This is a genomic window from Streptomyces sp. NPDC048604 (assembly GCF_043199435.1).
In the GTDB taxonomy this organism is placed as follows: domain Bacteria; phylum Actinomycetota; class Actinomycetes; order Streptomycetales; family Streptomycetaceae; genus Streptomyces.
This window is the reverse complement of sequence record NZ_JBICVX010000013.1, coordinates 22,675-246,425: the sequence shown is the minus strand read 5'-3', so window position 1 is coordinate 246,425 and position 223,751 is coordinate 22,675. Positions and strand designations below refer to the sequence as shown.

Annotated in this window: 211 protein-coding genes, 1 tRNA gene and 2 pseudogenes (1 of these 214 running past the window's edge); 126 read left to right on the top strand and 88 right to left on the bottom strand. The window is 73.0% G+C overall.

Features of this window, described 5'->3' with window-relative positions:
• On the top strand, positions 1–281 hold the end of the coding sequence (locus ACGFMM_RS26425) for an aspartate/glutamate racemase family protein (protein ID WP_393648919.1). 388 nt of this gene lie to the left of the window's left edge; the window shows 281 of its 669 coding nt (coding positions 389–669); its start codon lies off the left edge, out of view; it ends in the stop codon at positions 279–281.
• On the opposite strand, the gene ACGFMM_RS26420 is transcribed toward ACGFMM_RS26425, so the two are convergent.
• Positions 254–910, bottom strand: a complete 657-nt coding sequence (locus tag ACGFMM_RS26420) for a hypothetical protein (RefSeq protein ID WP_393648918.1) — start codon at positions 908–910, stop codon at positions 254–256. The genes ACGFMM_RS26425 and ACGFMM_RS26420 overlap by 28 nt on opposite strands.
• A 153-nt stretch (positions 911–1,063) precedes the next feature.
• On the opposite strand from ACGFMM_RS26420, the gene ACGFMM_RS26415 reads away from it, so the two are divergent.
• Positions 1,064–2,014, top strand: coding sequence for a fibronectin type III domain-containing protein (locus tag ACGFMM_RS26415; RefSeq protein ID WP_393648968.1), 951 nt, complete (start codon positions 1,064–1,066; stop codon positions 2,012–2,014).
• A 7-nt stretch (positions 2,015–2,021) separates the two neighbouring features.
• On the opposite strand, the gene ACGFMM_RS26410 is transcribed toward ACGFMM_RS26415, so the two are convergent.
• The 3 genes from ACGFMM_RS26410 to ACGFMM_RS26400 form a co-directional block, all read right to left on the bottom strand.
• A complete protein-coding gene (locus tag ACGFMM_RS26410; protein WP_393648917.1) occupies positions 2,022–3,173 on the bottom strand; it encodes a GDSL-type esterase/lipase family protein in 1,152 nt (383 codons plus the stop codon).
• Positions 3,174–3,440: 267 nt separating this feature from the next.
• Positions 3,441–5,063: a malate synthase A gene (gene aceB / locus ACGFMM_RS26405; RefSeq protein WP_393648916.1), complete on the bottom strand. Its 1,623-nt coding sequence runs from the start codon at positions 5,061–5,063 to the stop codon at positions 3,441–3,443.
• 227 nt (positions 5,064–5,290) lie between these two features.
• A complete protein-coding gene (locus tag ACGFMM_RS26400) occupies positions 5,291–5,923 on the bottom strand; it encodes an NTP transferase domain-containing protein (protein WP_393648915.1) in 633 nt (210 codons plus the stop codon).
• Positions 5,924–6,100: 177 nt separating this feature from the next.
• Between ACGFMM_RS26400 and ACGFMM_RS26395 the strand changes: the two genes are divergently transcribed.
• A complete protein-coding gene (locus ACGFMM_RS26395) occupies positions 6,101–6,415 on the top strand; it encodes a DUF5955 family protein (protein WP_393648914.1) in 315 nt (104 codons plus the stop codon).
• 7 nt (positions 6,416–6,422) lie between these two features.
• Here ACGFMM_RS26395 and ACGFMM_RS26390 read toward each other — a convergent pair whose 3' ends face one another.
• Both ACGFMM_RS26390 and ACGFMM_RS26385 read right to left on the bottom strand, forming a co-directional pair.
• Positions 6,423–7,049 (bottom strand): response regulator, encoded by a 627-nt coding sequence (locus ACGFMM_RS26390; RefSeq protein ID WP_393648913.1) that lies wholly within the window; start codon positions 7,047–7,049, stop codon positions 6,423–6,425.
• A complete protein-coding gene (locus ACGFMM_RS26385; RefSeq protein WP_393648912.1) occupies positions 7,046–8,227 on the bottom strand; it encodes a sensor histidine kinase in 1,182 nt (393 codons plus the stop codon). Before ACGFMM_RS26385 ends, ACGFMM_RS26390 begins: the two co-directional genes overlap by 4 nt.
• A gap of 112 nt (positions 8,228–8,339) precedes the next feature.
• Here ACGFMM_RS26385 and ACGFMM_RS26380 point away from each other — a divergent pair, with 112 nt between their 5' ends.
• Positions 8,340–9,422, top strand: a complete 1,083-nt coding sequence (locus ACGFMM_RS26380; protein WP_393648911.1) for an ABC transporter permease — start codon at positions 8,340–8,342, stop codon at positions 9,420–9,422.
• Positions 9,419–10,102, top strand: coding sequence for an ABC transporter ATP-binding protein (locus tag ACGFMM_RS26375; protein ID WP_393648910.1), 684 nt, complete (start codon positions 9,419–9,421; stop codon positions 10,100–10,102). Before ACGFMM_RS26380 ends, ACGFMM_RS26375 begins: the two co-directional genes overlap by 4 nt.
• 90 nt (positions 10,103–10,192) lie before the next feature.
• On the opposite strand, the gene ACGFMM_RS26370 is transcribed toward ACGFMM_RS26375, so the two are convergent.
• Entirely contained in the window at positions 10,193–10,864 is a 672-nt protein-coding gene (locus ACGFMM_RS26370) for a GntR family transcriptional regulator (protein WP_393648909.1), read from the bottom strand.
• Between the two features lie 219 nt (positions 10,865–11,083).
• On the opposite strand from ACGFMM_RS26370, the gene ACGFMM_RS26365 reads away from it, so the two are divergent.
• Genes ACGFMM_RS26365 through ACGFMM_RS26355 form a run of 3 tightly spaced genes read left to right on the top strand, consistent with a single transcriptional unit; the run spans position 11,084 to position 14,441 of the window.
• Entirely contained in the window at positions 11,084–12,325 is a 1,242-nt protein-coding gene (locus tag ACGFMM_RS26365) for an MFS transporter (RefSeq protein ID WP_393648908.1), read from the top strand.
• Positions 12,322–13,539 (top strand): GAF domain-containing protein, encoded by a 1,218-nt coding sequence (locus tag ACGFMM_RS26360; RefSeq protein WP_393648907.1) that lies wholly within the window; start codon positions 12,322–12,324, stop codon positions 13,537–13,539. Before ACGFMM_RS26365 ends, ACGFMM_RS26360 begins: the two co-directional genes overlap by 4 nt.
• Positions 13,536–14,441 (top strand): polysaccharide deacetylase, encoded by a 906-nt coding sequence (locus ACGFMM_RS26355; protein ID WP_393648906.1) that lies wholly within the window; start codon positions 13,536–13,538, stop codon positions 14,439–14,441. Before ACGFMM_RS26360 ends, ACGFMM_RS26355 begins: the two co-directional genes overlap by 4 nt.
• Positions 14,442–14,523: 82 nt before the next feature.
• On the opposite strand, the gene ACGFMM_RS26350 is transcribed toward ACGFMM_RS26355, so the two are convergent.
• The gene (locus ACGFMM_RS26350; RefSeq protein WP_393648905.1) at positions 14,524–15,330 is read right to left on the bottom strand and encodes an IclR family transcriptional regulator; all 807 of its coding nucleotides are present in this window, start codon (positions 15,328–15,330) and stop codon (positions 14,524–14,526) included.
• Between the two features lie 290 nt (positions 15,331–15,620).
• Here ACGFMM_RS26350 and allB point away from each other — a divergent pair, with 290 nt between their 5' ends.
• On the top strand, positions 15,621–16,904 hold the full coding sequence (gene allB, locus ACGFMM_RS26345; protein WP_393648967.1) for an allantoinase AllB: 1,284 nt from the start codon (positions 15,621–15,623) through the stop codon (positions 16,902–16,904).
• A complete protein-coding gene (alc, locus tag ACGFMM_RS26340; protein WP_393648966.1) occupies positions 16,901–18,022 on the top strand; it encodes an allantoicase in 1,122 nt (373 codons plus the stop codon). The genes allB and alc overlap by 4 nt, the downstream gene beginning before the upstream one ends.
• 101 nt (positions 18,023–18,123) lie before the next feature.
• On the opposite strand, the gene ACGFMM_RS26335 is transcribed toward alc, so the two are convergent.
• Positions 18,124–18,855: an SDR family oxidoreductase gene (locus ACGFMM_RS26335; RefSeq protein WP_393648904.1), complete on the bottom strand. Its 732-nt coding sequence runs from the start codon at positions 18,853–18,855 to the stop codon at positions 18,124–18,126.
• A 258-nt stretch (positions 18,856–19,113) separates the two neighbouring features.
• Here ACGFMM_RS26335 and ACGFMM_RS26330 point away from each other — a divergent pair, with 258 nt between their 5' ends.
• The gene (locus tag ACGFMM_RS26330) at positions 19,114–20,043 is read left to right on the top strand and encodes a DMT family transporter (RefSeq protein WP_393648903.1); all 930 of its coding nucleotides are present in this window, start codon (positions 19,114–19,116) and stop codon (positions 20,041–20,043) included.
• A gap of 22 nt (positions 20,044–20,065) precedes the next feature.
• On the opposite strand, the gene ACGFMM_RS26325 is transcribed toward ACGFMM_RS26330, so the two are convergent.
• The gene (locus ACGFMM_RS26325) at positions 20,066–20,287 is read right to left on the bottom strand and encodes a hypothetical protein (RefSeq protein WP_393648902.1); all 222 of its coding nucleotides are present in this window, start codon (positions 20,285–20,287) and stop codon (positions 20,066–20,068) included.
• Positions 20,288–20,432: 145 nt separating this feature from the next.
• Between ACGFMM_RS26325 and ACGFMM_RS26320 the strand changes: the two genes are divergently transcribed.
• From ACGFMM_RS26320 to ACGFMM_RS26310, 3 genes are read left to right on the top strand one after another with little or no spacing between them, the layout of a single operon-like run.
• Entirely contained in the window at positions 20,433–21,653 is a 1,221-nt protein-coding gene (locus ACGFMM_RS26320) for a sensor histidine kinase (protein ID WP_393648901.1), read from the top strand.
• A complete protein-coding gene (locus ACGFMM_RS26315) occupies positions 21,650–22,345 on the top strand; it encodes a response regulator (RefSeq protein ID WP_393648900.1) in 696 nt (231 codons plus the stop codon). Before ACGFMM_RS26320 ends, ACGFMM_RS26315 begins: the two co-directional genes overlap by 4 nt.
• A 9-nt stretch (positions 22,346–22,354) precedes the next feature.
• The gene (locus tag ACGFMM_RS26310) at positions 22,355–23,533 is read left to right on the top strand and encodes a cytochrome P450 (protein ID WP_393648899.1); all 1,179 of its coding nucleotides are present in this window, start codon (positions 22,355–22,357) and stop codon (positions 23,531–23,533) included.
• A 33-nt stretch (positions 23,534–23,566) separates the two neighbouring features.
• Here the strand turns inward: ACGFMM_RS26310 and ACGFMM_RS26305 are convergent, their stop codons facing one another.
• Entirely contained in the window at positions 23,567–24,574 is a 1,008-nt protein-coding gene (locus ACGFMM_RS26305) for a Gfo/Idh/MocA family oxidoreductase (RefSeq protein WP_393648898.1), read from the bottom strand.
• Positions 24,575–24,722: 148 nt separating this feature from the next.
• On the opposite strand from ACGFMM_RS26305, the gene ACGFMM_RS26300 reads away from it, so the two are divergent.
• The 6 genes from ACGFMM_RS26300 to ACGFMM_RS26275 all read left to right on the top strand — a co-directional run bounded on the left by ACGFMM_RS26300 (position 24,723) and on the right by ACGFMM_RS26275 (position 30,239).
• Complete coding sequence (locus ACGFMM_RS26300) at positions 24,723–25,442, top strand: GntR family transcriptional regulator (RefSeq protein ID WP_393648965.1); 720 nt, start codon at positions 24,723–24,725, stop codon at positions 25,440–25,442.
• A 174-nt stretch (positions 25,443–25,616) separates the two neighbouring features.
• Positions 25,617–26,603: a sugar ABC transporter substrate-binding protein gene (locus ACGFMM_RS26295; RefSeq protein WP_393648964.1), complete on the top strand. Its 987-nt coding sequence runs from the start codon at positions 25,617–25,619 to the stop codon at positions 26,601–26,603.
• Positions 26,600–27,652, top strand: coding sequence for an ABC transporter permease (locus tag ACGFMM_RS26290; RefSeq protein WP_393648897.1), 1,053 nt, complete (start codon positions 26,600–26,602; stop codon positions 27,650–27,652). The genes ACGFMM_RS26295 and ACGFMM_RS26290 overlap by 4 nt, the downstream gene beginning before the upstream one ends.
• Complete coding sequence (locus ACGFMM_RS26285; RefSeq protein ID WP_393648896.1) at positions 27,649–28,455, top strand: ATP-binding cassette domain-containing protein; 807 nt, start codon at positions 27,649–27,651, stop codon at positions 28,453–28,455. Before ACGFMM_RS26290 ends, ACGFMM_RS26285 begins: the two co-directional genes overlap by 4 nt.
• 33 nt (positions 28,456–28,488) lie before the next feature.
• The gene (locus ACGFMM_RS26280; protein WP_393648895.1) at positions 28,489–29,661 is read left to right on the top strand and encodes an ROK family glucokinase; all 1,173 of its coding nucleotides are present in this window, start codon (positions 28,489–28,491) and stop codon (positions 29,659–29,661) included.
• A 2-nt stretch (positions 29,662–29,663) separates the two neighbouring features.
• Positions 29,664–30,239, top strand: a complete 576-nt coding sequence (locus ACGFMM_RS26275; RefSeq protein ID WP_393648963.1) for a hypothetical protein — start codon at positions 29,664–29,666, stop codon at positions 30,237–30,239.
• A gap of 24 nt (positions 30,240–30,263) precedes the next feature.
• Here the strand turns inward: ACGFMM_RS26275 and ACGFMM_RS26270 are convergent, their stop codons facing one another.
• Positions 30,264–31,508, bottom strand: coding sequence for an NAD(P)/FAD-dependent oxidoreductase (locus tag ACGFMM_RS26270; RefSeq protein WP_393648894.1), 1,245 nt, complete (start codon positions 31,506–31,508; stop codon positions 30,264–30,266).
• Positions 31,509–31,711: 203 nt separating this feature from the next.
• On the opposite strand from ACGFMM_RS26270, the gene ACGFMM_RS26265 reads away from it, so the two are divergent.
• The 4 genes from ACGFMM_RS26265 to ACGFMM_RS26250 all read left to right on the top strand — a co-directional run bounded on the left by ACGFMM_RS26265 (position 31,712) and on the right by ACGFMM_RS26250 (position 35,402).
• Complete coding sequence (locus tag ACGFMM_RS26265) at positions 31,712–33,367, top strand: alpha/beta fold hydrolase (RefSeq protein ID WP_393648893.1); 1,656 nt, start codon at positions 31,712–31,714, stop codon at positions 33,365–33,367.
• Positions 33,368–33,421: 54 nt separating this feature from the next.
• Positions 33,422–34,054: an MBL fold metallo-hydrolase gene (locus ACGFMM_RS26260; protein ID WP_393648892.1), complete on the top strand. Its 633-nt coding sequence runs from the start codon at positions 33,422–33,424 to the stop codon at positions 34,052–34,054.
• A gap of 48 nt (positions 34,055–34,102) precedes the next feature.
• On the top strand, positions 34,103–34,882 hold the full coding sequence (locus tag ACGFMM_RS26255; RefSeq protein WP_393648891.1) for an exodeoxyribonuclease III: 780 nt from the start codon (positions 34,103–34,105) through the stop codon (positions 34,880–34,882).
• A gap of 79 nt (positions 34,883–34,961) precedes the next feature.
• Positions 34,962–35,402 (top strand): DUF6278 family protein, encoded by a 441-nt coding sequence (locus ACGFMM_RS26250; RefSeq protein WP_393648890.1) that lies wholly within the window; start codon positions 34,962–34,964, stop codon positions 35,400–35,402.
• Between the two features lie 311 nt (positions 35,403–35,713).
• Here the strand turns inward: ACGFMM_RS26250 and ACGFMM_RS26245 are convergent, their stop codons facing one another.
• Together ACGFMM_RS26245 and ACGFMM_RS26240 are read right to left on the bottom strand one after the other, a co-directional pair.
• The gene (locus ACGFMM_RS26245; protein ID WP_393648889.1) at positions 35,714–37,267 is read right to left on the bottom strand and encodes an alpha/beta fold hydrolase; all 1,554 of its coding nucleotides are present in this window, start codon (positions 37,265–37,267) and stop codon (positions 35,714–35,716) included.
• Between the two features lie 140 nt (positions 37,268–37,407).
• Entirely contained in the window at positions 37,408–38,574 is a 1,167-nt protein-coding gene (locus tag ACGFMM_RS26240) for a hypothetical protein (protein WP_393648888.1), read from the bottom strand.
• A 157-nt stretch (positions 38,575–38,731) separates the two neighbouring features.
• Here ACGFMM_RS26240 and ACGFMM_RS26235 point away from each other — a divergent pair, with 157 nt between their 5' ends.
• Positions 38,732–40,027, top strand: coding sequence for a cytochrome P450 (locus ACGFMM_RS26235; protein WP_393648887.1), 1,296 nt, complete (start codon positions 38,732–38,734; stop codon positions 40,025–40,027).
• On the opposite strand, the gene ACGFMM_RS26230 is transcribed toward ACGFMM_RS26235, so the two are convergent.
• A complete protein-coding gene (locus tag ACGFMM_RS26230) occupies positions 39,981–40,712 on the bottom strand; it encodes a hypothetical protein (protein ID WP_393648886.1) in 732 nt (243 codons plus the stop codon). The genes ACGFMM_RS26235 and ACGFMM_RS26230 overlap by 47 nt on opposite strands.
• 138 nt (positions 40,713–40,850) lie before the next feature.
• Here ACGFMM_RS26230 and ggt point away from each other — a divergent pair, with 138 nt between their 5' ends.
• On the top strand, positions 40,851–42,647 hold the full coding sequence (ggt, locus tag ACGFMM_RS26225) for a gamma-glutamyltransferase (RefSeq protein ID WP_393648885.1): 1,797 nt from the start codon (positions 40,851–40,853) through the stop codon (positions 42,645–42,647).
• 41 nt (positions 42,648–42,688) lie between these two features.
• Here ggt and map read toward each other — a convergent pair whose 3' ends face one another.
• Entirely contained in the window at positions 42,689–43,456 is a 768-nt protein-coding gene (gene map / locus ACGFMM_RS26220; RefSeq protein ID WP_393648884.1) for a type I methionyl aminopeptidase, read from the bottom strand.
• 33 nt (positions 43,457–43,489) lie between these two features.
• Between map and ACGFMM_RS26215 the strand changes: the two genes are divergently transcribed.
• The 7 genes from ACGFMM_RS26215 to ACGFMM_RS26185 all read left to right on the top strand — a co-directional run bounded on the left by ACGFMM_RS26215 (position 43,490) and on the right by ACGFMM_RS26185 (position 50,389).
• A complete protein-coding gene (locus tag ACGFMM_RS26215; RefSeq protein WP_393648883.1) occupies positions 43,490–43,741 on the top strand; it encodes a helix-turn-helix domain-containing protein in 252 nt (83 codons plus the stop codon).
• A 5-nt stretch (positions 43,742–43,746) separates the two neighbouring features.
• The gene (locus ACGFMM_RS26210; RefSeq protein ID WP_393648962.1) at positions 43,747–44,130 is read left to right on the top strand and encodes a PPOX class F420-dependent oxidoreductase; all 384 of its coding nucleotides are present in this window, start codon (positions 43,747–43,749) and stop codon (positions 44,128–44,130) included.
• Positions 44,131–44,259: 129 nt separating this feature from the next.
• Positions 44,260–45,534 carry a UL36 very large tegument protein gene (locus ACGFMM_RS26205; RefSeq protein WP_393648882.1) on the top strand — a complete coding sequence of 425 codons (1,275 nt, stop codon included), beginning with the start codon at positions 44,260–44,262 and terminating at the stop codon, positions 45,532–45,534.
• A gap of 249 nt (positions 45,535–45,783) precedes the next feature.
• Positions 45,784–46,626, top strand: a complete 843-nt coding sequence (locus ACGFMM_RS26200) for a nitrilase-related carbon-nitrogen hydrolase (protein ID WP_393648881.1) — start codon at positions 45,784–45,786, stop codon at positions 46,624–46,626.
• Complete coding sequence (locus tag ACGFMM_RS26195; protein ID WP_393648880.1) at positions 46,623–47,918, top strand: aspartate aminotransferase family protein; 1,296 nt, start codon at positions 46,623–46,625, stop codon at positions 47,916–47,918. Before ACGFMM_RS26200 ends, ACGFMM_RS26195 begins: the two co-directional genes overlap by 4 nt.
• Positions 47,919–47,921: 3 nt before the next feature.
• Positions 47,922–49,325 (top strand): dihydropyrimidinase, encoded by a 1,404-nt coding sequence (gene hydA / locus ACGFMM_RS26190; protein WP_393648879.1) that lies wholly within the window; start codon positions 47,922–47,924, stop codon positions 49,323–49,325.
• Between the two features lie 47 nt (positions 49,326–49,372).
• Positions 49,373–50,389: a TIGR03842 family LLM class F420-dependent oxidoreductase gene (locus ACGFMM_RS26185; RefSeq protein ID WP_393648878.1), complete on the top strand. Its 1,017-nt coding sequence runs from the start codon at positions 49,373–49,375 to the stop codon at positions 50,387–50,389.
• Between the two features lie 11 nt (positions 50,390–50,400).
• Here the strand turns inward: ACGFMM_RS26185 and ACGFMM_RS26180 are convergent, their stop codons facing one another.
• Both ACGFMM_RS26180 and ACGFMM_RS26175 read right to left on the bottom strand, forming a co-directional pair.
• A complete protein-coding gene (locus ACGFMM_RS26180; RefSeq protein ID WP_393648877.1) occupies positions 50,401–51,384 on the bottom strand; it encodes an Acg family FMN-binding oxidoreductase in 984 nt (327 codons plus the stop codon).
• A 228-nt stretch (positions 51,385–51,612) separates the two neighbouring features.
• A complete protein-coding gene (locus tag ACGFMM_RS26175) occupies positions 51,613–52,254 on the bottom strand; it encodes a TetR/AcrR family transcriptional regulator (protein ID WP_393648876.1) in 642 nt (213 codons plus the stop codon).
• 175 nt (positions 52,255–52,429) lie between these two features.
• Here ACGFMM_RS26175 and ACGFMM_RS26170 point away from each other — a divergent pair, with 175 nt between their 5' ends.
• The 6 genes from ACGFMM_RS26170 (at position 52,430) to ACGFMM_RS26145 (ending at position 62,430) form a co-directional block, all read left to right on the top strand.
• Complete coding sequence (locus ACGFMM_RS26170; RefSeq protein ID WP_393648875.1) at positions 52,430–53,944, top strand: NCS1 family nucleobase:cation symporter-1; 1,515 nt, start codon at positions 52,430–52,432, stop codon at positions 53,942–53,944.
• 145 nt (positions 53,945–54,089) lie between these two features.
• Entirely contained in the window at positions 54,090–55,499 is a 1,410-nt protein-coding gene (locus ACGFMM_RS26165; RefSeq protein ID WP_393648874.1) for an amidase, read from the top strand.
• A 62-nt stretch (positions 55,500–55,561) separates the two neighbouring features.
• Complete coding sequence (locus ACGFMM_RS26160) at positions 55,562–56,521, top strand: hypothetical protein (protein ID WP_393648873.1); 960 nt, start codon at positions 55,562–55,564, stop codon at positions 56,519–56,521.
• Positions 56,518–58,647, top strand: a complete 2,130-nt coding sequence (locus ACGFMM_RS26155; RefSeq protein ID WP_393648872.1) for a hypothetical protein — start codon at positions 56,518–56,520, stop codon at positions 58,645–58,647. The genes ACGFMM_RS26160 and ACGFMM_RS26155 overlap by 4 nt, the downstream gene beginning before the upstream one ends.
• Positions 58,644–59,615: an AAA family ATPase gene (locus tag ACGFMM_RS26150; RefSeq protein ID WP_393648871.1), complete on the top strand. Its 972-nt coding sequence runs from the start codon at positions 58,644–58,646 to the stop codon at positions 59,613–59,615. Before ACGFMM_RS26155 ends, ACGFMM_RS26150 begins: the two co-directional genes overlap by 4 nt.
• Positions 59,608–62,430, top strand: coding sequence for a TIR-like protein FxsC (locus ACGFMM_RS26145; protein WP_393648870.1), 2,823 nt, complete (start codon positions 59,608–59,610; stop codon positions 62,428–62,430). The genes ACGFMM_RS26150 and ACGFMM_RS26145 overlap by 8 nt, the downstream gene beginning before the upstream one ends.
• An 8-nt stretch (positions 62,431–62,438) precedes the next feature.
• On the opposite strand, the gene ACGFMM_RS26140 is transcribed toward ACGFMM_RS26145, so the two are convergent.
• The 4 genes from ACGFMM_RS26140 to ACGFMM_RS26125 all read right to left on the bottom strand — a co-directional run bounded on the left by ACGFMM_RS26140 (position 62,439) and on the right by ACGFMM_RS26125 (position 67,408).
• Entirely contained in the window at positions 62,439–63,617 is a 1,179-nt protein-coding gene (locus tag ACGFMM_RS26140) for an alginate lyase family protein (RefSeq protein ID WP_393648869.1), read from the bottom strand.
• 193 nt (positions 63,618–63,810) lie between these two features.
• On the bottom strand, positions 63,811–65,793 hold the full coding sequence (fusA, locus tag ACGFMM_RS26135; RefSeq protein ID WP_393648868.1) for an elongation factor G: 1,983 nt from the start codon (positions 65,791–65,793) through the stop codon (positions 63,811–63,813).
• A gap of 79 nt (positions 65,794–65,872) precedes the next feature.
• Positions 65,873–66,016 carry a hypothetical protein gene (locus ACGFMM_RS26130; protein ID WP_393648867.1) on the bottom strand — a complete coding sequence of 48 codons (144 nt, stop codon included), beginning with the start codon at positions 66,014–66,016 and terminating at the stop codon, positions 65,873–65,875.
• 225 nt (positions 66,017–66,241) lie between these two features.
• A complete protein-coding gene (locus ACGFMM_RS26125) occupies positions 66,242–67,408 on the bottom strand; it encodes a glycerate kinase (RefSeq protein WP_393648866.1) in 1,167 nt (388 codons plus the stop codon).
• Between the two features lie 138 nt (positions 67,409–67,546).
• On the opposite strand from ACGFMM_RS26125, the gene ACGFMM_RS26120 reads away from it, so the two are divergent.
• Genes ACGFMM_RS26120 through ACGFMM_RS26110 form a run of 3 tightly spaced genes read left to right on the top strand, consistent with a single transcriptional unit; the run spans position 67,547 to position 69,882 of the window.
• Positions 67,547–68,617 (top strand): ADP-ribosylglycohydrolase family protein, encoded by a 1,071-nt coding sequence (locus ACGFMM_RS26120; protein ID WP_393648865.1) that lies wholly within the window; start codon positions 67,547–67,549, stop codon positions 68,615–68,617.
• Complete coding sequence (locus tag ACGFMM_RS26115; RefSeq protein WP_393648864.1) at positions 68,614–69,120, top strand: NUDIX domain-containing protein; 507 nt, start codon at positions 68,614–68,616, stop codon at positions 69,118–69,120. Before ACGFMM_RS26120 ends, ACGFMM_RS26115 begins: the two co-directional genes overlap by 4 nt.
• Before the next feature lie 45 nt (positions 69,121–69,165).
• Positions 69,166–69,882 (top strand): NAD-dependent deacetylase, encoded by a 717-nt coding sequence (locus tag ACGFMM_RS26110; protein ID WP_393648863.1) that lies wholly within the window; start codon positions 69,166–69,168, stop codon positions 69,880–69,882.
• A gap of 3 nt (positions 69,883–69,885) precedes the next feature.
• Here ACGFMM_RS26110 and ACGFMM_RS26105 read toward each other — a convergent pair whose 3' ends face one another.
• The 5 genes from ACGFMM_RS26105 to ACGFMM_RS26085 all read right to left on the bottom strand — a co-directional run bounded on the left by ACGFMM_RS26105 (position 69,886) and on the right by ACGFMM_RS26085 (position 74,850).
• Positions 69,886–70,374, bottom strand: coding sequence for a methylated-DNA--[protein]-cysteine S-methyltransferase (locus ACGFMM_RS26105; RefSeq protein WP_393648862.1), 489 nt, complete (start codon positions 70,372–70,374; stop codon positions 69,886–69,888).
• A gap of 15 nt (positions 70,375–70,389) precedes the next feature.
• On the bottom strand, positions 70,390–71,865 hold the full coding sequence (locus ACGFMM_RS26100; protein ID WP_393648861.1) for an AlkA N-terminal domain-containing protein: 1,476 nt from the start codon (positions 71,863–71,865) through the stop codon (positions 70,390–70,392).
• A 50-nt stretch (positions 71,866–71,915) separates the two neighbouring features.
• Entirely contained in the window at positions 71,916–72,461 is a 546-nt protein-coding gene (locus tag ACGFMM_RS26095; RefSeq protein ID WP_393648860.1) for an O-acetyl-ADP-ribose deacetylase, read from the bottom strand.
• Between the two features lie 51 nt (positions 72,462–72,512).
• A complete protein-coding gene (locus tag ACGFMM_RS26090) occupies positions 72,513–73,934 on the bottom strand; it encodes a phytoene desaturase family protein (protein WP_393648859.1) in 1,422 nt (473 codons plus the stop codon).
• 79 nt (positions 73,935–74,013) lie between these two features.
• A complete protein-coding gene (locus tag ACGFMM_RS26085) occupies positions 74,014–74,850 on the bottom strand; it encodes an inositol monophosphatase family protein (protein ID WP_393648858.1) in 837 nt (278 codons plus the stop codon).
• A 186-nt stretch (positions 74,851–75,036) separates the two neighbouring features.
• On the opposite strand from ACGFMM_RS26085, the gene ACGFMM_RS26080 reads away from it, so the two are divergent.
• Genes ACGFMM_RS26080 through ACGFMM_RS26060 form a run of 5 tightly spaced genes read left to right on the top strand, consistent with a single transcriptional unit; the run spans position 75,037 to position 80,041 of the window.
• Entirely contained in the window at positions 75,037–75,858 is an 822-nt protein-coding gene (locus tag ACGFMM_RS26080; RefSeq protein ID WP_393648857.1) for an ABC transporter ATP-binding protein, read from the top strand.
• Entirely contained in the window at positions 75,855–76,772 is a 918-nt protein-coding gene (locus ACGFMM_RS26075; RefSeq protein WP_393648856.1) for an ABC transporter ATP-binding protein, read from the top strand. Before ACGFMM_RS26080 ends, ACGFMM_RS26075 begins: the two co-directional genes overlap by 4 nt.
• Complete coding sequence (locus ACGFMM_RS26070; protein ID WP_393648855.1) at positions 76,769–77,659, top strand: branched-chain amino acid ABC transporter permease; 891 nt, start codon at positions 76,769–76,771, stop codon at positions 77,657–77,659. The genes ACGFMM_RS26075 and ACGFMM_RS26070 overlap by 4 nt, the downstream gene beginning before the upstream one ends.
• A 28-nt stretch (positions 77,660–77,687) precedes the next feature.
• Complete coding sequence (locus ACGFMM_RS26065; protein ID WP_393648961.1) at positions 77,688–78,770, top strand: branched-chain amino acid ABC transporter permease; 1,083 nt, start codon at positions 77,688–77,690, stop codon at positions 78,768–78,770.
• Positions 78,767–80,041, top strand: a complete 1,275-nt coding sequence (locus ACGFMM_RS26060; protein WP_393648854.1) for an ABC transporter substrate-binding protein — start codon at positions 78,767–78,769, stop codon at positions 80,039–80,041. Before ACGFMM_RS26065 ends, ACGFMM_RS26060 begins: the two co-directional genes overlap by 4 nt.
• A 3-nt stretch (positions 80,042–80,044) precedes the next feature.
• On the opposite strand, the gene ACGFMM_RS26055 is transcribed toward ACGFMM_RS26060, so the two are convergent.
• Both ACGFMM_RS26055 and ACGFMM_RS26050 read right to left on the bottom strand, forming a co-directional pair.
• Entirely contained in the window at positions 80,045–80,917 is an 873-nt protein-coding gene (locus ACGFMM_RS26055) for an NAD-dependent epimerase/dehydratase family protein (protein ID WP_393648853.1), read from the bottom strand.
• A gap of 110 nt (positions 80,918–81,027) precedes the next feature.
• Positions 81,028–82,092, bottom strand: a complete 1,065-nt coding sequence (locus ACGFMM_RS26050; RefSeq protein ID WP_393648852.1) for a LacI family DNA-binding transcriptional regulator — start codon at positions 82,090–82,092, stop codon at positions 81,028–81,030.
• 351 nt (positions 82,093–82,443) lie between these two features.
• On the opposite strand from ACGFMM_RS26050, the gene ACGFMM_RS26045 reads away from it, so the two are divergent.
• A complete protein-coding gene (locus tag ACGFMM_RS26045) occupies positions 82,444–84,030 on the top strand; it encodes a glycoside hydrolase family 31 protein (RefSeq protein WP_393648851.1) in 1,587 nt (528 codons plus the stop codon).
• 113 nt (positions 84,031–84,143) lie between these two features.
• Here the strand turns inward: ACGFMM_RS26045 and pssA are convergent, their stop codons facing one another.
• The 9 genes from pssA to ACGFMM_RS26000 form a co-directional block, all read right to left on the bottom strand.
• Positions 84,144–85,016 (bottom strand): CDP-diacylglycerol--serine O-phosphatidyltransferase, encoded by an 873-nt coding sequence (pssA, locus tag ACGFMM_RS26040; RefSeq protein ID WP_393648960.1) that lies wholly within the window; start codon positions 85,014–85,016, stop codon positions 84,144–84,146.
• On the bottom strand, positions 85,009–85,665 hold the full coding sequence (locus ACGFMM_RS26035) for a phosphatidylserine decarboxylase (RefSeq protein WP_393648850.1): 657 nt from the start codon (positions 85,663–85,665) through the stop codon (positions 85,009–85,011). The genes pssA and ACGFMM_RS26035 overlap by 8 nt, the downstream gene beginning before the upstream one ends.
• Positions 85,666–85,836: 171 nt before the next feature.
• A complete protein-coding gene (locus tag ACGFMM_RS26030) occupies positions 85,837–87,042 on the bottom strand; it encodes an acyl-CoA dehydrogenase family protein (RefSeq protein WP_393648849.1) in 1,206 nt (401 codons plus the stop codon).
• Between the two features lie 2 nt (positions 87,043–87,044).
• The gene (locus ACGFMM_RS26025; protein WP_318101974.1) at positions 87,045–87,557 is read right to left on the bottom strand and encodes a MaoC family dehydratase; all 513 of its coding nucleotides are present in this window, start codon (positions 87,555–87,557) and stop codon (positions 87,045–87,047) included.
• A 5-nt stretch (positions 87,558–87,562) separates the two neighbouring features.
• Positions 87,563–88,528, bottom strand: a complete 966-nt coding sequence (locus ACGFMM_RS26020) for a CoA ester lyase (RefSeq protein WP_189505393.1) — start codon at positions 88,526–88,528, stop codon at positions 87,563–87,565.
• Complete coding sequence (locus tag ACGFMM_RS26015; RefSeq protein WP_393648848.1) at positions 88,525–90,570, bottom strand: protein meaA; 2,046 nt, start codon at positions 90,568–90,570, stop codon at positions 88,525–88,527. The genes ACGFMM_RS26020 and ACGFMM_RS26015 overlap by 4 nt, the downstream gene beginning before the upstream one ends.
• 30 nt (positions 90,571–90,600) lie before the next feature.
• On the bottom strand, positions 90,601–91,938 hold the full coding sequence (ccrA, locus tag ACGFMM_RS26010) for a crotonyl-CoA carboxylase/reductase (RefSeq protein ID WP_393648847.1): 1,338 nt from the start codon (positions 91,936–91,938) through the stop codon (positions 90,601–90,603).
• 405 nt (positions 91,939–92,343) lie between these two features.
• Positions 92,344–93,171 carry a TetR family transcriptional regulator gene (locus ACGFMM_RS26005; RefSeq protein ID WP_393648959.1) on the bottom strand — a complete coding sequence of 276 codons (828 nt, stop codon included), beginning with the start codon at positions 93,169–93,171 and terminating at the stop codon, positions 92,344–92,346.
• Positions 93,172–93,262: 91 nt separating this feature from the next.
• Entirely contained in the window at positions 93,263–95,044 is a 1,782-nt protein-coding gene (locus ACGFMM_RS26000; protein ID WP_393648846.1) for a 3-hydroxyacyl-CoA dehydrogenase family protein, read from the bottom strand.
• 323 nt (positions 95,045–95,367) lie between these two features.
• Between ACGFMM_RS26000 and ACGFMM_RS25995 the strand changes: the two genes are divergently transcribed.
• Complete coding sequence (locus ACGFMM_RS25995; protein ID WP_393648845.1) at positions 95,368–95,964, top strand: HEAT repeat domain-containing protein; 597 nt, start codon at positions 95,368–95,370, stop codon at positions 95,962–95,964.
• Here ACGFMM_RS25995 and ACGFMM_RS25990 read toward each other — a convergent pair.
• The 3 genes from ACGFMM_RS25990 to ACGFMM_RS25980 all read right to left on the bottom strand — a co-directional run bounded on the left by ACGFMM_RS25990 (position 95,961) and on the right by ACGFMM_RS25980 (position 99,249).
• A complete protein-coding gene (locus ACGFMM_RS25990; protein WP_393648844.1) occupies positions 95,961–96,392 on the bottom strand; it encodes a RidA family protein in 432 nt (143 codons plus the stop codon). The two genes, ACGFMM_RS25995 and ACGFMM_RS25990, sit on opposite strands and share 4 nt — an antisense overlap.
• A gap of 72 nt (positions 96,393–96,464) precedes the next feature.
• Positions 96,465–98,147: an alpha/beta hydrolase gene (locus tag ACGFMM_RS25985; protein WP_393648843.1), complete on the bottom strand. Its 1,683-nt coding sequence runs from the start codon at positions 98,145–98,147 to the stop codon at positions 96,465–96,467.
• Positions 98,148–98,220: 73 nt separating this feature from the next.
• A complete protein-coding gene (locus ACGFMM_RS25980) occupies positions 98,221–99,249 on the bottom strand; it encodes an Rv2578c family radical SAM protein (RefSeq protein WP_393648842.1) in 1,029 nt (342 codons plus the stop codon).
• 150 nt (positions 99,250–99,399) lie between these two features.
• On the opposite strand from ACGFMM_RS25980, the gene ACGFMM_RS25975 reads away from it, so the two are divergent.
• Together ACGFMM_RS25975 and ACGFMM_RS25970 are read left to right on the top strand one after the other, a co-directional pair.
• Entirely contained in the window at positions 99,400–99,843 is a 444-nt protein-coding gene (locus ACGFMM_RS25975; protein WP_393648841.1) for an SRPBCC family protein, read from the top strand.
• Between the two features lie 253 nt (positions 99,844–100,096).
• On the top strand, positions 100,097–102,520 hold the full coding sequence (locus ACGFMM_RS25970) for an MFS transporter (RefSeq protein WP_393648840.1): 2,424 nt from the start codon (positions 100,097–100,099) through the stop codon (positions 102,518–102,520).
• 6 nt (positions 102,521–102,526) lie between these two features.
• On the opposite strand, the gene ACGFMM_RS25965 is transcribed toward ACGFMM_RS25970, so the two are convergent.
• Positions 102,527–103,159 carry a GNAT family N-acetyltransferase gene (locus tag ACGFMM_RS25965; RefSeq protein ID WP_393648839.1) on the bottom strand — a complete coding sequence of 211 codons (633 nt, stop codon included), beginning with the start codon at positions 103,157–103,159 and terminating at the stop codon, positions 102,527–102,529.
• Between the two features lie 64 nt (positions 103,160–103,223).
• On the opposite strand from ACGFMM_RS25965, the gene ACGFMM_RS25960 reads away from it, so the two are divergent.
• From ACGFMM_RS25960 to ACGFMM_RS25930, 7 genes are all read left to right on the top strand, one after another.
• Positions 103,224–103,586 carry a hypothetical protein gene (locus tag ACGFMM_RS25960; RefSeq protein ID WP_393648838.1) on the top strand — a complete coding sequence of 121 codons (363 nt, stop codon included), beginning with the start codon at positions 103,224–103,226 and terminating at the stop codon, positions 103,584–103,586.
• Between the two features lie 68 nt (positions 103,587–103,654).
• Positions 103,655–104,488 carry a M55 family metallopeptidase gene (locus tag ACGFMM_RS25955; protein ID WP_393648837.1) on the top strand — a complete coding sequence of 278 codons (834 nt, stop codon included), beginning with the start codon at positions 103,655–103,657 and terminating at the stop codon, positions 104,486–104,488.
• Positions 104,481–105,848, top strand: coding sequence for a M20/M25/M40 family metallo-hydrolase (locus ACGFMM_RS25950; protein WP_393648836.1), 1,368 nt, complete (start codon positions 104,481–104,483; stop codon positions 105,846–105,848). Before ACGFMM_RS25955 ends, ACGFMM_RS25950 begins: the two co-directional genes overlap by 8 nt.
• Before the next feature lie 48 nt (positions 105,849–105,896).
• The gene (locus ACGFMM_RS25945) at positions 105,897–107,885 is read left to right on the top strand and encodes a prolyl oligopeptidase family serine peptidase (RefSeq protein ID WP_393648835.1); all 1,989 of its coding nucleotides are present in this window, start codon (positions 105,897–105,899) and stop codon (positions 107,883–107,885) included.
• Positions 107,882–108,829, top strand: a complete 948-nt coding sequence (locus tag ACGFMM_RS25940; protein ID WP_393648834.1) for an LD-carboxypeptidase — start codon at positions 107,882–107,884, stop codon at positions 108,827–108,829. Before ACGFMM_RS25945 ends, ACGFMM_RS25940 begins: the two co-directional genes overlap by 4 nt.
• Before the next feature lie 161 nt (positions 108,830–108,990).
• The gene (locus ACGFMM_RS25935) at positions 108,991–110,787 is read left to right on the top strand and encodes a CocE/NonD family hydrolase (protein ID WP_393648833.1); all 1,797 of its coding nucleotides are present in this window, start codon (positions 108,991–108,993) and stop codon (positions 110,785–110,787) included.
• 160 nt (positions 110,788–110,947) lie between these two features.
• On the top strand, positions 110,948–111,622 hold the full coding sequence (locus ACGFMM_RS25930; protein ID WP_393648832.1) for a GNAT family N-acetyltransferase: 675 nt from the start codon (positions 110,948–110,950) through the stop codon (positions 111,620–111,622).
• Positions 111,623–111,743: 121 nt separating this feature from the next.
• Here the strand turns inward: ACGFMM_RS25930 and ACGFMM_RS25925 are convergent, their stop codons facing one another.
• Together ACGFMM_RS25925 and ACGFMM_RS25920 are read right to left on the bottom strand one after the other, a co-directional pair.
• The gene (locus tag ACGFMM_RS25925) at positions 111,744–112,844 is read right to left on the bottom strand and encodes an adenosine deaminase (protein ID WP_393648831.1); all 1,101 of its coding nucleotides are present in this window, start codon (positions 112,842–112,844) and stop codon (positions 111,744–111,746) included.
• An 89-nt stretch (positions 112,845–112,933) separates the two neighbouring features.
• Positions 112,934–113,710 carry a GntR family transcriptional regulator gene (locus ACGFMM_RS25920; RefSeq protein WP_393648830.1) on the bottom strand — a complete coding sequence of 259 codons (777 nt, stop codon included), beginning with the start codon at positions 113,708–113,710 and terminating at the stop codon, positions 112,934–112,936.
• Between the two features lie 228 nt (positions 113,711–113,938).
• Between ACGFMM_RS25920 and ACGFMM_RS25915 the strand changes: the two genes are divergently transcribed.
• The 4 genes from ACGFMM_RS25915 (at position 113,939) to ACGFMM_RS25900 (ending at position 116,726) form a co-directional block, all read left to right on the top strand.
• Positions 113,939–115,369, top strand: a complete 1,431-nt coding sequence (locus ACGFMM_RS25915) for an MFS transporter (RefSeq protein WP_393648829.1) — start codon at positions 113,939–113,941, stop codon at positions 115,367–115,369.
• Between the two features lie 147 nt (positions 115,370–115,516).
• On the top strand, positions 115,517–115,753 hold the full coding sequence (locus ACGFMM_RS25910; protein ID WP_393648828.1) for a lipopolysaccharide assembly protein LapA domain-containing protein: 237 nt from the start codon (positions 115,517–115,519) through the stop codon (positions 115,751–115,753).
• Positions 115,750–116,109, top strand: coding sequence for a hypothetical protein (locus ACGFMM_RS25905; RefSeq protein WP_393648827.1), 360 nt, complete (start codon positions 115,750–115,752; stop codon positions 116,107–116,109). Before ACGFMM_RS25910 ends, ACGFMM_RS25905 begins: the two co-directional genes overlap by 4 nt.
• Positions 116,110–116,162: 53 nt before the next feature.
• Positions 116,163–116,726 carry a GNAT family N-acetyltransferase gene (locus ACGFMM_RS25900; RefSeq protein ID WP_393648826.1) on the top strand — a complete coding sequence of 188 codons (564 nt, stop codon included), beginning with the start codon at positions 116,163–116,165 and terminating at the stop codon, positions 116,724–116,726.
• Here the strand turns inward: ACGFMM_RS25900 and ACGFMM_RS25895 are convergent, their stop codons facing one another.
• From ACGFMM_RS25895 to ACGFMM_RS25885, 3 genes are all read right to left on the bottom strand, one after another.
• On the bottom strand, positions 116,727–117,059 hold the full coding sequence (locus ACGFMM_RS25895; RefSeq protein WP_393648825.1) for a DUF6204 family protein: 333 nt from the start codon (positions 117,057–117,059) through the stop codon (positions 116,727–116,729).
• Positions 117,060–117,163: 104 nt separating this feature from the next.
• Positions 117,164–117,517, bottom strand: coding sequence for a VOC family protein (locus ACGFMM_RS25890; protein ID WP_393648824.1), 354 nt, complete (start codon positions 117,515–117,517; stop codon positions 117,164–117,166).
• 10 nt (positions 117,518–117,527) lie between these two features.
• Positions 117,528–118,373, bottom strand: coding sequence for a methyltransferase domain-containing protein (locus ACGFMM_RS25885; protein WP_393648823.1), 846 nt, complete (start codon positions 118,371–118,373; stop codon positions 117,528–117,530).
• Between the two features lie 252 nt (positions 118,374–118,625).
• On the opposite strand from ACGFMM_RS25885, the gene ACGFMM_RS25880 reads away from it, so the two are divergent.
• Both ACGFMM_RS25880 and ACGFMM_RS25875 read left to right on the top strand, forming a co-directional pair.
• Positions 118,626–119,843: an aminotransferase class I/II-fold pyridoxal phosphate-dependent enzyme gene (locus ACGFMM_RS25880; protein WP_393648822.1), complete on the top strand. Its 1,218-nt coding sequence runs from the start codon at positions 118,626–118,628 to the stop codon at positions 119,841–119,843.
• Between the two features lie 47 nt (positions 119,844–119,890).
• Positions 119,891–121,033, top strand: coding sequence for an MBL fold metallo-hydrolase (locus tag ACGFMM_RS25875; protein WP_393648821.1), 1,143 nt, complete (start codon positions 119,891–119,893; stop codon positions 121,031–121,033).
• On the opposite strand, the gene ACGFMM_RS25870 is transcribed toward ACGFMM_RS25875, so the two are convergent.
• Positions 121,013–121,702, bottom strand: coding sequence for a DedA family protein (locus ACGFMM_RS25870; protein WP_393648958.1), 690 nt, complete (start codon positions 121,700–121,702; stop codon positions 121,013–121,015). The two genes, ACGFMM_RS25875 and ACGFMM_RS25870, sit on opposite strands and share 21 nt — an antisense overlap.
• A gap of 35 nt (positions 121,703–121,737) precedes the next feature.
• Positions 121,738–122,505: an MBL fold metallo-hydrolase gene (locus ACGFMM_RS25865; protein WP_393648820.1), complete on the bottom strand. Its 768-nt coding sequence runs from the start codon at positions 122,503–122,505 to the stop codon at positions 121,738–121,740.
• A 147-nt stretch (positions 122,506–122,652) separates the two neighbouring features.
• On the opposite strand from ACGFMM_RS25865, the gene ACGFMM_RS25860 reads away from it, so the two are divergent.
• The 4 genes and pseudogenes from ACGFMM_RS25860 to ACGFMM_RS25845 form a co-directional block, all read left to right on the top strand.
• Entirely contained in the window at positions 122,653–122,793 is a 141-nt protein-coding gene (locus ACGFMM_RS25860; protein WP_393648819.1) for a hypothetical protein, read from the top strand.
• A gap of 42 nt (positions 122,794–122,835) precedes the next feature.
• Positions 122,836–123,240: a hypothetical protein gene (locus tag ACGFMM_RS25855; protein WP_393648818.1), complete on the top strand. Its 405-nt coding sequence runs from the start codon at positions 122,836–122,838 to the stop codon at positions 123,238–123,240.
• A gap of 139 nt (positions 123,241–123,379) precedes the next feature.
• Positions 123,380–125,509 (top strand): phage holin family protein, encoded by a 2,130-nt coding sequence (locus ACGFMM_RS25850; RefSeq protein ID WP_393648957.1) that lies wholly within the window; start codon positions 123,380–123,382, stop codon positions 125,507–125,509.
• Positions 125,510–125,677 (top strand): annotated as a pseudogene (locus ACGFMM_RS25845) (amino acid permease); the annotation flags it as partial. It lies immediately after the preceding gene.
• Between the two features lie 4 nt (positions 125,678–125,681).
• Here the strand turns inward: ACGFMM_RS25845 and ACGFMM_RS25840 are convergent.
• Entirely contained in the window at positions 125,682–126,890 is a 1,209-nt protein-coding gene (locus ACGFMM_RS25840) for a low temperature requirement protein A (RefSeq protein ID WP_393648817.1), read from the bottom strand.
• Between the two features lie 228 nt (positions 126,891–127,118).
• Here ACGFMM_RS25840 and ACGFMM_RS25835 point away from each other — a divergent pair, with 228 nt between their 5' ends.
• Complete coding sequence (locus ACGFMM_RS25835; RefSeq protein ID WP_393648816.1) at positions 127,119–127,538, top strand: hypothetical protein; 420 nt, start codon at positions 127,119–127,121, stop codon at positions 127,536–127,538.
• Here ACGFMM_RS25835 and ACGFMM_RS25830 read toward each other — a convergent pair.
• Positions 127,525–128,343: a helix-turn-helix domain-containing protein gene (locus ACGFMM_RS25830; RefSeq protein ID WP_393648815.1), complete on the bottom strand. Its 819-nt coding sequence runs from the start codon at positions 128,341–128,343 to the stop codon at positions 127,525–127,527. The two genes, ACGFMM_RS25835 and ACGFMM_RS25830, sit on opposite strands and share 14 nt — an antisense overlap.
• 118 nt (positions 128,344–128,461) lie before the next feature.
• On the opposite strand from ACGFMM_RS25830, the gene ACGFMM_RS25825 reads away from it, so the two are divergent.
• Positions 128,462–128,773, top strand: a complete 312-nt coding sequence (locus ACGFMM_RS25825; RefSeq protein ID WP_393648814.1) for a 4a-hydroxytetrahydrobiopterin dehydratase — start codon at positions 128,462–128,464, stop codon at positions 128,771–128,773.
• A 91-nt stretch (positions 128,774–128,864) separates the two neighbouring features.
• On the top strand, positions 128,865–129,626 hold the full coding sequence (locus tag ACGFMM_RS25820; protein WP_393648956.1) for a class I SAM-dependent methyltransferase: 762 nt from the start codon (positions 128,865–128,867) through the stop codon (positions 129,624–129,626).
• Here the strand turns inward: ACGFMM_RS25820 and ACGFMM_RS25815 are convergent.
• Positions 129,583–130,437, bottom strand: a complete 855-nt coding sequence (locus tag ACGFMM_RS25815) for an NmrA family transcriptional regulator (RefSeq protein WP_393648813.1) — start codon at positions 130,435–130,437, stop codon at positions 129,583–129,585. The genes ACGFMM_RS25820 and ACGFMM_RS25815 overlap by 44 nt on opposite strands.
• Positions 130,438–130,535: 98 nt before the next feature.
• Between ACGFMM_RS25815 and ACGFMM_RS25810 the strand changes: the two genes are divergently transcribed.
• Together ACGFMM_RS25810 and ACGFMM_RS25805 are read left to right on the top strand one after the other, a co-directional pair.
• Positions 130,536–131,468 carry a cupin domain-containing protein gene (locus tag ACGFMM_RS25810; RefSeq protein ID WP_393648812.1) on the top strand — a complete coding sequence of 311 codons (933 nt, stop codon included), beginning with the start codon at positions 130,536–130,538 and terminating at the stop codon, positions 131,466–131,468.
• Positions 131,469–131,554: 86 nt separating this feature from the next.
• On the top strand, positions 131,555–132,490 hold the full coding sequence (locus tag ACGFMM_RS25805) for a class I SAM-dependent methyltransferase (RefSeq protein ID WP_393648811.1): 936 nt from the start codon (positions 131,555–131,557) through the stop codon (positions 132,488–132,490).
• A gap of 41 nt (positions 132,491–132,531) precedes the next feature.
• On the opposite strand, the gene ACGFMM_RS25800 is transcribed toward ACGFMM_RS25805, so the two are convergent.
• From ACGFMM_RS25800 to ACGFMM_RS25775, 6 genes are all read right to left on the bottom strand, one after another.
• Positions 132,532–133,323, bottom strand: coding sequence for an aldo/keto reductase (locus ACGFMM_RS25800; protein WP_393648955.1), 792 nt, complete (start codon positions 133,321–133,323; stop codon positions 132,532–132,534).
• A 131-nt stretch (positions 133,324–133,454) separates the two neighbouring features.
• Complete coding sequence (locus tag ACGFMM_RS25795; protein WP_393648810.1) at positions 133,455–134,225, bottom strand: ABC transporter ATP-binding protein; 771 nt, start codon at positions 134,223–134,225, stop codon at positions 133,455–133,457.
• Positions 134,222–136,963: an ATP-binding cassette domain-containing protein gene (locus ACGFMM_RS25790; RefSeq protein ID WP_393648809.1), complete on the bottom strand. Its 2,742-nt coding sequence runs from the start codon at positions 136,961–136,963 to the stop codon at positions 134,222–134,224. The genes ACGFMM_RS25795 and ACGFMM_RS25790 overlap by 4 nt, the downstream gene beginning before the upstream one ends.
• A 12-nt stretch (positions 136,964–136,975) precedes the next feature.
• Entirely contained in the window at positions 136,976–138,232 is a 1,257-nt protein-coding gene (locus ACGFMM_RS25785; RefSeq protein WP_393648808.1) for an ABC transporter substrate-binding protein, read from the bottom strand.
• Between the two features lie 145 nt (positions 138,233–138,377).
• Positions 138,378–140,201 (bottom strand): AMP-dependent synthetase/ligase, encoded by a 1,824-nt coding sequence (locus ACGFMM_RS25780; protein ID WP_393648807.1) that lies wholly within the window; start codon positions 140,199–140,201, stop codon positions 138,378–138,380.
• A 327-nt stretch (positions 140,202–140,528) separates the two neighbouring features.
• Positions 140,529–141,398 (bottom strand): LysR substrate-binding domain-containing protein, encoded by an 870-nt coding sequence (locus ACGFMM_RS25775; RefSeq protein ID WP_393648806.1) that lies wholly within the window; start codon positions 141,396–141,398, stop codon positions 140,529–140,531.
• Between the two features lie 141 nt (positions 141,399–141,539).
• On the opposite strand from ACGFMM_RS25775, the gene ACGFMM_RS25770 reads away from it, so the two are divergent.
• Together ACGFMM_RS25770 and ACGFMM_RS25765 are read left to right on the top strand one after the other, a co-directional pair.
• Positions 141,540–142,571 (top strand): bile acid:sodium symporter family protein, encoded by a 1,032-nt coding sequence (locus ACGFMM_RS25770; RefSeq protein ID WP_393648805.1) that lies wholly within the window; start codon positions 141,540–141,542, stop codon positions 142,569–142,571.
• Between the two features lie 75 nt (positions 142,572–142,646).
• Entirely contained in the window at positions 142,647–143,027 is a 381-nt protein-coding gene (locus ACGFMM_RS25765; RefSeq protein WP_393648804.1) for a (2Fe-2S) ferredoxin domain-containing protein, read from the top strand.
• Positions 143,028–143,031: 4 nt separating this feature from the next.
• Here ACGFMM_RS25765 and fdhD read toward each other — a convergent pair whose 3' ends face one another.
• Positions 143,032–143,892 (bottom strand): formate dehydrogenase accessory sulfurtransferase FdhD, encoded by an 861-nt coding sequence (gene fdhD, locus ACGFMM_RS25760; RefSeq protein ID WP_393648803.1) that lies wholly within the window; start codon positions 143,890–143,892, stop codon positions 143,032–143,034.
• Between the two features lie 196 nt (positions 143,893–144,088).
• Here fdhD and ACGFMM_RS25755 point away from each other — a divergent pair, with 196 nt between their 5' ends.
• Complete coding sequence (locus ACGFMM_RS25755; RefSeq protein WP_393648802.1) at positions 144,089–145,039, top strand: beta-ketoacyl-ACP synthase III; 951 nt, start codon at positions 144,089–144,091, stop codon at positions 145,037–145,039.
• Between the two features lie 53 nt (positions 145,040–145,092).
• Here ACGFMM_RS25755 and ACGFMM_RS25750 read toward each other — a convergent pair whose 3' ends face one another.
• On the bottom strand, positions 145,093–146,397 hold the full coding sequence (locus ACGFMM_RS25750; protein WP_393648801.1) for a DUF2254 domain-containing protein: 1,305 nt from the start codon (positions 146,395–146,397) through the stop codon (positions 145,093–145,095).
• A gap of 217 nt (positions 146,398–146,614) precedes the next feature.
• Between ACGFMM_RS25750 and ACGFMM_RS25745 the strand changes: the two genes are divergently transcribed.
• The 3 genes from ACGFMM_RS25745 (at position 146,615) to ACGFMM_RS25735 (ending at position 148,586) form a co-directional block, all read left to right on the top strand.
• Positions 146,615–146,702, top strand: a tRNA-Leu gene (locus tag ACGFMM_RS25745).
• Between the two features lie 118 nt (positions 146,703–146,820).
• The gene (locus ACGFMM_RS25740; protein ID WP_393648800.1) at positions 146,821–148,167 is read left to right on the top strand and encodes a cytochrome P450; all 1,347 of its coding nucleotides are present in this window, start codon (positions 146,821–146,823) and stop codon (positions 148,165–148,167) included.
• Complete coding sequence (locus tag ACGFMM_RS25735) at positions 148,164–148,586, top strand: hypothetical protein (RefSeq protein ID WP_393648799.1); 423 nt, start codon at positions 148,164–148,166, stop codon at positions 148,584–148,586. The genes ACGFMM_RS25740 and ACGFMM_RS25735 overlap by 4 nt, the downstream gene beginning before the upstream one ends.
• 51 nt (positions 148,587–148,637) lie before the next feature.
• Here ACGFMM_RS25735 and ACGFMM_RS25730 read toward each other — a convergent pair whose 3' ends face one another.
• The 4 genes from ACGFMM_RS25730 to ACGFMM_RS25715 are packed head-to-tail and all read right to left on the bottom strand — an operon-like array spanning position 148,638 to position 151,218.
• Entirely contained in the window at positions 148,638–149,348 is a 711-nt protein-coding gene (locus ACGFMM_RS25730; RefSeq protein WP_393648798.1) for a class I SAM-dependent methyltransferase, read from the bottom strand.
• Positions 149,349–149,352: 4 nt separating this feature from the next.
• Positions 149,353–150,192, bottom strand: a complete 840-nt coding sequence (locus ACGFMM_RS25725) for a metallophosphoesterase family protein (protein ID WP_393648797.1) — start codon at positions 150,190–150,192, stop codon at positions 149,353–149,355.
• Positions 150,193–150,232: 40 nt separating this feature from the next.
• On the bottom strand, positions 150,233–150,721 hold the full coding sequence (locus tag ACGFMM_RS25720) for a hypothetical protein (protein WP_393648796.1): 489 nt from the start codon (positions 150,719–150,721) through the stop codon (positions 150,233–150,235).
• A gap of 5 nt (positions 150,722–150,726) precedes the next feature.
• Positions 150,727–151,218: an ATP-binding protein gene (locus ACGFMM_RS25715; protein WP_393648795.1), complete on the bottom strand. Its 492-nt coding sequence runs from the start codon at positions 151,216–151,218 to the stop codon at positions 150,727–150,729.
• 209 nt (positions 151,219–151,427) lie between these two features.
• On the opposite strand from ACGFMM_RS25715, the gene ACGFMM_RS25710 reads away from it, so the two are divergent.
• From ACGFMM_RS25710 to ACGFMM_RS25700, 3 genes are all read left to right on the top strand, one after another.
• Positions 151,428–152,291, top strand: a complete 864-nt coding sequence (locus ACGFMM_RS25710; RefSeq protein WP_393648794.1) for a helix-turn-helix domain-containing protein — start codon at positions 151,428–151,430, stop codon at positions 152,289–152,291.
• Positions 152,292–152,528 (top strand): DUF397 domain-containing protein, encoded by a 237-nt coding sequence (locus ACGFMM_RS25705; RefSeq protein WP_393648793.1) that lies wholly within the window; start codon positions 152,292–152,294, stop codon positions 152,526–152,528. It begins immediately after the preceding gene.
• A 110-nt stretch (positions 152,529–152,638) separates the two neighbouring features.
• On the top strand, positions 152,639–153,448 hold the full coding sequence (locus tag ACGFMM_RS25700) for an SAM-dependent methyltransferase (RefSeq protein WP_393648792.1): 810 nt from the start codon (positions 152,639–152,641) through the stop codon (positions 153,446–153,448).
• 30 nt (positions 153,449–153,478) lie between these two features.
• Here ACGFMM_RS25700 and ACGFMM_RS25695 read toward each other — a convergent pair whose 3' ends face one another.
• Positions 153,479–155,386, bottom strand: coding sequence for a M64 family metallopeptidase (locus tag ACGFMM_RS25695; RefSeq protein ID WP_393648791.1), 1,908 nt, complete (start codon positions 155,384–155,386; stop codon positions 153,479–153,481).
• A 105-nt stretch (positions 155,387–155,491) separates the two neighbouring features.
• Between ACGFMM_RS25695 and ACGFMM_RS25690 the strand changes: the two genes are divergently transcribed.
• Positions 155,492–155,875, top strand: a complete 384-nt coding sequence (locus ACGFMM_RS25690) for a VOC family protein (protein ID WP_393648790.1) — start codon at positions 155,492–155,494, stop codon at positions 155,873–155,875.
• Between the two features lie 2 nt (positions 155,876–155,877).
• On the opposite strand, the gene ACGFMM_RS25685 is transcribed toward ACGFMM_RS25690, so the two are convergent.
• Positions 155,878–157,662, bottom strand: coding sequence for an FAD-dependent oxidoreductase (locus tag ACGFMM_RS25685; protein ID WP_393648789.1), 1,785 nt, complete (start codon positions 157,660–157,662; stop codon positions 155,878–155,880).
• A gap of 171 nt (positions 157,663–157,833) precedes the next feature.
• On the opposite strand from ACGFMM_RS25685, the gene ACGFMM_RS25680 reads away from it, so the two are divergent.
• On the top strand, positions 157,834–158,286 hold the full coding sequence (locus tag ACGFMM_RS25680) for a YchJ family protein (protein ID WP_393648788.1): 453 nt from the start codon (positions 157,834–157,836) through the stop codon (positions 158,284–158,286).
• Positions 158,287–158,337: 51 nt separating this feature from the next.
• On the opposite strand, the gene ACGFMM_RS25675 is transcribed toward ACGFMM_RS25680, so the two are convergent.
• Both ACGFMM_RS25675 and ACGFMM_RS25670 read right to left on the bottom strand, forming a co-directional pair.
• Positions 158,338–160,422 carry an MDR family MFS transporter gene (locus tag ACGFMM_RS25675; RefSeq protein ID WP_393648787.1) on the bottom strand — a complete coding sequence of 695 codons (2,085 nt, stop codon included), beginning with the start codon at positions 160,420–160,422 and terminating at the stop codon, positions 158,338–158,340.
• 104 nt (positions 160,423–160,526) lie between these two features.
• Positions 160,527–160,778 (bottom strand): hypothetical protein, encoded by a 252-nt coding sequence (locus ACGFMM_RS25670; RefSeq protein ID WP_393648786.1) that lies wholly within the window; start codon positions 160,776–160,778, stop codon positions 160,527–160,529.
• A gap of 272 nt (positions 160,779–161,050) precedes the next feature.
• Between ACGFMM_RS25670 and ACGFMM_RS25665 the strand changes: the two genes are divergently transcribed.
• From ACGFMM_RS25665 to ACGFMM_RS25655, 3 genes are all read left to right on the top strand, one after another.
• Entirely contained in the window at positions 161,051–161,833 is a 783-nt protein-coding gene (locus ACGFMM_RS25665) for a DUF5819 family protein (protein WP_393648785.1), read from the top strand.
• Complete coding sequence (locus ACGFMM_RS25660) at positions 161,830–163,062, top strand: HTTM domain-containing protein (RefSeq protein ID WP_393648784.1); 1,233 nt, start codon at positions 161,830–161,832, stop codon at positions 163,060–163,062. Before ACGFMM_RS25665 ends, ACGFMM_RS25660 begins: the two co-directional genes overlap by 4 nt.
• A 122-nt stretch (positions 163,063–163,184) precedes the next feature.
• On the top strand, positions 163,185–165,113 hold the full coding sequence (locus ACGFMM_RS25655) for an AMP-dependent synthetase/ligase (RefSeq protein WP_393648783.1): 1,929 nt from the start codon (positions 163,185–163,187) through the stop codon (positions 165,111–165,113).
• A gap of 2 nt (positions 165,114–165,115) precedes the next feature.
• Here the strand turns inward: ACGFMM_RS25655 and ACGFMM_RS25650 are convergent, their stop codons facing one another.
• A complete protein-coding gene (locus ACGFMM_RS25650) occupies positions 165,116–166,177 on the bottom strand; it encodes an ATP-dependent DNA ligase (protein ID WP_393648782.1) in 1,062 nt (353 codons plus the stop codon).
• Positions 166,178–166,251: 74 nt separating this feature from the next.
• On the opposite strand from ACGFMM_RS25650, the gene ligD reads away from it, so the two are divergent.
• On the top strand, positions 166,252–167,280 hold the full coding sequence (gene ligD, locus ACGFMM_RS25645) for a non-homologous end-joining DNA ligase (protein WP_393648781.1): 1,029 nt from the start codon (positions 166,252–166,254) through the stop codon (positions 167,278–167,280).
• Between the two features lie 4 nt (positions 167,281–167,284).
• Here the strand turns inward: ligD and ACGFMM_RS25640 are convergent, their stop codons facing one another.
• Positions 167,285–167,578, bottom strand: a complete 294-nt coding sequence (locus ACGFMM_RS25640; RefSeq protein WP_393648780.1) for a hypothetical protein — start codon at positions 167,576–167,578, stop codon at positions 167,285–167,287.
• 110 nt (positions 167,579–167,688) lie between these two features.
• Positions 167,689–168,540, bottom strand: a complete 852-nt coding sequence (locus ACGFMM_RS25635; RefSeq protein ID WP_393648779.1) for a hypothetical protein — start codon at positions 168,538–168,540, stop codon at positions 167,689–167,691.
• A 242-nt stretch (positions 168,541–168,782) separates the two neighbouring features.
• Between ACGFMM_RS25635 and ACGFMM_RS25630 the strand changes: the two genes are divergently transcribed.
• Positions 168,783–169,049: a WhiB family transcriptional regulator gene (locus tag ACGFMM_RS25630; RefSeq protein ID WP_393648778.1), complete on the top strand. Its 267-nt coding sequence runs from the start codon at positions 168,783–168,785 to the stop codon at positions 169,047–169,049.
• 33 nt (positions 169,050–169,082) lie between these two features.
• Here ACGFMM_RS25630 and ACGFMM_RS25625 read toward each other — a convergent pair whose 3' ends face one another.
• The 5 genes from ACGFMM_RS25625 to ACGFMM_RS25605 form a co-directional block, all read right to left on the bottom strand.
• Complete coding sequence (locus tag ACGFMM_RS25625; RefSeq protein WP_393648777.1) at positions 169,083–169,682, bottom strand: hypothetical protein; 600 nt, start codon at positions 169,680–169,682, stop codon at positions 169,083–169,085.
• 13 nt (positions 169,683–169,695) lie between these two features.
• Positions 169,696–170,907 (bottom strand): hypothetical protein, encoded by a 1,212-nt coding sequence (locus ACGFMM_RS25620; protein WP_393648776.1) that lies wholly within the window; start codon positions 170,905–170,907, stop codon positions 169,696–169,698.
• Positions 170,900–171,199: a hypothetical protein gene (locus tag ACGFMM_RS25615; RefSeq protein WP_393648775.1), complete on the bottom strand. Its 300-nt coding sequence runs from the start codon at positions 171,197–171,199 to the stop codon at positions 170,900–170,902. Before ACGFMM_RS25615 ends, ACGFMM_RS25620 begins: the two co-directional genes overlap by 8 nt.
• 113 nt (positions 171,200–171,312) lie before the next feature.
• Entirely contained in the window at positions 171,313–172,287 is a 975-nt protein-coding gene (locus ACGFMM_RS25610; RefSeq protein WP_393648774.1) for an acyl-ACP desaturase, read from the bottom strand.
• Positions 172,288–172,470: 183 nt separating this feature from the next.
• Complete coding sequence (locus ACGFMM_RS25605; RefSeq protein ID WP_393648773.1) at positions 172,471–172,881, bottom strand: SsgA family sporulation/cell division regulator; 411 nt, start codon at positions 172,879–172,881, stop codon at positions 172,471–172,473.
• A gap of 160 nt (positions 172,882–173,041) precedes the next feature.
• On the opposite strand from ACGFMM_RS25605, the gene ACGFMM_RS25600 reads away from it, so the two are divergent.
• On the top strand, positions 173,042–174,151 hold the full coding sequence (locus ACGFMM_RS25600; RefSeq protein WP_393648772.1) for a WD40/YVTN/BNR-like repeat-containing protein: 1,110 nt from the start codon (positions 173,042–173,044) through the stop codon (positions 174,149–174,151).
• A gap of 1 nt (position 174,152) precedes the next feature.
• Here ACGFMM_RS25600 and ACGFMM_RS25595 read toward each other — a convergent pair whose 3' ends face one another.
• Complete coding sequence (locus tag ACGFMM_RS25595) at positions 174,153–174,452, bottom strand: YciI family protein (RefSeq protein ID WP_393648771.1); 300 nt, start codon at positions 174,450–174,452, stop codon at positions 174,153–174,155.
• Between the two features lie 79 nt (positions 174,453–174,531).
• Between ACGFMM_RS25595 and ACGFMM_RS25590 the strand changes: the two genes are divergently transcribed.
• Genes ACGFMM_RS25590 through ACGFMM_RS25575 form a run of 4 tightly spaced genes read left to right on the top strand, consistent with a single transcriptional unit; the run spans position 174,532 to position 176,292 of the window.
• The gene (locus ACGFMM_RS25590; RefSeq protein ID WP_393648770.1) at positions 174,532–175,242 is read left to right on the top strand and encodes an endonuclease V; all 711 of its coding nucleotides are present in this window, start codon (positions 174,532–174,534) and stop codon (positions 175,240–175,242) included.
• A 49-nt stretch (positions 175,243–175,291) separates the two neighbouring features.
• Positions 175,292–175,438: a morphogenic membrane protein MmpA gene (gene mmpA / locus ACGFMM_RS25585; protein WP_393648769.1), complete on the top strand. Its 147-nt coding sequence runs from the start codon at positions 175,292–175,294 to the stop codon at positions 175,436–175,438.
• 22 nt (positions 175,439–175,460) lie between these two features.
• Positions 175,461–175,844, top strand: coding sequence for a VOC family protein (locus ACGFMM_RS25580; RefSeq protein WP_393648768.1), 384 nt, complete (start codon positions 175,461–175,463; stop codon positions 175,842–175,844).
• 4 nt (positions 175,845–175,848) lie between these two features.
• A complete protein-coding gene (locus tag ACGFMM_RS25575) occupies positions 175,849–176,292 on the top strand; it encodes a cytidine deaminase (RefSeq protein WP_393648767.1) in 444 nt (147 codons plus the stop codon).
• A gap of 7 nt (positions 176,293–176,299) precedes the next feature.
• On the opposite strand, the gene ACGFMM_RS25570 is transcribed toward ACGFMM_RS25575, so the two are convergent.
• Positions 176,300–177,505: a saccharopine dehydrogenase family protein gene (locus tag ACGFMM_RS25570; RefSeq protein ID WP_393648766.1), complete on the bottom strand. Its 1,206-nt coding sequence runs from the start codon at positions 177,503–177,505 to the stop codon at positions 176,300–176,302.
• A gap of 220 nt (positions 177,506–177,725) precedes the next feature.
• On the opposite strand from ACGFMM_RS25570, the gene ACGFMM_RS25565 reads away from it, so the two are divergent.
• The 6 genes from ACGFMM_RS25565 to ACGFMM_RS25540 all read left to right on the top strand — a co-directional run bounded on the left by ACGFMM_RS25565 (position 177,726) and on the right by ACGFMM_RS25540 (position 184,922).
• Complete coding sequence (locus ACGFMM_RS25565; RefSeq protein ID WP_393648765.1) at positions 177,726–178,886, top strand: CaiB/BaiF CoA transferase family protein; 1,161 nt, start codon at positions 177,726–177,728, stop codon at positions 178,884–178,886.
• On the top strand, positions 178,883–180,025 hold the full coding sequence (locus ACGFMM_RS25560; RefSeq protein WP_393648764.1) for an acyl-CoA dehydrogenase family protein: 1,143 nt from the start codon (positions 178,883–178,885) through the stop codon (positions 180,023–180,025). Before ACGFMM_RS25565 ends, ACGFMM_RS25560 begins: the two co-directional genes overlap by 4 nt.
• Before the next feature lie 55 nt (positions 180,026–180,080).
• Positions 180,081–181,295: an acetyl-CoA C-acetyltransferase gene (locus ACGFMM_RS25555; protein WP_393648763.1), complete on the top strand. Its 1,215-nt coding sequence runs from the start codon at positions 180,081–180,083 to the stop codon at positions 181,293–181,295.
• Between the two features lie 41 nt (positions 181,296–181,336).
• A complete protein-coding gene (locus tag ACGFMM_RS25550; protein WP_393648762.1) occupies positions 181,337–183,511 on the top strand; it encodes a 3-hydroxyacyl-CoA dehydrogenase NAD-binding domain-containing protein in 2,175 nt (724 codons plus the stop codon).
• A 176-nt stretch (positions 183,512–183,687) separates the two neighbouring features.
• The gene (locus ACGFMM_RS25545) at positions 183,688–184,053 is read left to right on the top strand and encodes a hypothetical protein (RefSeq protein WP_393648761.1); all 366 of its coding nucleotides are present in this window, start codon (positions 183,688–183,690) and stop codon (positions 184,051–184,053) included.
• Positions 184,050–184,922 carry a hypothetical protein gene (locus ACGFMM_RS25540; protein ID WP_393648760.1) on the top strand — a complete coding sequence of 291 codons (873 nt, stop codon included), beginning with the start codon at positions 184,050–184,052 and terminating at the stop codon, positions 184,920–184,922. The genes ACGFMM_RS25545 and ACGFMM_RS25540 overlap by 4 nt, the downstream gene beginning before the upstream one ends.
• Before the next feature lie 13 nt (positions 184,923–184,935).
• Here ACGFMM_RS25540 and ACGFMM_RS25535 read toward each other — a convergent pair whose 3' ends face one another.
• Positions 184,936–185,697, bottom strand: a complete 762-nt coding sequence (locus tag ACGFMM_RS25535; protein ID WP_393648759.1) for a MerR family transcriptional regulator — start codon at positions 185,695–185,697, stop codon at positions 184,936–184,938.
• Between the two features lie 151 nt (positions 185,698–185,848).
• Between ACGFMM_RS25535 and ACGFMM_RS25530 the strand changes: the two genes are divergently transcribed.
• The 3 genes from ACGFMM_RS25530 to ACGFMM_RS25520 all read left to right on the top strand — a co-directional run bounded on the left by ACGFMM_RS25530 (position 185,849) and on the right by ACGFMM_RS25520 (position 188,223).
• Positions 185,849–187,186 carry a DUF4241 domain-containing protein gene (locus ACGFMM_RS25530; RefSeq protein WP_393648758.1) on the top strand — a complete coding sequence of 446 codons (1,338 nt, stop codon included), beginning with the start codon at positions 185,849–185,851 and terminating at the stop codon, positions 187,184–187,186.
• Positions 187,183–187,665, top strand: coding sequence for a macro domain-containing protein (locus ACGFMM_RS25525; RefSeq protein ID WP_393648757.1), 483 nt, complete (start codon positions 187,183–187,185; stop codon positions 187,663–187,665). Before ACGFMM_RS25530 ends, ACGFMM_RS25525 begins: the two co-directional genes overlap by 4 nt.
• An 81-nt stretch (positions 187,666–187,746) precedes the next feature.
• Positions 187,747–188,223 (top strand): hypothetical protein, encoded by a 477-nt coding sequence (locus ACGFMM_RS25520; protein ID WP_393648756.1) that lies wholly within the window; start codon positions 187,747–187,749, stop codon positions 188,221–188,223.
• Between the two features lie 93 nt (positions 188,224–188,316).
• Here ACGFMM_RS25520 and sph read toward each other — a convergent pair whose 3' ends face one another.
• Positions 188,317–189,342 carry a sphingomyelin phosphodiesterase gene (gene sph, locus ACGFMM_RS25515; protein ID WP_393648755.1) on the bottom strand — a complete coding sequence of 342 codons (1,026 nt, stop codon included), beginning with the start codon at positions 189,340–189,342 and terminating at the stop codon, positions 188,317–188,319.
• A gap of 188 nt (positions 189,343–189,530) precedes the next feature.
• On the opposite strand from sph, the gene ACGFMM_RS25510 reads away from it, so the two are divergent.
• Together ACGFMM_RS25510 and ACGFMM_RS25505 are read left to right on the top strand one after the other, a co-directional pair.
• Complete coding sequence (locus tag ACGFMM_RS25510) at positions 189,531–190,019, top strand: hypothetical protein (RefSeq protein WP_393648754.1); 489 nt, start codon at positions 189,531–189,533, stop codon at positions 190,017–190,019.
• A gap of 122 nt (positions 190,020–190,141) precedes the next feature.
• Positions 190,142–191,056: an oxygenase MpaB family protein gene (locus tag ACGFMM_RS25505; protein WP_393648753.1), complete on the top strand. Its 915-nt coding sequence runs from the start codon at positions 190,142–190,144 to the stop codon at positions 191,054–191,056.
• Positions 191,057–191,104: 48 nt separating this feature from the next.
• Here ACGFMM_RS25505 and ACGFMM_RS25500 read toward each other — a convergent pair whose 3' ends face one another.
• On the bottom strand, positions 191,105–192,640 hold the full coding sequence (locus ACGFMM_RS25500; protein WP_393648752.1) for a M1 family metallopeptidase: 1,536 nt from the start codon (positions 192,638–192,640) through the stop codon (positions 191,105–191,107).
• Positions 192,641–192,836: 196 nt separating this feature from the next.
• Between ACGFMM_RS25500 and ACGFMM_RS25495 the strand changes: the two genes are divergently transcribed.
• From ACGFMM_RS25495 to ACGFMM_RS25470, 6 genes are all read left to right on the top strand, one after another.
• Positions 192,837–194,843, top strand: coding sequence for a Xaa-Pro dipeptidyl-peptidase (locus ACGFMM_RS25495; RefSeq protein ID WP_393648751.1), 2,007 nt, complete (start codon positions 192,837–192,839; stop codon positions 194,841–194,843).
• The gene (locus ACGFMM_RS25490; RefSeq protein ID WP_393648750.1) at positions 194,840–196,153 is read left to right on the top strand and encodes a M14 family metallocarboxypeptidase; all 1,314 of its coding nucleotides are present in this window, start codon (positions 194,840–194,842) and stop codon (positions 196,151–196,153) included. The genes ACGFMM_RS25495 and ACGFMM_RS25490 overlap by 4 nt, the downstream gene beginning before the upstream one ends.
• Positions 196,154–196,235: 82 nt before the next feature.
• Positions 196,236–197,972, top strand: coding sequence for a BCCT family transporter (locus tag ACGFMM_RS25485; RefSeq protein ID WP_393648749.1), 1,737 nt, complete (start codon positions 196,236–196,238; stop codon positions 197,970–197,972).
• Positions 197,973–198,026: 54 nt separating this feature from the next.
• Positions 198,027–198,332, top strand: a complete 306-nt coding sequence (locus ACGFMM_RS25480) for a hypothetical protein (protein ID WP_393648748.1) — start codon at positions 198,027–198,029, stop codon at positions 198,330–198,332.
• A 126-nt stretch (positions 198,333–198,458) separates the two neighbouring features.
• On the top strand, positions 198,459–200,096 hold the full coding sequence (gene abc-f, locus ACGFMM_RS25475) for a ribosomal protection-like ABC-F family protein (RefSeq protein WP_393648747.1): 1,638 nt from the start codon (positions 198,459–198,461) through the stop codon (positions 200,094–200,096).
• Positions 200,096–200,506 carry a hypothetical protein gene (locus ACGFMM_RS25470; protein WP_393648746.1) on the top strand — a complete coding sequence of 137 codons (411 nt, stop codon included), beginning with the start codon at positions 200,096–200,098 and terminating at the stop codon, positions 200,504–200,506. Before abc-f ends, ACGFMM_RS25470 begins: the two co-directional genes overlap by 1 nt.
• Before the next feature lie 57 nt (positions 200,507–200,563).
• Here ACGFMM_RS25470 and ACGFMM_RS25465 read toward each other — a convergent pair whose 3' ends face one another.
• Both ACGFMM_RS25465 and ACGFMM_RS25460 read right to left on the bottom strand, forming a co-directional pair.
• Complete coding sequence (locus ACGFMM_RS25465) at positions 200,564–203,014, bottom strand: Tex family protein (protein WP_393648745.1); 2,451 nt, start codon at positions 203,012–203,014, stop codon at positions 200,564–200,566.
• Positions 203,015–203,114: 100 nt separating this feature from the next.
• Positions 203,115–203,981, bottom strand: a complete 867-nt coding sequence (locus tag ACGFMM_RS25460) for a hypothetical protein (RefSeq protein WP_393648744.1) — start codon at positions 203,979–203,981, stop codon at positions 203,115–203,117.
• Between the two features lie 254 nt (positions 203,982–204,235).
• Between ACGFMM_RS25460 and ACGFMM_RS25455 the strand changes: the two genes are divergently transcribed.
• Together ACGFMM_RS25455 and ACGFMM_RS25450 are read left to right on the top strand one after the other, a co-directional pair.
• A complete protein-coding gene (locus tag ACGFMM_RS25455; protein WP_393648743.1) occupies positions 204,236–205,216 on the top strand; it encodes a GlxA family transcriptional regulator in 981 nt (326 codons plus the stop codon).
• 33 nt (positions 205,217–205,249) lie between these two features.
• Entirely contained in the window at positions 205,250–205,894 is a 645-nt protein-coding gene (locus ACGFMM_RS25450) for a DJ-1/PfpI family protein (protein ID WP_393648742.1), read from the top strand.
• Positions 205,895–205,912: 18 nt separating this feature from the next.
• Here the strand turns inward: ACGFMM_RS25450 and ACGFMM_RS25445 are convergent, their stop codons facing one another.
• Positions 205,913–206,656 (bottom strand): enoyl-CoA hydratase/isomerase family protein, encoded by a 744-nt coding sequence (locus ACGFMM_RS25445; protein WP_393648954.1) that lies wholly within the window; start codon positions 206,654–206,656, stop codon positions 205,913–205,915.
• A gap of 299 nt (positions 206,657–206,955) precedes the next feature.
• Here ACGFMM_RS25445 and ACGFMM_RS25440 point away from each other — a divergent pair, with 299 nt between their 5' ends.
• Complete coding sequence (locus ACGFMM_RS25440) at positions 206,956–207,468, top strand: ATP-binding protein (RefSeq protein WP_393648953.1); 513 nt, start codon at positions 206,956–206,958, stop codon at positions 207,466–207,468.
• Here the strand turns inward: ACGFMM_RS25440 and idi are convergent.
• From idi to galE, 4 genes and pseudogenes are all read right to left on the bottom strand, one after another.
• Positions 207,434–208,042 (bottom strand): isopentenyl-diphosphate Delta-isomerase, encoded by a 609-nt coding sequence (gene idi / locus ACGFMM_RS25435; RefSeq protein WP_393648741.1) that lies wholly within the window; start codon positions 208,040–208,042, stop codon positions 207,434–207,436. The genes ACGFMM_RS25440 and idi overlap by 35 nt on opposite strands.
• Before the next feature lie 152 nt (positions 208,043–208,194).
• Positions 208,195–208,707 (bottom strand): annotated as a pseudogene (locus ACGFMM_RS25430) (GNAT family N-acetyltransferase); the annotation flags it as partial.
• A 22-nt stretch (positions 208,708–208,729) separates the two neighbouring features.
• Positions 208,730–209,671 carry a cation diffusion facilitator family transporter gene (locus ACGFMM_RS25425; protein WP_393648740.1) on the bottom strand — a complete coding sequence of 314 codons (942 nt, stop codon included), beginning with the start codon at positions 209,669–209,671 and terminating at the stop codon, positions 208,730–208,732.
• A 113-nt stretch (positions 209,672–209,784) separates the two neighbouring features.
• Positions 209,785–210,762, bottom strand: a complete 978-nt coding sequence (gene galE, locus ACGFMM_RS25420; RefSeq protein ID WP_393648739.1) for a UDP-glucose 4-epimerase GalE — start codon at positions 210,760–210,762, stop codon at positions 209,785–209,787.
• A 252-nt stretch (positions 210,763–211,014) separates the two neighbouring features.
• Here galE and ACGFMM_RS25415 point away from each other — a divergent pair, with 252 nt between their 5' ends.
• From ACGFMM_RS25415 to ACGFMM_RS25360, 12 genes are all read left to right on the top strand, one after another.
• The gene (locus ACGFMM_RS25415; protein WP_393648952.1) at positions 211,015–212,772 is read left to right on the top strand and encodes a DUF5941 domain-containing protein; all 1,758 of its coding nucleotides are present in this window, start codon (positions 211,015–211,017) and stop codon (positions 212,770–212,772) included.
• Complete coding sequence (locus ACGFMM_RS25410) at positions 212,769–213,506, top strand: sugar phosphate nucleotidyltransferase (RefSeq protein WP_393648738.1); 738 nt, start codon at positions 212,769–212,771, stop codon at positions 213,504–213,506. The genes ACGFMM_RS25415 and ACGFMM_RS25410 overlap by 4 nt, the downstream gene beginning before the upstream one ends.
• A complete protein-coding gene (locus tag ACGFMM_RS25405; protein ID WP_393648737.1) occupies positions 213,494–214,555 on the top strand; it encodes an iron-containing alcohol dehydrogenase family protein in 1,062 nt (353 codons plus the stop codon). The genes ACGFMM_RS25410 and ACGFMM_RS25405 overlap by 13 nt, the downstream gene beginning before the upstream one ends.
• Positions 214,533–215,312: a CDP-alcohol phosphatidyltransferase family protein gene (locus tag ACGFMM_RS25400; protein ID WP_393648736.1), complete on the top strand. Its 780-nt coding sequence runs from the start codon at positions 214,533–214,535 to the stop codon at positions 215,310–215,312. Before ACGFMM_RS25405 ends, ACGFMM_RS25400 begins: the two co-directional genes overlap by 23 nt.
• A gap of 11 nt (positions 215,313–215,323) precedes the next feature.
• Complete coding sequence (locus ACGFMM_RS25395; RefSeq protein WP_393648735.1) at positions 215,324–216,223, top strand: glycosyltransferase family 2 protein; 900 nt, start codon at positions 215,324–215,326, stop codon at positions 216,221–216,223.
• A gap of 34 nt (positions 216,224–216,257) precedes the next feature.
• Positions 216,258–217,187, top strand: coding sequence for an ABC transporter permease (locus ACGFMM_RS25390; RefSeq protein WP_393648734.1), 930 nt, complete (start codon positions 216,258–216,260; stop codon positions 217,185–217,187).
• A complete protein-coding gene (locus ACGFMM_RS25385) occupies positions 217,180–217,962 on the top strand; it encodes an ABC transporter ATP-binding protein (protein ID WP_393648733.1) in 783 nt (260 codons plus the stop codon). Before ACGFMM_RS25390 ends, ACGFMM_RS25385 begins: the two co-directional genes overlap by 8 nt.
• 142 nt (positions 217,963–218,104) lie before the next feature.
• On the top strand, positions 218,105–218,758 hold the full coding sequence (locus ACGFMM_RS25380) for a TetR/AcrR family transcriptional regulator (protein WP_393648732.1): 654 nt from the start codon (positions 218,105–218,107) through the stop codon (positions 218,756–218,758).
• Positions 218,759–219,111: 353 nt separating this feature from the next.
• Positions 219,112–220,023 (top strand): squalene synthase HpnC, encoded by a 912-nt coding sequence (gene hpnC, locus ACGFMM_RS25375; protein WP_393648731.1) that lies wholly within the window; start codon positions 219,112–219,114, stop codon positions 220,021–220,023.
• Positions 220,020–220,967, top strand: coding sequence for a presqualene diphosphate synthase HpnD (gene hpnD, locus ACGFMM_RS25370; RefSeq protein ID WP_393648730.1), 948 nt, complete (start codon positions 220,020–220,022; stop codon positions 220,965–220,967). Before hpnC ends, hpnD begins: the two co-directional genes overlap by 4 nt.
• Positions 220,968–221,046: 79 nt before the next feature.
• Positions 221,047–222,492 (top strand): hydroxysqualene dehydroxylase HpnE, encoded by a 1,446-nt coding sequence (hpnE, locus tag ACGFMM_RS25365; RefSeq protein ID WP_393648729.1) that lies wholly within the window; start codon positions 221,047–221,049, stop codon positions 222,490–222,492.
• The gene (locus ACGFMM_RS25360) at positions 222,489–223,589 is read left to right on the top strand and encodes a polyprenyl synthetase family protein (RefSeq protein WP_393648728.1); all 1,101 of its coding nucleotides are present in this window, start codon (positions 222,489–222,491) and stop codon (positions 223,587–223,589) included. The genes hpnE and ACGFMM_RS25360 overlap by 4 nt, the downstream gene beginning before the upstream one ends.
• Positions 223,590–223,751: the final 162 nt, after the last annotated feature.

The following is a 223,751-nucleotide window of genomic DNA, read 5'->3' as shown; positions in this document are numbered from 1 at the left end:
TGGGCCTGACGGCGGAGTTCACCGGCGTCCGCCTGACGACGGACGATCAGGAACACCTGTCGACCCGCCCGCACGACCTCCTCGCACAGCTCTCGGCAGCGATCCACCGCAGCCTGACGCAGGACGGCGCCACCCGAGTCGTCGTCGGCGGCGGCCCGTTGGGCGAGGCGGCCCGGGCCCTGCGGCCCCGCTACCCCACCGAACTGATCGCCCCGATCCCGTCCGCCTGCCGCGGCGTCCTGGCCGCCCTGCGTCACGGCCCGCGCTGCGGAACCCCCTGATCCCCACCGCCCCCGCCCCGCGCGGGCGCACGGCCGAACCCGCCCGCCGACTCCCCGGCCGCGACGCGCCGCCGGCACTCCTCCGCCAGCTCCGGATAGGCCCCGGCGATCGCCTCGTACAGCCGGCGGTCGAGCAGCCGCCCCGCCTCCGCGAGGCCGACGTCGCCGAAGAGACCGTCGAGCAGGGCCTCGTAGCGCTTCAGGGCCTGCCGCAGATAGTTGACCTGCCAGCACACGAGCAGATCCGGCGTCATCTCACCCGCGCCGCGCGCCCCGAGCAGCCGGCGATGACGCACCGCACGCCGTTCGAGGTCCGCCAGGGGCAGGCGCGGTACGGCGATGGGCTCGGCGCGGATCGCCGTCAGCACGGCCTGCCGGCGGGCCCGCGCACCTGAGGCGGCCGCCGCGGACCGGCTGCCCCCGGGCGCCCGGGCGCAGCGCGCGAACTCCTCCGTCCGCTCCACGGCCTCGACCCGCGCCAGCAGGTACAGCCGCACCGGCGCGAGCGACCAGAGCCTCGGGCTGCGCCCCTGCACGTCCGGCTCGCCCAGCAGGCTGCGCACCATCGTGTCCGTCCAGCCGCGCCTGCGCAGCCCGGTCAGCGTCGTGTACGTCGTACGGTCCGTCATGAATCCCCCACATTCGACTACGGAGAGTGATGAATCCAGTGAAGCGCACCCCACTGACAACGCACTGGCGACGCCCCCTTGCCCGGCGTCCCGCAGGTGTGCGATATAGGTCTGGACCAAATCGAGGAACGTCCGACGGACGGAGGCATGCCCATGCAACGCCCGCTCGCCGCAACGGTGTTGACCGCCGTCGTCCTCTCGCTCGCGGCCTGTACGACGCCCCCCGACGCGGACACCCGCGCCCCCACCGCCCCCCGCGGCGTCACCGCGCAGTCGGGCAGCGCGACCAGCGTGCACGTCATGTGGAGCGCCTCCGCCGACGACCGGGGCATCGCCGCGTACGAGGTGCACCAACAGGGCCGCAAGGTCAAAGAGGTCCCGGCGACGACGCTGATGACCGACGTCGAAGCCCTGGCCCCGGGCACCCCCTACGCCTTCACCGTCCTGGCCCGCGACGCCGCCGGCAACCGCTCCCCGCACAGCGCGAGCGTCCCTGTCACCACCCTCGCCGCCCAAGCCGAGGACCGCACCGCCCCCACCCGCCCCACACACCTCAACGGCAAGGCCACCGGCCCCCGCACGGTCACCCTCGCCTGGCGGCCGGCGAAGGACGACACGGCCGTCACCGCCTACGACGTCTACCAGGCCGACACCCGCATCCACACGGTCTCCGGCACCGCCACGCGGGCGACCGTCACGACCCTCCGCCCCGGCACCATCTACACCTTCACCGTCCGCGCCCGCGACGCCGCCGAGAACAGCTCCCCCGACAGCACCCCCCTCGACCTCACCACCCCCGGCGGCAGGATCCCCACCTCGACGGCCCCCACGAACCTCACGGCCACGGCGGAACGAGGCGCCGTAAAACTGACCTGGGCCCCGCCGAAAGCCGACGGGGCCCCGATCAAGGAACACCAACTCCACCTCAACGGCCGCCTGGCCACCACCATCGTCTGGGGCGCCACCCCGCCGGCGGGCCGGGCGACCTACACCTTCACGGTCCAGGACCCACCCGGAACCCGCTACTCCGTCAAGCTCCGGGCCAGACTCCCCGACGGCACCTGGGGCGCCTTCTCGGCGCAGCGCTCGGTGGTCACACGCTGAGGCACGCCTACAGCCCGGTCAGATACATCCCCGACGCCCCCGCCCCCGCCGTGTTGCGGCAGCTGAAGTCACCGGTCGGCTTCGCGTTCATGAGGGAGAGGCAGCGGCCGAGGGCCTGCTGGCCGTAGTGGTTGGGGTGCATGTTCTCCTGGATGGGGCCCTGGGTCTCGTTCTGGTCGATCCAGCGGGCCCACTCGCTGGTCGTGGCCGAGGCCGGGACCGTGGAGCTGACCTGCTGCGACGCCTTGGCGCACACCTCGCGGCCCTGGAACATGTCGCGCAGGTCCATGAACTGCGCGCCCTTCGCCGTCGCCACGGCCCTCAGCCGGTTCGAGATCTGGGGGACCAGGGAGTCGCGGGCCCAGTCGGAGTCCTTGTTCCAGAACGGGCAGCCGCCCGTGTTCGTACGGCTCCAGCCGCTCTCGGAGTAGCGGTTGTCCGCGCCGCGGGGGATCGGCGAGGGGTACGACTGGAGGATCACGCGGTAGTCGGAGGAGGAGTACCCGGCCGCGCTCATCACCGCGCGGATCTCGTCGACCGACTTGCCGACGCTCGCCATCACACCGTCGATCTTCGAGTCGACCACGGGCTGCTGGTCGTCGTGGCAGTACGAGTACCAGACGATGTAGTCCGTGGCGCACTTGCGGATGATGTCCGCGAAGCCCAGGTCGTTGCCGCCGATCGACAGGATGACCGTCTCGACGTCGTGCGAGCGCGCGACCGCCGCCAGCTGGTCGGCCTGTGGGGCCTCGCCCTTGAAGGAGACGCCGCCGTTGGAGGCGCGGAAGACGTTCTGCGTCGTGGCGCCCGAGCACGCCAGGTTGATCAGGGCGTCCGCGATCGCGCCGGCGCTGCGCACCTCGGAGCCGTCGGAGCGGTGGCAGCCGTTGGCCGCCGTCGTGCCGTACACCCGGCTCGGATCGTATGCAGTGCCCGTCCAGGCGCGGTCCGTGCCGTTGCGGTTTCCGGTCTTGGTCAGGCTGTTGCCCTGCCAGCGGCCGGCTTCGCCGGAGATGTAGCTGTCGCCCAGCGCGACGACGGCGGTGGGGCCGGAACCGGGGCTCGCGGCGGAGGGGGAGACACCGGCCGTGAACAGGCCGCCTGACGCCAGCGAGAGGGCCAGCAGGCCACGGGCGACGCGATGACGGGGGAATGGCATGGCTGTGCTCCTGCGGGTGCGCAGTGATGTGGGGGACAGCCGCCGGCCGGTGGCATGGCGGAATCTCGCACGCCCCGGCTTGTTACCGCTAGGTAGCGACAGGTTTCGCTTTCGTCACGTAGGTGACCGGTAGGTCGGTCCGGAAAATCCGTCCGGGCCACGCCTTGCCACATGCAAAAGCTCCGCTCCCGGTGCTGTGCGTCACCGGGGGCGGAGCTGTCTGTGCGGGAGGTGCTGTACGAAGGTGCTGTTCGGCCGCTGTGCGGGTCAGCCGACCAGCTGGTCGTACGCGGGGAGGGTGAGGAAGTCGGCGTAGTCGGCGTCCAGGGAGACGTGCAGCAGGAGGTCGTGGGCCTGCTGCCACTTGCCGGCCGCGAACGCCTCCTCGCCGATCTCGGCGCGGATCGCGGCGAGCTCCTCGGCGGCGACCTTGCGGGCCAGCTCGGGGGTGGCCGGCTCGCCGTTCTCGAAGACGACGCCCGCGTTGATCCACTGCCAGATCTGCGAGCGGGAGATCTCCGCGGTGGCCGCGTCCTCCATCAGGTTGAAGATCGCGACCGCGCCGAGGCCACGGAGCCACGCCTCGATGTAGCGGATGCCGACCTGGACGGCGTTGCGCAGGCCGTCGTACGTGGGCTTCGCGTCCAGCGAGGCGATGTCGATGAGCTCGGGGCCCTCCACGTGGACGTCCTCGCGCAGCCGGTCCTTCTGGTTCGGCTTCTCGCCGAGGACCGCGTCGAAGGAGGCCATGGCGATCGGGACGAGGTCGGGGTGGGCGACCCAGGAGCCGTCGAAGCCGTCGCCGGCCTCGCGGTCCTTGTCGGCCTTGACCTTCTCGAAGGCGACCTTGTTGACCTCGGCGTCCTTGCGGGACGGGATGAAGGCGGCCATGCCGCCGATCGCGTGCGCGCCGCGCTTGTGGCAGGTGCGGACGAGGAGTTCGGTGTACGCCCGCATGAACGGGGCCGTCATCGTGACCGCGTTGCGGTCCGGGAGGACGAACTTCGCCCCGCCGTCACGGAAGTTCTTGACGATGGAGAAGAGGTAGTCCCAGCGGCCGGCGTTGAGGCCCGCGGCGTGGTCGCGCAGCTCGTAGAGGATCTCCTCCATCTCGTACGCCGCCGTGATCGTCTCGATCAGGACGGTCGCGCGGACGGTGCCCTGCGGGATGCCGACGTAGTCCTGCGCGAAGACGAAGATGTCGTTCCAGAGGCGGGCCTCCAGGTGCGACTCCGTCTTCGGGAGGTAGAAGTACGGGCCCTTGCCGAGGTCGATCAGGCGCTGGGCGTTGTGGAAGAAGTAGAGGCCGAAGTCGACCAGGGCGCCGGGGACCGGGCGGCCCTCGAAGGTCAGGTGGCGCTCCTCGAGGTGCCAGCCGCGCGGCCGCATCACGACGGTGGCGAGCTCCCCGGCCGGCTTCAGGGCGTAGCTCTTGCCCGAGCGCGGGTCCGTGAAGTCGATGTTCCGGCTGTACGCGTCGATCAGGTTGAGCTGGCCGAGGACCACGTTCTCCCAGGTGGGGGCCGAGGCGTCCTCGAAGTCGGCGAGCCAGACCTTCGCGCCGGAGTTCAGCGCGTTGATGGTCATCTTGCGGTCGGTCGGACCGGTGATCTCCACCCGGCGGTCGTTCAGCGCCGCCGGAGCGGGGGCGACCTTCCAGGAGTCGTCGGCGCGGATCGCGGCGGTCTCCGGCAGGAAACCGAGCGTCGAGGTACGGGCGATCTCGGCGCGGCGCTCCGCCCTGCGGGCGAGGAGCTCGTCCCGGCGCGGCGTGAACCGGCGGTGCAGCTCCGCCACGAAGGCGAGGGCCGCGTCGGTCAGCACCTCCTCCTGTCGGGGCAGGGGGACGGCTTCGACGACTGCCAGGGGGGACGGCGCTGGTGCGGACATGAACTGTCACTTCCTTCAGCGGACTACACGGGCGGTGCTTGTCGGCCGCCGGGCGTCGTCAGGTGGCACGCGGTGCCACAGGCGCCGAGATACGGCCGGGAGCGCCGTCACGGGCGATCAGGCGCTTCTGAACAGTGGATACTAGTTTCCTTATGGTGGAAGTTCAATCGTTTGTTGATATCGAGATTCTTTGGGTCGACAGAACATGGCGCTCGGTGCCACGTCCCTTACTCAAGGTGCGCCAGATCCGCCTCCGTGTCGATGTCGTACGGCTCGGCCACATCCGAACAGTCCACGAGGGTGATCGCATCCCGGTGCGCCCGCAGATAGTCCCGGGCCCCGCGGTCCCCGACCGCGCCCGCCGCGACCGCCGGCCAGCGATCCGCGCCGAACAGCACCGGATGGCCGCGCGTCCCCTCGTACGAGGCCGCCGCCAGGCTCGACCGCGAGCGGTACGCCGCACGGACGCGGGCCACCGCCTCCGGGCCGATGCCCGGCTGGTCCACCAGGCTCACCAGCACCGCGTCCACGCCGACCGCCGCGCCGAGCGACGCCAGGCCGACGCGGAGCGAGGAGCCCATGCCGCTCTCCCATGCCGGGTTGTCCACCACGACGCAGCCGGGGAGCTCCGCCCGCTCCCGCACCAGCTCCGCCGACGCGCCCAGCACCACATGGACCGCGGCGCAGCCGCCCTCCCGCAGCGTGCGTACGGCGTGCTCGACGAGAGGGCGGCCCCGGTGCGGCAGCAGCGCTTTCGGCCGGCCGCCGAGGCGCCGGCCGCCCCCGGCCGCGAGCAGCAGCCCCGCGACGCGGGCACCGTGAGGACCGGGGGAGACGGGGTGGCGTGAGGTGGCGTCCATGGGACCTGCATACCGCATGAACCCGTGGAAATCGCCCGCCGAATTCCGTCACCCGAGTGGCGCGCCGGGCGCGAAATGGCGTTAACTGGCCACGACCCCCGGCGCTTGACCACCGTTCGCAGGGTCCGTTCGGTGCGAACTGCACAGTGGGCACGACGATGTGCGAGGGGGAGAGCGTTGTTGCGGAGCTTGGGGCAGAAGCCTGTGACCGGTGGTGACGAGGACCCGAGAGTGCCGGCGCTGCGCGCGGCCGTGTCCCGGCTGCGGCGCGAACTGGCGGGCTACCCGGTCGAGTTCACCGACCGGGGGATCGCCGAGGACGAGCTCGCGGCGATGGACGCCATGGCCATGGGCGGTGTGCCGGAGCTACGGCGGCTGCGCCGCTCGCTGCTGCTTGTGGCCGGTTCGGTCGGCTCGGTCAGTGCCCTCTCCGGCGCCCTGACCGCGGTCCGCGACGCCGTCGAACGCTTCGGCGAGCCGCCCCGCGCGTGACGCGGAGTCACCGCCTGATCAGCCGTCGCTCGCGCGCCGCCGCCACCGCCGCCGTGCGCGAGTCGACGCCCAGCTTGGCGAAGATGTGCACCAGGTGGGACTTGACCGTCGCCTGGCTCAGGAACAGCGCCTTGCTGATCTGCAGGTTCGACAGCCCCTCGCCCACCAGCTGCAGCACCTCCAGCTCCCGCTTCGTCAGCGCCTCCGCCGGTGTGCGCATCCGGTCCATCAGCCGGTGCGCCACCGCCGGCGCGAGCGCCGACTGGCCGGCCGCCGCCGTGCGGACGGCCGCCGCCAGCTCCTCCGGCGGGGCGTCCTTCAGCAGATAGCCGGACGCGCCGGCCTCCACCGCCGCCAGGATGTCCGCGTCGGTGTCGTACGTGGTGAGCACCAGGACCCGCGGCCCGCCGGTACGGGACGTGATCGCCGCGGTCGCCTCCGAGCCGTGCATCCCGGCGCCGAACTGCAGGTCCATCAGCACCACGTCCACGCCCCCTGCCGCGGCCCGATCGACCGCGCCCTCCGCCGTGGCGGCCTCCGCGACCACTTCGAAGTCCGGCTCGGTGTCCAGCACCGCGCGCAGCCCGGCCCGTACCACCGGGTGGTCGTCGGCCAGCAGCAGACGGATCGTCATGACAGTCCTCCCGCACTCCGCACCGGCAGCGGAAGTGCGACGGCGATCGCCGTGCCCTGCCCCGGGCCCGACTCCACCGTGAACGTCCCGCCCAGCGACTCCGCCCGCGCCCGCATCGCCGGCAGCCCGAAGCCGCCCTCGGACGAGGGGGCCACGGCGGCCGGGTCGAAGCCCTTGCCGTCGTCCACCACGTCCAGCGTCACCGAGGCGTCCATGAAGGTCAGCGTGATCTCCGCCCGTGACGCGCCCGCGTGCCGCACCGTGTTCGCAAGCGCCGACTGAGCAATCCGCAGCAGCGCCACCTCGTACGGCGTCGGCAGCTCCGCCGGCGTCCCGCTCACCGAGAACCGCACCCGCGGCCCGCCCGGCCCGGCCTGCCCCGGCTCGCACAGCCGCTCGAGGGCTCCCGCGAGCGAGCCGTGCTCCAGGTCCGGCGGCGACAGCTCCCGGACGAACCGCCGCGCCTCCGCCAGGTTGTCCTGGGCGGCCCGCCGCGCCTGCTCGATGTGCCCGGCGGCCGGCGAGCCCTCCGGCAGCGCCCGCTCCGCCGCCCGCAGCAGCAGCTGGATCGACGACAGACCCTGCGCCAGCGTGTCGTGGATCTCCCGGGCCAGCCGCTCCCGCTCCGCCAGCGTGCCCGCGTGCCGCTCGGCCGCCGCCAGCTCCGCCCGCGTCGCGATCAGCTCCTCGACCATCTGCCGCCGCCGTTCGCTCTCCCGGTACAGCGCCTGGTAGCCCAGCACCGTCGCCACCGCGACCGCCGCCCCGAGCAGCGGCCCGATGAACACGCCCGGGTTCAGCGCCGAGCCGTGCCGGACGTACGAGCCGATCGCCGCCCCCGCCGTCAGCCCCACCACCGGCAGCGACCAGCGCACCGGCAGCAGGTGCAGCTGCAGGAAGTACAGCGGGAACGCGAGCCACAGACCCTCCGGCGTCAGCCACAGCAGCACCAGCCACGACGCGCACAACGCCGCCAGCCACACCGCGGCCGCCCGCTGCGACGCCCGTACGACGGGGAGCAGCGAGCCCGCCGCGTACACCGCGCCCATGGCCGCCGCCGCGGCCACCCCAGCCGTGTCGTCCGACCGCACCGCGGCCAACGCCAGCAGGCCGGCCATCAGCAGATGCAGGCACACGCGGAGCGCGCGCAGGGCAGGGGTGAGCGAACGGGGATCCATGATGCGACCAGCCTAGGCGGGAGCCGACAATCCGGACTCAACCGAAAGTTTGATTGCGGAGCCATCCGTGGCGCGATGCCCGCGGGCGTCCCCGGCCAGCAACCTGGTGACCATGTTCGTGGCATGGAGAGACCTGAGATTCGCCAAGGGGCGATTCACCCTGATGGGGACGGTGGTCGTACTGATCACCCTGCTCGTCGGACTGCTGTCGGGGCTGACCGCCGGGCTCGCGCGGGAGAACATCTCCGCGATCACCGGCCTGCCCGCAGACCGGCTGGCGTTCGCCGAGCCGCCGACCGGCCAGTCGGTCTCCTTCACCAACTCGGCCGTCACCGAGCAGCAGTGGCGGCAGTGGGCCGGGCGGCCCGGGGTGACCGCTGCCGACCCGCTCGGCATCCGCCCCCTGAACGCCGCCGCCGGCGACCGCACCGCCGCCGTCTCCGCCTTCGGCTCCGAGCCGGGGGCCGGCCTCGCACCTGAGAGTGTACGGCTCGCGCCCGGCCGGGTGGTGCTCTCCGCGTCGGCCGCCGAGGAACTGGCCGTCGCGGCCGGCGACACCGTACGCCTCGGGCCGCTCCAGGCGTGGGTCGCCGCGGTCTCCGGGGACGCCTCGTACAGCCACACCCCCGTCGTGTGGACCTCGCTCGCCGACTGGCAGCGGCTCGCGAACCCGGGCGGCGACCAGCGGCAGGCCACCGTCGTCGCGCTGCGCACCACCGCGGACGCGGACCTCGTGGCCGGCGACGAGGCCGCGGGCACCGAGGCGCGGACGCTCGACGAGGCGCTCACCGCCATAGGGTCCTACCAGGCGGAGAACGGCTCGCTGCAGCTGATGCGGGGCTTCCTGTTCGCCATCTCCGCACTGGTCATAGGGGCCTTCTTCACCGTGTGGACCATCCAGCGCAGCGGCGACGTGGCCGTCCTGAAGGCGCTCGGCGCCTCCACCCGGTACCTGCTGAAGGACGCCCTCGGGCAGGCCGTGCTGATGCTGAGCGCGGGGACCCTGCTCGGCACGCTGCTCGCCGTTTCCTTCGGTGCGCTGATCAGCGGCGGGAACGTGCCCTTCGTCCTCGAACCGCTCACCGTGCTCGGCCCGGCCGCCGTGATGATCGTCCTCGGTGTGCTCGGCGCCGCCCTCTCCATCCGGCGGATCACCGCCGTCGACCCCCTGACCGCGCTCGGGAGCGCCCGATGAGCCTGCTGCTTGACGACGTCACCCTCACCTACCCCGACGGCGACGGGCGGCTCACCGCCCTGGACTCCGTGAGCCTGGAGGTGCCGGCCGGCGTCCTCACCGCCGTGGTCGGCCCGTCCGGCTCCGGCAAGTCCAGCCTGCTTGCGGTGGCCGCGACGCTGGTGACCCCGGACCGCGGCCGGGTCGTGGTGGCCGGCACGGACACCGCGTCGCTGGACGCGGCGGGCCGGGCGGCGCTGAGGCGCGAGCGCATCGGCATCGTCTTCCAGCAGCCGAACCTGCTGGCCTCGCTGACGGCGGTGGAGCAACTCCAGGTCATGGCGCATCTGTCGGGCGCGAAGCCGAAGGCCGTACGGGACCGGGCCCTGGCGCTCCTGGACGCGGTCGGTCTCGCCGGCCAGGCGGGCCGCCGGCCGCACCAGCTCTCCGGCGGGCAGCGGCAGCGGATCAACATCGCGCGCGCCCTCATGAACGAGCCCTCGGTGCTGCTCGTGGACGAGCCGACCAGCGCGCTGGACCACGAGCGGGGCGCGGCGGTCGTCGGGCTGCTCGCCACGCTGACCGAGGAGCGGGGCACGGCGACGGTGCTGGTCACGCACGACCGTACGCACCTGGACCGGACGGACCGGGTCGTCGCCGTGCAGGACGGCCGGCTCACGGAGCGGACCGCCGCGGTCTGAGTCGCCGGAAGGTCCGTCTCGCCGGAAAACGTCCTCGTATACCAGGAGCCGCCCACCTCAGGATGAGGTGGGCGGCTCCTGGTATACGAATCAGCCGAACAGCAGCCGCAGTGCCACGTCCCGGTAGTGCCGGATGTGCCGCAGCGAGCAGGCCGCGGCGCGGTCCGCGTCGGCCGTCGCGATCGCCCGGTACAGCTCCTCGTGTTCGTCCCAGAGCGGGCCGGGGTCGTCGATCTGCTGGAACAGCCAGCGCAGCCGGCCCTCGAGCGACTCCAGGGTGGAGGCGAGGAGTTCGTTGCCGGCCAGCTCCACGATGTGGTGGTGGAAGGCCGCGTTGGCGCGCGAGATGCGCTCGGGCCGGCCGGAGACGGTGGCCTGCCCCGCCTCGTCGAGCAACTGCCGCAGTGCGTCGAGCTGTTCGTGCTTGGCGCGCTCGGCCGCGCGCCGCGCCGAGAGCACCTCGAGCGCCTCCCGCAGGTCGAACAGGTTCTCCACGTCCTGCCGGGAGAGCTGCTTGACGACGATCCGGCGCGGGGACAGGGCCTCCAGGAAGCCCTCGCCGAGCAGGATGCGGATGGCCTCGCGCACGGGCACCCGCGAGACCCCGAACTCCACGGCCACATCGCGCTCGATGAGCCGGTCGCCCGGCTGGAGCCGTCCGGTGATGATGCGGTCGCGCAGGCCTTCGCAGACCTGGTCGCGCAGCCACATCGCGCCGCCGGCCGGACCTGATGCCGTGGCCCCCGTGTTGGTCGCTGTCACGTGCCCCTCCGTATATCGAAGTCATCACGGTATACCAAACGCTTGACGACCTCCGGGAGTGCCTTCATTCTTTGGTATACCAAACCGCGCGGAATGGCCTCCTCCTCCTCTGCGAATCGAGGGCTGCTTGCCATGAGTAGTACGCCGGCGGTCGGCACGACCGCTTCACGACGAAAGGCTCCGGACACCGGGGCACGTCCCACCAGGGTGCGCTGGAAGATGTTCGTCCTCCTGCTGGGCGTCGTCGCACTCAACTACATCGACCGGGGCTCCGTCTCGGTCGCGCTGCCGCTCATCACCGAGGACCTCGGGCTCTCCAAGGAGACCACCGGCTTCGTGCTGAGCGCGTTCTTCTGGACCTACGCGCTGATGCAGATCCCCAGCGGCTGGCTCGCCGACCGCTTCGGCGCCCGCCGCATGGTCTCCGGCGCCTGCGTCGGCTGGGGCGTCGCCCAGGGCGTCACCGCCGCCGCCACCGGCGCCGGCTCGCTGCTCGGCTACCGGCTGCTGCTCGGCGCGGTCGAGGCCCCGGTCATGCCGGCCGGCGGCAAGCTCAACGCCCAGTGGCTGCCCGCCAAGGAGCGCGGCCGGGGCGCGGTGCTGCTCGACGGCGGCGCGCCGCTCGGCGCCGCGCTCGGCGGCATCATCATCTCCGCGCTGATCGCCTGGACGGGCAGCTGGCGCATCAGCTTCGTCATCGCCGGCGTGCTCACCGTCGCCATCGGCCTGTACGCCGGCTGGTACATCCGCAACACCCCGCGCGAGCACCCCGGCGTCAACGAGGCCGAGGCCGCGTACATCGAGCAGGCGCACGCCGAGGAGGACGCCGCCGGCCCGGTCAACGAGCGCACGGGACTGCGCCCCTACCTCAAGTACCGCTCCTTCTGGGCGATGTGCCTGGGCTGGATGGGCTTCAACGGCGTCTTCTACGGACTGCTCACCTGGGGCCCGCTCTACCTGTCGGAGACCAAGGGCTTCGACATCAAGACCATCGGCTGGTCCACCCTCGTCATCTTCGGCGCGGGCTTCGTCGGCGAACTCCTCGGCGGCTGGCTCTCCGACCGCTGGAAGGCGGCCGGTGCGGGCGCCAACAAGGTGATGCGCACGATGATGGGCGTCGCCGGCGTCTCGGTGGTCTCCGGGCTGCTCGGCGTGGTCCTCGTGCCCGACGCGGTCACCGCCGTCGTGCTGCTCTCCCTCGTGATGTTCTTCCTGCGCTGGGCGGGCCTGTTCTGGTCCCTGCCGTCCATCCTCGGCGGCCGCGCCAACGCCGGCGTCGTCGGCGGCGCGATGAACCTCTCCGGCAACATCGCCGGCATCGTCACCCCGATCGCGGTCGGCTACATCGTCGGCGGCACCGGCTCGTACACCTGGGCGCTGCTCTACTTCGTCGGCGCCGGCGTCCTGTTCACGATCTCCTCCCTCGTCCTCGACTACAGCAAGAGGCTCGCCGTCCGATGAGCAGCAGTGAGAAGCACACCGTCCGCATCGGGATGCTCACCCCGTCCTCCAACACCTGTCTGGAGCCGGTGACCTACCGGCTGCTGCACGACGGCGACGGCCTCGCCACCGCGCACTTCGCCCGTGTCCCGGTCACCCGGATCGCGCTCGACGAGGGCTCCGACGCCCAGTTCGACCCCGCCCCGATGCTCGCCGCCGCCCGTCAGCTGGCCGACGCGCAGGTCGACGTCATCGTCTGGAACGGCACCTCCGGCTCCTGGCTCGGCGTCGACCGCGACCGCGCCCTGTGCGCCACCGTCACCGAGGCCACCGGAGTCCCCGCCACCACCTCCACGCTCGCGATCCTCGACGCCTGCGCCGCGTACGGGGTGACCCGGCTGGGCCTGGCCGTCCCCTACACCCGGGACGTCGCCGAGCGGATCGTCGCCACGTACGCCGAGGAGGGCCTGGAGTGCACGCTCGCCGAGCCCGCCGGCGTCAGCGACAACGAGTCCTTCGCCCGCATCCCGCACGCCGACGTCGCCCGGCAGATCGAGCAGGCCGCGCCGGACGCCCACGCCGTGGCCGTCGTGTGCACCAACGTGTACGGCGCCGAGGCCGCGGCCGAGCTCGAACCGGCCCTCGGCGTCCCGGTGTTCGACAGCGTCGCCGCCACCCTCTGGCGCGCTCTCGACCTTGCCGGCGCCGCTCCCGTCCTGCCCGGTCACGGCGAGCTGCTGCGCTCCGGCAGCCTGCGCGGCCGCTGCCAGGACGTGCTGGGCGAACTGCTCGACGCCACCGGCGCCGACCGCACCACCCTCCGCCTCGACGTGCCAGGCCACGGACTGCACGTCGACCTCACGGCCGCCGAGGCGCTCGGCGCGGGCGTTCGCTCCATCCGCCGCGACGCCTCGCTCGACCAGCGCCGGCTCAACACCGTGGAGTGGCTGGAGGAGCACCGGATCCCGCTGGTCCAGCCGCACTTCAGGGACGACCCGCATCCCCCGCAGGCGCTGATCGACGTGTACGGCGTCAACGCCCAGATGCTCTCCCCGGTCGTCCGCGGCAACGCCATGACGGGCTGGATCTCCGTGCACAGCCTGCGCGAACGCGACTGGACCGCGCGCGACACCGCCGCCCTCGCCGCGGCCGTGGACCGGGTCCACCACCTCCTCGACACCTACGGCAACGACATCCACGGCAAGGACACCCACGGAAAGGCGCACCCCGCATGACGAAGGACATCAGGATCTGCCTCGGCGTGGACGTCGACGCCGTCGCCGGCTGGCTCGGCAGCTACGGCGGCGAGGACTCCCCGAACGACATCCAGCGCGGCGTCTTCGCCGGCGAGGTCGGCACCCCGCGGCTGCTGAAGCTCTTCGAGCGGTACGGGCTGCGCACCAGCTGGTTCATCCCCGGACACTCCATCGAGACCTTCCCCGAGCAGACCCGCATGGTCGTCGAGGCCGGTCACGAGGTCGGCGCGCACGGCTACTCGCACGAGAACCCGATCGCGATGAGCCCGCAGCAGGAGGAGGACGTCCTCGCCCGCTCCGTCGAGCTGATCGAGGAGTACACCGGCCGCAGGCCGCGCGGCTACGTCGCGCCCTGGTGGGAGATGTCCCCGCACACGGCCGCGCTGCTGCACAAGTACGGCTTCTCCTACGACCACAGCCAGAACTACCGCGACTTCACGCCCTTCTACGCCCGTGTCGGCGACAGCTGGACGAAGATCGACTACTCCAAGGACGCCAAGGACTGGATGAAGCCGCTGGTCCACGGCCACGAGGTGGACCTCGTCGAGTTCTGCGGCAACTGGTACGTGGACGACCTGCCCCCGATGATGTTCAACAAGCACGCCCACAACAGCCACGGCTACATCAGCCCGCGGCAGTTGGAGCTCGACTGGCGCGACCAGTTCGACTGGGTCCACCGGGAGCTGGACTACGCCGTCGTGCCGGTGACCCTGCACCCCGACGTCAGCGGTCGCCCGCAGGTGCTGCTGATGCTGGAGCGCTTCATCGAGTACGTCTCCGGGCACGAGGGCGTCAGCTTCTGCACGCTGGAGGACGCGGCCGACGACTTCCGCCGCCGCTTCCCCTTCGCGGGCGCGGAGCGGCCCGCGGACATGAAGTAGCGCGCACGAACGGGAAGCCCACGAATCGGGAAGCGCCGGCCGGGATGAACCCGGCCGGCGCTTCCCGATTCGTCCGTACGTGTCAGGCGCCGCCGTTGCCCGTGGTGTTCGCGAGGGCCGTCGACAGCTCCTCCGCGACCTGCTGGAGGACGGGGACGATCTTGTCCGTCGCCGCCTCGGTCACGCGGCCCGCCGGGCCGGAGATGGAGATGGCCGCCGCGGTGGGGGAGTTCGGGATCGGCACCGCGAGGCAGCGGACTCCTATCTCCTGCTCGTTGTCGTCGACGGCGTAACCGGTCTCGCGGACCAGCTCCAGCGCCTCGAGGAAGCCCTCGGGCGTGGTGATCGTCTTCTCGGTCGCGGCCGGCATGCCCGTACGGGCGAGCAGCGCGCGGACCTCCTCGGCCGGGGTGTGCGCGAGCAGCGCCTTGCCCACGCCGGTGGAGTGCGGCAGCACGCGCCGGCCGACCTCGGTGAACATGCGCATCGAGTGCTTGGACGGCACCTGCGCCACGTACACGATCTCGTCGCCGTCGAGCAGCGCCATGTTCGCCGTCTCGCCGGTCTCCTCGACGAGCCGGGCCAGGTAGGGCCGGGCCCAGGTGCCGAGCAGCCGGGACGCGGACTCGCCCAGCCGGATCAGCCGGGGGCCGAGGGCGTAGCGGCGGTTCGGCTGCTGGCGCACGTAGCCGCAGGCGACCAGGGTGCGCATGAGGCGGTGGATGGTCGGCAGCGGCAGCCCGCTGCTCGCGGAGAGCTCGCTGAGCCCGACCTCGCCCCCGGCGTCGGCCATGCGCTCCAGAAGGTCGAAGGCACGCTCAAGGGACTGGACGCCACCGCTCGCGGCGGGTTTGGCGGCGTCGGTGGTGCTGGCGCTGGACGTCGGCACGTCAACGGTCCTTTCGAGGCGGGCGGGCAAGGCAGCAGCCTACCGGGCCGTTCCCCCCGACACACGGCCGCGGTCTCGGTTACGTTCTACTGTACGAAATCATTCTTCCACTTCATGGAAACCTCCAAGAGGGGTGGCTGCGGGGTCATGCTGGATGGCGGGCTCTTGACGCCGTCTCGTCGGGAGTGAAAACTCCTTCAACAGTTCGTTGAATTTCTGTTTCGTGAGAAGGGGTACGGGTGGACGTCAACCTGGTCCTGCGTTCGTCGCGTGTCATCACCCCGGAGGGGATGCGTGCGGCGTCGGTCGCCGTGTCCGGCGGGACGATCGCCGCGGTGTGGCCCCATGACGCCGAGGTTCCGGCCGGTGCCCGGCTGGAGGACGTCGGCGACGACGTCGTGCTCCCCGGTCTGGTCGACACCCACGTCCACGTCAACGACCCCGGCCGCACCGAGTGGGAAGGCTTCTGGACCGCGACCCGCGCGGCCGCCGCCGGCGGCATCACCACCCTGCTCGACATGCCGCTGAACTCGCTCCCGCCGACCACCACGGTCGACCACCTGCGCGTCAAGCAGGACGTCGCCCGGGCCAAGGCGCACATCGACGTCGGTTTCTGGGGCGGTGCGCTGCCCGACAACGTCAAGGACCTGCGCCCGCTGCACGACGCCGGCGTCTACGGCTTCAAATGCTTCCTGTCCCCCTCGGGGGTGGAGGAGTTCCCGCAGCTCGACCAGGACCAGCTCGCCGCCTCGCTGGCGGAGATCGCCGGGTTCGGCGGGCTGATGATCGTGCACGCCGAGGACCCCCACCACCTGGCCGCCGCCCCGCAGAAGAACGGCGTCAAGTACGCCGACTTCCTCGCCTCCCGGCCCCGGGACGCGGAGAACACCGCGATCGAGAACCTGATCAACCAGGCCCGCCGCCTCGGCGCCCGCGTCCACGTCCTGCACCTGTCCTCCTCCGACGCCCTGCCCCTGATCGCCGCCGCCAAGGCCGAAGGCGTGAAGGTCACCGTCGAGTCCTGCCCCCACTTCCTCACCTTGACGGCGGAGGAGATCCCGGACGGGGCGACCGAGTTCAAGTGCTGCCCGCCGATCCGTGAGGCGTCGAACCAGGACGCCCTGTGGCAGGGCCTCGCGGACGGGACGATCGACTGCATCGTCTCCGACCACTCCCCTTCCACCGCCGACCTGAAGACCCCGGACTTCGCCTCCGCCTGGGGCGGGATCTCCTCCCTCCAGCTCGGCCTGCCCGCGATCTGGACCGAGGCCCGCCGCCGCGGCCACACCCTGGAGGACGTGGTCCGCTGGATGAGCGAGGCCCCGGCCCGGCTCGCCGGCCTGACCCGCAAGGGCGCGATCGAAGCCGGCCGGGACGCCGACTTCGCCGTCCTGGCCCCCGACGCCACGTTCACCGTCGACCCGGCCGAACTCCAGCACCGCAACCGCGTCACCGCCTACGCCGGCAAAACCCTCCACGGCGTCGTCACCTCCACCTGGCTGCGCGGCGAACGCATCAACGACAACGGTTCGCTCTCCGAGCCCACCGGCCGCCTTCTCGAAAGGAACAACTGACCGTGACCGGCATACCTTCTTTCACCGGTGACGCCAGCCCTTACGGCGGCGGCGACCCCTACGCGGACTACCGCACCGCGGACTTCCCCTTCACCCAGTACGCCGACCTCGCCGACCGTCGTCTCGGCGCCGGTGTGATCGCCGCCAACGACGAGTTCTTCGCCGAGCGCGAGAACCTGCTCAAGCCCGAGGCCGCCGAGTTCGACCCCGAGCACTTCGGCCACAAGGGCAAGATCATGGACGGCTGGGAGACCCGCCGCCGCCGCGGCGTCTCCGCCGAGCAGCCGCACCCGACCGAGGACGACCAGGACTGGGCGCTGGTACGCCTCGGCGCGCCCGGCGTGATCCGCGGCCTCGTCGTCGACACCGCCCACTTCCGCGGCAACTACCCGCAGGCCGTCTCCGTCGAGGCCGCCTCCGTACCCGGCTCCCCGTCGCCCGAGGACCTTCTCGCCGACGACGTGAAGTGGACGACCCTCGTCCCGCGCACCGCCGTCGGCGGCCACGCCGCCAACGGCTTCGCCGTCGACGTCGAGCAGCGCTTCACCCACCTCCGGGTCAACCAGCACCCCGACGGCGGCATCGCCCGCCTGCGCGTGTACGGAGAGGTCGCCCCGGACCCGCGGTGGCTGTCCGTGCTCGGCACCTTCGACCTCGCGGCCCTGGAGAACGGCGGCCGGGTCGAGGACGCCTCGGACCGCTTCTACTCGCCGGCCACCAACACCATCCAGCCGGGCCGCTCCCGCAAGATGGACGACGGCTGGGAGACCCGCCGCCGCCGCGACAAGGGCAACGACTGGATCCGCTACGCGCTCGTGGCCGAGTCCGAGATCCGCGCGGTCGAGATCGACACGGCGTACCTCAAGGGCAACAGCGCCGGCTGGGCCGCGCTGTCCGTGGCCGCCGAGGGCTCCGAGGACTGGACCGAGGTCCTGCCCCGGACCCGCCTCCAGCCCGACACCAACCACCGCTTCGTGCTCGACGCGCCGGTGGTCGGCTCCCGGGTCCGGATCGACATCTACCCCGACGGCGGGATCTCCCGCCTCCGCCTCTTCGGATCCCTGACCGAGGACGGCGCGGCGCGGCTGGCCGCCCGCCACCAGGAACTGGGCGGGTAACGACACCCCGCCCGGCACGCGAGGACGCACCGACCCGACAGCACCGGTGCGTCCTCGCGCCTCTTTCATCTCGCGGTCAGGCGGCGTGTTTCTCCTCGTGGTCAGGCGGCGTGGCCGCCGTCGACCGCGTACTCGGCGCCCGTCACGTACGCCGCGTCCGGGCCCGCGAGGAACGCGATCATCGCGGCGACCTCCTCGGCCCGCCCGAAGCGGCCGAGCGCCGTCATGGCCGCCTGGCCCTGCGCGTACGGGCCGTCCGCCGGGTTCATGTCGGTGTCGGTCGGCCCCGGGTGGACGAGGTTCGCGGTGATGCCGCGGCCGCCCAGCTCCCGCGCGAGCGCCTTGGTCAGGCCGATCAGCGCCGCCTTGCTCGTCGCGTACAGCGCGCCGCCGGGTCCGGGCACCCGCTGCGTCATGCAGGTGCCGACCGTGACGATCCGGCCCCCGTCGCCCATCCGCGCGGCCGCCGCCTGCGAGGCGAGGAAGACGCCGCGCACGTTCACCGCGAGCACCCGGTCCACGTCGGCCAGGGTCAGTGTCTCCAGCGGGCCGAGCACGCCGATCCCCGCGTTGTTGACCAGCACGTCGAGGCCGCCCAGGGCGTCCGCCGCCCAGTCGATCGCGCCGGCCGCGTCGCCGGCGTCCGCGGAGTCCGCCCGCAGGGCGAGCGCGCGGCGGCCCGTCGCCTCGACGCCCCGGACGACCTCCTCGGCCGCCTCCTTGTCCCGCACGTAGGTGAACGCGACGTCGGCGCCCTCCCGTGCCAGCCGCAGGGCCGCCGCCGCGCCGATGCCCCGGCTGCCGCCCGTGATCAGGACCTTCTTGCCGTTCATCCCGGTTCCTCCGCAAAGAATCAGTAGTGGTTGCGGGTTCAAGGAAACGCGGACGGGCGCCCGGGCACCGGCGGGAAACGGACGGCGAGGACGGCGCGCGCCGATGACTTCCGCCGAGCCGCCGGCCGCCCCGGTACGGCACCTACGCATGAGCCGCCGAAACGTGTAGCCACCACGGGTTTGTGCCGGGTACGGTGATCGCCCGCGTGTGAGCCACCGAAGTCTCCACCCCGTCCACCGAGTTGGAGCAGGCCACCCGTGTCCTCGATCGCCGCGCCCGTCCCCCTGCCCGCACCCCGCCGCGCCTGGCTCACCGACCTTCCGGTGCTGCTCGTCGCGGTGGTCTGGGGCGCCAGCTACCTCGCTGCCAAGGGCATCACCGCCACGCACACGGTCGTAGCCGTGCTGGTGCTGCGCTTCGCGGTCGTCCTGCCGGTCCTGGTCGCGGCCGGGTGGCGCCGGCTGCGCGCGCTGAGCGCCGCCCAGTGGCGCGGCGCCGCCGTCCTCGGCCTGATCCTCGCCGGGATCTTCCTCCTGGAGACGTACGGCGTCGTCCACACCTCCGCCACCAACGCGGGCCTGATCATCAGCCTGACGATGATCCTCACCCCGCTCGCCGAGGCCGCCGTCACGCGTACGAGGCCGCCCCGCGCCTTCCTGGCCGCCGCCGCGCTCTCCGTCGCCGGAGTGGTGCTGCTGACCCAGGGCGGCGGCTTCACCGCCCCGTCCGCCGGCGACCTGCTGATGCTGCTGGCCGCCGTCGCCCGCACCGTCCACGTCCTGGCGATGTCCCGGATCAAGGCGGTGCAGAGCGCCGACTCCCTCTCCCTGACCACCGTCCAGCTCGGCGGCGCGGTCGCCGTCTTCGCCCTCCTCGCCGCCCTCCCCGGCACCGGCGACTCGCCCTGGAAGGTCGCCCTCGGCTTCGGCCCGCGCGAATGGGCCGGACTGCTGTTCCTCTCCGTCTTCTGCACGCTCTTCGCCTTCTTCGTGCAGATGTGGGCCGTCCGCCGCACCTCCCCGTCCCGCGTCAGCCTGCTCCTCGGCACCGAACCCCTGTGGGCCGCGGCCGCCGGCATCGCCCTGGCCGGCGACCGCCCCGGCGCGATCGGCCTCGCCGGCGCGGCCCTCGTCCTCGCCGGCACCGCCTGGGGCCGCCGCGCCGCCGAACGCGAGGACGCGGCTTAGCCCCGGTCCCGGGCGGCCCCCCTCAGCTCTTGCGCACCCGGTCCGAGACGATCATCAGGACCAGGCCGAGGACCGCGAAGACGATGTTCGCGAACAGGGCGCGGTCCTCCAGGAACCAGATGTGGTCCGTCAGATGCCGGGTGATCCCCATGAAGCGGAACCAGTCGTCGGTCAGCTCGCGGATCACGCCGCAGACGCCGAACACCGTGATCAGGAAGCCCGTGGTCTCCAGAATCTTCTTCATGCGCCGAGCATGATCCGCGCCGCGCGCCCGCCGCGTCGGCCGAGGGGACACCGGGCCGCGACCGAAGTAGCCGGGCGCGCGACTTTGGTATCCGTACGGCCGCCACGACCCGCCCCGCCGCCCCCGCCTGCGTACGTTGGACCGTATGACACGTACGGACCGCCTCGCCTGGCTGCTTCCCTCGGCCATGGCCGAGCCCCCGGCCGAGGGGGCCGCGCGGCCGCGGCGGACCGTGCGGGACTGGGTCGTCGACACCACCCTGTTCCTGCTCGCCGCCTTCGTCGGGCTGCTCGCGTCCGAGACCAGCGCCAAGTACAACAGCGAGGCCGTGATCCTCGCCGACCAGCTCCTGGGCGCCGCGGCCGTCTGCGCCCTGTGGCTGCGCCGGCGCTGGCCGGCCGGGCTCGCCGTGGCGCTGTCGCTCGTCAGCGTCGTCGCGCCGGTCGCCGGCGGAGCCATGCTGGCGAGCCTGTTCAGCCTCGCCGTGCGCAGGCCGTTCCGCGAGGTCGCCTGGATCGGGGCGCTCGCCGCCGCCGCCTCAGTGGCGCAGGTCTTCGTCCGGCCCGACCCCGAGACGGGCACCCTGCTGTCCATCGGCATCGGCTTCGTGCTGATCCTGCTGGTCACCGCCTGGGGCATGCTCGTACGCTCCCGGCGCAGGCTCGTCGAGGCGCTGCGCGAGCGGGCCCGGCGCGCCGAGGCCGAGGCCGAGCTGCGCGCCGAGCAGGCGCAGCGGCTGGCCCGCGAGGCGATCGCCCGCGAGATGCACGACGTGCTGGCCCACCGGCTCACCCTGCTCAGCGTGCACGCCGGGGCGCTGGAATTCCGGCCCGACGCCCCGCCCGCGCAGGTCGCCCGCGCCGCCGGCGTCATCCGGGACAGCGCCCACGAGGCCCTGCAGGACCTCCGCGAGATCATCGGCGTGCTCCGCGCGCCGGGCGAGACCACCGCGACGGGGGAGGAGAACCGGCCGCAGCCCACCCTGGAGACCCTCGGCGCGCTGGTCGAGGAGTCCCGGCAGGCCGGTATGAAGGTGGTCCTCGACTCCGATCTGGCCGACCCCGGCGCCGTGCCCGTCGCCACCGGCCGCACCGTCTACCGCATCGCCCAGGAGGGCCTGACCAACGCCCGCAAGCACGCCCCCGGCGCCGAGGTCACCGTCACCGTCCGCGGCCGGCGCGGCGACGGGCTCACCGTCGACGTCGCCAACCCGGCCCCCGACGGGCCCGTCCCGCCCGTCCCCGGCTCCGGCCAGGGCCTGATCGGGCTCACCGAGCGGGCCATGCTCGCCGGTGGCCGGATGTCGCACGGACCCGCCCCCGGCGGCGGCTTCGCCCTGCACGCCTGGCTACCGTGGCCCGCATGACCATCCGGCTGCTCATCGTCGACGACGACCCGCTGGTCCGCGCGGGTCTCACCTTCATGCTCGGCGGCGCCGAGGACATCGAGATCGTCGGCGAGGGCGCCGACGGCCGCGAGGTCCCCGAGCTCGTCGACCGGCTCGTCCCCGACGTCGTCCTGATGGACATCCGGATGCCGCACCTGGACGGGCTCACCGCCACCGAGCGGCTGCGCGCCGACCCCGGCGCCCCCGAGGTCGTCGTGCTCACCACCTTCCACGCCGACGAGCAGGTGCTGCGCGCGCTGCGGGCCGGCGCCGCCGGCTTCGTCCTCAAGGACACCGCGCCCGCCGAGATCGTCGCCGCCGTGCGCCGGGTCGCGGCCGGTGACCCGGTCCTCTCCCCGGCGGTCACCCGCCAGCTGATGAGCCATGTGGCCGGCGGGCCGGATCCGGCGGGCCGGCCCGACCCGGAGCGGGCCCGCCGCACCGCCGCAGCGCAGCGGATCGCCGAACTCGCGGACCGGGAACGGGAGGTGGCGCTGGCCGTGGGCCGCGGCGGGTCCAACGCCGAGATCGCCGCCGCCCTTTACATGAGCGTGCCGACCGTGAAGACCCATGTCTCGCGGATCCTGGCCAAGTTGGGCCTCAACAACCGTGTCCAGATCGCCCTCCTGGTCCACGACGCCGGCCTGTCCGGTGAGGGCGACGGCGTCTAGGCTCGGACGATGTCCGTCATCGATCTGGGGGAGTGCGGCGCGGACTTCACCGCGAATCCCTATCCGTACTACGCGAAAATGCGCGAGGCCGGTCCCGTCCACCGTGTGCGCATGACCGACGGGACCGAGGTCTGGCTGGTCGTGGGCCACGAGGAGGCGCGGGCCGCACTCAACGACCCGCGGCTGTCCAAGTCGCCGTCCGTGCTGGGCCTGACCATGCTCGACGAGGAGCTCATCGGTCCCAATCTGCTGGTCCTCGACCCGCCCGACCACACCCGGCTGCGCAAGCTGGTCGCGGGGGAGTTCACCGCGCGGCGGGTCGAGGGGCTGCGCCCGCGGGTGCAGAGCCTCACCGAGGAACTCGTCGACGCGATGGCCCCCGCCGGGCGCGCCGACCTGGTCGACGCCCTGGCCTTCCCGCTGCCCATCATCGTCATCTGCGAACTCCTCGGAGTCCCGGCCGCCGACCGCGACACCTTCCGCCGCTGGTCCAACGAGGTCGTCACGCCGAGCGGCGCGGGGGCGGAGCTGGAGGCGATCGAGGGCCTGGCCGCCTATCTCGACGCACTCGTCGAGGACAAGCGGGCGTCCGCGCCCGCGGACGACCTGCTGTCGGCGCTGGTCCGCGCCCGCGCCGAGGACGGCGACCGGCTCTCCCTGCCCGAACTGCGGGGCCTGGCCTATCTGTTGCTGATTGCCGGCCACGAGACCACCGTGAACCTCATCGGCACCACGGTACGGGCGCTCCTGACCCATCCGGAGCAGCTCGCCGCCGTCCGGGCCGAGCCGGAGCTGCTCGACGGGGCGATCGAGGAGGCGCTGCGCTGGGAGGGCCCGGTGGAGACGGCCACGTACCGGTTCAGCCGGGAGAGCGTGACCCTCGGCGGGACGGAGATCCCCGCGTACCAGCCGGTGCTGGTCTCGCTCGCCTCGCCCGGCCGCGACCCCGGGCGCTTCCCGGACCCGGACCGGTTCGACCTCCGTCGCGACGCGCGCGGGCACCTCGCCTTCGGGCACGGCATCCACTACTGCCTGGGCGCGCCGCTGGCCCGCCTGGAGGCGCGGATCGCGATCCGGACGCTTCTGGACCGGTTCCCCCGGCTCGAACTCGACCCGGACGCTCCGGCGTGGGAGTGGTTGCCCGGACTCCTCATGCGCGGCGTGCGTCGCCTTCCGGTGCGATGGTGACCGGCGACCACGCACCCTGAGCCGCGCGGGCCCTCAGCCCGCCGCGTCGCTCTCGTCCAGTGCCACCGGGCGACGCTCGCGCCGCGAGCGTTCGCAGGCCTCCGCGATGCGCAGGGCCTCCAGTGCCTCGCGGCCGTCGCACGGGTTGGCCGTCTCGCCGCGCACCAGGCGCACGAAGGCGGCCAGTTCGGCCTCGTACGCGGGGGCGAAGCGCTCCAGGAAGCCGGGCCACGGCTTCTCGGCGGGCTGCGGGCCCTGCGGCTCGACCGAGGCCAGCGGGGTGCGGGCGTCCAGGCCCACCGCGATCTGGTCGCGCTCGCCGGCGAGTTCCATCCGTACGTCGTAGCCGGCGCCGTTGCAGCGGGTCGCCGTGGCGGTGGCGAGCGTGCCGTCGTCCAGGGTGAGCACGGCGGCCGCGGTGTCCACGTCGCCGGCCTCGCGGAACATCGAGGGCCCGGCGTCGGAGCCGGTCGCGTACACCTCGACGACCTCGCGGCCGGTGACCCAGCGCAGGATGTCGAAGTCGTGCACCAGACAGTCCCGGTACAGCCCGCCGGAGAGCGGCAGGTACGCGGCGGGCGGCGGGGCGGGGTCGGAGGTGACCGCCCGTACGGTGTGCAGCCGGCCCAGGCGGCCGGAGCGCACCGCCTCGCGGGCGGCGCGGTAGCCGGCGTCGAAGCGGCGCATGAAGCCGAGCTGGAGCTCCACGCCGGCCTCCTCGGCGGCGCGCAGCGCGGCCCGGGTGCCGGGCAGGTCGAGGGCGATCGGCTTCTCGCAGAAGACCGGCAGGCCCGCCCCGGCCGCGCGGACGATCAGCTCGGCGTGGGAGGCGGTGGCCGAGGCGATGACCACCGCGTCCAGGGCGTGCGCGAACAGCGCCTCGACGTCCGGTGCGGCCTGAGCGCCGAGGGCACCGGCGACCTCGGCGGCCCGGACGGCCACCGCGTCGGCGACGACCAGCGACTCGACCTCCGGATGCCGGGCGAGCACACCCGCGTGGAAGGCTCCGATCCGTCCCGTCCCGATGAGTCCGATGCGCATGGCCCCAAGGTGCGGGCGCCCGGCCCGACTGTCAAGAGTTTGTCCGGACAATCGGACTTCACGACTTCCCGTCATGATGTCCGCGGACTACGCTCCTGCCGTGTCCAAGCACCCGTCCCCGCCGCGCTCGCAGCCGCTCCACCTCTCGGTGGACCGCACGAGCCCCGTTCCCCTGTACTTCCAGCTCTCCCAGCAGCTGGAGGCGGCGATCGAGACGGGCGTGCTGACCCCCGGCAGTCTGCTCGGCAACGAGATCGACCTGGCCGCCCGGCTCGGCCTGTCCCGCCCCACCGTCCGCCAGGCCATCCAGGCCCTGGTCGACAAGGGCCTGCTGGTGCGCCGGCGCGGCGTGGGCACCCAGGTGGTCCACAGTCACGTCAGGCGCCCGCTGGAGCTGACCAGCCTCTACGACGACCTGGAGGCGGCCGGCCAGCGCCCCGCCACCTTCGTCCTCGCCAACCGGATCGAGCCCGCCACCGCCCGGGTCGCCGCCGCGCTCGGCGTGCCCGAGGGCAGCGACGTCCGGTACGTCGAGCGGCTGCGCAGCGCGCACGACGAGCCCATGGCCCGGCTGCGCAACCACCTGCCGGCCGGTCTGCTCGACCTCGATGGTGAGACGCTGCAGGCCACCGGCCTGTACCGGCTGATGCGCGGCGCCGGCATCACCCTGCACAGCGCGCGGCAGACCGTCGGGGCGCGCGCCGCCACGCCGGCCGAGGCCGAGCTGCTCGGCGAGCAGCCGGGGGCGCCGCTGCTCACCATGGAGCGCACCACCTTCGACGACACCGGCCGCGCGGTGGAGTTCGGCTCGCACGTGTACCGGGCCTCCCGCTACTCCTTCGACTTCCAGCTGCTGGTCCGGCCGTAGGTTCCCGTCAGAATGTTCTGACAAATGCATTGACGAGTCCACGTCAAAGTCGTAGAACCGGAACGGCATGACCGATACTCAGTGGGCTCATCAGGACAGGCAGGACAGCGGGACACCAGGAGGCGCGGCGTCGTGACCAAGGCCGGGACAGGGGCACGTACAGGGACACGCGCCATCGGCGCGATAGTGGCGGCGACGGTGCTCGCCGCCGGACTGACGGCCTGCAGCAGCACCGGCGGCAAGCGGGCCGAGGACGCCCGCAAGGCCGCCGCCGCCCAGGGCCGGGCCGCAGTGAACACGCCCCGCTGGACCTTCGCCATGGTCACCCACTCCGGCGACGGAGACACCTTCTGGGACATCGTCCAGAGCGGGGCCAAGCAGGCCGCGGTCAAGGACAACATCAACTTCCTGTACGCGCACAGCGACGAGGCCCAGCAGCAGGCCCAGCTGATCGACTCGTACGTCGCCAAGAAGGTCGACGGACTGATCGTCACCCTCGCCAAGCCGGACGCCATGAAGGAGGCCGTCCACCGCGCGGTCAAGGCCGGCATCCCCGTGATCACCGTGAACTCCGGCTCCGAGGTCTCCCGGGCCTACGGCGCGCTCACCCACATCGGCCAGGACGAGACCGTCGCCGGCGAGGCCGTCGGCGAGGAACTCGACCGGCGCTCGAAGAAGAAGGCCCTGTGCGTCCTGCACGAGCAGGGCAACGTCGGTCACGAGCAGCGCTGCGCCGGCGTGAAGAAGACCTTCGGCGGCGAGCTGCAGAACCTGTACGTCGACGGCACCAACATGCCCGACGTCCAGGCGTCCATCGAGGCCAAGCTCCAGGCCGACCCGGCCCTCGACGCCGTCGTCACCCTCGGCGCGCCCTTCGCCGACGCCGCCGTCCAGGCGAAGAAGACCGCCGGCAGCAAGGCCGAGATCGACACCTTCGACCTCAACCCCAAGGTCGCCACCGGCCTGCAGTCCGGCACCCTCGGCTTCGCCGTCGACCAGCAGCCCTACCTCCAGGGCTACGAGGCCGTCGACCTGCTCTGGCTGTACCGCTACAACGCCGACGTCCTCGGCGGCGGCAGGCCCGTGCTCACCGGCCCCCAGATCGTCGGCAAGGACGACGCCGCGGCCCTGCTCGACTACACCGAGCGGGGCACCCGATGAACGCCACGGCCCCCGCCGACGAGCTGGACCACGTCGACGAATGGCTGCTGCGCACCTCGCCGCTGAAGAAGCTGCTCGCCCGCCCGGAACTCGGCTCGCTGGTCGGCGCGCTCGCCGTCTTCGTCTTCTTCGCCGTGGTCGCCGACGGCTTCCTGCGCCCCTCCAGCCTCGGAACCGTCCTGTACGCGGCCTCCACGCTCGGGATCATGGCCGTGCCCGTGGCGCTGCTGATGATCGGCGGCGAGTTCGACCTCTCCGCCGGCGTCCTGGTCACCAGCTCCGCGCTGGTCTCCTCGATGTTCAGCTACCAGATGACCGCGAACGTCTGGGTCGGCGTCGGCGTCTCGCTCCTCGTCACCCTCGGCGTCGGCGCGTTCAACGGCTTCGTGCTGACCCGCACCAGGCTGCCCAGCTTCATCATCACGCTCGGCGCCTTCCTGATGCTGACCGGCCTGAACCTCGGCCTCACCAAGCTGATCACCGGCACCGTCTCCACCAAGACCATCGCCGACATGGAGGGTTTCCCCTCCGCCAAGGCCGTGTTCGCCTCCACGCTGACGGTCGGCGGCGTCGACCTCAAGGTGACCGTCCTGTGGTGGCTCGGCCTGGTCGCCGTCGCCACCTGGATCCTGCTGCGCACCCGCTTCGGCAACTGGATCTTCGCCGTCGGCGGCGGCGCGGACGCCGCCCGCGCGGTCGGCGTGCCCGTCAGCCGGACCAGGATCGGCCTCTATCTGGGCGTCGCGTTCTGCGCCTGGATCTCCGGCCAGCACCTGCTCTTCTCGTTCGACGTCGTGCAGTCCGGCGAGGGCGTCGGCAACGAGCTGATCTACATCATCGCCGCGGTCATCGGCGGCTGTCTGATCACCGGCGGCTACGGCTCCGCGATCGGCTCCGCCGTCGGCGCGCTCATCTTCGGCATGACCAGCAAGGGCATCGTGTACGCGGAGTGGAACCCCGACTGGTTCACGTTCTTCCTCGGCGCGATGCTGCTCCTCGCGACCCTGCTGAACGCCTGGATCCGCAAGAGGGTGGAGGCCACCAAGTGACCACGGCGGAGCACACGACCACGCCGCCGCTCGTCGAGCTCGACGGCGTCAGCAAGTACTACGGCAACATCCGCGCCCTCGAAGGGGTCTCCCTGGAGGTGAACGCCGCGGACGTCACCTGCGTCCTCGGCGACAACGGCGCCGGCAAGTCCACCCTCATCAAGATCGTCGCCGGACTGCACCGGCACGACGCCGGCGCCTTCCGGATCGAGGGCGAGGAGGTCTCCCTGGCCAACCCGCGCGAGGCCCTCGACCGCGGCATCGCCACCGTCTACCAGGACCTCGCCGTCGTCCCGCTGATGCCCGTCTGGCGGAACTTCTTCCTCGGCTCCGAGCCCACCAAGGGCAAGGGCCCCTTCAAACGGCTCGACGTCGAGCAGATGCGGGCGACCACCCGCGCCGAGCTGCTGCGCATGGGCATCGACCTGCGCGACGTCGACCAGCCCATCGGCACCCTGTCCGGCGGCGAGCGGCAGTGCGTCGCCATCGCCCGCGCCGTCCACTTCGGCGCCAAGGTCCTCGTCCTCGACGAGCCCACGGCCGCGCTCGGCGTCAAGCAGTCCGGCGTCGTCCTGAAGTACGTGGCCGCGGCCCGCGACGCCGGGCTCGGAGTGGTCCTGATCACCCACAACCCGCACCACGCCCATCTCGTCGGCGACCGGTTCGTGCTGCTCAAGCGGGGCGCGATGGTCGCGAACCACACCCGCGACTCCGTCACCCTGGACGAGCTGACCCGCCAGATGGCCGGCGGCAGCGAGCTGGACGACCTCCGCCACGAACTGGAGCGCTCCGCGTCCTCATAACCCCTTGACACCGCACCTGGCAGAATCGAACCGATGAGTACGTACCGCGACCCCGCTCTCCGCGGCGCCGCACGAGCCGGCGTCCTGCGGACCATCGGCACCCGTGAGCGGCGCTCGCACCTCAGCGCACCCCGCGTACCCACCGTGGGCATCGACATCGGCGGCACCAAGGTGATGGCCGGGGTCGTCGACGCGGACGGCGAGATCCTCGAGAAGATCAAGACCGAGACGCCCGACAAGTCGAAGAGCGCCAAGGTCGTCGAGGACACCATCACCGAACTCGTCCTCGACCTCTCCGACCGGCACGACGTGCACGCCGTCGGCATCGGCGCGGCCGGCTGGGTCGACGCCGACCGCGCCCGGGTGCTGTTCGCCCCCCACCTGGCCTGGCGCAACGAGCCCCTGCGGGACGCCCTCCAGGACCGGCTCGCCGTCCCCGTCATGGTCGACAACGACGCCAACACCGCCGCCTGGGCCGAATGGCGCTTCGGCGCCGGCCGCGGCGAGGACCACCTCGTCATGATCACGCTCGGCACCGGCATCGGCGGCGCGATCCTGGAGGACGGCCGGGTCAAGCGCGGCAAGTACGGCGTCGCCGGAGAGTTCGGCCACATGCAGGTCGTGCCCGGCGGCCACCGCTGCCCCTGCGGCAACCGCGGCTGCTGGGAGCAGTACAGCTCCGGCAACGCCCTGGTCCGCGAGGCCCGCGAACTGGCCGCCGCCGACTCCCCGGTCGCGCACGGCATCATCGAGCGGGTCAAGGGCAACGTGCCCGACATCACCGGCCCGCTGATCACCGAGCTGGCCCGCGAGGGCGACGCCATGTGCGTCGAACTGCTCCAGGACATCGGCCAGTGGCTCGGCGTCGGCATCGCCAACCTCGCCGCCGCGCTCGACCCGTCCTGCTTCGTCATCGGCGGCGGCGTCAGCGCCGCCGACGACCTGCTCATCGGCCCCGCCCGGGAGGCCTTCCGCCGCCACCTCACCGGCCGCGGCTACCGCCCCGAGGCCCGGATCGCCAAGGCCGAGCTCGGCCCCGATGCCGGTATGGTCGGCGCCGCCGACCTCGCCCGGCTCGTGGCCCGCCGCTTCCGGCGCGCCAACCGCCGCCGCGTCGAGCGGCACGAACGGTACGAGCGCTACGCCCAGGCCCTGCGCAACGGCAACGGCCGCCCCTCCCGCCCCACCCAGGAACCCCCCGCATGACCATGACCGTCCCGCCCCAGTCCGCGCCGCGCGACGAGGAGCCCCGGCCCCCGGAGGGCCGCTGGCGCATGCTGCGCCGGCGCTTCCTCACCGCGCTCGTCATCGTGCTGCTCATCGGCGTCCCGGCCGGCTACCTGGTGATCTCCGCCGAGCAGAGCCGGGACAGCGGCCGCGACAAGGAGCGCGAGTCCTCCTCGGACGGGCTGCGGGACAGCTGGCCGTCCCAGATGAAGCGCCGCATCTTCGAGGTCCCGATCCCCACCGGGGCCGTGGACGTCGCCTACTACGAGACCAGCAACTGGAAGTCCAGCCGGCTGTACGTGCAGTTCACGACCACCGGCGGCCGGCTCGACGAGTTCCTGCAGACGATCGGCTCCAGCCGCTCCGACCTGCGCGACGGCGAGGTCGGCATCAGCGACCGCGACGCCGCCATCGCCGGCTGGGACTTCGTCGACGGCCACGACTGGACCAGCACCTACGTGGAGCGCCCGGACCCCCGGCCCGACCAGGACATCACCATCGACCTGACGGACCCGGCGGCGCCCCGCGTGTACGTCGTCTCGACCACCGCGCCCTGACCCGCGGGGGACGCACGCGGGCGGTCATGCGGCGCGCGGCGTCCGCTGCTGCTCCATCCGCTCCTGCATGTGCCCGAAGAACTCCTCCGGAGGCGTCACTCCCGCCGTCACGCGCGCGAACTCGTCCTGCGCCGAGCGGCTCTCGGAGACGGCCAGCAGCAGCTGCTGCATCTCCGGGGGCGGCGGTTCCAGCGTCGCGAACTGGGCCGTGAACTCGTAGATGCCCATGGCCTTGGCGTCCCGTTCCTCCTGGGCGGCCCGCCCGGCCTCGTCCAGGGACCGGCGGCCGGCCAGCACGTCGTCGAGCACCCGCGTCCACCGCTCCGCGTCGCCGAAGGCGTCCTGGATGCCCTGGGCGGTGATGGGGTCCTTGAGGTATCCGGCGTCCCCCACGAGGACCCAGCCGGGGCCGTAGGGCGTGCGGAAGTGGTTCGGGATGGCGGTACCGACGAAGCGCCCGGTCCGGGAGCCCCGCGCGACCCGCTCGGCGAACGACGGCGCACGGGCCAGGGCGGCGTGGACGTTGCCCTCGATGTCGTCGCGGTTGGCCTCGAAATCGCTCATGGGCCAGCCGGCGATCACCAGGGTGAGGCCGTCGTTGGTCTCCCAGGCGGCGAAGGCCCGGTCCCCGCGGTCGTACGCCTCGTACGTCCCGTGCAGGGGCAGCCCCGCCCAGTACGCGTAGTAGTACGCGTTGATCTTCGGCTTCTCGGCATAGGCCGCGGCGCCCACCGCCCGGGCGACGGACGAGTGCAGCCCGTCGGCGCCGACGACGAAGCGGGCGTGTTCGGTCACCGTCCCGCCGTCCTTGCCGTGCCCCTTGAGCCCGGTCACCGTGCCGCCGTCGACGAGGATCTCCTCGACGGTGAAGCCCTCCCGCACCTCGGCTCCCGACTCCGCGGCGGCGTCGAGCAGGATCTTGTCCAGGACCGTGCGGCGCGGGGCGTAGGACACGTCGAACCCGTCGCCGGCGGGGGACCCGGCGATCACGAAGTGCCCGAGGTCGAAGGCGTAGGTGCCGACGGGGGGACACCCCGTCGCGATCACCCGGTCCAGCAGCCCCCAGCGGTCGAGCGCGGCCAGGCCGGGCGGATGGATCAGGTGGGTGGAGATCGTGTCGCTCGGGAACGTCGCCCGGTCGACGAGAAGGACCTTGTGCCCGAGGCGGGCCAGAAGCATGGCGGTCGGGGAGCCCGCACACCGGGCGCCGATGACGATCACGTCGTGTTCGCGGGCTGAGGCGCCCGTCGGGCCGGCCGCACTGGTCATGGACCTCACCTGCCGATCGCCCGCCCCTCCGGTGCCGCCACCGGCCGGGCGGGACGTCTGTCATCGCTGTCGGGGTGTCGCTTCCACGCTAGACCGATCGCCCGCCCGCTTCTTGTCGGCGCACTCCGTCCCGCACTCCGCCCGCACGCCGCGGGCCGACCCCATGGCCGGACGCACCCATTCCGCTCACTACATTGGAGCGAGTGAGTGAGACGACGCAGACGCCCCCTACGCCCGACCCGGCCACGCCCGAGCAGCCCACAGCCCCCCAGGCCCCCGGCGCCCCGCCGCCGGCGGCCGCCGCGCAGGCGACCGGCGCCGTGTTCGTACCCGACACGGCCCACGCACCCGGCTTCGCCCAGGCCCCCGAAGCCCTGTACGCCCCGGACGCCGTGCACGCTCCCGAAGCCCTGTACGCCCCGGAGGCGGTGCACGCACCCGAGTCCCTGCCGGCGCCGGACGCGGTAATCGCGCCGGCCGCCGACGCCATGCACGTACCGGCCGCGGACGCCGGGCCCGCCCCCGACGCCATGCACGTTCCGGCCCCTGACGCCGGGCCCGCCACCGACGCCCCCCAGTCCGGCCCGCAGTCCCTGCAGTACCGCATCGAGGGCCCCGAGGACGCCCCCGTCCTCGTGCTCGGGCCCTCCCTCGGCACCACCTGGCACATGTGGGACCGGCAGATCCCCGAGCTCTCCGGACAGTGGCGGATCGTCCGGTTCGACCTCCCCGGGCACGGCGGCGCGCCCGCCGTCCCCGCCTCCTCCGTCGCCGAGCTCGGCGACGGGCTGCTGGCCACCCTGGACGAGCTGGGCGTCCAGCGCTTCGGCTACGCGGGCTGCTCCATCGGCGGCGCCATCGGCCTCGACCTCGCGCTGCGCGCCCCGCACCGGGTCGCCTCGCTGGCCCTGGTCTCCGCCTCGCCCCGGTTCGGCACCGCCGACGAGTTCCGGCAGCGCGGCGTGATCGTGCGGACCCACGGTCTCGACCCGATGGCCCGGTCCGCGCCCGAGCAGTGGTTCACGCCCGGCTTCGCCGGGGCCCAGCCGGCCATCGTCGAATGGGCCGTGCAGATGGTGCGCACCACAGACACCGCGTGTTACATCGCCGCCTGCGAGGCCCTCGCGGCCTTCGACGTCCGCGAGGCCCTCGGCCGTGTCGGCGTCCCCGCGCTCGTGCTCGTCGGCTCCGACGACCAGGTCACCGGCCCCGCGGAGGCCCGCACCCTGGTCGCCGGGATCGCCGACGCCCGGCTCGCCGTGGTGCCCGGCGCCTCCCACCTGGCCCCGGTCGAACAGCCCGCCGCCGTCACCGACCTGCTGGTCCAGCACTTCGCCGGCATGTCCCTCGACACCCTCGCCCCCGTGCCCGTGCCCGTCCCCGCGCCGGCGCCCGCCGTCCCGGTCGCCGCGCCGGCCGCCCCCGGAGAGACCGCGCCCGCCGTCCCGGCCGCCGCCGACGCCTCCGGGCCGGTGCGCCCGGACCCGTACGACACCGGGCTCAAGCTGCGCCGCGAGGTGCTGGGCGACGCGCAAGTCGACCGGGTCCTCGACGAAGGCGCCGCCTTCGCCGCCGACTTCCAGGACCTGGTGACCCGCTACGCCTGGGGCGAGGTGTGGTCCCGCGAGGGCCTGGACCGCCGCACCCGCAGCACCGTCACCCTCACCGCCCTGATCGCCGGCGGCCACCTCGACGAACTCGCCGGACACACCCGGGCCGCGCTGCGCAACGGCCTGACGCCCGAGGAGCTGAAGGAGATCCTGATCCACACCGCGGTCTACTGCGGGCTGCCCGCCGCCAACGCGGCCCTGCGCGTCATGAAGGACGTCGTCCGGGAGGAGACCACGCCCCGGGCGTAGGCTGTGGGCCGATCTTGACCGAGGCCCGACCGCGTCGCCGTGAGGTGGAGTCCCGTGAAGCTGACGAAGAAGTCGCACGCCTGCGTCCGTCTGGAGAAGGACGGGCGGACGCTCGTCATCGACCCCGGCGTCTTCAGCGAGGAGGACGCCGGGGTCGGCGCGGACGTCGTCCTGGTCACCCACGAGCACCCGGACCACTTCCACGAGGGCCGGCTGCGGGCCGCCCTGGAGGCGAATCCGGCCGCCGAGATCTGGACGCTGCGCAGCGTCGCCGACAAGATCGCGGCGGCCTTCCCGGGCCGGGTGCACACCGTCGGCCACGGCGACACGTTCGCCGCGGCCGGCTTCGACGTGCAGGTGCACGGCGAGCTGCACGCGGTGATCCACCCGGACATCCCGCGGATCACCAACGTCGGCTACCTCGTCGACGGCGCGGTCTTCCACCCCGGCGACGCGCTGACCGTTCCCGAGCACCCGGTGGACACGCTGCTGCTGCCGGTGATGGCCCCCTGGAGCAAGATCTCCGAGGTCATCGACTACGTACGGGAGCTGAAGCCGCGCCGCGCCTTCGACGTGCACGACGCCCTGCTCACCGATCTCGCCCGGCCGATCTACGACAACCAGATCGGCGCGCTCGGCGGGGCCGAGCACGGGCGGCTGGCGCCGGGGGAGTCCGCCGAGCTGTGAGCTGTGACTGCCGCCTGACTGTCACACCCCGCGGTTAGGCTTGCGCCCATGCGCATCGCCACCTGGAACGTCAACTCGATCACCGCCCGTCTGCCCCGGCTGCTCGCCTGGCTGGAGAGCTCCGGCACGGACGTGCTGTGCATCCAGGAGACCAAGTGCACCGCCGAGCAGTTCCCCGCCGACGAGCTGCGCGAGCTCGGCTACGAGTCGGTGGTCAACGCCACCGGCCGGTGGAACGGCGTCGCGCTGCTGTCCAAGGTGGGCTTCGAGGACGTCGTCACCGGCCTGCCCGGCGGACCGGAGTACGAGGGCGTGCAGGAGCCGAGGGCTATCTCCGCGACCTGCGGCCCGGTGCGGGTCTGGTCGGTGTACGTGCCGAACGGCCGCGAGGTCGCCCACGACCACTACGCGTACAAGCTCCGCTGGCTGGAGGCGCTGAAGGCCGCGGTCGCCGAGGACGCGGCGGGCGACCGTCCCTTCGCGGTGCTGGGCGACTACAACATCGCCCCGACCGACGACGACGTCTGGGACATCGCCCAGTTCGAGGGTGCCACGCATGTCACCGAGCCCGAGCGGGCCGCGCTCGCCGGACTGCGCGAGGCGGGGCTGAACGACGTGGTCCCGCGCCCGCTCAAGTACGACCACCCGTTCACGTACTGGGACTACCGCCAGCTCTGCTTCCCCAAGAACCGGGGCATGCGCATCGACCTGGTGTACGGCAACCGGGCCTTCGCGGACGCGGTGAAGGACGGCTACGTCGACCGCGAGGAGCGCAAGGGCAAGGGTGCCTCCGACCACGCCCCGGTCGTCGTCGACCTCGAGGTCTGAGCCGAGCTTGATCGTTCCGCTCGGGCCGGGGCCCGCGCGCCCTGTGGTGCGCGCGGCCCCCGGGTGCGAGGCTGGAACGATGCGGATCCCCTTCCTTGACGCCTGGCGCCGACGGCACGGAGAGGAGCGGGACGACTCGCTCGCCTCCGCATTCGCCCGCGATCCCGACGGGGTCGCGGAACTCTTCGCCGAGTGCGAGCTCCTGCGGGCCCGCGTGGCCCAGGCCGGGGTGGAACTCGACGACTCGCCGCGCTCCCTGGAGCTGATGGACCAGCTGCCGCCGCGCTGGCGCGACGATCCGGAGGAGCTGCCCTGGATCGGCAACGACGCCGGTCTGTACCTCGGCACGGTGATCGTGCGGACCGTGCCGGGCGCGGCCTGGGGCGTGTGGCCGGGCGGGCGGCCGGTGGTGCGGCTCGCCTCGGGGCGGGAGATCGACGTGGTGGACGCGGGCCTGGACTGGGCGATGACCGGCTCGCCGGAGCTGTCGCAGCGGTACGCGGAGGCCGCCGAGGGCTGAGCCCCCGGAGCCCTCCCGTCCTCCCGCCCGCGCACCACTCCATTGCAGTAAATACGGCTTATGCCCCTTTTATGCGTGTCGCCCCTTAAGTCCCGTTGTGCTGTGGATAGTTTGCGCTGACTCGACAGCGTGGAACACGCGAAAACGCGGGATAGGGGGTGGGGCAGCGTATGGCCGTCGATCCGTTGATCGAACTGACCGCCGCCACCGCCCTGTACGACCTCCCCGGACCGGTCACCCGCCGTGGCACCGGGCCTTCGCTACGCCCAAGCATCAGTGAGGAGCCCGGCCCGTCCGGCGCCAGCCGGTGATCACTGCTCCCGCAGCGGGACCGACACGTACGACGGGTCGGACCGCGGGGAGGAGAAGGTCAGCTGCGCGCCGGCCGGGTTGTGCTCGATGTAGAGCGCGTCGACGGTGTCCACGACCAGCGCGAGCCGGTGCCCGGCCGGCACGTCGTACGCGGTGGAGAACAGGTCGAGGTCCACGGAGAACGCCGCGCCCGGGGTCCTGCCGTGGAAGGTGTACGGGGCGTGGGTGACCAGCTTGCCGATGCCGAGCGGGCCCACGTCGTACAGGTACGCCACGAAGGTGCCGCTCTCCTTGGTCGGGGTGACCGTGGTGTGCAGCCGCGCGGTGCCGCGGACCCGCTGGGCGGCGTCGGACCGCTCCGACTGCCACACCGCCGCGAAGGAGCGGGGGAGCAGCGGGATCGAGGCGGTCGGCGGGGCCTGGAAGAACTGGTCGAGCAGGTTGGAGAGCATGATCACGCCGCCGTTGGCGCCCGAGTCGACGTTCGCCCAAAGGTGTTCGGAGTCGCCGAGGGCGAACTTCCGCTGGTTCGCGTGGACGGACTTCCAGTCCGGGTAGCCCTCGTACCCGGCGTCGGAGCGCGGCTTCAGTCGGACGGGCTGCTCGCGGTCGATGCCGTTGTCGACGCCCTTGAGGTGGTGGTCGAACCAGCGGTGGGCGCTGGTCCAGGTGTCGTTGGGCAGTCCGAGTAGGCCGGTGGCCTCGGCGGTGGCGTGGTCGCCGGGCCGGAACTCCAGGCGCTTGGGGCCGGTCAGCTTCTCGTAGAAGCTCGCGAACTGGTTGGGCGGGAAGATGCTGTCGCCCCAGGCGTTGGCCAGCATGACGGCGGGGCGGTTGGCGTTGATCGCGTCGATATGGGTGGCCGCGGAGCGCTTGCGGCCCCAGGCGATCATCTCGTCCTCCTTGTCGAGGTCGGACGAGAGGAAGTCCTCGAGGGTCTGCCGGAGTTCGGGGCCGGGTCGGCCGGTGAGGTAGCCCGCGCCGCCGAGCAGGGCGGCGGCCTGGAGGTGCTGGGTGCGGCCGCTGTAGATGGAGTCGATGAGGTCGGCCCAGCCGCTGAGGGCGGCGACGGCCCTGACCCGCTTGTCGTGCGCGGCCGTGAGCAGGCTGATCCCCGCCCCGTACGAGACGCCGGCCATGCCCACCTTCGCGGGGTCGGCGGGCGTGTTCGCCAGGGCCCAGTCGATGACCAGGGAGGCGTCCGCGATGTCCTTCGGTCCGGCGGTCTCGATCTCGCCGCCGGACTGCCAGAAGCCGCGCGAGTTGTAACCGACCACGACGTAGCCGGAGTCGGCGAGCTTCCGCGCCTGGGCGAGGTACTCGATCTGGGGCATGGCCCAGCTGGTGGGGAGCACGATCACCGGGTAGCGGGCGCCGGAGTGGGCGCCCGCCGGGGTGACGACATTGGCCTTGAGTACGGTGCCGCCGTCCCCGGCGATGTCGACGAAGCGGACGGAGGGGGCGGAGTCCGCGTGGGCGGTGGGGGCGAGCCCGAGGGCCGTCCCGGCGACGAGGGCCGCCGAGACGGCGAGGGACAGGGGTGTGCGGCGCACGGGTCACTCCTCACTGGGGTGGGGAACAGTGAAGTGACCCGACGGTAAGGGCGAAGGCTTACCGGAGGTAACTGATCGGTAAGTTACGCGTGGGTAACGATTGGCGGAAAGGCGGCCCACCCCCCCCGCTCCGGCGGGGGCTACCGGGCGTCGAGCAGAGCGTCGGCCTCGGCGAGATCGGCGCGGGCGGCCTCGCGGGCGCCGGCGGCGAGACGGAACATCGACCTGTCGGTCAGGGCCCGGGCGAGCCGCCCGGGATCGCCGGTGAGGCGGCGGGACAGGGCCACGCCCTCGTCGAAGTGCGGCCGCAGCTGCTCCACGAACCCGCTGAATGCGTCGCGGCGCACCAGGCGGCAGCTGATCCTGCGCCGGATGTCCACGAGTTCGGGCAGCCGACCCGACTCGCGCAGCAGCGCCGCTTCCTCCTCCAGCCGTGGAAGGGCGTCGAGGTAGGCGTCGTGGGCGTCGCGTGACCACCACCCGAAGGTGCGGCCGAAGGGCGGCAGCGGCGCCGTCGCGGTCGGGGCGGGTTCGTCCGCCCGCCCCCACAGGAGGAAGAGAGTGGCCCACCGGTCCTGGAGTTCGCCCCAGCCCTTCGGCTCGTCCGTGGTCGCCTGCTCCTCCAGGACCTTCAGGGCCTCCCGTCGGGCCGCCACGGCTTCCGCCCGTCGCCCGGCGGACTCGCACATCCGCGAGAGATGCACCAGCTCACAGACGAGGACGGCCGGCGCCGAGTGCTGCTCGGCGGTCTCGCGCCGGGTCTCGTCCACCAGTTCGCCGAAGACGCCCAGCGCCTTCTCGTGCAGGCCGGCGGCGTCCAGGTTCGCCGCCCAGGCGAGCATGTTCGTGGAACGGACCACCGGCATTCCGTCGCGGACCGCCGTCTCCTCGAGTTCCGCGGCCTCCCGGAACCGTCCCTCCTCGGCCAAGGCGATCCCCAGCCGCCTGCCGTCCCCGATCCGTGCCAACTCCTCGGCTGCCGCACGCCCTTCCTCGCGGCGGCCGAGGTCGAACAGGGCCTTCTGGTGGGCGTTGAGGGCGCGGAACAGCCACCGCTCCCGCACCTCGTCGTCGTAATCGATCCTTCGGGCGGCCTCCACCGCTTCGGCGGCGAACGCCGCGGCCACCTGTGGGTCGGTACGGAACCACATGGAGACGAGCGACTCGACGAGCTTCGGCAGATACGCCTTCGGGCTCACCTCAGCCAGAACCCGGTGCGCGTGGAGCACTTCGAGCGGGTCCTGCCCGCCGGACCCCAGCAAGAACACCCGTGCCCGCAGCACCGCTTCGTGGTCGATCTTTCCCATGTTCCCCCTGTCCTCCGAGTGATGCACGAGGGAGATTCTGGGAGTCGGCGGGCGGACCGGACAAGGCTCCCGAACTGTGCGTTCCGTCCTACGAAAAACGCCGCTGACCTGTCATGATGGACATGCTTTCACCCTTGTCGCCGAGGCGGAGCGGGACGTGGAGAACACCAGCGAGCCCCTGCCCGACGTATTCGACCCGCGGATCTACGCCGCCGGGATCCCGCACGACCGGTTCCGCGCCCTGCGCGACCGTTGGCCGGTCGCCCGCCAGGAGGAGTACGAGGTCCTCGGCTGGCCCGCCGGGCCCGGGTTCCTCGCCGTGACCCGGCACGCCGACGTCGTGCGCGTCCTCAAGGACGCCGACGCGTACTCCTCGCACCTCGGGGCGACCCAGATCCGCGACCCCGACCCGGCCGATCTGCCGTTCATCCGCCGCATGATGCTCAATCAGGACCCTTCCCCAAGCTCTCGACTTCGTTCGAGCAGGGGAGACCCCAATGATCACGGCCGGTTGCGCCGGCTCGTCAGTCGCGCCTTCACGCGCGGCCGGATCGAACGCTTCGAGGCGACGGCGCGGAGCCGGGCCGGGGAACTCCTCGCGGCGGCCCGCGCGTCCGGCCCCGAGGTCGACCTCGTGCGGGCCGTCACCGACGACTACGCGCTGCTCAACCTCACCGACCTGCTCGGCGTCCCGGCCAGCGACCGCGGACTGCTGCACACCTGGACCGAGCGGGTCATCGCCTACCAGGACCCCGACGAGCCCCCGGTCCTCGACGCCGAGGGCCGTCCGGTCAACCCGCGGTCACCCGCGATGCTGGCCGAGATGTTCGCGTACGCGCAGGAGCTCGCCGCCCACAAGCGCGCGCACCCGGCCGACGACATCATGACCGTGCTCGCGCAGTCCCCGCTCCAGGACGCCGAGCTGGAGATGTTCTTCTTCCTGCTGACGGTCGCCGGCAACGACACCGTCCGCAGCGCCGCCCCCGGCGGCCTGCTCGCCCTCGCCGAACACCCGGAAGAACAACGGCGGTTGTGGGACGGCCGGGTGGGCATGGACACCGCCGTGGAGGAGCTGCTCCGCTGGCACCCGCCCGTCCTGTCCTTCCGCCGCACCGCGCACCGCGACACCCGGCTCGGGGGCGTGGCCGTCGCCGCCGGGCAGAAGGTCGTCGTCTTCCACGCCTCCGCCAACTACGACGAGCGCGCCTTCGCGGACCCGCACCGGCTCGACCTCGGCCGCACGCCCAACCCGCACGTCTCCTTCGGCGACGGCCCGCACGTCTGCCTCGGCGCGCACTTCGCCCGGCTCCAACTGCGGGTGCTCTACGAGGAGACGCGCGCGGCGCTCCCCGGGCTCGTGCCCGCGGGGGCGCCCCGGCGGCTGGTCTCCAACTTCATCAACGGGATCAAGTCGCTGCCACTGCGACTGGAGCCGTCCGCGCCTCGCGGGTGACGTCGGCGACCAGCTCGACGACGTCGGGGCCGTACGCCTCCGAGTTGACGACCTTCAGGAGCAGTACGAACGAGCCGTTCGCGCCGTGCTTGCGGGCCAGCTTCTCGTGGTGCCGGGCCAGGTACCGGGTCGCCGCCTGGTTGTCGATCGCCCGCTGTCCGCAGAACAGGAACACCGGACGGCCGCCCTCCCCTGCGGTCAGCCGGGCCAGGATCACGTACTCGACCGATCCCGCTTCCATGGGGTACTGCTCGGTCCCGATGTCGAACCTGCTGCGCTCCTCGCGAGGTTCCCGCTCGGCGTTCACGCGCACACCCGGCAGCAGCGAGGCCAGATGCGCGGCCATGCGCTGGTTGGACCCCGGACCGCCCAGGCAGAACTCGGTGCGGTCGCCGAAGCCCTGATGGGCGAGGTCGTGCTGAACGATCTGGGCGTGCGCTCCGCAGTCCTTGATGAGCGCGGACAGCTCCAGCAGTGCGAACACGTCGACACGGTGCACCGCTCCCTCCCTGCCCGCCTCGCGGTTCACCACGAGCATGCAGTCCGAGCCGTGCGGCAGCCCGAAGAAGGCCTGTTTGCGGCGGAGTTTGCGACGCCAGAGATGGCTGCGGACCAGCCAGCCCAAGGTGCCGCTGACCCCGGTGGCCAGCACGCCGAGCACGACATTGCGCAGGTCTTCGTTCATGGGTGGCGATGCTAGCGGGGGAACGCGCGTGTGTTCGAGGGCCCGGACGGGGCGCGTACGAGGCGCACGACATCGCGGTCCTGACGGCGGCCTCGGGGGAAGTTACGCTGCGCGGACGGTTGTTGACTGGAGGTACGGATGCGTCGCTCCACAGCACGGTATGTCTCGGTACTCGCCGCCGTCGGCACGGTCCTGTCGGTCGGCGCGGCCGCGCCGCCGACGGGCCCCGCGGCCCCGGCGAAGGTCCCCGTCGCCGCCGGGTACGGGGGAGCGGTCGCCAGTGTGGACGCGGACGCCTCGGCGGCCGGCATCGAGGTGCTGCGCAAGGGCGGCAACGCCGTGGACGCGGCGGTCGCGGTGGCCGCGGCGCTCGGCGTCACCGAGCCGTACTCCGCGGGCATCGGGGGCGGCGGCTTCCTCGTGTACTACGACGCGAAGACGCGCAGGGTGCACACGGTCGACGGGCGCGAGACCGCGCCCGCCTCCGCCGACTCCTCGCTCTTCCTGGAGAACGGCGCACCGATCCCGTTCGAGGAGGCCATGACCAGCGGCCGGAGCGTGGGCGCTCCCGGCACCCCGGCCACCTGGAAGACCGCCCTGGACGCCTGGGGCAGCAAGCCGCTGTCCCGGCTGCTCGAACCGGCGGAGCTGCTCGCCCGGGACGGCTTCACCGTCGACGCGACCTTCCGCGCGCAGACCGCCGCCAACGAGGCGCGCTTCCGGGACTTCCCGGCCTCCTCCGAGCTGTTCCTGCCCGGCGGCCAACTGCCCCTCGTCGGCTCGGTGTTCAAGAACCCCGACCTCGCCCGGACGTACCGGACGCTCCGCAGCGAGGGCGTCGGCGCGCTCTACCGCGGCCCGCTGGCCCGCGACCTCGTGGACACGGTGCGGCAGCCGCCGGTGCGGGAGGGGGCCACGCGCAAGGTCCGCTCCGGCGACCTGACCGAGCGGGACCTCGCGCGGTACGCGACCGAGCGGCGGCGGCCGACGAAGGCCGAGTACCGGGGACTCGACGTGTACGGCATGGGTCCGGTGTCCTCCGGCGGCACCACCGTCGGCGAGGCGCTGAACATCCTGGAGGGCGCCGACCTCGCGAAGGCCACGCAGGCGGACTACCTGCACAGGTTCGTCGAGGCCAGCCGGATCGCGTTCGCGGACCGCGGGCGGTGGGTCGGCGACCCGGCGTTCGAGGACGTGCCGGTGCGGGAGCTGCTGTCGCAGCGGTACGCCGACTCCCGGGCCTGCCTGATCCGTGACGACGTCGCGCTCACCAGCCCGCTCGCGCCGGGCGACCCGCGGAACCCTGCGCCCTGCGCGACGACGGGGGCGGCGGCCCCCACCACGTACGAGGGCGAGAACACCACGCACCTCACGACGGCCGACAAGTGGGGCAACGTCGTCGCCTACACGCTGACCATCGAGTCGACCGGCGGCAGCGGGATCACCGTGCCCGGGCGGGGCTTCCTGCTCAACAACGAGCTGACCGACTTCTCCTTCGCCCCGGCGAACCCGGCGGTCCACGACCCGAACCTGCCCGGGCCGGGCAAGCGGCCGCGCTCGTCCATGTCGCCGACGATCGTGCTCGACGCCCATGACCGGCCCGTGCTCGCGCTCGGCTCGCCGGGCGGCGCGACCATCATCACGACGGTGCTGCAGACGCTGACCGGCGTCGTCGACCGCGGGCTGCCGCTGGTCGACGCCATCGCCGCGCCGCGCGCCAGCCAGCGCAACCAGGCCACCACCGAGCTCGAACCGGCCCTGTGGAACAGCCCGTTGCGCGCCGAACTGGAGGCGCGCGGGCACGGGTTCCGGCAGAACCCGGAGATCGGTGCCGCGACCGGGGTGCAGCGCCTGCCGGACGGCCGCTGGCTCGCGGCCGCGGAGACGGTGCGCCGCGGCGGCGGTTCGGCGATGGTCGTCCGCCCGGCGGGGTAGGGCCCGTCCGGGGGCGGGCCCGCGTACAGGGCCGGGCCCGCCTACAGGGCGGTGAGGATGCGCGGACCGTCGTCGGTGACGGCGACGGTGTGCTCGGTGTGGGCGGCGCGGCTGCCGTCCAGGGTGCGGATGGTCCAGCCGTCGCGGTCGGTGAAGTAGTCGTCCGTGCCGCCGGCGACGAGCATCGGTTCGAGCGCCAGGACCATGCCGTGCCGCAGGCGCACGCCACGGCCCGGGCGTCCCTCGTTGGGGACGCCCGGGTCCTCGTGCATGGTGCGGCCCACGCCGTGGCCGCCGAAGCCGTCCGGGACGCCGTAGCCCGCGGCGCGGCAGACCCGGCCGATCGCGTGCGCGATGTCGCCGATGCGGTTGCCGACCCGCGCCGCCGCGATGCCCGCCTCCAGGGCCTCGTGCGCCGTGTCGACCAGCCGGGTGTCCTCGGGCCGGGGCCGGCCGACCGTGAAGCTCGTGGCCGCGTCGCCGGCCCAGCCGGCCAGGAGCGCCCCGCAGTCCACGCTGACCAGGTCGCCGTCGGCCAGCGGCCGCCCGTCCGGGATGCCGTGCACGATCGCGTCGTTCACCGACACGCACAGCACCGCCGGGAACGGCACCGGCGCCCAGCTCGGCCGGTAGTCCAGGAACGGCGAGCCTGCGCCCGCCTCCGCCAGTACGGCCCGTGCCGTCAGGTCCAGTTCGCGCGGCGTCACGCCGGGCGCCGCCTGCTTCCGCACGGCCGCCAGCGCACGGGCGACGACCCGGCCCGCCTCCCGCATCGCCCGCAGCGACGCATCCGTCTTGATCTCGATCATGCCAATTACTATACCGGTATTAGAATGGTCCGCATGGTGCGCACACCCCTCACCCCCGAAGAGCGCGAGCGCGGCGAACGCCTCGGCGCCCTCCTCCGCGCCGCCCGCGGCGACCGCTCGATGGTCGAGATCGCGGCCGCGGCCGGCCTGTCGGCCGAGACCCTCCGCAAGATCGAGACCGGCCGGGCCCCGACCCCCGCCTTCTTCACGGTGGCGGCGCTGGCGGGCGCCCTCGAACTGTCCCTGGACGAGCTCGCCGTCCTGGCCTCGCTGGAGCTCGCGTGAACGCGCTGCGGCTGCCGGAGGAGCTGCGGCGGGCCCGCTACGTCAGCCTCACCACGTTCCGCAAGGACGGTTCGCCGGTGGCCACGCCCGTGTGGTTCGCCGTCGACGGGGAGGAGCTGTACGTCTGGACCAGATCCGACTCCTGGAAGGTCAAGCGCCTCCGGCGTGATCCGAGGGTCCTGGTCACCCCCTGCGACGTGCGCGGGGGGATCGCCGAGGGGGCCCTGACGCTGGAGGGCACCGGACGGCTGCTCGACGCCGCGGGCCTCAAGGGCGTACGGAAGCTGCTCGCGCGCAAGTACACCTGGCAGTACTGGTTCGTCGACTGGCCCGCCACGATCGCCCGGCTCGGCAAGCGCCCGCACACCGGCATCGCCGTGAGGTTCTGAAACCCGCGTGTTTCCGGGGCTGTGAGCTTCTGCGCGCCGACACGAAAACACTCCGTAGCCGTCCCGTAACACGACTGAGGTCCAATGCCACCCGGACCGGCGGATTCCAGTCGACGGGCGGACGGTGTCATGACGGTGCATCAACAGACGGTGGAGATCGGCGCGTTCGTGCGCTTCCTGCGCGACGTCGAGGCGCGCTCGACCCCGGACGCCGGGTGGTACGGGGTGTTCGCCGCGCGCGACCCCGAAGGGCTGCGGGCCTGTCTCGACGGGGTCGAGATCCTGCCCTGGGACGTCGTCGAATCGCTGCTGCGGGACCTCGGGCAGCCCCCGGAGGCCGTCGGGCACGCCCGGTCCCTGCACGCGGCGGCCGCGGCCGCGTACGACCGCCGGCCCGGCGGGGCCGAGGCGCTGCGGGACCGGCGGACCCTGATGGACGGGGAGCGCCGGGCCGCGGAGGCGCGCGCCCAGGACCTCGCCGTCCGGCTGCACACCGCCCCGCCCGCCGAGGCCGCCGGGCTGTCGGCGGAGCTGTCCTGGGCCCGCGACGACGGGGCCCGCGCCGCCGCCCGCGTCGCGGAACTGAGCGCCCGCCTGGCGGTCGTGGCTGAGCCCCCGCTTCCGCCGCCGCCGTCCCTGCCGCCCTCGCTCCCGCCGTCCCCGCCGCCGGCCGAGCCCGGCCGGCGCAGGCCGCGGGGCGCGAGGTACGCCTGGCTGGAGGAGGGCGAGGACGAGGGCGGGACGACCGCCGCGCCCGTGCTGCCCGCCGCCCAGGCCGCGCCGCCGCGCGGGGCGCGCTTCGGGGGAGCGCCGGATGCTTCGTCGGCGACGTCCTCGCCTCCGCCCACGAGCGCCGCGCCCGTCGACGAAGCCGGGGCCGCGCGGGCCGCCGGGAACGCCGTGTACGCGCTCCAGCGGCTGCGGTCCCAGGGCCGCAGCGGCGAGGCGCACGCGCTGCTCTGCGAGGCGCTCGCCGGCCCGCCCGGCTGGCTGCCCGCGCTCGCCCGCGAACTGCACCGCGCCGGGCTCGCCGCCGACTGGACCACGCTGCTCTGGGAGGCCGCCTCGCTGCCGCCGCAGCCGTACGCCGCCGTCGTGGGCGCGCTCGCCGACTCCGGCCTGGCCGAGGACTGCGAGCAGCTGCTGCGCCAGGGCGTCGCGCGGCCCGTCGCCGAGCTGGCCGAGGCCGTGGCGGCCCTGGAGGCCGCCGGGCGTGCTAAGGAGACCCGTACCCTGCTCGCCGCGCTGGTCCGGACCCGTTCGCCCGAGGAGGCCGCCGGGTTCGCCCTCGCGCACCCCGCCCACCTCGTCCCCCTGCTCCTCGCCGCCGTCCGCGCCGCGGCCCCGGCCCACGAGCCGGCCCTGCTCCACGCCCTGCGCGCGGCCGGCCTCCCGACGGTCTGAGCCGGCGGTCCGAGTCGGAGGTCCGAGCCGGCGGCGCGGGGCCGCGGCCGACCGGACCGACGGCGTTCGGTACCTATCAGTACGTGTCGGTAGGTGTCGGACGTGGACCACTCGGGTATGAAACATGATCGACTCCGCCGCTTCCCGGCGGTGGTCTTGCTCCGGGGTGTGACGGGGCTTACGTTCTCCTCCTACGCCCGTTGTCTACGGGCGTAGAGGCTCTCTGACGCCGCGCCGAAGGAGCAGCTCATGTCCCACGTCGTACGCGCCGCGCTCGTCCAGGCGACCTGGACCGGCGACACCGAATCCATGATCGCCAAGCACGAGGAACACGCCCGCGAGGCCGCCCGCCAGGGCGCGAAGGTGATCGGATTCCAGGAGGTGTTCAACGCCCCCTACTTCTGCCAGGTCCAGGATCCCGAGCACTACAAGTGGGCCGAGCCCGTCCCCGACGGCCCGACCGTGGTCCGGATGCAGGCGCTCGCCCGGGAGACCGGGATGGTGATCGTCGTCCCCGTCTTCGAGGTCGAGAGCGCCGGTTTCTACTACAACACCGCCGCCGTGATCGACGCCGACGGCACCTACCTCGGCAAGTACCGCAAGCATCACATCCCGCAGGTCAAGGGCTTCTGGGAGAAGTACTACTTCCGCCCGGGGAACGCCGGCTGGCCGGTCTTCGACACCGCCGTCGGCAAGGTCGGCGTGTACATCTGCTACGACCGCCACTTCCCCGAGGGCTGGCGTCAACTCGGCCTCGGCGGAGCCCAGTTGGTGTACAACCCGTCGGCCACCTCGCGCGGCCTTTCCGCCTACCTCTGGCAGCTGGAACAGCCCGCCGCCGCCGTCGCCAACGAGTACTTCGTCGCCGCGATCAACCGCGTCGGCCAGGAGGAGTACGGCGACAACGACTTCTACGGCACCTCGTACTTCGTCGACCCCCGCGGGCAGACCGTCGGCGAGGCCGCCTCCGACAAGGAGGAGGAACTCCTCGTCCGCGATCTGGACTTCGACCTCATCGAAGAGGTCCGCCGGCAGTGGGCGTTCTACCGCGACCGCCGCCCCGACGCCTACGACGGGCTGGTGCAGCCGTGAGCAGTCTGTACGAGCGGCACCGCGCCGTCGCGCCCGACTGGCTCGCGCTGTACTACCGCGACCCCATCGAGCTCACCCACGGCGAGGGCCGGCACGTCTGGGACGCCGACGGAAACCGCTACCTGGACTTCTTCGGCGGCATCCTCACCACCATGACCGCCCACGCGCTGCCCGAGGTCACCAAGGCCGTCGCCGAGCAGGCCGGACGGATCATCCACTCCTCCACGCTCTACCTCAACCGACCCATGGTGGAGCTCGCCGAGCGGATCGCGGCCCTGTCCGGCATCCCCGACGCCCGGGTCTTCTTCACCACCTCCGGGACCGAGGCCAACGACACCGCCCTGCTCCTGGCCACCGCGTACCGCCGCTCGAACCAGATCCTGGCGATGCGCAACAGCTACCACGGGCGTTCCTTCTCCACCGTCGGCATCACCGGCAACCGCGCCTGGTCCCCGACCGGCCTCTCCCCGCTCCAGACCCTGTACGTGCACGGCGGCGTCCGCACCCGCGGGCCCTACGCCCAGTACACCGACGAGCGGTTCGTCGACGCCTGCGTCGCCGACCTGGAGGACCTGCTCGGCCACACCCGCGCGCCCGCCGCCCTGATCGCCGAGCCGATCCAGGGCGTCGGCGGCTTCACCTCCCCGCCCGACGGCCTCTACGCCGCCTTCCGCCGGGTCCTCGACCGGCACGGCATCCTGTGGATCTCCGACGAGGTGCAGACCGGCTGGGGCCGCACCGGCGACCACTTCTGGGGCTGGCAGGCCCACGGCCAGGCCGGACCACCCGACATGCTCACCTTCGCCAAGGGCATCGGCAACGGCATGGCGATCGGCGGAGTCGTCGCCCGCGCCGAGATCATGAACAGTCTCGACGCCAACTCCATCTCCACCTTCGGCGGTTCGCCGATCACCATGGCCGCCGGCCTCGCCAATCTCGCCCACCTCCAGGACAACGACCTCCAGGGCAACGCCCGCCGCGTCGGCGGACTGCTCATCGAACGGCTGCGCTCCGCCGTCGCGGGAGTCGAGTTCGTCCGCGAGGTCCGCGGCCGCGGCCTGATGATCGGCCTCGAAATGGTCCGCCCCGGCACCGACGAACCGGATCCGGACGTCGCCTCCGCCGTCCTGGAGGCCGCCCGTGAACGCGGACTGCTGCTCGGCAAGGGCGGCGGCCACCACACCACCGCGCTGCGCATCGCCCCGCCGCTCTCGCTCACCGTCGGCGAGGCCGAGGAAGGCGCGGGCATCCTCGAAGAGGCGCTGCGCTCCGTCCAGGACGAGGGGGCCTGACCCATGACCACCCGTACGCTGATCCGCGGCGGTCTCGTCATCACCGCCGCGGACGAGGTCCACGCCGACGTCCTCGTCGAGGACGGCCGCATCGCCGCCCTCGCCGCCCACGGCTCCGACGTCGCCGCCGGCTGGACGGCCGGCCGGATCATCGACGCCACCGACCGGTACGTCATCCCGGGCGGCGTCGACGCCCACACCCACATGGAACTGCCGTTCGGCGGCACCTTCGCCTCCGACACCTTCGAGACCGGCACCCGCGCCGCCGCCTGGGGCGGCACCACCACCATCGTGGACTTCGCCGTCCAGACCGTAGGCCACTCGCTGCGCGAGGGCCTCGACGCCTGGTACGCCAAGGCCGACGCCAACTGCGCGATCGACTACGGCTTCCACATGATCCTCTCCGACGTCAACGAGACCACCCTCAAGGAGATGGACCACCTCGTCGCCGAAGGCATCAGCTCCTTCAAGCTGTTCATGGCCTACCCCGGCGTCTTCTACAGCGACGACGGGCAGATCCTGCGCGCCATGCAGCGCTCCGCCGCCAACGGCGGGCTGATCATGATGCACGCGGAGAACGGCATCGCCATCGACGTCCTCGTCGAACAGGCCCTGGCCCGCGGCGAGACCGACCCCCGGTACCACGGCGAGGTCCGCAAGGCGCTGCTGGAGGCCGAGGCCACCCACCGCGCCATCCAGCTGGCGCGGGTCGCCGGTGCGCCGCTGTACGTGGTGCACGTGTCGGCGGAGGAGGCCGTGGCCGAACTGGCCACCGCCCGCGACAAGGGGCTGCCGGTCTTCGGGGAGACCTGCCCGCAGTACCTGTTCCTGTCGACGGACAACCTCGCGGAGCCGGACTTCGAGGGCGCCAAGTACGTGTGCTCCACGCCGCTGCGGCCCAGGGAGCACCAGGCGGCCCTGTGGCGGGGCCTGCGGACCAACGACCTCCAGGTCGTCTCCACCGACCACTGCCCCTTCTGCTTCGTCGGCCAGAAGGAGCTGGGCCGGGGCGACTTCTCGAAGATCCCCAACGGCCTGCCGGGCGTCGAGAACCGCATGGACCTGCTCCACCAGGCCGTAGTCGACGGGCACATCTCCCGTCGCCGCTGGATCGAGATCGCCTGCGCCACCCCGGCGCGGATGTTCGGCCTGTACCCGAAGAAGGGCACGATCGCGCCCGGCGCGGACGCCGACATCGTCATCTACGACCCGCACGCCACGCAGACCCTGTCGGCCGAGACCCATCACATGAACGTCGACTACTCGGCGTACGAGGGGAGGACCGTCACCGGCCAGGTCGAGACCGTCCTCTCCCGGGGCGAGCCCGTCATCGAGCAGCGCGCGTACAAGGGCCGCGCCGGTCACGGCGTCTTCACCCCGCGCGCCACCTGTCAGTACCTGAACTGACCCTGTACCGAGCCGAGTTGTACCGAACCGAACCAGGAGGTCCCGTCGTGGACTTCGGACTCGTCCTGCAGACCGACCCGCCCGCCTCGCAGGTCGTCGGGCTGATGCGGCGCGCGGAGCGCAACGGCTTCCGCTACGGCTGGACCTTCGACTCCGCCGTCCTGTGGCAGGAGCCCTTCGTCATCTACAGCCGGATCCTGGAGCACACCACGAAGCTCCACGTCGGCCCGATGGTGACCAACCCCGGCACCCGTACGTGGGAGGTGACGGCCTCCACCTTCGCCACCCTGAACGAGATGTACGGCAACCGCACCGTCTGCGGCATCGGCCGCGGCGACTCCGCCATGCGCGTCGCCGGGCGCAAGCCCAACACCCTGGCCCGGCTCGGCGAGGCCATCGGCGTCATCCGGGACCTCGCCGAGGGACGCGAGGCGGAGGTGGACGGCAACCCGATCCGGCTCCCGTGGGTCCGGGACGGCAGGCTGCCGGTGTGGATGGCCGCGTACGGGCCCAAGGCCCTCGCGCTGGCCGGGCAGAAGGCCGACGGCTTCATCCTCCAGCTCGCCGACCCGTTCCTCACCGAGTGGATGGTCAAGGCCGTACGACAGGCCGCCACGGACGCCGGCCGCGACCCGGACGCGCTCACCATCTGCGTCGCGGCCCCCGCGTACGTGACCGAGGACGACTCGCCCGAGGCCCTGGCACACGCCCGGGACCAGTGCCGCTGGTTCGGCGGCATGGTCGGCAACCACGTCGCCGACCTGGTCGCCCGGTACGGCGAGCACTCCGGCATGGTGCCCGACGCGCTCACCGCGTACATCAAGGACCGGCACGGCTACGACTACAGCCACCACGGCCGCGCCGGAAACCCCGACACCGAGTTCGTCCCCGACGAGATCGTCGACCGCTTCTGCCTCCTCGGCCCGGCGGAGGCCCACCTCGAGAAGCTGCGGCACCTCCGCGACCTCGGCGTCGACCAGTTCGCCGTCTACGACATGCACGACGCGAAGGAGGCCACCATCGACGCCTACGGCTCCGACATCATCCCCGCCCTCGGCGGCTGACCCGCACCCCGTCACTCGAAGGCGAGCACCTCGGAGACCGGACGGCGGGGCGTGGCCCCGCCCCGTGGTCCGTACCCCAGGCGGAGCACCATGTGAACGTGGCCCATGGCGGAACCCGGGTCCCGCGTCTGGGAACGGAGCTCGGGCCACTCCAGCGGCTGGGACATCAGCGATGTGGAGAGGCCGTCGAGGGTGGCCTGGAGCAGGACCCGCTGCAGCGCCTGGCCGGCCCGCAGCCAGTCCGCCGGGGTGTCCTCGCCCGTGCCGAGCAGGGCCAGCTGGGGCCGCTGCTCGAAGCGCACCGAGCCGCGGCCGGCGTCGCGGCGCTGCGCGTCGAAGTCCCGGACCGGGGAGGTGACGTCGTACTGGCGCGGGCCGAAGGCGTACGCGGGGATCCCCTCGGTCTGCGGGCCCTCGTCGGCGGCGCCCGTACGCGTCCAGGCGGCGATCTCCGCGCGGACGGCCTCGTCCGCCGCCTCGAACAGCTCGGACTCGCGGACGAGCTCCATCACGGTGTCGGCGTGCCAGTCGCCCGGCACGACCAGCCGACAGCCCTCCAGGAGAGCGGCGGCCGCGAGCGCGTCGAGGAGCTCGGAGGGGATGCGCTCCTCGGAGAACGGGAAGCGGCTCGTGTGCCGCTCCCGCAGTGCGGGCCAGAGCCCGGCCAGTTCCTCGTCCTCCCCGGCGAGGAGCCGCACGTCGGCAAGGTGCCAGGGGTCTTCGGGATCGGGCAGCAGCCGGGTCTCCGTGCGCAGGCCCCGGTGCGCGGCGGCGACCCGCAGGCCGAACAGGGCGGCGCCGCAGCCGAGGTGGAGGGCGCGGTGGTCGGGGTCCTCACGGGGCAGTTCGCGCGTGGGATCGCCGTGGAGCTCGACGGTGTCCGTGCCCGTCCGGTGCACGAATCTCCACGGCTGGGCGTTGTGCATCGACGGGGCGGTGACGGCGTCGGCGACCAGCGCGGTCACGAGCGGTCGGGTCGGAGCGGTGGTGGACATCGTTCGTCCTGTCTGTGGGTGCACGGCCGGGCACACCGATGGGCGGACCGTCGGGGGGCGCCGTCCGCCCTCCGGGTCTCGCTGCCGGGAGTCCGGGCGGGGGACCGCCCCTCTTCTCCCACTGTCCCCCGACCGGCCGCCGCCCGCCAGGGCCGTTCAGCCCCTGCCGGGGCCGGTGCGGCGGTCCCGTGACGGTGACGGCGCCGGCCGTCACGACCCGTGGCGGGGTCATTGCGTGGCGTAGGTCTCCAGGTAGGCGGTGACCAGCCGTCGGGCCTCCCTGATCGTGGTCGCGTCGCCGCCGGGCGAGCGTCGGAAGGCGACGTCGAAGAGGCGGTCGCCGGCCTCGAAGGCGACCTCGACGGCGTGCAGGGGAGTGTCGGGCAGGACGAGTTCGCGGGTCAGCAGGAGGCGCCAGAGCTGCTCGGCCTGCGCCGTCCTGTGGGCGCGCGCGAGCTCGGTGAGCGCCGGGCCGGCGCCCGCGTACCAGAGGACGACGAAGCTCTGGTGCCGGCGGTGGTACGCGAGCTGCGGCTCGACCACGGCGTCGATGACGTCCTGCAGGGTGTCCACCCCGGGGTCGTTCAGCGCCGTCTCGACGAGCTCGTCCAGGGCGCGGAGGTGGCGCCGGACGAGCTCGGCGTCGACCTCGTGGCGGTCGGCGTAGTAGTGGTAGACCGACGCGGTCGGGATGCCGGCCCGCTCGCCGATGCCCTTGAGCGTGGCGGCCTCGTAGCCCTGTTCGGCGAGCAGTTTCTCGGCGGCGTCGAGGATGGCCTTCTCGCGTTCCAGCCTGCGGCGCTGCACGGTGGCGGGGCGGCCGGCGCCCTCGCGCGCGGGCCGTCGCCCCGCGGGATCCGGGCTGTCCATGGGAGACCTCCCCGTGAAGGCGCTCCCGTCCGGGAGATCTGTCGAACCTGATGGCGATTCGGGATCGTATCAACCCATGGTGCCGGGCGCGCTACGCGCGTACATTCGTCGGACCCCCCGCACTCCGCACGGCCTCGTTCCGCCTCGTTCCCCTCCCGAACGAAGGGTTCCGCCGATGACCGCGACCACTCCCTCCGACAGAACCGGCACGACCGACGGGCGGGTCGAACTCGCGCCCGACGAGGTCCTCGCCGACAGCCGTTTCGTCAACGACGACCTGCTCCCCGTCCCCGTCGCCCGGCGCCGCTGGACCACCTACAACTTCGCCGCGCTCTGGGTCGGCATGGCCCACAACATCCCGTCCTGGCTGCTCGCCTCCGGCCTCGTCGCCCTCGGCATGGACTGGAAACAAGCCGTGTTCACCATCGCGCTCGCCAACGTCATCGTGCTGCTGCCGATGCTGCTGACCGGGCACGCCGGCCCCAAGTACGGCATCCCCTTCCCGGTCCTCGCCCGCGCCTCGTTCGGGCTGCGCGGCGCGAACCTGCCCGCGCTGATCCGGGCCGGCGTGGCCTGCGCCTGGTTCGGCATCCAGACCTGGATCGGCGGCCAGGGCATCTTCGTGCTGCTCGGCAAGATCTTCGGCGGCTGGGCGGAGGCGGGCGAGATCGGCGGCCAGCCGTGGACGCTGTGGCTCTGCTTCGTACTCTTCTGGGCGCTCGAACTCGCCATCATCTACCGGGGGATGGAGGCGCTGCGCCGCTTCGAGAACTGGGCCGCGCCGTTCGTCATCGTCGGCGCGCTGGTGCTCCTGATCTGGATCGCGGTCAAGGCCGGCGGCTTCGGCCCGCTGCTCGACCAGCCGTCGAAGCTGGGCTGGGGCGCGGAGTTCTGGCCGGTCTTCTTCCCCTCCCTCATGGGCATGATCGCGTTCTGGTCGACGCTCTCGCTCAACATCCCCGACTTCACCCGCTTCGGCGCCGGGCAGCGCTCCCAAGTCCTCGGCCAGAGCCTCGGGTTGCCCACGACCATGACGCTGTTCGCGCTGCTCTCGGTGCTCGTCACCTCCGGCTCGCAGGCGGTGTACGGCGCGCCGGTCTGGGACCCGGTGGCGCTGGCCGCGAAGACCGACAACGTCTTCGGGCTGCTGTTCGCGCTGGTGACCGTGCTCGTCGCGACGATCTCGGTGAACCTCGCGGCCAACGTGGTCTCGCCCGCGTACGACCTCGCCAACCTCGCCCCACGCCTCGTCAACTTCCGTACCGGGGCGCTGATCACGGGCGTCGTGGGCGTGCTGATCATGCCGTGGAAGCTGACCGAGACGCCCGAGCTGTACATCTTCACCTGGCTGGGCCTGGTCGGCGGACTGCTCGGTACGGTCGCCGGCATCCTCATCGCGGACTACTGGCTGGTGCGGCGCACGGTCCTCGACCTCGCCGACCTGTACCGCCCGGGCGGCCGCTACTGGTACGCGGCGGGCTGGAACCCGGCGGCCGTCCTCGCCTTCACGGTCGGCGGCGTCCTCGCCGTCGGCGGCTCCCACTCGGCCCCCGGCAAGGGTCTGTTCCCCGCGGACGGCCTGATCCCGTTCCTGAAGCCGCTCGCCGACTACGGCTGGGCCGTGGGCCTCACGGCCTCGCTGCTGCTGTACACCGCGCTCATGGCGGGACGGCGTCCGCGGCGCGGCTGACCGGACCTCGTTTCCGGGCCCGTTCCCGTCCTGAAGGCCCGTTTCCGCCCTGAAGCCCCGTTCCCGCCCACCGCGGACAGGGGCTGACAGCAAGGTTACGCTCCAGTAGGGTTCCGGCAGCCGACATGACGAGGGGGGGGCTGCCGTGACCGCGGTCGAACACACCGGACTGGCCGAAATGGCCCGGCAGTTGGCGGACGGGACGGTCACCTCGGCCGCCCTCGTGCAGTCCGCCCTGGACCGCATCGAGGCCGCCCAGCCCACCCTCAACGCCTTCCGCGTCACCCGCCCGGAGGCCGCGCTCGAAGAGGCCGCGGAGGCCGACCGGCGGCTCGCCCGGGGCGAGGTGCTGCCGCTGCTCGGCGTGCCGATGGCCGTCAAGGACGACACCGACGTCGCCGGTCTGCCCACCGCCTTCGGCTGTGCCGGAGACCTCCCCGCCGTGGAACAGGACGGCGAGGCGGTACGGCGGCTGCGCGCGGCCGGCGCGGTGATCGTCGGCAAGACGAACTCCTGCGAGCTCGGCCAGTGGCCGTTCACCGAGGGCCATGCCTTCGGCGCCACCCGCAACCCGTGGAACCCGGACCACACGCCCGGCGGCTCCTCCGGCGGCTCGGCCGCGGCCGTCGCCGCCGGGCTCGTGCCCGCCGCCCTCGGCTCCGACGGCGCGGGCTCCATCCGCATCCCCGCGTCCTGGACCCACCTCGTCGGGATCAAGCCCCAGCGCGGCCGGGTCTCCGTCCACCCGTACAACGACTGCTTCCACGGCCTCACCGTCAACGGCCCGCTCGCCCGCACCGTCGCCGACGCCGCCCTGCTGCTCGACGCCGTCGCCGGCTCCCACGCCAGCGAGCGCTTCCAGCCCACCCCCGTGGACGCCTCCGCCGCGGCCCGCCGCGAACCCGGCCGGCTGCGGATCGCGCTCGCCTGGCGGCCGCCCTTCACCGCCACCCCCACCCCGCTGCACCCCGGCGTCCGGCGGGCCGTCGCCGACCTCGGCGACACGCTCGCCCGGCTCGGCCACACCGTCGAGGAGGCCCGGCCCCGGTACGGGCTGATCGGCCTGAGCTTCCTGCCCCGGGCTGCCGCCGGCGTCGCCGAGTACGCCGGCCGGCACCCCGAGCCGGGGCTGCTCGACCCGCGCACCCGGGAGACCGCCCGCTCCGGCCGGCTGCTCGGCGGCCGGGCGCTGCGCGCCGCCCGCGGCCGGGAGGCCCGCCAGCACCGCAGGATCGGCGCGATCTTCGACACGTACGACGTCGTCCTCGCCCCGACCACCGCCGTGCCGCCGCCCCGGATCGGGGCCTTCGACGATCTGCCCGGCTGGCGCACCGACCTGAGCATGGCCTCGGCCTGCCCGTACGCCTGGCCCTGGAACGTCCTCGGCTGGCCCGGCGTCAACGTCCCGGCCGGCTTCACGGCCGACGGGCTCCCGATCGGCGCCCAGCTCCTCGGCCCGGCCGGCAGCGAGCCGCTGCTCGTCTCGCTCGCCGCCCAACTCGAGGACGACCTGCGGTGGTTCGAGAAGCGTCCGGCAGCCTTCGCGGAGTCGTGACGGGGGCCGTCCCCGGCGGTTAACCTGCCGGAGGGACAGTCCTGATGCGGGGGAGGCGGGGGATGGCTCCACGGCTGGTGTTCGTGCACGGAATCGGCGGGCCGCGGGACCCGGCCGCCGAGCTGGCCCACTGGGCCGGCGCGCTCGCCGCCGGCATGCGGGCCGCCGGGCACTCCGCGCTCGCCGCGTCGCTGGAGGCCGCGCCCGCCGCGCACGCCGCCTTCGTCTCGTACGCCGATCTCTTCGGCCGCCCGCAGGCGCAGGGCGGCGACGACGCCACCGCCGAGGCCGGGCTGCTGGCCGCCCTGGTCGGCGAACTCGTCGACGAGGCCTTCGCGTTGGCGGAGGAGGACGACGACCGGGAGGGGCTGCGGATCCTCGCCCACGCCCGTACCGAGGCGGCGCCGGCCGGACAGCAGCAGGGCGCGGGGGACCTGGCGCGCCGTGCCCTCAACGTGGTCACCACCCTGCTCTCGCTGCGCCCCTGGGACGGCGCGGGGGAGTGGCTCACCCCGAAGCTGATGGTCCGTCATTTAGGGCAGGTGGCCCGCTACCTGGCCCGCGCCGAGCCCGACGCCGGCGGTGCCACCCTCGACGCCCGGATCCGGGCCCGCGTCGCCGCGGCCCTCGGCGACGGCCCCGCCGTCGTCGTCGCGCACTCCCTCGGCACCGTCGTCGCCCTGGAGACCCTGCACGAACGGGACGCCGACGTCCCGCTGTTCGTCACCCTCGGCTCGCCCCTCGCCATGCGCGGCGTCGTCCTGCCCCGGCTGCGGCCCCAGCCGCCCGCCGTCCCCGACGGCACCGCCCGCTGGCTCAACTTCTGGGACCGCGACGACGTCATCGCCGTACGCCCCCACCTCGAACGCGACCTCGCACCCGGCGCGTCCGGCGTCCGGCCGGTCAGCGACCGCATCGACTCCGACGGCCTGTGGGTGCACACCGCCACCAAGTACCTGGCCCAGGCCGCCGTCGCCGGACCCGTGGCCGAGGCGCTCGCCGCGCACCCGGGCCGCGGATGACGGTCCGCCCGCGCGGCGGCCGCCCGCCCGGCCGCCCCGACACCCCCCGCCACCTCCTCGTGATCGCCCCGCAGTGCCGGCAGATGGAGCGCCTCGACCTCCTCGAACCGGCCGCCGCCGGACTGTACGAGGTGCTCACCGACCCCGCCCTCGGCGGCTGCGCCCCCGGACTGCCCGACGGCCGCTCCGCGCTGCTCGCCGGCTACGGCATCACCAGCGCCGACGTGCGCGCCGCCGTCTCCGACGCCGTGCGCCACGCCGCCCGCCACCGCGCCGTCCTCGTCCTCGCCCTCCTCGGCCACGGCTTCGTGCCCGGCCGCAGCAGCAGCCTGTACCTGATGACGGAGGAGTCCGTCGAGGACGTCCGCAACGGCTCCGTAGCCGTCGGGGACCTCCTGACGGACGCCGCCGACGACCCCGGCGTACCCGGCGTGCTCGCCCTCGTCGACACCTGTCACGCCGGCGGCGCACCGCCCCCCGTCCACGAGCTGACCGGCGGCACCCGCAACGGACGTACCCGGCTCGCCCTGCTGATGGCCTCCGCCGTCACCCAGCCCGCCACCGGACTGTCCTTCACGCGCGGCCTCACCGACCTGATCGTCCGGGGACTACCGGACGCCGAGCGGGAGTTCGGCGTCGCCGACGCCGTCCGCGCGCTCAAGGGCGCCCTGCCCGGCCAGGACGTCACCGGCCTCGACTACGACGCCGACGGCGCCGCCCGCGCACCCGTCTGGATCGCCCGCAACGCCCGCGAGCGGCGCGCCCCCGGCGGGCTGTGCGGCCGGCTCGCCCTCGACGAACTCGCCGCCGCCCTTCGCGCCGTCGACCCGCTGCTGCCCGCTCCCGACGCGACCGGCGACGGGGCCGACCTCGCCGCCGTCCGCGAGGACGTCCTCGCCCACCCCGCCTCACCCGCCCGCGGCCACGCCCTCGCCGTACTCGACTCGCTCGCCGTCGCGGTGCGCACCGTCGTGTTCCTGCGCGGCTGGCTCGGCGCCGACCTCACCACCGCGCGCATGCGGCACGCCCTGCACACCCTGCTCGCCGCCGAGGGCCGGCTGCCGTCCGGCGACCGGCTCCGCACCGACGTCGACATCGTCGACGAACTGGTCTTCAACCACCCCTCCGCCGACGACGACTGGCGGCCCGGCCTGACGAAGTTCGTCGCCCTGCTCGGCCGCGTCTGCGGCCGCCCGCCCGAAGCGCCCGAACTGCACGCCTGGGGCGCCCGCGGCGGAGCCGTCGCCGAACTCAACGCCGCGCTCGCGTACGCCGCCCGGCGCGTCGACGACCAGCGGCTCGCCCTCGTCGTCAGCCTGCACGCCGCCCTCGCCGACGACTGGCCCGAGGAGCTGGACGCCTGGCTGCTGCGCGACGGCGAACTCCTCCACCACGAGCGCTTCGCCTGCCCCAGCGCCGACCGGGCCGGCGCCGAACTCGCCGTCGAGGACGCCGCCGCCTGGGCCGAGGACCACGGCGCCGCGCTCGGACTGCCGCTGGTGCGCGTCGACATCGCCCTGCCCGCCGGACTGCTCCTGGACTGGCGGCCCGAAGAGGCAGGAGTCGCCGCACTTCTGGGTATCCGCTACGAGGTGAGACTCCACTGGAGCCGCCGGCTCACCCCCGACGCGGCGCTGCGCAGCATCGAGCGGGTCGTCCGCGGCAGCTGGGACGTGCTCTCCCACCCGCTCGGCGAGGACCGCCGCGCCCCCGTCGACTGGCTCGGCCGCGACGACGTCGCCGAGGCGCAGGAACTGCGCGCCAAACTCCGCACCGGCCGCTACCGGCGCGGCCTCGGCCTGCTCCACCACCCCGGCGCCGACGCGCGTCTGCTCGACCTGCTGCTGCACTACACCCCCGTCCTGCTCTGGCCGCACGACCCGGCCGGAGCCGACCCCGGCTGCGCCGAGGACCGCCACCGCTGCCTCGACCGCAAATGGTGGGCCATGCCCGCCGCGCTCGCGTACGCCTACCGGGACCGCTGGGCCGACCGGGAGGCCGACGACGACCTCGCCGACCTCCGGGCCGTCTGGGACGACCCGGACTGGCTCCGCTTCTGCGGGGCATTCCGGAACGGGCCGCCGCCCGCCCGTGCCTCCGACACCGCTCCCGAAGGGATGTCATGACCTGGAACGCGTACTACCGGGGCGACGGAACGAGCCGGCCCGACACCCGGCTGCCCGACCCGCCGCCCTGGCGCACCTTCCCCAGCCGCCCCGCCGCCGAGGTGTTCCGGCCGCCGGACGGTCTGATCGAGGCCGTCAACGCGGCCCTCGCGCTGAGACGGCCGCTGCTGATCACCGGCACGCCCGGCTCCGGCAAGTCCACGGTCGTCGAGCAGGTGGCCGCCGAGCTGGCCCTCGGACCCGTACTGCGCTGGCACATCACCTCCCGATCCACGCTCGCCGAGGCGCTCTACCGCTACGACGCCCTCGGCCGCATCCACGCGCACCGGCTCCAGCAGGAGAAGGCCCGCGCCGGGGCCGACACCGGCGACGGCGACGACATCGCGGCCTTCATCGGCCTCGGCCCGCTCGGCACCGCCCTGCTGCCCTCGGAGCGGCCGCGCGCCCTGCTCGTCGACGAGATCGACAAGTCCGACCTCGACCTGCCCGGCGACCTCCTGGAGGTCCTGGAGCGCGGCGAGTTCCGCATCCCCGAACTGCTGCGCGAGGGCCAGGACGTGGCGGAACTGCGGATGTGGGACAGCGCGGACCGGTACCGGGTGGAGCGCGGCCACGTCCAGTGCACCGAGTTCCCGTTCATCGTCATGACCAGCAACGGCGAACAGGAGCTCCCCGCGCCCTTTCTGCGCCGTTGCGTGCGCTACACGATGCCGAAACCCACGGCCGCCCTGATACGCGAAGTGGTGCGCGGGCATCTTCAGTTGGAGATATCCGAATCCGGCCCCGAGGCGGACCTCGTGAACGACTTCGTACGACGTGTGGCGGCGGGCGAGAGCGTCGCCGTGGACCAGCTCCTGGGCACCCTGCACCTCCTGCACGGGGACGCCCAGGGCGCGGCGAAGGTTCGCGGCCGGGGCGAACGCGACCGTCTCATCGCCCTGCTGATGAAGGACCTCTCCGGTGCCTGACGGGAGGCCCGGGGCGGAGCGCCTGGACTCCGTCGTCGGCGCCGTCCACGCGCTGGGGCGGGGCCTCGACGGCGTGTCCCTGGCCGAACTGCTGTGGCTGGCGGCGCAGTCGGGCGGCGACGGGCCGGAGGAGGACGCCCGCCCCGAGGCCCGGACCGGGACCGGCGGCGAACGGCCCGCGGTCGACCCGCGGGACGCCGCCCGGCCCGGCCGGGACCACTCCCGGCAGCCCGTCTACGAGCCCGCGGCCGCGCCCGCGGGCCGCGGGCTCGCCGGGCGCAAGGTCTCCCTGCCGCGCGCCGCCGCGCTGCCCCGCGCCCGCGAACTCGCCACCGCCCTGCGCCCGTTGCGCCGCCCCTGGCGCAAGGGGCGGCGGGAACAGCTCGACATCGCCGGCACCGTCGCCGACTTCGCCCGCAGCGGCGAACTGCTGCCCGTCTTCGGCCCGACGCCCGAGCGCTGGTTCGACCTGACCGTCGTCCTCGACCGCTCGCCCACCATGGCCGTCTGGGCCGACACCACCGGCGAACTGCTCCGGCTGCTCGCCAGCACCGGAGTCTTCCGCACCCTGCGGGTCCAGGAGATCAACACCTGGGAGCCCGAGCCCGAGCCGGAGCCCGCTCCCGAACTCCCCGCTGCTGCACCCGCGTTACCGCAACCGCAGTCCCGGCGCCTCGTCCTCGTGATCTCCGACTGCGTCGCCACCGCGACCGGCGACAGCCGGCTGTGGGACCGCATCCACCGCTGGGCCCGCGCGGTGCCGACCGTCCTCGTCAACCCGCTGCCGCCGGCGATCTGGAGGCACTCCGGCCTCGACCTGCCGGCCGTGCGCACCGCCCCGCCGCCGCGGCCCGGCGCGGCCAACGCCCGCCTCCCGTACACCGAACCGCCGCTGCTCGAAGAGCTCCTGTACGCGGCCGAGAGCACTCGCGACCCCTGGGTGCCGGTGCCCGTCGTCTCGCTCACCCCCCGCTCCGTGGACCGCTGGGCCCGCACGCTGATGCGCGGCGCGCCGGAGGGCTGCGCGGCGGTCCTGGTGCCGCAGCCGGGGCTGATGGAGCGGCCGGGCGTCCTGGAGGACGCCGAACTGGACGGCGAGAAACTGGTCGAGTCGTTCCTGCACCGCGCCTCCACGACAGCCGTCCGCCTGGCCGCGCTCTGCTCCGCGTACGCCGAGCTGAGCGTCGCGCTGCTGCACCTGGTCCGCCAGGAGCTGGTCCCCGAGGCCACGCCCGCGGACCTCGCGGAGGTGGTGGTCGGCGGGCTGGTCTCCGTCGACCAGGGCGAGGAGGAGAGCAGCGGTCCCGTGCTGCGCTTCCACGCCGGCGTCCGCGAACGCCTGGCGCACCGCCTCGGCGCCCGGGACGCCCGCCGGGTCCGCGACGCGATCACCCGCTTCGTCGACGCGAACCCGGACGCCCGCTCCCGCTTCGCCGCGGTCACCCCGTCGCCGGAGGGCGACAAGGCCATCGCCCCGGACCAGGGGCCCCCGATCGCGGACGTGACGACGGAGCCGGCGGAGTCCGCGGAGACGCTCGCCGCGTGGACGCGCGCGCAGGAGGTGCTGCGGGGCGGGGAACGGCCTTCGGAGGAGGCGCGGACGCGCCCGCTGCGCCCGGCGGCGGGCCTCGTACGCCCACGCGAGGACGCCCCGCCGCCGTACTTCTTCCTCAGCTACGCACGCGCGGCCCGGTACGGCGACGGCACGAACCCCGACCTCTGGGTCGAGCGGCTCTTCGCCGACCTGAGCAGCCACGTCATGGCCATGACCGACCTGCCCGCCGGGGTGCAGGCCGGCTTCATGGACCGCGACATCCGCCCCGGTGAGACATGGACCGAACGGCTCGGCGAGGTGCTCGCGACCTGCCGGGTCTTCGTCCCGCTCTACTCGCCGCGCTACTTCGCCAGCGAGACCTGCGGCCGCGAGTGGTACGCCTTCGACCAGCGCACGATCTACGAGCAGGCCAAGCGCGACCACACGGTCCACGCCGTGGTCCCGGCCCTGTGGGTGCCGGTCCCGAACGACTCGATGCCCGCCGTGGCCCGCCGACTGGGCGCACCGGGCCGTGAGTTCGGCGACCTCTACGCGAGCGAGGGGCTGTACTCGCTGATCAAACTGCGCGCCTACGTCGAGGAGTACGAACGCGCGGTCTACCAACTCGCCAAGCGCATCGTCACGGTGGCGCAGGAGAGCGAGCTGCCGCCCGGCTCCCCGGTCGACTACCTCACCTCTCCCAGCGCCTTCGGCGGCTTCGGCGCCCGGTCCGACCGGGTACGGGTGGTCGTCGCCGCGCCGTCCGGGCGCGAGCTCCCGCCGGGTCGTACGCCGGACCCGTACGGCGCGGACGCGCTGAGCTGGAACCCGTACCACCCGGAGTCGCGTCGCCCCGTCGGCCAGGTCGCGGCGTCCCTGGTGCGCTCGCTCAACCTGGAGGCGACGGTGGGCTCCTGGGAGGAGTCCGAGAGCTGGCTGACGCGGGACGCGCCGCCCCCGGACCCGGTGGTCCTGCTGCTCGACCCGTGGCTCCTCGGCGACCCCGCCTGGCGCCGCCGCCTCGCCGACCTGGACGCGGGCGCGTGCCCGTGGGTACGGGTCGTGGTCCCCAGCCACGCCCGCGACGACCAGTGCGTGACGGCCCGCCGAGAGCTGCGCGAGCTGCTCGCCCGCGTCATGCCCTACGCGGCCGGAGCCCTGCCCGGGGGCGCGGAGCCCGCCACCCTGGAGGACCTGGGCCCGCACCTCGCCCGTACCGTCGCCGAGGCCAGGGCCGCCCACGCCGGCGAGACGCCGGCGCGGACGGACGGGGAGGTCTGACCGCTCCGTCAGGAGGGGTTGTCGCCGTGGGTGAGGGTCTCCCAGGCGACGAAGAGGTTGTTGCTGCCGGCCGGGCGGTTGCGCGCGGTCAGCGTCTCGGTGTTGGACATCGCGTGACCGAGGCGGTTGTGCAGCGCGTTGTAGCCGACCTCGGTGACGGGGCCGAGCCCCTTGTGCAGGGAGCCGCCGCACAGCCAGCTCGGCGGGGCCGTGCCCAGCTCGTACTTCGCCTGGAACCCGAGCGCGTGCCGCAGCCGTTCGCCGACGTCCGTGCCGTACAGGTCCTGGCCCTGGATCCGGCTGGTCTCGGCGACGTGGGCGATGGCGGAGATGCCGTAGCCGGTGTGCGTGAAGTCGCGGCAGGTCTCCTGGGTCAGGCCGGTGACGAAGGTCGACTGCCCCTGCCAGTACTTGACGATCTTCTCGCGCGTGTCGAGGTTCTGGCTCGGCACGGTCTTCGGCAGCGCGCCGTCGGAGGCGAGGTAGACGTAGGCGGCGGTGCGGGTGCGGAACTTCGCCATGGCCTTGTCGTACGACGCCCTGTCCTCCAGGAAGACGGAGATGCCGACGGCGGCCTCCATCATTGACAGCTCCCAATTGCCGTTGGAATGGGAGCCGTTGATGATCTCGGGCAGGTAGACGTTCCGGAGCATCGCCCCGAACCGGCCGGAGTTCGGCCAGCCGCCCGTGTACGTGTGCTTGATGATCTCGGCGGCCCTGGGCCAGGAGGAGCCGGCCCAGCCGGTCTGGAGCGGGGCGTTGCTGTTGGTGTGGTCCGTGATGACCGCGGACCAGGCGTCCATCAGCTGGATGGACTTCTGCGCGTAGCGCGCGTCCCGCGTGACGTACCAGGCGAGGGCGTTGGTGTACGCGGCGATCGCGTCCTCGCGCTCGTCCGTGCAGCCGAGGTTGGGGTTCGAGTACGAGCCGCACTCGACGACGGCACGGGGCTTCGGGGTGCGGTTCGGGTCGGCGTACCGGCTCGCCATCATCTGGTCGTACGCGCCCTTCCAGGGCTGGGCGCCGACGAGCACCTTGGAGCGGGCGAAGTCCAGTTGACCCCGGGAGACGGTGACTCCGGGGTGGGTGAACGTGGCGGGAGCGGCGTCGGCGCCGGGGGCGGACGGCCAGACGAGGACACCGGCGACAAGGGCGGCCACGGCCGCGAGCAGTCCTGTTCTGCGCATGTGTGGGGGGCCTTCCGTTCGCGTGGGGGAGAACGTGAAGCGCCTTGACGAACAGACGCGTTGAGCCGAGACCATAGGTCTGGACCATGCTTCCGTCAAGGTGTGAAGGAAGCGTCCCAGGTCGTCGGCCCGAGGCCGGCCCCGTCTCGAGGACGAGGGCCGGCCCCCGTGTGGAGGCCGGCCCCCGGTCCGGTCAGCCGCCGCTCACCGGCGCGTAGCCCGACGGGCGGGTCGTGAACGTGCCACGACCCTGCGTCCGGGTACGCAGACGGGTGGCATAGCCGAACAGTTCGGCCAGCGGGACCGTGGCCGTCAGCGCCGTCGTACCCGTCGTGCCCGACTCGGCCGTCGTGCCCGAGATACGGGCCCGCCGCGACGCCAGGTCGCCCAGGACCGCGCCCACCGACGCGTCCGGCGCCGTGACCGTCACCTCCGCCACCGGTTCGAGCAGCGTCAGTTCCGCGGCGCGCAGCGCGTCGCGCACCGCGAACCGGGCCGCCGTGCGGAACGCCAGCTCCGAGGAGTCCTTCACATGCGTCGCCCCGTCCGTCAGCGTCACCCGCACCCCGGTCACGGGGTGGCCGCCCAGCGGACCCTCCGCCAGCGCGTCACGGCAGCCCGCCTCCACCGCACGGACGTACTCCTGCGGCACCCGCCCGCCGGTCACCGTCGACGCGAACGCGAACTCGCCCTCCAGCGGCGCCACATCGATCACCACCTGGGCGAACTGCCCCGCCCCGCCGTCCTGTTTGACGTGCTTGTACGCGAAGCCGGTCACCCCGCGCACCACAGTCTCCCGGTACGCCACCTGCGGCCTGCCCACCGTCACCTCCAGCCCGTGCACCCGCCGCAACTGCTCCGTCGCGACCTCCAGATGAAGCTCGCCAAGCCCCGACAGCACCGTCTGACCCGTCTCCGGATCCGACCGCACCACCAGCGACGGGTCCTCCTCCACCAGGCGGCCCAGCGCCGTCGCCAGCCGCTCGGTGTCGAGGCTCCGGCGCGCCTCGACGGCCACCGACACCACCGGCGCCGCCGACCGCGGCGGCTCGAACTGCCGCGGCGCGGCCGGGTCGCAGAGCGTCGACCCGGCACGGGCCGTCTTCGGTCCGACGACGGCGACGATGTCGCCGGCCCCGGCCCGATCCACCTCCGTGTTCCGGTCCGCCTGCACCCGCAGGATCCGCGCGATCCGCTCCGTACGTCCCGCCGTCGCGTCCAGCACCACGTCCCCCTTCCGGACCGTGCCCGAGTACACCCGCAGGAACGTCAGCCGGCCGGTCGCCGTCGACTGCACCTTGAACACCAGCCCCGCGAACGGCTCGTCCGCCTCGTCCGCCGGCGCCGGAAGGTACGCCGCCACCGCGTCGAGCAGCGGCTCGACACCACGGTTCCGGTACGCCGAGCCGCACAGCACGACCACGCCCTCGCCGCCCGCCGTCACGTCCCGCAGCGCGTCCGCGAGCGTGCGCTCGCCGAGCTCGCCGCCGGCGCAGTACTCCTCCAGCGCGCCCGGATGCAGCTCCGCCACCGTCTCCTCCAGGAGCCGCCGACGGCGCGCCGCCTCCTCGCGCAGCTCCGCCGGCACCGGACCCTCGGCCCGGACCTCGTCCGCGCCCCAGACCAGCGCCCGCATCCGCAGCAGGTCGACGACCCCGGTGAAACCGTCCTCGCGGCCGATCGGCATCTGGACCACGAGCGGCACCGCGCCCAGACGGTCCCGGATCGAGGCCACCGCCCGGTCGAGGTCCGCGCCCGCCCGGTCCATCTTGTTGACGAACGCGATCCGCGGCACGCCGTGCCGGTCGGCCTGCCGCCACACCGTCTCGCTCTGCGGCTCGACGCCCGCCACCGCGTCGAACACGGCGACGGCCCCGTCGAGGACCCGCAGCGCGCGCTCGACCTCGTCGGTGAAGTCGACATGGCCCGGCGTGTCGATCAGGTTGATCCGGTGACCGTCCCAGTCGCAGCTCACGGCCGCCGCGAAGATCGTGATCCCGCGGTCCCGCTCCTGCGGGTCGAAGTCGGTGACCGTCGTCCCGTCATGGACCTCGCCGCGCTTGTGCGTGGCGCCGGTCAGGTACAGGAACCGTTCGGTGAGCGTCGTCTTGCCGGCGTCCACGTGCGCGAGGACGCCGATGTTGCGGATACGGGAGAGAGGAAGCTGCGTGCGCATGGCCCAGGGCCTTTCGTACGTGATCGGGAAAAGGCAGCGCGATGACCCGGACGAACGGCGAAAGACGTCGGCAGCGACGTCAGGGGTGCGTCACGGGATTCCGCCGGCGGGCGCGCAGCCGCCGCCGGGAGGAGGGAGAGGCCAGGATCACGTCGTACCGGAACGGCGACCGGGCAGGGGCGGGGACGGGGGAGGCGGAGACGGCGCTCGTACGGCGGCGCATGTCGCTTCCCCCTCTCCTCATGTCAGCGGTCGGTCCTGGAGCGCCGCCGGAAGGTCCGCCGGGGCGCGCTGCGAGTGTAGGGAGCGCGGGGGCGAGGGCGACAACGGTTTTTCGGGACCGGGGCCCCACACAGATCGGCGCTCGGCCCCGCATACGACGGCACCCGGTCCGCTCGTCGCGGGACCGGGTGCCGGAGGACTACGTGGAGTACGAGGAGTACGGGACTCAGCTCAGGAAGTCGCGGGCGATCTGCGCCGCCGTCTCCTCCAGGAGCGGGCCCGCGTTCGGCATGGACTTCGCCGGGTCCGGCTCCAGGGCCGTCAGCGGGTACGCGCGGCGGATGCCGGCCGCGCCGAGGGCCGCAGGGGCGAGGAGGAGACGGCCGCAGACCGCGACGACCTCCTTGCCGGCCGCCCGCGCCGCCGCCGCGACGCCCGCGGGAGCCTTGCCGTGCAGGGTCTGCTCGTCCAGGGAGCCCTCGCCGGTGATCACCAGCGTGGCGCGCTCCAGCGCCGGGGCGAAGCCCAGCACCTCCAGCATCAGCTCGATGCCGGGCCGGAAACTCGCGTCGAGGCCCACCAGGGCCCCGTACCCGATGCCGCCCGCACCGCCCGCGCCGGGCGCGACCGCGCACTCCGCCGCCTTCGGGCCGATCGCCTGCTCCAGCACTGTCGCGAAATGCGCCAGCGCCGCGTCCAGGGTCTCCACGTCCTCCGGCGAGGCGCCCTTCTGCGGGCCGTACACCGCCGGCGCGCCCTTCGGGCCGGTCAGCGGGTTGTCGACGTCGCTGGCGAGGATCAGGTCGACGTCCCGGAAGCGCGGGTCCAGGCCCGACAGGTCCGCGGAGGCGAGCTGCGCGAGCGCCGCGCCGCCGGGGCCGACCGGCTCGCCCGCCGCGTCCAGGAACCGCGCGCCCAGCGCGGCGAGCATGCCGGCGCCGCCGTCCGTGGTCGCGCTGCCGCCGACGCCGAACACGATCGTCCGCGCGCCCGCGTCCAGGGCGGCCGCGAGCAGCTCGCCCGAGCCGTACGTCGTCGCCGTCAGCGGCGCGAACACGCCGGACGGCAGCAGCTGGAGGCCGGACGCCTCCGCCATCTCCACGACCGCGGTGCCGTCGCGCAGCGCGAACGCCGCCGTGACCGGCTCGCCGAGCGGACCGGTCACGGTCAGCTCGTGCCGTTCGAACCCGGCCGCCACCGCCGCCGCGACCGTGCCGTCGCCGCCGTCGGCGACGGGCAGCGTCTCCACTTCGAGCTCCGGGACGACCCGTCGCAGTCCTGCTGTGACCCGCTCCGCGACCTGCACGGCCGTGAGCGAACCCTTGAACTTGTCGGCCGCCACGAGCACACGTGCCCGCGAGTCCGCGACCTGAGTTACTGCTCCGTCCGTCACCTTGCATCCCTTGCTTTCGAACAGGCAGTCGCGCCGTGCCCGACCCTATCCGGACCCCCAGAGGGCATGCCACCCCCTGATAAGGGGATATTCCCTACTATCCCGGGGCGTACCGCCCCCAGCGGGTACACGGGAGGCATGGGCCTACCGCACAGCGAACTCGCCGACCGGATCCTCGGCGGCTGGACCGGGCGGATCGCCGGAAACATGCTCGGCAAGCCGGTGGAACGCGGCGACCACTGGACGCCCGAGCGGATCGACCGCTACCTGCGGCTCACCGGCGCCCTGCCGCTCACCGACTACCTGCCGCCGCCGCCCGCCGCCGGCGCGGACGGCTTCGAGCTGCGCCCCGAGTGGCCGCAGTGCGTCCGCGGCCGGATCAACGGCAGCTGCCGAGACGACGACGTCGACTACTCCATCCTGGGGCTGCACCTCCTGGAGACCCGCGGCTTCGCCTTCACCACCGAGCAGGTCGGCGAGCACTGGCTGCTGCGGCTGCCCTACCTGCAGACCTTCACCGCCGAGCGGACCGCCTACCGCAACCTCGCCAACGGGCTGAAGCCGCCGCTGACCGCCACGTACGACAATCCGCACCAGGAGTGGATCGGGGCGCTGATCAGGGCGGACGTGTACGGCTGGACCTCGCCCGGCGACCCCCGCCGGGCCGCCTCCCTGGCCCGCCGCGACGCCGTCCTGTCGCACACCGGCAACGGGGTGTACGGCGCGATGTGGGCGGCGGCGCTGATCGCCGCCGCGTTCACCACACAGCGGCCGCGAGACGCCCTGGAGACCTCGCTGGAACGGATCCCGGCGAGCAGCCGGCTCGCGCGGACGGTCCGGCATGTGATCGGCCTGTACGAGGCGGACGTGGCATGGGCGGACGCGCTCACCGAACTCGCCGCCGAGACGAACCACCTCGGCTGGATCCACACCGTCCCGAACGCGGCGGTGCTCACGGCCGGACTGCTGTACGGGGAGGGCGACTTCACCCGCACGATCACGCTCACCGTCCGCGGCGGCCTCGACACCGACTCCAACGGCGCGACGGCCGGCTCGGTCGCCGGGGTGATGTGCGGCGCGCGGGCGATCCCGCCGCAATGGTCGGAGCCGCTGCGGGACCGGGTGCGCAGCGCGGTGTTCGGCTTCGACGGAGTACGCATCAGCGAACTGGCCGAGCGCACGCTCCGGCTGGCTACGCTGACAGCATGACGACGACCGATTACGCCGAGTACATCGCGAGCCTCCCGAAGGTCCTGGCCGGGGCGGCGGTCCTGTTCCGCGACGAACGGGGCCGCGTCCTGATCGTCGAGCCGAACTACCGGGACGGCTGGACGCTGCCCGGCGGCACCATCGAGTCCGACACGGGCGAGACGCCCCGGCAGGCCGCCCGCCGGGAGACGGCGGAGGAGATCGGCCTGGACGTGGAGCCGGGCGCGCTGCTCGCGGTCGACTGGGTGCACAGCAGTCCCGGACGTGACCGTCCGCCGCTGGTGGCGTACGTGTACGACGGCGGGGTGCTGACGGAGGAGCGGCTGGCGGCGATCCGCCTCCAGGAGGAGGAGCTCCTGTCCTGGAAGCTCATCCCCCGCGAGGAGGTGCCCGCCCACCTCCCGGACTCCCTCGGCCCCCGCGTCCTGGCGGCCCTGGACGCCCTCTCCGCAGGAGCGGGCCCGTCCGAACTGGAAAACGGCCACGCTGCCCACACGGGGTGAGATATCCGTTCGCCGCGCTCCCGCCCGCACGCCTACGCTCGCCGTATGACCATGGTCGCGATTCTCAGTGGTGCCGGTATCTCGACGGATTCCGGGATCCCCGACTACCGGGGGCCCAACGGGGTGTGGACGCGTGATCCGGAGGCCGAGAAGCTCGCCACGTACGAGCACTACATGGGGGATCCGGAGATCCGCCGGCGTGCGTGGCGGGTGCGGCTCGACGGGCCCGTGCTGAAGGCGCGGCCGAACGCCGCGCACCGCGCCGTCGCCGCGTTCGAGAAGAGCGGGCACGCGCTCCGGGTGATCACGCAGAACGTCGACGGGCTGCACCAGATCGCCGGGATGCCGGACCGCAAGGTTCTCGAACTGCACGGCTCCGCCCGGTCCGTGGTGTGCACGGGCTGTCACGCCCGCTCCTCCATGGACGATGCCCTGGAACGGGTCAAGGCGGGCGAGGACGATCCGAAGTGCCGTGCCTGCGGGGGCATCCTGAAGTCCGCGACGGTCATGTTCGGGCAGCGGCTCGACCCCGTCGTGCTCGGCGAGGCGATGTCGGTCGCCAAGGCGACCGAGGTGTTCATCGCCGTCGGCACGAGCCTCCAGGTCCAGCCGGCCGCCTCCCTCGCGGGGATCGCGGCCGAGCACGGGGCCCGGCTGATCATCGTGAACGCCGAGCCCACCCCGTACGACGAACTCGCCGACGAGATCCTGCGGGAGCCGATCGGGACGGCGCTTCCCGCCCTGCTGGAGCGACTCCGTTAAGAGTCAGAACAGTGCGTCGCCGGCTTCGAAGGCCAGCAGGCGCTTCTTCCTGTCCAGTCCGCCGCCGTACCCGGTCAGCGATCCGCCCGCGCCCACCACCCGGTGGCAGGGGACCACGATGCCGACCGGGTTCTTCCCGTTGGCGAGGCCCACCGCGCGGCACGCGCCGGGGTTGCCGAGTTCCGCGGCGAGTTCGCCGTACGTGCGGGTCTCGCCGTACGGGATGGCGCGAAGCAACTCCCATACCCGGCGCTGGAATTCGGTTCCGACCAGGTGCAACGGCAGGTCGAATTGCTTCAGTTCGCCCGCGAAGTAGGCCTCCAGCTGGCTCATCGCCTCGCCGAACGGGCGCTCGTCCCGTTCCCCGAAGGTCTCCTCCGCGGGGCGGTGCCGCTGGTCGGTCATGTGGATACGGCTGAGGACGCCGTCGACGGCGACGAGGGTCAGCGGGTCGTAGGGACTGTCGACGACCCAGTGCTGCACGGTCGGCATGGCGGGGTGACTTCCTTACCGGGGGAGGTGGTTGATCGGATGACTGTCCGTGGCCCAGAGGTACTGGACCGCGTACGCGCGCCACGGCCGCCACTGCGCGGCACGGGCGGTGAGCGCGGCGGGGGTGGCGGGCAGGCCCAGACCCTGCGCGGCGCGCCGGACGCCGAGGTCGCCGGGCAGAAACGCGTCGGGGTCGCCGAGCGCCCGCATCGCGACGACCTCCGTGGTCCAGGGACCGAAGCCGGGCAGCGCGGCGAGCCGGGCGCGGGCCTCCTCCCAGTCGCTGTCCACGTCCAGCCGCAGGGAGCCGTCCGCGAGCGCGCCGACGAGCGTGAGCAGTGTGGTGCGCCGGGAGCGGGGCAGGGCGAGCGTCTCGGGGTCGAGCCCGGCCAGCGCCTCCGGCCCCGGGAACAGGTGCGTCAGGCCGCCCTCCGGGTCGTCGACCGGTGTGCCGTACGCGGCGACCAGCCGGCCCGCGTGGGTGCGGGCGGCCGCGGTGGAGACCTGCTGGCCCAGCACCGCCCGGACGGCGAACTCGGCCGCGTCCACCGTCCGCGGCACCCGCCGCCCCGGCTCCTGGTCCACCAACGGCGCGAGCAGCGGATCGGCGCGCAGCCGTTCGTCGACGGCGACCGGGTCGGCGTCCAGGTCGAGGAGCCGGCGGCAGCGGCTGATGGCGACGGTGAGGTCGCGGGGGTCGGTGAGCGAGAGCCGGCAGGCGATGTGGTCCGGCCTGGGGGCGAGGGCGACGATGCCGTGCCCGTACGGCAGGCTCAGCGTCCGCCGGTACGCGCCGTCCCGCCACTCCTCCACGCCGGGGACGGCGGTGGCCGCGAGGTGGCCGAACAGGTTGGACGGGGCGAGCGGGGCGCGGAACGGCAGCCGCAGCGTGATCACGCCGGGCGCGGGAGGGCCGGCGGCGGGGCCGCGCCCGGCCCGGGCGCGCAGTTCGCCGGGCGTCAGGGCGAAGACCTCGCGGACCGTGTCGTTGAACGTGCGGATGGACGAGAACCCGGCCGCGAAGGCGATCTCCGCCATCGGCAGCGGCGTGGTCTCGATCAGCAGCCGCGCGGTCTGCGCCCGCTGGGTGCGGGCCAGGGCGAGCGGCCCGGCGCCCAGCTCGGCGAGCAGCTGGCGTTCGATCTGCCGGGCCGAGTAGCCGAGGCGTGCGGCCAGTCCCGGTACGCCTTCGCGGTCCACGACGCCGTCCTGGATCAGCCGCATCGCCCGGGCGACGGCGTCGGCGCGGGCGTTCCAGGCGGGCGAGCCGGGGCTGGTGTCGGGCCGGCAGCGCTTGCAGGCCCGGAACCCGGCGCGCTGGCAGGCGGCGGCGCTGGGGTGGAACTCCATGTTCTCGGCCTTGGGCGGCACGACCGGGCAGCTGGGGCGGCAGTAGATGCCGGTGGTGCGGACGGCGGTGAAGAACACGCCGTCGAAGCGGGCGTCCTTCGAGCGGACGGCCCGTACGCAGCGCTCGGTGTCGGTGTGCATGGCTCAAGGATGGGCGACGCCGGCCCTGCCGGGCTGGCGGAAAAACGACATCACCCTTGCTCTGCCAGGGCGGCTTCGAACTCCCTGTACGCGGCCCGGTCGAACAGCACGAAACGGACGTCGGTGACGGAGGCCGGCGCGGACTCCCGCACCGTACGGACCGCGATACGCGCGCCGTCGTCCATCGGCCAGCCGTAGATCCCGGTCGAGACGGCCGGGAAGGCGACCGAGCGGGCGCCCAGCTCCCCGGCCACGCGCAGCGACTCGCGGTAGCAGGAGGCCAGCAGCTCCGAGCGGTCCTCGCTGCTGCTGTGGACCGGGCCGACGGTGTGGATCACGTGGTCGGCGTGGAGCTCGCCGGCGGTCGTGGCCACGGCCCGGCCGGTGGGCAGGCCCTTGCCGTAGTGCGAGGCCCGGAGTCTGCGGCAGTCGTCCAAAATCGCCTGGCCGCCGCGGCGGTGGATGGCGCCGTCGACCCCGCCGCCGCCCAGCAGCGAGCTGTTCGCGGCGTTGACGATGGCGTCCACGTGCTGGTCGGTGATGTCGCCGAGGACGAGGGTGATCGCGGGGCCGGCGGGGGCGGGTCCGGTGCTCATGGCTCCATCATCGTCCGCCGGGCGGGCCGCCGCCCGGGTATTTCGGGACGGCTACCTGCCCGTCGCCCGCAGGTGCCGCCAGACCGCCTTCGCCGCGTTGTGGCCCGACATGCCGTGCACGCCCGGGCCGGGCGGGGTGGCGGAGGAGCACAGGAACACCGCCGGGTGCGGGGTGCTGTACGGCCACAGGGTGAGCCGGGGCCGCAGCAGCAGCTGCAGGCCGCGGGCGGCGCCGCAGGCGATGTCGCCGCCGACGTAGTTGGCGTTGCGGGCGGCCATCTGCGGCGGGCCGGCGACGGCACGGGCCAGGATCCGGTCGCGGAAACCGGGCGCGAAGCGCTCGATCTGCCGCTCCATCGCCTCGGTCAGATCGCCCTCCCAGTTCTGCGGCACGTGGCCGTACGCCCAGAAGACGTGCTTGCCCTCCGGGGCCCGGCCGGGGTCGACGAGGCTGGGCTGGGCGGTGATGAGGAACGGGCTGCGCGGCGCGGTCCCGGAGGACGCCTGCCGCAGCGCGAGGCCGATGTCGCGGCTGCCGGGGCCGATCTGGACGGTGCCGGCGTGCCGCGCCTCCTCCGCGGTCCACGGGACGGGGCCGTCGAGCGCGTAGTCGAGCTTGAAGACGGAGGCGCCGTACCGGTAGCCGTCGAACAGCCCGCCGAATCCCGCGATCCGGGCCAGGGCGGTGGGAGAGGTGTCGAAGACGTACGCGCGGGCCGGCGGCAGATCGTCGAGCCGCTTCACCTCGTAGTCGGTGTGCACGGCCCCGCCGAGGTCCTTCAGGTACGCGGCGAGGGCGTCGGAGATGGACTGCGAGCCGCCGCGCGGCAGCGGCCAGCCGACGGCGTGCGCGGCGAGCGCGAACACCAGCCCGACCGCCGAGGTGGCGAGGCCGTCGAGCGGGGCGATGACATGGCCGACGAGCCCGGCGAACAGCGCGCGGGCCTTGTCGTCCCGGAACCGGCGCATCAGCCAGGTCGACGGCGGCAGACCGTCCAGCCCGAAGCGGGCCAGGGTGACCGGGTCGCGGGGCAGCGCGGTCAGCGGCAGCGACATGAAGTCCCGTGCCAGAGTGTCCCACTTGCCGAGGTACGGGGCCACCAGGCGGCGGTACGTGCCGGCGTCGCGCGGTCCGAAGGAGGCGGCGGTCTCGGAGACGGAGCGCGCCAGCACGGCGGCCGTGCCGTCGTCCCACGGGTGCGCCATCGGGAGCCGCGGATGCAGCCACTCCAGCCCGTACCGGTCCAGGGGCAGGTCCTTGAACGCGGGGGAGCCGACCCCCAGCGGGTGGACGGCCGAGCAGGGGTCGTGCCGGAAGCCGGGGAGGGTGAGATCCTCGGTCCTCGCCCCGCCGCCGACCGTGGACCTCGCCTCGAACACGGCCACCGAGCGGCCGCGGCGGGCCAGTTCGACGGCGGCGGTCAGTCCGTTCGGCCCCGCCCCCACGACGACGGCATCGAGCATCGGCGGCACCTTGGGACTCCTTCGTCAGCCGGCGGCCAGGGCCGTCAGGATATGCCTCCCGGCCCTGCCCGCCCCCGGCGGGCGGCGGCTATCGGCCACCCAGGAGTGCGACGATCCGCCGCGCGGTCGCCTCGTCACGGGCCGCCGTGAACGGAAGGGCGTTGCCGCCGGTGATGCGGTACCGCTCGCCCGCGAGCGTCAGATCGGTGCCGCCGGCCTCGGTGACCAGCAGCAGACCGGCCGCGTGGTCCCAGGCGTACTCCCAGTTGAAGGCGGTGCCGTCGAGCTCGCCGCGGGCCACGGCCAGGTACTCCAGGCCCGCCGAGCCGCACGGCCGGGCGGCCACGCCGTCGGTGTACAGGCCGAGCAGCGCCTGCTTCTGCTCGGGGGTGGTGTAGTCGGGGTGCGAGGTGGCGACCCTCAGCACGGCGCCGGGCACGGGCGAACCGGCGTGCAGCGGCTGCCCGTTGAGCGTCGCGCCGCGGCCGCGGACGGCGACCGCCAGCTCCCCGAGCGCGGGCGCGTACGTCCACGAGGCGTAGATCCGGCCGCCCTGCGCCAGCGCGACCAGCGTGCAGAAGCCGGGCTCGCCGTGCACGAACTGGCGGGTGCCGTCCACCGGGTCGACGATCCACACCGGCGCGTCGCCGCGCAGCGCCTCGTACACCGCCGGGTCGGCGTGCACGCCCTCCTCGCCGACCACCACCGAACCGGGCAGCAGCGCGGTCAGCGCCTCGGTCAGCCGCGCCTCGGCGGCCCGGTCGGCGACCGTCACCAGGTCGTGCGGCCCGTTCTTCGTCACGATCTCGTCCGCGCCGAGCTGCCGGAACCGCGGCATGATCTCGTCCGCCGCCGCCTTGCGGACCGCCGCCTCGACCGCGTCCGCGCCGGAGCCCAGGAACTCGTCAACCCTCGCATCGATCATGCGTCCAGCTAAGCACGCCGCCGGCACGCCCCGACGGCCGGCCGTTGTGCGCGTGCACAGCACCGCGCCGTTCCCGCTGGTCACCGGCAGCGTTTCGGCCGCCGGGCGTGGACGGACGGCCGCGGCCCTGCTGGGGTGAGCGCCACCAACAGGCCACGGAGGTCCCACGGCCACGGAAGGGGAACCATGGGGGGTACCGCACTCGCCCTCGAAGTGGCGGACCTGTCGGCGGGATACGGGCCGGTCCGCGCCCTGCGGCAGGTGTCGCTCGAGGTGCCGGAGGGCGCCGTCGTCACCGTCCTCGGCGGCAACGGCGCCGGCAAGTCCACGCTGCTGCGGGCGATCTCGCGCACGCTCGCCTTCCACGGCGGAGCCGTCGTCTCCGGGAGCGTGCGCTTTGGCGGCCGCAGCCTCGACGGGCTGCCGCCGGACCGCGTCGTCGCCGCCGGACTGTGCCAAGTCCCCGAAGGACGCCAGGTGTTCGCCCGGATGACGGTCGAGGACAACCTGCGCGCCGGCGCGCTCGGCGGCCCGCGCGACCGCGCCGCGAGGGCCGCCGCGCTGAAGCGGGTGCACGAACTGTTCCCGGTGCTCGCCGAACGGGCCCGGCAGCCCGCCGGACTGCTCTCCGGCGGCGAGCAGCAGATGCTGGCCGTCGGCCGCGCCCTGATGGCCGCGCCGAAGCTGCTGCTGCTCGACGAGCCCTCGCTGGGCCTCGCCCCGCTGATGGCCGCCAGGATCGCCGACACCGTTCGCGAGATCAACGCCCAGGGCACGGCGGTACTGCTCGTCGAGCAGAACGCCGCGCTCGCGCTGCGGCTCGCCTCGCGGGCGTACGTCCTGGAGGTCGGCGAGGTCACCCTGTCCGGCCCGGCGGACGCCCTCGCGGCCTCCGACGAGGTGCGCCGCCGCTACCTCGGCGTCGTCGACGAGACCGCCGCAGCGGACGCCGCCGGCGCGGCCGCCCACCACCCGACGCTGTCCCGCTGGCAGGAGGCCGCCGGATGACGCACGACCCCACCGACTCCGCCCCGGCGAAGCCCCCGGCGGATCGCCGGGACCCGGCGGACACGGACGCGCCCGCCCCTGCCCCCGACCCGGCCGACGAAGCCCCCGCGCCGGCCGCCGGCGCCCCGGCCGCCACCACGCACGTCCCCGCCCTCGAAGTACACGACCTCACCGTCAGGTTCGCCGGGCTCACCGCCCTCGACTCCGTCGGCTTCACCGTCCGGCCCGGCACCGTGCACGCCGTCATCGGGCCCAACGGGGCCGGCAAGTCCACCTGCTTCAACGTGCTCTCCGGCGTCTACCGGGCCACCTCCGGCTCCGTACGCTTCGGCGGGCACGAACTCACCGGACTGCCCCCGCACAAGATCGCCGGCCTCGGCGTCGCCCGGATCTTCCAGAACCTCGCGCTGCCGCCCCGCACCACCGTCGAGGACAGCCTGCTCCTCGGCCGCCACCGGCTCACCCGTACCGGCTTCCTCGCCGCCGGACTGCGGCTGCCGTCCGCCGCCCGCGAGGAGGCCCGGCACCGCGAACGGGTCCGTGAGATCGCCGCGTTCGTGGGTCTGGAGAAGCAGCTCGCCCAGCCCTGCGGCGCGCTGCCGTACGGCCGCCAGAAGCTGGCCGAGCTGGCCCGCGCGCTCTGCATGGAGCCGAAGCTGCTGCTGCTCGACGAGCCCGTCGCCGGCATGACCGCCGACGAGCGCCGCCGCACCGCCGCCGTCATCGCCGGCGTCCGCGACAGCCTCGGCATCTCGATCGTCCTCGTCGAGCACGACATGGGGGTCGTGATGCGGCTCGCCGACAGCGTCACCGTCCTCGACTTCGGCCGCCGCATCGCCGACGGCGCCCCCGCCGACGTACAGAACGACCCGGCCGTCGTCCGCGCCTATCTCGGAGAGGAGGCCGCCGGGTGACCACCTTCGCCGAATTCCTGCTCAACGGCGTGTCCCTGGGCTCCATCTACGCCCTGATCGCGCTCGGCTTCGTGGTGATCTTCCGGGCCACCGAGGTCGTGAACTTCGCCCACGCCTCGCTGCTGCTCGCCGGCGGCTACACGATCGCCGTGCTCCACGAACCGCTCGGCTTCTGGCCGGCGCTGCTCGTCGGCATCGGCGGCGCGGCCCTGGTCGGCGCGGCCGTCGAGTTCCTGGTGATGCGCCGCTACCGCGGCCGCGACCAGAGCGTCCTCGCCATCGTCACCATCGGCGTCGACATCCTGCTCGCCACCGAGCTGACCCGGCGCATCGGCACCGACATCCTCGCCCTCGGCGACCCCTGGGGCGACGCCGTCGTCACCGTCGGCGGGATCTCGATCGCCGAGACCCGGATCGCCGCCCTCCTCGCCGCCGCCCTGCTGATCACCGCCTTCCTGCTGGCCTTCCGGCACACCTCCTGGGGCGTCGCGATGCGGGCCGCAGCCGAGAACCAGGAGACCGCCGCCCTGATGGGCATCCGCCTGGGCCGGGTCTCGCTCGGCGCGTGGGCCGTGGCGGGCGGCCTCGCCGCCGTCGCCGCGCTGTTCCTCACCGTCTTCCCCACCCCCGGCCTGGAGCGCTCCACCTCGCTCGCCGCGATGAAGGCCTTCCCCGCCGCGATCCTTGGCGGCCTCGACTCCACCACCGGCGCCCTCGTCGGCGGACTGCTCGTCGGGATCACCGAGTCCCTCGCCACCGGCTACCAGGGCGATCTGACCTTCCTCGGCCGCGGCATCGGCGACCTCGCCCCGTACCTCGTCATGGTCGCGGTGCTGCTGATCCGCCCGGCCGGACTCTTCGGCGCGAAGGAGCTCGCCCGTGTCTGAGACCGCCTCCGTGAGCACCGTCCCCGCCGTGCTCGCCCGGCCCCGCGTCTGGGCCTGGGCCGCCGCCGGGCTCGTCCTGCTCGCCCTCCCCTTCTACCTCGACCGCTTCTGGCTCCAGGCCGGGCTGTTCGCCATGGCCGCCGCGCTCGGCGCCATCGGCATCAACCTGCTGACCGGCGCCACCGGCCAGCTCTCCATGGGCCACGCCTTCTTCCTCGCCGTCGGCGCGTACGGCTACTGCGCCTTCGCCGGCGACGGGAGCGACGGGCTCGCCGGGCTCGGTCTGCCCGGCTGGCTCGCCGCCGTGCTCGCCGTCGTCCTCGCCGGCCTCGCCGGCGGGGTGTTCAGCCCGATCGCGGGCCGGCTCCAGGGCGCGTACCTCGGCATCGCCACCCTCGCGCTGATCTTCATCGGCCAGCACGTCCTCTTCAACGCGCACGACCTCACCGGCGGCTTCAACGGCCGGGCCGTGCCCCCGCTCGACCTGTTCGGACTGACCTTCGACGACGCCGAACTCCTCGTCGCCCAGGTGCCGTTCGGGTCCGCCGAGAAGCTCTGGTACCTCGGCCTCGCGCTGCTGCTCGGCGGCGCGCTGTTCGCCCGCGGGGTGCTCCGCGGCCGTCCCGGCCGCGCCATGAACGCGATCCGCGACCACAAGATCGCCGCCGGGGTCATGGGCATCCCCGTCGCCCGCTACCGCGGCGCCGTGTTCGTCCTGTCGTCGATGTACGCGGGGCTCGCCGGAGTGCTGCTAGCGCTGGTCTTCCAGCGGACCGTGCCGGAGTACTTCGGCATGCTGCTCTCGCTCGAATACCTGGCCATGATCGTCATCGGCGGTCTCGGCTCGGTCGCCGGAGCGGTGGTCGGGGGCGTCTTCGTCTCCTTGCTGCCGCAGCTCCTCAACCGGTACAGCGACGCCCTCCCTCTGGTCTCCGCCCCCGGGACGGGCGGGATCGCACCGGGGGAGGCCGCCCGCTTCCTCTACGGCGCCGCCGTCGTCGCGGTGGTGCTCTTCCTGCCCGGCGGCCTGGTCCGGCTCGCCGCCCGGCGCACCCGGCAACAAGCCTCAGCACTCTCAGCACCCTCAGGATCCTCAGGGGAGGAACGATGAACCACCGACGACGGGCCGTGCGGGGCCTGGCCGCAGCACTCGCCGCCCTGGTCGCGCTCACCGCGGCAGGCTGCAGCTCCAAGGCGAAGTCCGGCGACGCCGAGACGGCCGGAAAGGGCGGGGTCAAGGCGGGCGAGGGCGTCACCGACTCGACCATCTCGATCGGCGCGCTCACCGACATGACGGGGGTGTACGCCACCCTCGGCAAGAGCATCACGCAGGCCCAGCAGCTGTACGTGAAGCAGGCCAACGCGGCCGGCGGGATCTGCGGCCGCACGCTGGAGCTGACCGTCCGCGACCACGGCTACGACCCGCAGAAGGCGCTCGCCGCCTACACCGAGCTGGAGCCGAAGGTGGTCGGCTACGCCCAGTTCATCGGCTCGCCGTTCGTCGCCGCGGCCAAGCAGCGCATCGACGGCCAGGACAAGGTGCTCGTGCTGCCGCAGGCCTGGTCCGCCTCGCTGCTCGGCAGCCCGTACATCCGGGTGCTCGGCTCGACGTACGACGTGGAGACGATCAACGCGGTCGACTTCCTGGTCGCCGAGAAGGGGCTGAAGAAGGGCGACAAGCTCGGGCACGTGTACTTCGAGGGCGACTACGGCGAGAACGCCCTGACCGGCTCGAAGCACGCCGCGGCCCAGGCCGGGCTCACGATCGTCGAGCAGAAGATCAAGCCCACCGACAGCGACATGTCGGCGCAGGTCGCGGCGCTCAAGCAGGCCGGGGTCAAGGGCATCGTGATCAGCGCGGGCCCCCGGCAGGCCGCCTCCCTGGTCGGCGTGGCCGCGGCGACCGGGCTGCGGGTACCGGTCATCGGCAACAACTCGGCGTTCTCGCCCCAGCTGCTCGGCACCCCGGCCGGACCGGCCCTGGAGCAGATGTACTGGGTCGCCTCGCCGAGCCTGCCGATCGGCGCGGACACCGCGGTCGCCAAGAAGCTCGTCGCGGACTACCGGGCCGCATACCCGAAGGACAGCCTCGACAACGGCGTCGTCGCCGGCTGGACCGCCGTGACCGTCTTCGGCGAGGCACTGAAGAAGGCCTGCGAGGCGAAGGACCTCACCCGCGAGGGCGTCGACAAGGCGCTCCTGACGATCACCGGCCACGACGCGGGCTTCGGCATGACGCACGACTTCACCGACCCGAAGGCGCCCTCCTCCAAGGAGAGCGCCATCCTCCAGCCGGACAAGTCCGTGCCCGGCGGGATGCGGACGGTGCGTGAGCCCTCGGTCTCCGAGGCGGCGAAGGGCTTCACGCCGAAGACGGGCTGACCCTCAGGCGCCCTGGGCGGCGAAGCCGGTGCGCCAGGAGGCGTACGCCGGCCGCCAGCCCAGGGCGCGCGCCTTCGCGTTCGAGGCCCCGCGGTCCCAGGGCGCCGCGCCGTCGGCGGGGGCAGGCGCGGGCACGCCGAGCGCCGCCGCCAGGACGGGCAGCCAGTCCCGGCCGGCGGCCGGCTCGTCGTCGACCACGTTGTACGCGCCCGCCGGCCAGTCCAGGGCCTCCAGGGCCGCCCGGGCCGCGTCCGCGACATGCACGAACGAGCCGACCGAGCCGTCGGCCCGCAGGCTGCCCAGGAACCGGGCCTCCGGCTCGCCGCCCAGCGCCGCCGCGACCGCGCCCCCGGGCGCGTACCAGGTTCCGGGGCCGTACAGGATCCCGTACCGCAGCACCACCGCCCCGGGCAGTTCGGCGGCCTGCTCCTCGAGGGCGCGGGCACCGGCGACGATCCGGGCCCGGGGCAGCTCCTCCGTGCCGTCGAGCGGCACGGACTCGTCGGCGGGGCCGGCGCCGGGGGCGTACGTCCAGGAGATCGACTGGGCGACCAGCCGCTCCACGCCGGCCGCCTTCGCCGCGTCCACCAGGTTCCGGGTGCCCTCCTGGCGCAGCCGGTTGTTCGCCGCGCCGTCCGCGGCCGACAGATCGGTGAGCTGGTGCACCACCGCGTCCGGCGCGGCGGCCGAGACGGCCGCCTTCAGCCCGTCCGCGTCCAGCGCGTCGACGCGGACGCCCACGGCGCCCTGCGCCCGTACAAGGTCCGCCCCCTCCCGGGTCCGCGAGGCCCCCACGACCTCGTGCCCGGCCTCAAGGAGCAGCGGTACGAGCATCCGGCCCACGGCGCCCGTGGCGCCCGCGACGAAGATCTTCATACCGCCAGCGTAGGCACCGGCGGTCCGCCATCCGGGCGAAACGACCCGATGCGAAGCCCTGAAACCTGACCGCCATGACAGCGATACGTATCGCTGTCATGGCGGCGCGATCAGCGGGGAGCGTCGAACAGCGTCGTCGTCGCCCGGCGCATGAGTCCGAGGGGTTCCACCAGCTCAAGCCGCGCCGGGCCGCCGACGCCGTCGAGGCGCTCCAGGAGCAGACTCATCGCCCGGGTGGAGACGGTGCGCGGCCGCGGCGACACGTTGGTGATCGGCCGGCGGAAGGACAGGGCGGTCTCGTCGGTGCACAAGGCGGCCAGCGACAGGTCGCGGCCGAGGACCAGCTGACGGTCATGGAGGATCCTGACCAGCCATTCCGTGACCTGCGGAGCCCGGGTCACCAAGCCGAGGCGGTCACCGGCGTGGGCGAGGAGACGGTCGGCGCAGGCGACGACCCCCTCCCATCCCTCGCTGTGCCGAGGAACCACGGTCAGGTCGATCCCGTGGGCGGCGGCGCGCTCGCGGGCCCCGTCGTAGAAGTCCCGGACGAACGTGAACTGCTCGCGTTCCCCGGCGAGTTCCCCGAGCATGGCGATGTGCCGGTGGCCGGTGAGCGCGAGTTCGTCGACCAGCAACTCGGCGGAGCGCCGGGTGTCGAAGTCGAGGACGTCCAGCCCCCTGGGGTCCTCGGGGCGTCCGACCAGGACGACGGGAAGTCTCAGGTCGTGGGCGGCGTCGATGCGGTCGTCGTCCTGCTGGACGTCCATCAGCACGAAGGCGTCGCAGAGTGACCGGCCGGCCAGCCGCGTGAGGCCGCCCGGCCCCTCCCGCTGGGTGCTGACGAGAACGTCGTAATCGTGGCGCCGGGCCTGCTCGATCACCGTGTCGATGTAGGGGACGGATTCGGCGGCGTCGATCTCGGCGCCGAGGCGGACCACCAGAGCGATGACGTTCGTCTTCGACGTGCGCAGTGTCCTGGCGCCGGCGTTGGGCTGGTAGCGGAGTTCCCGCATCGCCGTCTCGACCCTCCGACGGGTCTCCGGAGACACCGAGCGCTTGCCGCTCATCACCGCGGACACCGTGCTCTGCGCAACACCGGCCAGCGCGGCAACGTCCTTGCTGGTAGGGGCCCTGCCGCTGCGCTGTTCCGACGGCTGCCCTTCGTCCTGTTCCATGTCGCGTACGGTAGTCGACCCCCTAGGGGGTGTCTGACAATTCCCCGCGGCGTCGCGACGTCCGGCACGCACGCTCGCCGCGTTGCCGAAAAGGCCTAGTAGCTCCTTCCCCAAGCTCTCAGCTCCGTTCGAGCAAAGGAGACCCCATCCGAGGCCTCTCCGGCGCCTTGCGATCGCACGCACCGGACGCCGCTCCTTGTTCCGCGGGGAATTGTCAGACACCCCCTAGCCCCGGCAGCTGTTGTCGTCCCCGCCCTACGAGCGCGCGGCTGGTGCGCCAAGGTCTTCGCGAGTACTGTCGATACGTATCGCGCGACCCTGTCCAGCGCTACTTCGCCATGCCCTCTTTCTGTGAAGGAAGTGATGAAGATGGTCTTCCGCCCCGAGTCCTCCGCGCCGGCGGACTCCCTCTGGGAACAGCCGGCCGATCAGGTGGAACTGACCCTCGAAGAGGGCGAGAGATGGTGGGGCGGTACCGCTTCCGACGGCCTGCTGATGCCGTTCGGGGACGCGGCGTTCGCCCGTGACCTCGGCAGTCCGACCAACCAGGGCAGTCCCCTGCTGCTGTCGACCAGGGGCCGAGTAGTGGGGTCGCACAGGCCGTTCGCGTTCACCTTCGAGAGCGGCCTGCTGCGGGTGTCGGGCCGCGAGGTGAGGGCCGGCCGCTGCGGCAGGACCCTGCGCGAGGCGTATCTGGCGGCGTCACGGGAATTCTTCCCGCCGTCAGGCCGGGCCCCGGCGCGGGAGCTCTTCACGGCCCCGCAGTACAACACTTGGATCGAGTGCCCGTACACGCCCACGCAGGAGTCGGTGCTCGGGTTCGCCGCCGGTCTCCTGGAGCAAGGCATGCCGCCCGGTGTCCTGATGATCGATGATTCGTGGTCGCCCGACTACGGCACCTGGCACTTCGATCGCGGGCGCTTCCCCGACCCGGCAGAGATGGTCCGGCGGCTCCACTCCTGGGGCTTCTCGGTGATGCTTTGGGTCATCCCCTTCGTCAGTCCCGACTCCGCGGCCTTCCGTGAGCTGGAAGGACGAGGTCTGCTCCTCCGTGACCGCGACGGCGAGACGGCAGTCCGGCGCTGGTGGAACGGGCTGAGCGCGTTGCTGGATCTGACCAATCCGGCGGCGGTCGACTGGATGACGGGGCGCCTGGACGCCCTGAGGGCCGCAACGGGAGTGGACGGCTTCAAGTTCGACGGCGGCGACGCGGGCGACTACCGCGCGGACGACATGACGTTCCGGCCCGCCGAGCCGGTCGACCACTGCGAGGCCTGGTCCCGGGTGGGTCTTCGCTACCCGTTCAACGAGTACCGCGCCAGCTGGCGCATGGGCGGCCGGCCGCTCGCACAGCGACTTCAGGACAAGGCGCCGCTATGGGGAACGGCCGGTATCGAGTCCTTGGTTCCCGAGATGCTCGCCCAGAGCATGCTCGGCTACTCGTTCACCTGCCCGGACATGATCGGCGGCGGCGAGATCAAGGCCATGAGCGTCGAGGGTGCCTCCGCCGATCAGGAGTTCTTCGTCCGCTACGCGCAGGTGGCCGCCCTCAGCCCCATGATGCAGTTCTCCCTCTCGCCGGGTCGCGTCCTGGACGACGAACACCTGGCCGCGGTCCGGGAGGCCGTCGCCGTGCGCCAGTCCCTCATGCCCCGGCTGCTGGATCTGGTGGACGAGGCGGCCGGCACCGGAGAACCAGTCGTGCGGCCCATGGCCTACCAAGCCGAGGGCGCGGACGACGTCACCGACCAGTTCTTCCTCGGCCCCGACCTCATCGTCGCGCCCGTGGTGCAGCGTGGTGTCACCGTACGGAGCGTCGTACTGCCGGCGGGACGGTGGCGAGCCGACGACGGTACCGAGGTCGAGGGGCCGACGACCGTCGAGGTGGCCTGCGACCTTACCCGCATCCCACGGTTCGAGCGTCTCCGCGGTGTCTGAGTCCGGCTGACGTCCGGGGCGCACGTCCGCCCGGCGGGAGTCTGTGCCCGGACATACGGGAAGGGCCCGGAGGCGATCGCCTCCGGGCCCTTCCGCTTGCCGTTCTGTGGTGCCTACTGCGCCTGGGCCTGGGCGGCCTCGCGGGCCTCCCGGTTCTCGCGGCGGTTGTCCCGGATGGTGTTCACCCGCCGGGCCGTGGCGAAGAGCGGGATCACCGCGCCGAGGACCACCTGCAGCGCACAGCCGGTCTGGAGCAGCAGCGCCCCGCCGGGGGCGTCGAACGCCCAGGCCGCGAGGAGGCCCATCGCACCGACGATCCAGCTGAGCATCGCCACCGCGAGGATGCCCCGCGGCTTCGGGTACTCGACCCGGCTCACCATCAGCCACGCCACGCCGATGATCGCGAGCAGCGTCGGGATGAAGGGCAGCTCGAGGAGCACGATCGAGACGACGGTCAGCGCGCCGAAGGGGCTCGGCATGCCCTGGAACATGCCGTCCTTCATCGTCACGCAGGAGAACCGCGCCAGTCTCAGCACCACGGCGAGGAGCACCACGACCGCGGCCACCGCCGAGACCTTCTGCTGAGCGGGGTCCGAGACCGCGACCATCCCGTACACGAGCACGAAGTAGGCCGGGGCCAGACCGAAGCTGATCAGGTCCGACAGGTTGTCGAGCTCGGCGCCCATCGGGGACGAGCGCAGCTTGCGCGCCACGATGCCGTCGAACAGGTCGAAGATCGCCGCGCACAGCATGAGGATCACCGCGGTGGCGGCGCTGTTGCGCGCCATGCCGGTCTCGTTGCTGCCCGTGAGGTGCGGGATGAGGATGCCGGTGGTGGTGAAGTACACCGCCATGAAACCGCAGGTGGCGTTGCCGAGCGTGAGGGCGTCCGCTATGGACAGCCTCAGCGACAGCGGCATCTCCTCTTCCTCGGCCTCCGCCTCGGCTTCCTTGACCCAGGTCGCCTGGGTCTCGGGATCAATCACGGTCAATGCGAGTCACCCCCGCGGTCGTCTTCTGACCGACCTCGACGGCGACATCGACACCCTCCGGAAGGTAGATGTCCACGCGCGAACCGAAGCGGATCAGACCGATGCGCTCGCCCTGCTCGACCTTGGTGCCCTGCGGGATGTAGGGCACGATGCGCCGGGCGACGGCGCCGGCGATCTGCACCATCTCGATGTCGCCGAGCTCGGTGTCGAAGTGCCAGACGACGCGCTCGTTGTTCTCGCTCTCCTTGTTGAACGCCGGGACGAACCCGCCGGGGATGTGCTCCACGGACGTCACCGTGCCGGCCAGCGGCGCGCGGTTGACGTGGACGTTCAGAGGGCTCATGAAGATGGCGACCCGGGTCCGGCCGTCCTTCCACGGCATGATGCTCTGCACCACGCCGTCGGCGGGGGAGATGACCCGGCCCTGAGCGATCTCGCGCTCGGGGTCCCGGAAGAACCACAGCATGCCCGCCGCCAGCGCGGTGGTGGGCACGGCCAGGGCCGCGGCACGCTTGGACCTGCGCGAACGCGCGAGGCTGAGCGCCGCGGTGGCGACGGTCGGCAGAAGCCACGGCGATGCTCCGCGTGCGATGCGTACGCCGAGGTGGCTGTCGCGAGGTGCAGAGGTTTGGCTGTGGGGCATGGATGACCTTCGTAGCGGATGGTGCCGCGCGGGCATTTCGGGGGACGGCGGCTTTCCGTCGATGTTATCGGTTGCGGGGCGCAACTGGGAAAGCCAGAAACCGAGTCGACGGCCGGAAGAGGATGACAGGGTGTGATCTTCTTCGCGGCCGAATCGACTCAAACCCGACAATCAACCCTGGAACCGGTACTCCTCGAGGAGTCGACGTCCAATGATCATTTTCTGGATCTCGGCGGTACCTTCGCCGATCAGCAGCATCGGCGCCTCACGGTAGAGACGCTCGATCTCGTACTCCTTCGAGAACCCGTATCCGCCATGGATGCGGAACGCGTCCTCCACGACTTCCTTGCAGTATTCGGAGGCGAGGTACTTCGCCATCCCTGCCTCGAGGTCGTTTCGTTCCCCGGAGTCCTTTTTGCGTGCTGCGTTCACCATCATGGCATGAGCAGCCTCGACCTTGGTAGCCATTTCGGCCAGCTTGAACTGGATCGCCTGGTGCTGGGCGATCGGCTTGCCGAAAGTGTGACGCTGCTGGGCATACTGGACGCCCAGTTCGAAGGCACGCTGCGCGACGCCGCAACCACGGGCCGCGACGTTCACGCGGCCGACCTCGACACCGTCCATCATTTGGTAAAACCCTCGGCCGGTGGTCCCGCCGAGGACCCGATTGGCCGGAATGCGCAGTCCGTCCATGATGAGTTCGGTGGTGTCGACGCCCTTGTAACCCATCTTGTCGATCTTGCCGGGGATGGTGAGGCCCGGGCGGACCTCTCCGAAGCCCGGCTCCTTCTCGACGAGGAAGGTCGTCATCGACTTGTGGGGCGCGGTGCCCTCCGGGTGTCCTTCGTCACTCCGGACGAGAACGGCGACCAGGTTGGACGTGCCGCCGTTGGTCAGCCACATTTTCTGGCCGTTCAGGACGTACTCGTCGCCGTCCTTGACCGCCTTGGACGTGATGGCCGACACATCGGAGCCGAGAGCCGGCTCCGACATCGAGAACGCGCCACGCGTCTCGCCGGCCGCCATCCGCGGAAGGAAGTACTCCTTCTGCTCCTGGGTGCCGTGCTGCTTCAGCATGTACGCCACGATGAAGTGCGTGTTGATGATGCCGGAGACCGACATCCAGCCGCGCGCGATCTCCTCCACGCACAGCGCGTAGGTGAGCAGCGACTCACCCAGACCCCCGTACTCCTCGGGGATCATCAGACCGAAGACGCCGAGCTCCTTGAGCCCGTCGACGATCTGCTGCGGGTACTCGTCGCGGTGCTCCAGCTCCGTCGCGACCGGGATGATCTCCTTGTCGACGAAGTCCCGGACCGTGGCGAGGATCTCCTGCTGGACGTCGGTCAGACCGTGGGTCTGGGCGAGTCGCGCCATGACTACTTCCCCTGTTCCTTCAGCTCGGGGCGGCCGGCCTGCTCGCCGCCGCGCGCCTCGATGTACTCGGCCGTCGGGACCATGACCTTGCGGCGGAACACGCAGACGAGCGTGCCGTCCTGCTTGTAGCCCTTGGTCTCGACGTAGACGATGCCGCGGTCGCTCTTGGACTTCGAAGGCGTCTTGTCGAGGACGGTCGTCTCGCCGTAGATCGTGTCGCCGTGGAAGGTCGGCGCGACGTGGCGCAGCGACTCGATCTCCAGGTTGGCGATCGCCTTGCCGGAGACGTCCGGCACGGACATGCCCAGCAGCAGCGAGTAGATGTAGTTGCCGACGACGACGTTCTTCTTGAAGTCCGTCGTGTTCTCGGCGTAGTTCACATCCATGTGCAGCGGATGGTGGTTCATCGTCAGCAGACAGAAGAGGTGGTCGTCGTACTCGGTGACCGTCTTCCCGGGCCAGTGCTTGTAGACGGCGCCGACTTCGAACTCTTCGTAGGTGCGGCCGAACTGCATGGTTCTCAGGCCTCCGGGATCTCGAACTTGCTGGTGCGCTGCATGCCGGCGGCGCGGCCCTTGCCGGAGATGACCAGGGCCATCTTGCGGGAGGCCTCGTCGATCATCTCGTCGCCGAGCATCGCGGAGCCCTTCTTGCCGCCGGCCTCGGACGTGTAGTAGTCGTACGCGTCCAGGATCAGCTCGGCGTGGTCGAAGTCCTCCTGCGAGGGCGAGAAGATCTCGTTCGCGGCGGCGACCTGGTCCGGGTGCAGCACCCACTTGCCGTCGAAGCCGAGGGCGGCGGCGCGCTGGGCGACGGCCTTGTAGCCCTCGGGGTTGCGGATCTGCAGGTACGGGCCGTCGATGGCCTGCAGGTTGTTGGCGCGGGCGGCCATCAGGATGCTCATCAGGATGTGGTGGTACGCGTCCGCCGGGTAGCCGGGCGGCTGCTCGCCGACGACCAGCGACTTCATGTTGATGGAGGCCATGAAGTCGGCCGGGCCGAAGATGATCGTCTCGACGCGCTGCGAGGCCTGGGCGATCGCGTTGACGTTGACCAGACCCTGGGCGTTCTCGATCTGCGCCTCGATGCCGATCTTGCCGACCTCGAAGCCCATGGTCTTCTCGATCTGCGTCAGCAGCAGGTCGAGGGCGACGATCTGCTGGGCGTCCTGGACCTTCGGCAGCATGATGCAGTCGAGGTTCTGGCCGGCGCCCTCGACGACGGTGACGACGTCGCGGTACGTCCAGTGGGTCGTCCAGTCGTTGACGCGGACCACGCGGGTCTTGCCGGTCCAGTCGCCCTCGTTGAGGAACTTGACGATGGTGTGCCGGGCCTCCGGCTTGGCCAGCGGCGCGCAGGCGTCCTCCAGGTCGAGGAAGACCTGGTCGGCGGCGAGACCCTGGGCCTTCTCCAGGAAGCGCGGGTTGGAGCCGGGCACCGCAAGGCACGAGCGGCGGGGGCGGAGCCGGTTCACGGGGCTGGTCATGCGGGGACCTCCGAGCTTGCAGTCACTTCTAGGGGGCGGAGCTTGTTCGCTCTCCGGATCTCGTCGACGATACGGCCGATGATCTCGGTGATACCGAAGTCCTTCGGTGTGAAGACGGCGGCGACACCCGCACGCTTCAGTTCTGCGGCGTCGGCGTTCGGGATGATCCCGCCGACGATGACCGGGATGTCGGGCGCGCCGGCCTCCCGGAGGCGGTCGAGGACGTCCGGCACCAGCGCGGCGTGCGAGCCGGAGAGGATCGACAGGCCCACGCAGTGCACGTCCTCCGCGAGCGCGGCGTTGACGATCTGCTCCGGGGTGAGCCGGATGCCCTGGTAGACCACCTCGAAGCCGGCGTCACGGGCGCGCACCGCGATCTGCTCGGCGCCGTTGGAGTGGCCGTCCAGGCCCGGCTTGCCGACCAGGAGCCGCAGGCGTCCGGCGCCCAGCTCGTCGGCGGTGCGGGCGACCTTCTCGCGGACGAGGGCCATCGGGGTGCCCTCCTCGGCCGTGACGGCGACCGGGGCGGAGGAGACGCCGGTGGGGGCCCGGAACTCGCCGAAGACCTCGCGCAGCGCCCCGGCCCACTCGCCGGTGGTGACACCGGCGCGGGCGCACTCCAGGGTGGCCTCCATGAGGTTCCCGGTGCCCTGCGCCGCCTCCTTCAGCTTCTCCAGCGCCTTGCACGGGCGCGGGTGGTTGAACGGCGGCTGGTAGCGGCTGTCGCGCCAGTCCTTCATCGAGCCGACGACCCGGGCCTCGACGGCCGGGTCGACCGTCATGATCGCGGTGTCGAGGTCCGCGGTGAGCGGGTTCTCCTCGGTGGTCTGGAAGATGTTGACGCCGACGATCTTGTCGTCGCCGGCCTCGATCCGGGCCCGCCGCTCGGCGTGCGAGGAGACCAGCTGGGACTTCAGGTAGCCGGACTCGACGGCGGCCATCGCGCCGCCCATCTCCTGGATCCGGTCGATCTCGGCCAGGCACTCCTCGACCAGGGCGTCCACCTTGGCCTCGATGACGTGCGAGCCGGCGAAGATGTCCTCGTACTCCAGCAGGTCGGACTCGTGGGCGAGCACCTGCTGGATGCGCAGCGACCACTGCTGGTCCCAGGGCCGGGGCAGGCCGAGGGCCTCGTTCCAGGCCGGGAGCTGCACGGCGCGGGCGCGGGCGTCCTTGGAGAGGGTGACGGCCAGCATCTCCAGGACGATGCGCTGGACGTTGTTCTCCGGCTGCGCCTCGGTCAGGCCGAGCGAGTTGACCTGGACGCCGTAGCGGAACCGGCGCTGCTTGTCGTTCTCGATGCCGTAGCGCTCGCGGGTGACCTTGTCCCAGATGCGGCCGAAGGCGCGCATCTTGCACATCTCCTCGATGAAGCGGACGCCCGCGTTCACGAAGAACGAGATACGGGCGACCACTTCGCCGAAGCGCTCCTCGGGCACCTGGCCCGAGTCGCGCACGGCGTCCAGCACCGCGATCGCGGTGGACATCGCGTACGAGATCTCCTGGACCGGAGTGGCCCCCGCCTCCTGCAGGTGGTAGCTGCAGATGTTGATCGGGTTCCACTTCGGGATGTTGTTGACCGTGTACGCGATCATGTCCGTCGTGAGGCGGAGCGACGGGCCGGGCGGGAAGACGTGCGTCCCGCGCGACAGGTACTCCTTCACGATGTCGTTCTGCGTGGTGCCCTGGAGCTTGGTGATGTCCGCACCCTGCTCCTCGGCGACGACCTGGTAGAGCGCCAGCAGCCACATGGCGGTGGCGTTGATGGTCATCGAGGTGTTCATCTGTTCCAGGGGGATGTCCTGGAACAGACGGCGCATGTCACCGAGGTGCGAGACCGGAACCCCGACCCGGCCGACCTCGCCGCGGGCGAGGATGTGGTCGGGGTCGTAGCCGGTCTGCGTCGGCAGGTCGAAGGCGACCGAGAGACCGGTCTGGCCCTTCGCCAGGTTGCGCCGGTACAGCTCGTTGGACGCCTCGGCCGTGGAGTGGCCGGCGTACGTCCGCATGAGCCACGGCCGGTCCTTCTGACGCTCTGTCATGGCAGTGCTGTCGCCTTTCGGACGGGTCCGTCAGATGTTCCGGAAGCGGTTGATCGCGTCGATGTGCTTGGCGCGCAGCTCCTCGTTGCGCACGCCCAGGCCCTCCTCGGGGGCGAGCGCGAGCACGCCGACCTTGCCCTGGTGGAGGTTGCGGTGCACGTCGTACGCGGCCTGGCCGGTGTCCTCCAGGGAGTAGACCTTCGACAGCGTCGGGTGGATCTTGCCCTTGGCGATCAGGCGGTTGGCCTCCCACGCCTCGCGGTAGTTGGCGAAGTGCGAGCCGATGATGCGCTTGAGCGACATCCACAGGTAGCGGTTGTCGTACTCGTGCATGTAGCCCGAGGTGGAGGCGCAGGTGGTGATGGTGCCGCCCTTGCGGGTGACGTAGACCGAGGCGCCGAAGGTCTCGCGGCCCGGGTGCTCGAAGACGATGTCGATGTCCTCGCCGCCGGTGAGCTCGCGGATGCGCTTGCCGAAGCGCTTCCACTCCTTCGGGTCCTGGGTGTGCTCGTCCTTCCAGAACTTGTAGCCCTCGGCGTTGCGGTCGATGACCGCCTCGGCGCCCATGGCGCGGCAGATGTCGGCCTTCTCCGGGGAGGAGACGACACAGATCGGGTTGGCGCCGCCGGCCAGCGCGAACTGGGTGGCGTACGAGCCGAGGCCGCCGGAGGCGCCCCAGATCAGGACGTTGTCGCCCTGCTTCATGCCGGCACCGTTGCGGGAGACCAGCTGGCGGTACGCGGTGGAGTTGACGAGGCCCGGGGACGCCGCCTCCTCCCAGCTCAGGTGGTCGGGCTTCGGCATCAGCTGGTTGGACTTGACGAGCGCGATCTCCGCCAGGCCGCCGAAGTTGGTCTCGAAGCCCCAGATGCGCTGCTCGGGGTCGAGCATCGTGTCGTTGTGGCCGTCCGAGGACTCCAGCTCGACCGAGAGGCAGTGCGCGACGACCTCGTCGCCGGGCTTCCACGAGTTCACGCCGGGGCCGGTGCGCAGCACGACGCCCGCGAGGTCGGAGCCGATGACGTGGTACGGCAGGTCGTGGCGCTTGCTGAGCTCGCTGAGCCGGCCGTAGCGCTCCAGGAAGCCGAAGGTCGAGACCGGCTCGAAGATCGAGGTCCAGACCGAGTTGTAGTTCACGGAGCTGGCCATGACGGCGACGAGGGCCTCGCCCGGACCGAGCTCGGGCAGCGGGACGTCGTCGAGGTGCAGCGACTTGCGCGGGTCCTTGTCACGGCTGGCGAGCCCGGCGAACATCTCCTGCTCGTCCTTGTGCACGGTCACGGCACGGTAGGACTCGGGCAGCTTGATGTTGGCGAAGTCCGCGGACGTGGAGTCCTGCGACTGGATCGCGTCCAGGATGTCCTTCACGGTGTGCCTCCGGCGGTGCGAGTGCGAGGGGGGCCGATGAGGGAGGTCCCCCTCGGGGCGAGGATGAGGGGTACTGCTGTGGAGGTGTGCCGTCGGTTCGGCGGGTGGTGCGGTGGCTGCGCCGGTGTGGGGCGCAAAGGGTGCCTGTGACGCAGGCGTCCGGGCGCGCGAGTTGCTTGCGGGGACAGCCGGCGCACGAGGTGATCTCTGCGCGCCGGCCGCCCGGACACACTCAACGTATGGCACCGCGTGTCACCTGGCAAGGCACTGCGTGCCAACAATTTCACTCAGATGCAATCCACCCGTCACGCATGAGCGATGATCGATCAGAAATGCCCCTCACCAGCGGAAACGGCCGCCCCAGGGAGGGGCGGCCGTCGGTTTGATCGATCGTTTCGGGGTGGCTCAGCCGTCCGCCAGCGCCTGCCGGATGGTCCGCATGACCTCGTCCAGCGGGGCGTCGGTCCGCGCCACGGCGACGAGCACCCCGCCCTCCGCGGAGGCGGTGGCGGCGGGCTGCTCCGGCTCCGCCGGAGCCGTCGGGGCGGCCGTCGCGGGCCGCGCCCCTATGCCCGTGCCGAAGGTCTCCCGCACGATCGCGAAGGCGTGGTCCAGCTGGGCCTCCACGTCGCCCTGGCCGCCCGCCCGCAGCCAGCGCCGCAGCACGTGGTTGTGCGCCGTGACCACCGCGGAGGCGGCCACCTCGGCGAGCAGCGGGTCGTCGTTGCCGTCGTGGTGGTCGCGCTCGTCGAAGTGGCCCAGCAGATACCGGGTGAACAGCCGCTCGTAACGGGCCACCGAGGCGATCTCCCGCTCGCGCAGGGTGGGCACCTCGCGGGTCAGCCGGTAGCGCTCCACGGAGACCGCCGGGGACCCCGCGTACATCTTCATGACTTCCTTGATGCCCCGGCAGACGGTGTCCAGCGGGTGCTCGTGCGGCGGCGCGGCGTTCAGCACCGCCTCCGCCCGCACCAGGGTGTCGTCGTGGTCCGGGAAGATCGCCTCTTCCTTGGAGCGGAAGTGCCGGAAGAAGGTCCGGCGGGCGACACCGGCCGCGGCCGCGATCTCGTCGACCGTGGTCGCCTCGTAGCCCTTGGTCGCGAACAGCTCCATGGCCGCGGTCGCGAGCTCGCGGCGCATCTTGAGCCGCTGGGCGGCGGCGCGGCTGCCCGCGGCGCTCTCCGGAGCGTCGGGCTGAGCGGTGGCACGGGGTGTCTTGGCGGCCTTGGACATGTCCTGAACGTACTGCATCGGCGCGGGGGAGTGCGCCTGCGGGGGCGGGCCGCCGGTGGGCTCCAGCAGCCCGCCCCACCCCGTGTACGGATCAGCGGCGGGCATATTCGCGGAAGCCGCGCCCCGTCTTGCGGCCCAGGCAGCCGGCGGCCACCAGGTGCTCCAGGAGCGGGGCCGGCGCCAGGCCCGGGTCGCGGAACTCGCGGTGCAGCACCTGCTCGATCGCCAGCGAGACGTCCAGGCCGACCACGTCGAGCAGTTCGAACGGGCCCATCGGGTAGCCGCCGCCCAGCTTCATCGCGGCGTCGATGTCGTCCAGCGTGGCGTAGTGCTCCTCGACCATCTTGATCGCGTTGTTCAGGTACGGGAAGAGCAGCGCGTTCACGATGAAGCCGGCCCGGTCGCCGCAGTCCACCGGGTGCTTGCGGATCTTCGTGGTGACCTCGCGGACCGTGGCGTGGACGTCGTCGGCGGTGAGCACCGTGCGGACGATCTCCACCAGCTTCATCGCCGGGGCCGGGTTGAAGAAGTGCATGCCGATGACGTCCTGCGGGCGCGAGGTGGCGCGGGCGCAGGCGACGACCGGAAGCGAGGAGGTCGTGGTGGCGAGCACCGCGCCCGGCTTGCAGACCTTGTCCAGGGTGGCGAACAGCTGCTGCTTGACGGCCAGGTCCTCGGCGACCGCCTCGAGCGCCAGGTCGACCTCGGCGAAGGCGTCCAGGGAGCCGGCCGGCGTGATCCGGGCCAGCGTCTCGTCGCGCGCCTCGGGCGTCATCCGGCCCTTGTCCACGGAGCGGGCCAGCGACTTGGCGATCCGGGCCTTGGCGGTCTCGGCCTTCTCGTCCGAGCGGGCGGCGAGCACGACGTCGTACCCGGCCTTGGCGAAGACCTCGGCGATGCCGGAGGCCATCGTGCCCGAGCCGGCGACGCCGACGGAGCGGATCTCGCGCCCGCCGCCGCCGGCCGCGGCCTCCGGCGGGGTCAGCGCGTCGCGGACCCTGGCGGCGGAGCCGGCGGCCTCGTACGTGTAGAAGCCGCGGCCGGACTTGCGGCCCGTCAGGCCCGCCTCGCTGAGCTGCTTCAGGATCGGCGCGGGGGCGTGCAGCCGGTCGTTCGACGAGACGTACATCGCCTCCAGAACCGTGCGGGCCGTGTCGATGCCGATCAGGTCGAGCAGCTCCAGCGGGCCCATGGGCAGACCGCAGCCCAGCTTCATCGCGGCGTCGATGTCCTCGCGGGAGGCGTACTTGGCCTCGTACATCGCGGCGGCCTGGTTGAGGTAGCCGAACAGCAGACCGTCGGCGACGAAGCCGGGGCGGTCGCCGACCGCGACGGGCTCCTTGCCGAGGTCGAGCGCGAGCGAGGTGACGGCGTCGACGGCCTGCGGGGCGGTGAGCACCGAGGAGACCACCTCGACCAGCTTCATCGCCTGGACCGGGGTGAAGAAGTGCAGGCCGAGGACCCGCTCCGGGTGCTGCGACTCGGCGGCGAGCCGGGTCACGGACAGGGCGTTGGTGCCGGTGGCGATGATCGTGTCGGGGCGGACGATGCCGTCCAGCGCCCGGAACACCTCCTGCTTGGCCTCGTACGACTCGGGCACGACCTCGATGACGAGGTCGGCCTCGGCGGCGGCCTGGAGGTCGGTGAAGGTGCGGAAGCGGGCCAGGACGGTGCGCCGCTCCTCCTCCGTGATGCGCTCGCGCTCCACGGCGCGCGCGGTGGAGGCCTCGAGGGCGGCGGTGGCGCGGGTGGCGGCGGCCTCGCTGACGTCGATGCCGATGACCTCGCGGCCGGCCCGGGCGAGCACGTCGGCGATGCCGGTGCCCATGGTGCCGAGGCCGACGACGGCGATGGTGGAGAGAGGGGTGTCCATCAGGGGACTCCAGGAGGTGAAGAGTGACGACTGAGGGCGGCGAACACGGGAGCGCACGAACGCTCGGGAACACACGGGGGGCGCGGTCGCGAGAAAGCCGCGAGAAGCGCGGAGAACGTGTGTGAAAAGAGCGACGGACTCTGTCCCGGAGCCACGTCGAAAACTGCCGAACCGACAAACTCGAATCCCAACGGCTGCGTCACCAGGCCGTTGTGGAGGTGCGGGGGGTGACCCGCTCACTTGAGATTAACCGGCGGGTAACGAGCGCGCCAGCCCTGCGGAGTACGGAAAATGTGATCTGGATCGCGGATAGGCTGAACGCCATGGATATCGCTCGGGATCCGGAATTCCTATCGATGATCGATCGATTGCGGGAGGAGATCCAGGAGGCGCCGGAAGGCGTCCGCGCGGATTTCGAGGAACTCGCCGCGACCCGGGACGAAAGGGAGTTCGCGCGCGTCCTGACCGCACCCGGACAGCCGCTCTGGGCCCGGGAGCTCGCCTCGTTCCGGCTCGGACTCGCCGGCGACGCCCGCGCCTTCGAGGCCCTGGTGCTGCTGCTCAACCACCGCGACCCCGAACGCTGCGTCTCCGCCGCCTACGCCCTGACCCGGCTCGGCGACCCGCGCACCGCGCGGGCCGCCGCCGCCCTCGCCACCAACGAACTCCGCGTCGCCTACGCGCTGCTGCCTGTCCGTCTGCTCGCCGCGCTGTGCGCGCCCGAGTCCGTGCCCGCCCTGATCACCGTCCTGGAACGGCGGCTGACGGCCGACGACCCGCACTGGCGGGTCGGCGTCGCCTGCGCCGAGGGCCTGGGCGCGCTGGGCGATCGGCGCGCCCGGCCGGTCCTCCAGGCAGCCGTCCCGCACCCCCGGCTCGGCGCGGCGGCACGGACGGCACTCGCCAGACTGCCGGTCTAGGCGGTCTGAGCCGCCTCGTCGGGCTCCCCGGACTCCACCAGCGCGAAGGCCTCGATCTCGATGAGCAGTTCCGGCCGGACCAGCGCCGACACCTGTACCGCGGAGCTCGCCGGCAGCGGGGCCGCGCCGAAGGCCTCGTCCCGGGCGGCCCGCACGGCGGGCAGATGCGCCACGTCCGTGACGAAGTACGTCAGCTTCACCACGTCCCCGAACCCGGCCCCTGCCGCGGCGAGACACAGTCGCAGGTTCGCGAAGACCTGACGGGCCTGCGCCGCAGGGTCGCCGGCGCCCACCACCGCGCCCGAGGCGTCGAGGGAGCACTGGCCGGATATCGCGAGGAACCGGCCGGTGCCCCACACGACATGGCTGTACTGCGGGCTCGGAGCGACCCCGGCGGGGGCGGGCACATGGGTGAGGTGCGTGGTCATGCCCGCCATGATCGCCGACGCCGCTGACAACGCCGGCGCCGGCCCGGCTCGGGCCCGCCGCCGGCCCCGATGTCAGCCTCGGTGGCCGAGCAGCCGGTGCAGGGCCGCGCCGCCCGTCGCCGTCTCCGTCTCCGTCGCCGGGGCCGGGGCCGGAGCCGGGACCGCACGGGACGTCGCGGTCTTCTTCGCCGCCGGCTTCGGGGCCGGAGCCGCCGCGCAGGCCGCGTCGGCCTCGCCCGTCCCGGCCGCCGCCCGCGGCACCGTGCCGGACTCCAGGTAGCGCACCAGGTGCGCGTCCAGGCAGGCGTTCCCGCCCAGCGTCACCGCGTGGTTCCCGCCGCCCTCCTCGACGACCAGCCGGGAGCCGCCCACCGCGCGGTGCAGGCTCACGCCGCCCTCGTAAGGGGTGGCCGCGTCGTCCGTCGCCTGGAACAGCAGCATCGGCGGGACCTTGTCGTTGGTCACGTCGACCGGAGTGCGCGGCTCCACCGGCCAGAACGCGCAGGGCGCGTTGTACCAGGCGTTGTTCCAGGTGGAGAAGGGGGCCTTCAGCTGCGCCACCCAGTTGTCCGCGCGCCACACCCGCCAGTCGCGCGGCCAGGCCGCGTCGCGGCACTGCACGGCGGCGTAGACCGAGTAGCCGTTGTCGGAGGAGGCGTCGGAGGCGCCGAGGTCCTCGTACGCGGCGATCAGCAGCGCGGTGTCCTCCTCCTTGACGTACGCGGCGAACGCCTCGGCCAGCTGCGGCCAGTACCCGTTGTAGTAGCCGCCCGGCAGATAGGTGTCCTCCAGCTCGGCGGGGCCGACCTTGTCCCCGGCCGGGGCGGTGCGCAGCTCGTCGCGCATCCGGTACCAGGCGGCCTCCACGGCGGCCGGGTCGGCGCCGAGCCCGTACGCCGTGTCGTGCTCGGCCACCCACGCCATGAAGGCCTTGTGCCGGGTGTCGAAGGCGAAGTCCTGCGCCAGGTTGTCCCGGTACCAGACGCCCTCGGGGTCGACCATCGAGTCGAGCACGAACCGGCGCACCCGCTCCGGGTACAGCTTGGCGTAGACCGCGCCGAGGTACGTGCCGTACGAGTAGCCGAAGTAGTTGACCCGCTCCGCGCCGAGCGCCCGGCGGATCGCGTCGAGGTCCCGCGCCGCGCTCACCGTGTCGATGTGCCGCAGCAGGTCCCCGTACTTGGCGCCGCACGCCGCCGCGAACGCGCGGGCCCGTTCCACGCCGGCGCTCTCGGTGGCGGCGTCGCGGGGCACGGAGTCGTGGCGCACCGGCTCGAAGTGGCCGGGCCGGCAGTTCAGGGCGGGCTCGCTGCGGCCGACGCCGCGTGGGTCGAAGCCGATCACGTCGTACTGCGCGGCCAGCTTCGGCGGCAGCGAGGCGGCCACGAAGCCGGCCATGCTCAGTCCGCTGCCGCCCGGACCGCCGGGGTTGACCAGGAGCGGGCCCTGGGACGTCCTTGCGGTGTGCGGGACGCGGGAGAGCGCGAGCGAGATCGTCCGGCTCTTGGGGTCGTCGTGGTCCAGCGGCACCTTGAGCGTGCCGCACTCCAGGCGGGGGTACCGCTTGGAGCCGCAGCTCTTCCAGATCAGCGGGGCGGCGGGACGGGTCGTCGGCCCGGCCTCGGGGGCCCCGGCCGAGCGGTCCGCCGGGGTCGTGGGGGGTCGTGGTGCCGGCGACGCGGACGCGGGCAGGGCGGTGACCGTCCCGGCCAGCAGCGCCCCCGCGGCGAACAGCACTCCTGCGCGTGGGTTCATACGGCGTCCGTGCCCCGGGGGCCGGACGGAAGGACCTCTTCCGCCGAGAGTTGACCCAATCAGAGGAGGGTGATCAGAGCAGGGTGAGCTGGGTCGGGCCCGTGAGCGCCGGCGCGTCCGGCTCGGGTATGCGCCGGGCCGCGCCCCGATGCGCCGGTCCGATCCCGAACCCGTCGGCCAGCTCGTGCACCTGACGGGTGATCCGGCGCTGGTACCAGGTCGGCGCGTACGCCCCGTCCGCGTACATCCGCTCGTACCGCCCCACCAGCCGCGGGTGGTGCTCGCGCAGCCAGGCCATGAACCACTCGCGCGCCCCGGGCCGCAGATGCAGCACGAGCGGGGTCACCGACGTGGCGCCGGCCTCCGCGATCGCCCGGACCGTCTCGCGCAGCTGCTCGGGGTGGTCGCCGAGGAACGGGATCACCGGGGCCATGAGCACGCCGCAGCCGATGCCGTGCTCGGCCAGGGTGCGCACCACGTCGAGGCGGCTCTGCGGCGAGGGGGTGCCCGGCTCGACCGTGCGCCACAGGTTTCGGTCGGTGAACCCGACGGAGACCGAGATGCCGACCTCGGTCACCTCGGCCGCCTGTACGAGCAGGTCCAGGTCGCGCAGGATCAGCGTGCCCTTGGTGAGGATCGAGAACGGGTTGGCGTGGTCGCGCAGCGCCGCGAGGATCCCCGGCATCAGCCGGTAACGGCCCTCGGCGCGCTGGTAGCAGTCCACGTTGGTGCCCATCGCGATGTGCGCCCCCTGCCAGCGGCGGGAGGCGAGCTGGCGGCGGAGCAGCTCGGGGGCGTTGACCTTCACCACGATCTGGCTGTCGAAACCGAGACCGGTGTCGAGGTCGAGATAGCTGTGGGTCTTGCGGGCGAAGCAGTACACGCAGGCGTGCGTGCAGCCCCGGTACGGATTGACCGTCCATTCGAACGGCATCCGGGAGGCGCCCGGCACCCGGTTCAGGATCGACCTGGCGCGTACCTCGTGGAACGTGATCCCGCGGAACTCCGGGGTGTCGAACGTGCGGGTGCGGACCGCGGACGTGCCGAACAGGGCGGGCTCGGCGGTCGCGGCGGGCTCCTCGCCCAGATGGTCCCAGCGCATGGACGCCTCCTCGGTAGTACTGCGTCGGCACGAATCCGAGAATAGAACACATGTTCCCTTGATCGCCGCAACCCCGATTTCGCGCGGCGAGGCACAGGTGATGGGATGGCCCCTGTACCCCCGAGCCCCCCGGAAGCTGGAGGAAGTGGAATGGCGCAGGTCGAGGCCACGACGGAACGGATCATCGCGGCGGACGCGGAGACGGTGTTCGACGCGCTGGCCGACTACCGGAACACCCGCGCGAAGCTGCTCCCCGAGCACTTCAGCGAGTACGAGGTCCGCGAGGGCGGCGACGGCGAGGGCACCCTCGTCCACTGGAAGCTCCAGGCCACCAGCAAGCGCGTCCGCGACTGCCTCCTCGAGGTCACCGAGCCCACCGACGGGCAGCTGATCGAGAAGGACCGCAACTCCTCCATGGTCACCACCTGGACCGTCACCCCGGCCGGCGAGGGCGCCTCCAAGGCCGTCGTCACCACGGTCTGGAACGGCGCCGGCGGCATCGGCGGCTTCTTCGAGCGGACCTTCGCGCCCAAGGGCCTCGCCCGGATCTACGACGCGGTCCTCGAGAAGCTGGCCGCCGAGGTCCAGAAGTAACCCGCGCGTTTTCGAACGTCACGGCGCGGTGCTCACCGGTTCGGGTGGTTCTCGCCCCCCGACCGGGAGCGCCCCCGGTGCGCCCCCCAGTGCGCCGGGGCGCGGAAAGCCGCTGATGAGCGCGCCAACTGCGCCCCCACGCCCGGCCCTTCGGTCCCTCGGGCGCCCCTGATCTCCCGTCCCGTCCGGCTTGCTCCCGCTTCGCACCCGATGCGAAGAATGACGTCGCGGACGACGACGAGGGGAGCGGCAGGTGGGCGGCATCACGCTGGTGAAGGGGGAGGCCGCGGCCGACGACCCCGAGGAGACGGCGGAACCGGCCGGACCGGCCGATCCGCCGGGCGACGCCGACACCGCCGCGTACGAACTCGGCCCGCGCCGCGTCCGGCTGGTCTTCGTCGGCCTCATGCTCGCACTGCTGCTCGCCGCGCTGGAGCAGATGATCGTCGCCACCGCCCTGCCGAAGATCGTCGGCGAACTCCAGGGCCTGGACCGGATGTCCTGGGCGATCACCGCCTATCTCCTCACCGCCACCGTCGGTCTGCCCGTCTACGGCAAACTCGGCGATCTCTTCGGCCGCAAGGGCGTCTTCCAGTTCGCCATCGTCGTCTTCGTGATCGGCTCGGCCCTGGCCGGCTGGTCCCGCACGATGGACCAGCTCATCGCCTTCCGCGCCGTCCAGGGCGCCGGCGCCGGCGGGCTGATGATCGGCGTCCAGGCGATCATCGCGGACATCGTGCCGGCGCGGGAACGCGGCCGGTTCATGGGCCTCATCGGCGCGGCGTTCGGACTGGCCTCGGTGGCCGGACCGCTGCTCGGCGGCTTCTTCACCGACCACGCCTCCTGGCGCTGGTGCTTCTGGTTCAACGTCCCCTTCGGCCTGATCACCCTCTGCGTCGTCGCGCTCGTGCTCAAGCTGCCCCGGCCCCGGGTCCGCGCCCGGCTCGACGTGCTCGGCGCCGTCCTGCTCGCCGCCGCCTCCACCTGCCTGGTGCTGCTGACCAGTTGGGGCGGCACGGAGTACGCGTGGAACTCGCGGGTGATCCTCGGACTGGCCGCCGGGGCGGCCGGAACGACCCTGCTCCTGCTGGTCGTCGAGCACCACGCGCCCGCACCGATCCTGCCGCTGCGGCTGTTCCGCGACTCCGTGTTCACCCTCACCAGCCTGGTCGGCGCGGTGGTCGGCGTGGCGCTGTTCGGCGCCGCGAGCTATCTGCCCACGTTCCTGCAGATGGTCGAAGGCGCCACGGCCACCGAGTCGGGCCTGCTGATGCTGCCGCTGATGGGCGGCATCGTGGTCGCGTCCGTCGTATCGGGCCAACTCATCAGCCGCACAGGGCACTACAAGATCTACCCGATCCTCGGCGGCGCGATCTCCGTCGTCGGCATGTGGCTGCTGTCCCGGATGGACGTCGGCACGCCACGCCTGGACCACAGCGTCTGGCAGGCGGTGCTCGGCATCGGCATCGGCCTGGTCATGCCCGTACTGATCCTCGCCGTGCAGAACTCCGTGCCGCCGGCCGACCTCGGCGCGGCGACCAGCGCCCACAACTACTTCCGGCAGATCGGCGGCAGCGTCGGCGCGGCCGTGTTCGGCACCCTGTTCGCCCACCGGCTCGACAGCGCGCTGGCGGACCGGCTCGCGGACGGGGTGTCCGCCGGGCTTCCGGCCGGGGCACGGCTGCCCGAGGCGGAGTCGATCACCCCGCAGACCGTGCACGCGCTGCCGCCCGTACTGCGCGACGCGTACGTCCATGCGTACGCCGAGGCCATGCCGCGCATCTTCCTCTACCTGGTTCCCGTCCTCGTCCTCGGCCTCCTGCTGGCCTTCTTCCTCAAGGAGAAACCGCTGGTGTCCCACCACACTCCCCAAGCCGCCACCGTCCCGCGAGCGAGGAACTCGGCCGCCCCGCACCCCGCCGGGGTCCCCGTCTGCGGCGCCGTCCAGCACCCCGACGGCTCCTGCGTGCCGCGGGCCGCGCTCACCCTCATCGACGTCCAGGGCCGCCAGCTCGGGCGGGGCGCGAGCGAGGACGACGGACGGTACGCGCTGAGCGTCCCCGGCCCCGGCTCGTACGTCCTGATCGCCGCGGCCGGCGGACACCAGCCGCAGGCGGTGTCGGTGACCGTCGGCGACCGGCCGGTCGAACTGGACGTGGTCCTCGGCGGCGCCGGCCGGCTCGCCGGCGCGGTCCTGACGGCGGACGGCGCGCCGGTGCGGGACGCGGCGGTGACGCTCACGGACGTGCGCGGCGACGTGGTGGCCTCGACGCGGAGCGGCCGGGAGGGCGGCTACGTGATGTCGGAGCTGGTGGCGGGGGAGTACACCCTGGCCGCGAGCGCCCCCGCGTTCCGGCCCGCCGCGCTGCCGGTGAGCGTCCAGGCGGCCCGGGAGACCCGCCAGGACATCGAACTGGCCGGCGGGGCGGTGCTGCGCGGCACGGTCAGGGCGGGCGGCGGCGGTCCGGTGCAGGAGGCACGGGTGACGCTGCTCGACGCGGCCGGCAACGTCGTCGACACGCTGACGACCGGCCCGGACGGCACATTCCGCTTCGTGGACCTGTCCTCGGGCGAGTACACGGTCATCGCCGCGGGCTACCCGCCGGTCGCGACGGTCCTCCAGGTGGCGAGCGGCGGCCGGACGGAACGGGACCTGCAACTGGGCCACGAGGACTGAGCGCGGTCAGGCCCGCTCCCGGTACCGGGCGAGCCGCTGCTCCAGCCGGTCCCGGACCTCGGGCCACTCCTCGGCGACCACGGAGTAGACGGCGGAATCCCGCAGCCGCCCCTCCTCCCCCTCCACCCAGGAGAGCGCCCAGTTCCGCAGCACCCCTTCGAGCCGGGCGCCGGTGGCCTCGACGGCGGCCCGGGAACGGGAGTTGCGCGCGTCGGTCATCAGATCGACCCGCGCGACGTCCCAGGTCTCGAAGGCATGCCGGAACAGCAGGTACTTGGCCTCGGCGTTGATCCCGGTGCCCTGCGCGGACGCGGCGAGCCAGGTGTACCCGAGTTCGACGGCGAGCAGCGCGCCGGTCCCGCCCCGGTACCGCGGACTGCAGAACGAGGTCACGCCGACGGCGAGCCCGGTGACCCGGTCGACCTGCGCGAAGGGCACGAGCTCCCGGTCCGCGGCCCGCCCGAGCTGCGTGTCGACGTACGCGCCCACCTCGTCCGTGCGCGGCACCCAGGTGTACGCGTACGACTCTCTCGACTCCGCGACAGCACCAGCCAACGCAGGCACATGCCGTCGCTCCAGCGGCTCCAGCCGCACCCGCTCCCCGCCGAGCGCGGGCCCCTCGAACCTGAACGTGTTCACGCCGACATGCTCCCCGCCCGCGAATCCGCTGTCATCCGCATTGGGGGACGGCTACGGTCGAGCCGTGTGTGTCTACGCCGAAGCCCCCTACAAACTGCACTACGCCTGCGTGACGTGCCGCGTCAGCTTCAAACGGCACCCGCCGGAGCCCGGTGCGACGCACCCCTGCCCGAACTGCTCCCGGCCCCTGGCCTGCGCCGGCCATGACTTCGCCGCGCCGCCCCGGCGCGACGCCCGCGCCTGGTCGGTCGTCGCCGCCGTACTGGCCGAAGGCCTCCGCTACGAGGGCCGCAGCACCTGCGGCTGCACCCGGGAGCCCAGGCCCCGCCCCCGCACCCCCGCCCAGCTCCGCTCCGCCCGGACCGCGGCCGAACGGGCGGGGGTACCGCTGGCCGAGCTGCTCGACGCCGAGCAGCGGCACGCGTAGGTGACAAGCGGCGGTCGATCGATCAGGATGCCGGTGTCCGGGTGGCGCGGTCGGGGAACAGGAGGGGCATGAAGATCCTGATCAGTGCCGACATGGAAGGGGCCACCGGGGTCACCTGGCCGGCCGACGTGCTGCCGGGGACGCCGCAGTGGGAGCGTTGCCGGGGGATGTTCACGTCGGACGTGAACGCGGCGGTGCTCGGGTTCTTCGACGGCGGGGCCGACGAGGTGCTCGTCAACGAGGCGCACTGGAGCATGCGGAACCTGCTCCTGGAGCGGCTCGACGAGCGGGTCGAGATGCTGACCGGGCGGCACAAGTCGCTGTCCATGGTCGAGGGCGTGCAGCACGGCGACGTGGACGGGATCGCCTTCGTCGGGTACCACACCGGGGCCGGCGCCGAGGGCGTCCTCGCGCACACCTATCTCGCCAACTCCATCACCGGCGTCTGGCTCGACGGCGTCCGCGCCAGCGAGGGGCTGCTCAACGCGCAGGTGGTCGCCGAGTACGGGGTGCCCGTGGTGCTCGTGACCGGCGACGACCTGACCTGCGAGGACGCGCTCGGCTATGCGCCCGAGGCGCACAAGGTGGCCGTCAAGGACCACGTCTCGCGGTACGCCGCCGTATGCCGCACCCCCGCCCGTACCGCCGCCGACATCCGTGCCGCCGCCAAGGCCGCCGCCGGCCTGGCCGTGCGCCACGAACCGCTCGCGCAGGGGCCGCACACCGTCGAGGTCGAGTTCGACGCCGAGCATCTGGCCGCCGCCGCGACGGTGGTTCCCGGCGTGGCGCGCTCCGGCGAGCGTCGTGTCGCGTACACCAGCGCGACCATGTACGAGGGTATTCGCACGTTCAAGGCGGTCACCACGATCGCCTCCTCGGCCGTGGAGGAGCAGTATGGGTGAGAGCACGACCGGTGGGGGGACCACCGGGGAGCAGGGGGCGCAGGGTGTCGACGCCCGGGCGCTCGACGAGGTCGTGACGTTCACGTCCGAGCTCATCCGCATCGACACCAGCAACCGCGGCGGCGGCGACTGCCGCGAGCGGCCCGCCGCCGAGTACGCCGCCGAACGGCTCGCCGACGCAGGCCTCGACCCGGTCCTGCTCGAACGGACCCCCGGGCGCAGCAACGTCGTCGCCCGCATCCCCGGCACCGACCCCACCGCCCCCGCGCTGCTCGTCCACGGTCATCTCGACGTCGTGCCCGCCGAGGCCGCCGACTGGACCGTGCACCCGTTCTCCGGCGAGGTCCGCGACGGCGTCGTCTGGGGCCGCGGGGCCGTCGACATGAAGAACATGGACGCGATGGTGCTCTCCGTCGTCCGCTCCTGGGCCCGCCAGGGCGTCCGCCCCCGCCGCGACATCGTCGTCGCCTACACCGCCGACGAGGAGGACAGCGCCGTCGACGGCTCCGCCTTCCTCGTCGACCGGCATGCCGGACTGTTCGAGGGGTGCACGGAGGGCATCAGCGAGTCGGGCGCCTTCTCGTTCCACCCCGAGCCCGGCATCACCCTCTATCCCATCGGGGCCGGTGAACGCGGCACCGCCTGGCTGGAGTTGACCGCCCGCGGCCGCGCCGGACACGGCTCGAAGATCAACGACGAGAACGCGGTCACCCGGCTCGCCCGGGCCGTCGCCCGCATCGGTGAGCACCGCTGGCCGGTACGGCTCACCGCCACCACCCGCGCCTGCCTCACCGAACTCGCCGCCGTGTACGGGCTCGACGTCGACGTCGAGGACCCCGGGTTCGACCCCCTGCCCCTGCTCGACAAGCTGGGCCGCGCGGCCGCCCTCGTCGCCCCCGTCCTGCGCAACAGCGCCAACCCCACCATGCTCAGTTCCGGTTACAAGGTGAACGTCATCCCCGGCAGCGCCACCGCCCACGTCGACGGGCGCACCCTGCCCGGAGGCGAGGAGGAGTTCGCCGCCACCATGGACGAACTCACCGGTCCGCACGTCGACTGGCGGTTCCACCACCGCGAGCCCTCGCTCGAAGCCCCCGTCGACTCCCCGACGTACGCCGCACTCCGCGCCGCCCTGGAGCACTTCGACCCGGACGGACACGTCGTCCCGTTCAGCATGGCCGGGGGCACCGATGCGAAGCAGTTCTCCCGACTGGGCATCACCGGCTACGGTTTCTCCCCTCTGAAGCTGCCCGCCGACCTCGACTACGGGGCCATGTTCCACGGGGTCGACGAGCGGGTGCCGGTCGAGGCGCTGCGCTTCGGCGTCCGGGTGCTCGACCGGTATCTGCGGTCCGCCTGACCGGGCACAGTCAGTCAGTAACGCACCACACGCACCAGGGGAGTTGCGATGGTACCCACGGCGGCCTACGGCACCTGGCCGTCTCCGATCGACGCCCGTCTCACCGCCGCGCACGACGGCCGGCCCGAGTACCTGGACGCGGTCGGCGACGAACTGTGGTGGACCGCGCCCCGCCCCGAGGAGGGCGGCCGCCGCGCGCTCGTGCGGCGCCGGGCGGACGGCACGGAGGAGTCCGTGCTGCCCGCGCCGTGGAACGTGCGCAGCCGCGTCATCGAGTACGGCGGCCGGCCCTGGGCCGGCGCCGCCCGCCCCGCCGGCGGTCCGCTGATCGTCTTCAGCCACTTCCCCGACCAGCGCCTGTACGCCCACGAGCCGGACGGCGACGCCCCGCCGCGCCCGCTCACACCGGTCTCCTCGGTCGGCGGCGGACGGCGCTGGGCCGACCCGGTGGTCCATCTGGACCGCGGCGAAGTCTGGTGCGTCCTGGAGGAGTTCACCGGCGGCGGGCCGAGCGATCTGCGCCGCGTCGTGGTGGCCGTCCCCCTCGACGGCTCGGCCGCCGACGACCGCGCCGCCGTACGCGAACTCGCCGTCGAGCGGCACCGGTTCGTCACCGGCCCTCGGCTCTCCCCGGACGGCCGCCGCGCCGCGTGGATCGGCTGGGACCATCCGCGGATGCCCTGGGACGGCACCGAGGTGATGCTCGCCGACGTCGGCGAGGACGGCGCCCTGCACGGCATACGCCAGGTCCTCGGCGGACCCGAGGAGTCGATCCCGCAGGTCGAATGGGCCCCGGACGGACGCCTGCTGTACGTAAGCGACCGCAGCGGCTGGTGGAACCTGCACCGCCACGACCCGGCCCGCCCGGACGAGCCGCCGGTGCCGCTCTGTCCCCGCGAGGAGGAGTTCGGCGGCCCGCTGTGGCGGCTCGGCCTCAGCTGGTTCCGCCCGCTGGACAACGGACTGATCGCCGCCGTCCACGGCAAGGGTGCCACCGCGCTCGGCATCCTCGACCCCGAGTCCGGCGAACTCGTCGACGCCGCCGGGCCGTGGACCGAATGGGACGCGTACCTCGCCGTGCACGGCACGCGCGTCGTCGGCGTCGCGGCCAGCCCGCGCAGCGCCTACGAGATCGTGGAGCTCGACACCTGCACCGGCCGGGCCCTCGTGGTCGGCCGGGCGCACGACGACCCGGTCGACCCGGTGTACTACCCCGAGCCGCAGATCCGCACCTTCACCGGACCCGACAACCGCGAGGTCCACGCCCACGTCTACCCGCCGCACAACCCCGACCGGATCGCCCCGGCCGACGAGCTGCCGCCGTACGTGATCTGGGCGCACGGCGGGCCCACCGGCCACGCGCCGCTCGTACTCGACCTGGACATCGCCTACTTCACCTCGCGCGGCATCGGCGTCGCCGAGGTCAACTACGGCGGCTCCACCGGCTACGGACGCGCCTACCGCGAACGGCTGCGCGAGCAGTGGGGCGTGGTCGACGTCGAGGACTGCGCCGCCGTCGCGGAGGCGCTGGCCGCCGAGGGCACCGCCGACCCGGCGCGCCTCGCGATCCGGGGCGGCAGCGCGGGCGGCTGGACCACCGCGGCGTCCCTGGTCGCCACAGACGTGTACGCCTGCGGCACGATCATCTATCCGGTCATCGACCTGGAGGGCTGGGCCGCCGGCGGCACCCACGACTTCGAGTCCCGCTACCTGGACGCGCTGATCGGCCCGTACGACGAGGTGCCCGCCCGCTACCAGGAGCGCTCGCCGGGGTCCGGGGTGGAGCGGATCCGGGCGCCGTTCGTGCTGCTGCAGGGGCTCGACGACGTGATCTGCCCGCCCGCGCAGAGCGAGCGCTTCCTGGCCCGGATCGCCGGCCGGGGCGTCCCGCACGCGTATCTCGCCTTCCCGGGTGAGGGTCACGGATTCCGCCGTGCGGACACCATGGTGCGGGCACTGGAGGCCGAACTCTCCCTGTACGCACAGGTCTTCGGGGTCGAGCGGCCGGACGTGCCGGGACTGGAGCTGAAGCCGTGACCGCTGCGCCGGAGCTCGCCCCGCTGACCCGGCCCCGGCGGCTGCGCTCCGGCGACCGGGTCGCCGTCGTCGCGCCCAGCGGCCCGATCCCCGAGGAGCGGCTCGCCCGCGGCCTGGCGATCCTGCGCGGTTGGGGCCTGGAGCCGGTCGTCGCCCCGCACGTCCTGGACGCCCATCCGCGCCACGACTACCTCGCCGGTACGGACCGGGCGCGCGCCCGGGACCTCCAGGAGGCGTGGTGCGACCCGTCGGTCGCCGCGGTGCTCTGCGCGCGCGGTGGCTATGGGGCGCAGCGCATGGTCGACCTCCTCGACTGGACGGCGATACGCGCGGCCGGGCCCAAGGTCTTCGTCGGGTACAGCGATGTCACCGCGCTCCACGAGGCGTTCGCGCTCCGCGCCGGACTCGCCACCCTGCACGGGCCGATGGTCGCGGCGGCGACCTTCCTCGACGACGCGCCCACGCGGGAGCACCTGCGGGCCACGCTCCTCGAGCCCGAGTCGGTCCGTACCGTGCCCGCGCTCAAGACCGCCCGCACCCTCGTCCCCGGCCGGTCCCACGGCGTCACCTTCGGCGGCTGCGCCTGCCTGCTCGCCGCGGGCCTCGGCACCGCGGACTCCCGGCCCGCGGGCCGCGGCGGGCTGCTGCTCCTGGAGGACGTGGGGGAGGAGGCGTACCGCCTCGACCGCATGCTCACCCAACTCCTGCGCGCGGGACTCCTTCAGGGCGTCGCCGGCGTCCTGCTCGGCTCGTGGGAGGAGTGCGGCCCGTACGACGGACTCCACGCCCTGTTCGAGGACCTCTTCGGGAGCCTCGGCGTCCCCGTGGTCGAGGAGTACGGCTTCGGGCACTGCCCGAGCACCCTGACGATCCCGCTGGGCGCGGCCGCGGTCTTCGACGCGGAGGCGTGCACCCTGACCTTCGACGCCCCGGCGCTGGACTGACTCCTTCAGTCCCTGGGTCCTTCAGTCCCCGAGTCCTTCACTGAATCTCCGTCAGCTGCGGCTGTCCGATGCGTTGACGGTGATCTGACACGTGTCACACCATGGGCCGCGCGCCGCCTACCGGTCGGTACGTCGGCCGGCGAGTGATCCGTGTCGTCCGTGTGGAGGTACCCGTGTCCCGTGCCGTGCCCCGAACCCGCAGAGCCCTCGCACTCGCCGCCGCGGCCGCGCTGGCCGGGCCGCTCGCGCTCGCCGGGCCCGCGAACGCCGCCGAGCCCGGCGGCGGTGCGTACACGGTGACGCCCCTGACGTTCACCGTCCGGGCCGGCGACCGGACCTGCGCCGTCGACGCCGACCTGTACCGGCCCGCCGGCGCGGACGCCGCCCACCCGGCCCCGGCAGTACTCACCACCAACGGCTTCGGCGGCAGCAAGACCGACGGCTCGACCGCCGCCACCGGCAAGGCCTTCGCGGCCCGTGGCTACGTCGCCCTGGTCTACTCCGGCCTCGGCTTCGGAAAGTCCGGCTGCCTGGTCTCGCTCGACGATCCGCGCATCGACGGCCAGGCGGCCGCCCGGCTCCTCGACTTCCTCGGCGGGACCCGCGCAGCCGACGACGGCACCCGCGTCGACTACGTGCTCCGCGACGGCGCGGGCGACCCCCGCGTCGGCATGATCGGCGGCTCGTACGGCGGCGCCGTCCAGCTCGCCACCGCCTCCGTGGACCCCCGGCTCGACGCCCTCGTCCCGCTCATCACCTGGAACGACCTCGCCTACTCGCTCGCCCCCAACAGCGCCGACCGGAACACCCCCGGCGTCTTCAAGTGGCAGTGGGCGAACGGCTTCTACCTGATCGGGGAGGGCCAGCCGCTCCTCGCCCCGTCCCTCGACCCGTCCCGGATCAACTCGCTGCGCTGTCTGCACTTCGTCAGCGACGCCTGCGACACCGTCCGGCTGCTGAACTCCGGCCGCTACCCCGAGGCCGAGACCCGCGCGATGCTCGACTTCGCGCACAGCGTCTCGCCCGTCTCGTACCTCGACCGCGTCAAGGCGCCGACGCTGATCGTGCAGGGGCAGTCCGACAGCCTGTTCAACCTGAACGAGGCCCGGGACACCTACCGGCAGCTGCGCCGCCAGGGCGTCCCGGCCAAGCTCGTCTACCAGTCCTGGGGACACAGCGGCGGACTCACCGACCCGGCCTCCGGCGAACTGAACCTGGGCCAGGGAAACCTGGAGGACTCGTACGTCGGCCGGCGCATCCTCGCCTGGTTCGACCGCTACCTGAAGAAGCATCAGAACACCGACACCGGCCCCGCGTTCGCCTACTACCGGGACTGGCGGCCCGGATACGGCACCGCCTCGTCCGTCCCCGCGCTCAGCCAGAAGCTCTACCTCTCCGGCGACGGCAAACTCGTCGACAACCGCGCCAAGGTCGCCCGCGGCTCCCGTCACTACGCCAACTGGCTGGTCCCGACCAGTCATTCGGAGTCCTCGCTCGCCGGGACAATAGGACTGCCGGACCCGAAGCCGTACGACATCAAGGGCACGTACCTCGACTGGACGAGCGCGCCGCTCACCGCGCCCGTCGACCTCGTCGGCGCGCCGAAGGCCACCCTGAAGGTCAGCTCGCCGAAGACCGAGCGGGTCCAGGACTCCGGCGACGCCGCCGACAAGCTGGTGCTCTTCGCCAAGGTCTACGACGTGGCCCCCGACGGCACGAAGACCCTGGTCAACCGCTTGGTCGCACCGGCGCGCGTACCCGACGTCACCCGCCCGTTCACGGTCGAGCTGCCCGGCATCGTGCACCGCTACGAGACCGGCCACCGGCTGCAGTTCGTGATCGCGGCCAGTGACAGCGCCTACTCGGGCAACCGAGGCGTCAAGCCCGTCACCGTCACCAGCGCCCCCGAGGACACGGGCACCCTGGAACTACCGGTGGTGAGCGGAGCACTGCGCTGAGCGAGGGAACGGCGGACGGTTCGGATTCACCGGACCGTCCTCATCTCGTTACCTGTCCTTTTCCCATTTCGAGGGCCTCGGGCCGGAGACTGTGCCTCCGCCTTCGCGCCGTGCTGCCGGCGCGGGGCAGTTCCCCCCTCGTAGAAGGACCGAAGGCCCCGTGCCCGTACCCGTTGTGCTCAGCGGCCGCCTCGTGCGGCTCGAGCCCCTCGCCCCGCACCACGCCGCCGCACTGGCCGCCGTCGGCGCGGAGGACCGTGCGACGTACTCGTTCACACCCGTCCCGCACAGCCTCGATACGGCCCTGAGCTATATCGAGCGCGCCCTGGCCGAACAGAGCGCCGGGCGCATGCTTCCCTTCGCCGTCGTCAGCACCGCCGACGAGCGGGTGATCGGCTCGACGAGGTTCCTGGAACTCGACTACTGGCAGGGGCCGCCGGTCTGGCCGTCGCTGCCCGGCGTCCCGTACGGCGATCCGGCCACGGCGGTGCCGGACGCCGCCGAGATCGGGAACACCTGGCTCTGCCCGCGCGCGCAGGGCATCGGCTCCAACACCGAGGCCAAGCTGCTGATGCTGAGCCATGCCTTCGAGGTGTGGGGCGTACGGCGGATCTCGATGCGGGCCGACGCGCGGAACCTGCGCTCGCGGGCCGCGATCGAGCGGCTCGGGGCCACCTGCGAGGGCGTGCGCCGAGCCCATTCGCGCGGGCTCGACGGGGCCGTGCGCAGCACCGCCTTCTACTCGATCCTCGAAGAGGAGTGGCCGGACGTGCGCGGGATCGTCGCGGCCCGTCTCGACGCGGCGATCGCCCGCCGCTCGCTCGTGCCCGCGTAGCCCGCTCGCGCCGGCGTACGGCCGCTGCCGTACGGCCGTCGGCGTACGGCGGGAAGCCCGGTCCGGGCGCATCGGCGCACCGGACCGGGCTTCTTCGTGCCTTGTGCTCGCGCGCCGCGTGCTAGCGCGAGGCGAGGGCCGCGTACCCCGGGCGGACGACCTCGTCGATCAGGCGCTGCCGCTCCGGCAGCGGCAGGAAGGCGGCCTCCAGGGCGGCGACCGTGAACTCCTCGAAGACCTCCGGGCCGTAGCCGAAGGCGTCCGCCATGTGCTGGAACTCCTCGCTCATGGTGGTCCCGGAGACCAGCCGGTTGTCCGTGTTCAGGGTGATCGTGAAGCCGAGCCGGCGCAGCTCGTCGATCGGGTGCGAGGCGTAGTCCTTCGCCGCGCCCGTCTGGAGGTTGGAGGTCGGGCAGACCTCCAGGGCGATCCGGTTGTCGCGGACGTACGCGGCCAGGCGGCCCAGCGTGCCGTCCTCGGCGATGTCGTCCGTGATCCGCACGCCGTGGCCGATCCGCTCGGCGCCGCAGATCTGCACCGCCTCGTGCACCGACTCCGCGCCGACGGCCTCGCCCGCGTGGATGGTGTAGTGGCAGTTCTCCCGCTTCAGGTGCTGGAAGGCGGGCAGGTGGCGGGCCGGCGGGTTGCCGATCTCGCCGCCGGCTATGTCGAAGCCCGCCACGCCGTTGTCCCGGTGCGCGACCGTCAACTGCGCGATCTCCAGCGAGCGGTCGGTGTGCCGCATGCCGGTGAGCAGGGTGCGGACGGTGATCCGGCCGCCCGCACGGCGCTCGCCCTCGCGGAAGCCGGCGTTGACGGCCTCCACGACCTCGTCGAGGGTCAGCCCGCCCTCCAGGTGCTGCTCGGGGGCGTACCGGATCTCGGCGTACACCACGCCGTCGGCCGCCAGGTCCTCGGCGCACTCGGCCGCGATCCGCTCCAGCGCCTCGCGGGTCTGCATCACCGCGCAGGTGTGGGCGAAGGTCTCCAGGTACCGCTCCAGGGAACCGGAGTCGGCGGCGTCCCGGAACCAGACCGCCAGCTCGGCCGGGTCCTCGGTGGGCAGTGCGGTGTAGCCGCAGGCCCGGGCCAGCTCGACGATGGTGGCGGCGCGGAGCCCGCCGTCCAGGTGGTCGTGCAGCACGGCCTTGGGCGCGCGGCGGATCCAGTCGGCCACGGGGGCGGTGGCGGAGGTGGCGGCAGAGTTGTCAGACAAGTGCATGGCGGGGAAGTGTACTCCCCGGCGGAACCGGGGTGCCGAGACGGCGCTGACAGCCCGCGGGGCGGGCCGCGCCGCCGCCCCCGCCCCGTTCAGTTCGACTGCAGGACCGGCAGCGCCGGGGCGCCCGTCGGGAGCATGTGCTTGGCCGCAAGGACCGGGACCTCGTCCACCCGCACCACCTGCGTGACCAGCACCGCCGGCGTGTCCGCGGGGCGGGACAGCTGCTCGCCGCGCCGCTGTCCGAGGAGCGTCGCCGTGACGCTGCTGTGCGCGCTCAGCCGAACGTCCCGCGAGGCGGCGGCGAGCACCGCCAGCATCGAGGTCCGCTCCGGCGCGGCCGTCGTGCGCAGTGCCTGCGCGAAGGCCGGGTGTGCCCGGTCCAGTACGTCGTCGGCGGCCGCCCACTCCTGGCTCAGCGCCGCCGCGATGCCCTCGCCGGTCAGCAGCGACTCCCAGAAGCGCAGCTCCGCGCGGGCCGGCGCGAGCAGGTGCTGGGTGGTGAAGTCGGTCGGCTCCTCGACCGCCCGCAGCAGGGCCCGCACGCGCAGCGGCGCGCCCGCGCCGATCAGCTCCTCCAGCGGCTGGACGTGCTCGAAACCGCGCCGCGGCGGCCGGTCGTTGACAGTCCGGCCGACCCCGCGGCGCACCGTGAGCAGCCCGTCCTCCTGGAGCAGCAGCAGCGCCTCGCGCAGCGCCGGGCGGCTGACGCCCAGCTCGGCGGCGAGCCGCGGCTCGGAGGGCAGGGTCGAGCCGGGCGGGTACGTGCCGTCGTTGATCGCGTCGGCGATCCGCTCGTAGAGCACCACGACCGGCCGCCGCTGCACGGTGCCGTTCCCGGTCCCGGGCGCTCCTGCACTGACTGCCACTGACCCTCCTCTGCCGACTTGTCGGCAAGTTACGCCGCGGGGAAGCGGCCCGGCAACGCGGCAGTGAACGCGGGGTGCAGATCACACGGGGGAGGGGTTGACGAGTTACGCGCGTAGATCGGAGGCTGTGCCCACGCCACTTGTCTGACAAGTGGCGCACGCGTGCTGCCGTAGTGCTGCTGCCGTAGTGCTGCGACACCGACCTGGACGAGGCAAAGGGGCCCCGACATGTCCACCCGATCAGATCTCGCGGGCCGCGGGCCCATGCTCCTGGCGCTGGTCCTGGCCGTACTCGGCTACCAGATCAACGCCACGATGCTGAGCCCCGCCCTGCCGGACGTCATCGAGCGCCTGGAGACCAGCCCCGCCGCCGCGGGCCTCTCCCAGACGCTGTTCTTCCTGATGGCCGCGATCGGACAGGTCACCCTCGCCCGGCTCGGCGACCTGCGCGGCCGCAAGCCGATGATGCTGCTGTGCGCGGGCGTGCTGATCCTCGGCAACCTGCTCTGCGTCTTCGCCCCGAACATCGAGGTCTTCATCGCGGGCCGCGTCCTCCAGGGCGTCTCCGCGGCGATGTTCACCCTCGCCTTCCTCACCCTGAACCAGCTGCTCACCCCGGCAGGCTTCGGCAAGGCCGCGGGCATCATCACCGCCGTCAACGGCGGCCTCGCCGGCGTCGACGCCATCGCCGGCGGCCAGATCGCCGACACCATCGGCTTCCGCGGGATCTTCGTCTGCTCCACCGTGATCGCCGTCGTGGGCCTGCTCCTCGTCCGCAAGCACGTCCCCGACACCCTGCCCGCCACCACCGGCGGCCGCTTCGACACCCGCGGCATCACCGCCCTCGCCCTCGGCCTCACCGGAATCCTCGTCGGCCTCGCCCAGGGCGCCGCCTGGGGCTGGACCTCCGCCCTCACCCTCGGCTTCCTGCTCGGCGGCGCCGCCTCGCTGGTCTTCTTCGTCGTCTCGCAGAAGAGCGCCGCGGACCCCGTCATCGACATCGAGGTGCTCGCCTCCCGCCGCGCCTGGCCGCTGCTGCTCACCACCATCTGCACCCTCGGCGGCGCGTTCGGCGCGATCGCGCTGACCATCCCGCTGTTCTCGCAGGACGCCCGGGTCGGTCTCGGCCTGTCGGCGGTCACCGCCGCGGTCCTCTTCCTCACCCCGATCCAGCTCATCGGCGTGATCTCCGCCCCGCTGACCGGCCGCTTCGGCCCGAAGATCGGCTGGCGCAGGATCGTGGTCGCCGGCGCGGTCGCCAACTTCGCGCTCTTCCTCGTCGCCACCGTCTTCCTGCAGCACGAGTGGATCCTGATCGCCGCGCTGGCCGCGCTCGGCGTCACGTACGGCGGCTTCATGCTCACCGGCCTCAACGGTCTCGCCGTCACCAGCGCCCCGAAGGACAAGCCGGGTTCGCTCTCCGGACTGAACGGCGCCTGCTTCGGCATCGGCGCGTCGCTCGGCATCGCCCTCGCCTCCGCGATGATCACCGCGGGCAGCGACGCGGGCGGCCCCACCACGGCCGGCTACCAGAACGCGATGTACACGGCCCTGGCGCTGCTCGGCCTCGGCGTCGTCAGCGCGTTCCTCATCAAGCGGCCCGACCCGGCCGAGGCCGGCATCGCCGAGGAGCCGCAGCGGGTGCTCGTCCACCACTGACGGGCCCGTACCCCCCGACCGGACCGCACGGTTTCACCCGTACGGCCCCGCCCACCGCCCCCGTGCCGACCGGATCCCTCCATCCTGGTCCCACGGGGGCGGCGGTGCAGTCGGTGCACACGGTGCAGGACGGACGAGAGGCGGCCCATGGGTCCCAAGGAGACATCGGACGCGGGACGCGGCGGTGGCGTCACCTCGGGCCGGATCGCGATCGCGGTCCTCGTCGTCCTCACGCTGATCCTCATCTTCGAGAACACCACCCGCGTGAAGATCCGGCTGCTGATCCCGGTGGTCACCATGCCCCTGTACCTGGCGCTGCTCGGCACCGCCCTGCTCGGCGCCGTCTGCGGCTGGTACGGCGCGACCCGCAGGAGGAAGCGGTGAGGCGCGTGGCGGCGGTCTGCGCGGTCACCGTCGTCGCCCTCGCGGTGGTCCTGGCCGGCTCGGCCGACCCGGCGGACGAGGACGAGGAGGCCGGGACCCGTACACCGCCGCAGCCGCTGCCGGACTTCACCGGACGCAGCCTGCTGCGCGCCTTCGCCGCCCTCGACCACCGCACCCGCGTGCACGTCCACGACGCGAGCGGCGGCGACCGGCGCGTCCTGTGGCCCCCGCGCTGGACGGTCTGCACCCAGTACCCCGCGCCCGGCGCGAGCGGCGGCACGAACCGCAGCGTCACCCTCGGCGTCGTGAAGCGCACCGAGCAGTGCCCGTCCCGGGTCCTGGAGTCCCGCCGCTGAATGCCCGCCGCTGAAAGCCCGCCGGCCGCCCGCCCGGGCCGTAGCCTGGGCCCATGTCCGATGATCATGACGGGTACGCCGTCGTCGGGGAGCGGGTCGCCCTGCGCCCCTACTCCGCCGCCGACGCCGAGGAGTTCACCGCGGCCGTCCGCGAAAGCCGCGCCCTGCACCGGCCCTGGCTGTTCCCGCCGGAGACGGCCGAGGCGTACGCGACGTACCGGCGCACCCTCGGCGAGGATCCCGCGCGGCTCGGCTTGCTGGTCTGCGAGCGCGCCGCGGCGGGACGGATCGCCGGCTTCGTGAACATCAACAACATCGTCCGCGGCGCCTTCCTCAGCGGCGCGCTCGGCTACGGGGCCTTCGCCCACGCGGCCGGCCGCGGGCTGCTCGGCGAGGGGCTCGGGCTCGTGGTCCGGCACGCCTTCGGCCCCCTCGGCCTGCACCGCCTCGAGGCGAACATCCAGCCGGGGAACGCGGCTTCCCGCGCCCTCGTCATGCGGGCCGGCTTCCGGCTGGAGGGCTACTCGCCCGCGATGCTCTTCATCGACGGTGCATGGCGCGACCACGAACGCTGGGCGATCACCGCGGAGACGACGGCCCCCGGCTCCCCGGGGTGATCAGCGCTTGCGGTTGATCTTCATCGTGTCGAGATCGGTCACCGTGGACCTCAGCTCCCGGTAGCCGTGGCCCAGTTCGCCCAGCGCGCTCTCCACCCGGTCCTCCGCGAGGGCCGCGGCCATCTCCTCGCCGTCCTCCGCGTCGGAACGGACCACGACGCGGTACGAGAAGTGCTGCAGCGCCCGGTCGTACGCGAGCGTGCCCTCCTCCGTGAAGCGCAGCGCCGACAGACCGTGGTCGTCCGCCTCCGCGAGGAGCCGGGTCCGGCTCTCCTGCGACAGGGCGTCCCACCTGCCACGCACGATCACCCGGTAGGTGTGCTGCGTGCTCATTCCTGCGTCCTCACGTCGTTCGGGCACGAAGGCCCCACCCTACGAAGCCGCCGCCCGCCGGGCACCGTGTTTTCCGTGGCGGGCGGGCCGGTGACGGGGCGGCGTCAGGCGGTCGTGCGGCGGTCCACGTACTCGAAGACCGAGCCGTCCGGGTGGACCGCGATCAGATTGCGGCCCACCGGGGTGGCCACCGGGCCGGCGACGATGCGGGCGCCGGCCTCGGTCAGCGTGGCGTGCGCCTTGTCCACGTCCTCGACGGAGACCGTCGCGGCCACCTTCCGCAGCACCTCCAGCTCCGCCTCGGGACCGCTCATCAGCAGGAAGCAGCTCACGGCCGCGACCGACACGCCGCCGCGCTCGAAGCGCTGCGCGGGGGCGCCGGTGAGCCGTTCGTAGAACGCGATGGCGGGTTCGAGGTCATCGACACAGATGCGCAGTGTGGTACCCAGAATCTCCATACGGACGAGCCTAGTTGGAGTTCTCGGACGACGACACCCGGCACAGGATCTCGCCGTGCGGGACCATGAACCAGGCGTCCTCCGAGCGCCCCCACTCCCGCCAGCCCTCGGAGATCGCCGCCAGCCGCTCGGCCGTGGTGTGACCGCTCGACACCGCCAGCTCGGCGTACACCGACGCCACCGTGCGGTCCGCCCACAGACCGCTCCACCAGGCCCGCTCCTCCTCGGTGGCGAAGCACCAGTTCCCGGCCGTGGCGGTGATCTCGGTGAAGCCGGCCGCCCGCGCCCAGGACAACAGCCGCCGCCCGGCGTCCGGTTCGCCGCCGTTGTGCCGGGCCACCTTCCGGTACAGCCGCGACCACTCGTCCAGCAGGGGCAGTTCGGGGTACCAGGCGAACACGCCGTAGTCGCTGTCCCGGGCCGCGACCACGCCGCCGGGCCGGCACACCCGGCGCATCTCCCGCAGCGCCTGAACCGGGTCGCCCACGTGCTGCAGCACCTGGTGGGCGTGGACCACGTCGAAGGAGTCGTCGGGGAAGTCCAGCGCGTGGACGTCCGCGACGGCGAACTCGACGTTGCCCAGGCCGCGTTCGGCGGCCACCGCGGCCGCCTTCGCCAGGACGTCCGGCGCGGCGTCCACCGCGGTCACCCGGCCGGGGGCGACCAGCGCCGCCAGGTCGGCGGTGATGGTGCCGGGTCCGCAGCCCACGTCCAGGACGTCCAGCCCCGGCGTCAGTTCGGGCAGCAGATACGCGGCCGAATTGGCGGCGGTGCGCCAGGCGTGCGAGCGCAGCACCGACTCGTGGTGCCCGTGGGTGTAGACGGCGGTTTCCTTCGACGGGGAGGCATGCGTCATGGCCGTACTTCCTCTCGTTGAGGCTCGTGAAGCGGTGTGATCACCGTAGCGGGGTCCGGCCGGATCGTGAGATGTCCATCTCGCGATGTGGATGACTTTCCGATGGAGTCCCACGGGCCGGACGCCGCCTCCGCGTCGCAGGCGACCCCTCCCGTGGCTCCCCCTTCCGCCGCTCCGGCGGCGAAACAGGCGATACCTCCGTATAAAGGGGCGTGGGACCACGTCACGCAGCGTCGCTCGGGAGGTCACGCCATGCGTCAGGCGGCGTCGGAAGGGCGCGGACCGGTGCGCTACGGACCGCTCGCCCCGGAGTCCGGCCTGCCCGTGCCCGAGTCGCTCGCCGGAGTGCTCGCGGCGGCCGCCGGCCGGGCGCCGGCCGAGCCGTCCGGCGGCGGGCCCGTCCTGCGCGAGGCCGCCTGCGGCTACTGGTGGCGGCGCGGACTGCACACGCACGCCGAGGACGTACTCGCCGCACCAGGCGCGCAGCCCCTCCTCTTCGCCCTGCTGGCCGCCCACGAGGGCGACGTCCTGATGCCCCGGCCCTGCCCCGCCTGGTGGACCCCGCACGCCCGGCTCCTGGGGCGGCCCGCTTACCACGTGCCCACCCCCGCCGAATGCGGCGGCGTGCCCGACCCGTACGCGCTCCTGGAGACCGTCCGGCGGGTCCGCGCCGAAGGCGGCCGGCCCGCCGTGCTGCTGCTCTCCGTCGCCGACGACCCGACCGCCACCGTCGCCCCGCCCGAACTCGTCCGCGAGGCCTGCGAGGCCGCCGTGGCCGAAGGCCTGCACCTCATCAGCGACGAGACCTGGCGCGACACGCTGCACCGGCCGGGCGACACGGTGCTGCTCAGCCCCGCCGAGATGTGCCCCGAGGACGTCACCGTCCTCACCGACCTCTCCGGCGCGCTCGCGCCCGCGGCCTGGCCGTGCGCGGTCGCCCGCTTCCCGCCCGCCGCCGACAGCCCGGCGCGCCGGGCCCGCGCCCTCGACGTGCTCACCGCCCTCGGCGCGCACGTCGCGGCGCCCGTCGCGCACGCCGCCGCGCACGCCCTCGACGAGCCCGCCGACGTCGCCGCCCACGCGGCGGCCGGCGCCGCCCTGCACGCCCGCGTCGCCTCCGCCGTCCACCGCGCCGTACTCGCCTCCGGCGCGATCGCCCGGCCCCCGCAGGCCGGACGGCATCTGTACGCCGACCTCGGCCCGCTGCGGGCCGGGCTCGCCGCCCGCGGGGTCAGCGACTCCATGGACCTGGAGGACCACCTGAGCGGCCGGCTCGGCTTCGCCGTCCCCGGCGGCCACCGGTTCGGCGACGAACTGGGGGCGCTGCGCGTCCGGTTCGACACCGGGCCGCTGATCGGCGCGACCCTCGAGGAACGCGCCGCGGCCCTCCGGTCCGCCGAACCGCTCGAACTGCCCCATGTGGCGGAGGCGTTGCGCGCCTTCGCGGCCGTACTCGAAGAACTCCGCTGACCCCGGCCCCTCCCGACAGTGCCGCAGCGCCGAAACGGAGCACGCAGATGACGGAACAGACGGAGCGGACGCAGCAGCCGCCACAGACGAACCGCATCCCCCACACCGCTGCCGCACCGGCACCCCCCGACGCCCTGACCGATCACGCCACCCCGTTCGCCCCCGGCCACCCCGACCCGTCCACCTCGGTCGTCCCGTCCGCACCCGTCTCACCACCCGCCCCAGCCGTCCTGCACCCCGTCGGCCGTACCCGCACCGACTGGCCCCGTTCCTTCGTCGACCGGCTCACCGCGCCGCTGCCCGGGGTTCGCGCCCTGGCGCGGTTCGCCCGTGAGGGGGCCGTGCGGCCCGGGCCCGAGGGGCTGCGTGACATTCCGGAGCTGCCCTTCGCCCCGGGGCCGCTGCCCCTCGCCGGGCCCGACACGCTCGCCGTCACCTGGGCCGGGCACGCCAGCTGGGTGGTGCGGATCGGCGGACTGACCGTGCTCACCGACCCCGTCTGGTCCCGTCGGATCCTCGGCACCCCCGCCCGGATCACGCCGGTCGGGGTGCGCTGGGAGGACCTGCCCCCGGTCGACGCGGTCGTGGTCAGCCACAACCACTTCGACCACCTCGACGCCCCCACGCTCCGGCGCCTGCCCCGGCACACCCCCGTCTTCGTCCCGGCCGGTCTCGCCCGCTGGTTCCGCCGCCGCCGGTTCACCCGGATCACCGAGCTCGACTGGTGGGAGGCCGCCGAACTCGGCGGCGTCCGCTTCGCGTTCGTCCCCGCCCACCACTGGTCCAGGCGCACCCTGCTCGACACCTGCCGCTCGCTGTGGGGCGGCTGGGTGCTCACCGACCGGCACGCCCGCAGCGTCCACTTCGCCGGGGACACCGGCTACGGCCACTGGTTCGCCGAGATCGGCCGCCGCCACCCCGGCATCGAGCTCGCGCTGCTGCCTATCGGCGCGTACGCCCCGCGCTGGTGGCTCCGCGACGTGCACACCGACCCCGAGGAGGCCGTGCGCGGCTTCCAGGACCTCGGGGCCCTGCGGATGGCTCCCATGCACTGGGCGACGTTCGTGCTCTCCGCCGAGCCCGTCCTCGAACCGGTCACCCGGCTCCGTGCCGCCTGGACGGCGGCCGGCCTCGCCCCCGACCGCCTCTGGGACCTGCCGGTCGGCGGCTCACGCGTGCTGGTCCCGTGAGCCGCCGGAGTCCCCAGAGTCCCCGGAGTCCCCCGAGCCTCCGGAGCCCCCTGAGCCCCGCCGTAGCCGTCGCCACCCCGCCGGCGCCGCGCTGATCAGCATCGTCAGCGCGACCGCCGCCACCACGCCCTGCCACGGCTCGTCGAACAACGAGCCGCCCACGATCCCGATCAGCCCGTACGTCGCCGCCCACGCCAGACACGCCGGCAGATCGCCCCGCACGAACCGGCGCAGCGGCATCCCCGCCAGCAGACAGGCCAGCATCACCGGGATCCGCCCCGCCGGCACCAGCCGCGACAGCACCAGTACGGACACCTGGTGCGACCGCAGCCGCTCCTGCGCCCAGGCCAGCCGCTCGGGAGCCGCCCGGGCGCGCAGCGCCACCAGCCAGCGCGAGCCGTTGCGCGAGCGCACCCCGCGCTGCCCCAGCCAGTACAGCGCCACGTCCCCGAGCAGTGCCGCGCCCGCCGAGACCAGGAACACGAACAGCAGCGACAGTGGCGCGGTCTGGTGGAAGGCCACCACCGCCGCCGAGCTCACGATCGCCCCCGTCGGCACCACCGGCACCAGTGCCCCCAGCGACACCAGCAGGAACAGCGTCGGATAGCCGACCGCCTGCTGCGTCGACTCCGGCGGCAGGTCCCCGAACACCACGGCGATCCGCTCCACCGCCGGGTTCCGCCCGGCCGCCGCGATCCGCTCGATCACCGGGCGACCTCCGGCCGTACCCGCTCGCCGTGCCCCAGTCGGTGCACCGTCACCTTCGGCGCGAGCCGCGCCGCGTGCCGGACGAACTCGTCCCCGGGCGCGTGGAACTCGTGCGGACGCACCGCGTCCATCCCGATCGGCCAGTACGTGCCGTAGTGCACCGGGACCGCGGCCGCCGGCCCCAGCGCCGCCAGCGCCTGCGCGGCCCGCCGCGCGTCCAGATGCCCGTGCCCGAGGTACGGCCCCCAGCCGCCCACCGGCAGCAGCGCCACGTCCACCGGGCCCACCGCCTCCGCCATCCCGTCGAACAGCCCGGTGTCCCCGGCGAAGTACGTCCGCGCCTCGCCCTCCACCACGTACCCGAGCGCGGGGGAGCGGTGCGGTCCCACCGGCAGCCGGCGCCCGTCGTGCAGCGCCGGCACGGCCCGTACGGTCAGGCCCTCGACCCGCACCTCGTCGCCCGGCTCGACCTCGGTCAGCCGCAGCCCGTCCAGCCTGCGCAGCGCGGGCACGGAGCGAGCCGCGCCGCGCGGCACGACCAGCAGCGTCCCCGGCGCGAGCCGGGCCAGCGAGGGCAGATGCAGATGGTCGGAGTGCAGATGCGAGACCAGTACCGCCTCGGCGACCGCGGCCTGCGGCGGCGGGAGCTCCCCGCGCCGCCGCCGCAGATGGGCGAGGCGCCGCACGAACAGCGGGTCGGTCAGGAACCGGACCCCGGAGTCCTCCACCGTGCAGGTCGCATGACCCCACCAGGTGATCTCCACCGTCGCCCGCCCTTCTCACGGAACCGAACCCGGCCGGCCCAAGTCCTCCCGTACGAGCCTAAATGTCCGGAGCCGGCGGCGGGGGAGAAGCGATCACGAGGGGGAGTCCGCGCGCGGCGCGGCGGGTAGCCATCGAGGAGCAAGGGGATGGGAGCCGCTGTGTGGACCACGAGCAGCATCGGGACCGTCCGGCACTCGGCGCAGTGCCCGCGCTGCGGGGGCGTGCTGGCCGTCACCCAGGACGGCTGGAGGATCTGCCACACCTGCGGATACTCCTCACCGCCCTGAGCGCGCCTCCTCGCGCGGGCCGGATCGGAGTAGGGTCGGTCCATGGACGACGTTCGGGTGGCGGCGATCGCCAGCCTCACCCCGCTCGAGGAGCTCGACAGCGACCCCTTCCTGGTGGACACGCGCAGCCAGCACGCGATGTGCGCGCGATGGGCCGGCGACAAGGGCTACGTGGTGACGAGACAGCTGCTCTTCTACGGGCTCAGCCCCGACCACTGCGCCCTGTGGGACGACGTCGAGTCCGGTGACGTCGACCTGTTCGTGGCCCCCAACGAGCGGGTGCTCGCACGGGCGTTGACCTCGGTCTCCGGCTTCTTCGCCGAGTGCGAGCGGCGCGGGGTGCGGCTGGAGACGGCGGGGCTCGACGAGCCCTCGTACGACGCGGCCGGAAAGGCCGACGTGCACCGCAGGCTCTCGATGCCCACCGCCGGCTACGACGGCTGCTGAGCCCGTCGGCCGGGGTGTGATTCGCCCGACTTCACCCGAGCGGGTGTTGTGCCACGCTTGAGTCAGGTAACGGGTGAAAGGCGAACCTGGCGTGGGTGTGGGGAAGGTGCGCGGGCGGTTCATCGGCCGCTGGCGGAGCATGGGCGGCGCCCTGCTGCGGGTACTCGTGGTGTGGGCGGTCTCGACGCTGACCCTGCTGGCCCTGGCCGGGCTGCTGCCCGACTTCCAGCTCCGCTCCGACGACGGCGAGAGCCTGACCCGCACCGCCCTCACCGCCGCCACCGGCGCGGGCGTGTTCGGTCTGCTGAGCGCGCTGGTGTGGCCGGTGGTCGTGCGGGCGCTGCTGCTCGTACCGGCCCTGGTCCTCGGCCTGTTGGTGTTCTTCCTCAACGGCTCGCTGCTGCTGATCGCCCTCTGGCTGATCCCCGACGACCGCGGCGCCGCCGCACCGGAGACCGCCGTCGTGGTCGCCGCCGTGATGTCCGCGGTCGCCTCGGCGACCGCCACCGCGCTGGCCGTGCGCGACGACGACGCCTACCGGCGCCGGCTCTACCGGCTCGCCGAACGCAGACGGCCGCGGCCCGTCACCGGTGGCCCGCAGCCCGAGCCCGGCACCCTCTTCCTGCAACTCGACGGGGTGGGCCACCGAGTCCTGCGCGACGCCGTCCGCGACGGACTGATGCCCACCGTCGCCGCCTGGCTCGACACCACCCACCGGCTCACCCCCTGGCGCACCGACTGGTCCAGCCAGACCGGTGCCAGCCAGCTCGGGATCCTGCACGGCTCCAACGAGGACGTGCCCGCCTTCCGCTGGTACGAGAAGGACACCGGCCGGCTCATGGTCAGCAACCGTCCGGCGAGCGCGGTCGAGCTCCAGCGCCGCGCCGTCGAGCGCACCGGCGACGGCGGACTGCTGACCCTCGACGGCGCCTCCCGGGGCAACCTGTTCAGCGGCGGCGCCGACCAGCTCGCCCTCGTCCTGTCGATGGCCGCCCGGCGCGGCCGGGCCAACCGCTCCCGCTCCGGCTACTTCGCGTACTTCTCCGACCCCGCCAACGCCGTCCGCACCGCCGGCTCGTTCGTGGCCGAGGTGCTGCGGGAGTTGACCCAGTCGATCCGGGCGCGGCTGCGCAAGGAGACCCCGCGGGTCCCGCGCGGCGGGCTCTACCCCTTCGTTCGCGCCTTCGCCACCGTCGTCGAGCGGGACGTGGTGGTCGCCGCGGTCATGGGCGACCTGCTGGCCGGCCGCACCGCCGTGTACGCCGACCTCGTCGGCTACGACGAGGTGGCCCACCACTCCGGCCCGCACGGCCGGGACACCGACCAGGTCCTGCACCGCGTCGACCGGGTGGTCGCGCTGATCGCCAAGGTCGCCGAGCACGCCCCCCGGCCGTACCGGATCGTGCTCCTGTCCGACCACGGGCAGAGCCCCGGGCCCACCTTCGAGGGCGCGTACGGGCTGACCCTGAAGGATCTGGTCCGGGCGGGCTGCGGGCTGCCGGTGCCGCGCCGGGTGCGGCGCACGCCCTGGGGGCACCCCCAGACGGAGTCCGGGGGAGGTGCAGAGGCGCGGGACGCGGCCCGGGACGCGCTGCTGAGCGTGCTGCACCGGCCGGTGGACGCGCGCGCGGAGGAGGCGGAGGCGGCGCGCCAACTGCGCGGCCGGCCCGCCGAGCCGATCGTGCTGGCCTCCGGCAACCTCGGCCTGGTCTCCTTCCCGGAGGTGCCGGGCCGGATGACGCGGGAGCAGATCGAGCTGCGCCACCCGGCCCTGCTGCGCACCCTCGCGAACCATCCCGGGATCGGTTTCCTGCTGGTCGCGAGCGAGGAGCACGGCTCGGTGGTACTGGCCGGGGACGGCCTGGAGACGCCGGTCGCGGAGCTGAAGGACGACGCGGGGCCGCTGGCCGGCTTCGGGCCGGGCGCGGCGGACGCGGTGCGCCGTACGGACGGCTTCCCGCACGTCGCGGACATCATGGTCAACTCGATGTACGACCCGGCCGCCGGCACGGTCCACGCCTTCGAGGAGCAGATCGGCTCGCACGGCGGGCTCGGCGGCGAGCAGTCCCGGCCCTTCCTGCTCTCCCCGCTCTCCCTGCCCGAGCCGCCGGCCGGACTGGCGGGCGCGGAGCAGGTGCACGAGGTGCTGCGCGGCTGGCTGCGGGAGAGCTCGGGGCCGCAGGTGCCGGTGGAGGATTCGCGGCCCGGAGGCGTAGCGGAAGAATTTCTTCCGGTGGACGGCCCGGCCGGACCGGACAAAAGCGGCTGACTTGTCCGCGACGCCGCCCTCGCCGTGCTCGCCTTCGGCTTCTCGATGTGGCTGGCCGCCGGCGCCGGGTACGCGGCGGTGTACCAGGGCGTGCTGTTCCTGTTCGCGGGCGTGCTCGTGTACGCCGTGCTGTCCGCCCGCAAGAAGGCCGCCGCGACGGCGGACTGACCCGCTACTCGGCGGCGGCCGGCTCCGCGTCGCCCGGGTGTGCGGCCCGCTCCCGGCGCGCCGCGGCCCGGCCGTCCACGGCCACCGCCGTCGCCACCGCGCAGGCCAGCAGCACCAGCGCCACCAGCGCCGGGACCAGCGCCACCGCCGCGCCCGCCACCAGACAGAGCGCGCCGCCCGCGAGCAGCGCGGGCGAGGGCCGGCCGGAGGTGCGGTGCGCGAGCGCCGCCGCGCCCAGCAGATACACCCCGACGCCGCCGGTCAGCGACCAGGCGACGACGCCGTGCAGCGGCTCGGCGAGCCCGTAGTGCCCGGTGTCGGCGACCTGGTGGAGCACCTTCTTCATGCCGAGCGCGGTCAGCACCACCCCGGCGACCAGCGGCAGATGAAGGAAGGTGTACGCGTCCCGGGCGAACCGGGTGCGGTCGTCGCCGTCCAGCGCCGAGAGCCGGTGCTCGGCGGCCTCGCCGAGCCGCCGGAAGTACAGCCGCCACAGCCCCGCCGCCAGCAGCAGCCCGGCCGCCGACGCGCCGAGGACCGCCACGGTCAGCGGGAAGCCGGACACCCCGACGCCCATCGCCACGATCGACTCGCCGAGCGCGATGATCACGATCAGACCGTGCCGTTCGGCGAAGTGCCCGGGGGAGTTGACCCGCCAGCCGGACGAGCCGGTGACATAGATCCCCGCGTAGTCGATCAGCACCGCAAGCAGCCACAGCAGCAGTTGGGCGGTGCCGTCGGTCAGCGTCGCGCCGACCAGCAGCGGCACCAGCGGCGGCAGCACCGAGGCCAGCGCCGTGCGCCGCAGCGTCGCCCGCAGCGCCGGGTCGCCCCGGCCGGAGATCCAGTACGAGACGAGGTGCAGGATCCGCACGGCGGCGTAGCAGAGCACGAACAGCAGCGGCGCGGGCAGCCCGCCGGGGGCGTCCGCGAACACGTCCGGCACCGCGAGCGACACGATGAAGACCACCGCCATCACCGCGACGAGCACCGCGAACAGCGCGCCGGAGTCGGCCCGTACGACGTTCCCGAGCCACGCGAAGCAGCACCAGCACCACCACAGCAGCGCCAGCACCACCATCGCCCCGACCACCCGGGTCGGCGACGGCGCGGCCGCCATGAGCGCGGTGACCTGAGTGATCGCGTACACGAAGACGAGATCCAAGAACAGCTCCGCGGGCGTGACCCTGTGGTCGTCCGCGGTCGCCACCATGCGCGAACCCTGCCTGCCCCACCCCACGGCGTTCCCCCTCCGGACGCGACCCGCGCGGCAGCATACCCATGCCCCCGCGCCGCCTCCGGCGTACGCCCCCATTACCTCCGGGGTAATCGACCCCCGCCCGCGGACCCGGCATCGTGAAGGCACCGGGACCCGGGCGGCGCACTCCGCCCGGGCGCCGGTCCTCACCAGCACACACACCTCCGAGGAGGCTGATCCGTCATGTCCCAGGCTCTGATCGCCGGCATCTCCCGCACCACCCGGCCCCAGTCCGCGCTGCGCCGTTTCCTGGCCCTCGACGCCGTCGTCACCGCCGGCAACGGACTCGCCTACCTCCTCGCCTCCGACGCCCTCGGGGACCTGCTCGGCCTCGACGCGGGGATGCTGTTCGACCTCGGTCTCTTCCTCACCGCGTACGCGATCGGCGTCGGCCTGCTCGCCGCCCGTCCGCAGCCGCCGGCCCGCGGTGTGAAGGCCGTCGTGGACTGCAACATCCTGTGGACGCTGGGCAGCCTGCTCGCCCTCGCCGGCTGGCTGGAGCCGACCACCGCCGGCCTGCTGTGGATCCCGACGCAGGCCGCGACGGTCGCCGGCTTCGCCGCCCTCCAGTGGGCCGCGCTCCGCGCGGCTAGGACCGCCTAGCCGCGGCCAGTCCCTGGAGATACGCGACCGTCGCCGGGTCGGCCGGCAGCAGCGTCTCGATCGCCAGCTCGGAGACGGTCACGTCCATCGGGGTGTTGAACGTCGAGATCGACGACACGAACGACAGCACGTGCCCGTCGTGCTCGATCCGCAGCGGCAGCGCGAAGTACGGGTACGGCTCCGGGTCCTCCCGGTCCTCCGGGTCGCCGCCCTCCGGCAGCGGATAGGCGGCGACCTCCTCGTACAGCGCGCGTAGCGCCTCCGAGCGGGCCAGGCCGATCTGACGCTCCATCTGCGCCAGCAGATGGCCCCGCCACTCCCTCAGGTTCCGGATCCGCGGGGCCAGGCCCTCCGGGTGCAGGGTGATCCGCATCGCGTTCAGCGGAGGCGTCAGCAGGTGCTCCGGCAGGCCGCCGAGCAGCACCCCGAGGGCCTCGTTCGCCGCCACCACCGTGTACGCGCCGTCCACCACGAGCGCCGGGTACGGGTCGTAGCCCCGCAGCAGGTTCTCGATGCCCTCGCGCAGGGTCGCCAGCTGGGGGTCGTCGAACGTCGACTCCGCGTACTTCGGCGCGTACCCCGCCGCGAGCAGCAGCGCGTTGCGGTCCCGCACCGGCACGTCCAGGTGCTCGGCGAGCCGCAGGATCATCTCCTCGCTCGGCCGGGACCGGCCGGTTTCGACAAAGGAGATGTGCCGAGACGAGGACCCGCTCCGAAGCGCCAGCTCCAACTGGCTCAGCCGCCGCCGCTCGCGCCACTCGCGCAGCAGTCGCCCTACTCCCGTGCCGGACACGACAGTTGTCATGCCTCGAAGGTATCCCACCCGCTCGGCCGATCGGGCGACGCGCATGTGTTGACCTGGGGAGCGGGGCCCGAGACCGTATCGTCACCGCTGTCGGCCACGAACCGGAGGGAATCCGCGCATGCCCACTGAGCCGCTGTCGCAGAAGGATATCGAGGACCGGCTGCGGGAGCTCCCCGGCTGGTCGCTGACCGGAGCCGGTGACCGGATCGAGCGCCGCTACCGCCTCGGCGACCACTTCGCCGCCACCGCCCTGGTCGTCCATGTGGCCCAGATCCAGCAGGAACTGAACCACCACTCGGATCTGACGCTCGGTTACAACACCGTCTCCGTCTCGGTGAACAGCCACGACGCGGGCGGCGCCGTCACGGAGAAGGACTTCGCGCTGGCCGTCCGCGTCGAGGAGATCGCCCCGGGCCACGGCGCGAGCTGACCGCCCGCACCCGCGCGACCCGACCGCCCGTACCCGCGCGACCCGACCGCCCGTACCCGCGCCCCGTACCATCGGTGCGATGGGCGACACCCTGCTCGACTACGACACCGAGGCCGCGCACTACGACCGGACCCGTGGCGGCGTCCCCAGGGCCGCCGCCGCGGCCGACGCCGTGCTGCGGCTCGTTCCGCCCGGGGCACGGTCCCTGCTCGACGTGGCGTGCGGCACCGGGCTCGTCACCGAACGGCTCGCCCGCCCCGGACTGCGGGTGTACGGGGCCGACGCCGCTCCCGGCATGGTCGCCCGGGCCGCCGGGCGGCTGCCCGGCCGGGCGTTCCGTGCTGACGCGCGCCGCCTGCCGCTGCCGGACGCGTCCGTGGACGCGGTCAGCGCGGTGTGGCTGCTGCATCTGGTGCCCTTCGCGGCCGAGGTCGTCGCGGAGGCGGCCCGCGTGCTGCGCCCCGGCGGCGTGTTCCTCACCACCGTCGACAAGGACGCCGCCCACGACGTCGGCAGCGACGTCGACGCCGTCCTGCGCCCGCACCGCTCGTTCACCGCGGCCTTCGACCGCGCCGACCGGATCGGCGGATACGCCGCCGCGCACGGCCTCACCGACGCCGGCGCGACCGGCTTCACCGGCCACGGCCAGGGCAACAGCCCCCGGGGCGCGGCCGAGAAGCTGCGGGCCGGCTACTTCGCCTCCTGGTTCGACGGCGGCCCGGACCTGACCGCCGCGCTCGCCGCCGGACTCCTCGCCCTGCCGGACCCGGACGGCCGGCGCCCCGACCCCGAGTACCGGCTGGTCGCCTTCAGGCGTTCTCGCCGCCCCACGCCCGGCGGGCGAACTCCGTGAAGTCCCGGGGCTCGCGGCCCAGGACGCGCCGCACGCCGTCCGTGACCGAGGCGTTGTGCCCGTCGAGCAGCATCGTGAACAGCCCCGCCAGCCACCGGGCTTCGGCCTCCAGAAGGCCGAACTCCTGCAGCATGCCCGCGTACTCGGCCTCGGCCATCGGCACGTAGACCACCTGCCGGCCCGACGCCTTCGAGATCTCGTCGGCGACCTCGGCGAAGGTGAGCAGCCGCGGACCCGTCACCTCGTGCACCGCTCCCGCGTGCCCGTCCGCCGTCAGGGTCTCCACGATCACCTCCGCGAGATCGTCCGCGTCGATGAGCGGCTCCGCCGTCCCGCCCGCCGGGAACGCGATCGCGCCCGCCTCGACACCCGCCGCGATGGCGCCCTCGTCGAAGTTCTGCGCGAAGAACGAGGCCCGCACCACGGCGAGTTCGACGCCGGCCGCGCCCAGCGCCCGCTCCGCCCGGACCGCCTCCGGCTCGCCCCGCCCCGAGAGCAGCGTCAGCCGCCGCACCCCGTGGGCCGCGGCCAGCTCGCCGAAGGTCCGCATCGCCTCCTCCGCGCCCGGCGCGGCAAGGTCCGGGTAGTAGTTGACATACGCGGCGTCCGCGCCGTGCAGCGCCTCGGCCCAGGTGCCGGGGTCCTCCCAGTCGAAACGGGTGGTGCCGGTCCGGGAGCCGGCGCGGATGGTGAGGCCGCGCTCCGCGAGGGCCGCCGCGACCCGGCGGCCGGTCTTGCCCGTCGCGCCGGTGACCAGCACCGTCGTCGGCCGGGAAGGGTACTGCTGCGTCTGGTTCGTGTGCGTCGTCATGGCTCAAGACTCCCGTCCGGAGCCGGACTTTCCCATGCCGCACGCGCTCAGGCGCATACGCGTGCGTCTACGCCCCGGCCCGTCTACCGTCGGGACCCATGGACGCACTCGCCGGACTTCTCGACGGACCGCGGGCCAGAGGGGCCTTCCTGCTGCGCATGGTCATGGAGCCGCCCTGGTCCGTGCGGATCGAGGACCGCTCCCCGATCTGCCTGATGAGCGTCACCGAGGGCGAGGCCTGGATCGTCCCCGACGCGGGCGAGCCCGTACGGCTGCGCCCCGGCGACCTGGCCGTCGCCCGCGGCCCGGAGCCGTACACGGTCGCCGACGGGCCCGACGCCCCGCCGCGAGCGGTGATCGGCCCCGGCGGCGTCTGCACCACCCTCACCGGGGAGCCGCTGTCCGAGACGATGCACCTCGGCGTGCGGACCTGGGGCAACGCCGCAGACGGGGAGACGACCGTGCTCGTCGGCACGTACCGGATGGACGGCGAGGTGGGCCGACGGCTGCTGGACGCGCTGCCGGCCTTCGTCCACCTGCCCGCCGAGGAGTGGAACTGCCCGCTGATGCCGTACCTCGACGAGGAGATCTCCCGCGACGAGCCCGGCCAGAGCGTGGTCCTCGACCGCCTGCTCGACCTGCTGCTCATCGCCGTGCTGCGGGCCTGGTTCGCCCGCCCCGGCGCCGAGGCGCCCGCGTGGTACCGGGCCATGGGCGACCCGGTCGTCGGCCGGGCGCTGCGGCTGCTGCAGAACGACCCCGCCCACCCGTGGACGGTCGCCACGCTGGCCGCGAAGGCGGGCGTGTCGCGGGCCGGGCTCGCCCGCCGGTTCACCGAACTTGTGGGGGAGCCGCCGATGACGTACCTGACCGGCTGGCGGCTGGCGCTCGCCGCGGACCTGCTGCGCGAGACGGACGCCACGATCGAGTCGGTGGCCCGGCAGGTCGGCTACAGCGGCGCGTTCGCGCTGAGCGCCTCGTTCAAGCGGGTCAGGGGACTCAGCCCGCAGGAGTACCGGAGAGGGGACTGACGTCCGGTGGGGAACGCCTCGGGGAACGCCTTGCCGGAACGGCAACTTTTCTCGCGTTCCCGTACGAGCCCGCGCACCCTCGTCCCATGACTCACGACCACGGCGACACCCACGCCCACGGCCCCGCGCAGCACGGCAACCACGGGCAGCACGGGAACCACGGCCATCACCACGACCACACCGACATCGACTGGTCCGAAATGGCCCCGCTCCTGGAGCGGCAGGCCGAGGTCCAGGGCTCCGCCTACGCCGAGGCGGCGGCCTGGCTCGGCACCCTCGTGCCCGTCTCCGGCGTCCGCCGCGTCCTGGACGTCGGCAGCGGCCCCGGCGTCCTCACCTGCCTGCTCGCCGAGGCGTTCCCCGGAGCCGAGGCCGTCGCCGTCGACGGCGCCCCGGAGCTGCTCGCCCGGGCGAGCGCCCGCGCCGAGGCCCGCGGTCTGGGCGGCCGCGTCACCACCCTGCACGCCGAACTCCCCGAGGAGTTCGACAAGTTGGGCGAGGCCGACGTGATCTGGGCGGCCGAGTCGCTGCACCACCTCGGCGACCAGCGCGCGGCCCTGCAGACCCTCGCCGGACTGCTGCGCCCCGGCGGCCTCCTCGTCCTCGTCGAGGGCGGACTGCCGGCCCGCCGGCTGCCCCGCGAGATCGGCTTCGGCCGCCCCGGCCTGGAGGCCCGGCTCGACGCGCTCACCGCCGAGTGGTTCGGCGAGATGCGGGCCGCGCTGCCCGGGGCCAAGGCGGAGGTCGACGACTGGCGCGCGCTCCTCGCGAGCACCGGCCTCGTCCCGGCCGGCACCCGCTCCTTCCTCAGCGACATCCCCGCACCCGTGCCGCCGGTGGTGCGGGAGCAGGTCGTCTTCCAGTTCGAGCGGATCCGCCAGTCCGTCGACGAGCGCCTCGCCCCCGACGACCGCGAAACCCTCGCCCGACTCCTCGACCCCCAGGACCCCGGCTCCCTGCACCGGCGCCCCGACCTCTTCCAACTGATCGCCCGCACGGTCCACACCGCCCGCAAGGGCTAGGAGGCGGCCCCGGGGAAGCCCTCCCCGGGGGCGGGCGGGCCTCAGGCGATGTTGAACTCGGCCGGGTTCGGGCCCAGGCGGCGGTTCTCGTCGAGGGCGGTGAGGGCGGCCAGGTCCTCCGGGTCCAGTTCGAAGCCGAAGACGTCGATGTTCTCCCGGATGCGGGACGGCGTCACCGACTTCGGGATGACGACGTTGCCGGTCTGCAGGTGCCAGCGCAGGACGACCTGCGCCGGGGTGCGGCCGTGCTTCTGGGCGATCGCGACGATCGCCGGGACCTCGAGCAGCCCCCTGCCCTGGCCCAGCGGCGACCAGGCCTCGGTGGCGATGCCGTGCTTGGCGTGCGTCTCGCGGGAGGCGCGCTGCTGGAGCTGCGGGTGCAGCTCGATCTGGTTCACGGCCGGGACGACGGAGGTCTCGGCGATCAGCCGCTCCAGGTGCTCGGGCAGGAAGTTCGAAACGCCGATCGCGCGGGCCCGGCCGTCGGCCAGGATCTTCTCGAAGGCGCGGTACGTGTCGACGTACGCGTCCTTCGCCGGGACCGGCCAGTGGATCAGGTACAGGTCCACGTGGTCCAGGCCGAGCCGGTCGAGGGAGGCGTCGAAGGCGCGCATCGTGGAGTCGTAGCCCTGCTCGCTGTTCCACAGCTTGGTGGTGACGAACAGCTCGTCGCGCGCGATGCCCGAGTCGGCGAGGGCCCGGCCGGTGCCGGTCTCGTTCTCGTAGATCGCCGCGGTGTCGATCGAGCGGTAGCCGGCCTCCAGGGCGGTGCTGACGGCCCGGGTGGCCTCGTCGTCCGGCACCTGCCAGACGCCGAAGCCGAGCTGCGGCATCTGCACGCCGTTGTTGAGCGTGAGTGCGGGGACCTTGCTGGCGTTGGCGGAGTTGCTCACGAGCGGTGGATCCTTACGGTCGTCGAGTCGTCGAGAGGTACTTCAAGCGGTACTTCACGTGGTACTTCCTCTCAACGAGGATCCGGCGGAGTGCATTCCGTCGTACCGCTCTCCGTGGTCCCGAGGTACGCGTCGCGGACCGCGGGATCGGCCCGCACCTGCGCCGGGGAGCCCTCCGCGAGGACCTCGCCCAGGTCGAGGACGACGACGCGGGAGCAGAGGTCCATGACGAAGCCGACGTCGTGCTCGACGAGCAGCACCCCGCAGCCCTCCTCCGCGGCCAGCCGCCGTACGACGGCGGCCAGGCGTCGCCGCTCCTGCGCGGTCATCCCGGACGCGGGTTCGTCCAGAAGCAGGACGCGCGGGGGCTCGGCCAGGGCGCGGGCCAGCTCGGCGGTCCGGGCGAGCCCGACGGGGAGCGTGCCGGGGTACGCCCCCGCGAGCCCGTCCAGCCCGCAGGCGGCGAGGACCTCGGCGGCCCGCGCCCGTGAGCGCGCGGAGCCGCCGCGCCGCCACCGGCCGCCCTCCTGGGCGACGACCAGGTTGTCGGCGAGCGTCAACTGCCCGAAGAGCTGCTGCCGTTGGAACGTGCGACGCATCCCGTGCCGGGCCCGCCAGACGGGCGAGCGCGCGGTGACGTCGGCGCCGGACAGCCGTACCCGGCCGGCATCGGGCCGCCGGATCCCCGACAGCACGTCGAACAGCGTGGTCTTCCCGGCCCCGTTGGGCCCGATCAGCCCGCAGATCTCGCCCGGGCGGACAGCCACCGACACCTCGTGCAGCGCGCGCACCCCGCCGAACCGCACACCGATCCCCGACGCCGCCAGCACGGCCCCGCTCATACGCCGGCCCTCCATCCCAGATAGGCCTCGGTGAGCCGCTCGGGGTCCACCTCCGCGCGGGGGCCGCACCAGGCGACGCGGCCCCGAGCCAGATACGCGACGGTGTCCGCGATGCCGAGCACCTCGGCGGCCTTCTCCTCGACGAGCAGCAACGCGCTGCCGGCGTCCCGGAGTTCGGTGAGCAGGCGGTGAACCTCCTCGACGACCCGTGGGGCGAGCCCGAGCGACGGCTCGTCGGCGACGAGCACCGCGGGCGGCCGCTGCAGCAGCGGCGCGAGCGCCAGCAGCTGCTGTTCGCCCCCGGACAGCGCCCCGGCGGCGACGGCCCGTCGCGCGGCGAGCGCGGGGAAGCGCGTGTACACCGCGTCTCGGTCCTCGGCGTCGGGCAGCTGCAGCGCGAGGTTCTCCTCGATGGACAGTCCGGCGAAGATCCCGCGCCCCTCGGGCGCGAGCAGCACCCCCCGACGGGCGCGCTCCACGACGGAGTCGCCGCCGGCCGCCCGCCCGAGCACGCGCACCTCGCCGCGCGCGGCGGTCAGCGCCCCGGCGGCGACCCGGCACACGGACGACTTCCCGGCCCCGTTGGCCCCCAGCAGTACGACGATCTCCCCGCGCCGCACCACCAGATTCACCCCCTGCACCACGTGCGCCCCGCCGTACCCGGCCCAGACACCCCGCAACTCGAGCGCGGGCGGGGGACCGGGCACGTCGGCGCCCGGTGCGGGCAGCGGGCCCGGCACGTCGGCGTCCGGCGACGGCAGCGGACCCGGCTCCTCCGCACCCGCACCCGCCACCGCACCCGCACCCGCAGCGGCGACCGCCCCCGCCCCCGCCCGCCGTCGCGCGTGCAGGCGCGTCGGCAGCGCCGCGCAGTAGCCGTCCGGGTCGTTCGCGAGCGCGAGGCCCGCCAGGCCGAAGAGGATCACCGGCAGGTGCGCGGACTCCGTCACGTACTGGCTCAGCAGATGCGGGACCAGGGCGTACACCAGGCCCGCCACCACCGCGAACTGCGGCCGCCGCACCCCCGCCGCGACCACGACCGCCAACCACACCAGACCCGTCATCGCCGTGAAGTCCGTCGCGGTGATCCGCGTGTTGTACGAGGCGTACAGCACGCCCCCGAACCCCGCCAGCCCCGCCGACACCGTGAACAGCAGCAGCTTCGTCCGGACCACCGACACCCCGGACGCCGCCGCGGCCGCCGGCGCCGAGCGGACGGCCAGCATCGCCCGGCCCCATGGCGACTCCCGCAGTCGGGTCAGCCCCCAGACCACCGCGCCGCACAGCACGACCAGCGCCACCCCGTACGCCCGGTCGTCGCTCAGGTCCAGCGGACCGAGCACGGGCCGCGGCACCTCCCACCCCGTGTCGCCGTTCCGCAGCCACCGGAACTGGAACAGCACCTGGTCCGCCAGGAACGCCAGCGCCAGCGTGGCCAGCGCCAGCGACCGGCCGCCCAGCCGCAGCGCCGGCAGCGCCACCACCGCGCCCAGCAGCGCCGCCGCGCCCGTACCGATCAGCGCCGCCGCCGCGAACGGCACCCCGCGGCTCATCAGCAGCCCCGCCACCAGCGCCGCGCCCGTCACGAACGTGGCCTGCGCCAGCGAGACCATCGCGCCCAGCCCGGTCACCACCGTGAACGACATGAACACCAGGCCGATCGCCAACCCCTGGGCGAGGATCCCGCTCCAGAAGGGGGTGGTCACGGTGTAGAAGGCGAGCGCCAGCAGCACGCCGGCCGCCGCCCACACCCCCCACCGCCGCGCCCACGACCGGCCCTCCAGGTAGTCGACCGGCGGCGGGTCCACCGCGGCCGTCCCCGCCGCCCGCTGCCGCCGGGCCAGTACGAGCAGCCCGCCGAACAGGATCAGGAACGGCACCGCGGTACGGAAGCCGGTGAGCGACTCCGCGAACGAGGCGTACCCCGCCACCAGGTTCTGCAGCACCCCGAGCCCGAGCCCGCCGGCGAACGCCAGCGGCACGGACGCGAACCGCCCGAGCACGGCGGCCGTCGCCGAGACGAACAGGAACAGCGTGTAGTCGTGCGCCGAGAGCCCGAGCAGCGGCGTGGCCAGCACGCCCGCGAGGCCCGCGAGCGCCGACGACAGCATCCACGCCACCGACGACAGCCGGTCCGCGTCGATCCCGCGCAGTTCCACCAGCGCCCGGTCGTCGACCGAGGCCCGCAGCCGCAGCCCCAGCCGGGTGTGCCGCAGCAGCAGCCACAGCCCGGCCGCCGCGACGCCGGTCGCCACCCAGGTGATCAGCTGGTCGGAGTCCACGCCGACCCCGTCCAGCGGCTGCCAGGACACCGCCGGGCTCGGCCCGACTCCCGGCAGCCCGAACTGGTTCTCCGCCGGCTTCACCGGCGCGCCCGCCCGTTCGAGCAGCTCGACCAGACCGAGCCCGGCGGCCGGCATCGCGACGAGCAGACCGATCGTGGCGACGATCTGCGCGGTCTCGCCGACCTTCGCCAGCCTGCGGAACATCAGCCGGTCGAGGCCCCAGCCGATGCCGGGCGCGACCACGAACACCAGCAGCAGTGCCGTCGGCACGGGCGGCCAGCCGAAGCCGGAGTGCAGCTCGTAGAAGGCCAGCGCGCACAGGTACGCGGTCGCGCCGTGCGCGAAGTTGAACAGCCCGGAGGCCGAGTACGAGAGTACGAGCCCGGTCGCGAGCAGCGCGTACAGCGCGCCCGAGACCAGCCCGCTCAGCATGAAGCCCAGCAGGTCGCCCATGTGTCCCGGCCCCTACCCGAAGGGGATCGGCGCGTAGCACTTGAACGGCACGGCGATCTCGTACCGCCCGTTCTTCAGCCGCACCAGCGCCCCGCAGCCGAAGCTCTCCTTCTGCCCGCGCGGCTCGGCCCGGTCGCCGACCAGCGTCCCGGTGTCGGAGAAGGCCGCGGCGGCCTTCTGGAAGGACTCGACGGTGAGGTCCTTGCCGGCCTTCGCGGCGATCGACAGGAACAGGTCGGCGCTCATGTACCCGGTCATCATGTGCATGTTGAGCGGTACGTCCTTGCCGCCGGCTGCCTTCCTGATGTCCGCCTTGAACCGGCGCATCGCCGGCGTGTCCGCCTCGAACGGCTGGAACTGCAGCAGCACGTGCACCCCGTCCAGCGCCTGCCGGGTCGCGTCCTTGGCGAGCAGCCCCGGGTCGTAGTCCGTCGGGTCGGACAGCACGCCCTTGTACCCGGCCCGCTTCAGCGCCGTGAACAGGCCGATGTTGTACGGGGTCTGCATCACCGAGATCACCACGTCCGGCGCCCCGCCGTTCGCCGAGCGCAGGATCTCCTTGGTGTACGCCGACCAGTCGCTCGGCAGCGAGGTCGCGGGCACGGCGGCCTTCGCGTACGAGACCTGGAAGCCGGCCGCCTTGAACCCCTGGGCGAACGTGCGGATGCCGAACGTGCCCGCGTCGTTGTCGTTGGCGAGCAGCGCGACCGACTTGCCCCGGGCGCCGCCCAGTACGGTGGCCAGGCCCTCCGGCCAGGTCTGGTTGAGGGTGCCGCCCGGCATCGGGACGAGGCAGCCGTTGAATCCGTAGATGTGCTTGGGTCCGCAGAACGACGGGAGCGTGCCCCAGCCGATCGTGGGCACCTTCTGCGCGTTCAGGAAGTCCGCGCCGGAGAAGGTGACCGAGCTCATCGGCGCGACCGCGAACACCTGGTCCTGCTGGACGAGTTTGCGGGCCGCGGCCAGGTTCCGCGCCGGGTCCTGGCCGTCGTCCTCGGCGCCCAGGTACTCGATTCTCCGTCCGTTGATCCCGCCCTCCGCGTTGGCCCGTTCGTAGCGGGCGCGCGCCCCGAGGTCGGTGTCCTTCTTGGAGTAGCCGCTCGCGGTGGTCATGGAGACGATGCCGCCGACCTTGACCGTGTCGGCGGTGACTCCGCGTACGGAGTCGCCGGGCTTCTGGGAAGTCCCGCCGGTGGAGGCGGAGTTGCAGGCGGTGGCCAGGAGCAGCGCCGCCGCCGCGGCGGCGAGGGTGCGGATCGGTCGCAACACGTCGGTCGTCCCTCCGTCGGGTGACCGCATTCTGTGACCGACCTGATGAACCGTCAATAACTGATGCAGCGTCAATTGACGATACGTCAGGCGCCTGCCGTGTGCCGGGAGGGTGTGCGCGGGGCGGTCCGTCACCGCCCTCCGCTCACCCGTACAGTGCGTCGACCTCCACCGCGTACGCCTGCTCGATCGCCTTCCGCTTCAGCTTCAGCGACGGCGTGAGCAGACCGTGCTCCTCGGTGAACGGCTGCGCCAGGATCCGGAAGGTGCGGATCGACTCGGCCTGCGAGACCAGCGTGTTGGCCGCCACCACGGCCCGCCGGATCTCCGTCTCCAGGGCGGGGTCGCGCACCAGCTCCCCGGGCGTCAGCGGGGTCCGCCCCTGGATCGAGAGCCAGTGCTCCACGGCCTCCGGGTCGATCGTGATCAGGGCGGCGATGTACGGCCGGTCGTTGCCGACCACGATGCACTGCGCCACCAGCGGATGCGAGCGCACCCGCTCCTCCAGGCCCGCGGGCGACACGCTCTTGCCGCCCGAGGTCACCAGGATCTCCTTCTTCCGCCCGGTGATCGTCAGGTAGCCCTCCACGTCCAGCGCCCCCAGGTCCCCGGTGGCCAGCCAGCCGTCGTTCATCACCTGCTGCGTGGCCTGCGGATTGTTCAGGTACCCGGAGAACACGTGGGCGCCGCGCAGCCACACCTCGCCGTCCTCGGCGATGTGCACCGTCGTCCCCGGCACGGGCATGCCCACCGTGCCGTACTTGGTGCGCTCCGGCGGGTTCGCGGTCGCCGCGGCCGACGACTCGGTCAGCCCGTACCCCTCGAAGATCGTCACGCCGGCGCCCTCGAAGAAGAGCCCGAGCCGCCGCTCCATGCCCGAACCGCCGGACATCGCGTGCCGCACCCGGCCGCCCATCGCCTCGCGGACCTTCCCGTAGACCACCTTGTCGAAGAACTGGTGCTGCATCCGCAGCGTCGCCGACGGGCCCGGCCCGAGCCCGAACGCCTTGTGCTCCAGGGCCTCCGCGTACTTCACCGCCACTTCCGCGGCCTTGTCGAAGGGGCCGGCCTTTCCGGCCGCCTCCGCCTTGCGCCGCGCCGCGTGGAAGACCTTCTCGAAGATGTACGGCACCGCCAGGATGAACGACGGCCGGAAGGCCGCCAGGTCCGGCAGCAGCGCGGACGCCTGGAGTACCGGCTGGTGCCCCAGCTTCACCCCGCTGCGGATCGCCGCGACCTCCACCATGCGCCCGAAGACGTGCGCCAGGGGCAGGAACAGCAGCGTCGACGCCTCGTCACCCGGCTTCGAATGGAACACCGGCTCCCAGCGGCCGGTCAGCATGTCCGACTCGAACATGAAGTTGGAATGGGTGATCACGCAGCCCTTGGGGCGGCCCGTCGTGCCCGAGGTGTAGATGATCGTGGCGGTCGACTCCGGTGTCACCGCGCGCCGGTGCCGGTGCACGACCTCGTCGTCGATCTCCGTGCCCGAGGCCGTCAGCTCCTCGACCGCGCCCGCGTTGATCTGCCACAGCCGCTGCAGCCGGGGCAGCCGGTCCACCACCGAGCCGATGGTCATCGCGTGGTCCTCGTGCTCCACCACGCACGCCGTGACCTCGGCGTCGTGCAGCATCCACAGCACCTGCTCGGCGGACGACGTCGGGTACACCGGCACGGACTGGGCGCCCAGCGCCCACAGCGCGAAGTCGAACAGCGTCCACTCGTACCGGGTACGGGACATCAGGGCGACCCGGTCGCCGAACCGCACGCCCTGCGCGATCAGGCCCTTGGCCAGGCTCAGGACCTCGTCGCGGAACTGCGCCGCGGTCACGTCCCGCCACACGCCCGACGCGTCCTTGCGGCCCAGGACCACCTTGTCGGGCGTCGCCGAGGCGTGATCGAAGACGGCGTCCGCCAGACCGCCGACCTGAGGCGCCGCCTCGACCGGCGGCACCGTGAACTCGCGCAATGAGCTGCTCCTCGCCCTGCTCCCCGGAGCGTCTGGTCACGCCCCGCACGGCGCGGGTGACGGTACCCCACGGGGAAGCCGTGCGGGAGAGCCTTCACCAAGTCCGGACATCCCGCATCAGCACAGGTCAGCGCCGGAAAAGCGACCAAGGAACGGGCGTTCGGGGGCGGTTGCCGACCGGTTGGTACGTCGCGGGGAGGTGAATCTCCACAGAATCCGTACCTGCCTGACACGCGACGGCCTGCGAGCGGGCCCTCCGGGGCGTCCACCGGCGGCGGGCGCCGTCCCCGCAGACCGCCGCTCAGCGCCGGCCCGGCAGTCCGCCGCTCAGCGCGGGCGCTGCAGCCGGTCGCCGCCCGCGAGGATGGCCGTGGCCAGTGCGTCCGCCGCCTCCTGTGCGGCCCCGCCGCGCCGCCCCTTGCGCAGGACGAAGTCCACGCCGCCGAGCTCCGGCAGCCCCGCGCGCGCCGGCACCGGCTCCAGGCCCGGCGGCATCAGGCCGCGGGTGTGGGCCATCACGCCGAGGCCCGCCCGTGCCGCCGCCACGTTCGCGCTCAGGCTGCTGCTCGTACAGGCGATCCGCCACGGCCGGCCCTGCGCCTCCAGCGCCTCCAGAGCACGGGCCCGGGTGATCCCCGGCGGCGGGAAGACGATCAGCGGCACCGGCCGGTCCGGGTCGAGCCGCAGCCGGGGCGCACCGATCCAGATCAGCGCGTCCTGCCAGACCAGCTCGCCGTGCGTCGTGTCCTCGGCCCGCCGCTTCGCCAGGATCAGATCGAGCCGCCCTGCCTCCAGCCGTGCGTTCAGGATTCCCGACAGCTCGACCGTCAGCTCCAGGTCGACCTCCGGGTGCGCCCGCCGGAACGACTCCAGGATCTCCGGCAGCCGGGTCAGCACGAAGTCCTCCGACGCCCCGAACCGCAGCCGCCCCCGCAGCCGGGTCCCGGCGAAGAACGCGGCGGCGCGCTCCTGCGCCTGCAGGATCGTTCCGGCGAAGCCGAGCATGGCCTGGCCGTCCTCGGTCAGCTCCACGCTGTGCGTGTCCCGCGTGAACAGCGGCCGCCCCGTCGCCTCCTCGAGGCGCCGCACATGCTGGCTCACCGTCGACTGCCGCAGCCCGAGCCGGCGCGCGGCCTGCGTGAAGCTCAAGGTCTGCGCCACCGCGAGGAAGGTGCGGAGCTGGGAGGTCTCGTACACACCGCCAGGCTAACGCGGCCATCGCGTTCCGTGATGACAGTCAGCGTGCTGTGCGGGTTTCCCGATCGGCGGGCACTGACGCAGGATGGGAGCACCGCGGAAGCGGAACCCGACCCACCAGCGATCGAGAGCAAGCCCCCCATGAGCCGCCGCACCACCCTGCTGCCGTCCCGGCTGCCGATCGACCCGTACATCCTCGCGCTGCTCGGCACGGTGGGACTCGCGGCGCTGCTGCCCGCGTCGGGCACGGCCGCGGACGTCGTCGGCGGGGCCTCGACCGCCGCGATCGCGCTGCTGTTCTTCCTGTACGGGGCGCGGCTCTCCACCCGCGAGGCACTGGACGGCCTGCGCCACTGGCGGCTCCACCTCACCGTCCTGATCTGCACCTTCGCGGTGTTCCCGCTGCTCGGGCTGGCGGCGAAGGGGCTGGTCCCGGCCGTGCTCACCCCGCCCCTGTACAGCGGACTGCTCTTCCTGTGCCTGGTGCCGTCGACCATCCAGTCGTCGATCGCCTTCACCTCGATCGCCCGCGGCAACGTGCCCGCCGCGATCTGCGCGGGCTCCTTCTCCTCCCTCGCCGGCATCGTGCTCACCCCGCTGCTGGCGGCGGCGCTGCTCGGCGGCAGCGCGGGCGGCTTCTCCGCCGACTCCCTCCTGAAGATCGTCTTCCAGCTGCTGGTCCCGTTCCTCGCCGGGCAGGCACTGCGCCGCTGGATCGGCGGGTTCCTGCTGAGGCACAAGAAGGTCCTCGGGTACGTCGACCGGGGCTCGATCCTGCTCGTCGTCTACACGGCGTTCAGCCAGGGCATGGTGCAGGGCATCTGGTCGCAGGTCACCCCGGCCCGCCTGGCGCTGCTGCTCGCCGTCGAGGCGGTGCTGCTCGCGGTGATGCTGACACTGACCTGGTACGGCGCCAAGCGCCTCGGCTTCGCCCGGGCGGACCGCATCGCGATCCAGTTCGCCGGCTCGAAGAAGAGCCTCGCGGCGGGGCTGCCCATGGCGAGCGTCCTGTTCGGCGCGCAGGCCTCGCTGGCCGTCCTGCCGCTGATGCTCTTCCACCAGATGCAGCTGATGGTCTGCGCCGTCCTGGCCAAACGCCGCGCCCACGACCCGCAGGAGGAACCGCGGCCGGAGGCGGCGGCCGCGGCCCGCCAGGTGGCGCCCGGCCGCTGACGGGCGGTCGCGGCGATCGCGCCACTGCCGGGCACTGGTGATCATGGTGATCATCCGGACCGCTACGGTACTGCCATGCCCGCGATACGCGCCTTCGGTCCCCGCCCCTGCAGCCTGGTCGTCTGCCGCGGCTGCTGCTGCGGCGACCCGCGCAAGAACCCGGGCACCGATCACGCCGGCCAGCTCGCCCGGCTGCGCGCCGCGGCCGCCGCGTCCGGAGGCCGGCTCGTCGTCCGCACCAGCGACTGCCTCGGCCCCTGCGCGCAGGCCAACATCGTCGTCGTCCAGCCCTCGACGGAGGGCCGCCGGCGGGGCGGCCGGGCCGCGTGGATCGGCTTCACGTTCGACGACGACGCCCTGGACGACATACTCGCCTGGACCGAGGCCGGCGGCCCCGGCATCGCGAAGCCCCCGGCAACCCTGGAACTCCAGATGGTCGACCCGCCGAAACCCTGACGGCTCAGGCCTTGCCCGCCTCGGTCCGGGCCTGCTCCAGGGCGATGCGATGCGCCCCCGCGTACACGTTCATGTCGTCCCCCCGCAGGAACCCGACCAGCGTCAGTCCGGTCTCCGCGGCCAGCTCCACCGCCAGGGAGGACGGCGCGGACACCGCCGCGAGGACCGGGATGCCGGCCATCACGGCCTTCTGCGCCAGCTCGAACGAGGCCCGCCCGGACACAAGCAGCACCGCCCGCCGCAGCGGCAGCAGCCCCGCCTGCACGGCCCGGCCGACCAGCTTGTCCACGGCGTTGTGCCGGCCCACGTCCTCCCGTACGTCCAGCAGTTCGCCGTCCTCCGAGAACAGCGCCGCCGCGTGCAGACCGCCGGTCCGGTCGAACACCTTCTGCGCGGCGCGCAGCCGGTCCGGGAGCGCGGCGAGCAGCGCGGGCGTGAGCCGCAGCGGCGGCTCGTCGGCGATCGCGAACCGGGCCGTCGTCCGCACCGCGTCGAGGCTGGCCTTGCCGCAGAGCCCGCACGACGAGGTCGTGTAGACGTTCCGTTCGAGCGTGATGTCGGGGACCTCGACGCCGGGCGCGAGCTGCACGTCCACCACGTTGTACGTGTTCGTGCCGTCGTCCTTCGCACCGGCGCAGTACACGATGTTCCGCACGTCCGACGCGGCCGCGAGCACCCCCTCGCTGACCAGGAACCCCGCGGCGAGCGCGAAGTCGTCGCCCGGGGTGCGCATGGTGATCGCCAGCGGCCGGCCGTTCAGCCGGATCTCCAGCGGCTCCTCCGAGACGAGGGTGTCGGCGCGGGCGCCCACGTCCACCCCTCCCCGGATCCGTACGACGCGGTGGCGTTCGGTGACCCGTCCCATGCCCACACCCGATCCTGCGAAGACTCGACGTCACCATTGTCCTGCACCCGCGCGGTCGGCCCTGACGTGGAGCGGCCGTTGTGGCGGTCTCCCAACCCGCTCGGGTGAATCTTGGTGGTTTACCTCACCGGTTACCGATCAGTCGCTGACAACACTGGGAGTTTCCTGCACGCCGAACGTCAAGGGGGTCCCGGGCATGACCGGCTCTCGCATCGCCGGGCTCGGCCACTACCAGCCCGCCAAGGTGCTCACCAACGCCGACCTGGCCGCGCTGGTCGACACCAGCGACGAGTGGATCACCAGCCGGGTCGGCATCCGCACCCGGCACGTCGCAGGCCCCGACGAGCCGGTCGACGAGCTCGCCGCGCACGCCGGCGCCAAGGCGCTGGCCGCCGCCGGCCTCGCTCCGGCGGACGTCGACCTCGTGCTTGTGGCCACATCCACGGCCATCGACCGCTCGCCGAACACCGCCGCCCGCGTCGCCGCCCGGCTCGGCATGTCCGCGCCGGCGACGCTCGACCTCAACGTGGTCTGCGCTGGGTTCACGCACGCGCTGGCCACCGCCGACCACGCCGTACGGGCCGGTTCGGCGCGCCGCGCCCTGGTCATCGGCGCGGACAAGATGACCGAGGTCACCGACTGGACCGACCGCACCACCTGCGTCCTGGTCGGCGACGGTGCGGGCGCGGTCGTCGTCGAGGCGACCGACGGCACCGAGGAGACGCCCGCGATCGGCCCGGTGCTGTGGGGCTCGGTCCCGGAGATGGGCCACGCGGTCCGCATCGAGGGCACCCCGCCGCGCTTCGCCCAGGAGGGCCAGACGGTCTACCGCTGGGCCACCACCCAGCTCCCGCCGATCGCCCGGCAGGTCTGCGAGAAGGCCGGGCTGACGCCGGAGGACCTCGCCGCGGTCGTGCTCCACCAGGCCAACCTGCGGATCATCGAGCCCGTCGCGCAGAAGATCGGCGCGGTCAACGCGGTCGTCGCCCGCGACGTCACCGAGTCCGGCAACACGTCCGCCGCCTCCGTCCCGATGGCGCTGTCCAAGCTGGTCGAACGCGGCGAGATCCCGTCGGGCGCCCCGGCGCTCCTCTTCGCCTTCGGCGGCAACCTCTCGTACGCGGGCCAGGTCGTCCGCGTCCCCTGACCCACGCCGGTCCGGTCGACCGACCCACCTCGGTGCGGTCGACCCGCACCCGCTCAGCCGATCCCCTGACGGTCCGCCTCCAGGGCGAAGGCCCGGTCGGCGGGCTCCAGGGTCGTCCGCTCGACGATCGCGACCAGGAGCGCGCGGTGCCGCAGCAGCGGTTCCCGCCGCTCCTCGGGGGCGAGCGTCAGGAGGTCGTCCAGGCCTGCGAGCATGCGCCGCGAGATCTGCGGGTTGCCGGGGGCGCAGCCGCGCAGCTCGGTGAAGCCGAGGTCGACGAGGTCGGTGAAGCCCGGCACGTCCTGGACGAGCCGGGCGACGCCCTCGTGGTCGAGGTGCCCGACGGTGCCCAGCGGCCGCCGGGCGACGGCGGCGAGGAACTGGACGATCCGGTCCAGACACTGCACGGCGGTGGTCGGGTCGTTGACGGCGGGGGAGAGGGCCCGCAGCCCGATGTCGGCGAGCTGCCGCAGGCCGAAACCGAGGTCCTGGTGGAAGGTCCGCTCGACGCCGACGTACACGGTGGACCTCAGGCGGCGGCGCAGCCGCCCGCCGTGCACGGCGAGCAGGGGCGTGCCGGGCACCACGAAGTCCCCGATCCGGGGCACGAGCCGCAGCACGACGCCGTACCGGCGCGCGGCACGCACGAGCAGGGCGACGTCGACGTCCCGTACGACGCCGGCGCGGCCGCGGTGCATCACGTACTCGGCGGGCTCCCCGAGACCCTCGGCGACCCCGGCCTCGGACCGCGGCGTCTTGTCCAGCACCCGGAACGACTCGGTGGCGATCCGGTCGACCACGTGCGCCACACGCATCAGGCGCAGCGTGGAGTTCACGTACGCCACGAACAGCAGCAGGCTCAGCAGCACCATGACCAGCGTCAGCAGCGACTGGACGAGCGGCACGGTCGACACGAGCCGCGGATCGGCGGCGGCGTCGTACGAGGTGAGCACGAGCAGCGACAGCAGAAACGTGGCGAGGAAGACGGAGAAGGTCGCCTTGGTGATCCGGCTCCGGATGAAGATCCGCACGATCCGGGGACTGAGCTGCCCGATCGCCATCTGCAGGGCGACCAGCGAGATGGAGAAGACGACGCCGATGAACGTCAGCATGGCGGAGCTGACGGTGGTGACGATGGTCTTCGCGTCCTCGGCGATCCCCATCAGCTCACGGACGGCCTCGTGCTCCCGGGAGTCCTTCAGCGACGCGATGATCGCCTCGTCCAGCTCGGCACAGCCCCACCACAGCAGGAACACCGCGGCCATGGCGGCGATCGGCGCGAACCAGAAGGTGTCCCGCAGATGCTCCCGCAGCGGGGACAGCGCCCGGGGCCTGCGGTACTCGGACAGGTAGCTCACCGGCGCAGGCTAAGTCCCCCTCACCCCTCCCGCTACCGCACGCACCCGCCGCGTCACTCCTCGTCCACCACCGGCCTCAAGATCGCCCACACCCCGACAATCCGCCTCCCGACCCCCCACTGACCACGGAAAACGCTGGTGAAACCCGCCTCGAACCCCTGGTAGAGTTGTCCATGTCGCCGCGGGGGAACACCCCGAAAAGGCGACGAAACACCTAGTCCGGGTGGCGGAATGGCAGACGCGCTAGCTTGAGGTGCTAGTGCCCTTTATCGGGCGTGGGGGTTCAAGTCCCCCCTCGGACACCAGATGAAAACCCCTGTTGATCAGGGGTTTTCTGCTTTTCCGGCGCTTCTCGCCCCTGACGATCACTGCACTCATATGATCCGACTCCGAACCGCTGTTCCCGTGTTTCGAGGAGTCGACATGAGTCATCAGCCCGCCGGCCCCTTACCGCCGCCCGGCTGCCCGGCCCACGACAGCGGCGGCAGGGTGCCGCTGTACGGGCCGGAGTTCGCGGCCGACCCGCAGGCGTACTACGCGTACCTGCGCCACTACGGGCCCACCGCACCCGTGGAGCTCGCCCCAGGCGTGGAGGCGACGCTCGTCACCGACTACGCGACGGCACGACGCCTGCTGCAGAACTCCGGACCCGGATTCAGCAGGGACTCCCGCCGCTGGCGCGAGCTCAACGAAGGCCGCGTCCCTCTCGACAGCCCGGTCCTGCCGGTGCTGGGATACCAGCCCCACTGCGTCTTCGCCGACGGCGAGGAGCACCTGAGACTGCGCCAGGCGATCACCGACAGCATGGCCCGCGTCGATCCGGGCCGGCTGACGCGGATCACCGAACAGATCTCGGACTACCTCATCGCCCGGTTCAGCACCCGCGGCTCCGCCGATCTGCTCGGCGACTACGCCGGGCAGCTCCCCCTGCTCGTGTTCAACGAGCTCTTCGGCTGCCCTCCGGACATCGGCGACCGCATCGTGTACGGCATCACCGGGATGTTCGACGGTGTGGAGGCCGGCAAGGCGATCGAGGTGCTGCACGGGGCCGTCGGCGAACTGATCGCGCTCAAGCGGGCCGCACCGGGCGACGACGTCACCTCATGGCTCCTTGGACACCCGGCGGCGCTGACGGACGGCGAGCTGGTCAACGAGCTCTGCGTGCTGTTCGTGGCGGGCAACGAACCGCTGCGCAACCTCATGGGCAACACTCTGCACCGCCTGCTCACCCATGACCGGCGCGCCCGTATGAACGTCCTGATCGACGAGGCCATCAACGAGACGCTGTGGGAGAACCCGCCCATCCAGAACTTCGCGGCGCACTTCCCGGTCGCCGACGTGCAGTTCGCCGGCCGGCAGTTCCGGCAGGGCGATCTGGTGCTGGTCAGTTTCGCCGCCGCCAACACGGGCCCGGAACTGACGCCGGCACGCCAGACGCCCGGCAACCGTTCCCACCTCGGTTGGAGCGCCGGGCTGCACGCCTGCCCCTCGAAGGACCCCGCCCGGCAGATCACCGTCACCGCCATCGAGAACTTCCTGAACCAGATCCCCGACGTCGAACTCGCCGTACCGGAGAGCAGCCTGGCCTGGCGGCCCGGGCCGTTCAACCGGGCGCTGGCCGCACTCCCCGTCCGATTCGCCCCGGTCAGGGCCCAGCCCGCGCGGCGGCCCATGCCCGCCCCGCAGGCGGCCCCCGAGCCGCCCCGGACCGCCCCCAGGGCCGAACACACCGGCCTGTGGAGCCAGTTCCTCACCTGGCTGAAGGGATGACGATGCACAAGGACGCCGCACTGGTCCTCTTCTCCGCCGGGGTCATCCTCCTCGCCGCGATGCTGCTCGGCGTGTGGAAATGGCGGGCCATGGCGGCATCGCCGGACGGCCGGGCCCACCGGTACATCGACGTCGCCCACCAGGCGGCCCTGATGTACACCTTCGCGACGGCGGTCATCGCGGGGCTCGTCCAGTTCTCCGCCTGGCCGGCCGCCGTGAACCTGGGCGCGGCCGCGCTGGTCGTCGGCCTGTTCGCCGGGGCGATCGGCAAGTACACCTGGCTCGGCTTCAAGAAGAACACCGTCAACCAGATGCGCAACGCACCGAAGAGCACGAACCGCATGATGTACGTCCTGGCCACCGGCGAGATCGGCGGCGTCGCCGTCCTCCTCGCCGGCTTCGCCACAGCGCAGCTGTGATCCGGCGTGTCCGCCTCCCCGCCGGGGGAGGCGGACACGGATCCGCCGGCCTCACGTCCTCCGCGCCGCCACCAGCCGGCAGGCCGGGCTGCCGTCTTCCCGGCGGCCCAGGGACTCCATCGGGTGCAGGGTCACCTCGAAGCCGGCGTCCTGGAGGTCGTGCAGGACGTCCGCCAAGGGCCAGGTGCGGTAGTACATGACGAAGCTCGGGCGCCAGAGCGCGTTCCTCACCCGCATCACCGCGTCGAAGGCCCACAGCGTCCAGTACGCGCGGGAGCCCACGCGGGGTGGGGCCGGCTGGGGGAAGGCGAGAAGGCCGCCGGGCCGGAGGCTCGCGTGGATCTGCGTGAAGATGCGGGGGCGGTCCTCGGGGAGGAAGTGGCCGAAGGCGCCCAGGCTGATCGCCAGGTCGAAGGAGGGTGCGAAGGGGAGGGACAGGGCGTCCGCGCGGATCAGGGTCGCTTCGGGGTGGGCCTCCCTCGCCGCGGACAGCATGCCGGTGCTGAAGTCGACGCCCGCCACCCGCTCCGTGCAGAGCGACTCCAGGACCTCCAAGCCCGCGCCCGTGCCGCAGCAGACGTCCAGGCCCGTGGTGAACGGGCCCAAGGGGCGCAGGGCTTGTGTCGTGGCCGTCAGCAGGCGGGTCGACGTGCGGAACGGGGTGGCGTCGAACTTCGGGGCCAGGAGGTCGTAGCCGTGTTCCACCGACGACATTGCCTGGACGGTGAGTTCGCGGAAGCTGGGGCCATCGGGGGTGAACATGGGGTCAGTCTGCCTTCGGGAGGACCTGGCGGGGCCACGGGCCCTGTTCGGTTCGCTTGCGCCATTCTCTCGGGTAGCCCACCGAGACCTCCTCGAAGCGGACGCCGTCGTGGTGCGTGGTGCGGGGGATGTGCAGGTGGCCGTAGACCATCAGCTCCACCGGGTGGCGGACGTGCCAGTCCGCCGTGCGCTCGGTGCCGCACCACTGGGCGAACTCCGGGTGCCAGAGGACGGACGTGGGGTCGCGCACCAAGGGGTAGTGGTTGACCAGGACCAGAGTTTGATCGTCCGTCAGTTCAAGGTGCTGCAGGCGCTGTTCCGTGTAGCGGATCCTTTCGGCGCACCACGCCTCGCGCGACTCCCACGGGTCCGGGTGCAGGACGTGCTCGTCCGTGCAGACGATGCCCGCCGCCTTCGCCACGGCCAGCGACTGCTCCTTCGTCTCGGCGCCGGCCGGGCGCCAGGTGTAGTCGTAGAGGGTGAAGAGGGGGGCCACCGTCACCGGGCGGCCGTCCGGGTGGCGCCAGACGGGGTACGGGTCCTCCGGCGTGTGGACGCCCAGGGCGCGGCAGGTCTCGACAAGGCGGCGGTAGCGGGCCTCGCCGCGCAGGGTGACCGGGTCACGGGGGTGGGTCCACAGCTCGTGGTTGCCGGGGGTCCACACGACCGTGTGGAAGCGGTCGGCGAGCAGGGCCAGGGTGCGCTCGACGTCCTCGAGCAGCTCGCCCACGTCGCCCGCCACGATCAGCCAGTCGTCGTCCGCGGTCGGCTTCATCGCCTCGACGATCGCCCGGTTGTCCGGATGTGCGACGTGCAGGTCGCTCACTGCCAGCAGGCTGCCCATGCCGTCACAGTAATCGAGCGGGGGTCCGCGGGGAGCGCGTTCAGTCGATCACGCAGCGTCCCCGGCCGGCGGCCGGCGCCCAGTTCGGGGCGGTGCCGGTGAGCTGGCAGGCCAGCAGGTACAGGGGGATCGGCCCCGTGTACGGCGAGGTGCCGTCCGGGCGGTGGATCAGCCGCGGGCCGCGGTCCGGGATCACCGCGCCGGGCGCGTAGCAGGCCGGCAGCGGCCAGGTCAGCTCCAGGTCGGAGCCCTCGGGGACCAGCCACCACCACCAGTCGCGGTCCGCGTACACGCAGCCCTTCGCCGGCAGCCGGGACAGCACCCGGAAGCCGTGCCGGGCCGGGACGCCCACCGCGTCGCAGCCCAGGTGGGTGCGGAAGCCGGGGGGCGGTACGAGCCTGACCTCGCCCTGCGAGCCGACCGCGATCGCCGCGATGCCGTCCTGCGCGGAGGTGCGCGCCGACGGAATCCGGGCGGGGGGTCCGGCGCGCCGCCCGAGCGGCCCCAGCGGTCCGAACAGTGTGGCCATCGACCTCAGCACGGCAGCTCCGTGCCGTGGGCCAGCTCCGCCCATACGACACGCGCCGTCCCGTGGCCGGTCGAGTCGGCGCCCCACGCGCTGCACACCGCGTCCACCAGGATCAGTCCGCGGCCGCGTTCCTCCTCGCCGCAGATCCGCATACGGGGGCCCGCCGGGCCGCCCTCGTCGTGCACCGATATCCGCAACCGGTCGTGGCCCTCGCGGAGTTCGCAGACCACGCGGGCGCTGCCGGTGTGCACGACGGCGTTGGTGACCAGTTCGGAGACGACCAGCGCCACCGTGTCGCGGACGTCCTCACCGCAGCCCCAGAGCGTCAGCCGTTCGTGGGCGAGCAGCCGGGCCCGGGCCACCGAGGAGGTGAGGGCGGGAAGCTCGAAGGAGAACCGCCGGACGCGCGGATGGGTGGGGCGATCGTCGGTCAGGGGCCGCGGGTCCATGGGCCGGGGGTCCATGAGTCTCGGGGTGAGCGCGTTACCAGAGGCCACGACCGGTTCCTAACAGTGGGGAAGCAGTGCCGAGCCCCGCCCCGACCCGGGCGTGGCGTGGCAGCCGCGTGAACTGGTTCACCGGAATACTCTGCTCCCGACTCGGACACTTGGCAAGGGGCACTCTGAAAATTACAGAGTGCGGTGTTCTCTCTGGCCGAGTCCCGTGGCACACTCGTCGGGAACCAGCGCGTCGGGGAGGTCTGAGAGTGAGCGAGCCGCGGTCCGCCCCCACGGTGGGACAGGTCGTACTCGGCAAGCGCCTGCAGGACCTGCGCGAACGCGCGGGCCTCAAGCGCGAGGAGGCGGCCGCGATCCTGAGGGTCGCCCCCGCCACCGTCCGCCGGATGGAGACGGCCGAGGTCGCGCTGAAGATCCCGTACGTGCAGATGCTGCTCAAGGCGTACGGGGTGACCGACGAGGAGGCCGACGGCTTCGTCCTGCTCGCCGAGGAGGCCAACCAGCCCGGCTGGTGGCAGCGCTTCCACGACGTGCTGCCCGGCTGGTTCTCCATGTACGTCAGCCTGGAGGGGGCGGCCGCCCTCATCCGGGCGTACGAACCCCACTTCGTTCCCGGACTGCTGCAGACCGAGGACTACGCGCGCGGTGTGATGCGCAGCGGAGCCGTCGGCGCCAGCCGGGCCGAGGACATCGAACGCCACGTCGCCCTGCGCATGGAGCGTCAGGCCCTGCTGACCAGGACCGACGCCCCCAAGTTCTGGGTGGTCATGGACGAGACGGTGCTCCGCCGGCCGGTCGGGGACGGCCCGGAAGTGATGCGCGCCCAGCTCGACCGGCTGCTCGAAGCGTGCGAGCTGCCGAACGTCACCCTGCAGATCGCGGAGTTCGCGTCCGGCCACCATCCCGGCACCTACGGACCGTTCGTCCTCTTCCGCTTCGCCATGCCGGAGCTGCCGGACATGGTCTACAGCGAGTACCTGACGGGCGCCGTCTACCTCGACGCGCGTCCCGAGGTGGCCTCACATCTCGAGGTCATGGACCGCATGGCGGCCCAGGCCGCGACTGCACAACGCACGAAGGAGATTCTCCGGAGTCTCCGCAAGGAGCTGTGAATGATTCGCATATACAACGGCATGCCCGCCGCCGAGCTCGGTGCCGAAGGCTGGCACAAGCCCTGGAGCGGCGGGAACGGGGGGAACTGCTTCGAGGCCATGAAGCTGGCCGACGGCAGGATCGCCGTGCGACAGTCCGCAGACCCCGACGGCCCCGCCCTCATCTACACGCACGGAGAGATGGCCGCCTTCATCCAGGGGGCCAAATCCGGTCAGGCCGACTTCCTGCTCACCTGACTCTTCCCCCACCTTCCTCACGTCGCATACTGATCAAGTGGACTTCCGGCAGCCGTAGTTCCGAGGTTCCGGAATTCCGCAGTTCCGCACCGACGACCCATGGAGCGCCGATGACCGGGCAGGACCCCGCCGCAGTACGCATCGACACCAGCAAGCCGCATCCCGCGCGGATGTACGACTGGTTCCTCGGCGGCAAGGACAACTACCCGGTCGACGAGGAGATGGCCCGGCAGCTGCTGACCGTCGACGCGCGCGGCCGTGACATGGCCCGCGTCAACCGGGCGTTCATGCACCGCGCCATCCGCTGGCTGAGCACCAACGGCGTGCGCCAGTTCCTCGACATCGGCACCGGCATCCCGACCGAGCCCAACCTGCACCAGATCGCGCAGGGGGTCGCGCCCGAGTCGCGGATCGTCTACTGCGACAACGACCCGATCGTGCTCGCCCACGCGGCCGCGCTGCTGCGCTCCACGCCCGAGGGGGCGACCGAGTACATCCAGGCGGACGCCCGCGAGCCCGAGGAGATCCTCGAACGGGCCGGAAAGGTCCTTGACTTCGAGAAGCCGATCGCGCTCTCGATGCTCGCCCTGCTGCACTTCGTCGGCGACGAGGACGGGGCCTCCGAGCTGGTGGCCAAGCTGGTCGAGAAGCTGCCCTCGGGCAGCTACCTCGTCCTGTCCCACGTCACCGGCGACTTCGACCCGGAGGGCGCGGCGAAGGCCGTCGGCATGTACAAGGCGCGGGGGCTGACGCTGCGGCCGCGCTCCCGCGACGAGCTCGCCCGCTTCTTCGACGGCCTCGAGTTCGTCGAGCCGGGCGTCACCCTCACCGCGGACTGGCACCCGGAGCTGGGCGAGCCCGTCCCGGTCGCCGGCGACGACCCGATCCCCGGCTGGGCCGGGGTGGCCCGCAAGCTCTAGGCTCACGGGCCCGGCTTCCCCTGGACGGGGTCAGCGACCCGACGCCGGGGGCGTCAAGGTGACGAGGAAGCTCCTCGCCGCCCCGGTGTTCCCGGCCGCGTCGATCGTGCGGTACTCGATCCGGTGCGTGCCGTAGTCCGGCGTCGCGTCGTCCCACGGCACCGCGCGGCTTCGGCCCAGCTTCCCGTACACCAGCCCGTCCACCTCCGTGCCCGACGGGGTGAAGCGGAACGGCGCGTCGGCGTCGGTCGGCCAGCCGTAGTACGTGTACCAGCCGTCGCCGTCCACCCGGAACTGGGTGACGACATGGCCCTCGCGGTCGTCCTGCGCGGTCAGCCGCATCGTGAACGGACCGTCGTAGACGTACTCGACGGGCCGGCCGGGGCGCTGGACCGTGCGCAGCGGCTTCGACAGCTCGTACGCGGCCGTCGCCGGCCGGGCGTCCACCGTCCACGTCAACCGGGCGGCCGTGCCCGGGATTCGGGCGGTCAGCGTATGCGTGCCCGGGGCGAGCCGCAGCGAACGCAGGTCCAGATCACGGTCGTTGCCCGGGTTGCCCACGTCCCGGCCGTTCAGCCGCCACCGCACCGGCAGCGTGCGGTCCTGCGGATGGGTGGTGTCGGCGTGCACCACGGTCCGTGCGCCGACCGGGCTCCCGGTGGGCGTGTGTCCGGTGAACGCGGGCGTGACGGACTGCGGTTCGGTCGTCAGCGCCGGGTCCACCGTCCAGCTCACCGTGCGGGTCAGCGCGGCGGAGGACCGGATCGCCGGGTCGCGGACGAACGGCGTCGGGTCCGTCACCGTGGCGGTCAGGGTGTGCGCGCCGGGGGCGAGGTCGAGGCGGCGCAGGTCGAGGGTGCGGGCGTTCCCGGTGGTGAGCGGACGGCCGTCCAGCCGCCAGACGACGGCGAGTTCGCCGCCCGCCGGGTGCAGGGTGTCCACCCAGACCGTCCGGTCCGCGCCGACCGGGGCGGCGTTGGGCGTGTGGTCCTGGACGAGGTTCACCTTCGCGGAGATCGCCCGTACCATCACCTCCCGCTCCACCTGGTCGAAGGCGTACCCGAGGGTCTTCATCAGCGAGTGCCGGCTGGGCCGCCAGACGCCCCCGGTGCTGTACATCCCGCCCTCGTGCCGGCCGACGACCCCGCCGGACTCGCTCTCCTCGCCCAGCCAGCGCCACCACTTGGCGCGCTGCTCCGTCATCTGCCGCTCGGTGAGCAGCGTGTGGTGCGCGGAGTCCGGTTCCGTCCCCTCGTACGCGCCGCCCGGCACGCCGCGCGCGTAGTAGTCGTACTCGTCCTGGAGCCCGCCGAGCGAGTGGCCGATCTCGTGCGGGGTGATCAGCGCCGACAGGGCGTTCCCGCCCGAGGCGGTGGCGTAACTGCCGCCCGCGCCGCCGTAGGTGTCGCTGTTGGCGAGGGCGACGATCTGCCGGTTCGCCGGGGTCGCGCCGGGGACGAGGTCGGCGAGCCGGCCCGCGAGCCGACCGTCCACGGTGAGCAGCCGCTGCACGCTCGACGGGTTGCAGCCGCCCCAGAAGGCCATGCCGAGCGCGGTGTCGCGGCGCGGCGCGTCCAGGCCCGGGTCGCAGTCGACGCCGGACTCGGGCGAGGCGACCTCGACCGCCCACACGTTGATGTAGGGCCGGTACGAGGCGAAGGGCTCGATGCTCCACAGCACGTTGAGGTGCTTGTCGACGTCGGCGCGGAAGTCGGCCGTCTCGGCGGCGGTGTAACCGTCGCCCATGAGCACCAGGTTGAACCGATTGTCGGCCGGGCCGGTGGTCTGGATCGGGACGACGGTGGCGGCCGCGGCGAACTCGGATGGGCCGGTGGATCCGGCGGCGGCCGGACCCGCGCCCACCAGGCCGGCGGCCAGCAGACAGGCCGTGGCCGAAGCGGCCGCCGCTCTGCGAAGACGTGTGCCAGGAGAGGTCATGGGGCGCGAGGTTAGGGCGCGCACCGAGTGTCGTAAAGATGTTCGTCGGCCGTACATGGTGGCTGTACGCGGCCGTCGCGCCGAGCTGCCCGTACGCTGCCGCCCATGCACGTACTGAGCAGCAGGATCCTGCTCCGCCCGGCCGACCCGGAGCGCTCCCGCCGGTTCTACGGCGAGACCCTGGGCCTCGCCGTGTACCGGGAGTTCGGCACGGGCACGGAGCGGGGCACGGTGTACTTCCTCGGCGGCGGCTTCCTGGAGCTGTCCGGGCGGGCGACCGCGCCGCCCTCGCCCGAGCTGCGGCTCTGGCTCCAGGTCGCGGACGTCCGCGCCGCGCACCGGGAGCTGGTGGAGCGCGGCGCGGACGTGCTGCGGGAGCCGGTGGTGGAACCGTGGGGGCTGGTGGAGATGTGGCTGGCCGATCCGGACGGAGTGCGGATCGTGGTGGTGGAGGTGCCGGAGGAGCACCCGCTGCGGTACCGGCCCTGACGTCAGCCGACGTCCAGGGAGTTGCGCAGGCCGAGCCGGTACCGGAAGCGGTCGTGGCGCTTGAGGGCCTCGATCTCCGGTGCGCGGAACAGCTGCCGGACCGTGCAGCGCGGAGCCGTCGAACCGGTGCGGTCGAGAAGGGCGTTGACGGCCTGGCGGGCGGAGGTGTTCGCGCCCTCCATCGTCGCCAGGTCGATCGGCACCGCCACGTAGTCTCCGGCCAAGTACAGGTTCGGTACCCTCGTCGCCGCCGAGGGGCGCAGGTGGTACGTCCCCACCGGGTGGATCAGCAGCTCGTCCTCGTTCACCGGGTTCGGGCCGCCGATGCCGGAGACACCCGGGTCCAGGAACCAGGAGTGCAGGTCGGAGTCCTTCAGGACAATGCGCCCGGTGTCGTTGAGCGCGGCCTTCAGCTGCGCCCAGACCTCCTTGGCGACCTCCTCACGGGTGCACTGCTTGGCCGTCTTCCCGTACAGGATCCCCGGCTTGTCCCACTCGGAGACGTCCACGGACAGGCAGTCGACGACCGAGCCGTCCCCGTACACCTCGGCGAAGGAGCCGCCGGTCCAGTGCCGGGCCTGGGCGATCGCCGTCAACGACCAGGGGGAGTCGATGCAGTTGACGTGACCGTCCACCATCGGCGGCCGGCTGGTCAGATAGAACTGGATGCCCGTCATCCAGTCCGTCTGGAGGCGGTCGCAGCGCGCCAGCATCGGGTCGGCGGCGCGCAGCGCCGGGCCCCAGGTGCGGCGGGCGTGCTCCACCGGGAGCGCGCAGACGTAGTGGTCGGCGGTCACCGAGTGCCGGGCGCCGTCGGGGTCGTCGACGAGGGCCGCGGTGATCCGCCCGTCGCCGTACGCCAGCTCGCGCAGCGACCAGCCGACCTGGAACTCGACGCCCAGGGTGCGCAGATGACCGACCCAGGGGTCGATCCACGCCTCGTTGGTGGGGCCGTCGAGGATCCGGTCCGGCGGGCCGTCCGCGCCCCGGCCGAGCAGGTTGAAGACGAACGCCTCGCCGAGCGTGCCGACGGTCCGGGTGCTGGCCTCCTCCGCCTTGGTGGCGACGATGTTGCGGGTGACGCCGATCGCGAGGATCCGCTGGTACGCCACCGACATCTCGGCGGCCCGGGTGAACGTCCACCACGGGGTGCGCTCCCAGACCTCGTCGCGCCGCTCGTCGCAGCTGGTCAGGAAGACCAGCGCGCGGTTCACGAAGTACGCGGCCTCGTGCAGCGGAAGGCCGCGGGCGGTCTCCACGAACGCGGTCAGCGCCCGGCGGACGTCCTCCAGGGTGAGGTCGGCGGGCTGCTGACCCGGCCAGGGGATCGGTCCGCGCAGGTCCTCCGCCCCGGAGCGGGCGAACATCATCTCGGGCGGGGCGACCAGGTTGTCCCACACGCCGTGCGCGTTGCCGGGGAACGGGATGCGGCGCATCGTGTCCGGCAGGTTGTGGTAGATGCCCGGGATGAAGCGGAAGCCGTGCTCGGCGGGGAGCGGACGGCGGGCGCCCCGGGCGCTGCCCGGCACGTCCATGGAGCGGGCCTTCCCGCCGAGGGCGCGGCGCTCGTAGACGGTGACGCGGAAGCCGCGTTCGGCCAGCTCGTGCGCGGCGGTCAGGCCGGCTACGCCGCCGCCGAGGACGGCGACGGTCGGTGCGGCGGCGGTCGGTGCGGCGGCCTGGCCGGCCGCCGCCGCGGCCGGGGCCGCTCCGGCCGTGACCGCGGCTGCGGTGGCTGCGGCGCCCGCCGCCACGAAGGTGCGTCGAGAGGTGCCCGTACGGTCCATGCCCCAACCCCTTTACCGCCGGTAACTGTCGCGTCCGGCGCAGGAATATACGGGCGCCCCTCACCCCCCGGAAGCTCCGCGCGGGCCCAAACCCGACGATGGCGCGATCCACGCGATGGCCCGAACTCGGCGATGGCCCGAACCGCACGCCCCTCACGCGACAATGGACGCATGGCACGTCGCACCCGTCGCAGTACCCCACCCGCCGGCGCCCGCACCCCGGCCGCTCCCGCCGTCACCGCCGCCTCGCCCTGCCCCTGCGGGCTCCCCGCCACGTACGGGGAATGCTGTGGGCGCTTCCACTCAGGCACCGCGCAGGCGCCGACCGCCGAACGTCTCATGCGTTCCCGCTACGCCGCCTTCGTCGTCCGCGACGAGCCCTACCTGCTGCGCACCTGGGCCCCGCGGACCCGCCCGGCCGAGGTGGACTTCGACCCGGGGATGCGCTGGACGGGCCTGGAGATCCGGGAGACCACGGACGGCACGGCCTTCCACCAGAGCGGCACGGTCACCTTCGTCGCCGGCTACGTCCTCGGCGGCCAGGCGGGCTCCCTGCACGAGCGCAGCCGCTTCGAGCGGCACGAGGGGGCGTGGGTGTACATCGACGGGGACTTCATGGAGTGATCGACAGCCGCCCCGTCACACCGGCGTCTCCCGTCATACCGCCGTCCCCCGTCACACCGCCGTCGCCCCCGCCGGCTCGCGGCGCCGGGGCAGCCCCTGCTCCAGGTCCTCCGCGACCAGCCGCTTCGCGATCGCGTCCGTCGCGGCGCGCAGCTCCGGCCCGCTGGGGCGGCCGCGCTCGCGCTCGACCTGGGCGCTGAGCCATTCGCCCCAGGCCCGGGTGATCACCTCGGCCTCGCGCCGGCCCGCCTGCGTGTGCGACAGCAGGTTCCCCGCCCGCTCCAGGAAGCCCTCGTCGACCATCCGGTCGAAGACCGGCAGCAGGACTTCGGGCGGTACGCGGCGGCTCGCCGAGATCAGGCCGAGGCTGGCGTGGCCGACGAGCCGCGTGTACAGCTCGACCTGCATCACCGCCCACGCGCCCGCGACGTCGAGCCGGGTGTCCGAGGCGGCGACGATCCGGCGGGCGGTGTCGAAGTCGGTGCGCCGCAGGATGCGGCCCACCGAGAGTTCGAGCAGCTTGGCCGAGTTGCCGCTGGCCGTCGGGGACGCGAAGCCCTCGCCCATGTCGGGCGCGGCCTCGCGGGCGGTGTCGCGCAGGGTGACCTGCTTGAGGAACAGCGCGACGACGAAGCCGATCGCGGCGACGGGCACGGTCCACAGGAACACCGTCTGGATCGTGTCGGCGTACGCCTGGACCAGCGGCGCGGCCTGCTCGGGCGGCAGGCTGCGCAGCCCCTCGGGGCTCTGCGCGGCGGCGGCGAGCGCCGTGGGGTCGGTGGTGCCGGCGACGGAGGCCGCCTCGGCGACGCCCTCGGCCAGATTGGGTGTCAGGGAGTTGGCGTAGATGGTGCCGAAGACGGCGGTGCCGAAGGAACTGCCGAGGGTGCGGAAGAAGGTGACGCCGGACGTGGCGGTGCCGAGGTCCGCGTATTCGACGGTGTTCTGCACGGCGATGGTGAGCACCTGCATGCACAGGCCGATGCCGGCGCCGAGCACGAACATGTACAGGGACGCGAGCCAGGTGCTGGTCTCCGGGCCCATCATGGACAGCAGGAACAGGCCGACGCTCATCACCAGACAGCCGACGATCGGGAAGATCCGGTACTGGCCGGTCTGGCTGACGACGTTGCCGCTGAAGATCGAGGCGATCAGCAGGCCGACGACCATGGGCAGGGTGCGGATGCCGGAGACGGTGGCCGAGTCGCCGTCCACGTACTGGAGGTACGTCGGCAGGAAGGTCATCGCGCCGAGCATGGCGAAGCCGACGACGAAACTGAGCACCGAGCAGACCGTGAACACCGGGTTGCGGAACAGCCGCATGGGCAGCATGGGTTCGGCGGCCCGGGTCTCCACCCAGCAGAACAGCCCGAGCGCGAGCACCCCGCCGGCGAACAGGCCGATGATGACGCCGGAGCTCCAGGGGTACTCGTTGCCGCCCCAACTGGTCGCCAGGATCAGCGCGCTCGCGCCGGCCGCGACCAGGCCGATGCCGGCGTAGTCGATGACGGGGCGGCTCGCGGAGCGCACGGTGGGGATCGTGCGGGCGGCGGCGATGACGACGAGGATCGCGATCGGGACGTTGACGTAGAAGGCCCAGCGCCAGGTCAGATGGTCGGTGAACAGCCCGCCGAGGAGCGGGCCGATCACGGTGGAGACGCCGAAGACGGCGCCGATCGCGCCCTGGTACTTGCCCCGTTCGCGCAGCGGGATGACGTCGGCGATCAGCGCCATGGAGGTGACCATGAGGCCGCCGGCGCCGACGCCCTGCAGGGCGCGCCAGACGATCAGCAGGGTCATGTTGGACGCCAGGCCGCACAGGAACGAGCCGGTGATGAAGACGACGGCGGAGATCTGGAAGATCACCTTGCGGCCGAAGAGGTCGCCGAACTTGCCGACCAGGGCGGTGGCGACGGTCTCGGCGAGCAGGTAGGCGGTGACCACCCACGACATGTGGGCGCCGCCGCCGAGGTCCGCGACGATCGTGGGCAGCGCGGTCCCGACGATGGTCTGGTCCAGCGCCGCGAGCAGGACACCGAGCATGATCGTGCCGAAGACGACGTTGCGGCGCCGGCGGTCGAGCACGGGCGGCTCGGCAGCCGGCGGTGCGGGGGCTGCTGCGCTGGTGGTGGTCACCTTCGCACCCTCACACCGGGCGATCACGACCGCATGCGGGGAGGTCCGAACCGGTGTACGGTCCCTCCGGCCGCCGGACCTACTGGGCGGACCTACTGCCGGACCTACTGGCCGGGGCGCACCGGCAGCAGCGGGTGGTGCTTGGCGAGGATCTTGTTGGCCCGCGCCAGCGCGGCCAGCGCGTGCTCCCGGTCCGCCAGGTCCTCCGCGCACAGCGGCCCCCGGAACCGGTTCACCTCACGGGCGGCGCACACCGCGTCGAACTCCGCCTGCAGCACGTGCTGCGGCAGACAGGACCCGATCAGCGCGGCGACACGGTCGGGGATCGGGACGGGCACGAGCGGCGAGGTGATCACGGGGCGTTCCTTTTGGGTGCGAGTGGAGGACAAGGTGGGGTCTCCTCCTCCCATACGTACCGGATCCCCTTCCGCGTTCCACGACGGGAGCGTCATCGCCCGGCAACAGGTCCGCGGGGCCGGGGCGGTGGGTGATCGCGTGGCGGGGCGAGTACCTGCGAGAACGGGGTGCGGGCCGCGGGAAGGCGGCGAGGGGGTGTGTCCCATCTCACGTTGCCCGCGGCACGTATCATCGGGCGCGCGCGATCGGGACGAACTGAGGGGGGAGCGAGATGCGGGCCGAATCGGAAGCCGACTCGACGGCGGACGGGACGGGCGGGACGGACGGTGTGAACCGCACGGACGGTGCGGACGGTACGGACCGCACGGGCATATCCGGTGCCGCGCAGGCGCAGCCCGACGCAGCCTCAGCCGCCGACCCCGCACCGGCCGAACCCCGCTTCGCCCGGCTGATCGTCGCCGCAGCCGCGGTCGCCGTCGTCCTCGCGGTCGTCGTCCACGCCGGCATGATCTTCTTCCACGTGGCGCCGAAGAACGCGGTCAGCACGCGGCACAAGAGCACCATCGACGCCTACATGTTCCCCGAACTCGCCCAGAACTGGGGCGTCTTCGCGCCCAACCCGCTGTTCACCAATACCCGTGTCATGGCACGCGCCGAGGTGCCCGCCGCCGGCGGCGGGACGGCGGTCACGCAGTGGGTCGACATGACCGCGTACGACCTGCGGACCCTGCGCGGCACCCTCGCCCCGAGCATGACGATGGAACAGTTCCGGCAGGGCTGGAACAACTTCAACCGTTCCCACGACCGTTCCGGCCGCCCCGTCGGCAAGCTGGGCCGGCTCACCGAGCAGAACCTGAAACGGCTCGCCGTCGAACGGCTCCGGCCGGTGCTGCGCGGGCGGCCCGCGCAGCGCGTCCAGTTCCGTCAGCTGACGCAGGAGATCCAGCCGCCGGAGTGGACCGGCCGCACGGTGAGCGACGTGTGGAAGTCCCGGGCGTACCCCTGGCTCCCGGTCACCCGCGACGACCTGGAGGGAACGGTGAGCGCACGATGAGCACGGCGACCAACCTGATACGGCGGACCGAGCGGCTGATCGACCGGGCCGCCGCCGCGTCCTACGCCCCGTACCAGACGGCGGTCCTCCGGATCGGACTGGCGGGCGTGTGGCTCTTCTACCTGCTCCGCCACTGGCCGGACCGTCTGGAGATGACCGGCCCGGACGCCTCCTGGAGCTGGGCGATGGCGCAGTGGTGGGGGAGCCCGGACGCCTTCGACGCGCTGCTGTGGTGGCCGGGGCGGGCGTACTACGAGTTCTTCTACCTCCTCGCCGTCGCGGCTGCGGCGGCGGTCCTGCTGGGCTGGCGGACCCGTACCGCCTCCGTCGTGATGGTGCTCGGGATCCTCTCCTTCCAGCACCGCAACGAGTTCCTCACCAACGCCGGCGACCGGCTGCTGCACATCCTCGCCCTGTACCTGGTGTTCACCCGCTGCGCCCAGGTGTGGTCGCTGGACGCCCGCCGTGCGCGGCGGGACGCGGAGGGCGGGGCGCCGCGGCGGGACCGTACGGGGATCGTGCTGTGGGCGCTCTCCGGCGCGGCGATCGTGTTCCTCGGCGCGACGGGCCGGCTCATCGTCCCGTGGATCGTGACCCTCGGGGTGCTGTGGCTGGCGCAGGCCGCGTGGTGGACCGTGAACGCGTCCGCCGCGGGCGTGTGGCGCTCGGTCTGCGACCGGATCGCGCACCTGGTGCACAACGGGGCGCTCGTGGTGATCGCCTTCCAGGTCTGCATCGTGTACGCCTGCGCCGGCTGGTACAAGATCCCGGGCTCCAGCTGGAAGGACGGCACGGCGGTCCACTACGCGCTGAACCAGGAGTTCCTGACGTCCTGGCCGATGCTCAGCGAGGCCCTGACCTCCAGCAGCGTGCTGGTGCTCGCCATGACGTACGGCACGGTGATCGTCCAGGTCGCCTTCCCGTTCGCGCTGCTGCGGCGCAAGGCGAAGAACGTGCTGCTGGTGCTGCTGATCGGCGAGCACATCGGGATCGGCGTGCTGATGGGACTGCCGTACTTCTCGCTGGTGATGGTCGCGGCGGACTCCGTGTTCGCGCCCACGGTGTTCCTGGTCTGGCTCGGCAGGACCGCCGGCCGGTTCGGCCGCCGGCTGGTCGACGGCCCGGCGGACGACGACGAGCAGAAGGCCGGGACGGTCGTACCCGAGCAGGCGCCGTCGCCGGAGGCCGCCACGGTGCCCGCGCCGGCCTCCGCCCGTTCCGGCGGCTGACACTCCGCAAGCCTTGTTGCGCGACCCGTTGAAATTTCCTTACGTACGAGTAAGTTGACTGCTCGGCAAGTCCAGAGGTCCCGGTCACTCCCGCCCCGCACGCCGCGAACAAGGAGCCACCCATGGGCGTACGCAAGGATTTGCGGCAGGCCGCCAGGCACAGCGAACTCGCCGCCCGTCACCAGGTCGAGCTGATCCGCGAGAACGGCGTCGTGCGCGAGGCGCGCTGCGCGCCCCTCGTTCCGCCGCCCGCCGCCGGCGCCCCCGCCGACGTCCCCGGCATCCCCTTCGCCAATGCCGCCGAGGCCCCCGACGCCGTCGTCCTGCGCCGCAAGCAGGACGGCGCCTGGCGGCCCGTCACCGCCGCCGCGTTCGCCGCCGACGTGAGCGCCGCCGCCAAGGGCCTCATCGCCGCCGGGCTCGAACCCGGCGGCCGCGTCGCCCTCATGGCCCGCACCAGCTACGAATGGTGCGTCCTCGACTTCGCCGTCTGGGCCGCCGGCGGGCAGACCGTCCCCGTCTACGCCACCTCCTCCGCCGAGCAGATCGCCTGGATCCTCCAGGACTCCGGCACGCGCCACGCCGTCACCGAGACCGCCGCCCACACCGCCGCCGTCGAGGAGGCCGCGACCACCCTCCCCGAGGGCGACCGCGTCGCGCTCTGGCAGATCGACACCGGCGGCCTGCACCAGCTCGGCCTCCTCGGCAAGGACGTCACCGACGAGGAGCTCGGTGAGCGCCGCGCCGCGCTCACCGCCGACTCCATCGCCACCGTCTGCTACACCTCCGGCACCACCGGCCGCCCCAAGGGCTGCGTGCTCACCCACGGCAACCTGCACGCCGAGGCCGCCAACACGGTCGAACTCCTCCACCCGGTCTTCAAGGCGATCACCGGACAGGCCGCCTCCACCCTGCTCTTCCTGCCGCTCGCCCACATCCTCGGCCGCTCCATCCAGATCGCCTGCCTCATGGCGCGCATCGAGCTCGGACACTGCGCCAGCATCAAACCGGACGAACTCCGCCCGGAACTCCGGGCGTTCCGGCCCACCTTCGTCGTCGGCGTGCCGTACCTCTTCGAGAAGATCCACGACACCGGCCGGGCGACCGCCGAGAAGCTGGGCCGCGGGGCGTCCTTCGGCCGAGCCGACGCCATCGCCGTCCGCTTCGGCGAGGCCGCCATGAACCATTTCCTCCGCAAGGGCGCCCGGCCCGGTGTCGGCCTCACCCTCGGCTGGGCCCTGTACGACCTGCTGGTCTACCGCCGCGTCCGCAAGGAGCTCGGCGGCCGGCTGCGGTACGCCATCAGCGGCGGCTCCCCGCTCGACCGCCGCCTCAGCCTGTTCTTCTACGCCGCCGGCGTCCTCATCTACGAGGGCTACGGCCTCACCGAGACCACCGCCGCCGCCACCGTCACCCCGCCGCTCCAGCCCCGCCCCGGCACCGTCGGCCGCCCGGTGCCCGGCACGTCGATCCGGATCGCCGACGACGGCGAAGTACTGATCAAGGGCGGCATCGTCTTCCGCGAGTACTGGAACAACCGGTCCGCCACCCAGGAGGTCCTGGACGACGGCTGGCTCGCCACCGGCGACCTCGGCGCCCTCGACGACGACGGTTATCTCGTCATCACCGGCCGCAAGAAGGACATCATCGTCACCTCCGGCGGCAAGAACGTCTCCCCGGCCGTCCTGGAGGACCGGCTGCGCAGCCGCCCGCCCGTCGGCCAGTGCCTCGTCGTCGGCGACAACCGCAGCTACGTCGCCGCGCTCGTCACCCTCGAACCCGAGGCCATGGAGCACTGGCTCGCCGTCCGCAGACGTCCCCGGGACACCCCGCTCGCCGAGCTCTGCACCGACCCGGAGCTGATCGCCGACGTCCAGAAGGCCGTCGACTACGCCAACAAGGCCGTCTCCCGCGCCGAGTCGATCCGCCGGTTCCGTATCGTCGACGGCGAGTTCAGCGAGGAGAACGGACTGCTCACCCCGTCCCTCAAGGTCAAACGGCGCGCCGTCGCCACCGCGTACGCGACGGAGATCGAGGCGCTGTACGAGTGAGTTCAGGAGGCGAAGACCTCCGACAGGTCGTACGAGACCGGCTCCTCCAGCTGCGTATACCCGCACGACTCCGGCGCCCGGTCCGGCCGCCACCGCTTGAACTGGGCGGTGTGCCGGAACCGGTCGCCCTCCATGTGGTCGTACCCCACCTCGCACACCCGCTCCGGCCGCAGCGCCACCCACGACAGGTCCTTCTTGCCCGACCAGCGGCTCGGCGCGCCCGGCAGCCGCGCCCCGGCGTGGGCGGCCTCGTCCGTCCACGCCGCCCACGGATGGCCCTCCGGGGGGTCCATCCGCAGCGGCTCCAGCTCCTCCACCAGCTCCGCCCGCCGCTTCGCCGTGAACGCCGCGCACACACCGACGTGCTGCAGCCGCCCGGAGTCGTCGTACAGACCGAGCAGCAGCGAGCCGACCACCGGGCCGCTCTTGTGGAAGCGGTAGCCCGCCACCACCACGTCGGCGGTCCGCTCGTGCTTGATCTTGTACATGAGCCGCTCGTCCGGCCGGTACGGCAGGTCCAGCGGCTTGGCGATGACGCCGTCGAGCCCTGCCCCTTCGTACTGCTCGAACCAGCGCGCCGCCACCTCCGGGTCGGTGGTCGCCGGGGCCAGGTGCACTGGCGGCCGCACGCCGCGCAGCACGCTCTCCAGCCGCGCCCGGCGCTCGCTCAGCGGAGTGTCGAGCAGCGCCTCGTCGCCCAGCGCCAGCAGGTCGAAGGCGACGAACCGGGCGGGGTTCCGCTCCGCGAGCGTGCGCACCCGGGAGTCGGCGGGGTGGATGCGCTCGGTCAGCCGGTCGAAGTCGAGCCGGCCGTCGTGCTCGATGACGATCTCGCCGTCCACCACGATCCGCTCCGGGAGCCGCTCCCGCAGCGCCTCGACCAGCTCGGGGAAGTACCTGGTCAGCGGCTTGCCGGTACGGCTACCGAGGACCACTTCGGGGCCGTCGCGGTGTACGAGGGCCCGGAAGCCGTCCCACTTCGCCTCGTACTGCATCCCCGGCGGGATCTTCTTCACGGCCTTCGCCAGCATCGGCTTCACCGGCGGCATCACGGGCAGATCCATGGGGCGATTCTCCGGCATCCGGCCGATATCGGCACGAAATGCGCCGCTTGTCGGCCCACCCTACGCTGACGGGCATGGCAGCCAAGGCGGGCGCGATCGAGCTGGAGGTCGGGGAGCGGACCGTACGGGTCTCCAACCCCGACAAGGTGTACTTCCCGGAGCCCGGATACACGAAGCTCGACATGGTCAGCTACTACCTGGCCGTCGGCGACGGCATCACCCGCGCCCTGCGGAACCGCCCGACCACTCTGGAGCGCTACCCCGACGGGGTGACCGGCGAGTCGTTCTTCCAGAAGCGCGCGCCCAAGTACCTGCCCGACTGGATCCCCACCGCGCACATCACCTTCCCCAGCGGCCGGTCCGCCGACGAGATGTGCCCCACCGAGCCGGCCGCCGTGCTCTGGGCCGCCAACCTGGGCGCGGTGACCTTCCACCCCTGGCCGGTGCGGCGCGACGACACCGACCACCCGGACGAACTGCGCATCGACCTCGACCCGCAGCCCGGCACCGACTACGCCGACGCCGTCCGCGCCGCCCACGAACTGCGCGCGGTCCTCGACGAGCACGGGCTGCGCGGCTGGCCCAAGACCTCCGGCGGCCGCGGACTGCACGTCTTCGTGCCGATCGAACCGCGCTGGACATTCACCCAGGTCCGTCGCGCCGCCATCGCCTGCGGCCGCGAGCTGGAACGGCGGATGCCGGACCGGGTCACCATCAAGTGGTGGAAGGAGGAGCGCGGCGAGCGGATCTTCGTCGACTACAACCAGACGGCCCGCGACCGCACCATCGCCTCCGCCTACTCGGTGCGGCCCCGGCCGCACGCCCCGGTCTCCGGCCCGCTGCGCTGGGAGGAGATCGACGACGCCGTCCCGCAGGACTTCGACATCCGTACGATGCCGGCCCGGTACGCCGAGGTCGGGGACGTCCACGCGGACATGGACGACCACCGCTTCAGCCTGGAGCCGCTGCTCGAACTCGCCCGGCGGGACGAGGCCGAACACGGCCTGGGCGACCTGCCGTACCCGCCGGAGTACCCGAAGATGCCGGGCGAGCCGAAGCGGGTGCAGCCGAGCCGGGCGAAGAAGGAACCCGACGCCGGCTGACGGCTCACCAGCCGGTCCGGTCCCGTCCCGAGCCGCACTCGACCCAGCGGATGACGGCGGACACGGTCGTGGCGTCGAGCAGCGACAGCACGTCGATGGCCGGGGTGTCCCCGGCGCGCGGCGGGATCCCGGCGGCGGTGAGCGCGCTGTGCAGGTCCACGCGGTGCTGGTCGGCGGGGGAGAGCAGGTACGGCAGGCGGTCGCGGGCGTCGGGAGCCGGGAGCAGGTAGTCGTCCAGGCCGGCGAACGCGTCGAGGCTGCCGAGACCGAAACCGGTGTCGAAGGTGGTGTGCGTCATGGCCACTCCCATCGCTGTTGTTGCCAGGGGAGAGCGCGGCGGGCCCGGTCCCGGTTCCGGGTTCCGCCGCACACCACCGGAACGCAGCAATGCTGTGCTTGTCGGACCCGTCAGCCGCTGATGTCCAGGACGGCCCACTCGGTGCGGGGTTCCGCCTGGACGTAGATCCGCGGTCCGCGGGAGACGACACGGCGTCGGCCGATGGGGCTGCCGTCGGGACGGGTGAGGCCGCGGGCGTCCAGGCGCTGTACCTCGCCGCCGGTCAGCTCGGCCGTGATGAGCCGGGCATGGTCGAGGAACGCGATCCGGTCACCGTGCACCGCCAGCGCCGTCGCACCGCGGATCGTGTTCCGGTGAGCCACGGTGGTCCCGGGGCCGGACCGGACCTCCAGCAGGGCGAACAGATGGTACGTGCACGCCCACGCGTCCGTGCCATGGACGTTGAGGGCGTAGCAGTCGGAGATCTCGCCGGTGGCGCGCCAGTCGTACGTCCACAGGGCCTCGCCGTGGACGCTCCAGCGCCGCAGACCGGGCGCGCTCAGCGGGTCTCCGAAGATCCCCTCGTCGAAGTAGCCGACCCACAGGGCGCCGGACTCGTCGACCAGCAGATGCTCGATGGCGTCCCCGACCCGGAAGTTCCACGACTCCCGGCCGAGCGTGTCGAAGACCTGCACCTGCCGCTCCTCGTCGCGAGGACTGCGTGAGTTGGCCACGACGAACCCGCCGTCGGGGAGGGCGTCGAACTTCGAGAATCTGGACTCGACGGAGCTGAGGTCGGTCGTCGTGTGCCCGGTGCCGTCGACCGTCACCACGACGGCGTCGTACGGCTCGTGGCCCTGCGGCTCGCGCTCCGACAGCAGCCAGTGTGCCCGGCCGAAGGCGTCGACCGTGCTGCCGGCGACGTGGTGCCCGTGGTACGCGCGGGGCAGGCGGGCGTACGGGACAAGTGGGGTGCTCTGCACGGGATGTCGTCTCCTCGTTCGGTGGGCTCAGGCGCGGCGGTTCATGGCCGGCCGGCGGCGCGCGGTCCGAGGAGAGCGGGACGGGGGGACTAGGCCGCATCGGCCTTTCTGGTCGTCATGGGTGTGATCATCACCCGGAACGGGCAGCCTGGGCAAGGCGCCGAGGGCGGAACGCCCGCGCGGCGCGCCGCGTTGATCGAACGTTGACGGCGTGTTTATGACCGCCCGGCAGCGTGTCCGCCATGCACACGGACACCATCGAACCCACCACACTGACCGAGGCCGACATGTCGTGGCGCGAGGACGCGCTCTGCGCCCAGGCGGGCCCCGAGTTCTTCTTTCCGGCCCCCGGCTCCTCGACCCGCGAGGCCAAGATGCTGTGCGGCGCCTGCGAGGGGCGGCTCGCCTGCCTGGAGTACGCGCTGCGGAACGACGAGCGTTTCGGCGTCTGGGGCGGCCTCTCCGAGAAGGAGCGGCTGCGGCTGCGCCGCGACCAGGGCCAGGGCTGAACGGGAGCGGGGCGTCACGGGGGCGCCCCGGTCTCACCTCAGCTCGTGGAGCCGGCTGGGCCGCGCCACCGGCCCCGCCGGTTCCGTCGCGTCCGGGTCGGTGAACGCGACGGTCTGACCGACGGCCAGCAGGATGTCGGTGTACTCGGCGGCCCGTCCGGCCGCCGGCGTGGTGAGGTCCACGAGGACGACACCGCCTCCGGCGGGCCGCGCCACGGTGAGGCGTGCCTGGAGGATCCCGTCGGGGAGCAGGGCGGTGACGAGCGCGGCGGGGGTCCCGCACGTCAGGCGTACGAGTGCCCGCTCGCGTACGAGCCCGGTCCCGGCGGTCGCCGAGGCGAGCGCGCACCGGGCGGCCGCGGCGGCCGGTCCGGGGGCGCGCGTGTCGAGCTCGGCGAAGGTCAGCAGTGAGACGCACAGCGCGCCGTCGTCGACGGGATGCAGCCCGAACGCCGCGTAGGTGACGCCGTGTTCGGGGAACGAACCGAGCAGTCGGCGCAGCGCGCCCGCGTCGGTGCCGGGCTCCTGCCCGAGCCCGAGTACGGCCGTCGCGGTCGTCAGGCGTTCCTCCCAGTCGTCCAACTCCTCCAGGTCGACCGGGAAGTAGCCGGGTGGCAGGCGGAACCAGAGCACGGCGGGGGTTCTCCTACGGGGCGCGGCCGAAGAGTTCGGCACCGGTCTTCAGATGGTTGCCGAGTTCGGGGACCGCTTTCGCACCCTCCACCGCGGAGGCGGCCCCGCGGGCCGTGGTGTCGTCCTCGTCGGCCACGAGGCCCGTGCCGGAGGCCGCCACGCCGGCGGTGGCGGTGCCGACGTCGATCGCGGGCGCCGCGCCAGGCCGGCCGGTCCGGGCGGCGACCCAGGCGGCGACGGGTGTGCCGCCTTCGGCGAACGTGCCCATGGCCGTGCCGGACTCGCTCGCGAACCTGCTGGCGTGGCCGCCGAGCCCGACCGCCGCGCCGCCCTCGCGGGCCGCCGCGGCCGCTCCGGCGGCGCCCTTCGCGACGGCGCCGACGCCCGGCAGCGTGCCGACGGCGTCGCCGGTCAGCGTGGCGGTGGAGGTCCAGAAGCGGGCGTCGCCGGGGCCCGCGGCGAGACCGGCCCGGATCTTCGGGTCCCGGCTGTGCAGCAGCAGCGCCGCGACGCTCGCCCCGGCGGCGACGAACAGCAGCGGCACGGCGAGCGGGCCCGCGAACAGTGCGACCAGGCCGAGCGTCGCCGACGTCGCGGAGAGCACGTCGCCCAGGTTCTCGTCCAGCCAGCCCAGGGCCTTGTCGAGCGCGCCCGGCTCCTTCGGCGCCAGCCGGTCCGTGGCGGCGTCGAGCTCCCTCGCGATGCGGGCCGCGGTCGTCCGGTGCGTCTCCTCCAGCTCGCGGGCGTGCGCGCGGGTCGCGGCGAGCGCGGTGCGGGCCCGGTTCACTGCGGCCACGGCCGCCTTGAGGTCGGCCTCCGGCGTCTGCGCGTTGCGGGCGGCCGCCGTCCAGCGGGCCTCCGCGGTGCGGACGGCGGCGCTCTGCAGACCGGCCCGGGTGTCGTGGCGGCGGGCGGTGGCCTGGAGGCCCACGAGGTCGTCGTGCCACGCGCCGAGCCGCCCGGCCGCCTTCGTGAGGGAGCGGTGCGCGTTCTTCAGGTACCGGGGAAGCTCGCCGTCCAGCGCGGCGCGGAAGGCGTCGGCCGCCTCGCCGCTCCAGTACGAGCTCTCCGAGAGCAGCCGGTCGACGAGCCGGTGCGCCGTGCCGAGGGAGGCCGCCGAGGCGGTCAGCCGGGCCTTCAGCGCCGCCAGCTCCGCGGGGCTGCCGGGCACCGGGTCCCAGCCCAGGTGCGGGTACCTGCAGGGGGCGGCGGCCGCGTCAGCCATGGCCGACCGTCCGGAACGCGTCGGCGAGCGCCCGGTTGAGCTGCGTGTAGCCCTCGCGGCTGAGGGCGACGCCGTCGTGCACGGCCGTGATCCGCGCGCCCAGCAGGTCCGCGCCGTGCTTCCAGCGCTCCTGGAAGCGGTCGCAGGCCGCGTCCAGGTCAGGGGTGCCGAGCTGGTCCGCGCGGGCCTGCTCGAGGGCGCGCCGCGCGGCGGCGAGCGCGGTCAGGGACTCGTTCAGGGCGCGCGAGAAGCGGCCCAACTGGTCGGTGTCCACCCGGAGATCGCGTTCCATGGCGGACCACACTGTCAGATCGTCGCGTAACCGGAGAAACCCGTTCACACCGACGAGTGAGGCCGGCCGGTCCGCGTGGTTGACGCGGGCCGGCCGGCCTCCCGTGCGTGCGGTCAGCCCGCGGCGCGCGACGCCATCCGCGCCTTGCGCGCGGCCAGCTTCTCGTCGAACTTCCGGGCCTCCGTGTCCAGGCCGTTCATGTACAGGCCCAGCTCGTCCTGCGCCTTCAGACCCTCGGGGCCGAGCCCGTCGATCTCCAGGACCTTCAGGAAGCGGAGCACCGGCTGGAGCACGTCGTCGTGGTGGATCCGCATGTTGTAGATCTCGCCGATCGCCATCTGCGCCGCCGCCCGCTCGAAACCGGGCATGCCGTGGCCCGGCATACGGAAGTTGACGACGACGTCCCGCACGGCCTGCATCGTGAGGTCGGGGGCGATCTCGAACGCGGCCTTCAGCAGGTTGCGGTAGAAGACCATGTGCAGGTTCTCGTCGGTGGCGATGCGCGACAGCATCCGGTCGCAGACCGGGTCGCCCGACTGGTGGCCGGTGTTGCGGTGCGAGATGCGGGTGGCCAGCTCCTGGAAGGACACGTACGCCACCGAGTGCAGCATCGAGTGCCGGTTGTCCGACTCGAAGCCCTCGCTCATGTGCGCCATCCGGAACTGCTCCAGCTTGTCCGGGTCCACGGCGCGCGAGGCCAGCAGGTAGTCGCGCATCACGATGCCGTGCCGGCCCTCCTCGGCGGTCCAGCGGTGCACCCAGGTGCCCCAGGCGCCGTCGCGGCCGAAGAGGGACGCTATTTCGTGGTGGTAGCTGGGCAGGTTGTCCTCGGTCAGCAGGTTCACCACGAGGGCGATCTTGCCGATGTCGGTGACCTTGGACTGGGACGGGTCCCAGGGCTCGCCGTCCTCGAAGAAGCCGGGGAAGTTGCGGCCGTCCGACCACGGGACGTACTCGTGCGGCATCCAGTCCTTGGTGACCTTCAGATGCCGGTTGAGTTCCGTCTCCACAACCTCCTCCAGCGCGTACAGCAGGCGCGCGTCGGTCCACCCTTCGGAACTGCCGAGGTGGGGCGAGGTGAGCGTCACGGGGACTCCTGGGGAGGGGAGGCACGCGTAGGGGGCATGCGGGATTACCTACGGGTTCGTAGGTTACGAGACCGTAGGTTAAAGGGGCCGTAAGGCGGCGTCCAAGCCCCACCCCTGCCGTGTCCGATTACGTTCTGTTATGTCCCCAGCTCATCTGTGTGCGAGAGAGACCCAGGTCACGCGTTATTCGCCCAGAAGCCGGCTGACATTCCGGTCCCAGTCCAGGTACTGGTGTTCGCGTCCCTCCGGTACGAGCAGCTGCGCCCGGTCCAGGAAGCGCCGCACCTCCGACGTGCGGACGTGCACCACCGCGACGCCCTCCGGCGCGTGGAACTCCACGACCGTGCGGTCGTAGCCGTACGGGCGCACCCGGACGTCCCCGAGCCCGGCCGGCCCCTCCACCCCCTCGGCCAGCAGCTCCCGGGAGAACGCCCAGGACACCTCGACGCCCTCCAGGGTGGCCGGCGGCGGGAAGGCCATGCTCACGGCGTACGGGTCCTCGCGGTCGTACCGAAGGGTCGCCGGGACGGACTCCATGCACGGCGCCGACGCGACCAGACGGGCCACCACGGGCTGCTCGATGACAGTGGACAAGGCCTGCTCCTCACGCGCGGCACCGGCGGACGTCCTCCCGCCACCAGGGAGGACGGGAAATCCGGCCGGGGCGTGCATCCGTGCCCCGCGTGAGCTGTGTCACCGCACCCCGCCGAGGCGGTCTGGACGGGGCCTGCCGGGTGGACTAGCTTCCCGCGCCATGACGTCCAAGGGGAACAAGGGGAAGACGAGACGACTGATGTCGGCGGGGCTGGGCGCGGCGGTGCTGGCCGCCCTGCTCACGGTCCCGGCGCAGTCCGCGCAGGCGGGGGAGCCGGGGGAGGGCACGTCCACGGGGCGGCCCGGCTGGCAGCTCACACAGACCGGCACCGACGCGCGGTTCCGCGGCCTCGCCGCGGTCAGCCGGGACACCGCCTGGGCGGCCGGCTCGAAGGGCGTCGTGCTGCGCACCACGGACGCCGGCCGGACCTGGCAGGACGTGTCGCCGCCCGGCGCGGCCGAGCTGCAGTTCCGCGACGTCGAGGCGTTCGACGCGCGGCGCGCGGTGGTCCTGGCCATCGGCGAGGGCGAGGCGTCCCGGGTCCTGCGCACCGAGGACGGCGGAACGACCTGGACCGAGTCCTTCCGCAACACCGACCCGCGCGCCTTCTACGACTGCATGACCTTCTTCGACCGCCGGCACGGCCTCGCCATGAGCGACCCGGTCGACGGCCGGTTCCGCATCCTCGCCACCCGCGACGGCGGCCGCTCCTGGCAGGTGCTGCCGGACGCCGGGATGCCCGCCGCGCTGCCCGGCGAGGCCGGCTTCGCCGCCGGCGGCCAGTGCCTGGTCTCCGCCGGGCCCAAGGACGTCTGGCTGGCCACCGGCGGCGCCGCGAGCGCGCGGGTGCTGCACTCCGGCGACCGGGGGCTCACCTGGACCGTCGCCGAGTCCGGCATCCCGGCGGGAGATCCCGCCCGCGGGGTCTTCGCGCTCGCCTTCCGCGACCGCGCCCACGGCCTCGCGGTCGGCGGCGACTACCGGCCCGACCAGCCGTCCGAGCGGGCGGCCGCGGTCACCGGCGACGGCGGCCGCAGCTGGCGGGCGGCGGCGACGCCCCCGCCGGCGTACCGCTCGGGCGTGGCCTGGCTGCCGCACAGCCGGTCCGCCGCGCTCGCGGTCGGCCCGACCGGCACCGACCTGACGACGGACGGCGGCCGCACCTGGCGCACCGTGGACACCGGCTCGTACGACACCGTCGACTGCACGCCCGACGGCGGCTGCTGGGCCTCCGGCGAGAAGGGCAGGATCGCCCGGCTGGGGCGCTGACTCAGGAGGGGAGCTGCTGCCGGTACGGGGCGAGCTCTGGCGCGGTCTTGGTCGCGATGAACTCCGTGATCCGGTACGCGCACACCCCGCCGGTGCTGAACGGGTCGGCCGCCGCGATCTCCTCGATCCGCGCGCGGTCGTCCCCGACGGCCAGGATCACGCCGCCGTCGCGCGGGTTCTTCCGGCCCGAGGCGATGAACACCCCGGCGGCGTACTGCGCGTCCAGCCACTCGACGTGCGCGTCCATGAGCGCGTCGGCCTGCGCGACGTCGGCGGTGTAGGTCAATTCCAGAACGAACATGGGCCGCAGGCTATCCCGGGCCGGCCGCGGGGAAGCCGGGGTGTCCGGGGAACGGACCGGTCGTAGGCTGGCGATCATCATGAGGATCATCGAGACGCCCGCCGACTGGCCCGCCGACGAGGCCGCCGCCCGCGCCCTCCAGGACGAACTCCGGGGCCGGGTCGTCCTGGACGAGCCCGGCCCGCGGCCCGGGACCGGCCATGCGACCGGGCTCGACGTGGCGTACGACGACGAGCGGGACCTCGTCGCGGCGGCCGCCGTCGTGCTCGACGCGGCGACCCTGGAGGTCGTCGAGGAGGCCACCGCGGTCGGCCGGGTCTCCTTCCCGTACGTGCCCGGCCTGCTGGCCTTCCGCGAGGTGCCCACCGTCCTCGCAGCCCTGGAGGCGCTGTCCGCCGATCCCGGGCTGCTGGTCTGCGACGGCTACGGACGCGCCCACCCGCGCCGCTTCGGGCTCGCCAGTCATCTCGGGGTGCTGACCGGGCTGCCGACGATCGGCGTCGCGAAGAACCCGTTCACCTTCACGTACGAGCAACCCGGCCCGGCCCGGGGCGACTTCGGCGAACTCGTGGCGGACGACGAGGAGGGCCGCGAGGTGGTCGGCCGCGCGCTGCGCACCCGCGACGGGGTCAAGCCGGTGTTCGTCTCGGCGGGGCACCGCGTCGACCTGGAGACGGCCTGCGCGCACGCCCTGTGGCTCAGCCCGCGCTATCGGATCCCCGAGACGACGCGGCGCGCCGACTCGCTGTGCCGTGCGGCGCTGAAGGAGGCGCTGGGCAGCGGTACCTGAGTACCTGTACGGATGTCCGTTGTCAGTGGGGCAGGGCACAGTGATCACCATGACGACTCCTCCTCAGGTCGCCCCGGCCCCGCTGCGCCGCGTCGAGCGCGCCATGATGTCCGTTCTCGCCGTCGCCGCCGTGCTTGCGGGAGGCTGGCTCCTGGCGATGATCTACATCGTGGGCGCCTGGGTGGTGGCCCTCTGACCGGAACACGAACGGAGGACGGGTGATCGGCTCCCTGCAGTGCGTGGTGCTCGACTGCGCCGACGTACAGGAACTGGCGGTGTTCTACCGCGGACTGCTCGGCGGCGAGGTCGACCGCCCGGACCCCCGCTGGTCGCTCGGCGACGACTGGGCGACGCTGCACCCGGCCGCCGGTCCGGTGCTGGCCTTCCAGCGGGTCGCCGACCACCGCCCGCCGCTCTGGGGCGACCCGGGCCGCCCGCAGCAGTCGCACCTCGACGTGGACGTCGAGGACCTCGACGCCGCGCACACCGAGGTACTGGCCCTCGGCGCGACCCTGCTGGAGGACTTCGGCGGCGCCTACTCCTGGCGGGTGTACGCCGACCCGGCCGGACACCCCTTCTGCCTTGTGCGACACAGGAGTTGACGCGATGAAACTCGACCAGGCCCTGGTGGACGCCGCGATCGCCCAGATGGAACGCCGCTGGCCGGCCGACGAGCCGGGCGGCGCGGCCGCCGTCTACCTCGACGACGGCCGCATCCTCACCAGCGTCGGCCTCGACAACCTCAACCAGGGCGTGACCCTCTGCCACGAGACCGGGGCGATCTGCCAGGCGTTCACGCTGGACGCGCGGATCACGGCCACCGTGTGCGTGTTCCGCTCCCCGGACGACGGCCGGATCATCGTGTTCCCGCCGTGCGGCATCTGCCAGGAGCGGCTGGCCCTGTGGGGACCGGACGTGGAGGTCGCGGTCCCCGGACCCGACGACCGGACGCCCTGGCAGGCCCGGACCCTCGCCGAGGTGAACCCCTACTACTGGGCCCGCCAGTTGGCCGACGGGGCGTGGCCCCCGAAGGAGCTGCACTCCGACTGACGGTCGGTCAGCGGGCGTCCGCCACCCGGAAGCGGATGCCCGCCGCGCTCAGCCGGGCGATGAGCGCGTCGCCCATCGCGACGGCCGTCGTCACCTGGCCCGACGTCTTCGGCAGCGGGTCGAGGGCGAGACAGAGCGCCGACTCGGCGAGCATCTTCGCCGTCTCGTCGTAGCCCGGATCGCCGCCCGAGACCTCGGTGAAGACCCGGCGGCCGCCGCCCTCGCCGACGAAGCGCACGGTGAACCAGCTGCGCGCCCGGCGCTCCGCGCTCGGCCCCTGCCCCGGCTCGTAACGGCTCATCAGCCAGCGCCGCACCGCGGGGAGTTGGGCCGCGGACACGCCCGCGCCGATCGCGGCGACGCCGCCGAGCGCCATCGGCAGCGTACGGACCGAGGCGTAGTGGCGGTAGCGGAAGTCCGGGCCGTACCGGTCCAGGGCCGCCGCCGAGCGCGCCACGACCTGCGGGTCCAGGGTGGGCAGCGGCAGCGCCCAGGTGCCGGTCTCGGCGCTGAACCGCGGCCCGCCGAGCGGTGACCGGGCGCGCCGGCCCACCAGGCGCGGCTCGTGCAGCCGGCGCTCGTGCGCGGCCCGCAGGATCTGCCGGCCGCGGCCGAACGCGGTGAGCGCGGAGGCGAAGGTGCCGCCGGAGAAGATCGCCCCGGCACGGACGAAGCCGTCGACGGTCAGCGGCACGCCCTGCGGCAGCTGCTGCACCGTGAAGTACGCGCCCAGGTCGTGCGGGACCGAGTCGAAGCCGCAGGCGTGCACGATCCGGGCCCCGGTCTCGCGGGCCCGCGCGTCGTGCAGGACATAGGTCCGGTCGACGAACTCCGCCTCGCCGGTCAGGTCCAGATAGTCGGTGCCGGCCTCCGCACAGGCGGCCACCAGGCCGTCGCCGTACCAGACGTACGGGCCGACCGTCGTGGCGAGCACCCGGGTGGACTCGGCCAGCTCGCGCAGCGAGCCCGTGTCCTCGGCGTCGGCCGTGAGCAGCGGCAGCTCCGCACAGCGCGGCCACCGGGCGGTCAGCCGCTCGCGCACCGCCTCCAGGCGGGCCCGGCTGCGCCCGGCGAGCGCCCAGCGGAGATCTTCGGGCGCATGCTCGGCCAGGTACTGCGCGGTCAGCTCGCCGACGAATCCCGTCGCCCCGAAGAGCACCACGTCGTACGCGCGCCCGCCGCGCTCCGCCGCCGTCCCGTCCTCTGTGTCCATCCGGCCCTCGCCTTCCGTGTGACCCGCCCGCGTGGTCGATCGGAGGCGGAGCCTAGCGGTCCGTCCGCGGTGGGCGACGGGTGGGCCCGCATCGAGCGGCGACTGTGACGAGTCGCCCGGATTTCTGAGCGCTTGCTCGGCGCAGACCCTTGTGCGGAGTGGAACGCGTTCCTAGCATCACTGGTGTTACATCAGTTGTGTCACAAAGCCTGGGGGCCTGATGGCAGCGACAGCGAACGGCGGCGACGGGCCGCTCTCCGGGGTGCGCGTGGTCGAGCTGGCGGGCATCGGTCCCGGCCCGTTCGCCGCCATGCTCCTCGCCGACCTCGGCGCCGACGTGGTCCGCGTGGACCGGCCGGGCGGCCCCGGACTCGGCATCGATCCGGCGTCCGACCTCACCAACCGCAACAAGCGCTCCGTCCTCGTCGACCTCAAGGCCGACGGCGGCCCCGCGACCGTGCTGGACCTGGTCGAGCGCGCGGACGTGCTGATCGAGGGCTACCGTCCCGGCGTCGCCGAACGCCTCGGCGTCGGCCCCGAGCAGTGCCTGGCCCGCAATCCGCGGCTGGTCTACGGCCGGATGACCGGCTGGGGCCAGGACGGCCCGCTCGCCCCGACCGCCGGCCACGACATCGGGTACATCGCCGTCACCGGCGCCCTCGGCATGATCGGCCCCGACCCGGACGGCCCGCCGACCGTCCCCGCCAACCTGGTCGGCGACTACGCCGGCGGCTCGCTCTACCTCGTCGTCGGCGTCCTCGCCGCGCTCACCCACGCCCGGGCCCACGGCGCCGGCCAGGTCGTGGACGCGGCCATCGTGGACGGCACGTCCCACCTGACCAGCATGATCCACGGCATGCTCGCCGCCGGCGGCTGGCAGGACCGGCGCGGGGTGAACCTGCTCGACGGCGGCTGCCCCTTCTACGGCACGTACGAGACCGCCGACGGCGGACACATGGCCGTCGGCGCGCTGGAGCCGCAGTTCTACGACGCGTTCGTGAAGCTGCTCGGCATCGACGACGCCACCGCGTCCGCCCGCGCGGACCTCTCCCGCTGGCCCGAGCTGAAGGCCGCCGTCGCCGCCCGCTTCCGTACCCGGACCCGCGACGAGTGGACCGCCGTCTTCGACGGCAGCGACGCCTGCGTCGCCCCCGTCCTGTCGCTGCGCGAGGCCCCGGCGCACCCGCACCTCGCCGCCCGCGGCACCTTCGTCGAGCACTCCGGACTCACCCAGCCCGCGCCCGCGCCGCGCTTCTCCGCCACCCCCGCCGCCGTACGCCGCGGCCCCGCGCTGCCCGGCGCGGACACCGCGGCCGTCGCCCGCGACTGGTCCGTGCCGTCCCTGTCCGAGCCCGCCGCTCCCCAGGAGTCCCCCGCATGAAGCGTCAGATCCTCGACCCCGACCACGAGGCGTTCCGCGCGACCGTCCGCACCTTCCTGGCCAAGGAGGTGCTGCCGCACTACGAGCAGTGGGAGAAGGACGGCATCGTCTCGCGCGAGGTCTGGCGCGCCGCCGGCCGCCAGGGCCTGCTCGGCCTCGCCGTCGACGAGCAGTACGGCGGCGGCGGGAACCCCGACTTCCGGTACAGCGCCGTTCTCGCCGAGGAGTTCACCCGGGCCGGCGCGCCCGGACTCGCGATCGGCCTCCACAACGACATCATCGGCCCCTATCTGACCTCGCTCGCCACCGACGAGCAGAAGGCCCGCTGGCTGCCCGGCTTCTGCAGCGGCGAGACGATCACCGCCATCGCCATGACCGAGCCCGGCGCCGGCTCCGACCTCCAGGGCATCCGGACCAGTGCCGAGGACCGCGGCGACCACTGGGTGCTCAACGGCTCCAAGACCTTCATCTCCAACGGCATACTCGCCGACCTCGTGATCGTGGTCGCCAGGACCACCCCCGAGGGCGGCGCGCACGGACTGTCCCTACTGGTCGTCGAGCGGGGCATGGAGGGCTTCGAGCGCGGCCGCAACCTCGACAAGATCGGCCAGAAGTCCCAGGACACCGCCGAGCTGTTCTTCCACGACGTCCGCGTCCCCAAGGAGAACCTGCTCGGCGAGCTCAACGGCGCGTTCGTCCACCTGATGACCAACCTCGCCCAGGAGCGGATGGCCATCGCCGTCGCCGGCATCGCCGCCGCCGAGCACCTCCTGGAGATCACCACCACCTACGTCAAGGAGCGCGAGGCTTTTGGCCGGCCGCTCTCCCGCCTCCAGCACATCCGCTTCGAGATCGCGGAGATGGCCACCGAGTGCGCCGTCACCCGCAGCTTCCTCGACCGCTGCATCGACGACCACGCCAACGGCGAGCTCGACCACGTGCACGCCTCGATGGCCAAATGGTGGGCCACCGAGCTCCAGAAGCGCGTCGCCGACCGCTGCCTCCAGCTGCACGGCGGCTACGGCTACATGATGGAGTACCCGGTCGCCCGGGCCTTCACCGACGGCCGCATCCAGACCATCTACGGCGGCACGACCGAGATCATGAAGGAGATCATCGGCCGCTCGCTGCTCGGCTGACCGCCGGCCCGCACTCCTCCCCGTCCACCCTCTGAAGCCTCCCGAAAGGCGTCCCGTGAGCACCGAAGCGTACGTGTACGACGCGATCCGCACCCCGCGCGGCCGCGGCAAGGCCACCGGCTCCCTGCACGGCACCAAGCCGATCGACCTGGTCGTCGGCCTCATCGACGAGATCCGCAGCCGCTTCCCGGACCTCGACCCGGCGGCGATCGACGACATCGTCCTCGGCGTCGTCGGCCCGGTCGGCGACCAGGGCTCCGACATCGCCCGCATCGCCGCCATCGCCGCCGGCCTCCCGGACACGGTCGCCGGCGTCCAGGAGAACCGCTTCTGCGCCTCCGGTCTCGAGGCCGTCAACATGGCCGCGATGAAGGTCCGCTCCGGCTGGGAGGACCTGGTCCTCGCCGGCGGCGTGGAGTCCATGTCCCGCGTCCCGATGGCGTCCGACGGCGGTGCCTGGTTCGCCGACCCGATGACCAACTTCAACGTCAACTTCGTCCCGCAGGGCATCGGCGCCGACCTCATCGCCACCATCGAGGGCTTCTCCCGGCGCGACGTCGACGAGTACGCCGCCCTCTCCCAGGAGCGCGCCGCCGAGGCCTGGAAGGACGGCCGCTTCGACCGCTCCGTCGTCCCGGTCCGCGACCGCAGCGGCCTGACCGTCCTCGACCACGACGAGTTCATGCGCCCCGGCACCACCGCCGACTCGCTCGCCAAGCTCAAGCCGTCCTTCGCGGACATCGGCGAGCTCGGCGGCTTCGACGCGGTCGCCCTGCAGAAGTACCACTGGGTCGAGAAGATCGACCACGTCCACCACGCGGGCAACTCCTCCGGCATCGTCGACGGCGCCTCCCTCGTCGCCATCGGCTCGAAGGAGGTCGGCGAGCGGTACGGGCTCACCCCGCGCGCCCGGATCGTCGCCGCCGCGGTCTCCGGCTCCGAGCCGACCATCATGCTCACCGGCCCCGCCCCGGCGACCCGCAAGGTCCTCGCCAAGGCCGGGCTCACCATGGACGACATCGACCTGGTCGAGATCAACGAGGCCTTCGCCGGCGTCGTCCTGCGCTTCGTCAAGGACATGGGCATCAGCCTCGACAAGGTCAACGTCAACGGCGGCGCGATCGCGCTGGGCCACCCGCTCGGCGCCACCGGCGCGATGATCCTCGGCACCCTGATCGACGAGCTGGAGCGCCAGGACAAGCGCTACGGCCTCGCCACGCTCTGCGTCGGCGGCGGCATGGGCATCGCCACGATCGTCGAACGCGTCTGACCGTCCCGTCCTGCTCGAACTTCTCTACCGGAGACATTCCAATGACCGAGAGCACCACCATCCGCTGGGAACAGGACGAGACCGGCATCGTCACCCTCGTCCTCGACGACCCCGACCAGTCCGCGAACACCATGAACCAGGCGTTCAAGGACTCCATCGCGGCGATCGCCGACCGCGCCGAGGCCGAGCAGGACTCGATCCGCGGCATCATCTACACCTCCGCCAAGAAGACCTTCTTCGCCGGCGGCGACCTCAAGGACATGATCAAGGCCGGGCCGGACGACGCCCGGCAGATCTTCGACGCCGGCACCGGCATCAAGCGCTCGCTGCGCCGCATCGAGACCCTCGGCAAGCCCGTCGTCGCCGCGATCAACGGCGCGGCCCTCGGCGGCGGTTACGAGATCGCCCTGGCCAGCCACCACCGCATCGCCCTCGACGCGCCCGGCTCCAAGATCGGCCTGCCCGAGGTCACCCTCGGGCTGCTCCCGGGCGGCGGCGGCGTCGCCCGCACCGTGCGCCTCATGGGCATCACCGACGCGCTGCTCAAGGTGCTGCTGCAGGGCACCCAGTACAACCCGAAGCGCGCCCTCGAGAACGGCCTCGTCCACGAACTGGCCGCCACGCGCGAGGAGATGCTCGCCAAGGCCCGCGCCTTCATCGACGCGAACCCGGAGTCGAAGCAGCCCTGGGACGTCCCCGGCTACAAGATCCCCGGTGGCACCCCGTCCAACCCGCGCTTCGCCGCCAACCTGCCCGCCTTCCCGGCGAACCTCAAGAAGCAGCTCAACGGCGCCCCGTACCCGGCCCCGCGCAACATCCTCGCCGCGGCCGTCGAGGGTTCCCAGGTCGACTTCGAGACCGCGCTGACCATCGAGTCCCGCTACTTCACCGAGCTGGTCATCGGCCAGACGGCGAAGAACATGATCCAGGCCTTCTTCTTCGACCTGCAGGCCGTTAACTCCGGTGCCAGCCGCCCCAAGGGCGTCGAGCCGCGCACCGTCCGCAAGGTCGCCGTCCTCGGCGCCGGCATGATGGGCGCCGGCATCGCGTACTCCTGCGCCCGCGCCGGCATCGAGGTCGTCCTCAAGGACGTCAGCGCCGAGGCGGCGGCCAAGGGCAAGGCGTACTCGGAGAAGCTGTGCGCCAAGGCCGTCTCCCGGGGCCGCACCACTCAGGAGAAGGCCGACGCCCTGCTCGCGCTGATCACCCCCACCGGCGACCCGGCGGACGTGGCCGGCTGCGACGCGGTGATCGAGGCGGTCTTCGAGAACCCGGAGCTCAAGCACAAGGTCTTCCAGGAGATCCAGGACGTCGTCGAGCCGGACGCGCTGCTCTGCTCCAACACCTCGACGCTGCCGATCACGCTGCTGGCCGAGGGCGTGTCCCGCCCGGCCGACTTCATCGGCCTGCACTTCTTCTCGCCGGTCGACAAGATGCCGCTGGTCGAGATCATCAAGGGCGGGCGGACCGGCGACGAGGCACTCGCCCGCGCCTTCGACCTGGTCCGGCAGATCAACAAGACCCCCATCGTGGTCAACGACTCGCGCGGCTTCTTCACCTCCCGCGTCATCGGCCAGTTCATGAACGAGGGCGTGGCCATGGTCGGCGAGGGCGCGAACCCGGCGTCGGTCGAGCAGGCGGCGGCGCAGGCCGGCTACCCGGCGAAGGTCCTGTCCCTGCTCGACGACCTGACGCTGACCCTGCCCCGCAAGATCCGCAACGAGAGCCGCAAGGCGGTCGAGGAGGCCGGCGGCACCTGGCCGGAGCACCCGGCGGAGGCCGTCATCGACCGGATGGTCGACGACTTCGGCCGCACCGGCCGCAGCGGCGGCGCCGGCTTCTACGACTACGACGAGAACGGCAAGCGCACCGGCCTGTGGCCGGGCCTCGCCGAGCACTTCGCCAAGCCGGACGCGGCGGAGCTCCCGTTCCGCGACATGCAGGAGCGGATGTTGTTCTCGGAGGCGCTGGACACCGTCCGCTGCCTGGAGGAGGGCGTCCTCACCTCGGTCGCCGACGCCAACATCGGCTCCATCATGGGCATCGGCTTCCCGGCGTGGTCGGGCGGCGTGCTGCAGTACATCAACGGCTACGAGGGAGGGCTCCCCGGCTTCGTCGACCGCGCCCGCGAGCTGGCCGACACGTACGGCGAGCGCTTCCTGCCGCCGGCGCTGCTGGTGGCGAAGGCCGAGCGCGGCGAGACCTTCACGGACTGACCCGCCGACCGGGCGACGACCGGGCCTTGACCGGGCCCGGCAGGCCCGACCGGCCCCGCCCGCCTCGTCCGATCGGGCGGAGGGCCCGGACCCGCACCGGCGGTTCCGGGCCCTTTGCCCGCCCGGCCTCTACGCTCGCTGGCGATCAAGGAGGTCGGATGCGGCAGGACACTGCAGTGAGAAAGCGGGCGGGCCGGGCCCGCCGGACGCGGGTCGCGCTGGTCGCCATGCTCGGTGCCCTCGCGGTGGCCGCGCTCGGGGGGTGCGGCTCCGACGAGGCGGACCCGGCGGAGTCGTCGCCGCCTCCGTCCCCGTCGCCGTCCGTCACGACCAGCTCCGCGCCTCCGCCCGGGGACCCGTACGGCCGGCAGAATCAGACGAACGGTCCGCCCTCGGTCCCGCCGGAGGAGCCCCCGCCGACGGCGAGCGGCGACAAGACGCCGGGCCCCCCGACCTCCGCCCCGACCTTCAGCCCGCCGCCGTCGCCCCGGAACCCGGGCGGCCCGACCGACCAGCCGCCCCCGCCCGCCGACGGCACGTGACCGAGCGCCAGGAGCCCGAGCCACCGCCCTCCGGCGAACTGGGCAGCCCCATGGGGCTGCTGAAGGCCGTGATCGCGCAGGGGACGTTCATCGCCGCCCTGATGTTCTACCTCGGCGCGATGTACAGCAGCACGTACTACGGGTACTTCCACCTCTCGCTCAGCACGCTCGACCTCGGCTTCGGCGAACTGGTCACCCAGAGCCTGCACATGCTCAAGCTGGAGGTGCTCGTCGCGGCCGGGGTGCTCGTCCTGCTGGTGGCGGCCCCGCGGCTGCGCGCGCGGCCCCGCACCGCCGCCGGGACGGGGCCGCCGGCGCCCTCACGGGCCGAGGCCGTGGCACACCGGCTGAGCCTGCCGGTCGTGGTGCTCGGACTGGTGCTGCTGGCGCTGTGGACCGAGATCCAGCCCTACGGCTGGGTCGCGCCGATGATCGTCGCGGCCGGGCTGCTCCTGGGCCAGTTCCGGGACGCCGAGGGCCGACGGCCGGAGGGCTTCCGTCGCCGGGCCCTGCCGGTCTTCGCGGCGGGGCTCTTCGGTTTCTGGGGGCTGACCCAGCTCACGGTGCAGACGGCCGAGCGGGACGCGGCGGCGCGCGCCCGCCATGTCGTCGACTGGACGGGGGTGGTCGTGCTCAGCCGGAATCCGCTGGCGTTCCCGTCCGGCAAGGTCAAGGTACGGACCCTGCCGGAAGGGCTGCTCCACCGCTACCGGTACACAGGGCTGCGGCTGCTCCTGGAACGCGACGGCCGGTACCACGTGGTGCCGCTGGACTGGAACGTGCAGCGGGACACGATCTACGTGATCCGGGAGAGCGACGCCGTCTGGGTCGGCCTGACGCCCGGCACCCAGCCGAAGCCGCTCGACTGACCGGCCCCGCCGCTCAGGACACGTCCTCCCCGAACGCCGACCGCAGTTCCTCCCGCAGCGATCGCTGGAACGCAGTCACCAGGGCCTGTATGACGATGGGCTGCATGTGCGCGGAGAGGGACTTCATCGCCGCCACATGGTCCGGGTCGCCCTCCCGCTCCCGGTACGGGTTCCACACCTCCTCGCGGAACAGCCGCGATAGCTCCTGGGCGGCCTGCCGGGCGTGGTCCAGGAGGACCGTGCGGGAGGCGAGGATCGTCTCGTGCGGGATGGGCACGTCGAGCAGTTCGACGCCGAGCCGGAGCAGCGTGCCGTCCAGCCGGTACACGCCCGGCTCGGCGCCGCGGTCGAGGACGCCCATCGCGGCGAGCCGGTCCACGTCCGCATCGGACAACGGCCGCCCCGCCCGCCGCTCCAGCTCCGGACGGTCGACGGACTCCGCCGACTCGGGCGCCCACGAGGCCACCAGGGCACGGTGGATGGCCAGATCCTGGACGCTCAGGTCCGGCGGCAACTGCTCCAGATACCGTTCGATCGCGGCCAGCGTCATCCCGCGCTGCTGGAGCTCCTCGATCAGCGCGAGCCGGGACAGGTGCTCCGGCCCGTAGTGCCCCACCCGCCGCGGCCCGATGACCGGCGGCGGCAGCAGCCCGCGGGTCCCGTAGAACCGCACGGTCCGCACGGTCACCCCGGCCCGCGCGGCCAGCTCGTCGACGGTGTACGTCGGCGACGACGCCTGCCCCTCGGTCCCGGTCGCCGTGTTCCCGGTAGCCATCTGAGGTGCCTCGCTCTCCGTATGCCTGGGTGGAACAGTATTGCTGTCTCATCATTACTGTTCCAGAGGATGAGGAGAAGTGTGTAGGCCGTTGTCAGTGGCGGTGCCTACTGTGATCGTCAAGTGTTCGGGCAGAGCGGGCGGTGGCCGTATGGGTGGGGATCAGGGACCGGGGTCGGTCGTCGAGGTGGCGTACGCCCTGGCATGGGATCTGGAGGCCCGCGCACCGTGGCGGCTCGTGACCGCGGAGGCGGCGCGGGAGCGGGATGTTGCGGGGCTGCCGTACGTCGTGGTGTACCGGATCCCGGGGCGGGAGGTTCCGCTGGAGGTCCGGCTGGTCTCCTGGCGGGACCACTACGTCGGCCTGTGGCTCTACGACGACCACGGCCGCCGCACCGCCGAGCTGGACCTGAGGCTGCTGGACGATCGGAGCCGGCTGCTCAGCCGTCGTACGCGCACGTGGCAGTACACAGGGCCGGACATGCCGGAGTTCGACGAGGAGTGCCCCCGCTCGTCCATGGAACTGTTCCCCGACGGCAAGGGCAGGATCACCCAGGAGCCCCGAGGCGCGCGCGGGCCGATGCATACCACGGTGCCCGGTGCGGATGTACAGCGGTGGCAGGTCCGCCCCGAGTTCGAGGACTGGCCGCTGGTCTCCGCCCACGGGCGAAAGCTGCCGGGGCCGGTGGCGCTCCAGGCTGCGGCACTTGTCTCCGGCACAGAGGCTGCGGACGCGTCCGACGACGAGTCAGTCATCCCTGCCACCTGTTGGCGACCGCCCCGACCCGCGCAGCCTGGGCCGCTCGACGCGCTGTTTCGGCCCAGGACACGGGTGACCGACGGGTACCACTCCGAGATGACCGTCCTGGAGCCGCGCCGGACCGGGACCCTGCGTGTGCCCAGCGGCCTGCTGGCCATATCCGGACCGGACAACCCCGGCGACGAAGGGCCCGCGATCACCGTCCCTGTCCCGCCGGGGGAGTACGTGCTCGAAGAAGCGCTGGTCCGCGTCGGGTACGACTGTGAGTGGAGCCAGGGCTGGGTGACGCGTACGGACACCACGGCGGTTCGACTGCGCGTCGGCGAGACCCCTGTTGCGTCGTGGGGGATGGGTCTCGGGCCGGACGACGACCCCCGGCTGCTCGGGGAGAGCGAGATCTTCGGCTTCAGTACCGACGGTGCGACCGGCTGCTTCGCCGATGCCGGGGCCTGGGAGTCCGTCCACCGGCTCTTCGAGCGGCACCTTGTCCATGGGGAGCCGGGTGTCGGGGAGGACATCCCCGACTCCATGTACATCCTGCGTACCCGGGACGAGGCCTCGGGCGGCGAACTGGTCGCCTTCGCGACGACCGGCGACGGTACGTACCCCGTGTGGGTGGGGCGCTCCGCGGACGGAGACGTGGCCGAGGTGGTGGTGCTGGTGGACGGGATGCCGACGGTGTTGCCGGACGGCATTGCCGGCGGTGCGGAGGCGGCGCCGGCACCATGACGGGGATCATGTACGTGCGCGGGGACGCCAGCGCGCCGCAGGGCAAGGGCGTCAAGATCATCGCGCATGTCTGCAACGACCTGGGCGGCTGGGGAAAGGGCTTCGTGCTGGCGCTCTCGCGGCGCTGGCCGGAACCGGAGGCGGCATTCCGGCGCTGGCACCGGGAGCGGGCGCGGAACGGCTTCGGGCTGGGGGCGGCGCAGTTCGTGCAGGTGGGGCCGTACCTCTGGGTGGCCAACATGGTCGGGCAGCGGGGGATACGTACGGGGCGGAGCACGGGGGTCCCGGTGCGGTACGAGGCGATCGACACCGCGCTCGGCGCGCTCGCCGACAAGGCGGTGGAGCTGGGCGCGTCCGTGCACATGCCGCGCATCGGCTGCGGGCTGGCCGGCGGGAAGTGGTCCCGGGTCGAGCCGCTCATCGAGGAGCGGCTGGTCGCCAGGGGGATACCCGTGACCGTGTACGACTACGGCGACTGAAGGCCCCGGCGTCCCGCTGTCTGCGGCGGCCGCTAGAGTCACGTGCCTGTTCGAATTCGGGGGACGGGCACGAGGAGGGGTATGTACGCGCAACTCAAGGAGACCGCGGGGGAGTTGGCCGGTCTTCTGTGGCGGGAGCACACGGTCTACCGGGAACGCGGCGGCGGCGTCGTGATCCGCGGCGAGCACGTCCGCCGGTGGATCAGCCTGGCGCCCACCGGAGGCAAGGACCGCGCGCTGCTGCGCGCCGGACGCATCCTGGACGGCGGCACGACGGCCCCGGCCCGGTCCGAGGTCGTCGTCGACCTGACCGCGTCCACCGCGGAGCTGGCGGCGGTCTGCCGGCGCCTGCTGGCCGACGTCACCGCCGCCGCCGACGAGCACCGCACGTACGGCGGCCGCGCCGCCGAGCCGCCGTCGCGCAGCGGGCGCGAGCGCCGGCCCCGGGCGCCCCGCCCGGCGAAGAGTCGGCACACCGGTTTCGGCTCCTGGGTGGTGCTCCTGTGCACCGCCGGGATCATCGGCCTGTACGTGTACTCCATGTACGGCCGCTACTGACGCCGGCCGGGCCGCGCGCCCGGCCCGCGCCCGGGCACGGCGAAGGGCCGGGACCCCGCACGGGTCCCGGCCCTCTGCGTGCCGCGGCGAGGGTCAGCGACCGGACGCCACGACCGGGTAGTGGTCGCTCAGGTTGTCGTACGTGTACGCCTTGCCCCAGCTCCAGACCGTCCACGGCGTGGTGCTCTCGGCGATCACGTTGTTGGTCCAGCCGGCCGGGCGGACGTGGCCCGCGCGGTGCAGCACGTAGTCGAGGTCCTCGCGCGGGTCCGTCGGGTAGCGGTCCGACGCGATCGAGTTCTCCGCCGTGTCGAAGGAGTAGGGGTGACCGGTGCGGGCGTCCTCGCCGGCCAGACCGGCGTCGGCGAGCATCGAGTCGTACTCCGAGGTGTGGGAGTCGACGTTCATGTCGCCGGCGACGATGACCTGCTCGTTCGCAGGGATGTTCTTGGCGTCCAGGAACGCGTCCATCGCCTTGAACTGGCGGCTGCGCATCTGCGCCGCCTCGCCCGCCGAGCAGCCCGGGTCGGTGGACTGCGCGTGGGTGCCGACGACGTGCACCTTGGTGCCGTTGACGTCGAGCACCGTGTAGACGAAGCCCTTGTTGGAGAACCAGTCGCCGCCGCACGCGTCCTTGTAGACGTACTGCTCCTTGCGGACGATCGGCCACTTGCTGAGGATCGTCACGCCGCCGTCCTCCGGCGTGGTGGCGGAGTACGCGCCGCTGGTGGCGTCCCAGCCGGTCTTGCTGCGGCCCATGACCGGGGTCTGGTGGGGGTACTGACCCGCGGCCTTGGACTTCAGGGCCTCCGAGGAGGAGTTGTCGAAGGCCTCCTGGAGCACGACGACGTCGTTGCCCCGGAAGAAGGACGCGGCCGGTATGGCGGCGGCCCGGTGGTCCTGGCCCCAGTTCGGGTACAGGGACTTGCTGAACAGGAACGCGTTGTACGTGAGCACCTTCAGGCTCGGCGTCTCGGCGGCCGTGGCGGTGGGGGCCGTGGCGCCGAGGGTGGCGGCCGCGACCGCGAGGGAGACTGCTGCGCCGGGGATGCTGCGGAGCGGGGTGTGCGACACGTGGACTCCCGTGAGTTTGTGGGGGGTTTCGGTTCGGCGCGGCATATCAAATCAGCCGTAGTTACCTTCCGGTAGCCGTCGGACGGCGGGAATCTTGCGGAACTGCCACGAACACGACAACTCTGCGCGTAGAGTCCTCCCCGCCGCCGCCCCGGGGGCCCTCCCCACCTCCCCTCGGACCCTCCATGGAGGCCGTGGCGGAGCCCCGGAAACGAGCGGGTAAGATGCCGCGCATGACCCTCGCGCAGAACTCGACGATCTTCGACATGGACCTCGGTCCGCTCAACCCCGTCACCGTGGAGCTGATCCTCGGTGTCGTGCTGTTCGGCCTGACCTTCATCCTCCTGGCGAAGGCCATCCTGCCGAAGATCAGCAAGACGATTGCCGAGCGTGAGAAGGCCATCGACGGCGGCAACGCGCACGCCGACGACCTGCGCACCGAGGCCGCCGACGTCCGCGCCCAGTACGAGGCCGAGCTCGCCGAGGCCCGCCACGAGGCCGCCCGTATCCGCTCGAAGGCCCAGGAGGAGGGCGCCGCCGCCATCGCGGCCGCCCGCGAGGACGGCGCCCGCGAGCGCGACGCCATCCTGGCCGCCGGCCACGAGCGCATCGCCGTCGAGCGCGAGGCCGCCGAGCGCGAGCTGAACTCCGAGGTCGACGCCTGGGCCCACACCCTGGCCGGCCGCATCGTCGGCGAGCCGGTCGGCGCCGAGCGCTCCTGACACCACGCCGCACGCGAGACACGCACCGCACCGGGAGGGGGCGGGGGCCACGGGCCCCCGCCCCCTCCCGGCATGTGGCAGCCTGAAGCAGGGGAACCTCCGACCGGCCCGGGAACGAACCGATGACCAGCAGCGACACCACCGTCCCGGCGCACCGCGCCACAGACCCCGCGCCGCCCCCGCCCGGCGGCGTCCTGTGGACCGTCGCCGGCGACGTCCGCGCCCTGCTGATGCTCCCCGCCGCCCTGACCCTCCAGGTCGCCCACCCCGCCGTGGGCGCCGGTGTGGACGACCACTCCGTCTTCCGCACCGACCCCTGGGGCCGCGGCGAGCGCTCCCTGCGCTCCCTCCAGCTCTGGGTGTACGGCGGCCCGGCCGCCGCCGAGGAGGGCCGCCGGCTGCGGCGGCTGCACCGCGGGATCCAGGGCACCGACGCCCACGGCCGCGCCTACCACGCGCTCACCCCGGCGTACTACTCCTGGGTCCACGCCACCGGCTTCCCCGTCTACCGCCACGGCCTGAGCCTGCTCGCCCGGCCCCTCACCGAGGCCCAGGAACGGCAGCTGTACGCCGAGTGGCTCCAGGTCGGCCGGATCCTCGGCATCCACGACCGGGACATGCCGCAGACGGTCGAGGATTTCTGGCCGTACTACCGCCGGGTCCTCGACGAGGACCTGGAGGCCAACACCGTCGTCCGCGAACTGATCGCCACGGACGCGCGGCTGCCGGCGCCCGATTACGGGCCCCGGGCGCTACGCCTGCTGCTCCGGCTCCTGTGGCCGGTGATCCTGCCCCGCTTCCTGCGGCTGCGGGCCTTTCTCACCGTCGGCCTGATGCCGCCCGAGGCGCGGGCCGCGATCGGCCTGGAGTGGACCGACGCGCAGGAGCGGACGCTGCGCCGCTTCGCCCGCGTCGTCCGCGCCGTCGTGCCCGTCCTGCCCGAGCGGCTGCGCTATCTGCCGCTCGCCCGGCGCGCCCGGCGGGAGGCCCGCCGGACGGCCAGGCGCGGGGCGAGCCGAGCGCGCCGCGCGAGCTGAGCACGCCGGACCGGCGCCGTACGGGGCCGCCGGTCCGGCGCGGGCGGCTCAGTGCCCGTGGTCGCGGCCGTGGTCGTGGACGCCGTCCGTCGCCGCGATCTTCTTCCACGACTTCGGCTGCGCCGGCTTCGAGGACCCCTCCTGCGCGCCCGCCGTCCGGGCCTGGGGCTGCGTCGCGCCGATGCCGCCCGTGCCCGCCGCCGGCTTCACAGGCTGGTACAGCCAGGTGTCGAAGAGCTCCGCGAGCGGCCGGCCCGAGACCCGCTCCGCGTACGCGACGAAGTCGCCGACCTTCGCGTTGCCGTAGGCCCGCTCCGTCGGCCAGCCCTTGAGGATCGCGAAGAAGTCCTCGTCGCCGATCTCGTTGCGCAGCGCCTGCAGGGCCAGCGCGCCCCGGTCGTACACCGCGCCGTGGAACTGGTTGTCCGGGCCCGGGTCGCCCGGCTTCACCGTCCAGAACGGGTCGTCAGCGGCGCGCGCCCCGTACGCGTAGTCGGCCAGTTCCTGCGCCGTGCCCTCGCCCTCCTTCTCGGACCAGAGCCACTGGCTGTACCGGGCGAAGCCCTCGTTGACCCAGATGTCCTTCCAGCCGTCCACCGAGACGCTGTCGCCGTACCACTGGTGCGCCAGCTCGTGGACGACGACGGACACGTTGGCCCCGTTGGCGAACTGCCGGGGGCTGTAGAACGGCCGGGTCTGCGTCTCCAGGGCGTAACCGCTGGTCACGTTGGGCACGTACCCGCCCAGCGCGTTGAACGGGTACGGTCCGAAGACCTCCTCCAGCCACTCCGCGACCTCGGTGGTGCGCTCGATCGAGGCGCGCGCGGCGCCCGCGTTGTCGCCGAGGTCCTTGCTGTACGCGTTGAGCACCGGCAGGCCGCCGGCCGTCTTGTCGGTCGTGATGTCGAACTTGCCGACGGCGAGGGTGGCCAGATAGGTCGCCTGGGGCTTGTTGGAGCGCCAGTTGTAGCGCGTCCAGCCGAGCCGCGAGGACTGGGACAGGAGCACGCCGTTGCTGATGGCCTGGGTGCCGTCCGGGACGGAGACGGAGATGTCGAAGGTGGCCTTGTCGCGCGGGTGGTCGTTGGACGGGAACCACCAGACCGCGGAGTCCGGCTCCTGCGCGGCGACGCCGCCGTCGGGGGTGCGGTGCCAGGCCGTCCAGCCGCCGATCTTCAGCTCGGAGGGCTTGCCGGCGTACCGCACGACCACGGTGACCGGGGCGTTCTTCGCGAGCGGGGACGTCGGGGAGACCTCCAGCTCATGGTCGCCCGAGGCGGTGAAGGCGGCCTTCCGGCCGTTCACCCGGACCTCGCTCGCGCGCAGTCCGAGGTCGAGGTTGAACCGGGAGAGGTTCTGCGTGGCGGTGGCGACGATGGTCGCCGTGCCCTCCAACAGGTCCGTCGCCGGCTGGTACTTGAGCCGCAGGTCGTAGTGGGACACGTCGTATCCCCCGTTCCCGCTCGCCGGATAGTACGGGTCCCCGATGCCCGGGGCGCCGGGGCCGTAGCCGGCCGCCGAAGCCGGGATCGCCAGCAGGACGGAGGCCGCGAGAGCGCTCGGAACGACAAATCTGCGATGCACGCCAGAGCACCTTTCTTGTAAGACGTGTGAGTGGTCGTCAGTCCTTATCGACACTATTCAGGGGCCAGTCGGGGCGTCATGTCCACAGGCACACCCGTCACACGATCGCCATTCGGCCGACATGAACCACCCGTTGCCGAACGGCTCATGACCGCACTCTTTTGCTCGGCAGCCACCCGGGGTACGTTCCGTGGCCATGCCGATACGTGTACGGAGAACCCGTGGCGCTCGTACCTCGCGCATCACTCTCGCGGCGACCGCCGCAGCCCTGCTGACCTCCCTCGTCGTGCCCTCCGGCGCGGCCCGGGCCACCGCCGACGCCCCGGCGGCCCGCGAGTCGCAGCCCGTCCACTCGTACGACCGGGCCGTCCGCGAGTCCGTGTGGGTGGACACCGGTCTCGACGGCGACCGCGACGGCCGCACCGACCGGGTCGCCGTCGACATCGTCCGGCCCCGCGAACCCGCCGCGGCCGGGCGGAAGATCCCGGTCGTCATGGACGCCAGCCCGTACTACTCCTGCTGCGGCCGCGGCAACGAGAGCCAGAAGAAGACGTACGACCCGGACGGCAACCCTGTCCGGTTCCCGCTGTACTACGACAACTACTTCGTGCCGCGCGGGTACGCCTTCGTCGCCGTCGATCTGGCCGGGACCAGCCGCTCCGACGGCTGCGACGACGTCGGCGGCCGCTCCGACGTCCGGTCCGCCAAGGCCGTCGTCGACTGGCTGAACGGGCGGGCCCGCGGCTACACCACCCGCACCGGCGGCGAACGCGCCCGCGCCACCGGCTGGTCCACCGGCGACGTCGGCATGATCGGCAAGAGCTGGGACGGCACGATCGCCAACGGGGTCGCCGCCACCGGAGTCGAGGGCCTGAAGACCATCGTGCCGATCGGCGCGATCTCGTCCTGGTACGACTACTTCCACTCCCAGGGCGCGCCGCTCTACAACGCCAACCCGAGCTGGCTCTCCGACTACGTCAACAGCCCCGAGGCGCACGGCCGTTGCGGCGCCGTCCAGGAGCGGATCACCGCCGGGACTCCGTACAGCGGCGACTGGACTCCCGCCTGGGGCGAGCGGAACCACGTCCCCGACGCCTCCCGGGTGAAGGCCAGCGTCTTCGTGGTGCACGGACAGCAGGACCTCAACGTCCGCGCCAACCAGTTCGGCCAGTGGTGGGACGCCCTCGCCGCCCGCGGCGTCGAGCGCAAGATCTGGCTCTCCCAGACCGGCCACGTCGACCCCTTCGACTTCCGCCGCGCGGACTGGGTCCGCACCCTGCACCGCTGGTTCGACCACTACCTGCTCGGCTACGACAACGGCATCGACCGCGAGCCCATGGCCGACGTCGAACGCGTCCCCGACCGCTGGTCCACCGACCGCGTCTGGCCGCCGCGTGCCGCCGCCCCGACCACCCTGCGCCCCGGCACGGGCGCCGCGCCCGGCGTCGGCACGCTGACCGCCGGCCGGGCTCCGGCCGGCGCGACCGAGACCTTCACCGACGACCCGGCGCTCGGCGAGACCGACTGGGCCGCCGCGATCGACCGGCCGACCCCGGCCAAGGCCGGCTTCGTCACCGTGCCGCTCCGCCGCGAACTGCGCCTGTCCGGCCCGTCGACGGTCACCGTCACCGCCACGCCCAGCACGACCAGCGCGCACCTGTCGGCCGTCCTCGTCGACCTCGGCCCCGACACCATCCGCGACTACGCGGCGCCCGGCGAGGGCATCAGCACCCTCGCCGAGCGCACCTGCTGGGGCGCGAGCACCGCAGGCGACAGCGCCTGCTTCAAGGAGACCCGCGCCCGCACCGCGAACGTCCAGTACACCGTCGTCTCGCGCGGCTGGGCCGACCTCGGCACCTGGGCCGATCCGCGTGCGGAGCGCCCGCTGACGCCCGGACGGGCGTACCCGTTCACCCTCAGGCTGGCCTCCACCGACCACGTCGTCCCGGCCGGCCACCGCCTCGCCCTGATCATCGGCGGCACGGACCGGGACCTGCTCGACCCTCCGTCGACCACGCCGACTGTCACCCTCGACCTCGCCCGCAGCTCCGCCCGGCTGCCGCTGGTCGGCGGGGCCGAGGCGTTCGCGGCGGCGACGGCCGGCGCCCCGTCCGCAGCCCGCGCGACCCCCGACGCACCGCTCCTGCACGGTGTCGCCGGCCCGCGCGCCACCCGCCCGCTCCCGGAAGGGGCCGCCCGATGACCTCCCGCGACGCCCGTACCCGTACGGCCCGTACCCGCACCGTCCGTACCCTCCTGCTCGCGGCGACCGTCGCCGCGCTCGGCGGCTCGTTGCTCAACGCGCCCGCGCAGGCGGCCGACGCGCCGCCGCGCACCGGTTTCGAGACCAGCGGGGGCGCGCGCTGGACCACACAGGCCGAGGAAGGGGACTTCCTCGCCGCTGTCGACCGCGGCAGCGACCGCGTCTCCGCCCGCACCATCGGGACCACCGGCCAGGGCCGGCCGCTCCGGCTCGTCACCGTCGGACACGGCGGCACCGCGAACACCGTGCTGCTGATCTGCAGCCAGCACGGCGACGAGCCGTCGGGGCGCGAGGCCTGTCTCACCACCGTGCGCGACCTCGCGTACGCCACCGACACCGCGACCCGGCGCTTCCTCGCCCGTACCACCGTCCTCGTCGTCCCCACCGCCAACCCGGACGGCCGGGCCGCCGACACCCGCGGCAACGCCGACGGCGTCGACGTCAACCGCGACCACATCGCCCTCAGGACCGCCGAGGGCCGCGCCCTCGCCGCCGTGATCCGCGACCGCCGCCCGGACGTGATCTACGACCTGCACGAGTACGGCGGCACCTCGCCGTACTACGACAAGGACCTGCTCGCCCTCTGGCCGCGCAACCTCAACACCGCCCCGGACGTGCACAGCGAGGCGAGCGCCCTCTCCGAGCGGTACGTGCGCCCCGCCGCCGGCGCGGCCGGGTACAGCACCGGCATCTACGGCCTGTGGACCGATCCCCACACCGGGGAGACGATCAAGCAGGTCGCCGGCGACGGTCAGGAGCGCATCCTTCGTAACACCGCCGGGATCAAACACGCCGTGGGGCTGCTCGTGGAGACCCGGGTCGAACCCCTGACCGAGGCGGAGCGGGCCGACCCGGCGCTCAACCACCGCCGCCGGGTCGACAGTCAGCTCACCGCCCTCGACGGCGCGTTCACGTACGTGGACGAGCGGCGCGGCGCGATCGAGGCTGCGACCTCCGCCGCCCGCCGGGCCGGCTTCGCCGACCGGGGCCCGGTCCACCTCGGCGGGGCCGACAACGACCCCGCGGAACCCGGCGAGATCCTGCCGGACCCCCCCTGCGGCTACCGGCTCGACGCCGCGCAGTACGCGCAGTTCGGCGACGAGCTGGCGCTGCACGGCGTCACGGTCCGGGCCGCCGGTGACGGAGCGTACGTACCCATGAGGCAGTCGCAACGGGCGCTCGTGTCGCTGCTGCTCGACGAGCGGGCGGCATACCGGATCACAACGGGGCAAGCCGTCAACGCCTGTTGATCCCGGGAGTCGGGCACCGCATGTGCTAGGCGTTACGGAGCGCGAAATTCCGCGCCTCGCAACCCCAGCGAAAGGTGCCCTCGTGACGCACGATCAGCCGGGACCGGACAGGTCCCGGGAGGGCGGGCGGGGAGGACTGCCGGTGACGGCCGACCTCCCCGCCGGCCCCGAGCACCATCACCGCGCCCCCACCGACTGGATCGTGTTCGGGGTCACCGCGGTGCTCACCGTCGCGTTCGTCCTGTGGGGTGCGGTCGCCACCGACAGCCTGGAGGACGTCTCCAGCACGCTGCTCACCGGCCTGATCCACAACGGCGGCTGGGCGTTCATGCTCGCCGCCTCCGGCTTCGTGGTCTTCGCCCTGTGGCTGGCGATCAGCCGGTACGGCCGGATCACCCTCGGCCAGGAGCGCGAGGGGCCCGAGTTCCGGACGATCTCCTGGATCGCCATGATGTTCAGCGCCGGCATGGGCATCGGCCTGATGTTCTACGGGGTGAGCGAACCGCTCGCGCACTACGGCACCCCGCCGCCCGGCACCCACCCCGCGGACTCGGCCGAGCGGATGCAGATCGCCATGGCGACCACGCTGTTCCACTGGACGCTGCACCCGTGGGCGATCTACGCGGTGGTGGGCCTGGCCATCGCGTACTCCACCTTCCGGCGCCGCCGCCGGCAGACCATCAGCGCCGTGTTCGTCCCGCTGATCGGCAAGCGGCACGCGTACGGGGCGGGCGGCCGGATCATCGACATCCTGGCCATCTTCGCCACCCTCTTCGGCTCCGCCGCCTCGCTCGGGCTCGGCGCGCTGCAGATCGGCAGCGGATTCCAGGAGCTCGGCTGGATGGAGAAGGTGAGCACCGGGCTGCTCGTCGGCATCATCGCCGCGCTGACGGTGGCCTTCGTGCTCTCCGCGGTATCCGGAGTGGAGAAGGGCATCCAGTGGCTCTCCAACACCAACATGGTCCTCGCGGTGGTGCTCACCGTCTTCGTGTTCGTCGCCGGGCCGACCATCGTCGTGCTCGACCTGCTGCCCACCTCGCTCGGCGCGTATCTGAGCGACCTGCCGCAGCTGGCCGGCCGGACGGAGGCGGCGGGCGGCGAGAACGTGGCCGACTGGCTGGGCAGTTGGACGGTCTTCTACTGGGCCTGGTGGATCTCCTGGACGCCGTTCGTCGGCATGTTCATCGCGAGGATCAGCCGTGGCCGGACGATCCGCCAGTTCGTCGGCGGGGTGATCCTCGTGCCGAGCGCGGTCAGCCTCGTCTGGTTCGCCGTCTTCGGCGGCACGGCGATGAAGCTGCAGGAGCGCGGGGCGCTGCCGCAGGAGGACACCCCCGAGGGCCAACTCTTCGGCCTGCTCCAGGAGTTCCCCATCCCGACCCTGATGAGCATTCTGGTGATGGTGCTCGTCGGGATCTTCTTCGTCTCCGGGGCGGACGCGGCGTCCATCGTCATGGGCACCCTGTCGCAGCGCGGCACCTTCGAGCCGACCCGGCCGGTGGTCGTGTTCTGGGGCGTCGTGACGGGCGCGGTGGCCGCGATCATGCTGCTCATCGGCAACGGGCAGGGCGACGCGCTGGCCGGACTGCAGAACCTGACGATCCTCGTCGCCGCGCCGTTCGGCCTCGTGATGCTCGGCATGTGCGTGGCGTTGATGCGGGACCTGCGCAGGGACCCGCTGATCGTCCGGGGCGAGGTCGGCGTGGAGGTCGTGGAGCTGGCGGTGATCGCCGGACACGAGCGGTACGACGGCGACTTCGAACTGCGCATCGGACCGGGCACGCCGGACGGGGCGGGCGGGCCGGACGGTGACCGCTAAAGTGAACGCTCTGTGTCTGTCTAATCACTCTCCGTCTGCAACTGGAGCATCATCGTGCGTCGAACGCTGACGACCCTCGCCGTGTCCGCCCTCTCCGCCCTCGTCGTCGGCGCCGGGCTCGCCGGGGCCGAACCCTCGCTCCGGACCGGGCGACTGGCACTCGCCGGCGGGGAGATGAGCTGCGACCTTGCGACGATGCAGGCCGAGATCAGGCACGAGCGCGGCAGGGCCGCCGAACTGGACCGCCTGGGCGAGCACGAAGCCGCCCGCAAGGCCCGCGCGACGGCCGATGCGACCGAGCGCCTGATGCGGGCGTGCGTCGACGCCGAGGAGAACCTGTCGGGAGGCCGCTGGAAGTAGCCCCCCGCGCCGCCCGGCACCACCCCTGCCCGCCGCCGCAATCCGCTGGACGAGGGCCGGTGCGGCGGCGGATCCTGCGAGGTGCCCCGAAGGCCGTACGCGCACTGACCTAGGATTCCTCATCTGATGACTGCAAACCTCGTCGCCAAGAATCTCGCCGCCGGCCACGGCGAGCGCTCCCTGTTCTCCGGCCTCGACCTCGTCGTCGGACCCGGTGACGTGATCGGCCTCGTCGGCGTCAACGGGGCCGGGAAGTCCACGCTGCTGCGGCTGCTCGCCGGACTCGACACGCCCGAGGACGGCGGAGTCGCCCTCTCGCCGCCGACCGCGACCGTCGGGCACCTGCCCCAGGAGCCGGAGCGGCGGCCGGGCGAGACCGTACGGGAGTTCCTCGCCCGCCGCACCGGCGTCGCCGCCGCGCAGACCGCGATGGACACCGCAGCGCAGGGCCTCGCCGACGGCGTGCCCGGCGCGGACGACGCGTACGCGGTGAGCCTGGAGCGCTGGCTGAACCTGGGCGGCGCGGACCTCGACGAGCGCGCCGAGGAGGTCGCCGGCTCGCTCGGCCTGACCGTCGGCCTCGACCAGCCGATGACCTCGCTCTCCGGCGGCCAGGCCGCCCGCGCCGGCCTCGCCTCGCTGCTGCTCTCCCGGTACGACGTCTTCCTGCTCGACGAGCCCACCAACGACCTCGACCTCGACGGCCTGGAGCGGCTGGAGTCCTTCGTGCAGGGGCTGCGCGCCGGCACCGTCGTGATCAGCCACGACCGCGAGTTCCTCACCCGTACTGTCACCAAGGTCCTCGAACTCGACCTCGCCCAGCAGCAGATCACCCTCTACGGCGGCGGCTACGAGGCGTACCTGGAGGAGCGGGACACCGCGCGCCGGCACGCCCGCGAGGACTACGAGGAGTACGCGGACAAGAAGGCCGCGCTCGAAGGCCGCGCCCAGATGCAGCGCTCCTGGATGGACAAGGGCGTCAAGAACGCCCGCCGCAAGGCCACCGACAACGACAAGATCGGCCGCAAGTTCCGCAGCGAGTCCAGCGAGAAGCAGGCCGCCAAGGCCCGCCAGACGCAGCGCGCCATCGAGCGCCTGGACGTCGTGGACGAGCCCCGCAAGGAGTGGGAGCTGCGGATGGAGATCGCCGCCGCGCCGCGCTCCGGCTCGGTCGTGGCGACGCTGCGCGACGCCGAGGTGCGCCGCGGCGACTTCCGTTTCGGTCCGGCTTCGCTCCAGATCGACTGGGCGGACCGGGTCGCCATCACCGGCGCCAACGGGTCCGGCAAGTCGACGCTGCTCGCCGCGCTGCTCGGCCGGCTCCCGCTGGAGTCCGGCGCGGCGACGCTGGGCTCCGGCGTGGTGGTCGGCGAGGTCGACCAGGCAAGGAAGCTCTTCCACGGCCAGGAGTCCCTGCTGGACGCGTTCTGCGCGGCCGTGCCCGACACCGAGCCCGCCGACGTGCGCACCCTGCTCGCCAAGTTCGGCCTCAAGGCCGAGCACGTGCTGCGCCCGGCCACCACGCTCTCCCCGGGCGAACGCACCCGCGCCGCCCTCGCCCTGCTCCAGGGCCGGGGGGTGAACCTGCTGGTCCTCGACGAGCCGACGAACCACCTGGACCTGCCGGCCATCGAACAGCTCGAGTCCGCCCTGGACTCGTACCGCGGCACCCTGCTCCTGGTCACCCACGACCGCCGGATGCTGGACGCCGTCCGCACGACACGCCGCCTCGAGGTCGCGGCCGGAAAGGTGATCGAGCACTGATGAACGCGACGGACCCGAGGATCGAACGGCTGGTCGTCATGCTCGACGACCTCGAAGCGGACGTGGACGAGACGATCGACCTGGCCGACGAGATCACGGAGGCGGGGGACGAGACGCTGCTGCCCGCCCTCGAAGCGGCCCTCACCCATGCCCTGAACGAGCGGAACTCCTACGCCCGGGAGGTGCTGGGCGGCATGATCGGCGCGCTCGGCGGCGCGGACACCCTCCCGGTCCTGGTCCGCGCCTCGTCGGTCGACCTGGGCGACGACCAGGACGGCCTGGCGACCGAGATCGCCGGCCTGGTGGCCGCGGAGCCGGACCGCGCCCGCACTCTCCTCCAGCCCCTCCTGAAGGACGAGAACCCGGAAGTCGCCGGCTCCGCCGACTGGGCGCTGCGCTTCGCGGGGTGACACGCGTACGACGACGGGCCTGGCCGATGCGGCCGGGCCCGTCTGTGTGTACGGCTGTCAGCGACGCCGCTTGCCGCCCTCGCCGCCGCCGAGGAGGCCGGCCTTGCGCAGGGCGTCGGCCATGGCGCTGTTCGCAGGGGCGGCGGACTGGCCGCGACCGCGGTCCCGGTCGCCGCCGCGGTCCCGGTCCCGGTCGCCGCCGCGGCCACCGGCGCCCGCAGCGGCACCGCCACCGCCACCGCGGCGCTGCTGCGGCGGCCGCCCACCACGCTCGCGCTCGCCGCGCTCCCCGCGCTCGCCCCGCTCCCGCTTCGGCGCGCCCGTACCCGTCTCCGCCGCCGCCTCGTCGTCCAGCCGCAGCGTCAGCGAGATCCGCTTGCGCGGGATGTCGACGTCGAGGACCTTGACCTTCACCACGTCGCCGGGCTTCACCACGTCCCGCGGGTCCTTGACGAAGGTCTTCGACATCGCGGAGACGTGCACCAGGCCGTCCTGGTGGACGCCGACGTCCACGAAGGCGCCGAACGCCGCCACGTTCGTGACCACGCCCTCCAGGACCATCCCCGGCGCGAGGTCTCCGAGCTTCTCGACGCCCTCCTTGAAGGTGGCCGTCTTGAAGGCGGGGCGCGGGTCGCGGCCCGGCTTCTCCAGCTCCTTCAGGATGTCGGTGACGGTCGGCAGACCGAAGGTCTCGTCGACGTACTCGTCCGCCCGCAGCGACCGCAGCACACCGGTGTTGCCGATCAGCGAGGCGACCTCGCCGCCCGTCGCCTTCACCATCCGCCGCACCACCGGGTACGCCTCGGGGTGCACGCTCGACGCGTCCAGCGGGTCGTCGCCGCCCCGGATGCGCAGGAAGCCCGCGCACTGCTCGTACGCCTTCGGACCGAGCCGCGCCACGTCCTTCAGCGCCTTGCGGGACCGGAACGGGCCGTTGGCGTCGCGGTGCGCGACGATGTTCTCGGCGAGGCCCGCGCCGATGCCGGACACCCGTGAAAGCAGCGGCGCGGAGGCCGTGTTGACGTCGACGCCGACGCCGTTCACACAGTCCTCGACCACCGCGTCCAGCGAGCGCGACAGCTTCACCTCGGACAGGTCGTGCTGGTACTGGCCGACGCCGATCGACTTCGGGTCGATCTTCACCAGCTCGGCCAGCGGGTCCTGCAGCCGCCGCGCGATGGAGACAGCGCCGCGCAACGACACATCCAGTTCCGGGAGTTCCTGCGAGGCGAACGCGGAAGCGGAGTACACGGACGCGCCCGCCTCCGAGACCATCACCTTGGTGAGCTTCAACTCGGGGTGCTTGGCGATGAGTTCACCGGCCAGCTTGTCCGTCTCGCGCGACGCGGTGCCGTTGCCGATGGCGACCAGGTCGACCGCGTGCTCCTTCGCGAGCCGGGCCAGCTTCGCCAGCGACTCGTCCCACTTGTTCGCCGGGACGTGCGGGTAGATCGTGTCGGTGGCCACGACCTTGCCGGTCGCGTCGACCACGGCGACCTTCACGCCGGTACGGAAGCCGGGGTCGAGGCCCAGCGTCGCCCGCGTGCCCGCCGGGGCGGCGAGCAGCAGGTCCCGCAGGTTGGCGGCGAAGACCCGTACCGCCTCGTCCTCCGCCGCCGTGCGCAGCCGCAGCCGCAGGTCGATGCCGAGGTGCACCAGGATCCGGGTGCGCCAGGCCCAGCGGACCGTGTCGAGCAGCCACTTGTCGGCCGGCCGGCCCCGGTCGGCGATGCCGAAGCGGTGCGCGACGATCGGCTCGTACGAGGACGGGCCCTCGACCGGCTCCTCCGGCTCCAGGTCCAGGGCGAGCACGTCCTCCTTCTCGCCGCGCAGCATCGCGAGGATCCGGTGCGAGGGCAGCGCCGTGAACGGCTCGGCGAAGTCGAAGTAGTCGGCGAACTTCGCGCCGGCCTCCTCCTTGCCGTCCCGCACCTTGGCGGCCAGCCGGCCCCGGCCCCACATCCGCTCGCGCAGCTCGCCGATCAGGTCGGCGTCCTCGGAGAACGTCTCGGTGAGGATCGCGCGGGCGCCCTCCAGCGCGGCGGCGGCGTCCGCGACGCCCTTGTCCGCGTCGACGAACGCCCCGGCCGCGGCGAGCGGCTCCACCGACGGGTCGGCGAGCAGCCCCTCCGCCAGCGGCGCGAGGCCCGCCTCACGGGCGATCTGCGCCTTGGTGCGGCGCTTCGGCTTGAACGGCAGGTAGATGTCCTCCAGGCGCGCCTTGGTGTCGGCGGCCCGGATCTGCGCCTCCAGCTCGTCCGTCAGCTTGCCCTGCTCGCGCACGGAGTCGAGGATCGCGGCCCGCCGGTCCTCCAGCTCCCGCAGATACCGCAGCCGCTCCTCGAGCGTGCGCAGCTGCGCGTCGTCGAGCATCTCGGTCGCTTCCTTGCGGTAGCGCGCGATGAACGGCACGGTCGACCCGCCGTCGAGCAGCTCGACGGCCGCCTTCACCTGTCGCTCGCGTACGCCGAGCTCCTCGGCGATCCTTGCTTCGATGGACGTCGTCACGGTGTCCCGACTCGCCTTCTCGTGCCTGCAGCTTGCCCGTGCATTCTGCCGGGTCGGCCGCCGGAACACCGCATGCGCCCCGCCGCTGGGCCTCCGCCGATCAGCCCTTGCCGATCAGGTCGCCCGGGAACGCGCCCGCGACGGCGGCGGTGACGAGGAGACCGCGGCCCAGCTCGGTGAGCCGCTCGACGCCCGCCGCGCCCAGGTGCTCGTACGGGGCGGAGTCCAGCCGGTCCGTCCGCTCCTCGGCCTCCTCGCGCAGCGCGACGCCGGCGGCCGTCAGCTCGCCCTCGGCGCCGAGCAGCCCGCGCGAGCGCAGCCGCTCGGCCGCGGCCTCCCAGTCGGCGCGCCGCCAGCCGCGGCTCGAGAGCACCCAGCGCGGGGACATGCCCTTGCCGGTGGCGGTGTGGCTGACCAGGGCCTCCACCGGGTCGAGCCCGGCGTCGAGGAGTGCCGCGAGGTGCCCGTCGCCGCGGTGCTCGCGCAGCAGGGTGGACGCGTGCCAGAACCGCAGGTGCGGGGCCTCGGGCACGGGCAGGTCGGCGTTGGCGGCGTACAACGGGCGGGCGTGCCGGGTGCACGCCTCGGCGGCGCGCAGCGCCAGCTCGGCGGCCTCGGCCAGCTCCGCGGACGCGAGCGTCTCCTCGCCGAGCAGCCGGCGCAGCGTGGCGTCGACGACGCGCAGCCGCGCGTCGAGCACGGCGGCGGGGGCGGCGGTGTCCCAGACGGCCGGGAAGTGCTGCCGGAGCAGCGCGTGGTCGTAGTTGTAGAAGGTCGCGGCCACCGTGCCCGGGCCGACGGCGCCCATCGGGGCGCTCCGCGCGGCCAGCCGCATCGCGTTCGGGTCGGTGAACCCGAGGGCCGAGAACTCGCGGTCCAGGTCCGGCGAGAAGAACAGCGTGGCGTGCAGCGAGTTGAGGGCGCCGGCGCAGCGGCGACCCGCGCGCGGAGGCAGAAGGGTGCTCATGCCCCGGCACGTTACCGACTGGTCGGTATCGAAGGAACCCCAGGGGTACCGGTCCGTGCCGACCCGGGCGCGGAGCGTGGGGCCGGGCTCCCGCCGCCGCGCTCCAGAGGCCGTGCCGTTCCCCGGCCCCGCGCGGCCCGCGACGCGTCGGCCGGGACGCGCGCCGGTCCCCGTGCATCCGTCCCGACCCTCATGGCAGGAAAGGTGGGGTCTTCGTCATTGCGGTCATCGGCCGGGGTGCGAACGATGGAGGCATGACGCAGCGACCCGTTCTCGTCGTCCTCTTCGACGGGGTGCAGAGCCTTGACGTGACCGGTCCGGTGGAGGTGTTCGCCGGGGCCGGCCGGGTCGCCCGGGACCCCGGGGCGTACCCGATCCGTACCGCCTCGCTCGACGGCGGACCGGTCCGCACCCAGAGTGGGCTGCGGATCCTGCCCGACGCCGCTCTCGCCGAGGCGGTCGCCGACGGGCCGCCGCACACCCTGATCGTCCCGGGCGGCGAGGGCACCCGGGCGCCCGAGCCGGCGCTGATCGACTGGTTGCGCGCACACGCCCCGGACGCCGAACGGCTCGTCTCCGTCTGCACCGGAGCGCTGCTGCTGGCCGAGGCCGGGCTGCTCGACGGCCACCGGGCCACCACCCACTGGGTCGCCTGCGACCATCTCGCCCGCTGCTACCCCGAGGTGGACGTCGACCCCGACCCGATCTTCGTCAGGGACGGCCGGCTCTCCACCTCCGCCGGTGTCACCGCCGGCATCGACCTCGCCCTCGCCCTCGTCGAGGAGGACCTCGGCCATGACGCGGCCCTCACCGTCGCCCGCCACCTGGTCGTCTTCCTGCGCCGCCCCGGCAACCAGGCCCAGTTCAGCGCCCAGCTCGCCGCGCAGACCGCGCGCCGCGCCCCGCTGCGCGACCTCCAGCACTGGATCAGCGAGCACCCCGGCGCCGACCTGTCCGTGGAGGCCCTGGCCGCCCGTGCCCGGATGTCACCCCGGCACTTCGCCCGCGCGTTCCGTTCCGAGACCGGCACGACGCCGGGCCGCTACGTCGACCGGGTCCGGCTGGAACAGGCGCGCAGGCTCCTGGAGGAGACCGCCGGCGGCGTGGAGGAGGTCGCCCGGACGGCCGGCTACGGCACGCCCGAGGCGATGCGCCGCGCCTTCGTCAAGGCGCTCGGCACGCCGCCCGCCGACTACCGCCGCCGCTTCCACGCACCTCTGCCCACCACCCGCTGACGCCGGAGGACCCGGCCCACCGAAAGGGAACCCATGCAGATCGCCGTGCTCCTGTACGACAACTTCACCGCCCTCGACGCCGTCGGCCCGTACGAGCTCCTCGCCCGCCTCCCCGGAGCCGAGACCGTGTTCGTGGCCAAGGAGCCCGGCCCCGTCCGCAACGACCAGGGCAGCCTCGCCCTGGTCGCGGACAAGGCCCTCGCCGACGTCCCGCACCCGGACATCGTGCTCGTCCCCGGCGGCCCCGACTCGCGAGAGGCGATGCACGACCCGGAGATCCAGCAGTGGCTCCGTACCGCCGACGAGACCAGCACCTGGACAACCTCGGTCTGCACCGGTTCCCTGATCCTGGGCGCGGCCGGCCTGCTGACCGGTCGCCGGGCCACCACGCACTGGCTCGCGTACGAGGAGCTGCGGGCGCTCGGCGTCGAGCCCACCGGCGAGCGGGTCGTCTTCGACGGCAAGTACGTCACCGCCGCCGGCGTCTCCTCCGGCATCGACATGGCTCTGCACCTGCTCGGCCGGATCGGCGGGGACGAGACCGCGCAGACGATCCAGCTGCTCACCGAGTACGACCCGCAGCCGCCGTACGATGCGGGTTCGCCCGAGAAGGCCCCGGCCGCGATCGTCGCGCGGTGGCGGGGCGTGAAGGCGGAGGACCTTCCTCAGGGCCGCTGAGCGAGGGCCCGCCGGACCTCAGGCCCCGTAGGTGAAGCGCGGCGGGCGGCGCTCCAGGAAGGCCGCGACGCCCTCGGCCGTGTCGCCGCTGCCCCGGGCCTCGGCCGCCCAGTGGGCGTCCCGGTCGGTGCGCCCGTCGGCGAACTCCTTCGCCGCCGCCTGTGTGAGCAGCGAGCGCGAGGCGAGGATCCGGGTGAACTCGGCGACCCGCTTGTCGAGTTCGCCGACCGGGTGCACCTCGTCGACCAGACCGGTCCGCAGCGCCCGCTCCGTGTCGATCAACTCGCCCGAGAACAGCAGGTACTTGGCGGCCGCCGGGCCCACCAGGGCGGCGAGCCGCCGGGTCGAGGACGCCGGGTAGACGATGCCCAGCTTCGCCGGGGTGACCCCGAACCGCGCACCCTCCTCGGCGAACCGCAGATCGCAGGCGGCGGCCAACTGGCTGCCGCCGCCCACGCAGTAGCCGCGGATCGCGGCGAGCGTGGGCTTGGGGAAGCCGGCCAGCGCCGCCTCGGCCCGTACCGCGAGCGACTGCTGCTCGTCGCCGGGCTCGCGCAGGGTGGAGATGTCCGCCCCGGCGCAGAAGGTGTCGCCGGCCCCGGTGAGCACGAGGACCCGGACCGCGGGCTCGGCGGCCAGCCGCCCGAGCAGCTCGGGCAGCGCCCGCCACATCCCGGCCGTCATGGCGTTGCGCTTGGCGGGGTTGGTGATGATCACGGTGGCCACGCCGTCGGCGACCGAGTGCGTGAGCTGCGGTTCCATGGGCTCCATGGGCCGGATGCTATCCGGGGGCCCGATCGTACGATCAGGAAGGTCCGCAGCAGCCTCGGGCCGCCGGCCCGGTGACTCCGGACGTCCCGGACGAGTCTTCGAAATCGGGATAAGACCGTGAATCCGTCACCGGAGCGTCAGCTGCAGTCGAACAACTGACGCAGTCATACCCAACCGATCAGTTTCCGGTCGATACATGTCGACTTCTGGTCAGTAGGACGGTCCGCCCCGGCGAGCTGTCAAGACTCGACCTCGTGGCGACAATCGAGCACGAGGGCGGGAACCGGACCATGGAGAGCCGCGGGAGCGTTCCTGCCCGCCCGCCGTCCTACGAGGGCGTCTGGCGCTTCACCGCTCCCGCGGTCGACGTCTCCGTGCCGCAGGCCCGGCGCGCCGTCCGCGAACTGATCGGCCGGCAGGGCGTCCCGGCGCACGACGACATCGTGCAGGGCCTGCTCCTGATCGTCTCCGAGCTGGTCACCAACGCCGTCAAGCACGCCGCGCTGCTCTCCCCGGAGGTCGCCGTCGAGGTCGCGATCGGCGCCGAGTGGATCCGGGTGTCCGTCGAGGACAACCACCCGTACCGCCCGAAGGCGCTGGAGGCCGACTACGCGCAGACCGGCGGGCGGGGGCTGCTCCTGGTACGGGAGATCGCCCGGGAGGCGGGCGGCGCCTGCGACGTGGAGCACACCGCGAGCGGCGGCAAGATCATCTGGGCGGCGCTGCCCCTTGTCCCGGGACTCCCGGGACAAGGGGCAGCGCCCGGGGTCACCAGCCCCCGGACGGACCCGTCAGCTCCTTGATCGCCGGACGCGCGGCGTCGAGCACGGTCATGAACCAGGCCGAGAACGGCGCCGCCTCGTGCCGCTCGGCCAGCTCGCCGGGCGTCACGAAGGCCGTGTCCTCGATCTCCTCCGGGTCGGGCGCCGGTGTGCCCTGCACCAGACCCACGAAGAGGTGGTTGTACTCCTGCTCCACCAGGCCCGACGCCGGGTCCGGGTGGTTGTAGCGGACCGTGCCGGCCTCCGCCATCAGCGACGGCGAGACGCCCAGTTCCTCGTGGACCCGGCGGGCGGCCGCGGCGAACGGGGCCTCGCCCGGGTAGGGGTGCCCGCAGCAGGTGTTCGACCACACGCCGGGGGAGTGGTACTTGCCCAGCGCCCGGCGCTGCAGCAGCAGCCGGCCCGACGCGTCGAAGAGGAACACCGAGAAGGCCCGGTGCAGCCGGCCGGGAGCCTGGTGGGCGGACAGCTTCTCGGCGGTCCCGATCGTCCGGCCCTCCTCGTCGACCAGTTCGAGCATGATCGACTGCTGCGCGCCGTTCGGCTGGACGCCGTTCGTCGCGCCGGTCGCCGCGGTGGCTGATGTGGTCGGCATACCCATCCTTCGCTTCGGTCCTCGGCCGGTGGGGCGCACTCAGTCTGCCGTACAAAACCGGCATGCCCCACTTCGGCGGCCGGACGTGTCCGCTCCCGCCGCACCGGAGTACAGGGTGTGCACCCACATGTGCGACGGGCGCGGACGGGGCGTCAGACCCCGAAGGCCGCCGGGTAGTGGATCATGCCCACCGGAAGCGGATCGGAATCCTCCAGAACCAGCGCCATCATGGCCTCGTCCGGGACCTCGAAGCCCGGCCGGATCCCGTACCGAGAGGCCCGTACGAAGCCGAACCTCGGGTAGTACTCGGGGTGGCCCAGCACCAGCACCAGCCGCTCCCCGCGCCGCCGCGCCGCGTCGAGGACCGCCCGGACCACCGCGTCCCCGGCCCCCTGCCGCTGGTGCGCGGGCGCGACGGACACCGGGGCCAGCGCGGCGGCCGGCTCGCCGCCGACCGTGCACCGGGTGATCAGCGCGTACCCGGCGACCGTGCCGTCCGGGGCCTCGACCACGTACGACAGTCCGGGCAGCCAGGCCTGCGGGTCCGCGCGCAGCGCGTCGACCAGCTCGGCCTCCGCCGCGGTCTCGAAGGCGGCCGCGTTGACCGCGTGGACCGCGGCGACGTCGGTGGCCGTCTCCTCGCGGGTGCGCCAGCGGATGTCGGACAAAAGGGACCTCCTGCGGTCGTCAGTGGCAGAGCTTGACCTCGTGGGCGGCGTGGCCCACCGGCTCCAGCTGGAAGGTGCAGTGCTCCACGTCGAAGTGGACGCCGAGGCAGCCCTGGAGGTCGTGCAGCATCTTCTCGTGGCCCACGGAGTCCAGCGCGTCCTGGTCCACCACCACGTGCGCCGACAGCACCGGCATCCCCGATGTGATCGTCCAGGCGTGCAGGTCGTGCACGTCCTGCACCCCCGGCAGGGCCAGGATGTGGGCGCGCACCTCGGCCATGTCGACGCCCTTGGGGGCCGCCTCCAGGAGCACGTCCAAGGTCTCGCGGAGCAGCTTCAAGGTGCGCGGCACGATCATCAGGCCGATCACGATCGAGGCGATCGGGTCCGCGTACTGCCAGCCGGTCGCCAGGATGATGCCGGCCGAGATCAGCACCGTCACCGAGCCGAGCGTGTCCGCCAGCACCTCCAGATAGGCGCCGCGCACGTTCAGGCTCTCCTGCCGGCCGCGCATCAGCAGCGACAGGGAGATCACATTGGCCACCAGGCCCACCGCGGCGAAGGCGATCGTCAGTCCGCCCTTGGTCTCGGCGGGCTCCATGAACCGCTGGACCGCCTCGAACAGCACATAGCCGCCGACGACGAGCAGCAGCAGGCAGTTCGCGAGGGCGGCCAGGATCTCCGCCCGGGCGAAGCCGAAGGTGCGGTTCTGCGAGGGCGGCCGGTTGGCGAAGTGGATCGCCACCAGCGCCATCGCCAGGCCGATGGCGTCGGTCGCCATGTGGGCCGCGTCGGCGATCAGCGCCAGCGAGTCCGCCAGGACGCCGCCGACGATCTGGATCACCATCACGCAGAGCGTGATGGTGAACGCGATCCGCAGTCGTCCCCGGTACGCGGCGGCCGCCGTGCCCGTCGGCGGCGGGCCGCCGTGGCTGTGCCCGTGGTCGTGTCCGGCCCCCATGACATGGCCTCCCGGTCGTGTCGTCTCAGTGCCCCGAGTGGCCCAGTGAACTACGGGTGGGGGGTATGTGCAACACGATGTTGAACACCGTTGTCATGTGCTGTGACCTGCGGTTATGTGACGTCCGGGTGCAGCAGCCGCCAGCCCTCCCAGGCCGACTCGACCATCTCGCGCACCCCGCGGGACGCCGTCCAGCCCAGCTCCTTCGCCACCCGGTCCACCGAGGCCACCGCCCGTGCCGCGTCCCCGGGCCGGCGGGCCTCGACCACCGGCGGCCCCGTGAAGCCGGTCACCTCGGACACCACGTCCGCCAGCTCGCGCACCGAGACGCCCCGGCCGCGCCCGATGTTCACCGTGAGGTCCCCGCCGTCCGCCTGCTCCGCGAGCCGGCGCGCGACCGCCAGATGCGCGCCCGCCAGATCGGCCACGTGGATGTAGTCGCGCACGCAGGTGCCGTCCGGCGTCGGATAGTCAGCGCCGAAGATCCGCGGGGCCTCGCTCCGGGTGATCCGGTCGAAGAACATCGGGATGATGTTGAACACCCCGGTGTCCGCGAGCTCCGGCCGTGCCGCGCCCGCCACGTTGAAGTAGCGCAGGCAGGCCGTCGCGATCCCGTGCGCCCGGCCCGTCGCCCGCACGAGCCACTCGCCGGTGAGCTTGGTCTCCCCGTACGGGTTGATCGGCTCCGCCGGGGTCTCCTCGGTGATCAGGTCCACGTCCGGGACGCCGTACACGGCCGCCGAGGACGAGAACAGGAACCGCCGCACCCCCGCCGCCACCACGGCCTCCAGGAGCACGGTCAGCCCGTGCACGTTCTCCCGGTAGTAGTACAGCGGGCGCTCCACGGACTCGCCGACCTGCTTCTTCGCTGCGAGGTGCACCACACCGGTCACCGCGTGCTCCGCGAGCACCCGGTCGAGCAGCTCGCGGTCGGTGATCGTGCCGCGTACCAGCGGGACGCCCGCGGGCAGCCGCCCGGGCACCCCGGAGGACACGTCGTCCAGGACCACCGCCCGCTCGCCGGCCTCGGTCATGGCATCCGCCACATGGGCCCCGATATAGCCCGCTCCACCCGTGATCAGCCAAGTCATGACGACCACCCTAGGGGGTAGCGGGCCGCGGTTTGTGGGCCGAGGCGAGGATCGCTCATGATGATCTCCGCGACGGGCGGCGTGGGCCCCCCGGACGGGCACGTCCGGCGGCGGACCGCGGGGGGCCTGTGCGCAAAACCTCGGTGAACTCGCGCTTTCGTTCATCCGATAGCCTCAGCCGACGTGCCGCCGCCCGGGTCACGGGCCGGGCCGCCGTGCCATCAACCTGATCAGCTCCAAGGAGTGAGTCGTCTGTCGACCGCCATCCTCACCGGCCCGCCGGTCCCCGGATCGTCGCTGGACGGCGATCTGAGGTCGCTGGGCTTCGACGTGCAGGTCGCCGCCGCCCCCGCGGACACCGCGGAGCTGCTCGCCGCCGTGCCGGCCGGGCGCCGGGTCGCCGTCGTCGACCCCCGGTTCGTCGGACACCTGCACGCCCTGCGCCTCGCGCTCACCGACCCGCGGTTCCCCGCGGCGGCCGCCCCCGGCGCGCTGACAGCGCAGCCCGAGGCCCGGCCCGCCCTGGAGCGGGCCCTCGCCGCCGCCCCGGCCGAGCCCGGCGCCCTCGCCGACGCGCTCGCCGCCGACGGCGTGGCCGTGCACCGCCCCGAGCTGGGCTCCCTCGTCGCGGCCGTGCCCGGCGACGCCGAGAGCCGGCACCAGGCGCGCGCGGCGGTCGCCGAGGTCGACGACGAGGCGGTCCGGCTGCGCAACGCGGTCAAGGCCCACGACGGCTTCTTCACCACCTTCTTCATCAGCCCGTACTCGCGCTACATCGCCCGCTGGTGCGCCCGCCGCGGCCTGACCCCGAACCAGGTCACCACCGCCTCGCTGCTCACCGCGCTGCTCGCGGCCGGCTGCGCGGCCACCGGCGACCGCGCCGGGTACGTCACCGCCGGCGTGCTGCTGCTCGTCTCCTTCGTCCTCGACTGCACCGACGGGCAGCTCGCCCGCTACTCCCTGCAGTACTCGACGATGGGCGCCTGGCTCGACGCCACCTTCGACCGGGCCAAGGAGTACGCCTTCTACGCCGGCCTCGCGCTCGGCGCGGCCCGCTCCGGCGACGACGTCTGGACCCTTGCGCTCGGCGCGATGGTCCTGATGACCTGCCGCCACGTCGTGGACTTCTCCTTCAACGAGGCCAACGCCGGTGGCACGACCGCCACAACCCTGTCCAACCGGCTCGACAGCGTCGGCTGGACCGTGTGGGCCCGGCGCATGATCATCCTGCCGATCGGCGAGCGCTGGGCGATGATCGCGGTCCTCACCGCCGTCACCACGCCCCGCGTCGTCTTCTGGGCGCTGATCATCGGCTGCGCGTTCGGCGCCTGCTACACCACCGCCGGCCGGGTGCTGCGCTCGCTGACCCGCAAGGCCGAGCGCACCGCCCGCGCCGCCCGCGCGCTGTACGACCTCACCGACTCCGGCCCGCTCGCCGAGCTCGCCGCCCGACTGGCCGGCCGCCGGTTCCCGCTGCCGCCGCCGGTCACCGCCGTCCTCGGCGCCGCGCTGCTGATCGCCGTCGCCTGGACCCAGCCGGTCGGCAGCGGCTGGACGGTGGCCGCCGCCGGCGGCTACGCCCTGCTCTCCGGCTGCGCCGTCGCCCGCCCCCTGAAGGGCTCCCTCGACTGGATGACGCCCCCGGTGTTCCGGGCCGCCGAGTACGGCCTGGTGCTGCTGCTCGCCGCCCGGTCCGGCGTCCCGCACGCAGTTCCCGCGGCATTCGGGCTGGTCGCGGCGGTCGCCTACCATCACTACGACACGGTGTACCGCATCCGCGGCGGCACCGGCGCGCCGCCCGCGTGGCTGGTGCGCACCGTCGGAGGCCACGAGGGCCGCGCGCTCCTCGTGACTGTCCTGGCCGCCCTGACGGCGACCACCGGCAACGACTTCACCAAGGCGCTCGCCGCCCTCGCGGCAGCCGTGGCGCTCGTGGTGCTCGTGGAGTCCATCCGCTTCTGGGTGTCGTCCGGAGCACCCGCCGTACACGACGAAGGAGAAACCGCATGATCGGCCTGGTCCTGGCAGCCGGTGCAGGACGGCGTCTGCGCCCCTACACCGACACGCTCCCGAAGGCCCTCGTGCCTGTGGACGGCGACACCACCGTCCTCGACCTCACGCTCGGCAACTTCGCCGAGGTCGGCCTCACCGAGGTCGCGATCGTCGTCGGCTACCGCAAGGAGGCCGTGTACGCGCGCAAGGAGGAGCTGGAGGCGAAGTACGGCCTCAAGCTCACCCTGATCGACAACGACAAGGCCGAGGAGTGGAACAACGCCTACTCCCTGTGGTGCGCCCGTGACGTCCTGAAGCAGGGCGTCATCCTCGCCAACGGCGACACCGTGCACCCGGTCTCCGTCGAGAAGACCCTGCTCGCCGCCCGCGGGAACGGCCAGAAGATCATCCTCGCCCTCGACACGGTGAAGCAGCTCGCCGACGAGGAGATGAAGGTCATCACGGCCGACGGCCAGGGCGTGCAGAAGATCACCAAGCTGATGGACCCTGCCTCCGCGACCGGTGAGTACATCGGCGTCACCCTGATCGAGCCCGAGGCCGCCGAGGAGCTTAGCGACGCCCTGAAGACCACCTTCGAGCGCGACCCCGACCTCTACTACGAGGACGGCTACCAGGAGCTCGTCCACCGCGGCTTCCAGATCGACGTGGCCCCCATCGGCGAAGTGAAGTGGGTCGAGATCGACAACCACGACGACCTCGCGAAGGGCCGTGAGATCGCGTGCCAGTACTGACCCGGCTCATCCCGTCGCCGGTCGTCGTCGACATCAGCCGGGGCGCGATGGAGAAACTGGCCGGCCTCCTGGCCGACCAGCGGATCTCCGCCTCCGGCAGGCTGGCCTTCGCGGTCAGCGGCGGCTCGGGCCGGAAGCTGCGCGAGCGGCTCGCGCCGGCCCTGCCCGGCGCCGACTGGTACGAGGTCTGCGACGGCACCATCGACTCCGCGGTCAAGCTCGCCGACGACATCAAGGGCAGCCGGTACGACGCCGTGGTGGGCCTCGGCGGCGGCAAGATCATCGACGTCGCCAAGTACGCAGCGGCCCGGGTCGGCCTGCCCATGGTCGCCGTCGCGACCAACCTGTCGCACGACGGCCTGTGCTCCCCGGTGTCCATCCTGGACAACGACAACGGCCGCGGATCCTACGGCGTGCCCACCCCCATCGCGATGGTGATCGACCTCGACGTCATCCGGGACGCGCCGGTCCGGTTCATCCGCTCCGGCATCGGCGACGCGATCTCCAACATCTCCGCGATCGCCGACTGGGAGCTCTCCCACGAGATCACCGGCGAGCCGGTCGACGGCCTGGCCGCCGCCATGGCCCGCACCGCCGGCGAGGCGGTGCTCCGGCACCCCGGCGGCGTCGGCGACGACGAGTTCCTCACCGTGCTGTCCGAGGGCCTGGTGCTCTCCGGCATCGCCATGTCGATCTCCGGCGACTCCCGGCCCTCGTCCGGCGCCTGCCACGAGATCAGCCACGCCTTCGACCTGCTGTACCCGGAGCGCTGCGCCGCGCACGGCGAGCAGGTCGGTCTCGGCGCCGCCTTCGCGATGCACCTGCGCGGGGCCGAGGAGGACTCCGGCCTGTTCGCCGAGGTGCTCCGCCGGCACGGCCTGCCCGTCCTGCCCGAGGAGATCGGCTTCTCGGTGGACGAGTTCGTCGCCGCCGTCGCGTACGCGCCGCAGACCCGCCCCGGACGCTTCACCATCCTCGAGCACCTCGACCTCACCGACGACCAGATCAGGGACGCGTACGCCGACTATGCCAAGACCATCCGTAGCTGAACTCCGCCCGGTCGTGCACCCGGCGGGTGTGAAGGACCGGCGCAGCGGAGAGCACTGGGGCGGCCGCCTGTACATGCGCGAGATCTCGCTGCGCATCACCCGCCTGCTGGTCACCACCAAGGTCACGCCGAACCAGCTGACCTATCTGATGACCGTCTGCGGCGTGCTCGCCGCGCCGGCCCTGCTGATCCCCGGTATCTGGGGCGCGGTGCTCGGCGTCGTCGCCGTCCAGCTGTACCTGCTGCTCGACTGCGTCGACGGCGAGGTCGCCCGCTGGAAGAAGCAGTACTCGCTCTCCGGGGTGTACCTGGACCGGGTCGGCGCGTACCTGTGCGACGCCGCGGTCCTGGTCGGCTTCGGCCTGCGCGCCGCCGACCTGTGGGGCGGCGGCCGGATCGACTGGCTCTGGGCCTTCCTCGGCACCCTGGCCGCGCTCGGCGCGATCCTGATCAAGGCCGAGACCGACCTCGTCGGTGTCGCCCGCCACCAGGCCGGTATGACGCCGGTCAAGGAGGCCGCCTCGGAGATCCGCTCCTCGGGCATGGCCCTGGCCCGGCGCGCCGCCGCCGCGCTGAAGTTCCACCGGCTGATCCTGGGCATCGAGGCGTCCCTGCTGATCCTGGTGCTCGCGATCGCCGACCAGATCCAGGGAGACCTGTTCTGGTCGCGCCTGGGCGTGGCGGTCCTGGCCGGCATCGCGATGCTGCAGACGGTGCTGCACCTGGTGTCGGTCCTGGCGTCGAGCAGGCTGAAATGAGGACGACGACCATGAGCGACCGGACCGTGAACAAGCCGCTGAGGCTCGGCGCCGTCATCATCACCATGGGCAACCGCCCCGACGACCTGCGTGCCCTGCTCGACTCGGTCGCCGGTCAGGACGGCGACCCGATCGAGGTGGTCGTGGTCGGCAACGGCGCCCCCGTCACCGGCGTGCCCGAGGGCGTGCGGACCGTGGACCTGCCCGAGAACCTCGGCATCCCCGGCGGCCGCAACGTCGGCATCGAGGCCTTCGGCCCCGGCGGCACCGACGTCGACGTGCTGCTCTTCCTCGACGACGACGGCCTGCTGCCGAACGCCGACACCGGCGAGCTGGTCCGCCAGGCGTTCACCGCCGACCCGAAGCTGGGCATCGTCAGCTTCCGGATCGCGGACCCGGACACCGGGCTCACCCAGCGCCGGCACGTGCCCCGGCTGCGGGCCTCAGACCCGATGCGCTCCTCGCGGGTGACCACCTTCCTCGGCGGCGCCAACGCGGTGCGCACCAAGGTCATGGCCGAGGTCGGCGGGCTGCCGGACGAGTTCTTCTACGCCCATGAGGAGACCGATCTCGCCTGGCGGGCGCTCGACGCCGGCTGGATGATCGACTACCGCTCCGACATGGTGCTGTTCCACCCCACGACGCCGCCCTCCCGGCACGCCTCGTACCACTTCAACGTGGCGCGCAACCGGGTCTGGCTGGCACGGCGGAACCTGCCCGCCCCCCTGATCCCGCTGTACCTCGGCATCTGGCTGCTGCTGACCCTGCTCAGGAAGCCGTCGGCGGCCGGGCTCAAGGCCTGGTTCGGCGGTTTCAAGGCGGGCTGGACCACCCCGTGCGGTCCCCGCCGTCCCATGAAGTGGCGTACGGTGTGGCGGTTGACCAGACTGGGCCGCCCTCCCGTCATCTGACACGCGCGCATCTTGAACACGAAAGTTTCCTCCTGTGAGTGACACAACCCACGACGGTGCGATCGTGACGACCGTCCCGCCGTCCGCCGACGACGGACTCTCACCGTCGGAGCTGGCCGCCAAGTACGGCCTCGCGGTGAGCGGCGCCCGGCCGAGCCTGAGCCAGTACGTCCGCCAGCTCTGGGGCCGGCGCCACTTCATCCTGGCGTTCTCCCAGGCGAAGCTGACGGCCCAGTACAGCCAGGCCAAGCTGGGCCAGCTGTGGCAGGTCGTGACCCCGCTGCTCAACGCGCTGGTCTACTACCTGATCTTCGGGCTGATCCTGGACGCCAGCCGGGGCATGACCAAGGAGGTGTACATCCCCTTCCTGGTGACCGGCGTGTTCGTGTTCACGTTCACCCAGTCCTCCGTGATGGCGGGTGTCCGCGCGATCTCCAACAACCTGGGCCTGGTCCGGGCGCTGCACTTCCCGCGCGCCTCGCTGCCCATCTCGTTCGCGCTGCAGCAGCTCCAGCAGCTGATGTTCTCGATGATCGTGCTGGTCGCGGTGGCGGTCGCCTTCGGCAGCTACCCGGGTCTGAGCTGGTTGCTGGTGCTGCCGGCGCTGGCGCTGCAGTTCGTGTTCAACACCGGCCTCGCGCTGATCATGGCGCGGATGGGCTCGAAGACGCCCGACCTGGCGCAGCTGATGCCCTTCATCATGCGGACGTGGATGTACGGCTCCGGCGTCATGTTCTCGATCCCGATCATGCTGGCGGACAAGCCAGCCTGGATCGCGGACGTCCTCATGTACAACCCGGCGGCGGTCTACATGGACCTGGTCCGCTTCGCCCTCATCGACGGATACGGCTCGGAGAACCTGCCGTCCCACGTCTGGTTCGCCGCCCTGGCCTGGTCCGTGGTGGTCGGCGTGGTCGGCTTCGTGTACTTCTGGAAGGCCGAGGAGAGGTACGGCCGTGGCTGACAGCAACCAGGGACGGATTCCCACCGTCATCGCGGACGACGTCCACATCGTGTACCGGGTCAACGGGGGTGCGGGCGGCAAGGGCAGCGCCACCGCCGCGCTCAGCCGGATACTCGGCCGCGGCAAGCGCGAGGACCGCGGCGTCCGCAAGGTGCACGCCGTGCGCGGCGTGTCCTTCACGGCGTACCGCGGCGAGGCGATCGGCCTGATCGGGACCAACGGCTCCGGCAAGTCCACGCTGCTGCGGGCCATCGCCGGCCTGCTGCCCACGGAGAGCGGCAAGGTCTACACCGACGGCCAGCCGTCGCTGCTCGGCGTCAACGCGGCCCTCATGAACGACCTGACCGGCGAGCGGAACGTGATCCTCGGCGGTCTGGCGATGGGCATGAGCAAGGAGGAGATCCGGTCCCGCTACCAGGGCATCGTCGACTTCTCCGGCATCAACGAGAAGGGCGACTTCATCACCCTGCCGATGCGGACCTACTCCTCCGGCATGGGCGCCCGGCTCCGCTTCTCCATCGCGGCGGCCAAGAACCACGACGTCCTCATGATCGACGAGGCGCTGGCCACCGGCGACAACAAGTTCCGGATCCGTTCCGAGGAGCGCATCCGCGAGCTCCGCAAGGAGGCCGGCACGGTCTTCCTGGTCAGCCACAGCAACAAGTCGATCCGGGACACCTGCGACCGGGTGCTGTGGCTGGAGAAGGGCGAGCTGTTGATGGACGGGCCCGCCGACGAGGTGCTCAAGGCGTACGAGCGCGAGACCGGCAAGTAGAGCGCAGCGGGCCCCCGCCGGGAGCGAACCGGCGGGGGCCCGTGCACGCCCTGCGCCGGGCTCGGCCACGCACGGGTGACCTGCCGCATGGTGACGCCATGTCCGGAATGTTCATGCGGTCAACATCGGGCAGGATGTGCCCATGGCTGCGAACCCGGGCGGCAAGTCCTATCACCACGGCGATCTGCGGAACGCGCTGGTCGACGCCGCCGTCGACCTCGCCGCGGACGGCGGCCCCGAGCGTGTCGTGCTGCGCGAGGCGGCCCGCCGGGTCGGCGTCTCGCCCACCGCGGCCTACCGTCACTTCGACGGGCAGGGCGAGCTTCTCGGGGCGGTGAAGCGCCACGCGCAGTCGGCGCTCGCCGAGGCCATGGAGCGCGCCGCGCAGCGGGTCCCCGGCTCGGACGCCCCGGCCCTCGCGGCCGAGCGCCGGCTCGCCGCCCTGGTCCGCGGCTATGTCGCCTTCGCGCTGGCCGAGCCGGGGCTGTACCGGGCGGCCTTCTGCACCCCCCGCCCGCCGTGCGGCGCGGTGTGGCTGCCGGAGCCCGCGGAGCCGGCCGGGGAGCCCGAGGTACGGGCGTTCACCCTGCTCACCGAGGCCCTGGCGGCCCTGGCGGCGGCCGGTCCGGCGCCCCGGCGGCCCGCGCCGGACGTCCAGGCGGCGGCCTGGTCGGCCGTCCACGGGCTGTCGCTGCTGCTGGTGGACGGGCCGCTGCGGCGGCTGCCGGCGCAGCGCCGGGACGGCGTGGTGGAGCGGACGCTGGCCATGCTGGTCTGCGGCGTCCGGGCCGACTGAGGGGCCGTACCGGCCGGCCGACGGAGGGTCACGGAGCGGTAACGGCGGCCGTCCGCGCCAAGTGCCGCGGCGCGCCGGGCGATTGGCGTCCCACGGCGTCCCGGGCCTGGTGAGGGGCACACCCCGACGAGGCGTCGGGCGTCGTACAACGTAAGCTGTAGCAGTGCTGATTCACGGCATGTGAGGTGATACCTCCCCAGGTGTCCCTTGGTGTGCCGGTTCGTGGCGAGGACCGGCGGCGTGTCCGAAATAGGATGTATTGGGTCGGCAGTGTAGAACGGAGATGTGACGGCAATGACGGATGATCTCCAGCTCTGCGAGGGCATGGCCGTCCCCGCGCCGGGAAACCCGCAGTGACGGGTGCCGGGCAGGTGCGCCCCGACGTCTCCACCCGCACCACACTCGCCAAGGCCGCACACGAGAACTTCCCCGTGGCCCCCTTCTACCTGCCCCGCGCCTGGCGGGACGACCTCATGGCCGTCTACGGCTATGCCCGCCTCGTCGACGACATCGGCGACGGGGACCTCGCCCCCGGCGGCGACGACGCCCGCTTCCTCGGCGTCGACCCCGAGTACGCCGACGACCCGCTCGCCCTGCTCGACGCCTTCGAGGCCGACCTGATGCGGGTCTTCGAGGGGACCCCGCAGCACCCGCTGCTGCGCGCCCTCCAGCCGACCGTCCGGCGCCGCTCCCTCACCCCCGGCCCGTTCCTCGGCCTGATCGAGGCGAACCGGCAGGACCAGCTGGTCCGCCGCTACGAGACCCACGACGACCTCGTCGCGTACTGCGAGCTCTCCGCCAACCCCGTCGGCCGGCTGGTCCTCGCGATCACCGGGACCGCCACCCCCGAGCGGCTGCGGCGCTCCGACGCGATCTGCACCGCCCTGCAGATCGTCGAACACCTCCAGGACGTCGCCGAGGACCTCCGCCGGGACCGGATCTACCTGCCGGCCCAGGACCTCAAGCGCTTCCACGTCACCGAGGAGGACCTGGCCCGGCCCACCGCCAACGCCTCGGTGCGCAGCCTGATCGCCTTCGAGGCCGCCCGCGCCCGCGCGCTGCTCGACGACGGCGCCCCGCTGATCGGCAGCGTGCACGGCCGGCTCCGGCTGCTGCTGGCCGGCTTCGCCGGCGGCGGGCACGCCGCCCTCGACGCCGTCGCCGCCGCCCGCTTCGACGTCCTGGCCGGACCGCCGAAGGCGGGCCGCGCCGCGATGGCCGGCTCGGCGGTCCGGGTCCTGCGCGGGGCGCGGAGAGCGGGGTGAGCCGGCCCGTGGAGCAGCACAGCGAGCTGTCCGCGCCGGTGCGGGCCGCCTACAGCTACTGCGAGACCGTCACCGGACAGCAGGCGCGCAACTTCGCGTACGGGATCCGGCTGCTGCCGACCGAGAAGCGCCAGGCCATGTCCGCCCTGTACGCCTTCTCCCGGCGGGTCGACGACATCGGCGACGGCGATCTCGCGCCCGAGACCAAGCGGGACCGCCTGGAGGCCACCCGCACGGTCCTGGACCGGGTCCGCAAGGGCGAGGTCGAGCAGGACGACACCGATCCGGTGGCCGTCGCCCTCGCCGACGCCGCCGAGCGCTTCCCGCTCCCGCTCGAAGGGCTCGACGAACTCATCGACGGCGTCCTCATGGACGTGCGCGGCGAGACGTACGAGACCTGGGACGACCTCAAGGTCTACTGCCGGTGCGTCGCCGGCGCCATCGGCCGGCTCTCGCTGGGCGTGTTCGGCACCCAGACCGGCGCGCCCGGTGCCGAGCGCGCCGCGGAGTACGCCGACACGCTGGGCCTCGCGCTCCAGCTGACCAACATCCTGCGCGATGTCCGCGAGGACGCCGGCAACGGGCGGATCTACCTTCCCGCCGACGACCTGGCCAAATTCGGCTGCACCGACGGCTTCCGGGCCGCCATGCCGCCCGAGGGAGCCGACTTCACCGGGCTCGTGCACTACGAAGTCCGGCGCGCCCGCGCCCTGTTCGCCGAGGGGTACCGGCTGCTGCCGATGCTCGACCGGCGCAGCGGTGCCTGTGTGGCCGCCATGGCCGGCATCTACCGCCGGCTCCTCGACCGCATCGAACGCGAACCCGAGGCGGTGCTGCGCGGGAGGGTCTCGCTGCCCGGCCGGGAAAAGGCGTACGTTGCGATGCGCGGCCTGTCCGGTCTGGACGCCCGGCACGTCTCCCGCACCGTCAGGAGGCGCGCATGAAGCCGTACGCCCGTACCGGCCGGGCAACCCGTCCACCCGGCCCGGCGTCCTGCACGTCGACGATCCGAGGGGAGGCCCGATGAGCCCCGACCGCAACGCTCCGGCAGGGACCCCGCACGCCGTCGTCGTCGGCGGCGGCCTCGCCGGGACCACCGCCGCGCTCCGGCTCGCCGACTCCGGGGTGCGCGTCACGCTCCTGGAGGGACGGCCCCGGCTCGGCGGACTCGCGTTCTCCTTCCGCCGCGGCGAGCTGACCGTCGACAACGGGCAGCACGTCTACCTGCGGTGCTGCACCGCCTACCGCTGGTTCCTCGACCGCGTCGAGGGGGCCCGGCTCGCCCCGCTGCAGAAGCGGCTCGACGTGCCCGTGCTCGACGTCGGCCACCCGCGCGGCCCCCGGCTCGGCCGGCTGCGCCGCACCGCCCTGCCGGTGCCGCTGCACCTGGCCGGCAGCCTCGCCACGTACCCGCATCTCTCCCCGGCCGAGCGGCTCGGCGTCGCACGGGCCGCGCTCGCGCTGCGCAGGCTCGACCCCGCCGATCCCGCGCTGGACGGCATCGACTTCGCCACCTGGCTCGGCCGGCACGGCCAGTCGCCGCGCGCCGTCGCCGCCCTGTGGGACCTGGTCGGCATCCCCACCCTCAACGCCCCCGCGGCCGACGCCTCGATGGGCCTGGCCGCGATGGTCTTCAAGACCGGGCTGCTCTCCGAGCCGGGCGCCGCCGACATCGGCTGGGCCCACGTCCCGCTCGGCGAACTCCACGACATCCGGGCCCGCAAGGCCCTCGACGCCCTCGGCGTCCGCACCGAACTGCGCGCCAAGGCCGAACGGATCTCCCGCACCGACGACGGCCGCTGGACGGTCCGCACCGACCGGGAGGTGTTCGACGCCGACGCCGTCGTGCTCGCCGTACCGCAGCGCGAGGCCCACGGCCTGCTGCCCGAAGGCGCGCTCGACGACCCCGACCGGCTGCTCGACATCGACACCGCGCCGATCCTCAACCTCCACGTCGTCTACGACCGCAAGGTGCTCCGGCGGCCCTTCTTCACCGCGCTCGGCTCGCCGGTGCAGTGGGTCTTCGACCGCACCGAGTCGTCCGGGCTGTTGAGGGGCGGGCCCGAAGGGCCCTCGAGCAAGGGCGGTGGTGGGCGACGGGTGGGCGGCCAGTATCTGGCGATTTCGCAGTCCGCCGCGCAGGACGAGATCGACGAACCCGTCGCCGCGCTGCGGGAACGGTATCTTCCGGAACTGGAGCGCCTGTTGCCGGCCGCCCGTGGCGCCGGCGTACGGGATTTCTTCGTCACCCGGGAGCGGACGGCCACGTTCGCTCCCACCCCGGGCGTCGGGCGGCTCCGCCCCGGCGCCCGTACGTCCGCGCCCGGCCTCGCACTGGCCGGCGCGTGGACGGCCACCGGCTGGCCCGCGACGATGGAGGGTGCCGTGCGCAGCGGCTTCAGCGCCGCCGGCGCGGCGCTCTCGGACCTCGGCCGCCGCCAGGAACGTCCGCTGCAGGAGGCGGTATGAGCGTGAGTACCGGAACAAGAGGAGAGACCGTGCCGACTGTGCCGCCGGGTAACCCGGTTGTCGACACCGCGGACGTGACCGCACTTCTGGAACGGGGGCGGACCCTGTCCACCCCCGTGCTGCGGGCGGCCGTCGACCGCCTCGCGCCGCCCATGGACACCGTGGCCGCCTATCACTTCGGCTGGATCGACGCGTACGGCAACCCCACCGACGCCGACAGCGGCAAGGCCGTGCGCCCCGCGCTCGCGCTGATCTCCGCCGAGGCCGCCGGGGCCCCGCCGGAGGTCGGCGTCCCCGGCGCCGTCGCCGTGGAGCTGGTGCACAACTTCTCGCTGCTGCACGACGACCTGATGGACGGCGACGAGCAGCGCCGGCACCGCGACACGGTGTGGAAGGTGCACGGCCCCGCCCAGGCGATCCTCGTCGGCGACGCCCTGTTCGCGCTGGCCAACGAGCTGCTGCTCGAACTCGGCACCGTCGAGGCCGGGCGCGCCACCCGCCGGCTCACCACCGCCACGCGCAAGCTCATCGACGGTCAGGCCCAGGACATCTCCTACGAGCACCGCGAGCGGGTGACCGTCGAGGAGTGCCTGACGATGGAGGGCAACAAGACCGGCGCGCTGCTGGCCTGCGCGGTCTCCATCGGCGCGGTGCTCGGCGGTGCGGACGACCGTACGGCCGACAAGCTGGAGGAGTACGGCTACCACCTCGGCCTCGCCTTCCAGGCCGTCGACGACCTGCTCGGCATCTGGGGCGACCCGGAGGCCACGGGCAAGCAGACCTGGAGCGACCTGCGCCAGCGCAAGAAGTCGCTGCCGGTCGTCGCCGCCCTCGCGGCCGGCGGCCCGGCCTCCGAGGAGCTCGGGACGCTGCTCGCCGCCGATGCCAAGAGCGCCGACTTCGCCTCGTTCTCCGAGGCCGAGTTCGCCGCGCGCGCCGCCCTGATCGAGGAGGCCGGCGGCCGCGAGTGGACCTCCCAGGAGGCCCGCCGCCAGCACGCGAGGGCCATCGAGGCGCTGCACCAGGTGGACATGCCGGAGCGGGTGAGGGAGCAGCTCGTCGCGCTGGCCGACTTCGTCGTCGTACGGAAGAGATGATCACCATCACCCAGATATGAGTGCGCGGTCGCGGGGGGGGGGCGCCCGCCCCCCGCCGCCCGCCCGCCCCGCCCAAAGCCAGCCCCAAAACAACGCAAAGGGGAGGGGCGGCAGCCACCCCCACCCCCCACCCCCGCGCGCGGGGGCCCCCCGCGGGGCGGG

What these genes read in the sequence shown, in the direction of transcription:
- ACGFMM_RS25890 (WP_393648824.1), bottom strand. Translation starts at nt 117,517, where the DNA reads ATGGAGATTCTGGGTACCACACTGCGCATCTGTGTCGATGACCTCGAA.
- ACGFMM_RS25680 (WP_393648788.1), top strand. Translation starts at nt 157,834, where the DNA reads ATGGCACGTCGCACCCGTCGCAGTACCCCACCCGCCGGCGCCCGCACC.
- ACGFMM_RS26085 (WP_393648858.1), bottom strand. Translation starts at nt 74,850, where the DNA reads ATGATCGATGCGAGGGTTGACGAGTTCCTGGGCTCCGGCGCGGACGCG.
- ACGFMM_RS25980 (WP_393648842.1), bottom strand. Translation starts at nt 99,249, where the DNA reads ATGCGCTGGGACCATCTGGGCGAGGAGCCCGCCGCGACCGCCGAGCCC.
- ACGFMM_RS26105 (WP_393648862.1), bottom strand. Translation starts at nt 70,374, where the DNA reads ATGCCGACCGTGCAGCACTGGGTCGTCGACAGTCCCTACGACCCGCTG.
- ACGFMM_RS25640 (WP_393648780.1), bottom strand. Translation starts at nt 167,578, where the DNA reads ATGACGCACACCACCTTCGACACCGGTTTCGGTCTCGGCAGCCTCGAC.
- ACGFMM_RS26030 (WP_393648849.1), bottom strand. Translation starts at nt 87,042, where the DNA reads ATGGCGCGACTCGCCCAGACCCACGGTCTGACCGACGTCCAGCAGGAG.
- ACGFMM_RS26360 (WP_393648907.1), top strand. Translation starts at nt 12,322, where the DNA reads ATGAGCAGCAGTGAGAAGCACACCGTCCGCATCGGGATGCTCACCCCG.
- ACGFMM_RS25535 (WP_393648759.1), bottom strand. Translation starts at nt 185,697, where the DNA reads ATGGCTACCGGGAACACGGCGACCGGGACCGAGGGGCAGGCGTCGTCG.
- ACGFMM_RS25720 (WP_393648796.1), bottom strand. Translation starts at nt 150,721, where the DNA reads ATGGCCACACTGTTCGGACCGCTGGGGCCGCTCGGGCGGCGCGCCGGA.
- ACGFMM_RS25795 (WP_393648810.1), bottom strand. Translation starts at nt 134,225, where the DNA reads ATGAGCGGGGCCGTGCTGGCGGCGTCGGGGATCGGTGTGCGGTTCGGC.
- ACGFMM_RS25850 (WP_393648957.1), top strand. Translation starts at nt 123,380, where the DNA reads ATGGGCGGCGCCCTGCTGCGGGTACTCGTGGTGTGGGCGGTCTCGACG.
- abc-f (WP_393648747.1), top strand. Translation starts at nt 198,459, where the DNA reads ATGACTGCAAACCTCGTCGCCAAGAATCTCGCCGCCGGCCACGGCGAG.
- ACGFMM_RS25995 (WP_393648845.1), top strand. Translation starts at nt 95,368, where the DNA reads ATGGATATCGCTCGGGATCCGGAATTCCTATCGATGATCGATCGATTG.
- ACGFMM_RS26290 (WP_393648897.1), top strand. Translation starts at nt 26,600, where the DNA reads ATGAACGCCACGGCCCCCGCCGACGAGCTGGACCACGTCGACGAATGG.
- ACGFMM_RS25565 (WP_393648765.1), top strand. Translation starts at nt 177,726, where the DNA reads ATGGCAGCGACAGCGAACGGCGGCGACGGGCCGCTCTCCGGGGTGCGC.
- ACGFMM_RS25875 (WP_393648821.1), top strand. Translation starts at nt 119,891, where the DNA reads ATGACGGAACAGACGGAGCGGACGCAGCAGCCGCCACAGACGAACCGC.
- ACGFMM_RS25730 (WP_393648798.1), bottom strand. Translation starts at nt 149,348, where the DNA reads ATGTTCACCCCCGATGGCCCCAGCTTCCGCGAACTCACCGTCCAGGCA.
- ACGFMM_RS25840 (WP_393648817.1), bottom strand. Translation starts at nt 126,890, where the DNA reads ATGGTGGCGACCGCGGACGACCACAGGGTCACGCCCGCGGAGCTGTTC.
- ggt (WP_393648885.1), top strand. Translation starts at nt 40,851, where the DNA reads ATGCGTCGCTCCACAGCACGGTATGTCTCGGTACTCGCCGCCGTCGGC.
- ACGFMM_RS25630 (WP_393648778.1), top strand. Translation starts at nt 168,783, where the DNA reads ATGCACACGGACACCATCGAACCCACCACACTGACCGAGGCCGACATG.
- ACGFMM_RS25695 (WP_393648791.1), bottom strand. Translation starts at nt 155,386, where the DNA reads ATGACCTCTCCTGGCACACGTCTTCGCAGAGCGGCGGCCGCTTCGGCC.
- aceB (WP_393648916.1), bottom strand. Translation starts at nt 5,063, where the DNA reads ATGTCCGCACCAGCGCCGTCCCCCCTGGCAGTCGTCGAAGCCGTCCCC.
- ACGFMM_RS25790 (WP_393648809.1), bottom strand. Translation starts at nt 136,963, where the DNA reads ATGGGCGACCTGCTGGGCTTCATGCTGAGCGGGCTGGTCTCGGGCGCG.
- ACGFMM_RS26280 (WP_393648895.1), top strand. Translation starts at nt 28,489, where the DNA reads ATGAGTACGTACCGCGACCCCGCTCTCCGCGGCGCCGCACGAGCCGGC.
- ACGFMM_RS25725 (WP_393648797.1), bottom strand. Translation starts at nt 150,192, where the DNA reads ATGGGCAGCCTGCTGGCAGTGAGCGACCTGCACGTCGCACATCCGGAC.
- ACGFMM_RS25835 (WP_393648816.1), top strand. Translation starts at nt 127,119, where the DNA reads ATGTCCCAGGCTCTGATCGCCGGCATCTCCCGCACCACCCGGCCCCAG.
- ACGFMM_RS25575 (WP_393648767.1), top strand. Translation starts at nt 175,849, where the DNA reads ATGAAACTCGACCAGGCCCTGGTGGACGCCGCGATCGCCCAGATGGAA.
- allB (WP_393648967.1), top strand. Translation starts at nt 15,621, where the DNA reads ATGCGTGCGGCGTCGGTCGCCGTGTCCGGCGGGACGATCGCCGCGGTG.
- ACGFMM_RS25690 (WP_393648790.1), top strand. Translation starts at nt 155,492, where the DNA reads ATGCACGTACTGAGCAGCAGGATCCTGCTCCGCCCGGCCGACCCGGAG.
- ACGFMM_RS25950 (WP_393648836.1), top strand. Translation starts at nt 104,481, where the DNA reads ATGGGTGAGAGCACGACCGGTGGGGGGACCACCGGGGAGCAGGGGGCG.
- ACGFMM_RS25805 (WP_393648811.1), top strand. Translation starts at nt 131,555, where the DNA reads ATGACTCACGACCACGGCGACACCCACGCCCACGGCCCCGCGCAGCAC.
- map (WP_393648884.1), bottom strand. Translation starts at nt 43,456, where the DNA reads ATGATCGAGATCAAGACGGATGCGTCGCTGCGGGCGATGCGGGAGGCG.
- sph (WP_393648755.1), bottom strand. Translation starts at nt 189,342, where the DNA reads ATGCCGCGCCGAACCGAAACCCCCCACAAACTCACGGGAGTCCACGTG.
- ACGFMM_RS26315 (WP_393648900.1), top strand. Translation starts at nt 21,650, where the DNA reads ATGACCATCCGGCTGCTCATCGTCGACGACGACCCGCTGGTCCGCGCG.
- ACGFMM_RS26270 (WP_393648894.1), bottom strand. Translation starts at nt 31,508, where the DNA reads ATGACCAGTGCGGCCGGCCCGACGGGCGCCTCAGCCCGCGAACACGAC.
- ACGFMM_RS26180 (WP_393648877.1), bottom strand. Translation starts at nt 51,384, where the DNA reads ATGTCCACCACCGCTCCGACCCGACCGCTCGTGACCGCGCTGGTCGCC.
- ACGFMM_RS26170 (WP_393648875.1), top strand. Translation starts at nt 52,430, where the DNA reads ATGACCGCGACCACTCCCTCCGACAGAACCGGCACGACCGACGGGCGG.
- ACGFMM_RS26160 (WP_393648873.1), top strand. Translation starts at nt 55,562, where the DNA reads ATGGCTCCACGGCTGGTGTTCGTGCACGGAATCGGCGGGCCGCGGGAC.
- ACGFMM_RS26140 (WP_393648869.1), bottom strand. Translation starts at nt 63,617, where the DNA reads ATGCGCAGAACAGGACTGCTCGCGGCCGTGGCCGCCCTTGTCGCCGGT.
- ACGFMM_RS25470 (WP_393648746.1), top strand. Translation starts at nt 200,096, where the DNA reads ATGAACGCGACGGACCCGAGGATCGAACGGCTGGTCGTCATGCTCGAC.
- ACGFMM_RS26375 (WP_393648910.1), top strand. Translation starts at nt 9,419, where the DNA reads ATGAGCCTGCTGCTTGACGACGTCACCCTCACCTACCCCGACGGCGAC.
- ACGFMM_RS25815 (WP_393648813.1), bottom strand. Translation starts at nt 130,437, where the DNA reads ATGACGACGCACACGAACCAGACGCAGCAGTACCCTTCCCGGCCGACG.
- ACGFMM_RS25705 (WP_393648793.1), top strand. Translation starts at nt 152,292, where the DNA reads ATGATTCGCATATACAACGGCATGCCCGCCGCCGAGCTCGGTGCCGAA.
- ACGFMM_RS26325 (WP_393648902.1), bottom strand. Translation starts at nt 20,287, where the DNA reads ATGAAGAAGATTCTGGAGACCACGGGCTTCCTGATCACGGTGTTCGGC.
- ACGFMM_RS26150 (WP_393648871.1), top strand. Translation starts at nt 58,644, where the DNA reads ATGACCTGGAACGCGTACTACCGGGGCGACGGAACGAGCCGGCCCGAC.
- ACGFMM_RS26120 (WP_393648865.1), top strand. Translation starts at nt 67,547, where the DNA reads ATGGGCCTACCGCACAGCGAACTCGCCGACCGGATCCTCGGCGGCTGG.
- ACGFMM_RS25895 (WP_393648825.1), bottom strand. Translation starts at nt 117,059, where the DNA reads ATGAGCACGCAGCACACCTACCGGGTGATCGTGCGTGGCAGGTGGGAC.
- ACGFMM_RS25400 (WP_393648736.1), top strand. Translation starts at nt 214,533, where the DNA reads ATGCCAAGACCATCCGTAGCTGAACTCCGCCCGGTCGTGCACCCGGCG.
- ACGFMM_RS25765 (WP_393648804.1), top strand. Translation starts at nt 142,647, where the DNA reads ATGCCCGCGATACGCGCCTTCGGTCCCCGCCCCTGCAGCCTGGTCGTC.
- ACGFMM_RS26385 (WP_393648912.1), bottom strand. Translation starts at nt 8,227, where the DNA reads ATGGATCCCCGTTCGCTCACCCCTGCCCTGCGCGCGCTCCGCGTGTGC.
- ACGFMM_RS26420 (WP_393648918.1), bottom strand. Translation starts at nt 910, where the DNA reads ATGACGGACCGTACGACGTACACGACGCTGACCGGGCTGCGCAGGCGC.
- ACGFMM_RS25825 (WP_393648814.1), top strand. Translation starts at nt 128,462, where the DNA reads ATGCCCACTGAGCCGCTGTCGCAGAAGGATATCGAGGACCGGCTGCGG.
- ACGFMM_RS26055 (WP_393648853.1), bottom strand. Translation starts at nt 80,917, where the DNA reads ATGAAGATCTTCGTCGCGGGCGCCACGGGCGCCGTGGGCCGGATGCTC.
- ACGFMM_RS26155 (WP_393648872.1), top strand. Translation starts at nt 56,518, where the DNA reads ATGACGGTCCGCCCGCGCGGCGGCCGCCCGCCCGGCCGCCCCGACACC.
- ACGFMM_RS25615 (WP_393648775.1), bottom strand. Translation starts at nt 171,199, where the DNA reads ATGGAACGCGATCTCCGGGTGGACACCGACCAGTTGGGCCGCTTCTCG.
- ACGFMM_RS25755 (WP_393648802.1), top strand. Translation starts at nt 144,089, where the DNA reads ATGACCGGCTCTCGCATCGCCGGGCTCGGCCACTACCAGCCCGCCAAG.
- ACGFMM_RS25440 (WP_393648953.1), top strand. Translation starts at nt 206,956, where the DNA reads ATGGAGAGCCGCGGGAGCGTTCCTGCCCGCCCGCCGTCCTACGAGGGC.
- ACGFMM_RS26005 (WP_393648959.1), bottom strand. Translation starts at nt 93,171, where the DNA reads ATGTCCAAGGCCGCCAAGACACCCCGTGCCACCGCTCAGCCCGACGCT.
- idi (WP_393648741.1), bottom strand. Translation starts at nt 208,042, where the DNA reads ATGCCGACCACATCAGCCACCGCGGCGACCGGCGCGACGAACGGCGTC.
- ACGFMM_RS26130 (WP_393648867.1), bottom strand. Translation starts at nt 66,016, where the DNA reads ATGCGCCGCCGTACGAGCGCCGTCTCCGCCTCCCCCGTCCCCGCCCCT.
- ACGFMM_RS25855 (WP_393648818.1), top strand. Translation starts at nt 122,836, where the DNA reads ATGGACGACGTTCGGGTGGCGGCGATCGCCAGCCTCACCCCGCTCGAG.
- ACGFMM_RS26175 (WP_393648876.1), bottom strand. Translation starts at nt 52,254, where the DNA reads ATGGACAGCCCGGATCCCGCGGGGCGACGGCCCGCGCGCGAGGGCGCC.
- ACGFMM_RS26335 (WP_393648904.1), bottom strand. Translation starts at nt 18,855, where the DNA reads ATGAACGGCAAGAAGGTCCTGATCACGGGCGGCAGCCGGGGCATCGGC.
- ACGFMM_RS25925 (WP_393648831.1), bottom strand. Translation starts at nt 112,844, where the DNA reads ATGCACTTGTCTGACAACTCTGCCGCCACCTCCGCCACCGCCCCCGTG.
- ACGFMM_RS26240 (WP_393648888.1), bottom strand. Translation starts at nt 38,574, where the DNA reads ATGGGAAAGATCGACCACGAAGCGGTGCTGCGGGCACGGGTGTTCTTG.
- ACGFMM_RS25700 (WP_393648792.1), top strand. Translation starts at nt 152,639, where the DNA reads ATGACCGGGCAGGACCCCGCCGCAGTACGCATCGACACCAGCAAGCCG.
- ACGFMM_RS26050 (WP_393648852.1), bottom strand. Translation starts at nt 82,092, where the DNA reads ATGGAACAGGACGAAGGGCAGCCGTCGGAACAGCGCAGCGGCAGGGCC.
- ACGFMM_RS26205 (WP_393648882.1), top strand. Translation starts at nt 44,260, where the DNA reads ATGACGGTGCATCAACAGACGGTGGAGATCGGCGCGTTCGTGCGCTTC.
- ACGFMM_RS26075 (WP_393648856.1), top strand. Translation starts at nt 75,855, where the DNA reads ATGACGCACGACCCCACCGACTCCGCCCCGGCGAAGCCCCCGGCGGAT.
- ACGFMM_RS26000 (WP_393648846.1), bottom strand. Translation starts at nt 95,044, where the DNA reads ATGGACACCCCTCTCTCCACCATCGCCGTCGTCGGCCTCGGCACCATG.
- ACGFMM_RS25975 (WP_393648841.1), top strand. Translation starts at nt 99,400, where the DNA reads ATGGCGCAGGTCGAGGCCACGACGGAACGGATCATCGCGGCGGACGCG.
- ACGFMM_RS26390 (WP_393648913.1), bottom strand. Translation starts at nt 7,049, where the DNA reads ATGACGATCCGTCTGCTGCTGGCCGACGACCACCCGGTGGTACGGGCC.
- ACGFMM_RS25880 (WP_393648822.1), top strand. Translation starts at nt 118,626, where the DNA reads ATGCGTCAGGCGGCGTCGGAAGGGCGCGGACCGGTGCGCTACGGACCG.
- hpnE (WP_393648729.1), top strand. Translation starts at nt 221,047, where the DNA reads ATGAGCCCCGACCGCAACGCTCCGGCAGGGACCCCGCACGCCGTCGTC.
- ACGFMM_RS26410 (WP_393648917.1), bottom strand. Translation starts at nt 3,173, where the DNA reads ATGCCATTCCCCCGTCATCGCGTCGCCCGTGGCCTGCTGGCCCTCTCG.
- ACGFMM_RS26275 (WP_393648963.1), top strand. Translation starts at nt 29,664, where the DNA reads ATGACCGTCCCGCCCCAGTCCGCGCCGCGCGACGAGGAGCCCCGGCCC.
- ACGFMM_RS25445 (WP_393648954.1), bottom strand. Translation starts at nt 206,656, where the DNA reads ATGGAACCGCAGCTCACGCACTCGGTCGCCGACGGCGTGGCCACCGTG.
- ACGFMM_RS25520 (WP_393648756.1), top strand. Translation starts at nt 187,747, where the DNA reads ATGTACGCGCAACTCAAGGAGACCGCGGGGGAGTTGGCCGGTCTTCTG.
- ACGFMM_RS25830 (WP_393648815.1), bottom strand. Translation starts at nt 128,343, where the DNA reads ATGACAACTGTCGTGTCCGGCACGGGAGTAGGGCGACTGCTGCGCGAG.
- ligD (WP_393648781.1), top strand. Translation starts at nt 166,252, where the DNA reads ATGGCAGCCAAGGCGGGCGCGATCGAGCTGGAGGTCGGGGAGCGGACC.
- ACGFMM_RS26095 (WP_393648860.1), bottom strand. Translation starts at nt 72,461, where the DNA reads ATGAGCACCGGACCCGCCCCCGCCGGCCCCGCGATCACCCTCGTCCTC.
- ACGFMM_RS25990 (WP_393648844.1), bottom strand. Translation starts at nt 96,392, where the DNA reads ATGACCACGCACCTCACCCATGTGCCCGCCCCCGCCGGGGTCGCTCCG.
- ACGFMM_RS25530 (WP_393648758.1), top strand. Translation starts at nt 185,849, where the DNA reads ATGGGTGGGGATCAGGGACCGGGGTCGGTCGTCGAGGTGGCGTACGCC.
- ACGFMM_RS25885 (WP_393648823.1), bottom strand. Translation starts at nt 118,373, where the DNA reads ATGACGCATGCCTCCCCGTCGAAGGAAACCGCCGTCTACACCCACGGG.
- ACGFMM_RS25410 (WP_393648738.1), top strand. Translation starts at nt 212,769, where the DNA reads ATGATCGGCCTGGTCCTGGCAGCCGGTGCAGGACGGCGTCTGCGCCCC.
- ACGFMM_RS26365 (WP_393648908.1), top strand. Translation starts at nt 11,084, where the DNA reads ATGTTCGTCCTCCTGCTGGGCGTCGTCGCACTCAACTACATCGACCGG.
- ACGFMM_RS26415 (WP_393648968.1), top strand. Translation starts at nt 1,064, where the DNA reads ATGCAACGCCCGCTCGCCGCAACGGTGTTGACCGCCGTCGTCCTCTCG.
- ACGFMM_RS26080 (WP_393648857.1), top strand. Translation starts at nt 75,037, where the DNA reads ATGGGGGGTACCGCACTCGCCCTCGAAGTGGCGGACCTGTCGGCGGGA.
- ACGFMM_RS25495 (WP_393648751.1), top strand. Translation starts at nt 192,837, where the DNA reads ATGCCGATACGTGTACGGAGAACCCGTGGCGCTCGTACCTCGCGCATC.
- mmpA (WP_393648769.1), top strand. Translation starts at nt 175,292, where the DNA reads ATGACGACTCCTCCTCAGGTCGCCCCGGCCCCGCTGCGCCGCGTCGAG.
- ACGFMM_RS25560 (WP_393648764.1), top strand. Translation starts at nt 178,883, where the DNA reads ATGAAGCGTCAGATCCTCGACCCCGACCACGAGGCGTTCCGCGCGACC.
- ACGFMM_RS25570 (WP_393648766.1), bottom strand. Translation starts at nt 177,505, where the DNA reads ATGGACACAGAGGACGGGACGGCGGCGGAGCGCGGCGGGCGCGCGTAC.
- ACGFMM_RS25985 (WP_393648843.1), bottom strand. Translation starts at nt 98,147, where the DNA reads ATGAACCCACGCGCAGGAGTGCTGTTCGCCGCGGGGGCGCTGCTGGCC.
- ACGFMM_RS25740 (WP_393648800.1), top strand. Translation starts at nt 146,821, where the DNA reads ATGAGTCATCAGCCCGCCGGCCCCTTACCGCCGCCCGGCTGCCCGGCC.
- ACGFMM_RS26250 (WP_393648890.1), top strand. Translation starts at nt 34,962, where the DNA reads ATGCGGATCCCCTTCCTTGACGCCTGGCGCCGACGGCACGGAGAGGAG.
- ACGFMM_RS26355 (WP_393648906.1), top strand. Translation starts at nt 13,536, where the DNA reads ATGACGAAGGACATCAGGATCTGCCTCGGCGTGGACGTCGACGCCGTC.
- ACGFMM_RS25955 (WP_393648837.1), top strand. Translation starts at nt 103,655, where the DNA reads ATGAAGATCCTGATCAGTGCCGACATGGAAGGGGCCACCGGGGTCACC.
- ACGFMM_RS25460 (WP_393648744.1), bottom strand. Translation starts at nt 203,981, where the DNA reads ATGAGCACCCTTCTGCCTCCGCGCGCGGGTCGCCGCTGCGCCGGCGCC.
- ACGFMM_RS26100 (WP_393648861.1), bottom strand. Translation starts at nt 71,865, where the DNA reads ATGCACACCGACACCGAGCGCTGCGTACGGGCCGTCCGCTCGAAGGAC.
- ACGFMM_RS25600 (WP_393648772.1), top strand. Translation starts at nt 173,042, where the DNA reads ATGACGTCCAAGGGGAACAAGGGGAAGACGAGACGACTGATGTCGGCG.
- ACGFMM_RS25860 (WP_393648819.1), top strand. Translation starts at nt 122,653, where the DNA reads ATGGGAGCCGCTGTGTGGACCACGAGCAGCATCGGGACCGTCCGGCAC.
- ACGFMM_RS25770 (WP_393648805.1), top strand. Translation starts at nt 141,540, where the DNA reads ATGAGCCGCCGCACCACCCTGCTGCCGTCCCGGCTGCCGATCGACCCG.
- ACGFMM_RS25395 (WP_393648735.1), top strand. Translation starts at nt 215,324, where the DNA reads ATGAGCGACCGGACCGTGAACAAGCCGCTGAGGCTCGGCGCCGTCATC.
- ACGFMM_RS25620 (WP_393648776.1), bottom strand. Translation starts at nt 170,907, where the DNA reads ATGGCTGACGCGGCCGCCGCCCCCTGCAGGTACCCGCACCTGGGCTGG.
- ACGFMM_RS25505 (WP_393648753.1), top strand. Translation starts at nt 190,142, where the DNA reads ATGACCAGCAGCGACACCACCGTCCCGGCGCACCGCGCCACAGACCCC.
- ACGFMM_RS25945 (WP_393648835.1), top strand. Translation starts at nt 105,897, where the DNA reads ATGGTACCCACGGCGGCCTACGGCACCTGGCCGTCTCCGATCGACGCC.
- ACGFMM_RS26380 (WP_393648911.1), top strand. Translation starts at nt 8,340, where the DNA reads ATGTTCGTGGCATGGAGAGACCTGAGATTCGCCAAGGGGCGATTCACC.
- ACGFMM_RS25360 (WP_393648728.1), top strand. Translation starts at nt 222,489, where the DNA reads ATGAGCGTGAGTACCGGAACAAGAGGAGAGACCGTGCCGACTGTGCCG.
- ACGFMM_RS25660 (WP_393648784.1), top strand. Translation starts at nt 161,830, where the DNA reads ATGAGCACGGCGACCAACCTGATACGGCGGACCGAGCGGCTGATCGAC.
- ACGFMM_RS25655 (WP_393648783.1), top strand. Translation starts at nt 163,185, where the DNA reads ATGGGCGTACGCAAGGATTTGCGGCAGGCCGCCAGGCACAGCGAACTC.
- ACGFMM_RS26110 (WP_393648863.1), top strand. Translation starts at nt 69,166, where the DNA reads ATGACCATGGTCGCGATTCTCAGTGGTGCCGGTATCTCGACGGATTCC.
- ACGFMM_RS26060 (WP_393648854.1), top strand. Translation starts at nt 78,767, where the DNA reads ATGAACCACCGACGACGGGCCGTGCGGGGCCTGGCCGCAGCACTCGCC.
- ACGFMM_RS25590 (WP_393648770.1), top strand. Translation starts at nt 174,532, where the DNA reads ATGAGGATCATCGAGACGCCCGCCGACTGGCCCGCCGACGAGGCCGCC.
- ACGFMM_RS26115 (WP_393648864.1), top strand. Translation starts at nt 68,614, where the DNA reads ATGACGACGACCGATTACGCCGAGTACATCGCGAGCCTCCCGAAGGTC.
- ACGFMM_RS25665 (WP_393648785.1), top strand. Translation starts at nt 161,051, where the DNA reads ATGCGGGCCGAATCGGAAGCCGACTCGACGGCGGACGGGACGGGCGGG.
- ACGFMM_RS25450 (WP_393648742.1), top strand. Translation starts at nt 205,250, where the DNA reads ATGCAGATCGCCGTGCTCCTGTACGACAACTTCACCGCCCTCGACGCC.
- ACGFMM_RS26310 (WP_393648899.1), top strand. Translation starts at nt 22,355, where the DNA reads ATGTCCGTCATCGATCTGGGGGAGTGCGGCGCGGACTTCACCGCGAAT.
- ACGFMM_RS25510 (WP_393648754.1), top strand. Translation starts at nt 189,531, where the DNA reads ATGACCCTCGCGCAGAACTCGACGATCTTCGACATGGACCTCGGTCCG.
- galE (WP_393648739.1), bottom strand. Translation starts at nt 210,762, where the DNA reads ATGACTTGGCTGATCACGGGTGGAGCGGGCTATATCGGGGCCCATGTG.
- ACGFMM_RS25915 (WP_393648829.1), top strand. Translation starts at nt 113,939, where the DNA reads ATGTCCACCCGATCAGATCTCGCGGGCCGCGGGCCCATGCTCCTGGCG.
- ACGFMM_RS26215 (WP_393648883.1), top strand. Translation starts at nt 43,490, where the DNA reads ATGGTGCGCACACCCCTCACCCCCGAAGAGCGCGAGCGCGGCGAACGC.
- ACGFMM_RS25735 (WP_393648799.1), top strand. Translation starts at nt 148,164, where the DNA reads ATGACGATGCACAAGGACGCCGCACTGGTCCTCTTCTCCGCCGGGGTC.
- ACGFMM_RS26305 (WP_393648898.1), bottom strand. Translation starts at nt 24,574, where the DNA reads ATGCGCATCGGACTCATCGGGACGGGACGGATCGGAGCCTTCCACGCG.
- ACGFMM_RS25490 (WP_393648750.1), top strand. Translation starts at nt 194,840, where the DNA reads ATGACCTCCCGCGACGCCCGTACCCGTACGGCCCGTACCCGCACCGTC.
- ACGFMM_RS26400 (WP_393648915.1), bottom strand. Translation starts at nt 5,923, where the DNA reads ATGGACGCCACCTCACGCCACCCCGTCTCCCCCGGTCCTCACGGTGCC.
- fusA (WP_393648868.1), bottom strand. Translation starts at nt 65,793, where the DNA reads ATGCGCACGCAGCTTCCTCTCTCCCGTATCCGCAACATCGGCGTCCTC.
- ACGFMM_RS26015 (WP_393648848.1), bottom strand. Translation starts at nt 90,570, where the DNA reads ATGACAGAGCGTCAGAAGGACCGGCCGTGGCTCATGCGGACGTACGCC.
- ACGFMM_RS25455 (WP_393648743.1), top strand. Translation starts at nt 204,236, where the DNA reads ATGACGCAGCGACCCGTTCTCGTCGTCCTCTTCGACGGGGTGCAGAGC.
- ACGFMM_RS25910 (WP_393648828.1), top strand. Translation starts at nt 115,517, where the DNA reads ATGGGTCCCAAGGAGACATCGGACGCGGGACGCGGCGGTGGCGTCACC.
- ACGFMM_RS25425 (WP_393648740.1), bottom strand. Translation starts at nt 209,671, where the DNA reads ATGGGGGCCGGACACGACCACGGGCACAGCCACGGCGGCCCGCCGCCG.
- ACGFMM_RS26020 (WP_189505393.1), bottom strand. Translation starts at nt 88,528, where the DNA reads ATGACCAGCCCCGTGAACCGGCTCCGCCCCCGCCGCTCGTGCCTTGCG.
- hydA (WP_393648879.1), top strand. Translation starts at nt 47,922, where the DNA reads ATGACCACCCGTACGCTGATCCGCGGCGGTCTCGTCATCACCGCCGCG.
- ACGFMM_RS25810 (WP_393648812.1), top strand. Translation starts at nt 130,536, where the DNA reads ATGGACGCACTCGCCGGACTTCTCGACGGACCGCGGGCCAGAGGGGCC.
- ACGFMM_RS25800 (WP_393648955.1), bottom strand. Translation starts at nt 133,323, where the DNA reads ATGCCGCAGCTCGGCTTCGGCGTCTGGCAGGTGCCGGACGACGAGGCC.
- fdhD (WP_393648803.1), bottom strand. Translation starts at nt 143,892, where the DNA reads ATGGGACGGGTCACCGAACGCCACCGCGTCGTACGGATCCGGGGAGGG.
- ACGFMM_RS26320 (WP_393648901.1), top strand. Translation starts at nt 20,433, where the DNA reads ATGACACGTACGGACCGCCTCGCCTGGCTGCTTCCCTCGGCCATGGCC.
- ACGFMM_RS25685 (WP_393648789.1), bottom strand. Translation starts at nt 157,662, where the DNA reads ATGGACCGTACGGGCACCTCTCGACGCACCTTCGTGGCGGCGGGCGCC.
- ACGFMM_RS25380 (WP_393648732.1), top strand. Translation starts at nt 218,105, where the DNA reads ATGGCTGCGAACCCGGGCGGCAAGTCCTATCACCACGGCGATCTGCGG.
- ACGFMM_RS26025 (WP_318101974.1), bottom strand. Translation starts at nt 87,557, where the DNA reads ATGCAGTTCGGCCGCACCTACGAAGAGTTCGAAGTCGGCGCCGTCTAC.
- ACGFMM_RS25525 (WP_393648757.1), top strand. Translation starts at nt 187,183, where the DNA reads ATGACGGGGATCATGTACGTGCGCGGGGACGCCAGCGCGCCGCAGGGC.
- ACGFMM_RS25900 (WP_393648826.1), top strand. Translation starts at nt 116,163, where the DNA reads ATGTCCGATGATCATGACGGGTACGCCGTCGTCGGGGAGCGGGTCGCC.
- ACGFMM_RS25650 (WP_393648782.1), bottom strand. Translation starts at nt 166,177, where the DNA reads ATGGATCTGCCCGTGATGCCGCCGGTGAAGCCGATGCTGGCGAAGGCC.
- ACGFMM_RS26255 (WP_393648891.1), top strand. Translation starts at nt 34,103, where the DNA reads ATGCGCATCGCCACCTGGAACGTCAACTCGATCACCGCCCGTCTGCCC.
- ACGFMM_RS25595 (WP_393648771.1), bottom strand. Translation starts at nt 174,452, where the DNA reads ATGTTCGTTCTGGAATTGACCTACACCGCCGACGTCGCGCAGGCCGAC.
- ACGFMM_RS26035 (WP_393648850.1), bottom strand. Translation starts at nt 85,665, where the DNA reads ATGCCCCACAGCCAAACCTCTGCACCTCGCGACAGCCACCTCGGCGTA.
- ACGFMM_RS26230 (WP_393648886.1), bottom strand. Translation starts at nt 40,712, where the DNA reads ATGAACGAAGACCTGCGCAATGTCGTGCTCGGCGTGCTGGCCACCGGG.
- ACGFMM_RS26200 (WP_393648881.1), top strand. Translation starts at nt 45,784, where the DNA reads ATGTCCCACGTCGTACGCGCCGCGCTCGTCCAGGCGACCTGGACCGGC.
- ACGFMM_RS25550 (WP_393648762.1), top strand. Translation starts at nt 181,337, where the DNA reads ATGACCGAGAGCACCACCATCCGCTGGGAACAGGACGAGACCGGCATC.